At 67.3% G+C, this 216,152-nt stretch carries 238 protein-coding genes, 5 tRNA genes and 1 pseudogene (2 of these 244 only partly in view); 102 read left to right on the top strand and 142 right to left on the bottom strand.

Going from position 1 to position 216,152, the window contains the following annotated elements:
- Together mgtE and K9D25_RS17480 are read left to right on the top strand one after the other, a co-directional pair.
- A protein-coding gene (mgtE, locus tag K9D25_RS17485) for a magnesium transporter (RefSeq protein WP_244376894.1) crosses the window boundary here: on the top strand, positions 1-628 show its 3' end. It extends 767 nt beyond the left edge of the window; the window shows 628 of its 1,395 coding nt (coding positions 768-1,395); the start codon falls outside the window, past its left edge; the stop codon is at positions 626-628.
- 16 nt (positions 629-644) lie between these two features.
- Complete coding sequence (locus tag K9D25_RS17480; protein ID WP_244376893.1) at positions 645-1,469, top strand: YdcF family protein; 825 nt, start codon at positions 645-647, stop codon at positions 1,467-1,469.
- A 23-nt stretch (positions 1,470-1,492) separates the two neighbouring features.
- Here the strand turns inward: K9D25_RS17480 and K9D25_RS17475 are convergent, their stop codons facing one another.
- Both K9D25_RS17475 and K9D25_RS17470 read right to left on the bottom strand, forming a co-directional pair.
- Positions 1,493-1,786: a DUF3253 domain-containing protein gene (locus K9D25_RS17475; RefSeq protein WP_244376892.1), complete on the bottom strand. Its 294-nt coding sequence runs from the start codon at positions 1,784-1,786 to the stop codon at positions 1,493-1,495.
- Complete coding sequence (locus K9D25_RS17470; protein WP_244376891.1) at positions 1,776-2,459, bottom strand: DUF599 domain-containing protein; 684 nt, start codon at positions 2,457-2,459, stop codon at positions 1,776-1,778. The genes K9D25_RS17475 and K9D25_RS17470 overlap by 11 nt, the downstream gene beginning before the upstream one ends.
- A gap of 589 nt (positions 2,460-3,048) precedes the next feature.
- On the opposite strand from K9D25_RS17470, the gene K9D25_RS17465 reads away from it, so the two are divergent.
- From K9D25_RS17465 to K9D25_RS17455, 3 genes are all read left to right on the top strand, one after another.
- A complete protein-coding gene (locus K9D25_RS17465) occupies positions 3,049-3,720 on the top strand; it encodes a glutathione S-transferase family protein (protein ID WP_244450904.1) in 672 nt (223 codons plus the stop codon).
- Between the two features lie 27 nt (positions 3,721-3,747).
- Positions 3,748-4,182, top strand: a complete 435-nt coding sequence (locus K9D25_RS17460; protein ID WP_244376890.1) for a DUF1489 family protein — start codon at positions 3,748-3,750, stop codon at positions 4,180-4,182.
- A 69-nt stretch (positions 4,183-4,251) separates the two neighbouring features.
- Positions 4,252-4,449, top strand: a complete 198-nt coding sequence (locus tag K9D25_RS17455; protein WP_244376889.1) for a hypothetical protein — start codon at positions 4,252-4,254, stop codon at positions 4,447-4,449.
- A 5-nt stretch (positions 4,450-4,454) separates the two neighbouring features.
- Here K9D25_RS17455 and panC read toward each other — a convergent pair whose 3' ends face one another.
- Entirely contained in the window at positions 4,455-5,321 is an 867-nt protein-coding gene (gene panC / locus K9D25_RS17450) for a pantoate--beta-alanine ligase (RefSeq protein ID WP_244450903.1), read from the bottom strand.
- A gap of 148 nt (positions 5,322-5,469) precedes the next feature.
- On the opposite strand from panC, the gene K9D25_RS17445 reads away from it, so the two are divergent.
- A complete protein-coding gene (locus tag K9D25_RS17445; protein ID WP_244376888.1) occupies positions 5,470-6,198 on the top strand; it encodes a VWA domain-containing protein in 729 nt (242 codons plus the stop codon).
- Positions 6,195-6,893: a DnaJ domain-containing protein gene (locus tag K9D25_RS17440; protein ID WP_244376887.1), complete on the top strand. Its 699-nt coding sequence runs from the start codon at positions 6,195-6,197 to the stop codon at positions 6,891-6,893. The genes K9D25_RS17445 and K9D25_RS17440 overlap by 4 nt, the downstream gene beginning before the upstream one ends.
- Positions 6,894-6,906: 13 nt before the next feature.
- Here K9D25_RS17440 and K9D25_RS17435 read toward each other — a convergent pair whose 3' ends face one another.
- Positions 6,907-8,571, bottom strand: a complete 1,665-nt coding sequence (locus tag K9D25_RS17435) for a D-alanyl-D-alanine carboxypeptidase (protein WP_244376886.1) — start codon at positions 8,569-8,571, stop codon at positions 6,907-6,909.
- A gap of 364 nt (positions 8,572-8,935) precedes the next feature.
- Between K9D25_RS17435 and K9D25_RS17430 the strand changes: the two genes are divergently transcribed.
- From K9D25_RS17430 to K9D25_RS17410, 5 genes are all read left to right on the top strand, one after another.
- The gene (locus tag K9D25_RS17430) at positions 8,936-9,274 is read left to right on the top strand and encodes a phasin family protein (protein ID WP_244376885.1); all 339 of its coding nucleotides are present in this window, start codon (positions 8,936-8,938) and stop codon (positions 9,272-9,274) included.
- A gap of 309 nt (positions 9,275-9,583) precedes the next feature.
- The gene (gene clpS / locus K9D25_RS17425; protein ID WP_432207889.1) at positions 9,584-9,955 is read left to right on the top strand and encodes an ATP-dependent Clp protease adapter ClpS; all 372 of its coding nucleotides are present in this window, start codon (positions 9,584-9,586) and stop codon (positions 9,953-9,955) included.
- Positions 9,956-9,986: 31 nt separating this feature from the next.
- Positions 9,987-12,428 carry an ATP-dependent Clp protease ATP-binding subunit ClpA gene (gene clpA / locus K9D25_RS17420; protein WP_244376884.1) on the top strand — a complete coding sequence of 814 codons (2,442 nt, stop codon included), beginning with the start codon at positions 9,987-9,989 and terminating at the stop codon, positions 12,426-12,428.
- Between the two features lie 178 nt (positions 12,429-12,606).
- Positions 12,607-13,353, top strand: coding sequence for an AzlC family ABC transporter permease (locus K9D25_RS17415; RefSeq protein ID WP_244376883.1), 747 nt, complete (start codon positions 12,607-12,609; stop codon positions 13,351-13,353).
- Positions 13,350-13,703, top strand: a complete 354-nt coding sequence (locus K9D25_RS17410; protein WP_244376882.1) for an AzlD domain-containing protein — start codon at positions 13,350-13,352, stop codon at positions 13,701-13,703. The genes K9D25_RS17415 and K9D25_RS17410 overlap by 4 nt, the downstream gene beginning before the upstream one ends.
- Here K9D25_RS17410 and K9D25_RS17405 read toward each other — a convergent pair.
- The 4 genes from K9D25_RS17405 to K9D25_RS17390 form a co-directional block, all read right to left on the bottom strand.
- Entirely contained in the window at positions 13,693-14,115 is a 423-nt protein-coding gene (locus K9D25_RS17405) for an HIT family protein (protein WP_244376881.1), read from the bottom strand. The two genes, K9D25_RS17410 and K9D25_RS17405, sit on opposite strands and share 11 nt — an antisense overlap.
- A gap of 48 nt (positions 14,116-14,163) precedes the next feature.
- Entirely contained in the window at positions 14,164-15,372 is a 1,209-nt protein-coding gene (locus tag K9D25_RS17400) for a GNAT family N-acetyltransferase (RefSeq protein ID WP_244376880.1), read from the bottom strand.
- A 113-nt stretch (positions 15,373-15,485) separates the two neighbouring features.
- Entirely contained in the window at positions 15,486-16,253 is a 768-nt protein-coding gene (locus K9D25_RS17395; protein ID WP_244376879.1) for a glycerophosphodiester phosphodiesterase family protein, read from the bottom strand.
- A gap of 8 nt (positions 16,254-16,261) precedes the next feature.
- Entirely contained in the window at positions 16,262-16,723 is a 462-nt protein-coding gene (locus tag K9D25_RS17390; protein ID WP_244376878.1) for a RidA family protein, read from the bottom strand.
- A 157-nt stretch (positions 16,724-16,880) separates the two neighbouring features.
- Between K9D25_RS17390 and K9D25_RS17385 the strand changes: the two genes are divergently transcribed.
- Positions 16,881-17,699, top strand: a complete 819-nt coding sequence (locus K9D25_RS17385) for a cell envelope integrity EipB family protein (RefSeq protein WP_244376877.1) — start codon at positions 16,881-16,883, stop codon at positions 17,697-17,699.
- Here K9D25_RS17385 and K9D25_RS17380 read toward each other — a convergent pair.
- Together K9D25_RS17380 and K9D25_RS17375 are read right to left on the bottom strand one after the other, a co-directional pair.
- Positions 17,656-19,026, bottom strand: a complete 1,371-nt coding sequence (locus tag K9D25_RS17380; protein ID WP_244376876.1) for a DNA polymerase IV — start codon at positions 19,024-19,026, stop codon at positions 17,656-17,658. The genes K9D25_RS17385 and K9D25_RS17380 overlap by 44 nt on opposite strands.
- A 22-nt stretch (positions 19,027-19,048) precedes the next feature.
- Positions 19,049-19,351, bottom strand: coding sequence for a DUF3572 domain-containing protein (locus K9D25_RS17375; protein ID WP_244376875.1), 303 nt, complete (start codon positions 19,349-19,351; stop codon positions 19,049-19,051).
- A gap of 106 nt (positions 19,352-19,457) precedes the next feature.
- On the opposite strand from K9D25_RS17375, the gene K9D25_RS17370 reads away from it, so the two are divergent.
- Complete coding sequence (locus K9D25_RS17370; RefSeq protein WP_244376874.1) at positions 19,458-19,829, top strand: response regulator; 372 nt, start codon at positions 19,458-19,460, stop codon at positions 19,827-19,829.
- A 365-nt stretch (positions 19,830-20,194) separates the two neighbouring features.
- Here the strand turns inward: K9D25_RS17370 and rpmG are convergent, their stop codons facing one another.
- The 5 genes from rpmG to rnr form a co-directional block, all read right to left on the bottom strand.
- A complete protein-coding gene (rpmG, locus tag K9D25_RS17365; protein WP_018390658.1) occupies positions 20,195-20,362 on the bottom strand; it encodes a 50S ribosomal protein L33 in 168 nt (55 codons plus the stop codon).
- A 131-nt stretch (positions 20,363-20,493) separates the two neighbouring features.
- Entirely contained in the window at positions 20,494-21,654 is a 1,161-nt protein-coding gene (locus tag K9D25_RS17360; RefSeq protein WP_244376873.1) for an MFS transporter, read from the bottom strand.
- A 118-nt stretch (positions 21,655-21,772) separates the two neighbouring features.
- Positions 21,773-22,513, bottom strand: coding sequence for an NUDIX hydrolase (locus K9D25_RS17355; RefSeq protein ID WP_244376872.1), 741 nt, complete (start codon positions 22,511-22,513; stop codon positions 21,773-21,775).
- A 92-nt stretch (positions 22,514-22,605) separates the two neighbouring features.
- Entirely contained in the window at positions 22,606-23,055 is a 450-nt protein-coding gene (locus tag K9D25_RS17350; protein WP_244376871.1) for a DUF983 domain-containing protein, read from the bottom strand.
- A gap of 66 nt (positions 23,056-23,121) precedes the next feature.
- The gene (gene rnr / locus K9D25_RS17345; RefSeq protein ID WP_244450902.1) at positions 23,122-25,362 is read right to left on the bottom strand and encodes a ribonuclease R; all 2,241 of its coding nucleotides are present in this window, start codon (positions 25,360-25,362) and stop codon (positions 23,122-23,124) included.
- A gap of 265 nt (positions 25,363-25,627) precedes the next feature.
- On the opposite strand from rnr, the gene K9D25_RS17340 reads away from it, so the two are divergent.
- A complete protein-coding gene (locus K9D25_RS17340; protein ID WP_244376870.1) occupies positions 25,628-27,106 on the top strand; it encodes an MDR family MFS transporter in 1,479 nt (492 codons plus the stop codon).
- A 112-nt stretch (positions 27,107-27,218) separates the two neighbouring features.
- Here the strand turns inward: K9D25_RS17340 and topA are convergent, their stop codons facing one another.
- Positions 27,219-29,894: a type I DNA topoisomerase gene (gene topA, locus K9D25_RS17335; RefSeq protein WP_244376869.1), complete on the bottom strand. Its 2,676-nt coding sequence runs from the start codon at positions 29,892-29,894 to the stop codon at positions 27,219-27,221.
- Positions 29,895-30,169: 275 nt separating this feature from the next.
- On the opposite strand from topA, the gene K9D25_RS17330 reads away from it, so the two are divergent.
- Positions 30,170-30,388: a hypothetical protein gene (locus K9D25_RS17330; RefSeq protein WP_244376868.1), complete on the top strand. Its 219-nt coding sequence runs from the start codon at positions 30,170-30,172 to the stop codon at positions 30,386-30,388.
- A gap of 28 nt (positions 30,389-30,416) precedes the next feature.
- On the opposite strand, the gene dprA is transcribed toward K9D25_RS17330, so the two are convergent.
- From dprA to ruvX, 6 genes are all read right to left on the bottom strand, one after another.
- Entirely contained in the window at positions 30,417-31,526 is a 1,110-nt protein-coding gene (gene dprA, locus K9D25_RS17325) for a DNA-processing protein DprA (RefSeq protein ID WP_244376867.1), read from the bottom strand.
- A 3-nt stretch (positions 31,527-31,529) separates the two neighbouring features.
- A complete protein-coding gene (gene plsY / locus K9D25_RS17320) occupies positions 31,530-32,135 on the bottom strand; it encodes a glycerol-3-phosphate 1-O-acyltransferase PlsY (protein WP_244376866.1) in 606 nt (201 codons plus the stop codon).
- Positions 32,136-32,198: 63 nt separating this feature from the next.
- Positions 32,199-33,494 carry a dihydroorotase gene (locus tag K9D25_RS17315; RefSeq protein WP_244376865.1) on the bottom strand — a complete coding sequence of 432 codons (1,296 nt, stop codon included), beginning with the start codon at positions 33,492-33,494 and terminating at the stop codon, positions 32,199-32,201.
- A complete protein-coding gene (locus tag K9D25_RS17310) occupies positions 33,487-34,440 on the bottom strand; it encodes an aspartate carbamoyltransferase catalytic subunit (protein ID WP_244376864.1) in 954 nt (317 codons plus the stop codon). The genes K9D25_RS17315 and K9D25_RS17310 overlap by 8 nt, the downstream gene beginning before the upstream one ends.
- Positions 34,441-34,522: 82 nt before the next feature.
- The gene (locus K9D25_RS17305; RefSeq protein WP_244376863.1) at positions 34,523-35,455 is read right to left on the bottom strand and encodes an AEC family transporter; all 933 of its coding nucleotides are present in this window, start codon (positions 35,453-35,455) and stop codon (positions 34,523-34,525) included.
- Between the two features lie 23 nt (positions 35,456-35,478).
- On the bottom strand, positions 35,479-35,961 hold the full coding sequence (gene ruvX / locus K9D25_RS17300) for a Holliday junction resolvase RuvX (protein ID WP_244376862.1): 483 nt from the start codon (positions 35,959-35,961) through the stop codon (positions 35,479-35,481).
- A gap of 116 nt (positions 35,962-36,077) precedes the next feature.
- On the opposite strand from ruvX, the gene K9D25_RS17295 reads away from it, so the two are divergent.
- Positions 36,078-36,782, top strand: a complete 705-nt coding sequence (locus tag K9D25_RS17295) for a metal-dependent hydrolase (protein ID WP_244376861.1) — start codon at positions 36,078-36,080, stop codon at positions 36,780-36,782.
- Positions 36,783-36,789: 7 nt separating this feature from the next.
- Here the strand turns inward: K9D25_RS17295 and K9D25_RS17290 are convergent, their stop codons facing one another.
- Positions 36,790-37,713 (bottom strand): MarR family transcriptional regulator, encoded by a 924-nt coding sequence (locus K9D25_RS17290; RefSeq protein WP_244376860.1) that lies wholly within the window; start codon positions 37,711-37,713, stop codon positions 36,790-36,792.
- A gap of 112 nt (positions 37,714-37,825) precedes the next feature.
- Here K9D25_RS17290 and K9D25_RS17285 point away from each other — a divergent pair, with 112 nt between their 5' ends.
- The 5 genes from K9D25_RS17285 (at position 37,826) to K9D25_RS17265 (ending at position 40,732) form a co-directional block, all read left to right on the top strand.
- On the top strand, positions 37,826-38,152 hold the full coding sequence (locus K9D25_RS17285) for a hypothetical protein (protein WP_244376859.1): 327 nt from the start codon (positions 37,826-37,828) through the stop codon (positions 38,150-38,152).
- A 25-nt stretch (positions 38,153-38,177) separates the two neighbouring features.
- Positions 38,178-38,480 carry a hypothetical protein gene (locus tag K9D25_RS17280; RefSeq protein ID WP_244376858.1) on the top strand — a complete coding sequence of 101 codons (303 nt, stop codon included), beginning with the start codon at positions 38,178-38,180 and terminating at the stop codon, positions 38,478-38,480.
- A 180-nt stretch (positions 38,481-38,660) separates the two neighbouring features.
- Positions 38,661-38,948 carry an Asp-tRNA(Asn)/Glu-tRNA(Gln) amidotransferase subunit GatC gene (gene gatC / locus K9D25_RS17275; protein ID WP_244376857.1) on the top strand — a complete coding sequence of 96 codons (288 nt, stop codon included), beginning with the start codon at positions 38,661-38,663 and terminating at the stop codon, positions 38,946-38,948.
- A 5-nt stretch (positions 38,949-38,953) separates the two neighbouring features.
- Positions 38,954-40,435: an Asp-tRNA(Asn)/Glu-tRNA(Gln) amidotransferase subunit GatA gene (gatA, locus tag K9D25_RS17270; RefSeq protein ID WP_244376856.1), complete on the top strand. Its 1,482-nt coding sequence runs from the start codon at positions 38,954-38,956 to the stop codon at positions 40,433-40,435.
- Positions 40,436-40,438: 3 nt separating this feature from the next.
- Positions 40,439-40,732, top strand: a complete 294-nt coding sequence (locus K9D25_RS17265) for a chorismate mutase (protein WP_244376855.1) — start codon at positions 40,439-40,441, stop codon at positions 40,730-40,732.
- 49 nt (positions 40,733-40,781) lie between these two features.
- On the opposite strand, the gene K9D25_RS17260 is transcribed toward K9D25_RS17265, so the two are convergent.
- From K9D25_RS17260 to K9D25_RS17250, 3 genes are all read right to left on the bottom strand, one after another.
- Positions 40,782-41,924, bottom strand: coding sequence for a glycosyltransferase family 2 protein (locus tag K9D25_RS17260; protein ID WP_244376854.1), 1,143 nt, complete (start codon positions 41,922-41,924; stop codon positions 40,782-40,784).
- Positions 41,925-42,010: 86 nt separating this feature from the next.
- Positions 42,011-42,271, bottom strand: a complete 261-nt coding sequence (locus K9D25_RS17255) for a DUF6455 family protein (RefSeq protein ID WP_244376853.1) — start codon at positions 42,269-42,271, stop codon at positions 42,011-42,013.
- A gap of 108 nt (positions 42,272-42,379) precedes the next feature.
- Complete coding sequence (locus K9D25_RS17250) at positions 42,380-44,074, bottom strand: L-lactate permease (RefSeq protein WP_244376852.1); 1,695 nt, start codon at positions 44,072-44,074, stop codon at positions 42,380-42,382.
- 420 nt (positions 44,075-44,494) lie between these two features.
- Here K9D25_RS17250 and gatB point away from each other — a divergent pair, with 420 nt between their 5' ends.
- Positions 44,495-45,970 carry an Asp-tRNA(Asn)/Glu-tRNA(Gln) amidotransferase subunit GatB gene (gene gatB, locus K9D25_RS17245; protein WP_244376851.1) on the top strand — a complete coding sequence of 492 codons (1,476 nt, stop codon included), beginning with the start codon at positions 44,495-44,497 and terminating at the stop codon, positions 45,968-45,970.
- Positions 45,967-46,464, top strand: a complete 498-nt coding sequence (locus tag K9D25_RS17240) for a GNAT family N-acetyltransferase (RefSeq protein WP_244376850.1) — start codon at positions 45,967-45,969, stop codon at positions 46,462-46,464. The genes gatB and K9D25_RS17240 overlap by 4 nt, the downstream gene beginning before the upstream one ends.
- A gap of 12 nt (positions 46,465-46,476) precedes the next feature.
- Here the strand turns inward: K9D25_RS17240 and K9D25_RS17235 are convergent, their stop codons facing one another.
- The gene (locus K9D25_RS17235) at positions 46,477-47,208 is read right to left on the bottom strand and encodes a hypothetical protein (protein WP_244376849.1); all 732 of its coding nucleotides are present in this window, start codon (positions 47,206-47,208) and stop codon (positions 46,477-46,479) included.
- A gap of 195 nt (positions 47,209-47,403) precedes the next feature.
- Here K9D25_RS17235 and K9D25_RS17230 point away from each other — a divergent pair, with 195 nt between their 5' ends.
- Entirely contained in the window at positions 47,404-48,117 is a 714-nt protein-coding gene (locus K9D25_RS17230) for a glutathione S-transferase N-terminal domain-containing protein (RefSeq protein WP_244376848.1), read from the top strand.
- Between the two features lie 221 nt (positions 48,118-48,338).
- A tRNA-Ser gene (locus K9D25_RS17225) sits at positions 48,339-48,430 on the top strand.
- Positions 48,431-48,634: 204 nt separating this feature from the next.
- Here K9D25_RS17225 and K9D25_RS17220 read toward each other — a convergent pair.
- Together K9D25_RS17220 and K9D25_RS17215 are read right to left on the bottom strand one after the other, a co-directional pair.
- A complete protein-coding gene (locus K9D25_RS17220; RefSeq protein WP_244376847.1) occupies positions 48,635-48,886 on the bottom strand; it encodes a hypothetical protein in 252 nt (83 codons plus the stop codon).
- Positions 48,883-49,206 (bottom strand): hypothetical protein, encoded by a 324-nt coding sequence (locus K9D25_RS17215; RefSeq protein WP_244376846.1) that lies wholly within the window; start codon positions 49,204-49,206, stop codon positions 48,883-48,885. The genes K9D25_RS17220 and K9D25_RS17215 overlap by 4 nt, the downstream gene beginning before the upstream one ends.
- Positions 49,207-49,589: 383 nt before the next feature.
- Between K9D25_RS17215 and K9D25_RS17210 the strand changes: the two genes are divergently transcribed.
- The 3 genes from K9D25_RS17210 (at position 49,590) to K9D25_RS17200 (ending at position 50,979) form a co-directional block, all read left to right on the top strand.
- The gene (locus K9D25_RS17210) at positions 49,590-49,751 is read left to right on the top strand and encodes a hypothetical protein (protein WP_244376680.1); all 162 of its coding nucleotides are present in this window, start codon (positions 49,590-49,592) and stop codon (positions 49,749-49,751) included.
- A gap of 397 nt (positions 49,752-50,148) precedes the next feature.
- On the top strand, positions 50,149-50,460 hold the full coding sequence (locus K9D25_RS17205; protein WP_244376679.1) for a hypothetical protein: 312 nt from the start codon (positions 50,149-50,151) through the stop codon (positions 50,458-50,460).
- 312 nt (positions 50,461-50,772) lie between these two features.
- Positions 50,773-50,979 (top strand): hypothetical protein, encoded by a 207-nt coding sequence (locus K9D25_RS17200; protein ID WP_244376678.1) that lies wholly within the window; start codon positions 50,773-50,775, stop codon positions 50,977-50,979.
- 38 nt (positions 50,980-51,017) lie between these two features.
- On the opposite strand, the gene K9D25_RS17195 is transcribed toward K9D25_RS17200, so the two are convergent.
- The 13 genes from K9D25_RS17195 to K9D25_RS17140 form a co-directional block, all read right to left on the bottom strand.
- Positions 51,018-52,970, bottom strand: a complete 1,953-nt coding sequence (locus K9D25_RS17195) for a hypothetical protein (protein ID WP_244376677.1) — start codon at positions 52,968-52,970, stop codon at positions 51,018-51,020.
- Positions 52,943-54,676, bottom strand: coding sequence for a terminase large subunit (locus K9D25_RS17190; RefSeq protein WP_244376676.1), 1,734 nt, complete (start codon positions 54,674-54,676; stop codon positions 52,943-52,945). Before K9D25_RS17190 ends, K9D25_RS17195 begins: the two co-directional genes overlap by 28 nt.
- Positions 54,639-55,043: a phage terminase small subunit P27 family gene (locus tag K9D25_RS17185; protein ID WP_244376675.1), complete on the bottom strand. Its 405-nt coding sequence runs from the start codon at positions 55,041-55,043 to the stop codon at positions 54,639-54,641. Before K9D25_RS17185 ends, K9D25_RS17190 begins: the two co-directional genes overlap by 38 nt.
- 2 nt (positions 55,044-55,045) lie before the next feature.
- Entirely contained in the window at positions 55,046-55,366 is a 321-nt protein-coding gene (locus K9D25_RS17180; RefSeq protein WP_244376674.1) for a phage head closure protein, read from the bottom strand.
- Positions 55,366-55,779: a DUF3168 domain-containing protein gene (locus K9D25_RS17175; RefSeq protein WP_244376673.1), complete on the bottom strand. Its 414-nt coding sequence runs from the start codon at positions 55,777-55,779 to the stop codon at positions 55,366-55,368. The genes K9D25_RS17180 and K9D25_RS17175 overlap by 1 nt, the downstream gene beginning before the upstream one ends.
- Positions 55,767-56,129 (bottom strand): HK97-gp10 family putative phage morphogenesis protein, encoded by a 363-nt coding sequence (locus K9D25_RS17170; protein WP_244376845.1) that lies wholly within the window; start codon positions 56,127-56,129, stop codon positions 55,767-55,769. Before K9D25_RS17170 ends, K9D25_RS17175 begins: the two co-directional genes overlap by 13 nt.
- On the bottom strand, positions 56,119-56,430 hold the full coding sequence (locus tag K9D25_RS17165) for a head-tail connector protein (RefSeq protein ID WP_244376844.1): 312 nt from the start codon (positions 56,428-56,430) through the stop codon (positions 56,119-56,121). The genes K9D25_RS17170 and K9D25_RS17165 overlap by 11 nt, the downstream gene beginning before the upstream one ends.
- Positions 56,431-56,582: 152 nt before the next feature.
- On the bottom strand, positions 56,583-56,762 hold the full coding sequence (locus K9D25_RS25090; RefSeq protein WP_432207955.1) for an HNH endonuclease signature motif containing protein: 180 nt from the start codon (positions 56,760-56,762) through the stop codon (positions 56,583-56,585).
- A 342-nt stretch (positions 56,763-57,104) separates the two neighbouring features.
- A complete protein-coding gene (locus K9D25_RS17160; RefSeq protein ID WP_244376843.1) occupies positions 57,105-57,485 on the bottom strand; it encodes a hypothetical protein in 381 nt (126 codons plus the stop codon).
- Between the two features lie 93 nt (positions 57,486-57,578).
- Positions 57,579-59,120, bottom strand: coding sequence for a phage major capsid protein (locus K9D25_RS17155; RefSeq protein ID WP_244376842.1), 1,542 nt, complete (start codon positions 59,118-59,120; stop codon positions 57,579-57,581).
- Positions 59,110-59,505, bottom strand: coding sequence for a gene transfer agent family protein (locus tag K9D25_RS17150; RefSeq protein WP_244376841.1), 396 nt, complete (start codon positions 59,503-59,505; stop codon positions 59,110-59,112). The genes K9D25_RS17155 and K9D25_RS17150 overlap by 11 nt, the downstream gene beginning before the upstream one ends.
- Entirely contained in the window at positions 59,495-60,685 is a 1,191-nt protein-coding gene (locus K9D25_RS17145; RefSeq protein WP_244376840.1) for a phage portal protein, read from the bottom strand. The genes K9D25_RS17150 and K9D25_RS17145 overlap by 11 nt, the downstream gene beginning before the upstream one ends.
- Positions 60,682-61,212 (bottom strand): hypothetical protein, encoded by a 531-nt coding sequence (locus K9D25_RS17140; protein WP_244376839.1) that lies wholly within the window; start codon positions 61,210-61,212, stop codon positions 60,682-60,684. Before K9D25_RS17140 ends, K9D25_RS17145 begins: the two co-directional genes overlap by 4 nt.
- Positions 61,213-61,540: 328 nt before the next feature.
- Here K9D25_RS17140 and K9D25_RS17135 point away from each other — a divergent pair, with 328 nt between their 5' ends.
- Positions 61,541-61,873, top strand: a complete 333-nt coding sequence (locus tag K9D25_RS17135) for a hypothetical protein (protein ID WP_244376838.1) — start codon at positions 61,541-61,543, stop codon at positions 61,871-61,873.
- Between the two features lie 103 nt (positions 61,874-61,976).
- Here K9D25_RS17135 and K9D25_RS17130 read toward each other — a convergent pair whose 3' ends face one another.
- The 8 genes from K9D25_RS17130 to K9D25_RS17095 all read right to left on the bottom strand — a co-directional run bounded on the left by K9D25_RS17130 (position 61,977) and on the right by K9D25_RS17095 (position 67,554).
- Positions 61,977-62,183, bottom strand: a complete 207-nt coding sequence (locus tag K9D25_RS17130) for a hypothetical protein (protein ID WP_244376837.1) — start codon at positions 62,181-62,183, stop codon at positions 61,977-61,979.
- A 270-nt stretch (positions 62,184-62,453) separates the two neighbouring features.
- Positions 62,454-64,142, bottom strand: a complete 1,689-nt coding sequence (locus tag K9D25_RS17125; RefSeq protein WP_244376836.1) for a YfjI family protein — start codon at positions 64,140-64,142, stop codon at positions 62,454-62,456.
- Complete coding sequence (locus K9D25_RS17120) at positions 64,126-64,374, bottom strand: hypothetical protein (protein ID WP_244376835.1); 249 nt, start codon at positions 64,372-64,374, stop codon at positions 64,126-64,128. The genes K9D25_RS17125 and K9D25_RS17120 overlap by 17 nt, the downstream gene beginning before the upstream one ends.
- Before the next feature lie 75 nt (positions 64,375-64,449).
- Positions 64,450-65,034, bottom strand: a complete 585-nt coding sequence (locus K9D25_RS17115) for a hypothetical protein (protein WP_244376834.1) — start codon at positions 65,032-65,034, stop codon at positions 64,450-64,452.
- Complete coding sequence (locus tag K9D25_RS17110) at positions 65,034-65,270, bottom strand: helix-turn-helix transcriptional regulator (RefSeq protein WP_432207888.1); 237 nt, start codon at positions 65,268-65,270, stop codon at positions 65,034-65,036. Before K9D25_RS17110 ends, K9D25_RS17115 begins: the two co-directional genes overlap by 1 nt.
- Positions 65,271-65,395: 125 nt before the next feature.
- Positions 65,396-66,565, bottom strand: coding sequence for a tyrosine-type recombinase/integrase (locus K9D25_RS17105; protein WP_244376832.1), 1,170 nt, complete (start codon positions 66,563-66,565; stop codon positions 65,396-65,398).
- Positions 66,566-66,789: 224 nt separating this feature from the next.
- On the bottom strand, positions 66,790-67,041 hold the full coding sequence (locus tag K9D25_RS17100; RefSeq protein ID WP_244376831.1) for a helix-turn-helix domain-containing protein: 252 nt from the start codon (positions 67,039-67,041) through the stop codon (positions 66,790-66,792).
- A gap of 6 nt (positions 67,042-67,047) precedes the next feature.
- The gene (locus K9D25_RS17095) at positions 67,048-67,554 is read right to left on the bottom strand and encodes a hypothetical protein (protein ID WP_244376830.1); all 507 of its coding nucleotides are present in this window, start codon (positions 67,552-67,554) and stop codon (positions 67,048-67,050) included.
- Between the two features lie 142 nt (positions 67,555-67,696).
- Between K9D25_RS17095 and K9D25_RS17090 the strand changes: the two genes are divergently transcribed.
- Positions 67,697-68,068: a chlorophyllide reductase gene (locus K9D25_RS17090; protein WP_244376829.1), complete on the top strand. Its 372-nt coding sequence runs from the start codon at positions 67,697-67,699 to the stop codon at positions 68,066-68,068.
- Between the two features lie 28 nt (positions 68,069-68,096).
- On the opposite strand, the gene K9D25_RS17085 is transcribed toward K9D25_RS17090, so the two are convergent.
- The 13 genes from K9D25_RS17085 to K9D25_RS17025 form a co-directional block, all read right to left on the bottom strand.
- Positions 68,097-68,798, bottom strand: coding sequence for a response regulator (locus K9D25_RS17085; protein WP_244376828.1), 702 nt, complete (start codon positions 68,796-68,798; stop codon positions 68,097-68,099).
- Positions 68,795-71,518: a sensor histidine kinase gene (locus tag K9D25_RS17080; protein WP_244376827.1), complete on the bottom strand. Its 2,724-nt coding sequence runs from the start codon at positions 71,516-71,518 to the stop codon at positions 68,795-68,797. The genes K9D25_RS17085 and K9D25_RS17080 overlap by 4 nt, the downstream gene beginning before the upstream one ends.
- Before the next feature lie 17 nt (positions 71,519-71,535).
- On the bottom strand, positions 71,536-72,126 hold the full coding sequence (kdpC, locus tag K9D25_RS17075) for a potassium-transporting ATPase subunit KdpC (RefSeq protein ID WP_244376826.1): 591 nt from the start codon (positions 72,124-72,126) through the stop codon (positions 71,536-71,538).
- Positions 72,127-72,140: 14 nt separating this feature from the next.
- Entirely contained in the window at positions 72,141-74,183 is a 2,043-nt protein-coding gene (gene kdpB / locus K9D25_RS17070) for a potassium-transporting ATPase subunit KdpB (RefSeq protein WP_244376825.1), read from the bottom strand.
- A gap of 8 nt (positions 74,184-74,191) precedes the next feature.
- Complete coding sequence (gene kdpA / locus K9D25_RS17065) at positions 74,192-75,883, bottom strand: potassium-transporting ATPase subunit KdpA (protein WP_244376824.1); 1,692 nt, start codon at positions 75,881-75,883, stop codon at positions 74,192-74,194.
- Positions 75,884-75,894: 11 nt separating this feature from the next.
- Positions 75,895-75,984, bottom strand: coding sequence for a K(+)-transporting ATPase subunit F (gene kdpF, locus K9D25_RS17060; RefSeq protein WP_244376823.1), 90 nt, complete (start codon positions 75,982-75,984; stop codon positions 75,895-75,897).
- Between the two features lie 231 nt (positions 75,985-76,215).
- Complete coding sequence (locus K9D25_RS17055) at positions 76,216-77,289, bottom strand: 2,3-butanediol dehydrogenase (RefSeq protein ID WP_244376822.1); 1,074 nt, start codon at positions 77,287-77,289, stop codon at positions 76,216-76,218.
- A 29-nt stretch (positions 77,290-77,318) separates the two neighbouring features.
- On the bottom strand, positions 77,319-77,672 hold the full coding sequence (locus K9D25_RS17050; protein ID WP_244376821.1) for a carboxymuconolactone decarboxylase family protein: 354 nt from the start codon (positions 77,670-77,672) through the stop codon (positions 77,319-77,321).
- A gap of 9 nt (positions 77,673-77,681) precedes the next feature.
- Positions 77,682-78,467 carry a glucose 1-dehydrogenase gene (locus K9D25_RS17045; protein ID WP_244376820.1) on the bottom strand — a complete coding sequence of 262 codons (786 nt, stop codon included), beginning with the start codon at positions 78,465-78,467 and terminating at the stop codon, positions 77,682-77,684.
- Positions 78,468-78,523: 56 nt separating this feature from the next.
- Positions 78,524-79,633 (bottom strand): acetoin dehydrogenase dihydrolipoyllysine-residue acetyltransferase subunit, encoded by a 1,110-nt coding sequence (locus K9D25_RS17040; protein ID WP_244376819.1) that lies wholly within the window; start codon positions 79,631-79,633, stop codon positions 78,524-78,526.
- Between the two features lie 12 nt (positions 79,634-79,645).
- Complete coding sequence (locus K9D25_RS17035; RefSeq protein ID WP_244376818.1) at positions 79,646-80,668, bottom strand: alpha-ketoacid dehydrogenase subunit beta; 1,023 nt, start codon at positions 80,666-80,668, stop codon at positions 79,646-79,648.
- A 30-nt stretch (positions 80,669-80,698) separates the two neighbouring features.
- Positions 80,699-81,682 (bottom strand): thiamine pyrophosphate-dependent dehydrogenase E1 component subunit alpha, encoded by a 984-nt coding sequence (locus K9D25_RS17030; RefSeq protein ID WP_244376817.1) that lies wholly within the window; start codon positions 81,680-81,682, stop codon positions 80,699-80,701.
- Positions 81,683-81,746: 64 nt separating this feature from the next.
- Positions 81,747-82,823, bottom strand: a complete 1,077-nt coding sequence (locus K9D25_RS17025; protein ID WP_244376816.1) for an ATP-NAD kinase family protein — start codon at positions 82,821-82,823, stop codon at positions 81,747-81,749.
- Positions 82,824-83,162: 339 nt separating this feature from the next.
- On the opposite strand from K9D25_RS17025, the gene K9D25_RS17020 reads away from it, so the two are divergent.
- Positions 83,163-85,178, top strand: a complete 2,016-nt coding sequence (locus K9D25_RS17020) for a sigma-54-dependent Fis family transcriptional regulator (RefSeq protein ID WP_244376815.1) — start codon at positions 83,163-83,165, stop codon at positions 85,176-85,178.
- Between the two features lie 11 nt (positions 85,179-85,189).
- On the opposite strand, the gene K9D25_RS17015 is transcribed toward K9D25_RS17020, so the two are convergent.
- The 5 genes from K9D25_RS17015 to K9D25_RS16995 all read right to left on the bottom strand — a co-directional run bounded on the left by K9D25_RS17015 (position 85,190) and on the right by K9D25_RS16995 (position 87,793).
- Complete coding sequence (locus K9D25_RS17015) at positions 85,190-85,447, bottom strand: hypothetical protein (RefSeq protein WP_244376814.1); 258 nt, start codon at positions 85,445-85,447, stop codon at positions 85,190-85,192.
- Positions 85,448-85,540: 93 nt separating this feature from the next.
- Positions 85,541-86,062, bottom strand: a complete 522-nt coding sequence (locus K9D25_RS17010) for a GNAT family N-acetyltransferase (protein ID WP_244376813.1) — start codon at positions 86,060-86,062, stop codon at positions 85,541-85,543.
- 46 nt (positions 86,063-86,108) lie between these two features.
- Positions 86,109-86,648, bottom strand: a complete 540-nt coding sequence (locus K9D25_RS17005; RefSeq protein ID WP_244376812.1) for a phage tail protein — start codon at positions 86,646-86,648, stop codon at positions 86,109-86,111.
- A 16-nt stretch (positions 86,649-86,664) separates the two neighbouring features.
- Complete coding sequence (locus K9D25_RS17000; RefSeq protein ID WP_244376811.1) at positions 86,665-87,228, bottom strand: phage tail protein; 564 nt, start codon at positions 87,226-87,228, stop codon at positions 86,665-86,667.
- A gap of 10 nt (positions 87,229-87,238) precedes the next feature.
- The gene (locus K9D25_RS16995) at positions 87,239-87,793 is read right to left on the bottom strand and encodes a phage tail protein (protein WP_244376810.1); all 555 of its coding nucleotides are present in this window, start codon (positions 87,791-87,793) and stop codon (positions 87,239-87,241) included.
- A gap of 234 nt (positions 87,794-88,027) precedes the next feature.
- On the opposite strand from K9D25_RS16995, the gene K9D25_RS16990 reads away from it, so the two are divergent.
- Positions 88,028-88,186 (top strand): hypothetical protein, encoded by a 159-nt coding sequence (locus K9D25_RS16990; protein ID WP_244376809.1) that lies wholly within the window; start codon positions 88,028-88,030, stop codon positions 88,184-88,186.
- A 27-nt stretch (positions 88,187-88,213) separates the two neighbouring features.
- Here the strand turns inward: K9D25_RS16990 and K9D25_RS16985 are convergent, their stop codons facing one another.
- From K9D25_RS16985 to K9D25_RS16975, 3 genes are all read right to left on the bottom strand, one after another.
- Entirely contained in the window at positions 88,214-88,582 is a 369-nt protein-coding gene (locus tag K9D25_RS16985; protein WP_244376808.1) for a hypothetical protein, read from the bottom strand.
- A gap of 160 nt (positions 88,583-88,742) precedes the next feature.
- The gene (locus tag K9D25_RS16980; protein ID WP_244376807.1) at positions 88,743-89,645 is read right to left on the bottom strand and encodes an HPr kinase/phosphorylase; all 903 of its coding nucleotides are present in this window, start codon (positions 89,643-89,645) and stop codon (positions 88,743-88,745) included.
- A gap of 10 nt (positions 89,646-89,655) precedes the next feature.
- A complete protein-coding gene (locus K9D25_RS16975; protein WP_244376806.1) occupies positions 89,656-89,937 on the bottom strand; it encodes a PqqD family protein in 282 nt (93 codons plus the stop codon).
- Positions 89,938-90,060: 123 nt separating this feature from the next.
- On the opposite strand from K9D25_RS16975, the gene K9D25_RS16970 reads away from it, so the two are divergent.
- Positions 90,061-90,360: a DUF6916 family protein gene (locus K9D25_RS16970; RefSeq protein ID WP_244376805.1), complete on the top strand. Its 300-nt coding sequence runs from the start codon at positions 90,061-90,063 to the stop codon at positions 90,358-90,360.
- A 21-nt stretch (positions 90,361-90,381) separates the two neighbouring features.
- On the opposite strand, the gene K9D25_RS16965 is transcribed toward K9D25_RS16970, so the two are convergent.
- Complete coding sequence (locus tag K9D25_RS16965; RefSeq protein ID WP_244376804.1) at positions 90,382-90,786, bottom strand: RidA family protein; 405 nt, start codon at positions 90,784-90,786, stop codon at positions 90,382-90,384.
- A 133-nt stretch (positions 90,787-90,919) separates the two neighbouring features.
- Between K9D25_RS16965 and K9D25_RS16960 the strand changes: the two genes are divergently transcribed.
- Positions 90,920-91,513 carry a TetR/AcrR family transcriptional regulator gene (locus tag K9D25_RS16960; protein ID WP_244376803.1) on the top strand — a complete coding sequence of 198 codons (594 nt, stop codon included), beginning with the start codon at positions 90,920-90,922 and terminating at the stop codon, positions 91,511-91,513.
- A gap of 14 nt (positions 91,514-91,527) precedes the next feature.
- Here K9D25_RS16960 and K9D25_RS16955 read toward each other — a convergent pair whose 3' ends face one another.
- The 4 genes from K9D25_RS16955 to rpsU (K9D25_RS16940) form a co-directional block, all read right to left on the bottom strand.
- Positions 91,528-91,728 (bottom strand): hypothetical protein, encoded by a 201-nt coding sequence (locus K9D25_RS16955; protein WP_244376802.1) that lies wholly within the window; start codon positions 91,726-91,728, stop codon positions 91,528-91,530.
- A 17-nt stretch (positions 91,729-91,745) separates the two neighbouring features.
- Positions 91,746-91,970 (bottom strand): hypothetical protein, encoded by a 225-nt coding sequence (locus K9D25_RS16950; protein ID WP_244376801.1) that lies wholly within the window; start codon positions 91,968-91,970, stop codon positions 91,746-91,748.
- Between the two features lie 111 nt (positions 91,971-92,081).
- Positions 92,082-92,291: a cold-shock protein gene (locus K9D25_RS16945; protein WP_244376800.1), complete on the bottom strand. Its 210-nt coding sequence runs from the start codon at positions 92,289-92,291 to the stop codon at positions 92,082-92,084.
- A gap of 184 nt (positions 92,292-92,475) precedes the next feature.
- On the bottom strand, positions 92,476-92,748 hold the full coding sequence (rpsU, locus tag K9D25_RS16940) for a 30S ribosomal protein S21 (protein ID WP_244376799.1): 273 nt from the start codon (positions 92,746-92,748) through the stop codon (positions 92,476-92,478).
- A 309-nt stretch (positions 92,749-93,057) separates the two neighbouring features.
- On the opposite strand from rpsU (K9D25_RS16940), the gene K9D25_RS16935 reads away from it, so the two are divergent.
- Complete coding sequence (locus tag K9D25_RS16935; RefSeq protein WP_244376798.1) at positions 93,058-93,423, top strand: response regulator; 366 nt, start codon at positions 93,058-93,060, stop codon at positions 93,421-93,423.
- Positions 93,424-93,447: 24 nt separating this feature from the next.
- On the opposite strand, the gene zigA is transcribed toward K9D25_RS16935, so the two are convergent.
- The 3 genes from zigA to K9D25_RS16920 form a co-directional block, all read right to left on the bottom strand.
- On the bottom strand, positions 93,448-94,662 hold the full coding sequence (gene zigA, locus K9D25_RS16930; RefSeq protein WP_244376797.1) for a zinc metallochaperone GTPase ZigA: 1,215 nt from the start codon (positions 94,660-94,662) through the stop codon (positions 93,448-93,450).
- 79 nt (positions 94,663-94,741) lie between these two features.
- Entirely contained in the window at positions 94,742-96,091 is a 1,350-nt protein-coding gene (locus K9D25_RS16925) for an MFS transporter (protein WP_244376796.1), read from the bottom strand.
- Positions 96,092-96,298: 207 nt separating this feature from the next.
- On the bottom strand, positions 96,299-96,442 hold the full coding sequence (locus K9D25_RS16920; protein WP_244376795.1) for a hypothetical protein: 144 nt from the start codon (positions 96,440-96,442) through the stop codon (positions 96,299-96,301).
- 644 nt (positions 96,443-97,086) lie between these two features.
- Here K9D25_RS16920 and oxlT point away from each other — a divergent pair.
- A complete protein-coding gene (gene oxlT / locus K9D25_RS16915) occupies positions 97,087-98,394 on the top strand; it encodes an oxalate/formate MFS antiporter (protein WP_244376794.1) in 1,308 nt (435 codons plus the stop codon).
- 73 nt (positions 98,395-98,467) lie between these two features.
- Here oxlT and K9D25_RS16910 read toward each other — a convergent pair whose 3' ends face one another.
- The 3 genes from K9D25_RS16910 to K9D25_RS16900 form a co-directional block, all read right to left on the bottom strand.
- Positions 98,468-99,262 (bottom strand): carbon-nitrogen hydrolase family protein, encoded by a 795-nt coding sequence (locus K9D25_RS16910; protein ID WP_244376793.1) that lies wholly within the window; start codon positions 99,260-99,262, stop codon positions 98,468-98,470.
- Complete coding sequence (speB, locus tag K9D25_RS16905; protein ID WP_244376792.1) at positions 99,262-100,317, bottom strand: agmatinase; 1,056 nt, start codon at positions 100,315-100,317, stop codon at positions 99,262-99,264. Before speB ends, K9D25_RS16910 begins: the two co-directional genes overlap by 1 nt.
- A gap of 123 nt (positions 100,318-100,440) precedes the next feature.
- Positions 100,441-101,184 carry an alpha/beta fold hydrolase gene (locus K9D25_RS16900; RefSeq protein WP_244376791.1) on the bottom strand — a complete coding sequence of 248 codons (744 nt, stop codon included), beginning with the start codon at positions 101,182-101,184 and terminating at the stop codon, positions 100,441-100,443.
- Positions 101,185-101,366: 182 nt separating this feature from the next.
- Between K9D25_RS16900 and K9D25_RS16895 the strand changes: the two genes are divergently transcribed.
- Together K9D25_RS16895 and eutC are read left to right on the top strand one after the other, a co-directional pair.
- Positions 101,367-102,755: an ethanolamine ammonia-lyase subunit EutB gene (locus K9D25_RS16895; RefSeq protein WP_244376790.1), complete on the top strand. Its 1,389-nt coding sequence runs from the start codon at positions 101,367-101,369 to the stop codon at positions 102,753-102,755.
- On the top strand, positions 102,752-103,570 hold the full coding sequence (gene eutC, locus K9D25_RS16890; RefSeq protein ID WP_244376789.1) for an ethanolamine ammonia-lyase subunit EutC: 819 nt from the start codon (positions 102,752-102,754) through the stop codon (positions 103,568-103,570). Before K9D25_RS16895 ends, eutC begins: the two co-directional genes overlap by 4 nt.
- A gap of 8 nt (positions 103,571-103,578) precedes the next feature.
- On the opposite strand, the gene K9D25_RS16885 is transcribed toward eutC, so the two are convergent.
- From K9D25_RS16885 to K9D25_RS16870, 4 genes are all read right to left on the bottom strand, one after another.
- Positions 103,579-103,962, bottom strand: coding sequence for a hypothetical protein (locus K9D25_RS16885; protein WP_244376788.1), 384 nt, complete (start codon positions 103,960-103,962; stop codon positions 103,579-103,581).
- A gap of 72 nt (positions 103,963-104,034) precedes the next feature.
- Positions 104,035-105,063 (bottom strand): L,D-transpeptidase family protein, encoded by a 1,029-nt coding sequence (locus tag K9D25_RS16880; RefSeq protein ID WP_244376787.1) that lies wholly within the window; start codon positions 105,061-105,063, stop codon positions 104,035-104,037.
- 147 nt (positions 105,064-105,210) lie between these two features.
- A complete protein-coding gene (gene dmeF, locus K9D25_RS16875) occupies positions 105,211-106,170 on the bottom strand; it encodes a CDF family Co(II)/Ni(II) efflux transporter DmeF (protein ID WP_244376786.1) in 960 nt (319 codons plus the stop codon).
- 8 nt (positions 106,171-106,178) lie between these two features.
- Complete coding sequence (locus K9D25_RS16870; RefSeq protein ID WP_244376785.1) at positions 106,179-106,454, bottom strand: metal/formaldehyde-sensitive transcriptional repressor; 276 nt, start codon at positions 106,452-106,454, stop codon at positions 106,179-106,181.
- A 176-nt stretch (positions 106,455-106,630) separates the two neighbouring features.
- On the opposite strand from K9D25_RS16870, the gene phnX reads away from it, so the two are divergent.
- Positions 106,631-107,449, top strand: a complete 819-nt coding sequence (phnX, locus tag K9D25_RS16865; RefSeq protein ID WP_244376784.1) for a phosphonoacetaldehyde hydrolase — start codon at positions 106,631-106,633, stop codon at positions 107,447-107,449.
- Between the two features lie 21 nt (positions 107,450-107,470).
- On the opposite strand, the gene K9D25_RS16860 is transcribed toward phnX, so the two are convergent.
- Positions 107,471-108,382 carry a proline iminopeptidase-family hydrolase gene (locus K9D25_RS16860; protein WP_244376783.1) on the bottom strand — a complete coding sequence of 304 codons (912 nt, stop codon included), beginning with the start codon at positions 108,380-108,382 and terminating at the stop codon, positions 107,471-107,473.
- Positions 108,383-108,484: 102 nt separating this feature from the next.
- Complete coding sequence (locus K9D25_RS16855) at positions 108,485-109,246, bottom strand: helix-turn-helix transcriptional regulator (RefSeq protein ID WP_244376782.1); 762 nt, start codon at positions 109,244-109,246, stop codon at positions 108,485-108,487.
- 116 nt (positions 109,247-109,362) lie between these two features.
- On the opposite strand from K9D25_RS16855, the gene K9D25_RS16850 reads away from it, so the two are divergent.
- The 5 genes from K9D25_RS16850 to K9D25_RS16830 are packed head-to-tail and all read left to right on the top strand — an operon-like array spanning position 109,363 to position 115,242.
- Positions 109,363-110,250, top strand: coding sequence for a proline iminopeptidase-family hydrolase (locus tag K9D25_RS16850; RefSeq protein ID WP_244450901.1), 888 nt, complete (start codon positions 109,363-109,365; stop codon positions 110,248-110,250).
- Between the two features lie 2 nt (positions 110,251-110,252).
- Complete coding sequence (locus K9D25_RS16845) at positions 110,253-111,191, top strand: ABC transporter permease (RefSeq protein ID WP_244376781.1); 939 nt, start codon at positions 110,253-110,255, stop codon at positions 111,189-111,191.
- A 23-nt stretch (positions 111,192-111,214) separates the two neighbouring features.
- Positions 111,215-112,012: an ABC transporter permease gene (locus K9D25_RS16840; protein ID WP_244450900.1), complete on the top strand. Its 798-nt coding sequence runs from the start codon at positions 111,215-111,217 to the stop codon at positions 112,010-112,012.
- Entirely contained in the window at positions 112,009-113,709 is a 1,701-nt protein-coding gene (locus tag K9D25_RS16835) for a dipeptide ABC transporter ATP-binding protein (protein ID WP_244376780.1), read from the top strand. The genes K9D25_RS16840 and K9D25_RS16835 overlap by 4 nt, the downstream gene beginning before the upstream one ends.
- 36 nt (positions 113,710-113,745) lie before the next feature.
- Entirely contained in the window at positions 113,746-115,242 is a 1,497-nt protein-coding gene (locus tag K9D25_RS16830) for an ABC transporter substrate-binding protein (protein ID WP_244450899.1), read from the top strand.
- 120 nt (positions 115,243-115,362) lie between these two features.
- Here K9D25_RS16830 and K9D25_RS16825 read toward each other — a convergent pair whose 3' ends face one another.
- From K9D25_RS16825 to K9D25_RS16795, 7 genes are all read right to left on the bottom strand, one after another.
- Positions 115,363-116,394 carry an extracellular solute-binding protein gene (locus tag K9D25_RS16825; protein ID WP_244376779.1) on the bottom strand — a complete coding sequence of 344 codons (1,032 nt, stop codon included), beginning with the start codon at positions 116,392-116,394 and terminating at the stop codon, positions 115,363-115,365.
- A 53-nt stretch (positions 116,395-116,447) separates the two neighbouring features.
- Positions 116,448-117,251 (bottom strand): ABC transporter permease, encoded by an 804-nt coding sequence (locus tag K9D25_RS16820; protein ID WP_244376778.1) that lies wholly within the window; start codon positions 117,249-117,251, stop codon positions 116,448-116,450.
- Complete coding sequence (locus K9D25_RS16815; protein ID WP_244376777.1) at positions 117,244-118,167, bottom strand: ABC transporter permease; 924 nt, start codon at positions 118,165-118,167, stop codon at positions 117,244-117,246. Before K9D25_RS16815 ends, K9D25_RS16820 begins: the two co-directional genes overlap by 8 nt.
- 3 nt (positions 118,168-118,170) lie before the next feature.
- On the bottom strand, positions 118,171-119,277 hold the full coding sequence (locus tag K9D25_RS16810; protein ID WP_244376776.1) for an ABC transporter ATP-binding protein: 1,107 nt from the start codon (positions 119,275-119,277) through the stop codon (positions 118,171-118,173).
- Positions 119,278-119,398: 121 nt separating this feature from the next.
- The gene (locus tag K9D25_RS16805) at positions 119,399-120,865 is read right to left on the bottom strand and encodes an amidase (RefSeq protein ID WP_244376775.1); all 1,467 of its coding nucleotides are present in this window, start codon (positions 120,863-120,865) and stop codon (positions 119,399-119,401) included.
- Positions 120,866-120,955: 90 nt separating this feature from the next.
- Positions 120,956-121,258, bottom strand: a complete 303-nt coding sequence (locus tag K9D25_RS16800; protein ID WP_244376774.1) for a hypothetical protein — start codon at positions 121,256-121,258, stop codon at positions 120,956-120,958.
- A 240-nt stretch (positions 121,259-121,498) separates the two neighbouring features.
- Complete coding sequence (locus tag K9D25_RS16795) at positions 121,499-122,011, bottom strand: nuclear transport factor 2 family protein (protein ID WP_244376773.1); 513 nt, start codon at positions 122,009-122,011, stop codon at positions 121,499-121,501.
- Positions 122,012-122,363: 352 nt separating this feature from the next.
- Here K9D25_RS16795 and K9D25_RS16790 point away from each other — a divergent pair, with 352 nt between their 5' ends.
- Genes K9D25_RS16790 through K9D25_RS16780 form a run of 3 tightly spaced genes read left to right on the top strand, consistent with a single transcriptional unit; the run spans position 122,364 to position 124,657 of the window.
- On the top strand, positions 122,364-122,867 hold the full coding sequence (locus tag K9D25_RS16790) for a DUF3833 family protein (RefSeq protein WP_244376772.1): 504 nt from the start codon (positions 122,364-122,366) through the stop codon (positions 122,865-122,867).
- 40 nt (positions 122,868-122,907) lie between these two features.
- Entirely contained in the window at positions 122,908-123,297 is a 390-nt protein-coding gene (locus tag K9D25_RS16785) for a hypothetical protein (RefSeq protein WP_244376771.1), read from the top strand.
- Between the two features lies 1 nt (position 123,298).
- Positions 123,299-124,657 carry an MFS transporter gene (locus K9D25_RS16780; RefSeq protein ID WP_244376770.1) on the top strand — a complete coding sequence of 453 codons (1,359 nt, stop codon included), beginning with the start codon at positions 123,299-123,301 and terminating at the stop codon, positions 124,655-124,657.
- A 21-nt stretch (positions 124,658-124,678) separates the two neighbouring features.
- On the opposite strand, the gene K9D25_RS24960 is transcribed toward K9D25_RS16780, so the two are convergent.
- Positions 124,679-124,804, bottom strand: a complete 126-nt coding sequence (locus K9D25_RS24960; protein ID WP_279613748.1) for a hypothetical protein — start codon at positions 124,802-124,804, stop codon at positions 124,679-124,681.
- A gap of 510 nt (positions 124,805-125,314) precedes the next feature.
- A complete protein-coding gene (locus tag K9D25_RS16775) occupies positions 125,315-126,694 on the bottom strand; it encodes a dicarboxylate/amino acid:cation symporter (protein WP_244376769.1) in 1,380 nt (459 codons plus the stop codon).
- Positions 126,695-126,954: 260 nt separating this feature from the next.
- Between K9D25_RS16775 and K9D25_RS16770 the strand changes: the two genes are divergently transcribed.
- The 3 genes from K9D25_RS16770 to K9D25_RS16760 all read left to right on the top strand — a co-directional run bounded on the left by K9D25_RS16770 (position 126,955) and on the right by K9D25_RS16760 (position 130,742).
- On the top strand, positions 126,955-128,793 hold the full coding sequence (locus tag K9D25_RS16770) for a sensor histidine kinase (protein WP_244376768.1): 1,839 nt from the start codon (positions 126,955-126,957) through the stop codon (positions 128,791-128,793).
- Positions 128,793-130,157 (top strand): sigma-54-dependent transcriptional regulator, encoded by a 1,365-nt coding sequence (locus K9D25_RS16765; protein WP_244376767.1) that lies wholly within the window; start codon positions 128,793-128,795, stop codon positions 130,155-130,157. The genes K9D25_RS16770 and K9D25_RS16765 overlap by 1 nt, the downstream gene beginning before the upstream one ends.
- A gap of 186 nt (positions 130,158-130,343) precedes the next feature.
- On the top strand, positions 130,344-130,742 hold the full coding sequence (locus tag K9D25_RS16760) for a hypothetical protein (protein WP_244376766.1): 399 nt from the start codon (positions 130,344-130,346) through the stop codon (positions 130,740-130,742).
- Positions 130,743-130,914: 172 nt separating this feature from the next.
- On the opposite strand, the gene hisD is transcribed toward K9D25_RS16760, so the two are convergent.
- The 7 genes from hisD to K9D25_RS16725 all read right to left on the bottom strand — a co-directional run bounded on the left by hisD (position 130,915) and on the right by K9D25_RS16725 (position 137,953).
- Positions 130,915-132,225, bottom strand: a complete 1,311-nt coding sequence (gene hisD / locus K9D25_RS16755; protein WP_244376765.1) for a histidinol dehydrogenase — start codon at positions 132,223-132,225, stop codon at positions 130,915-130,917.
- An 8-nt stretch (positions 132,226-132,233) separates the two neighbouring features.
- Positions 132,234-133,121, bottom strand: coding sequence for an ABC transporter permease subunit (locus K9D25_RS16750; RefSeq protein ID WP_244376764.1), 888 nt, complete (start codon positions 133,119-133,121; stop codon positions 132,234-132,236).
- Positions 133,118-133,906, bottom strand: a complete 789-nt coding sequence (locus tag K9D25_RS16745; RefSeq protein WP_244376763.1) for a taurine ABC transporter ATP-binding protein — start codon at positions 133,904-133,906, stop codon at positions 133,118-133,120. The genes K9D25_RS16750 and K9D25_RS16745 overlap by 4 nt, the downstream gene beginning before the upstream one ends.
- A gap of 61 nt (positions 133,907-133,967) precedes the next feature.
- A complete protein-coding gene (tauA, locus tag K9D25_RS16740; RefSeq protein WP_244376762.1) occupies positions 133,968-134,960 on the bottom strand; it encodes a taurine ABC transporter substrate-binding protein in 993 nt (330 codons plus the stop codon).
- Positions 134,961-135,020: 60 nt separating this feature from the next.
- Positions 135,021-135,719 (bottom strand): aspartate/glutamate racemase family protein, encoded by a 699-nt coding sequence (locus tag K9D25_RS16735; RefSeq protein ID WP_244376761.1) that lies wholly within the window; start codon positions 135,717-135,719, stop codon positions 135,021-135,023.
- A complete protein-coding gene (locus K9D25_RS16730; RefSeq protein ID WP_244376760.1) occupies positions 135,719-136,927 on the bottom strand; it encodes a DegT/DnrJ/EryC1/StrS family aminotransferase in 1,209 nt (402 codons plus the stop codon). Before K9D25_RS16730 ends, K9D25_RS16735 begins: the two co-directional genes overlap by 1 nt.
- A 3-nt stretch (positions 136,928-136,930) precedes the next feature.
- Positions 136,931-137,953 carry a D-cysteine desulfhydrase gene (locus K9D25_RS16725; protein WP_244376759.1) on the bottom strand — a complete coding sequence of 341 codons (1,023 nt, stop codon included), beginning with the start codon at positions 137,951-137,953 and terminating at the stop codon, positions 136,931-136,933.
- A gap of 106 nt (positions 137,954-138,059) precedes the next feature.
- Here K9D25_RS16725 and K9D25_RS16720 point away from each other — a divergent pair, with 106 nt between their 5' ends.
- Positions 138,060-138,977 (top strand): LysR family transcriptional regulator, encoded by a 918-nt coding sequence (locus tag K9D25_RS16720; protein ID WP_244376758.1) that lies wholly within the window; start codon positions 138,060-138,062, stop codon positions 138,975-138,977.
- Positions 138,978-139,059: 82 nt separating this feature from the next.
- Here K9D25_RS16720 and K9D25_RS16715 read toward each other — a convergent pair whose 3' ends face one another.
- From K9D25_RS16715 to K9D25_RS16645, 15 genes are all read right to left on the bottom strand, one after another.
- A complete protein-coding gene (locus K9D25_RS16715; protein ID WP_244376757.1) occupies positions 139,060-139,842 on the bottom strand; it encodes an ATP-binding cassette domain-containing protein in 783 nt (260 codons plus the stop codon).
- Complete coding sequence (locus tag K9D25_RS16710) at positions 139,832-140,743, bottom strand: alpha/beta hydrolase (RefSeq protein WP_244376756.1); 912 nt, start codon at positions 140,741-140,743, stop codon at positions 139,832-139,834. The genes K9D25_RS16715 and K9D25_RS16710 overlap by 11 nt, the downstream gene beginning before the upstream one ends.
- Complete coding sequence (fhuB, locus tag K9D25_RS16705; RefSeq protein WP_244376755.1) at positions 140,740-142,713, bottom strand: Fe(3+)-hydroxamate ABC transporter permease FhuB; 1,974 nt, start codon at positions 142,711-142,713, stop codon at positions 140,740-140,742. Before fhuB ends, K9D25_RS16710 begins: the two co-directional genes overlap by 4 nt.
- A complete protein-coding gene (locus K9D25_RS16700; RefSeq protein WP_244376754.1) occupies positions 142,706-143,605 on the bottom strand; it encodes an ABC transporter substrate-binding protein in 900 nt (299 codons plus the stop codon). Before K9D25_RS16700 ends, fhuB begins: the two co-directional genes overlap by 8 nt.
- A gap of 9 nt (positions 143,606-143,614) precedes the next feature.
- A complete protein-coding gene (locus tag K9D25_RS16695) occupies positions 143,615-145,984 on the bottom strand; it encodes a TonB-dependent siderophore receptor (protein ID WP_244376753.1) in 2,370 nt (789 codons plus the stop codon).
- A 131-nt stretch (positions 145,985-146,115) separates the two neighbouring features.
- Positions 146,116-147,102 carry a FecR family protein gene (locus K9D25_RS16690; RefSeq protein ID WP_244376752.1) on the bottom strand — a complete coding sequence of 329 codons (987 nt, stop codon included), beginning with the start codon at positions 147,100-147,102 and terminating at the stop codon, positions 146,116-146,118.
- Positions 147,103-147,172: 70 nt separating this feature from the next.
- Positions 147,173-147,667: an RNA polymerase sigma factor gene (locus tag K9D25_RS16685; RefSeq protein ID WP_279613747.1), complete on the bottom strand. Its 495-nt coding sequence runs from the start codon at positions 147,665-147,667 to the stop codon at positions 147,173-147,175.
- Between the two features lie 154 nt (positions 147,668-147,821).
- Positions 147,822-148,949: an acetylornithine deacetylase gene (argE, locus tag K9D25_RS16680; RefSeq protein WP_244376750.1), complete on the bottom strand. Its 1,128-nt coding sequence runs from the start codon at positions 148,947-148,949 to the stop codon at positions 147,822-147,824.
- A 110-nt stretch (positions 148,950-149,059) separates the two neighbouring features.
- Positions 149,060-150,013 (bottom strand): agmatinase, encoded by a 954-nt coding sequence (locus K9D25_RS16675; RefSeq protein WP_244376749.1) that lies wholly within the window; start codon positions 150,011-150,013, stop codon positions 149,060-149,062.
- A gap of 69 nt (positions 150,014-150,082) precedes the next feature.
- Entirely contained in the window at positions 150,083-150,877 is a 795-nt protein-coding gene (locus K9D25_RS16670; protein WP_244376748.1) for an amino acid ABC transporter ATP-binding protein, read from the bottom strand.
- A 68-nt stretch (positions 150,878-150,945) separates the two neighbouring features.
- The gene (locus tag K9D25_RS16665) at positions 150,946-151,590 is read right to left on the bottom strand and encodes an amino acid ABC transporter permease (protein WP_244376747.1); all 645 of its coding nucleotides are present in this window, start codon (positions 151,588-151,590) and stop codon (positions 150,946-150,948) included.
- On the bottom strand, positions 151,587-152,267 hold the full coding sequence (locus K9D25_RS16660; RefSeq protein WP_244376746.1) for an amino acid ABC transporter permease: 681 nt from the start codon (positions 152,265-152,267) through the stop codon (positions 151,587-151,589). Before K9D25_RS16660 ends, K9D25_RS16665 begins: the two co-directional genes overlap by 4 nt.
- A complete protein-coding gene (locus K9D25_RS16655) occupies positions 152,264-153,667 on the bottom strand; it encodes an MmgE/PrpD family protein (protein WP_244376745.1) in 1,404 nt (467 codons plus the stop codon). Before K9D25_RS16655 ends, K9D25_RS16660 begins: the two co-directional genes overlap by 4 nt.
- A 33-nt stretch (positions 153,668-153,700) precedes the next feature.
- Positions 153,701-154,483, bottom strand: coding sequence for a transporter substrate-binding domain-containing protein (locus tag K9D25_RS16650; protein WP_244376744.1), 783 nt, complete (start codon positions 154,481-154,483; stop codon positions 153,701-153,703).
- Between the two features lie 99 nt (positions 154,484-154,582).
- Entirely contained in the window at positions 154,583-154,996 is a 414-nt protein-coding gene (locus K9D25_RS16645; RefSeq protein ID WP_213369847.1) for a RidA family protein, read from the bottom strand.
- A 173-nt stretch (positions 154,997-155,169) separates the two neighbouring features.
- Here K9D25_RS16645 and K9D25_RS16640 point away from each other — a divergent pair, with 173 nt between their 5' ends.
- Both K9D25_RS16640 and K9D25_RS16635 read left to right on the top strand, forming a co-directional pair.
- Positions 155,170-156,063 (top strand): LysR family transcriptional regulator, encoded by an 894-nt coding sequence (locus tag K9D25_RS16640; protein WP_244376743.1) that lies wholly within the window; start codon positions 155,170-155,172, stop codon positions 156,061-156,063.
- Between the two features lie 48 nt (positions 156,064-156,111).
- On the top strand, positions 156,112-156,345 hold the full coding sequence (locus K9D25_RS16635) for a hypothetical protein (protein WP_244376742.1): 234 nt from the start codon (positions 156,112-156,114) through the stop codon (positions 156,343-156,345).
- A 49-nt stretch (positions 156,346-156,394) separates the two neighbouring features.
- On the opposite strand, the gene K9D25_RS16630 is transcribed toward K9D25_RS16635, so the two are convergent.
- The 4 genes from K9D25_RS16630 to K9D25_RS16615 form a co-directional block, all read right to left on the bottom strand.
- Positions 156,395-156,544: a hypothetical protein gene (locus K9D25_RS16630; RefSeq protein WP_244376741.1), complete on the bottom strand. Its 150-nt coding sequence runs from the start codon at positions 156,542-156,544 to the stop codon at positions 156,395-156,397.
- 30 nt (positions 156,545-156,574) lie between these two features.
- Positions 156,575-158,299, bottom strand: coding sequence for an asparagine synthetase B family protein (locus tag K9D25_RS16625; RefSeq protein ID WP_279613815.1), 1,725 nt, complete (start codon positions 158,297-158,299; stop codon positions 156,575-156,577).
- 657 nt (positions 158,300-158,956) lie between these two features.
- Positions 158,957-159,031, bottom strand: a tRNA-Glu gene (locus tag K9D25_RS16620).
- Positions 159,032-159,231: 200 nt separating this feature from the next.
- On the bottom strand, positions 159,232-159,654 hold the full coding sequence (locus K9D25_RS16615) for a VOC family protein (RefSeq protein ID WP_244376739.1): 423 nt from the start codon (positions 159,652-159,654) through the stop codon (positions 159,232-159,234).
- 55 nt (positions 159,655-159,709) lie between these two features.
- Here K9D25_RS16615 and K9D25_RS16610 point away from each other — a divergent pair, with 55 nt between their 5' ends.
- The 3 genes from K9D25_RS16610 (at position 159,710) to K9D25_RS16600 (ending at position 161,728) form a co-directional block, all read left to right on the top strand.
- Entirely contained in the window at positions 159,710-160,477 is a 768-nt protein-coding gene (locus K9D25_RS16610; protein ID WP_244376738.1) for an SIR2 family NAD-dependent protein deacylase, read from the top strand.
- Positions 160,478-160,599: 122 nt separating this feature from the next.
- Positions 160,600-161,202 (top strand): cold-shock protein, encoded by a 603-nt coding sequence (locus K9D25_RS16605; protein ID WP_244376737.1) that lies wholly within the window; start codon positions 160,600-160,602, stop codon positions 161,200-161,202.
- A 43-nt stretch (positions 161,203-161,245) separates the two neighbouring features.
- Positions 161,246-161,728, top strand: a complete 483-nt coding sequence (locus K9D25_RS16600) for a DUF192 domain-containing protein (protein ID WP_244376736.1) — start codon at positions 161,246-161,248, stop codon at positions 161,726-161,728.
- Between the two features lie 133 nt (positions 161,729-161,861).
- On the opposite strand, the gene K9D25_RS16595 is transcribed toward K9D25_RS16600, so the two are convergent.
- The 3 genes from K9D25_RS16595 to rpsU (K9D25_RS16585) form a co-directional block, all read right to left on the bottom strand.
- Positions 161,862-161,938 (bottom strand) — tRNA-Pro (locus K9D25_RS16595).
- A gap of 122 nt (positions 161,939-162,060) precedes the next feature.
- A complete protein-coding gene (locus tag K9D25_RS16590; protein WP_244376735.1) occupies positions 162,061-162,315 on the bottom strand; it encodes a hypothetical protein in 255 nt (84 codons plus the stop codon).
- Positions 162,316-162,359: 44 nt separating this feature from the next.
- Positions 162,360-162,641 (bottom strand): 30S ribosomal protein S21, encoded by a 282-nt coding sequence (gene rpsU / locus K9D25_RS16585; RefSeq protein WP_244376734.1) that lies wholly within the window; start codon positions 162,639-162,641, stop codon positions 162,360-162,362.
- A gap of 411 nt (positions 162,642-163,052) precedes the next feature.
- On the opposite strand from rpsU (K9D25_RS16585), the gene K9D25_RS16580 reads away from it, so the two are divergent.
- From K9D25_RS16580 to K9D25_RS16550, 7 genes are all read left to right on the top strand, one after another.
- A complete protein-coding gene (locus K9D25_RS16580) occupies positions 163,053-163,358 on the top strand; it encodes an ETC complex I subunit (protein ID WP_244376733.1) in 306 nt (101 codons plus the stop codon).
- A gap of 24 nt (positions 163,359-163,382) precedes the next feature.
- Positions 163,383-163,459 (top strand) — tRNA-Arg (locus K9D25_RS16575).
- A gap of 48 nt (positions 163,460-163,507) precedes the next feature.
- Positions 163,508-164,092, top strand: coding sequence for a nucleoside 2-deoxyribosyltransferase (locus K9D25_RS16570; RefSeq protein ID WP_244376732.1), 585 nt, complete (start codon positions 163,508-163,510; stop codon positions 164,090-164,092).
- Between the two features lie 165 nt (positions 164,093-164,257).
- Positions 164,258-164,536, top strand: coding sequence for a hypothetical protein (locus K9D25_RS16565; RefSeq protein WP_244376731.1), 279 nt, complete (start codon positions 164,258-164,260; stop codon positions 164,534-164,536).
- Positions 164,537-164,670: 134 nt separating this feature from the next.
- Positions 164,671-165,930 (top strand): aminopeptidase, encoded by a 1,260-nt coding sequence (locus tag K9D25_RS16560; protein WP_244376730.1) that lies wholly within the window; start codon positions 164,671-164,673, stop codon positions 165,928-165,930.
- A 105-nt stretch (positions 165,931-166,035) separates the two neighbouring features.
- Positions 166,036-168,147, top strand: coding sequence for a flagellar motor protein MotB (locus K9D25_RS16555; RefSeq protein WP_244376729.1), 2,112 nt, complete (start codon positions 166,036-166,038; stop codon positions 168,145-168,147).
- A gap of 3 nt (positions 168,148-168,150) precedes the next feature.
- Positions 168,151-168,288, top strand: coding sequence for a hypothetical protein (locus tag K9D25_RS16550; protein ID WP_244376728.1), 138 nt, complete (start codon positions 168,151-168,153; stop codon positions 168,286-168,288).
- Positions 168,289-168,414: 126 nt separating this feature from the next.
- On the opposite strand, the gene K9D25_RS16545 is transcribed toward K9D25_RS16550, so the two are convergent.
- Positions 168,415-170,628: a lytic transglycosylase domain-containing protein gene (locus K9D25_RS16545; RefSeq protein ID WP_244376727.1), complete on the bottom strand. Its 2,214-nt coding sequence runs from the start codon at positions 170,626-170,628 to the stop codon at positions 168,415-168,417.
- Positions 170,629-170,963: 335 nt separating this feature from the next.
- Here K9D25_RS16545 and dapA point away from each other — a divergent pair, with 335 nt between their 5' ends.
- Positions 170,964-171,854 carry a 4-hydroxy-tetrahydrodipicolinate synthase gene (gene dapA / locus K9D25_RS16540; RefSeq protein WP_244376726.1) on the top strand — a complete coding sequence of 297 codons (891 nt, stop codon included), beginning with the start codon at positions 170,964-170,966 and terminating at the stop codon, positions 171,852-171,854.
- Positions 171,855-171,893: 39 nt separating this feature from the next.
- Positions 171,894-172,367 carry an SsrA-binding protein SmpB gene (gene smpB / locus K9D25_RS16535; protein WP_244376725.1) on the top strand — a complete coding sequence of 158 codons (474 nt, stop codon included), beginning with the start codon at positions 171,894-171,896 and terminating at the stop codon, positions 172,365-172,367.
- A gap of 72 nt (positions 172,368-172,439) precedes the next feature.
- Here smpB and efp read toward each other — a convergent pair whose 3' ends face one another.
- Positions 172,440-173,009 carry an elongation factor P gene (efp, locus tag K9D25_RS16530; protein WP_244376724.1) on the bottom strand — a complete coding sequence of 190 codons (570 nt, stop codon included), beginning with the start codon at positions 173,007-173,009 and terminating at the stop codon, positions 172,440-172,442.
- 130 nt (positions 173,010-173,139) lie between these two features.
- Between efp and epmA the strand changes: the two genes are divergently transcribed.
- Positions 173,140-174,183, top strand: a complete 1,044-nt coding sequence (gene epmA / locus K9D25_RS16525; RefSeq protein WP_244376723.1) for an EF-P lysine aminoacylase EpmA — start codon at positions 173,140-173,142, stop codon at positions 174,181-174,183.
- Between the two features lie 4 nt (positions 174,184-174,187).
- On the opposite strand, the gene K9D25_RS16520 is transcribed toward epmA, so the two are convergent.
- Both K9D25_RS16520 and K9D25_RS16515 read right to left on the bottom strand, forming a co-directional pair.
- Positions 174,188-174,859: a uracil-DNA glycosylase gene (locus tag K9D25_RS16520; protein ID WP_244376722.1), complete on the bottom strand. Its 672-nt coding sequence runs from the start codon at positions 174,857-174,859 to the stop codon at positions 174,188-174,190.
- Positions 174,860-174,864: 5 nt separating this feature from the next.
- Positions 174,865-175,482: an NYN domain-containing protein gene (locus tag K9D25_RS16515; RefSeq protein ID WP_421697698.1), complete on the bottom strand. Its 618-nt coding sequence runs from the start codon at positions 175,480-175,482 to the stop codon at positions 174,865-174,867.
- A 245-nt stretch (positions 175,483-175,727) separates the two neighbouring features.
- Here K9D25_RS16515 and rpoZ point away from each other — a divergent pair, with 245 nt between their 5' ends.
- From rpoZ to parC, 11 genes are all read left to right on the top strand, one after another.
- The gene (gene rpoZ / locus K9D25_RS16510) at positions 175,728-176,114 is read left to right on the top strand and encodes a DNA-directed RNA polymerase subunit omega (RefSeq protein ID WP_244376720.1); all 387 of its coding nucleotides are present in this window, start codon (positions 175,728-175,730) and stop codon (positions 176,112-176,114) included.
- Positions 176,115-176,282: 168 nt separating this feature from the next.
- Positions 176,283-178,484 (top strand): RelA/SpoT family protein, encoded by a 2,202-nt coding sequence (locus tag K9D25_RS16505; protein WP_244376719.1) that lies wholly within the window; start codon positions 176,283-176,285, stop codon positions 178,482-178,484.
- A gap of 66 nt (positions 178,485-178,550) precedes the next feature.
- Complete coding sequence (locus K9D25_RS16500) at positions 178,551-178,739, top strand: CsbD family protein (protein WP_244376718.1); 189 nt, start codon at positions 178,551-178,553, stop codon at positions 178,737-178,739.
- Positions 178,740-178,817: 78 nt separating this feature from the next.
- Positions 178,818-179,411, top strand: coding sequence for an orotate phosphoribosyltransferase (pyrE, locus tag K9D25_RS16495; protein ID WP_244376717.1), 594 nt, complete (start codon positions 178,818-178,820; stop codon positions 179,409-179,411).
- Positions 179,408-180,184 (top strand): pyridoxine 5'-phosphate synthase, encoded by a 777-nt coding sequence (locus tag K9D25_RS16490; RefSeq protein ID WP_244376716.1) that lies wholly within the window; start codon positions 179,408-179,410, stop codon positions 180,182-180,184. The genes pyrE and K9D25_RS16490 overlap by 4 nt, the downstream gene beginning before the upstream one ends.
- 13 nt (positions 180,185-180,197) lie before the next feature.
- Positions 180,198-180,608: a holo-ACP synthase gene (gene acpS, locus K9D25_RS16485; protein WP_244376715.1), complete on the top strand. Its 411-nt coding sequence runs from the start codon at positions 180,198-180,200 to the stop codon at positions 180,606-180,608.
- 133 nt (positions 180,609-180,741) lie between these two features.
- Positions 180,742-181,497, top strand: coding sequence for a signal peptidase I (gene lepB, locus K9D25_RS16480; RefSeq protein WP_244376714.1), 756 nt, complete (start codon positions 180,742-180,744; stop codon positions 181,495-181,497).
- On the top strand, positions 181,494-182,213 hold the full coding sequence (rnc, locus tag K9D25_RS16475) for a ribonuclease III (protein ID WP_244376713.1): 720 nt from the start codon (positions 181,494-181,496) through the stop codon (positions 182,211-182,213). Before lepB ends, rnc begins: the two co-directional genes overlap by 4 nt.
- Entirely contained in the window at positions 182,210-183,145 is a 936-nt protein-coding gene (gene era / locus K9D25_RS16470; RefSeq protein ID WP_244376712.1) for a GTPase Era, read from the top strand. The genes rnc and era overlap by 4 nt, the downstream gene beginning before the upstream one ends.
- Positions 183,146-183,154: 9 nt before the next feature.
- Positions 183,155-183,883 (top strand): DNA repair protein RecO, encoded by a 729-nt coding sequence (gene recO / locus K9D25_RS16465; RefSeq protein ID WP_244376711.1) that lies wholly within the window; start codon positions 183,155-183,157, stop codon positions 183,881-183,883.
- Positions 183,884-183,940: 57 nt separating this feature from the next.
- On the top strand, positions 183,941-186,175 hold the full coding sequence (gene parC / locus K9D25_RS16460; RefSeq protein ID WP_244376710.1) for a DNA topoisomerase IV subunit A: 2,235 nt from the start codon (positions 183,941-183,943) through the stop codon (positions 186,173-186,175).
- Between the two features lie 101 nt (positions 186,176-186,276).
- Here parC and K9D25_RS16455 read toward each other — a convergent pair whose 3' ends face one another.
- The 6 genes from K9D25_RS16455 to hemB form a co-directional block, all read right to left on the bottom strand.
- Positions 186,277-188,295 (bottom strand): PhoX family protein, encoded by a 2,019-nt coding sequence (locus tag K9D25_RS16455; RefSeq protein ID WP_244376709.1) that lies wholly within the window; start codon positions 188,293-188,295, stop codon positions 186,277-186,279.
- Positions 188,296-188,421: 126 nt separating this feature from the next.
- Positions 188,422-189,171, bottom strand: coding sequence for an arginyltransferase (locus tag K9D25_RS16450; RefSeq protein WP_244376708.1), 750 nt, complete (start codon positions 189,169-189,171; stop codon positions 188,422-188,424).
- Between the two features lie 83 nt (positions 189,172-189,254).
- Positions 189,255-189,770 (bottom strand): RDD family protein, encoded by a 516-nt coding sequence (locus tag K9D25_RS16445; protein ID WP_244376707.1) that lies wholly within the window; start codon positions 189,768-189,770, stop codon positions 189,255-189,257.
- Between the two features lie 75 nt (positions 189,771-189,845).
- Positions 189,846-191,072 (bottom strand): threonine ammonia-lyase, encoded by a 1,227-nt coding sequence (locus K9D25_RS16440; RefSeq protein WP_244376706.1) that lies wholly within the window; start codon positions 191,070-191,072, stop codon positions 189,846-189,848.
- An 8-nt stretch (positions 191,073-191,080) separates the two neighbouring features.
- Positions 191,081-192,421, bottom strand: a complete 1,341-nt coding sequence (locus K9D25_RS16435; protein ID WP_244376705.1) for a branched-chain amino acid ABC transporter permease — start codon at positions 192,419-192,421, stop codon at positions 191,081-191,083.
- A gap of 20 nt (positions 192,422-192,441) precedes the next feature.
- Positions 192,442-193,503: a porphobilinogen synthase gene (gene hemB / locus K9D25_RS16430; RefSeq protein ID WP_244376704.1), complete on the bottom strand. Its 1,062-nt coding sequence runs from the start codon at positions 193,501-193,503 to the stop codon at positions 192,442-192,444.
- Here hemB and K9D25_RS16425 point away from each other — a divergent pair.
- The 4 genes from K9D25_RS16425 to ldtR all read left to right on the top strand — a co-directional run bounded on the left by K9D25_RS16425 (position 193,502) and on the right by ldtR (position 195,936).
- Complete coding sequence (locus K9D25_RS16425) at positions 193,502-193,756, top strand: hypothetical protein (protein ID WP_244376703.1); 255 nt, start codon at positions 193,502-193,504, stop codon at positions 193,754-193,756. The two genes, hemB and K9D25_RS16425, sit on opposite strands and share 2 nt — an antisense overlap.
- Positions 193,753-194,814 (top strand): enoyl-CoA hydratase/isomerase family protein, encoded by a 1,062-nt coding sequence (locus K9D25_RS16420; protein WP_244376702.1) that lies wholly within the window; start codon positions 193,753-193,755, stop codon positions 194,812-194,814. The genes K9D25_RS16425 and K9D25_RS16420 overlap by 4 nt, the downstream gene beginning before the upstream one ends.
- Before the next feature lie 25 nt (positions 194,815-194,839).
- Positions 194,840-195,271, top strand: a complete 432-nt coding sequence (locus K9D25_RS16415; RefSeq protein WP_244376701.1) for a DUF6163 family protein — start codon at positions 194,840-194,842, stop codon at positions 195,269-195,271.
- A 143-nt stretch (positions 195,272-195,414) separates the two neighbouring features.
- Positions 195,415-195,936: a transcriptional regulator LdtR gene (ldtR, locus tag K9D25_RS16410; protein ID WP_244376700.1), complete on the top strand. Its 522-nt coding sequence runs from the start codon at positions 195,415-195,417 to the stop codon at positions 195,934-195,936.
- A gap of 15 nt (positions 195,937-195,951) precedes the next feature.
- Here the strand turns inward: ldtR and K9D25_RS16405 are convergent, their stop codons facing one another.
- Entirely contained in the window at positions 195,952-196,983 is a 1,032-nt protein-coding gene (locus tag K9D25_RS16405; RefSeq protein WP_244376699.1) for a histone deacetylase family protein, read from the bottom strand.
- Positions 196,984-197,221: 238 nt separating this feature from the next.
- Here K9D25_RS16405 and glyA point away from each other — a divergent pair, with 238 nt between their 5' ends.
- From glyA to K9D25_RS16360, 9 genes are all read left to right on the top strand, one after another.
- Positions 197,222-198,529 (top strand): serine hydroxymethyltransferase, encoded by a 1,308-nt coding sequence (gene glyA, locus K9D25_RS16400; protein ID WP_244376698.1) that lies wholly within the window; start codon positions 197,222-197,224, stop codon positions 198,527-198,529.
- A 9-nt stretch (positions 198,530-198,538) separates the two neighbouring features.
- A complete protein-coding gene (gene nrdR, locus K9D25_RS16395) occupies positions 198,539-199,057 on the top strand; it encodes a transcriptional regulator NrdR (protein WP_244376697.1) in 519 nt (172 codons plus the stop codon).
- A 31-nt stretch (positions 199,058-199,088) separates the two neighbouring features.
- A complete protein-coding gene (ribD, locus tag K9D25_RS16390; RefSeq protein WP_244376696.1) occupies positions 199,089-200,201 on the top strand; it encodes a bifunctional diaminohydroxyphosphoribosylaminopyrimidine deaminase/5-amino-6-(5-phosphoribosylamino)uracil reductase RibD in 1,113 nt (370 codons plus the stop codon).
- Between the two features lies 1 nt (position 200,202).
- A complete protein-coding gene (locus tag K9D25_RS16385; protein WP_244376695.1) occupies positions 200,203-200,793 on the top strand; it encodes a riboflavin synthase in 591 nt (196 codons plus the stop codon).
- Positions 200,794-200,835: 42 nt separating this feature from the next.
- On the top strand, positions 200,836-201,330 hold the full coding sequence (gene ribH / locus K9D25_RS16380; protein ID WP_244376694.1) for a 6,7-dimethyl-8-ribityllumazine synthase: 495 nt from the start codon (positions 200,836-200,838) through the stop codon (positions 201,328-201,330).
- 5 nt (positions 201,331-201,335) lie between these two features.
- The gene (gene nusB, locus K9D25_RS16375) at positions 201,336-201,830 is read left to right on the top strand and encodes a transcription antitermination factor NusB (protein ID WP_244376693.1); all 495 of its coding nucleotides are present in this window, start codon (positions 201,336-201,338) and stop codon (positions 201,828-201,830) included.
- A gap of 12 nt (positions 201,831-201,842) precedes the next feature.
- Entirely contained in the window at positions 201,843-202,853 is a 1,011-nt protein-coding gene (gene thiL, locus K9D25_RS16370; protein WP_244376692.1) for a thiamine-phosphate kinase, read from the top strand.
- Between the two features lie 108 nt (positions 202,854-202,961).
- A complete protein-coding gene (locus K9D25_RS16365) occupies positions 202,962-203,726 on the top strand; it encodes an ABC transporter substrate-binding protein (protein ID WP_244376691.1) in 765 nt (254 codons plus the stop codon).
- Positions 203,727-203,798: 72 nt separating this feature from the next.
- On the top strand, positions 203,799-205,040 hold the full coding sequence (locus K9D25_RS16360) for an NAD(P)/FAD-dependent oxidoreductase (protein WP_244376690.1): 1,242 nt from the start codon (positions 203,799-203,801) through the stop codon (positions 205,038-205,040).
- 18 nt (positions 205,041-205,058) lie between these two features.
- Here the strand turns inward: K9D25_RS16360 and K9D25_RS16355 are convergent, their stop codons facing one another.
- A complete protein-coding gene (locus tag K9D25_RS16355; RefSeq protein ID WP_244376689.1) occupies positions 205,059-205,595 on the bottom strand; it encodes an outer membrane protein assembly factor BamE in 537 nt (178 codons plus the stop codon).
- A gap of 206 nt (positions 205,596-205,801) precedes the next feature.
- On the opposite strand from K9D25_RS16355, the gene K9D25_RS16350 reads away from it, so the two are divergent.
- The 6 genes and pseudogenes from K9D25_RS16350 to K9D25_RS16325 all read left to right on the top strand — a co-directional run.
- Positions 205,802-206,365, top strand: coding sequence for a ubiquinol-cytochrome C chaperone family protein (locus K9D25_RS16350; protein WP_244376688.1), 564 nt, complete (start codon positions 205,802-205,804; stop codon positions 206,363-206,365).
- Entirely contained in the window at positions 206,362-206,901 is a 540-nt protein-coding gene (locus K9D25_RS16345; RefSeq protein WP_244376687.1) for a YceD family protein, read from the top strand. Before K9D25_RS16350 ends, K9D25_RS16345 begins: the two co-directional genes overlap by 4 nt.
- A gap of 121 nt (positions 206,902-207,022) precedes the next feature.
- Positions 207,023-208,102: a phosphate acyltransferase PlsX gene (gene plsX / locus K9D25_RS16340; RefSeq protein ID WP_244376686.1), complete on the top strand. Its 1,080-nt coding sequence runs from the start codon at positions 207,023-207,025 to the stop codon at positions 208,100-208,102.
- Complete coding sequence (locus K9D25_RS16335) at positions 208,099-209,070, top strand: beta-ketoacyl-ACP synthase III (protein ID WP_279613746.1); 972 nt, start codon at positions 208,099-208,101, stop codon at positions 209,068-209,070. The genes plsX and K9D25_RS16335 overlap by 4 nt, the downstream gene beginning before the upstream one ends.
- Positions 209,071-209,168: 98 nt before the next feature.
- The gene (locus K9D25_RS16330; protein ID WP_244376685.1) at positions 209,169-209,474 is read left to right on the top strand and encodes an integration host factor subunit alpha; all 306 of its coding nucleotides are present in this window, start codon (positions 209,169-209,171) and stop codon (positions 209,472-209,474) included.
- A pseudogene (locus K9D25_RS16325) lies at positions 209,471-209,759 on the top strand (MerR family transcriptional regulator); the annotation flags it as partial. The gene K9D25_RS16330 and the pseudogene K9D25_RS16325, both read left to right, overlap by 4 nt.
- Positions 209,760-210,478: 719 nt before the next feature.
- Here K9D25_RS16325 and K9D25_RS16320 read toward each other — a convergent pair.
- A complete protein-coding gene (locus K9D25_RS16320) occupies positions 210,479-210,853 on the bottom strand; it encodes a septal ring lytic transglycosylase RlpA family protein (RefSeq protein ID WP_244450897.1) in 375 nt (124 codons plus the stop codon).
- A gap of 390 nt (positions 210,854-211,243) precedes the next feature.
- Here K9D25_RS16320 and amaB point away from each other — a divergent pair, with 390 nt between their 5' ends.
- Complete coding sequence (amaB, locus tag K9D25_RS16315; RefSeq protein ID WP_244376684.1) at positions 211,244-212,785, top strand: L-piperidine-6-carboxylate dehydrogenase; 1,542 nt, start codon at positions 211,244-211,246, stop codon at positions 212,783-212,785.
- On the opposite strand, the gene K9D25_RS16310 is transcribed toward amaB, so the two are convergent.
- Entirely contained in the window at positions 212,758-213,426 is a 669-nt protein-coding gene (locus K9D25_RS16310; protein ID WP_244376683.1) for a nitroreductase family protein, read from the bottom strand. The genes amaB and K9D25_RS16310 overlap by 28 nt on opposite strands.
- 132 nt (positions 213,427-213,558) lie before the next feature.
- Between K9D25_RS16310 and K9D25_RS16305 the strand changes: the two genes are divergently transcribed.
- Positions 213,559-213,636: transfer RNA gene (locus K9D25_RS16305), tRNA-Pro, on the top strand.
- Between the two features lie 244 nt (positions 213,637-213,880).
- Here the strand turns inward: K9D25_RS16305 and K9D25_RS16300 are convergent.
- Together K9D25_RS16300 and K9D25_RS16295 are read right to left on the bottom strand one after the other, a co-directional pair.
- On the bottom strand, positions 213,881-214,132 hold the full coding sequence (locus K9D25_RS16300; protein WP_244376682.1) for a hypothetical protein: 252 nt from the start codon (positions 214,130-214,132) through the stop codon (positions 213,881-213,883).
- The gene (locus K9D25_RS16295) at positions 214,129-214,452 is read right to left on the bottom strand and encodes a hypothetical protein (RefSeq protein ID WP_244376681.1); all 324 of its coding nucleotides are present in this window, start codon (positions 214,450-214,452) and stop codon (positions 214,129-214,131) included. Before K9D25_RS16295 ends, K9D25_RS16300 begins: the two co-directional genes overlap by 4 nt.
- A gap of 383 nt (positions 214,453-214,835) precedes the next feature.
- Between K9D25_RS16295 and K9D25_RS16290 the strand changes: the two genes are divergently transcribed.
- From K9D25_RS16290 to K9D25_RS16280, 3 genes are all read left to right on the top strand, one after another.
- Positions 214,836-214,997: a hypothetical protein gene (locus tag K9D25_RS16290; RefSeq protein ID WP_244376680.1), complete on the top strand. Its 162-nt coding sequence runs from the start codon at positions 214,836-214,838 to the stop codon at positions 214,995-214,997.
- Between the two features lie 397 nt (positions 214,998-215,394).
- A complete protein-coding gene (locus K9D25_RS16285) occupies positions 215,395-215,706 on the top strand; it encodes a hypothetical protein (RefSeq protein ID WP_244376679.1) in 312 nt (103 codons plus the stop codon).
- A gap of 312 nt (positions 215,707-216,018) precedes the next feature.
- A protein-coding gene (locus K9D25_RS16280) for a hypothetical protein (protein ID WP_244376678.1) crosses the window boundary here: on the top strand, positions 216,019-216,152 show its 5' portion. It continues 73 nt past the right edge of the window; 134 of the gene's 207 nt are visible here — the first part of the coding sequence; the start codon lies at positions 216,019-216,021; the stop codon falls past the right edge of the window.

The following is a 216,152-nucleotide window of genomic DNA, read 5'->3' as shown; positions in this document are numbered from 1 at the left end:
GCTCGTCGGCGTGCTCACCGTCGATGACATCGTTGACGTGATCCAGGAGGAGGCGGATGAGGACCTCAAGGCACTTGGCGGCGTGGCCGGCGACGAGGAGCTTTCCGATAGCTTCTGGTATATCGCCCGCAGCCGCTTTTCCTGGCTGCTGCTGAACCTCATCGCGGCCAACATCGCCTCCTTCGTCATCGCGTTGTTCGAGGGAGAACTGCAGCGCATGGTGGCGCTCGCGGTGCTGATGCCCATCGTTGCCAGCCAGGGCGGCAACGCCGCGACGCAGACCATGACGGTCGCGGTGCGTGCGCTTGCGACCCGGGAACTGCGCCCGAGCAACGCGAGGCGGGTGATCGCGCGCGAATTGCTGGTGGGCCTGTTCAACGGCGTGGTGTTCGCGGTCATCATGGCCGCCGTGGTGTTCGCCCGGTTCGGCCTTGCCGATCTCGGCTTCGTCATCGCGCTGGCCATGATCATCAATCTGGCGGCTGCAGCGCTGGGGGGAATCCTCGTTCCATTGGCGCTGGACCGCCTGAAGGTGGATCCCGCTGTGGCGTCGGGACCCTTTGTAACCACGATCACCGACGTGGTCGGCTTCTTTGCCTTCCTCTCGATTGCGTCGCTCTGGTTCTGAAAGGAGCCCGCGCGGGGTGTTCTTCACTCTCTCCAAAATCTTCTGGATGGTGGCGGCACCCTCCACCCTGCTGAGCTTGCTCGCCGTCGGCGGACTGATCCTCGGTCTGCGCTGGCGTCGGTTCGGGCTGACGCTCGCCGCTATCGGAGCCGGGGGGCTACTGCTGATCGGACTTGGCCCGTTCGGACGGATGATGCTGGTGCCGCTGGAGAACCGCTTTCCCATCTTTGTCGACGATGGCCGGCGCGTCGTCGGCATAGTGGTGCTTGGCGGCGCCGAACTTCCCGGCATCACGGCCGCGCGCGGGCAACCCGCGTTCCAGGAATCGGCTGAGCGGATTCTGGCGCTTGGCGAGCTCGCCCGCCGCTATCCCGACGCGAGGATTGTCTTCTCCGGTGGAAGTGGCCTGCTTCAGAAGCCAGCGATGCAGGACGCGGATGTGGTGCGTCTTGCGCTGCCACAAATCGGGCTGCCGGAGGGGCGCGTGATCTTCGAGCGAACGTCGCGCAATACCGCCGAGAACGCCCGACTGACAACGGCGCTGGTGAAGCCGGCTCCGGGCGAGAACTGGTTGCTGGTCACCTCGGCCTTTCACATGCCGAGAGCCGTTGGGTGTTTCCGCGCGGCAGGGTTCCCTGTCACCGCTTATCCTGTCGACTTCCGCACGACCGGCGATCCCGGTTATTTCCGCCTGTTCGGTTCAGTGGCGGAAGGGGCCAGTTTTTTTGAGCTGGCGCTGCGTGAGTGGATTGGGCTCACCGTGTATTATCTGACGGGCCGTATCGACAGCCCGCTGCCGGCGCCAGCGGCTCCTTCAGCGGGACAGCCCTCCGGTAGCTAACTCAGGAGGGGATCGCGGAGGCCCTAAGGCGCCGTTGCCCCGTCGCCGGAGGGCGGCAGCCCAAGGCGATAGACGCCGCGCAGGTCTGCGGGGGCAACAGGCTTGCCCTTGCGATAAAGCACCAGTCGGCCGGCTTCGGCGAGCCGCAGGGCGCCGCGCCTCACGGACGGGAGCAGGCTCTGCCAATCGGTTCCGGTGGCGACGCTGCGCGCGATCTCTTCCGGCGTCACCGTTCTGGCGGCACCGGGTTGGCCGGCGACGGCGAGAATCGCTGCCTCGACGGCTTCCTCGGAGGGGCGGGTAGGATTATCCGTCATTGTCGAGCACCCACTGCGAGTCCCGGCCCAGTTGCCGGTTGATCATGACGAGGAAGATGGCAAAGGTCGCCGCCATCAGCGCCCAGCCATTGATATACCAGCCGAGATAGGCAATCGCGAAGAAGAAGGCGCGTTGCCCACGGTTGAAGTGCCGGCCGGCAATGGTGGCCATGCGCGCAAGTTTGACGACATGCGCCTGCGCCTGCGGCGTTGCGGCTTCGGACGGAGGAGGCGTCGATCCCAGCAGAATGGTTGAGTAATTGAACAGGCGGTAGGCCCAGGCGAATTTGAAGAACGCATTGGCGAAGATGAGCGTCAGGCCCAGTGTCTTCAATTCCCAGCTGGTGCGGTTCTGGACGCCGAAGGGCAGGTCGCGGAAAAGCGCCATCACCGCTTCGGTGGATTGCAGAATGGCCAGCGAGGCGCCGATCGCCAGGAGCGATGTGGAAGCGAAGAACGCGGTGCCGTTCTGCAAGGCCGCGATGATCTGGGCATCAACGATGCGGTTTTCGCGCTCCAGCATGCGCAGCATCCACTGATAGCGATACGCATCCATGCGGCGGTTCAGTGTGCGCTTTTCCGCCCAACCGCCTTCCATGACCAGATGGTAGGCGACCCAAGACAGGCAGAAGGCGGCGAAGCCCATCCCATCGATAATAGTAAACCCCAGCATGGCGCTCTCGATTGCTCCGGCGGTCAACGCCCTGTTGGTTCGCGCTGCGGTGAGGGTGCGCGCGGTGGAGAGTGCTTTCAACCGATCTCAACCCGACTTGTCGAGGGCAGGGGCATGCGATCAGGGCAGGGCAGCACTGCGCCAGGCGTCCGGATTGTGGCAATTTCGCGGTTGCGAACGTCGTAACGATTTATTAAATAGTGTTTCAGATCGCGCCCCTACGCCGACGGTCGGCGGGCGCATCGCGGTGAACGTATCGTTCCGAGGTCATCATGAATTCCATTCCCGAGCGCTCCTGTTGGGGAGTCGCCCGTTGGGCTGTGGCCGCGTTCCTGACGGCGATTGCCCTTATCTATCTTTTCGGGGGCTTCCAAGCCGCTCAGATCGCCGCTGGGTGATCCTGACGGCGTCGGCCTCCAAGGTCTGCGTTCTACGACACGGCTCGGCCCGCAAGGCCGGGCCGTTGTCATGTCTGGTCATGCCCTGGCACGATCAACGGGACTGATGGGGGACATCACCGTCCTTCGTTTGCACGACTGTCCGACATGACCGAACCTGTCAGCGGAACGGACCAGGGAGCGTCGACGTGGTGCTGAGGCTGATCATCGGAAACAAGAACTACTCGTCGTGGTCGCTGCGGCCTTGGCTGGCGATGACGGCGCTGGGCATTCCGTTCGAGGAAGAGTTGGTGCCGCTCGATGCACCGGATTTCAAGGAGCGCATCCGGGCCCGTTCACCGGCCGGCAAGGTGCCGGTGTTGATCGACGGCGAGGCCGTGGTGTGGGAGTCGAGCGCCATTCTTGAGCATCTGGCCGAGCGCTTTCCCGAGAAGGGCGTCTGGCCGAGCGATCCTGTCGCCCGCGCCCATGCCCGCTCGCTCGCGACCGAAATGCACAACGGATTCGGCGCGCTGCGCAGCGTGGCGCCGATGAATCTCTGGCGCCCTGTCGAGGCGCGCTCCTTTCCGGAGGAAGCGCTGCAAGACGTGCGCCGCATCACCCGGCGCTGGGGGGAGGCCCGTGCGCGTTTCGGCGGCGGCGGTGACTTTCTTTTCGGGGCGTTCTGCGCCGCTGACGCCATGTATGCGCCGGTGGCGACGCGGCTGCGGACCTACGCGATCGAGGTCGATCCCGTCGCGGCCGCCTATGTCGAGGCGATTCATGCCCATCCCGCCTTCGTCGCGTGGAAGGAGGCGGCCCTGAAGGAAACGGGAGCGCTCGCCGAGGATGAGGTCGACTGGCCGGTGGTCAAGCGGGTATAGAGCGCGCATCGCGTCTCGGACACAGCCATGCCGCTCCACCTGCTGAAACTTTGCGTCGGCGCCGTGTCGGTCGAGGACCTGGAAGAATGGATCGCCGAATCGCTGGCCGGAAAAGCGGCGCGCGGGGAGGCGGTCGAGCAGGTGCACACCACGCGCATGGTGCCGACCCGGACGACGGAGCTGCTTTCCGGTGGTTCTCTTTACTGGGTGATCAAGGGTGAGGTGGCCTGCCGGCAGAGTCTGACCGGCATCCGTCCCTTTGTCGATGGCGATGGCATCCGCCGGTGCCATCTCGTGCTTGAGCCGACGGTGCGCCGCGTCGCACCGCGGCCGAGCCGGCCGTTTCAGGGATGGCGCTACCTCCAGGCTGCCGAAGCGCCCCCAGACCTTGGAGCGGCCAGCGCGACTGAAGCCCTGCCGGACGAACTCCGCCGCGAACTGCGCTCGCTGGGACTTCTCTGAGGCGAGGCAGGGACCCGAAGTCGCTTTCGCACGTTATTCCCGTACGGAATGAACGAAAGGACGATCGGTATGAGCCAGACGAACCCCGAAGGTATGACCCACGTCGATTCCGATGATCGACGCGTTGTCGACAATGGCGAGGTGGTGGTGAAGGCCAAGACCGAGGAACGTCAAGCCGTCGAGGTCAAGCCGATGCGCTATGTGCTCGGCATCAGCCTCGGTTTGGTGATCGTCGGGATGGCGGTGGCCTATGTGACCATGGGCTGACGCCGTTACATCTGTGGCGGCACTGGCACATTGTCGATAAGGCGCGTCGCCCCGATGCGAGCCGCCACCAGCAAGCGGATGGGGCCGTCATCCTTACTACTGACGGCAGCGAGCGTCTCGGCGTGACGCGCCTCAAGATAATCCAGCTGGAAGCCGGCGGCGCAAACCGTGGAGCGCGCCTCCTCGACCGCAGCCTCGACCTTGCCCTCTCGTACGATCCGCTCTGCGGCCTCGCTAAGAGCACGGTGGAGAATGGTTGCTGTCGCACGCTCTGCCGGCGAGAGGTAGACGTTACGTGACGACAAAGCGAGGCCGTCGGGCTCTCGTACCGTCGGCACGCCGACGATCTGCACTGGCAGATCAAGGTCGCGGGCGAGGCGCGTGACTACCTGAAGCTGCTGGTAGTCCTTCTCGCCAAAGAGGGCCGCGTCCGGCAGCGCCTGGATAAGCAGCTTGGCCACAACCGTGGCGACCCCGGCAAAATGGGTCGGCCGAAAGGCGGTTTCGAGTTCCAGTGCCGGGCCCGCGAGGGTGATGGTGGTGCAAAAGCCGTCTGGATACATCTCGGCGACATCAGGCACGAACGCCATGTCCACCTCAGCGGCCTCGGCCTTGGCGAGGTCGGCCTCCAGCGTCCGGGGGTAGCGCGACAGGTCCTCGGTCGGTGCGAACTGGGTGGGATTGACGAAAATCGTCACAATGACGCGCTCCGCCCTCTCTCTTGCGGCGGTCATCAGCGCCACATGACCCGCATGAAGCGCGCCCATCGTCGGAACAAGCGCGATCTTCTCCCCAGCGGCACGCCATTGCTGTATCTGCGCTCGCAGCGTGGCAACGGTATGGGCAGTGCGGATCGCGCGCGGGTTTGCCATGGTGGACATCTCGTTCCTTCGGGGCGCGGAAGCTAACAGAGCCGGGCCGAGGGTCAACGCCGGCCGGATCTTCAACCCTCGGCGAGCGGGCTGTTGTCCAAGGCCACTCCCCCGATACACTCGCGACGAATCCGCAGCAGGGACCCGCATGGCCGCCGACAAGACAACACCCGTCAGGACCGCGCCGAACGCCCCGGCGGCTCGCTCCGCCGACACCGCGGCCTTTCTGGCCGAATTGGAGCGTCGCGCGCCCCTGACGGCGGACAAGCGTGGCCGCCTCATCTTCGGCCTCGATGCGACGATGAGCCGGGAAGCGACCTGGGACCTCGCCTGTGCGCTGCAGGCGGAAATGTTCGAGGAGGCTGCCCGTATCGGCGGGCTGGATATGCAACTCGTCTATTATCGTGGTCTCGGCGAATGCCGGGCCTCGCCCTGGTTAAGCGAGGGGGCAAAACTGGGCGCGCTGATGGCCCGCATCCAATGCCAGGGTGGGCGAACCCAGATCGGCCGCGTCCTCAGCCATGCGGCGGGACAGGCGGCCAAGGGGCCTGTCGGCGCGCTGGTCTTCGTCGGCGACGCTGTGGAAGAGAACATCGACACGCTCTGCGCCGAAGCCGGCCCGCTTGCGCTGCGAGGCGTGCCAGCCTTCATGTTCCAGGAGGGAGCCGATCCGCAGGTCGAGCGCGCATTTCGCGAGATCGCGCGGCTGACCAAGGGCGCGTTTTGCCGTTTCGACGCGGGCGCTTCAGCCGAACTGCGGGCGCTGCTGCGGGCCGCCGCGTCTTATGCAGCCGGCGGCACGAAAGCGCTCGCCGCGTTGGCGGGCGCCTCGCCCGGGGCGCGCCGGCTCATTTCCGCCATGCAGGATACGCGATGATCAATCTGCTGATCGGGGCGGCGATCGTCGCGCTGCTCTATTACGGTCTCAAAGCGTTTGGCCGTGCCAATCCGGCGATCCTCGCTCAGTTCGGACGCCGAGTAGGAGGCGGCGCGCTGATCCTCGTCGCCGGCTTTCTCGGCATGCGAGGGCATATCGAGACGGCGCTCCCCCTGGGAATCTTCGGCCTGTCGCTGTTGGGGTGGGACATCCGCAAGGCGTTCACCTCCGGCCGAAGTGCGCCGACCGAAGGGCGGAATTCCACCGTGCGCACCGCCTTTCTCGACATGGAGCTCGACCATGACAGCGGACGGCTAACGGGGACGGTGACCAACGGCCCTTTCGCTGGAGCGGCGCTCGACACGCTTGATGTCCAGAGCCTTGCCCGTCTCGCCCTCGACGTCGATGTCGAGAGCCGCCAGCTACTCGAAGCTTATCTTGACCGCCGGTCGCCCGGCTGGCGTGAGAACGTGGAGGGACAAGCGGGCGGGCGGCGCGCTGACCCGCCGCGCCGCGGCGCGATGACGGAAGAGGAGGCCTACCAGATCCTGGGGCTTGAGCCGGGGGCGGGGGCGGACCAGATCCGCCAGGCTCACCGTTCCCTTATGAAGAAACTCCATCCCGACCAGGGCGGGTCGAACTATCTCGCTGCCCGGGTAAACGAAGCGAAGGATGTCCTGCTCGACCGCCATTGACGCCTCCCCCGGATCAGTTGCGGAACACCATGCAGCCGAAATCGCTGCGCTTCAGGGCATCGCAGGCCTTGCGCGCGGTGGACTCGGCATCGAAACCGGCGAAGCGGGCGCGGACGATCCGGGTCGACCCTTTTACCGCCTGCTCCGTGTAGGCATCAGCCTTCGCAAGGGCCCGGCCGGCCTTCTGTTGCGCCTTGGCGATCTGCGCGCGGGCATCGGCCTCGCTGCCGAAAGCACCGATCTGGATCGCCCAGCCCGAGCGCGGAGCCGTGGACTGCTCGGCGGTCTCAGCTTCCTGGCGGGGAATTTCGATCGGGCCCGCGCTCGCCACCTGCACCTGCTGGCGGATGGCATGCTGCGCCGGAGCGGCAGCTGCGGTCTCCGAGGACTCCGCGATGAAGCCGTTATTGGTGAAGGAGAGCGTACCCAGAATGCCCGGCTGGTTGCTGAAGGTGGCAACCGGCTGGCTCGGCCGAGCCACCGCGACGGTCTTGACGGCGACCGGAACGATCGGAGCGGCGGAGCCAACGGGGGGCGTGTTGGTGGCCGGGGCATTCGCGGCAGCCCGGGCCGGGCGCGCCGGAGAAGGGGCGGGTGTCGGGACGGAAGCCGTCGGCTCCATATCGGGAACAGCCGAGGCCATGGCGACACGCGGGCTGGTGGTCGGCACCGGAATGGTCTTGGGTGCGGCCGGCGCTTCTTCCGCCAGCGCGACGGGAGTGGAGGCGTCGTCGGCAGAAGCGCCCGGCGGCGGGCTGCTCATGCGCGCCACCATCTGCCGTCCAGACTGAGCCTTGCCGAGGTTTTCGCTGATGAGGGCCACCATGCGGTCGTCGCGCGAGGCGGCGCTGGCGCCGCCCATCACGACGGCGATGACGTAGCGACCGTTCTTCTTCACGCTGGTGAGCAGGTTGAAGCCCGACGCGTTGGTATAACCCGTCTTGATGCCGTCGACGCCGTCGACACGACCCAGCAGGCGGTTGTGGTTGCGAATGGCGACGCCGCGATACTGGAAGCTGCGGATCTCGAAATAGGCGTAGTACTTCGGGAAGCGCTCCTGAATGGCACGGCCGAGCGTGGCGAGGTCGCGGGCGGTCGTCACCTGCTCGGGATTGGGCAAGCCATTGGGATTCTTGAACACCGAGCGCGACATGCCGAGCTGGCGCGCCCGCCGCGTCATCAGATTGGCGAAGGAGGAGGCACTGCCGGAGATGTTCTCGGCCACCACCACGGCAACGTCATTCGCGGACCGGGTGATCAGCGCCTGGATGGCGTCCTCGACCGAAATCGTTGAACCCGCCTTCACGCCCAGCTTGGAGGGCTGCTGGGCCGCGGCATAGGCGGAAACGCGAAGCGGAGTGTTCAGCTTCATCCGGCCGCTCTCAAGCTGCTCGAACAGCAGGTAGAGCGTCATCACCTTGGTGACAGAGGCAGGATGGCGCAACGCGTCGGCATTGTCGGCGTCGAGAACCCGGCCGGTATTGGCATCGACCACGATGTGCGAATAGCCCCGATGCCAGTTGCCGGTGCTAGCCACGTTTCGGGTCGCCGCAGGCTTGGCCCGAACCGTCTTCTTCTTCGGCGCGGCCTCTGCAAAGCCGGCCCCGAGGATGGAGACCGCCAACACCGCCACGGCGGCACGCATGAAAGTGGTGCCGACCATCTCCGGAACCCGCATCTGTTCGTCCCGCTACTCGCTGCCGGCATGTGATGCCGGAACTCAACCCATTCGTCAGGCAAAAGGCCGCTGCGGCGCGGCATTGCTGCCGCTGCGAAGGCCTAGACCGTTAAGGAACCCTGCCGAACCATCACTTCCCAAAGCTTAAAAAGGGCAGGGTTACAGAGTCGTAAAGAAGGCTCATCAACGCTGTTGATATGGCATGAAGATGGTGCGGAGCCTGCGTCGTGACGGCAATGTTGCGTCGCACAAATTTCTTGACCCTCGTGGTGCGGTGCATTACAAAAATTCGAGGGAGAATTCCCGGGCGGGCGCGAGTGGCCGAGTGAGCGACGCGCGTTTTGGAACACCAAGGAGCGGGCTCATGCTGCAGAATTTTGAAGACATCCAGAAGGTCGGTAAGGACAACCTCGAACTCGCGGTCAAGAGCTTCGGCACCGTGTCCAAGGGCGTCCAGTCCATCGCGGTGGAAGTGGCCGATTATTCGAAGAAGTCCTTCGAGGAAGGCACCGCTGCCGCTGAGAAGCTGTTCGGCGCCAAGACGCTCGACAAGGCGGTCGAGATCCAGTCGGACTACTTCAAGAGCGCCTATGAGAGCTTCGTCGCCCAGGCGACCAAGATGGGCGAGCTGTACGCCGATCTCGCCAAGGAGACCTACAAGCCCTACGAGAGCGTTCTCGCCAAGGTCGCCGTCACCAAGTGATGCGCGCTCATTGAGCGATCGCAGGCGAGGCGGGCTTTCGGCTATCGCCTGATGCGATGGACGTTGCGAAAAGGGAGTTCGTCTCGTCCCGACGTTTCAAAAGGCCCGGCCGCAGCGCCGGGCCTTTTTCATTGCGGCGAGGCATTCTTCGGTTCGCTTTCACCGGCCGCGCGCGGGGCCCGGCGGATGCCGCCTCATCGAATTGTCACCGTAATGCGACAGTCGGTTCTGTCGGCCCCTCTGGCGTGAGCGGGGGTGCGTACATATTATAGCTGTCGAAGGCCGGTTCGCCGGTTAGGGAATGCATGAATGTCCGACCACGCTGAAAGTCAGCTGCGTGCAATTATGATGGCCGACGATGAGCGCCGACGCCGTGGGGACAACGCCCCCGGCACGGCGGTGATCACGCGCACCAAGCCGCAGGTTAAGCGGCCGAATCTCTACCGGGTGCTCCTTGTCAACGACGACTACACGCCAATGGAGTTCGTCGTGCATGTGCTGGAGCACTTCTTCAGCAAAAACCGGGAGGAAGCCACCCAGATCATGCTGCATGTGCACCAGCATGGCGTGGGGGAGTGCGGTATCTTCACCTATGAAGTGGCCGAGACAAAGGTCACGCAGGTGATGGACTTCGCGCGCAAGCACCAGCATCCTTTGCAGTGCGTCATGGAGAAGAAGTGACGCCCCGCGACGGCTAAACGAAGAGGTCCCGATGCCCACCTTCTCCCGAAGCCTCGAGCAGTCGCTGCACAGGGCCCTCGCGCTCGCCAACGAACGCCACCACGAATATGCGACGCTGGAGCACCTGCTGCTATCCTTGGTCGACGACCAGGATTCGGCGGCGGTGATGCGGGCCTGCAATGTCGACATCGACAAATTGCGGCGCAATCTGGTCGAGTATATCGACACCGAACTCGACAATCTGGTTCAGGACGCTGGTGAGGATTCAAAGCCGACGGCCGGTTTTCAGCGCGTCATCCAGCGCGCCGTCATCCATGTTCAGTCCTCCGGCCGCGAGGAAGTGACCGGCGCCAATGTGCTGGTCGCCATCTTCGCCGAGCGCGAGAGCCATGCGGCCTATTTCCTGCAAGAGCAGGACATGACGCGCTATGATGCCGTCAACTACATCAGCCACGGCATCGCCAAGCGCGCCGGCATGTCGGAAAGTCGTCCCGTTCGCGGCGCCGAGGAGGAGACGGAGACGAAGACCGGGGAGGACACCAAGAAGAAGGCCGATGCGCTCGACGCTTATTGCGTGAACCTCAACAAGAAGGCACGTGAGGGCAAGATCGACCCGCTGATCGGCCGTGACAGCGAGATCCAGCGCACCATCCAGGTGCTCTGCCGCCGTTCGAAGAACAATCCCCTCTTTGTGGGCGATCCCGGCGTCGGCAAGACCGCCATCGCCGAGGGGCTGGCGCGCCGGATCGTCGCCGGCGAGGTGCCGGACGTCCTCGCCAAGGCAACGGTCTTCTCGCTCGATATGGGGGCGCTGCTGGCCGGCACCCGCTATCGTGGTGACTTCGAAGAGCGCCTCAAGCAGGTGGTGAAGGAGATCGAGGCCTATCCCGACGCCATCATGTTCATCGACGAGATCCACACGGTGATCGGTGCCGGTGCGACCTCGGGCGGCGCGATGGACGCCTCCAATCTGCTCAAGCCTGCTCTCGCGGCAGGCACGTTGCGCTGCATCGGCTCGACGACCTACAAGGAATATCGCCAGTATTTCGAGAAGGACCGCGCCCTCGTCCGCCGCTTCCAGAAGATCGATGTGCCGGAGCCGACCGTCCCGGACGCGATCGAGATCCTCAAGGGCCTCAAGCCCTATTTCGAGGATTATCACCGGCTGCGCTACACCAACGACGCCATCAAGGCGGCGGTGGAACTGTCCGCCCGCTACATCCATGACCGGAAGCTGCCGGACAAGGCGATCGACATCATCGACGAGTCTGGCGCGGCACAGATGCTGTTGCCGGAGGGGCGCCGGAAGAAGACGATCGGCGTGAAGGAGATCGAGGCGACCATCGCTACCATCGCCCGCATCCCGCCAAAGTCCGTTTCCAAGTCGGACACGGAAATCCTTTCGGCGCTGGAGACGACGCTGAAGCGCGTGGTCTATGGCCAGGATAAGGCGATCGAAGCGCTCGCCTCGGCAATCAAGCTGGCCCGGGCGGGTTTGCGCGAGCCGGAGAAGCCGATCGGCTCCTATCTGTTCTCCGGGCCGACCGGTGTCGGCAAGACCGAAGTGGCGAAGCAACTCGCTTCCAGCCTCGGCGTGGAACTCCTGCGCTTCGACATGTCCGAGTACATGGAGCGGCACACCATCTCCCGGCTGATCGGCGCGCCTCCCGGCTATGTCGGTTTCGACCAGGGTGGCCTTTTGACCGACGGCATCGACCAGCACCCGCATTGCGTGCTGCTGCTCGATGAGATCGAGAAGGCGCATCCCGACCTGTTCAACATCCTGCTGCAGGTGATGGACCACGGGAAGCTGACCGATCACAACGGCAAGCAGGTGGATTTCCGCAACGTCATTCTCATCATGACGACCAATGCGGGCGCCGCCGACCTGTCGAAGTCCGCCTTCGGCTTCACGCGCTCGAAGCGCGAGGGGGACGATGTGGAGGCCATCAACCGTCTCTTCGCGCCGGAGTTCCGCAACCGGCTCGACGCCATCATCCCCTTCGCCCACCTCACCAATGAGATCATCGCACTGGTGGTGGAGAAATTCGTGCTCCAGCTTGAGGCGCAGCTGGCGGACCGCAACGTGACGATCGAGCTGTCGGACGAAGCCACAGCCTGGCTTGTGGAGCGTGGTTACGACCAGCAGATGGGTGCGCGCCCCATGGGTCGTGTGATCCAGGAGCACATCAAGAAGCCGCTTGCCGACGAAGTGCTGTTCGGCAAGCTGCGCAATGGTGGGCATGTCCGCGTCGTCCTGCAAACCGACGATGAGGGCGAGAGCGCTCTGGCTTTCGAGTTTCCGGAAGGGCCGATCACCCCCAAGCCGGAAAAGATCGAGGCGCCCGAGACCAAGCGCGCGCCACGTCGCAAGACGCCAGCGGCAAAGGGCAAGAAGCCCGTCGCCGCTGCCGCCAAGCGGGCAAAGCCCGGCACCTCGAAGGTGCCGAAAGTGCCGTTGGTCAAGGCGTGAGCCGGACCGCTTCCGCGCGTGCAGATTAATGAGGAGCCGCCCGCGACATTGTCGCGGGCGGCTTTTTTGGGCCCGGCCTTTGGGGGCGATCCTCTCTCATGGCTGCTATGCAGGAGGGCGTCGCCCGTTTCGCTTGACGCCGGGGGGAGGGCGCCGCAAAAGGCCCGGGCGAGTTGACATGCAATCCCCCCAGGTTCCGCCCCCTCCCGACCCTGCTGCTCCTCCCGCGCGCTGGTTTCTGCGCGGGATGCGCGGCGCCGTCTCCACGCCCGGTCTGGTGCTGGTGGCAACCTTCATCGGTTTTGGCGGGCTGCTGCATGACCTCGCCTTTCCCATCGGCGCGGGCCTATTGTCGACGCTGCTGATCTGGGCACTGCCGGCGCAGGTGATCCTGGTCGGCGGCCTCGCCACGGGGGCGTCGCCACCCGCGCTCGCCGTGGCAGTCTGCCTTTCCGGCGTCCGGCTGCTGCCGATGGTGGTCTCGCTCATGCCGCTGATGCGGGGGCCACGCCCGCGCCTTGGCTGGGAGTTGCTCTGCGCCCATTTCGTCGCCATGACGGTGTGGGTCGAGGGATTCCGGCTGCTGCCAAAGGTGCCGGAGGAAGGGCGTCCGCCCTATGCGGCGGGGTTGGGGCTTGGCCTTACTCTGCTGAGTATGGCCGGCACCGCGATCGGGTTCTATCTCACCGGCGCGTTGCCGGGCCCGCTGGCGGTGGCGCTGCTGCTGCTCACGCCGATCTCCTTCGCCATCCTGCTGGTGCGCAACGCAAGGCAAAGTGTCGACTGGTTGGCCATTGGGCTTGGCGCGGCGATCTCGCCGCTCGTCGCCAATTCGCCCGGCGGGCTGGACCTGTTCTGGGCCGGTGTGGGGGGCGGCACGCTGGCCTTCTTCATCGCCCGTCATCTGCCGAGACGGCGCGCATGAACCTTTACTCGACCGAACTCGGCGCCATGCTGGTGGTGATCTTCTTCGGCTTCCTGCCGAACGAAGTCTGGCGGGTGCTCGGCGTGCTTTTCGGCCGGCGCATCGACCCCGGCAGTCTATGGATGCAATGGGTCCATGCGGTCGCGACGGCGCTGCTGGCAGCGGTGGTGGCGCGGCTGCTGCTGGTGCCGAGCGGCGCGCTGGTCGCCCTGCCGCTCAGCCTGCGTATCGGCGCCGTGGCGAGCGGCATCGCCGGCTTCCTCGCCCTGCGACGCTCCGTGCTCGCCGGTGTGCTGACTGCCGAGGCGGTGCTTGTGGTTGGCGCCTGGTGGCTGGGGATCAGCCCGTAAGGGCGGCTTTCAGCTGCGCCGCCTGCTGCGCCAGCAGCTCCGGCGTTTCCTTGTAGGTGAGTGGCGGGCGCAGGTCGATCCCGGCATGGCGCGGGATGACATGGACATGCAGGTGGAACACTTCCTGTCCGCCGGCCTTCTCATTGTGCTGGGTGACGGTGATGCCCTCGGCATTGAATACCTGCATCTGCGCCTGCGCGACGCGCTGCGCCACGGCCATCACGGCCGCCAGGTCACCCGGTTCGACATCCAGCAGATTGCGCGCCGGCGCCTTCGGAATAACCAGCGCATGGCCGGCGGCCCGCGGCATGATGTCGAGGAAGGCAAGCACGCGCTCGTCCTCATAAATCTTGTGAGCGGGAATCTCACCGCGCAGGATCATCGCGAAGATATTGCCGGGATCATAGGCCATGGGTTCCTCCCTGTCGGCCTGATCTGATCGCAAGCTCGCGTGAGCCGGTCAAGGCTCACCGTTCGCATCGGCGACGACCTGCTGACGAAAGGGACCGAGTTCGCTGAGTTCGGCGCCGGCCTCAGCCACATAACGGCGTTCGCGGTCGAGATAGTGGGCGACGGCGGCGCGGAACTGCGCATCGGCGATGTAGTGAGCCGAGCGGGTGATAACCGGCATATAGCCGCGCGCCAGCTTGTGCTCACCCTGCGCGCCGGCTTCCACCGTCCGCAGCCCGTGCGCGATCGCGTAGTCGATGGCCTGATGGTAGCAGACCTCGAAATGCAGGAAGGGGTGATGCTCGATGGCGCCCCAATGCCGGCCATAGAGCGTGTCAGGGCCGATGAAGTTGATGGCCCCGGCGATCCAGCGCCCGGCGCGCTTGGCCATGACGAGCAGAATGCGCTCGGGCATTCGTTCGCCAATCAGCGAATAGAAGGCGCGGTTGAGGTAGGGCCGCCCCCATTTGCGCGCGCCGGTCTCCATGTAGAAGTCGAAGAAGGCATCCCAGACATCCTCGGTCAGGTCCGAGCCGGTGAGCCAGTGAACAGTGATGCCGTTCTCCAGCGCTTCCCGGCGCTCGCGACGGATCTGCTTCCGCTTGCGCGAGGCGAGGGCGTTCAGGAACGCCTCGAAATCGGCATAGCCCTCATTGCGCCAGTGGAACTGCTGGTCCATGCGCGGCAGGAAACCTTCCGCTTGCAGTGCTCCCGCGTCCGGCTCGGTGAGGAAGGTGGTATGCACCGAGGACACCTTGCGCAGCTTCGCGAGCGCCACCAGCCCGGCCGCAAGTGCCTGCCGCACCGTCTCGGCCTGCGGGCCGCTGCCCGCGAGCAGGCGCGGTCCGGTGGCGGGGGTGAAAGGCACGCTCACCTGCAGCTTGGGGTAATAGCGCCCGCCCGCCCGCTCATAAGCCTCGGCCCAGCCATGGTCGAAGACATATTCACCCTGCGAGTGCGACTTGAGATAGGCCGGACAGACACCCAGCACCTCGCCGTCTTCCCCCTCCAGAACGAGATGCTGCGGCAGCCAGCCGGCGGACGCGCCGACGGAGCCGGATTCCTCCAGCGCCGAGAGGAAAGCGTGGCTGACGAAAGGGTTAAGCGCGGATTTTGATTCGACGCAGGAGGTTGAAACGGTCGCGCAGGCATCCCAGGCGTCGGCGGGGAGCGTGCGGATTTCGCTCTCGACGCGCAGGCGGAACGTTTCGTCGGACATTCAGCTGGGGCTCGCGAAAAGGGCGGCGCAGGGGGGCACACGAACGCCATTTTGCGCCGCACCCGGTGGGAACAGCAAGAGCGCTCACGCGATCGGGAAGCGGTGTTCCCGGCTCAGGGCAGGAAACCCTCGAAAATCATCTGGTCGGCATGGCGGGCGGCGGTCGCCCGGTCCTCCTCCGTTCGCACGGTCCAGGTCAGCAGCGGCATGGGGCGCTGCCGGCGGGCGGCGTCGACGGCGGCTGACGGCAGTTCCTTCACATAATGGGCGATGAAGTCGGGCTGCGTGCGCGGCAGGTGCAGCAGGTTGCCCCATTCATGCTTGGTCTCATGGCTGAGCATCTCCCATTCCGGGTCGTCGTAGCGGTGCTCCATAGTGATGCCGCGCGGAATATCCAGCGCGAGCCCCCGCACCGCGGCGACGAGGTCGGGATCGAAGGACATGAGCGCCGCTGGACCGTCATAGCCGGCGAGGATTGCAACGGCGCGGGCGGCGATGGCGGTGTTGCCGTCGAAATGGCTTTTCAGTTCGATGATGAGCGGCACGCGGCCGCCGACGCGGGTGAGCAGCTCCGTCAGCGTCATCATCCGGTCGGCCGTGCCGCGCATCTCCACCGCCTTCAACTCCCCAGCGGTGAGGGCGTTGGCCGGCCCTTCCGCCAAGGTCAGACGCTCCAGCGTGTCGTCATGGAACACCATGGCTTCGCCATCGGCGGAGAGCTGGATGTCCACTTCGATCGCATAGTCGCGCGCCACCGCGGCATCGACCGCCGAGGGCGTGTTCTCAATCACACCGCGCACTGCATCATGCAGCGCGCGGTGGGCGATCGGCCGGGCGGTGAGCCAGGCCGGCGCATCGGCGGCGGAAATGTTCGGAGCCATGGCGTGCCTCAGGCGAATTCGATCACGGCCTCGACTTCGACACTGACATTGAAGGGTAGTTGCGCCACGCCCACGGCCGAGCGCGCATGCCGGCCAGCATCGCCAAACACTTCCACAAACAGATCGGAGCAGCCATTCACCACTTTCGGCTGATCGGTGAAGTCGGGTGAGGAGTTGACGAAGCCGACCAGCTTTACCACCCGCTTCACCCGGTCGAGATCGCCGAGCGCCGCCTTGATCTGGGCGATGAGGTTGATGGCGCATTGGCGGGCGGCGGCGCGGCCGGCCTCGATGTCACCCTCGCCGGCAAGCTTGCCGGTCATGAAGCTGCCATTGGCCATCGAGATTTGGCCGGAAATCCAGAGCTGGTTGCCGCTGGTGACGAAGGGCACATAGTTCGCCGCCGGGGCGCTGGCCGCGGGGATGGTAATGCCCAGGGCCGCGAGCTTGGCCTCAACCGTTCCGGTCATGGAGTTCTCCTGCTATCGTGGGTGCGCTGCCCGTCTCGGCATGCGACGGCCAATGAGCGGCAACCGACCTGCAATTGCCATCTTCGATGGGGCATGTTTGGCGGATCGGTTCGCCATTCGCAAGCTGCGACTGATGTCCGTGAGGAGCCCATTACCTATGCCGTCTGCCTGTTTTCGCCGCTCTGCCTTCGCCGCGCTGTTACTGGGAGCGTCCGCTCTGCCGGCAATGGCGATCCAGCTGTCGCCGCACCGGGCCACCTATGCGGTCTCGCTCGACGCGACCAAGTCCGGCACCCGCATTAATGGGGCCGAGGGGCGCATCGTTTATGAGATGCGCGGCAGCGCCTGCGCCGGCTATTCGGTCCAGCTGCGGCAGGATACCCAGTTGGCGACAGAAGGGGGCCGGGTCAACAGCGCGGTTTCGACGGCAACGTGGGAAGAGGGCGACGGCAAGTCCTATCGCTTCCGCGTCTCCAACCGCATCAATGGCGAGACCACCGAAGAGGCGGACGGCGTCGCCGAGCGCAAGGACGGCGCATTGACGGTGACGGCTACCAAGCCGGAGGCGCAGACGGTGACGCTCGGCGAGAACGTGCTGCTGCCGACCCAGCATGTTCTCCGCCTTATCGGCAGTGCGCAGAGCGGGGAGGCGATCGTCGAAGCGCCTGTTTTCGACGGCTCGCCCGATGCCAAGAAGGTCTATGACACGCTGGCCGTGATCGGTCGCGAGACGCGCGACGCCAAGGGCCTGGAAGAAGCCGCGACGGCAGGCGATCTCGCCGGGCGGGCGCGCTTCCCGGTGACGATCAGCTATTATGAGCGAGGCGGCAGCAACGAGACGCCCGATTATGTCATCAGCTTCGACATGTTCGACAATGGCGTGAGCCGCAAGCTGAAGCTCGACTATGGCGAGTTCGCGCTGAACGGCACCCTCATTTCCTACGAGTCGCTCCCGAAGGAAGATTGCGCGAAGTAGGTGTATCGGCCGCCCCTTCGTCATCCGGCCGGTTGCGGTGGGGCTGCTCAGGCTCGCGCCGCTTCGGCGCGTCGAGGGCGATGCCGCGGTCGATGATCGCTTTGCCGAAGCGGGCGCGCAGCGAGTCCGTCGCCAGTTCTGCAAGGCCCCGCTTTGTCGCCGAGGTGTCGATGAGGTCGGCGGGGTCGGCCAAGGCCGGGTCAGCGAGTTCCGAGACGCCCACGCCGATAAGTCTGAAGCGTCGCCCATCGGTTTCGCGGGCCAGCAGCTCACGAGCATGGTCAAAGATGCGGTGGGCGAGGCGGGTTGGGTCCTCCAGCGAGCGGGCGCGGGTTATCAGCCGGAAATCGGCGGTCTTCAGCTTCAGAGTGACCGTGCGGCCGGCGAGGTCCGCGGCCTTCAGCCGGTCCGAGAGCTTGCGGGTGAGACGGTAGAGTTCCTGCTCCAGCGTGCGATAGTCGGCAATGTCGCTGTCGAATGTGGTTTCCGTCGACACGCTTTTGGTCTCGCGCTCGGGGTTGACGGAGCGCGTATCGATGCCGCGCGCCAGCCGCCATAGGCGCAGCCCCTCATTGCCGAAGCGACGGACGAGGGTGGTATCGTCGGCCGCCTGCAGGTCGGCAATGGTGCGGTAGCCTTCGCGGGCAAGCCGCTCCTGCGTTGCCTTGCCCACCCCCCAGATTGCGCCGACACTCCGCTCCGCGAGGAAAGCCACGGCCTCCTGTGCCCCGATCACCGCGAAGCCGCGCGGCTTGTCGAGTTCCGAGGCCATCTTTGCGAGGAACTTGTTCGGCGCGAGGCCGACGGAGATGGTGACACCGATTTCCGTCTCGACCGAACGGGCCAGCCGGGCGAGCGCCCGTGCCGGGCTCTCCCCATGCAGAAGTTCGGTGCCGGCGAGGTCGAGAAAGGCCTCGTCAATCGAGAGCGGCTCGACCAGGGGGGTGAGCCGCAGGAACCGCTCGCGAATCTGCCGCCCTACCGCGACATATTTCGCCATGTTGGGCTTGATGACCGTGGCTTCCGGGCACAGGGCGAGCGCCTTGAACATCGGCATGGCCGAGCGCACGCCTTTCACCCGGGCGAGATAGCAGGCGGTCGAGACGACGCCCCGCTTGCCGCCGCCGATGATGACGGGAACGTCGCGCAGCGCCGGATCGTCGCGCTTCTCCACCGAGGCGTAGAAGGCGTCGCAGTCGATATGGGCGACGTGCAGCGTGTCGAGTTCGGCATGGCGCAGGAGGCGCGGGCTGCCACAATGCGTGCAGCGCCTCTCCTCGCCCGCGTCGGTAAGGCAGTCACGGCAGAAGGCCGGCAGACGCGCCATCGCCCGAACTCCGTGTGGTTCCTCAGTCCTCGCTTATATCGGCGTGGAAGAGGATCTCGCGCGCCGCCACCACATGACCGGGGTCGATTTCCGCCTCGCCGGCATAAACGATGAGCAAATCCTGCCGGTTGATGAGGTAGTCGAGCAGGGCGACATGGAAGGCAGCCGAGCCAGCGACGCCACGCAGATCAGCCGGCGACAGTCCGCTCTCCGCCAGAAACGGTCCGATGCGCTCGGGATCGCCGGCAAGAAAGGCGAGGGCGCCAAGCGCCACCTGCCGGGCTGCGTTGATCTGGGAAGGGGGGCGGGAGTTGCGGCGTTTCATTTCCGGTTCCGTAAGGAATGGGTGGGTAAAGCTAGCGCATCGACCGGCGGAAGGGTGAGTGATTCCGGCTTGCCTGGCGTGCCGTCGTTACGGGGACAGTCGACCGATGCCCAAGACCGTTCTGATCGTTGAGGACAATGAGCTCAATATGAAGCTCTTCAACGATCTGCTCGAAGCTCATGGCTATATCACGGTCGGTACGCGAAATGGCGTGGAGGCCCTCGATCTCGCGCGCCGCCATCGGCCGGACCTCATCCTGATGGACATTCAGCTCCCTGAGGTTTCAGGCCTCGATGTCACTCGCGCGCTGAAGGCGGATCCAGAACTCAAGGCCATTCCGGTTATCGCCGTCACCGCCTTCGCCATGAAGGGCGATGAGGAACGCATTCGCGAAGGCGGCTGCGAGGCCTATCTTTCCAAGCCGATTTCCGTCGCCAAATTCCTTGAAACCGTGCGCCAGTTCGTTCCGGTGTCCTGAACGGTATCACAGGCGCGCGGAGCTTGGCGCTCCGGGGCGAATCTGCGGCGAAACCCCGTTGCATTTGGCTGCGTTTGGGTTAGCTTTTCCTCGGTATCCGTTTGCCCTGCGGAGTGCTCGGGTCCGCCGCATCTCCTGGGTCCGTGGGGTCTGGTCGGCGGGCGGTGTCTACGGATGGCCTCTCCGTTCACCGCTCGCCGATTCCCGCTTTTCCGCCGGTACCTGCTCTTGAATTGAACGAGTCGCCCCTCGCCGCCGCGTCGCGCAGAGCCGCCTGACGTGAGCGAGTTTGCCTAACCCTATGTTCCGGCAAAGAAAAAGGCGCCAAACGGCGCCTTTTTGCGTCAGAAGCCGATGGGCTCAGATCACTTGATCTTGCCTTCGCGGAACTCGACATGCTTGCGCGCCACCGGGTCGTACTTCTTCACGACCAGCTTGTCGGTCATGGTGCGCGAGTTCTTCTTGGTCACGTAAAAGAAGCCGGTGTCGGCGCTCGACACGAGCTTGATCTTGATGGTCGTTGCCTTGGCCATGACCGGGTCTCCTGGAGCGTGGCTCTCGAACGTGGGGCCGCCACGCCGAAGAAATTGGGTTCGCGCGGCAAAACCGCCGCTCGTTGCGCGTCCGTATCCGTGATCGGCGCGTGAATGTCAAGGAAGCGTGGTCAGCGATCGCGCCAAATCTGTCCTGCCACCACCAGCACATAGAGCACCAGGAAGGCGGCGATCACCCAGGCAAAGCCGTGCGGATCAATCAGTTGCATGCCGCCGCCCACCGCGGTGGGGCCAACGGTGAGGCCGATGGAGTACAGCATCACAAAGGCCGCATTGGCAGTGGCGAGCGCGGCGCCGTCAAAGCGGGCGCCGAGTAAGGCCAGGCCGACCGTGTAAAGGCCGGCGACGATTCCCGTGGTCAGAAAGGCCACGGTCCACAGTGTCCAGCTGTCTATGGCGAGATACGGAATAAGCAGGGCCCCACCGAGGCTGACAATGCCGCAGCCCAGCAGCAGGCGCCGCCGGTCCACCTTGTCGCTGAGCAGGCCGAGCGGCAGCTGCAGCGCGACATTGCCGAGTTCGGCGATGGTGAGCAGCAGGGCGGCATCGCCGGCATCGAGCCCGCGGCGAAGGCCGTAGAGCGGCAGGAAATTGATGATGCCGGTTTCCACGGCGCCGAAGATGAAGGCGGCGAGGGTGGCGGCGGGGGCGATGCGCATCAGTGTCCATACGCCGCCGGAGGTGCTTTCCTTCTCGATGGCGGGGGCGCCGGAGGCACCGATCAGCACCGGAATGCCCGCGAGGCCGAAGAAAGCGGCGCCGCACAGATAGGGCGCCCATCCCTGCGTGCCGACGAGGCTGAGGATGGCCGGGCCGCCGGCGAAGCCGATCGACAGCACCGTGCCGTAAATGCCGATGACCAGCCCGCGCCGATCACTCGGCGCGGCGGCGTTGATCCAGAACTCGCTGACCACGAACAGCACGCACAGCGCCGCGCCATAGATGAAGCGCAGCGGAAACCACAGCACGAAGGACGGTGTGACCTTGAAGGCCATGAGGCTGATCGCGGCGCTGAGGATGGCCGCCAGCAGCAGCGGGCCGGCGCCGAGACGGCGCACCAGATTCGGCAGAAACGGCGCCAATGCTATGGTCGCGAGCCCACCGACCGCCGTGTTCAGGCCGATCCAGGTGGAGGGAACACCGCGGTCGTGCAGCTCGAAGGCGAGCAGCGGGATCGACAGAGCGAGGCCGAGGCCGACGGCGGAGATGGCGGCAATCGCGGCGGCGATGGAGGCGATATTGACGGGGCGGGAGGCGGCGGGGGCATGCATGGGGTCACCTGAGGCCGGGAGGCGCCTCCCGGATCGCCCGCTCTAGCCCATGGATGACAAAAGTCGAATGACTTTTGGGAATGACCTCATGCGGCGCGTTTCTGACCCGCGCGCCCGCTCAGGCCAGCGCTTCGCGATAGACCTTGGAGCCGCGCGAGAAGAAGAACGGCACCGGCTGCCACGGCCGATGGCCGCCGGACAGGCGCGGGGCGACCTCGCCGAGGATCGCCCGCGTGATGTCAGGCACGTCCGCCCGTAATGCCTCGTCGAGCGTAAACCATTGAGCTTCAACGAATTCCGCCTCCGGCCCGACCACGCCGTCGAGGCGATGGGCGACCTGCGACAGCTCCGCCATGAAGAAGCGCGTGTCGAAGCGGCGGGCGAGGCGGGGCGGGGTGACGGCGCGGGCGACGAAGCTCAGCGCCTCCAGATTGGGAAACAGTCCCGCCGCGCCGAAGGGCGCCCAGGCGCCGGGCAGGGGGCCCGGATCGCCGGCCTCCTGCGTGCCGATGAGCAGGCCCACCTCCTCCGCCGTCTCGCGAATGGCGGCCAGCGCCAGCGCGCGCGCCCGGCCGGCGCTGGGGCGGCTGACGCGGGCTAACAGTCTGCGTTCGCTCTCGGAATCCAGCATGCCATAGACCGGTACGCGCCGGTCCACCGCGTCTACGCGCCCGCCGGGAAAGACGAATTTGCCCGGCATGAAGCGCAGCGCCGGGTTGCGGCGGCCCAGCAGAAGGCGCGGCGTCTTCTTCGAGCGGTCCACCAGAATCAGCGCTGCCGCGTCCACCGGGCGGATCACCGGGTGGGTCGCGTCGAGCCTTTCGCGGGGAAAATGGGGGGAAACGTCGGTCAGGCTCATGAGGGCGATGCGGTGCGGTGAGGCCGGCCGAAGCGACTGACCGATGAGGACGATGAGATGGAGAGTGAGACCGACGAGACCGATAAGACCGGTCAGGAGCCTTTGGCCGCCGGCAGCGCGTCCGTCCGGTGGCTCGGGGGCAGCGCCTCGCGCTCGGAATCGTTGGGATCGAATCCGTGCATGCGCACCGCCCACTGGAATCCAATCAGCGCTCCCTTCACGGGGGGCAGCAGCACCAGCGAGAGGATGAGGGTCAGCGGCAGCCATAGCACGAGGTGAATCCACACCGCCGGGTGCAGCGCCATTTCCACCGCCAGCAGCAGCGGCACGACGATGTGCCCGACAATGGTGATGACCATATAGGGCGGCGCGTCGTCGGCGCGATGATGCCACAGCTCCTCGCCGCATTCCGGGCAGTGCTCGTTCACCTTGAGATAGGAGCCGAACATCGCGCCCTTGCCGCAGGCGGGGCAGCGCATGCGGAAACCGTTCATGATCGCGGGGCCGATCGGGCGGTCGGGCTGGGACTTCTGTGTCTGCATCGCGCTGCGCCTCCGGCGCTGTCTCTGCTGCGCCTTTCGGCGCTATCTCTGATGCGCCACTTGGCGCTATCTCCGCTTGCCGAAGCGCTTGGGTCCGTGCGGACGCTCCGTGCTGCGGACCTGACGCCCGCGGCCGCCGGGGCGGCGCCGGTCGGGCGCTACGTAATTCCCCTCAGATAGTAGTTCGAAGCGCAGCGCGCCAGCCACGGGCGCGGCTTCGACAAGCTTCACTTCGACGCGGTCGCCGAGCCGGTGCATCTCGCCGCTGCGCTCGCCGACCAGCGCGTGGCGCGCCTCGTCATAGCGGTAATAATCCTGCCCCAGCGTCACGGCGGGAATGAAGCCGTCGGCCCCGGTGTCGTCCAGGGCGACGAAAAGCCCGGCCTTGGTGACGCCGGAAATGCGGGCGCGGAAGGTGGCGCCGATCTGCATCGCCATGTGGTGGGCGATCAGCCGGTCGATGGTCTCGCGCTCGGCCGCCATGGCCCGGCGCTCGCTGGCGGAAATGCGGGCGGCGATCTCCGCCAGTTGCTCGGGCGTCGTCGTCTCCGGCAACCCGTCGGCGCCGAAACCCAGCCCCCGCACCAGCGCCCGGTGCACGATCAGATCGGCATAGCGGCGGATGGGCGAGGTGAAATGCGCGTAGCGGCGCAGATGCAGGCCGAAATGGCCGTAATTCTCATTGGCGTATTCCGCCTGCGCCTGGCTGCGCAGGATCACCTGATTGACCAGCGGCGCCATTTCCGTGCCCTCGACCCGGGCGAGAATGTCGTTGAACTGGGCGGGGCGCACGCTCTCGGTCTTCGGCAGCTTGATGTCGAGCGTCTGCAGGAATTCGCGCAGCGCCGACATCTTCTCCAGCGAGGGCTGGTCATGCACGCGGTAGATGAGCGGAATGCGCTTCTCTTCCAGCGTCTCGGCGGCGGCGACATTGGCGAGGATCATGAATTCCTCGATCAGCCGATGCGCGTCCAGCCGCTCCGGCACCACCACCTTGTCGACCGTGCCGTCGGGCTTCAGCAGGATCTTGCGCTCGGGTAGATCGAGGTCGAGCGGGGCGCGGGCGTCCCGCGCCTTCTTCACCGCGCCATAGGCGGCCCAGAGCGGGCGCAGGACGCCCTCCAGCAAGGGGTCGGTGACATCATCCACCCGCCCGTCGATCGCCGCCTGCGCCTGCGCGTAGGCGAGCTTGGCGGCGGAGCGCATCATGACGCGGTGGAAGCTGTGGCGTTTCTTGCGGCCATTGGCGCCCACCACCATGCGCACGGCGAGTGCCGGCCGGTCTTCCAGCGGGCGGAGCGAGCACAGATCGTTGGAGATGCGCTCGGGCAGCATCGGCACCACCCGATCGGGGAAATACACCGAATTGCCGCGCGCCAGCGCCTCGCGGTCCAGCGCCGAGTTCGGGCGGACATAGGCGGCGACATCGGCGATGGCGACGGTGAGGATGAAGCCGCCCTCGTTGTCGGGGTCGAGGTCCGGCGTCGCGTGGACCGCGTCGTCATGGTCCTTGGCGTCGGGCGGGTCGATGGTGACCAGCGGCAGATCGCGCCAGTCCTCGCGCCCGCGCAGGGAGGCGGGCTGGGCCTCTTCCGCTTCCGCCAGCGCCTCGCGGCGGAAGACGCTGGGAATGCCATGGGCGTGGATGGCGATGAGGCTGATCGCCTTCTCCGTCGCCACCGAACCCAGGCGCTCCTTCACCTTGGCGGTGGGCAGGCCGTAGGCGTGATGGCGGATGATCTCCACCGAGACCAGGTCGCCCTCCTGCGCCTCGCCGGTGAAATCCGGCGGGATGGCGAGTTCGCGCCCCATATTGCGCTTGTCGATGGGGGTGAGCCGTCCGCCGCCGGTCTGTATGTCGCGGCGGAAAATGCCGAGTGTGAGCGCGCGGGCCTTCTCGATCACCTTGAGCACGGTGCCGTTATGGCGGATGCGCCCGTCGGCTTCCGGGATTTCCTCGGTCTTCAGCAGCACCCGGTCGCCGACCGTCGGTGCCGGGCCGGCGAGGCGGCCGCGCCGGGCGAGACGCACGAGAATGCGCGGCGCTTCCCCGCTCTCCTCCTCGTCCCAGTCCACCGGCGTGGCGATGAGTTCGCCATCCTCGTCGCGTTCCACCACTTCCGACAGCACCACGGCGGGCAGCGCGCCGGGCAGATGCAGCTTGCGTCGCTTGCGGCCGATCAGGCCCTCATCCGCCAGCTCGCGCAGCAGCTCCTTCAGCGCGATGCGGTCGCTGCCGTCGAGCCCGAAGGCGCGCGAAATCTCCCGCTTGCCGACATCACCGCCCTGCGAGGCGATGAAGGCGATCAATTCCTCGCGACCGGGCAGACCCTTGGTCAGACCGGCGGGAAGGGCAGGGCGGGCCGGCTTGCGGCCCTTCGGCTTGATAGGTTTACGCACGATTCACCGCATTTGGAGGGCTGTGCTGACGCTATCGCCTCCGGCGCCCCGCGTCGACCGCGCCAACCGTCTGACGTTGCGGCAGCGCCGGCCGTTCGCTTGCAATTGACCGCCAACAGGCGGAATTTGCCGCGCTTTCGCGGCGCGTTGGCGCCGAGCTGGATTCGTACTCATGGATGCCCGCACGCCGGAGGCGACCGACGCGTCGCTGTCCCATAGCGAGATTCGCGTCATCGTCACCGGCGTGATGGTGGCGATGTTCCTCAGCGCGCTCGACCAGACCATCATCGCCACCGCCCTGCCGACCATTGGCGGCAGCTTCGGCGATCTGGAAAACCTGACCTGGGTGGTGACGGCCTATCTGCTCACCGGCACGGCGATCACGCCGCTGGTGGGCAAGTTCGCCGATATTCACGGGCCGCGCCCGGTGCTGCTGGCGTCCATCGGCACCTTCCTCATCGGCTCGGTGCTGTGCGCGACGGCCCAGAACATGCCGTGGCTGATCGTGGCGCGCGCCGTGCAGGGGCTGGGCGGCGGCGGGCTGATCGCGCTGGCGCAGACCATCATCGGCCTGCTCATCGCGCCCCGCGAACGCGGGCGCTACCAGGGCTATTTCGCCATCGTCTTCATCACGTCCAGCATTGCCGGGCCGATCCTCGGCGGCTTCTTCGCCGAGCATCTGCACTGGTCGCTGATCTTCTGGATCAACGTGCCGCTCGGCCTCATCGCGGCGCTGATGAGCGACCGCTCGCTGCGGCGCCTGCCGGCGCATCATCACCCGCACCGGCTCGATATTCTCGGCGCCTTCCTCATGTGCGCCGGCACGGTGGCGCTGCTGATGGCGCTGAGCTGGGGCGGCACCGAATTCCGCTGGTTCTCATTTCCCATATTGGGCCTGCTAGCGCTGGCGGTGCTGCTATGGGTCGGTTTCGCCCTGAGGGTCGCCACCGCGACCGAGCCGCTGGTGCCGATTGCCGTGCTGTCCAACAAGGTGGTGCGCACGGGCGTGCCCGCCGCCGCCTTCGCCATGGGCACGCTGGTGGGCCTGTCGATCCAGATGCCGCTCTATCTCGAAGGGGTGATGGGGCTCACCGCCTCGGAATCCGGGCTGGCGCTGATACCGCTCATGGCGGGCGTGGTGGTGGGGGCGACCGGCGCCGGGCGGGTGATGGGCCATATCGCCCATTACAAGCGCCTGCCGATCCTCGGCCTGCTCGCCAGCATCGCCGCGCTCGGCGCGCTGGCGCTGTGGCCGCTCGGCCTGCCGATCGCGGTGGTCGGGGTGGCCATGGGCATTGCCGGCATGGGGCTCGGCACCGTGCTGCCGGTGACCACGGTGGCGGTGCAGAACGCCGTGCCGCTGCCGCAGATGGGCACCGCGACCGGGGTGGTGAACCTGTTCCGCTCTCTCGGCGCGGCGGTGCTCACCGCCGGCTTCGGCGCCATCGTCATCGGCCTGTCGGGCATCGAGAGCAGCGCGCTGCTGGAGCGGCTGCTCGAAGGGCGGGCGCAGGTGGCGCCGCTCGCCGGCGCCTTCCGCTGGGTGTTCGTGGCGGCGGCCGGCGCGCTGGGCGTGTCGCTGCTCGCCATGCTGGCGATGGAGGAGCGCCCGCTGCGCTCCGGCCATCCCCCCGCGCCGCTGCCGGAATAGCGCGTTTTCGAGCGAAGTGGATACCGGTTCGCGTGAAGAAAACGCGACAAAACAAAGACTTAGATCATTTCACTGTCTCCGTCAAACAGTGAAATGATCTAGGCGCCGGCGCTCAGCCGGCTGCCGTCTTCTTCGCCGCCGCCTTCTTGGCGGGCGCCTTTTTCGCTGCCGGCTTCTTGGCCACCGGATCTTTGGCGGTGGCCGCCTTCTTCGCCTGTGCCTTCTCGGCGGCGGGTTTCGCCGCCGCGCGGCGCGCGGGCTTCGCCGGAGCGGAGCCGGCCTTGGCGGTGATGAGTTCCACCGCCTGTTCCAGCGTTACCGCTTCCGGGTCCATGTCCTTGGGCAGGGTGGCGTTCACCTTGCCATGGTTGACATAGGCGCCGAAGCGGCCGGGCCGCACGGTGATCGCCCCGCCAAGCGTGGGATGTTCGCCGAGCTCGCGCCCGCCGACCGCGCCGCGCCGGCCGGGGCCCTTGCTCTGCTTGTCGGCGATCAGCGCCACCGCCCGGTTGAGGCCGATGGCGAGAATGTCGTCGCCCGGCTCGATATTGGCGTAGGTCTTGCCGGTCTGGACATAGGGCCCGAACCGGCCGATGCCGGCGAGGATCGGCTCGCCGGTCTCGGGATGCAGGCCGATTTCGCGCGGCAGGGAGAGCAGCGCCAGCGCGGTGTCGAGATCGACATCGGCGGGCGCGAGGCCCTTGGGCAGGCTGGAACGCTTGGGCTTCTCGCCGTCCTTGCCCTCGCCGAGCTGGAGATAGGTGCCGAAGCGCCCGGCGCGGATGGTCACTTCCAGCCCCGTCACCGGATCGGTGCCGAGCACGCGGGTGCCGTTGGCGTCACCGCCATTGGCCTCGTCCGCGCCCTGTGCCGCCAGCGGGCGGGTGTATTTGCACTCGGGATAGTTCGAGCAGCCGATGAAGGCGCCGAACTTGCCGACCTTCAGCGACAGCCGGCCGGTGCCGCAGGTCGGGCAGATGCGCGGGTCCGAACCGTCTTCCTTGGGCGGGAAGATGTGCGCGGTGAGCATGCCGTCGAGCGCGGAAATGACATCGGAGACGCGCAGCTCCTTGGTCTCGCCGACGGCGGCCATGAAGTCGCGCCAGAAATCGCGCAGCACGTCCTTCCACTGCAGCTCGCCATTGGAGATGCGGTCGAGCTTCTCTTCGAGGTCGGCGGTGAAGTCGTATTCGACATAGCGGTCGAAGAAGCTCTCGAGGAAGGCGGTGACGAGACGGCCCTTGTCCTCGGGCACCAGACGGCGCTTGTCGAGCTTCACATATTCGCGGTCGCGCAGCACGGCGAGCACGGAGGCATAGGTGGAGGGCCGGCCGATGCCGAGCTCTTCCATGCGCTTGACCAGCGACGCCTCGGAATAGCGCGGCGGCGGCTCGGTGAAGTGCTGGTCCGCCTTGATGCCCTTGCTGGCGAGCGCCTCGCCCGCCGCCATGGAGGGCAGGCGGCGGCTCTCCTCGTCGTCCTCGTCGTCGTCGCTGCCCTCGCGGTAGAGGGTGAGGAAGCCGTCGAACTTGATGACCGTGCCGGTGGCGCGCAGTTCCAGCGCCCGGCCGCCCGCCTTCGCGTCGATATCGACCGTGGTGCGTTCCAGCTCGGCCGATTCCATCTGGCTGGCGATGGTGCGCAGCCAGATCAGCTCATAGAGCTTGGCCTGATCGGGCTCGAGCTGGCGGATCACGTCCTTCGGCCGGCGCGACAGATCGGTCGGGCGGATCGCCTCATGCGCTTCCTGCGCGTTCTTCGCCTTGGCGGTGTATTTGCGTGGGGCGGAGGGCACGTAGCGCTCGCCATAGTCGCGGGCGATGACGGAGCGGGCACCGGCGACCGCTTCCGGCGCCATGTCGACGCCGTCGGTCCGCATATAGGTGATGAGGCCGACGGTCTCGCCGCCGACATCGACGCCCTCATAGAGCCGCTGCGCGATGCGCATCGTGATGGCCGGGGCGAAGCCGAGCTTGCGGCTCGCCTCCTGCTGCAGCGTGGAGGTGGTGAAAGGCGGGGAGGGGTTGCGGCGGGCGGGCTTGGCCTCGACCGAGCGCACCTTGAAATCCGCCTTTTCCAGCGCGGCGCGGAAATCGGCCGCCTCCGCCTCGGTGCCGACATCCAGCCGGGTGATCTTCTTGCCGTCGGCGCCGACGAGCCGGGCCTCGAAGGTCTCCTGCCGGGGCGTCGCCAGCTGGGCGGCGATGGACCAGTATTCGCGCTTGACGAAGGTTTCGATCTCGCGCTCGCGGTCGCAGACGAGGCGCAGCGCCACCGACTGCACGCGCCCGGCCGAGCGGGCGCCGGGCAGCTTGCGCCACAGCACGGGCGAGAGGGTGAAGCCGACGAGATAATCGAGCGCGCGGCGGGCGAGATAGGCATCCACCAGTGCGGCGTCGATGACGCGCGGATGCTGCATCGCCTCCAGCACCGCCTGCTTGGTGATGGCGTTGAAGACGACGCGCGAGACCGGCTGCGCCTTCAGCGCGCGCTTTTCCTTCAGCACTTCCAGCACGTGCCAGGAAATCGCCTCGCCTTCGCGATCCGGGTCGGTGGCGAGAATGAGGCCGTCCGCCTCCTTCACCGCACGGGCGATATCGGACAATCGCTTCTGCGCCTTGGGATCGACATCCCACAGCATGCGGAAATCGTCGTCGGGATTGACCGACCCATCCTTGGCCGGAAGGTCGCGTACGTGCCCATACGAGGCGAAAACCTCGTAGCCCGAGCCGAGATATTTGTTGATCGTCTTCGCCTTGGCAGGCGATTCGACGATGACGACCTGCATGTGCGCGCCACGTCCTTTGAAGGGTCCAGCCCCGAGAGGCCGGGAAAATGGGGTAGAGGCCCCGGTGTGTCAAATGCCAAGCACGCGCCGTGCCGCAGACGGATGCGCGGGGCAGGGTTTCGCAGCTGTTCCAGCGCACCCGTCGCCGCCGTGGCAGCGCTTTCGCGCTCTGCTCGGTAAGGTTGTGTAATATTCATGAATGCACGCAATTGGCGTGACAAGTCGCGGCGCTGTGGTACGCTGTTCCGTGCCGCTATCAGCCACGGGCGCCTGACGTGACCGACAATGATCCTGCGCATAGGACGGTGAGGGAAGCGGCGGAGTACATCGCCGCCCTCTCACGGGAACTGGCGACCCTCGCCGCCCGCAACAAGCTGGACATGCTGTCTTATCTGCTTGAGATGGCCTATGCCGAGGCCCGTGACACGGCCCACCGCGAGACCGAGACGCGCCGGGCGGGACGGCGCGGGGCACCTTCCATCGAGGCGCCCTAAGCCGCGTGGGCGCGAGCCTCGGCCGCGTTCAGACCAGCGAGACGCTGCCGTCGCGGTGGCGTTCCAGCCGGCCCGCCAGCTCCAGCTCCAGCAGCAGGATCTGCACCTCGCTGACCCGGGCGCCCGACAGCGCCACCAGATCGTCCACTGCCAGCGGCGAGGGGCCGAGCAGGTCCATGAGCCGCGACCTCATGTCGTCGCTCGGCTCGGCCGCGTCCATGCCCGGCGTATCTTCCTCCATATCCCGCACGGGCGGCCGGTCGCGCAGCGCGGCGAGCGCTTCCAGCACGTCCTCCGCCCCGGTCACCAGCGCGGCGCCCTGCCGGATCAGCGCATTGGTGCCACCGGCGCGCGGGTCGAGCGGCGAACCCGGCACGGCGAGCACCTCGCGCCCCTGCTCGGCGGCGAGGCGGGCGGTAATCAGCGAGCCGGAGCGCTCCGCCGCCTCCACCACCACGACGCCGAGGGAGAGGCCGGAGACCAGCCGGTTGCGGCGGGGAAAGTCCCGGGCGCGCGGCTCCCAGCCCATCGGCATTTCCGTGAGGATCGCGCCCTCTTCGGCGATGCGCGCCATCAGCGGCTCGTTCTCGCGCGGATAGGGGCGGTCATGCCCGCCGGCGATGACGGCGATGGTGCCGGTCGCAAGGCTCGCCTCATGGGCGGCGGCGTCGATGCCTCGTGCCAGCCCCGAGGCGACGGCCCAGCCGGCGAGGCCGAGGCCGCGCGCCATGCGGGCCGTGATCATCCGGCCGGCGCCGGAAGCGTTGCGCGCCCCGACAATGGCGACGGTGGGCTGCGCCAGCACCTCCGCCCGGCCGCGCAGGGCGAGGAGCGGCGGCGCGTCCTCGATGGTGCGCAGCAGGGCCGGGTATTCCGGCTCGCCCAGCGCGATGAAACGCCCGCCGATCCGCGCCAGCGCCGCCATTTCCGCCTCGGCCTCGGCAATGGACGGCACGCGCGGGGCCAGCAGCCCGCCGCCGCGCCGCGCCAAAGCGGGCAGGGCGTCGAGCGCGGCGGCGGCACCGCCGAAACGGTTGATCAGGCTGCGGAAGGCGCGGGGGCCGACATGCTCGGCCCGGATGAGGCGGAGCCAGTCGCGGCGCTGTTCGGGATCGAGATGAACGCCGCGCCCGCTCACGCGCTACCCCTTTTTGCCGATGCGCCCTTCGGTGCCGTCGAGGAGGCGGCTTATATTGGCCCGGTGCATGAACCACAGCAGGGCGGCGAGAAGGCTCAGCAGCACGCCGACAGGGGTCGAGGCGAGGAAGAACGCCGACAGCGCGGTGGCGACGCTCGCCACCAGCGCGGCGAGCGAGGAATAGCGGGTGACAAACGCCACGGCGAGCCAGGCGGCGGCGAAGACCAGCGCCGCCGGCCAGGCCAGCGCCAGCGTCACGCCGAGAAAGGTGGCGACGCCCTTGCCGCCCTTGAACCCCAGCCAGACCGGGAAGAGATGGCCGAGAAAGGCGCCCAGCGCCGCCGCCAGCGCGGCCTCCGGGCCGAGCCATGCCAGCGCCAGCAGCACGGCCACGGTGCCCTTCAGCGCATCGCCCAGCAGCGTTGCCGCCGCCAGCCCCTTGCGGCCGGTGCGCAGCACATTGGTGGCGCCGATATTGCCGGAGCCGATGCTGCGAATATCCTGCGTGCCGGCCATCCGGGTGAGCAGGAGGCCAAACGGGATCGAGCCGAGGGCGTAACCCAGCAGCAATGCGGCGAGGCTCGACAGAGCGGGCAGGGACGGGTTCATGCCTGCGACCTTACAGACTTCCGGGCGGTTGCACAGAGGGGCGCGGGCGCGCGGGGGCGCCCGTCACACATATTCATAGACCATGCGGCCGGCGACCAGCGTACGCACCACCCGGCCCTCGAAACGCGCCTCGTCGAAGGGCGTGTTGCGGCAGCGCGATTTGAGCGTGAGCGGATCGAGAATCCAGGCGTCGTCCAGCGCGAGCAGGGCGATATCCGCCCGCGCGCCGGGGCGCAGCGTGCCGGCGGGCAGGCCGAGCCGTTCCGCCGGCTTGGTCGACATGGCGCGGATCAGCGTCATCAGATCGAGCCCGCCCGAGGTGACGAGGCGCAGGCCGGCGGCGAGCATGGTCTCCAACCCCACGGCGCCGAAGGCGGCCTCGGAGAAGGGCAGCCGCTTCACTTCCACATCCTGCGGATTGTGGTCGGAGACGATGATGTCGATAAGCCCTTCGGCGACACCCTGCACCAGCGCGAGGCGGTCATCCTCGGCGCGCAGCGGCGGGGTGAGCTTGAAGAAGGTGCGGTAGCCGACCACGTCGCGCTCATTCAGCGTGAGGTGGTTGATCGAGGCCGAGGCGGTGACGTCGATGCCGGCATCCTTGGCCCGGCGCAGCACTTCCAGCGACTCCGCGCAGGTGAGCGAGGCGGCGTGGTAGCGCCCGCCGGTGATGGCGGCGAGGCGCACATCGCGCTCGAACACGATGGTCTCCGCCGCTTTCGACAGGCCGGCGAGGCCGAGGCGCGAGGCGAGTTCGCCTTCATTCATAACGCCTTCGCCGGCGAGGCTCGCATCCTGGGTGTGGTGGACGATCAGCGCGCCGAAATCGCGGCCATAGGTGAGCGCGCGGCGCAGCACTTGCGCCGAGCCGATGGAGCGGGTGCCGTCGGTGAAAGCGACCGCGCCGGCGGCGCCGAGCAGGCCGATCTCCGTCATCTCCCGCCCTTCCAGCCCCTTGGTGAGGGCGGCCATGGGGTGGACATGGACGATGGCGGTGTCGCGCGCCCGGCGCAGGATGAAGTCGACGATGGCGGGATCGTCGATGACCGGATCGGTGTCGGGCTGGCAGATGATGGTGGTGACGCCGCCCGCCGCCGCCGCCTGGCTGGCGGAGGCGAGCGTCTCGCGGTGCTCGGCGCCGGGCTCGCCGATGAAGGCGCGCATGTCGACGAGGCCCGGCACGGCGACCAGCCGGCGGCAGTCGACGATTTCCGTCTCCGGCGGCAGGCCGTCGGCAAGGTTCGGGGCGATGTCCTTGATGACGCCATCGGCGATGAGGATGTCGCCGCGCGTGTCGAGGTCGCGCGAGGGGTCGATCAGGCGCGCCTTGGCGAGCAGGATGGGGCGGGGCTCATGCATTGGGAAGGTTCCGCGACAGCGCGTCCAGCACGGCCATGCGGACGGCGACGCCCATCTCGACCTGCTCGCGGATGAGGGACTGGGCGCCATCGGCCACCGCCGAATCGATCTCGACGCCGCGATTCATCGGGCCGGGATGCATCACCAAAGCGTCCGGCTTGGCATAGCGCAGCTTGGCCTCGTCCAGCCCCCAGAAGTGGAAATACTCTTTGACCGAAGGCACATAGGAGCCGTTCATGCGTTCGCGCTGCAGCCGCAGCATCATCACGATATCCACATCCGCCAGCCCCTCGCGCATGTCGCGATAGACGGTGACGCCGAAGCGCTCGATGTCCTTGGGCAGCAGGGTCGGCGGGGCGATGACCCGCACCTGCGCGCCGAGCGCCTGCAGCAGCAGCATGTTGGAGCGGGCGACGCGCGAATGGGTGATGTCGCCGCAGATGGCGACGGTCAGCCCTTCGATGCGGCCCTTGTTGCGGCGGATGGTGAGCGCGTCGAGCAGCGCCTGGGTCGGGTGCTCATGCGCGCCGTCGCCGGCATTGACCACGGCGCAGTCGACCTTGCGGGCGAGCAGCTCCACCGCGCCGGAGGCGCTGTGGCGGACGATCAGCACGTCCGGGTGCATGGCGTTGAGCGTCGCGGCGGTGTCGATGAGCGTCTCGCCCTTCTTCACCGACGAGGTGGAGACCGACATGTTCATCACATCGGCGCCGAGGCGCTTGCCGGCGATCTCGAACGAGGCCTGCGTGCGGGTCGAGGCCTCGAAGAACAGATTGATCTGGGTGCGCCCGCGCAGGGTCGCCCGTTTCTTCTCCACCTGGCGGTTGAGAAGCACGAACTCTTCGGCAAGATCGAGCAGGCCGACGATCTCCTGGGGAGACAGGCCCTCGATGCCGAGAAGGTGGCGGCGCGGAAGGGTGAAGCTGGCAGTCGGGTTCGATGTCATATCGAAGTCGGCTGGATAGAGGCGGCGGGGGGCGACGGCAAGCGCTTTAGCGCCGCATGGCGCATTTCTTCGCGCCTTTCCCTTAGAGATAAGCGACGGCGGCGATGACCAGCGGCATGGTGACGGCAGCGAGCAGCGTCTGCACGGTGAGGATTTCCGCCAGCAGCGGCGCGTCGCCGCCCATCTGCCGGGCCAGCACATAGCCGTTCGGCGCCGAGGGAACGGCGGTGCTCACCGCGACGACGAGCAGGTCGACCTCTCGCAGGCCGAGCATGAGGCCGATGGCGACGCCGAGGGCGGGCAGCACGGCCAGCTTGACGAGGCAGGTGAAGCCGGTGGCAAGGCGCGGGCGGCGCAGATTCTCCAGCCGCAACCCGGCGCCCACGACCAAAAGGCCGAGCGCCAGCGAGGAGCGGCCGAGAATGTCGCCGAAGGTCATCAGCACCGCCGGTACCGGCAGGTGCAGCGCGTTGATCAGCGCGCCGATGCCGCAGGACCAGATGAAGGGGTTGCGCAGGATCTGCAGAATCAGCGCGCGGTTGCTGGCGGCGCCGTTCTCGCCATGGCGCGCCAGCACGATGACGCTGAGCGTGTTGAGCACGGGAATCATCACCGCCAGCCCGACGGCCGCCACCGCCAGCCCGCGCGGGCCGGCGAGCGACCCGGAAATGGCGAGGACGATATAGGTGTTCCAGCGCAGCGCGCCCTGAAACACCGAGGTGTAGCTGGGTCCCGCAAGGCCGAGCGCCCGGCAGAGCGTGGGGCGGGCCAGCGACAGCACCACGCCGACGATGGCGATGGCGCCGAGCAGGGCGGTGGACACTTCCAGCACCGCCACCTCGCCAAGGTCCGCCCGGGCGATGCTGACGACGAGCAGGGCGGGGAACAGGATGAAATAGGTCAGCCGTTCCAGCGCGATCCAGTGCGAATCCTCGGGCAGCAGCCCGCGCTTGAGCACGGCGCCCAGCGCGATGATGAGGAACACCGGCACCAGCGCGCCGAGGACAGCGGACATGTCGGCCCGGCTCCCTAACCCGTTCAGCCTGGCCCGGCGAGGAAGCGCAGCCGGTCCAGCGCGCCCTGCAGGATGAAGGCGGCGGCCTGCTGGTCCACCACCTCGGCGCGGCGGGCGCGGCTCATATCCATGGCGATCATGTCGCGCTCGACGGCGGCGGTGGACAGCCGCTCGTCCCACAGGATGATCGGCAGCTCGGTGAGCCGGGCGAGGTTGCGGGCAAAGGCGCGGGAGGATTGCGCGCGCGGGCCCTCGCTGCCGTCCATGTTCACCGGTAGGCCGAGCACGATGCCCACCGCCCCCCGCGCGGCGCCGAGCGAGAGAATACGCGCGGCATCGGGGGTGAACTGCTTGCGGGCGATGGTTTCCACCGGGGCGGCGAGGCGCCGGTCGGGATCGGACGAGGCGACGCCGATGGTCTTGGTGCCGAGGTCGAGCCCGATCAGCCCGCCGCGAGGCGGCAGGAGCGGGGCGGCATCGGTGATGGTGAGGATCGGGGCGGCCATGGCGGCATCGCCTAGCATGGCCGCGCGCGCGACGCCATCGGATGGCGCGCCGGGCTTGTGCGGGCGGGTTCCTGCCCTATCTTCCCCGCGCTCCCTGCAATGAAAGAGGCACGGCGATGAAGATCACCTGGTTCGGCCACGCGGCGTTTCGGCTCGATTTCGCCGGTACCTCGGTTCTGATCGACCCTTTCCTGACCGGCAATCCCGCCTTTACAGGCGATTTCGGCGCCGCCATCGCCGGTGTGTCGCATGTGCTGCTGACCCATGGCCATGGCGACCATGTCGGCGACACGGTGGCGATCGCCCGTACCAATGAGGCGACCGTGGTGGCCAATGCCGATCTCGCCAGCTGGCTCGGCCATCAGGGCGTCGCCAAGCTGGAGCCGATGAACACCGGCGGCACCATCCATCAGGACGGCTTCACCGTCTCCATGGTGCGCGCCGACCACTCCTCGGGGATGATGGAGGAAGGGCGCACGGTCTATCTCGGCAATGCCAATGGTCTCATCGTCAAGGCGCCGGGCGAACCCACCGTCTGGCACATGGGCGATACCGACATCTTCTCCGACATGGGCCTCATCGCCGAGCTGCACAAGCCGGATGTGGTGATCGTGCCGATCGGCGACCGCTTCACCATGGGGCCGGAACTCGCCGCCGTGGCGGTGTCGCGCTATCTCGGCGGGCTGACCATTATTCCCGCCCATTACGCCACTTTCGGCCTGCTGGAGCCGGGCGCCGAGCGCTTCGTGTCGCTGGTGGGCGAGGAAGCGACGGTGGTGGTGCCGGACAAGGGCGTGCCGGTCGTCCTCTCGCGGGGCTGAGCCGGCGTCAGGCGGCTTCGCGGGCGTCGAGGGCGGCGATGCCGGCGCGCACCGCCACCATCTGGCGGACCAGCGCGACGGCGATGAAATGCTCCATCGCGTCCATCAGCTTGGGTTCGGGCAGCACGCCCGGACCGCGCGCGCCCTCATCCTCCACCCGCCGCACCAGCCCCAGCCCGGTGGCTTCCTGCACGATGCCGACGACATGCGAGCGGGAGATGCGGAAGGAACGCGCCAGCTGCGAGATCGACAGCGGCGGGCCGTTGAGCCCGGTGCCGAACAGCGCCAGCGCGATCAGCAGCCCGCCATCCCGGTCAGCAAAATGGCCGATGGCGGGAATGTCGAGCGCCGGGCGCCAGCCCGCGCGCAGCGGCTTCAGGAGGGTGCGCACGAACGGCACCAGGAAGACCGGGTCGTCGATATGCTGCAGCCCGCGCTCGCCTTCCTCGGGCATGACGAGGGCGAGCGTCTTGAGCATGGTGCGCCAGCGCTCGCGGTGAATGGCCATCAGCTTCTCGGTGACGACGAGCCGGCGCCGGCGCCCGTCCGCATCCGGGGCGGGGGCGATCATGCCGAACACCCGGAAGGCGGCGAGGATGGCGCTGACGCGGCCGGGGCTGCACAGTTCGAGCGCCACCGCCTCGTTCTTCAGCCGGCCGGTGGTGAGACCGGGCGCGCCGGGCTCCTCGAAATGCATGTCGAGAATCAGCAGCGCCAGAACGAATCGGCCGCGATCATTCAGCAGCCGGGTCAGCAGCACATTGCCGCGATAGGCATCGCTGAGCGAGACCGCCGCCTGGCGCGCGATCCAGGGAAAATCCGGGCGGGCCCTCAGCCGGGCGCGTTCCTGAACCTCGCCGGGCATCAGCGTCGCCCAACGGCAAACGGGGTGATCGACGGAGCGGGTCGTGGCCGAACTGCGCGCAACCATTCTTCTCCTCGTGGGTATTCGGTTCGACCAATAATCGACATTGCGGCAGGGCTCAAATGGACCAATGTACCGTCCGGGTCTCCGGGCGAGATCCTGAACAGGATGTGATCATATGAGCCTCCCCTCTCGCTTCGTTCCGCTCGCGCGGCGCCTTGTGCCGGCTGCCTTCTGCGGCGGGTTGCTGGTCGCTCTCGCCGTGGGCGGTGCCGCCCCGGCCGAGGCTGCCGTCGTCTATTGCACTGGACCGGGCGTTCCGGTCGGGTGCGTGGTTCGTCCGACTCCTTATGCCGCGCCTGCGGCCCGCGCCGCCGTCGCCTGCACGCGCCCCGGCTATCCCGTCGGTTGCACCGCCGGGCCGAATGTCAATGCGCGCGCTGTCGCCCGGCCCGGTCCGGGCGTCAACGTGAATGGCGGCGTCAACCGCGCCGGCGTGCGCTGATTATTAGTGTACCATGGAGACTGTCATGAAGCTTGCGACCTTTGCCCGCGTGGGCGGGCTTTCCACGGCTGGCTTTACCGCACTCGTGCTGCTGGCCGGCGGCGTGGCCCAGGCCGACCAGGCCGCCGGCAATGCCTGCGCCGCCTCTCTCACCGCAGACGGCAAGGCGATCTATTCCGCCGTGATGGCGGCCGGCGACAGCGGTGACCTGCGCACCATCGTCACCGACACCACCAAGTCGCTCGCCATGTCCGGCCAGATCGACCGCGGCAATGCGCGCTCCAACGCGCAGGCGGCGGCGCAGTGCCTGGAGCAGGCGCGCTCCTGACGCCCGGCGTCACAGGCAGGGGCCGGTCGCCGCGCGCGGCCGGCCCTTTGCTTTGGCGGGCGGGCTCGCCCGGCTTCCGAATCCCCGGCCGCGGGAGCGCGAGCGTAGTAGCGCGCGTTGCGGGGCGCGGTGCGTGCCTGCTATAGGGCGCGCATCGGTTTCAGCGGATTGGGAATTCGGATGTCGGTCGATCAGGCGACGGTCCGGCGGGTGGCGCATCTGGCGCGCATCGCCGTGACAGAGGACGAGGTGGCCCACCTCCAGGGCGAGCTCAACGCCATCCTCGCCTTCGTGGAACAGCTCGGCGAAGTCGATACGGACGGCGTCGAGCCGATGACCAGCGTCATTCCCATGACCCTGCCGCTGCGGGCCGACGTGGTGAGCGACGGTTTCTACCCCGAGCGCGTGCTCGCCAACGCCCCGGCGGCCGAAGACGGTTTCTTCGCCGTCCCGAAAGTGGTGGAGTGAGCCCAATGACCGATCTCACCCGCCTTTCCCTCACCGCCGCCCGCGAAGGGCTGGCCGAGGGCCATTTCACCGCCACCGAGCTGACGCAGGCCTATCTCGGCGCCATCGAGGCCGCCGGCGCGCTCAACGCCTATGTGCTGGCGACCCCGGAAAAGGCGCTCGCCATGGCCAAGGCCAGCGATGAACGCTACGCCAAGGGCGAGGCCGGGCCGCTCGACGGCCTGCCGCTCGGGGTGAAGGACAATTACGCGGTGGAGGGCGTGCGCACCACCGCCGGTTCCAACATCCTCAAGCACTTCGTGCCGCCCTACGAATCGACCGTCACCTCGCGCCTGTGGAGCGATGGCGCGGTGCTGCTGGGCAAGCTGAACCAGGACGAGTTCGCCATGGGCTCCTCCACCGAGACGAGCGCCTTCGGCCCGACGGTGAACCCGTGGCGGCGCGCCGGCTCGACGCAGCCTCTCGTGCCCGGCGGCTCCTCCGGCGGCTCGGCGGCGGCGGTGGCGGCGCATCTATGCGCCGGCGCGGCCGGCACGGATACGGGCGGCTCGATCCGCCAGCCGGCGGCGTTCACCGGCACGGTGGGCATCAAGCCGACCTATGGCCGCTGCTCGCGCTGGGGCATCGTCGCCTATGCCTCCTCGCTCGACCAGGCCGGGCCGATCGCCCGCTCGGTGAATGACGCGGCGCTGCTGCTGCGCTCCATGGCCGGCCACGACCCGAAGGATTCGACCAGCGTCGACCGGGCGGTGCCGGACTATGAGGCGGCGGTGGGCGCCTCGGTAAAGGGCAAGCGCATCGGCATTCCGCGCGAATACCGCGTCGACGGCATGTCGCCGGAAATCGTCGCGCTGTGGGACAAGGGCGCCGACATGCTGCGCGCCGCCGGGGCGGAGATCGTCGATATCAGCCTGCCGCACACTAAATACGCGCTGCCCTCCTACTACATCGTCGCGCTGGCGGAGGCCTCCTCCAACCTCGCGCGCTATGACGGCGTGCGCTATGGCGAGCGTGTGCCCGGCCGCGACATTGTCGAGATGTATGAGAAGACCCGCGCCAGCGGCTTCGGCGCGGAAGTGCGCCGCCGCATCATGATCGGCACCTATGTGCTCTCCGCCGGCTATTACGACGCCTATTACCTCAAGGCGCAGAAGGTCCGCACGCTGATCAAGCGCGACTTCGAGACGGTCTTCACGGACGGCATCGACGCCGTGCTGGCGCCGGCCACCCCGTCGCCGGCCTTCGGCATCGGCGAGAAATCCGGCGCCGACCCGGTGGCGATGTATCTGGAAGACGTGTTCACGGTGACGCTGAACATGGCCGGCCTGCCCGGCATCGCCGTGCCGGCGGGGCGCTCGGCCGAAGGGCTGCCGCTCGGCCTGCAGCTGATCGGCCGGCCGTTCGGCGAGGAGACGCTGTTCTCGCTCGGCCAGGTGATCGAGGAGGCCGCCGGCCGCTTCGAGGTCTCCGACCGCTGGTGGGAGTGAGCCATGCCGCGCCTGCCCGCCAATGAGCGCTCGCTGGCGCCGTTCCGCGCCGAGATCGACGCTATCGACGCCGAGATCGTCGAGCTGCTGGCCCGGCGTCTGGAGGTGGTCAAGCACGTCATCGCGGTGAAGAAGGTGGAAGGCCTCGCCGCCTTCCTGCCCGAGCGGGTGGAGGACGTGATCGACAAGGTGAGCGCCCATGCCGAGACCAAGGGCGTGCCGCCCGAGCTGGTGGAAAAGCTTTGGCGGCAGCTGATCGAGTGGGTCATCGCCTATGAGAATGAGCGGCTGGGCTGAGCCCCGCCGCTGACGGCCTTCCGGGCGCACCGCAGGGGCGGCGACGCCTTCAACGCGGAAAGAGGCGGCGCAGCAGCGCCTCGCCACTCATCAGGCGCTTGCGCCAGGACACGGTGAGTCGCCGGCGCAGCAGCGTGACATAGGCCTGTGTGAGATCGGCGGTCGAGTTGCGCAGCCGTGCCAGTTCGGATTCCAGCGTGTTGCGTTCATCCACCAGTGCGCGCAGCGTCGCCACCGACATTTCCCCGCCGGCCGCCGTGGCGGCGCTGACCACCTGATCGCTCAGCGCCGCGCGGTCGATGAGGCTGTCCAGGAGGCCGGCGAGTTCGGCATAGGGCTGCGGCACGGCGAGTTCCGGCCAGACGAGGGTTCCGCGCCGCTCGCTGAACGGGCGGTGGCGGCTCTTCGCCGCCATGTCCGGCGGCAGATAGGCGTCCAGCACCGGCGCATTGGCGCTGACATGAAGGCCCGGCTCCCGCTTCAGCGCGTTGACCGCGGCCACCGCCTGGCTGGCCATATGCGCCTTGTAGTCGCTGCGGCTGCGCCAGCCGACATAATGCTTGAGGCATTTGCTGACGATCTGGTCGGGCGAGCGCACGGCGAAATGGGCGAGTTCGACCCCCGCGAGGCGCTGCACCGGCACGCTGGACCCGCCGAGCAGCAGGGCGTGATTGCCCTCGACATAGGTGAGCGCAGGATCGGCGAACAGCGCCGCCGGGGCGATGGCCTTGAAGATGTGGCCGGCCGGCGGTTCCAGCGCGGTGGTGAGGCGCACCAGCGGGTCGCGGATCGACATGTCGTCGCCGGGCGTCCAGCAATAGAACAGCGCGCCGACCCCGGCCGCGACCCCGTGCGGAACGGCGGAAAGGCTGTTCTCGAAGGACTGCCGGTCGGGCGCGCAGATCAGCTCGTCGGCATCGAGGGGCACGATGAAGTCCCACCCGCCCTGCGCGGCCACCTGATGCAGCAGGGCCGTGGTGCGGCGGCTCTGGTGAAAGCCGCCGGTCCAGCCGTCATCGACCAGGGTGAAGGCGGAGGATTCCGCCGCGAGGCGGCGCAGAATCTCGCTGGTGTTGTCGTTCGAATGGTCGTCGACGACGAACATATGGTCGACGAAGTGCAGGTTGTGGCGCACGAAGCCTTCGATGATGTCGGCTTCGTCCTTCACCAGCGAAATGGACGCAATACGCATTCGTGTCACCTCGGCCAACGGTATGCGGCCGGAGGCGATCCAATAGCAAGGTCACCGCGTGGGGTCGATGGCGCGTGGGGCCGTACTTACTTCGTCTCGGTCCACAGGCTGAACTGCGCGGCGTTGCGGCAGAAGCCAGGAACGGGCTTGGAACTACATTCTATTACCTCTGACTGATTCTCGAACCAGCGGTGGCATTCCTCCGAATCGCGGCAGCCGAGGCAGCGCTGGGCAGCGGCCCGCACCTCTTGCGGCACGGCGGCGGACAGGGCCGCGAGGTCCGCGCCGGCATGGCCGGCCATGGCGCGGAACAGCGCCAGGCGCTCGTCAATCGTATCGACATCCATGGCGTCTCTCCTTGTTGGCGAAGAGAGGCTGCCGGCGCGCGGGGGCGCCGGCCTTGATTTCGCGCAAGGCGCGGGGCCGGAGCCGCTAGGCGGCCCCGGCTTGGGCGATCAGCGCCCGACCAGCGGGTCGGTGAGCCCGACGACATAGAATCCGAGCAGCAGCAGCGTGCCGGCGACGGCGAGATAATACAGCGTCGGCAGGATGGTGATGCGCAGCGTCGCCCCTTCGCGCCCCAACAGGCCGACCGTGGCCGAGGCGGCGACGACATTGTGGATGGCGATCATGTTGCCGGCGGCGGCGCCGACCGACTGGCCCGCCACCATCAGCACCGAGGAGATGCCGAGGCCCTGCGCCACCGAGAACTGGAACTGGCTCAGCATCAGGTTGCTGACCGTGTTCGAGCCGGCGAGGAAGGCGCCGAGCGCGCCGATAGTGGGCGCGAAGAACGGATAGACCGCGCCCACCTGCTCCGACACCCATTCGGCGACCAGCACCGGCATGCTGTCGAGATCATTGGCGTTGACGCCGGAATTGATCATCACCCGCACCATGGGCACGGTGAAGATCAGCACGAAGCCGGCGCCGATCAGCGTGCCGCTGCTCTCGCGCACGGCGGCGCCGAAGCCGGACAGCGACATGCGGTGCAGCACGACGGTGATCAGGCAGATGATGACGAGGAGCCCGCCGGGGGAGAACAGCAGCGGGAAATCGCCATTGATGCCCTGTTCGCCGAGAATGCCGGAGAACGCCACCGTCGCGGATTTCAGCGCGTTGCCGACCGCCGGCACCATGCGGCTCACCACCAGCACCAGCGCCAGCAGCACATAGGGCGCCCAGGCGAGCGCGAGCGGGATGGTGCGCTTGGCGAGGCTGTCGAGGGTGATGTCGAGCTGGCCGAACCATTCCTTCGGCCATTCCGAGGCGGGGGCGAAGTCCCAGGAGGTCTTCGGCACCAGGAAGCCGGCGCGCGCCGCCAGCGTCATGATGGCGAGGCCGATGAGACCGCCGAGGAGAGACGGGAATTCCGCGCCGAGGAAGGTCGCCGCCAGCACATAGGGCACCGTCATGGCGAAGGCGCCGAGCAGCGCGAAGGGCAGGGCGGAGAGGCCTTCGGTCCAGGATTTGTTGCGGCCGAAGAAGCGCGTCATCACCATGATGAGGAACAGCGGCATCAGCGTGCCGCAAATGGCGTGGATGACCGCGACTTCCGTGGTGATGAGGTGGAAGAAGGTCGCCCAGGTCGAGCCCGCCTGCGTCAGCTGCGCGGTGATCGCCGCCTGGTCGAGCCCGGTCTGCACGCCGACGATGAGCGGCGTGCCGACGGCGCCGAAGGACACGGGCGTCGACTGGATCATCATGCCGAACACCACCGCCGCCATGGCGGGGAAGCCGACCGCGACCATCAGCGGCGCCGCGACCGCCGCCGGCGTGCCGAAGCCCGAGGCGCCCTCGATGAAGGAGCCGAACAGCCAGGCGATGAGGATCACCTGCACCCGCCGGTCCGGGCTGATGGAGGTGAAGCCGGCGCGGATGGTGGAGATGGCGCCGGAATGCTTCAGCGTGTTGAGCAGCAGGATGGCGCCGAAGATGATCCACAAGAGGCCGGCGGTCTGCAGCAATCCCTGCAGCGTGGATGCCATGACACGGTTTGCGCTGACGCCCCAGAACAGCAGCGCGATGACCACCGCCATCGCATAGGTGATCGGCATGACGATGCGGGCGGCGATGCGGAACCCGATGAGCAGGACGCCTGCCGAGAGAATCGGCAGAAAGGCAAGGAAGGCGAGCAGACCTGTCGACATCCCGGTGTTTCCTCCTGTGTCTCCCGCCTTTGCCGCCGGGAGTACGGACGGGACGGGGACGTTGTTTGCTGGCGTTGCTCCTCCCGAGAGCGCTGGAACTGGTAAAATATTCTTACCAGTGTCGCATTATGGCCATGAATAAGCGAGACACATCGACGTGTCCTCTTGGTCATTGGTCTAGGAGGGGCGCGAACTTTGCGTCAGGTCGGGGGCGGTTGTCCCGCTCCGGCGCCCGGACGGAAGCGGCGAGGGGAGGCTACCGAGGGCGCGAGCGGCGCTGACGGCGACCGGTGGCAGGCTTCGTTGACTGTGCCTTGCCGGGCGCTGTGCGCGAAACGGTTGTCAGGACCGGCAGGGGCGGGGTAGGGAACGCACACTCCCGCGCTTTCGTGCCCGCGCACGCCAGAACAGGTCCGTCCGATGAACATGCATTCCCGCCCCGCCGACCCGAAGAAGCTGATCAAGGGTGCCACCGGCGACTGGGAGGTGGTGATCGGCATGGAGATCCATGCGCAGGTCACGTCGAACTCCAAGCTGTTCTCGGGCTCCTCCACCGAGTTCGGCGGCGAGCCCAACAGCCATGTGTCGCTGGTCGACGCGGCGATGCCGGGCATGCTGCCGGTCATCAACGCCGAATGCGTGAAGCAGGCGGTGCGTACCGGGCTCGGCCTGAAGGCGCAGATCAACAACCGCTCCGTCTTCGACCGCAAGAACTACTTCTACCCGGACCTGCCGCAGGGCTACCAGATCAGCCAGTACAAGAGCCCCATCGTCGGTGAGGGCGTGGTGCTGGTCGACACCGCCGACGGGCCGATCGAGGTCGGGATCGAGCGCCTGCATCTGGAGCAGGACGCGGGCAAGTCGATCCACGACCAGCACCCGACGATGTCGCTCGTCGATCTCAACCGCTCCGGCGTCGCGCTGATGGAGATCGTCTCCAAGCCGGACCTGCGCTCCGCGGAAGAGGCGAAGGCCTATGTGACCAAGCTGCGCACTATTCTGCGCTATCTCGGCACCTGCGACGGCGACATGGAGAAGGGCTCGCTGCGCGCCGACGTCAACGTTTCCGTGCGCAAGCCGGGCGAGGATTTCGGCACGCGCTGCGAGATCAAGAACGTCAACTCCATCCGCTTCATCGGCCAGGCCATCGAGACCGAGGCGCGCCGGCAGATCGGCATTCTGGAGGATGGCGGCCGCATCGACCAGGAAACCCGCCTGTTCGACCCGAACCGGGGCGAGACGCGCTCCATGCGCTCCAAGGAGGAGGCGCATGACTACCGCTATTTCCCCGACCCGGACCTGCTGCCGCTGGAATTCGACGACGCCTTCGTCGCCGAGCTGAAGGCGCATCTGCCCGAACTCCCCGACGAGAAGAAGGCGCGCTTCGTCGCCGACTATGGCCTCTCCGCCTATGATGCCGACGTGCTCGTCGCCGAGAAGGAGACGGCGGCCTTTTACGAGGAGGTCGCCAAGGGGCGCGACGCCAAGGCGGCGGCGAATTTCGTCATCAACGAGCTGTTCGGCCGGCTGAACAAGGAAGGCAAGGACATCGGCTCTTCGCCGGTTTCCGCCGCGCAGATCGGCGCCATTGTCGACCTGATCGCCGATGGCACCATCTCCGGCAAGATCGCCAAGGACCTGTTCGAGATCGTCTTCACCGAAGGTGGCGACCCGCGCGCCATTGTCGAGGCACGCGGCATGAAGCAGGTCACCGACACCGGCGCCATCGAGGCGGCGGTGGACGCCATCATCGCCGCCAACCCGGACAAGGTGGCCCAGGTGCAGGCCAAGCCGACCATGCTTGGCTGGTTCGTTGGCCAGGTGATGAAGCAGACCGGCGGCAAGGCCAACCCGCAGGCGGTGAACGACCTGCTGAAGGGCAAGCTCGGCATATGAGCGGCGCGGCGCCCGACGCTCCCGAGGCGGGCGCCGTCCGCATCGACGAGGCGACGCGCGCCGACCTGCCTTCCATCGTCTCCATCCTCGCCCGCGAGAAGATGTTTGGCGTGCGCGACAGCGCCGACCCGGCGGACCTGCCGTATTATGAGCGCGCCTTCGCGGAGATCGCCGCCGATCCGCGCGCCACTCTCTATGTGGCGCGGCTGGACGGGCGGGTGGTCGGCACCTTTCAGCTGGTGTTCTTCCGCGCGCTGCTGCGCCACGGCACGCTGCTCGCCCATGCCGAGGCGGTGCAGGTGGACCCGGAGATGCGCGGACGCGGCGTCGGCAGGGCGATGATGGACTTCGCCATCGCCGAGGCCCGGCGCCGGGGCGCGGGCTCGCTGCAACTCGCCTCCAACAAGCGGCGCCTCGACGCGCACCGCTTTTATGAGCGCGCGGGCTTCGAGAAGCGGCTCGACGGCTTCAAGATCGACCTCTCCAACCACTGAGCGCGTCGCGCCTCACGGCAGGCAGCGGGCCATGAACACGTGCCAGGCCTTGGCGCCGGTGAGGTTGTGCCGAGCCTTGTAGGCCTGCCATTCGGCGTTGCAGCGGTTCAGCGCCTCGCGGTCGCTCTCCTGCTGCGGGCGGGTGAGGGCGGGGGCGGGATCGGGCGCCGGTGTCGCCGCCGGGCGCGGTACGGAAGGCACCGAGGTTTTCGGCGGCGGATTGTTCGGAGCGGGGCTGGCCGTGGGCGTGGCTTCCTTCGGCGCGGGCGGCGGTTCCGCCGGCGTGCCGTCCAGCACGCCGGTGCCGGCGAGGCATTCCTGCGCGAATTCGCGATAGGTCTGCTTGCCGGTCTGGTTCTTCGCCTTCATCTCGTTCCACAGATCCGCGCACTGCTTGATCGAGGGCTGGGCGGCGGCGGCCGAGGCGCCGGTGGGCGTGGTGTTGCGCCGGTGCGCCGGCGGGGCAGCGGGCTCGCCCGCGGGCTTCGTCTCGGGCTTGGCCTCGGGGGTCGCCGGCGCCGGGCTCGCGGACGGCGCAGCGCTCGCGGCGTCCTTCAGGCATTGGGCGGAGAACTCGCGAAAACTCTGCGCGCCGGTCTGGCCGGCTTCCTTCAGCGCGTTCCAGCGATCGGCGCAGATTTTTGCCGGCGAGGCCGCTTCCGGCGCCTGCGCCCGCGCGGGGCCGGCGAGCGAGGCGGCCAGAAGGAGTGGGCCGAGCAGGCGGAACAGGACGGCTGGTGTCACGCGCACGGTCTCGCTTGTTGAGGGCGCTCGGCGCCGGGCGGGCCAATCTAGCCGCATCGGCCGGATGAGGCGAGCGCCCGCCGCCGCGCAAGACCGTGCGCTGAGGAAAGGGCGGCCCGGCCGCGCTTGCCAGCGGTTCAGGGCGGCACTAGTTCTGATGTCCTGCGCCCCATGGAGGGCGAAGGGGAGCGCCTCATGTCCCAGCTGCAGACCCGCCCGATTCAGCTCTATTACTGGCCGACGCCGAATGGCTGGAAAATCTCCATCATGCTGGAGGAATGCGGGCTTCCCTATGAGGTGATTCCGGTCAATATCGGCCGTGGCGACCAGTTCAAGCCCGAATTCCTCGCGCTGTCGCCCAACAACAAGATGCCGGCGATTCTCGATCCCGAAGGGCCGGGCGGCGCGCCGCTCTCGGTGTTCGAATCGGGGGCGATCCTGCAATATCTCGGCCGCAAGACCGGGATGTTCTACCCCGCCGACGAGCGCGGCCGGGTGGAGGTGGACCAGTGGCTGTTCTGGCAGATGGCCGGGCTGGGGCCGATGGCGGGGCAGGCGCACCATTTCCGCATCTACGCGCCGGAGAAAATCCCCTACGCCATCGAGCGTTACACCAGGGAAGTGCACCGGCTCTACGGGGTGATGAATGCGCGCCTCGCCGACCGGCCCTTCCTCGCCGGCGACTATTCCATCGCCGACATCGCCTGCATCGGCTGGGCCAAGCTGTGGGAACGGCAGGGGCAGGACATCAAGGAATTCCCGCATTTCGCCGGCTGGCTGGAGCGCGTGCTGGCACGCCCGGCGGTGAAGCGGGGCCTGGCGCTGAACGCCGAGGACCGTACCAAGATCGACTTCGCCACCGACAAGCAGGCGCAGAGCGTGCTGTTCGGCCAGCGCCCGCCCGGCTGAGCGGCGCGCCCGCGTGGCCGCGCGGGCCATGGCCGTGCGCCAAGTCGGTGGACGGGATGCGCAGTCGGCCTCCGCTGGGGCTGCGCGCGCCCCTAACGGGCATTGCCGCGCGCCAAGTCGGTGGATCGGATGCGTATTCGGCCTTGACCGGGGGGCGGTGGAAACCTAGACAGGTCGCCGCTGGAACCCGCGTCGCCGCAAGGCGCCCCGCGTGACCGGCTGGAGACGTGGCCGAGAGGCTGAAGGCACTCGTTTGCTAAATGAGCAGGCCCCCAAAAGGGCCTCGAGGGTTCGAATCCCTCCGTCTCCGCCAAATCCCTTGATTTCATTGAGTTTTTTTTGGATTTTCCGGCTAAAGCCGCACGGTTGTCATAACCGAGCTTTGGCCGAAGAAAGAGAACCCCGCCGCCCTCCGAAAAGGGCGACGGGGATCCAGCCGGACGCTGCTGCTGCGGGTCACGACGCGTCGCTGGCCCGGCCGGTTGGCGATACCTGCTTAGGTGGTGGCGTTGAGCGTTCACGCCGCTTTTGCGCGCGCCGGCCGGTCTCTCAGTCGGGCATCATCAGCAGCGGCGCACACCACGGACTGCACCGCCTCGACCTTCTCCTGGGCGGACTGGATGACGCTGTAGAAGGCTTCGGCTTGGTATCCCTCGAGCGTGCCCGCCATGATATCCAGCGCGCCAAGTAGGCATCGGATCTCGTTCAGGCGGTCGATCGTGCTGGAAGCCGGCACGGCGGCGGTTCTGATGGGGGCGTGGACGTTCATCGGCCATTCCCCCGCTGACGGCCCTCGACATCGGCGGCGCGCAGCGGGCCGTTGTCGTGGAAATGGAACCTCGTGTGATACCCTTCGTGCGGGTACGCGCCGATGGCCAGGCCGCCGGTGTCCCGTCGCAGCATCTTGGCTTCGGTGACGTGGTGGCCTGGATACATCTCAGCGAACACAGCGCGGATCTCCGCCATGGCGGCGTCTATCCGCTGCTGGGGCGATAACGGCGGCGGAAGGGCGAGCGCGGGTGCCGCTATGAGCGCGGGCGCAGCGCCGATGAGGAATGCGCGACGACTGGACGTCTTGTCGATGGTCATGGGGTTGAGGCTCTTCGGTATCGGCTGTTCAAGGCCGCGCCCGGTATCAGACCGGGCAGCCGGGAGTTGAACACCTGCCGAAGAGACAGGCCGTTGCGCTTTTAAGGAATTACCCTCTGGACATGGCGCACCGCTCCCGGCCATTATGGCCAGGTTCGGTCGCCCGCCAAGGCGCCGCATGCGTTCCGCCTCCGCCAAGAGGCTTCGCGCTCAGGCACTCTCCGTCGCCAAACGGGAGTCGCCCTATCTTCGGTCCGGGTGTTCAAGCCCACGGTCAACATCACCCCGATTCTCGAAATGTGCAAGTAGCCCCTCCCTTGGGGCACCCTGTGGTGCGACGCGCCGCGCGGGGGTATCGTGTCTGACCGCACTAAGGGCACGCCATGACCGACGAGAATCACCGGCCCGTCTTCGTCTCGCGCAAGACTGCAGCCGCATTGCTTGAGATCAGCGTCGACACGTTTGACTCGTGGGTGCTGCAGGGTTTCGTCCCGCGCGCGACTATCAATCGGGGCCAGATCACGCTGGCACTGGCCGACCGTTGAGGCGCATCTGGCAGGCCCGCCCAAGCTGGAGGCGGATCCGTTTACGTTGCCGCCAGGGCCGTACATCCGAAAGGACAAGTTCGGCAGGCCTAAGAAGCAGATCGCCCCAAGGAAGAAGCCCGGCGCTCCCGTGGAGGAGTGAGGCGCTGCATCCGGAGACGCGGCATGGCCACAACACCAAAGAGAGTGGACAACTTGTCCACTCTTATGCCGAAGACCAAGCCGCCAAGACCGGCGTTGATGCTCGCACCGTCAGGCGCGACGCAGAGCGCGGCGAGCGGAAGCCGCCCATTCCGCCAGCGCCCGCGCTCGGCAGTAGAACTACTTATATACCAACGTTTTCGGTCCAAAACGGCCCACTGCTCGTAAACCTCTCGCAACCAAAGAGGCAGCGCGCGTGAATAAGTTAGCTCGATACACCATTGCACTGATCGTCATCGGAGCCGGCATCTCCGGCTTGGTATTCTGGCGCATGAACGATCCGGTGACGGCCGCCAAGACGCACTGCGAAAGCCACCTGGAAGAGGCGACGGGGATTGATCACGATCTAGGAGACGACACATCGATGCATGTGACGGGCGACGACAAGAATGGAATCGTCCAAGTCGCGTTCCTTCGCGGCGGCTCCCTGCACATCGCTAAGTGCATCATCGAAGATAGCGAGGTGACTCGCGTGCTGGTGAACGATGTGTCAGCGCCGGGCCCCTAGGCGGTGCGCTATCGCACATGCGAGTTTGAGCATGACGAGACCAAGCGCGCCGAAGTGGACGGCAGCGCTTGGCCCGATGCGGATCGCGACGGCATCGGGCGCGCCCGGAGCGGACAGCCCGCTTCGGGCGCGTGACGGGTTGGGGCTTGACGAAAGGCGGGGAGCTCACCACTATCGTCTCGCCCTAAGCAACATCGTCCTGCATGGACGGTCTGGGGTCCGGCCCCTGCGGCTTCTGACGGCCGCACCAGGTTTGGCAACGCAACGCAACGAATGCGTTTGTCAGTTGATCCAATCCATGGAGGGCTTGCTATGCCTCTTTCCGAATCCGCCATCCGTCGCCGTCTCGCCAAGGCGGGTTACCGCTTGGAGAAGACAGCTTCCCGCCACTGGTCGCGTAGCTGGTACGGGCCGGGCTACATGGTCATTGACGGCACGAACACGGTGCGCCTCGGCGCCTTCCAGCGCCCCTATGACGCCACCCTCGACGACGTGCGGGAGTTTGCCGCCGGCCTGTGACGCTCAGGCGCCAGACCCTCGTGAGCCTGGCGCCAACCTCACGCCGTCTGCCTCCGAAGGCCGTAGGACCGCTCCAAAGCCTGCGCGCCACGGCCACGCCCCTGCGCTTGGCTCACCATTTCGTCTTCGACCAGCTTGCGCACCGTCGCGGCGATGTTGATTGCCCCATCGGCGCCGCGGCTCTGACGCACATCGGCGGTCTGCCCCGGCAAGGTCTGCACCGATACGTTGACCACCGGCATGCCGCCTGCGCCGCGCGCCACATCGCCGGACCTGATCTGCGGCAGGGTGGGTGCCACCAGCCCGCCGCTGGAGAAGCCGGCCAGGCGGTCCAGGAACCCCACACCAAGCTCGCGGGTACGATCGGCCGGAATCACGTACTCACCACGATGCACCACGCCAGCCGGCTGATACTTGCCACCGGAGCCGGTGTAGCCGCCACCCGCGAAGCCGAACAGCTTGCCGAGTGAACCTGCCTGCGTGGTGCCGGGACTGCCCAGCAGGCCAGTCAGCGCATTCTGTAGCCCGATTTCGATGACCTTATCGAGGACACGATTCAGCGCGTTCGACAGGGCATCTGCTGCGGAGATACCGTTGCGCAGGTCCGAGACGAACCCGCCCAGCACATCATAGGCGGTGCCGCGCACCTCATCCATCGTCTCAGCAAGCGCGGCCTGTGACGCTGCCTGTGCCTCCAGGGCAGATGCTGCCTGACCCGAACGCTGGGCAAGGTCATCGATCTTCGCCACATAGTCAGGCGTGAGCGTGATGCCGGCGCGGGTTAGCTCGTTGATGAGTTCCTGCTTGACGCGGAGCGCTTCTGCCGCCGCGGTCGTCATGCCAAGCGCCTGCTGCTCTACCCCCATCTGAGTGATCCGCTGCTCCGCCGAGAGCACGATCGACTGATATGCCTTCGCCAACTGGTCCGCCGCGGTGCTGGCGGGAGTCTTGACCTGGGACAAATCTCCCATGCCGGAACCCATGCTCGGATTGACCGTCACGCGCGGCGGGCGGCTGTCGAGTTGCGACTGCAGGCCAGCAGCCTCGGCCAGCCGGCGATCGATGCCCTCCTGGCCACCCCCAAGCGCGAAGGCGGCGGAGGACTTCTTCATATTCTCCGCGGCTGCGATCAGAAGGTCGATGCGCCGCTGAAGCGTCGCCGACGACTGCTGTTCTGTGGCGTTCAGCATATCGGAGAAGGTGCGCATCTCCGCCACGACGGCAACTATCGCGCCCTTCAGGTTGGTGCCGATCGTCGTGGATAGCTTCGCGAATTGGCGGTCGATCTCGACGGCGCGCTGGATGAGCTCGGCGTCCAGCACGTTGCCGGTGTCCCGCGCTTCCTGCCGCATCTTCGCGATGTAACCGTTTCCCTGGTCGAGAAGGCGCACGAACTGCTCGCCACCGGTACCGCCGAAGAGCTCGTCCGCGATGCGTATCTGACTCGCCTTGTCCAGCCGGCCAAGCTTTTCGATGATGTCTTCGAACAGGGCAGCCGGATCCCGCAGCTTCTCCTTGAGTTCGGCGGCGCCGTACCCGAGCCGCTGGAATGCCTCCGCCCCGCCGCCTGCCCCGGTGACGATGAACTCGTCGGCCCGGAGTTGCATTTCCTTCAAGCCGTCAGTGAGCGCGTCAAAGTTTACCAGCGCGCCTTTGGCCGCATATCCAAGCTCTTGGAATGCCTCGACGGCGACGCCGGCCTTCTGTGCCTCGGCGGCGATCTGGGCAAGGTCAGCAGCGGCAGTCTTGGCGCCTGCGAACAGGCCTGCAATGCCAACTCCGCCCAGGCCGAACGCGCCGAGCGATGTGGCAGCCGAGCGGCCGATGGCTTCGAACCGGGACTCCAGTCGCTTTGTCGCCTGGCCGGCGCGTCGCTCGATCTTGCCGAAGTTGTCGTTGGCGGCAGCGCTGGCGCGTGCCATGCCCTTTTCGAGTTTGTCGACGCGTGCCAGGACCTCGACAGTTAGCTTCTTGGATTCGGGGTTAGCCACGGCATAAGCTCCTGCGGCGATAGAGTGGTGTATCGGTGCCCGTCATTCGCCATGGCGCGGCCAACAGCCATGATGGCGGCCACTGCCGGGTCAATGCGGTCGGTGGATTTCTTCTTGTTCGGCCGACGGTTCTCAGACGCGTCGGCGTCAAGCACCACGTTTCCGACGGCCCATCGCAGCACGGGGTTGCCGCCGTGCAGCAGCCGTCGCTCCATGAATGCCGTCTCGAACTCGGTGACGGGCCGGGCGAAGGTGGCCAGCCGCTGCGGGAACTCCACCACCGGCAGGCCGTCGGCATCGAGGGATCGCATCATTTCGCCGGCCGACCACGGATCGAAGTTTATTTCCTGAACGTCCAGATGCGCGCACAGGGCTCGAATGCGCTCCTCGATCATGCCGCGGTCGATCACATCACCTGGGCATGCGGTGAGGAAGCCCTGCTCCTGCCAGAGCGGGTACGGCGCGCTGTCCAAGTCCGCTCGTCTGCGTATGCCCTCTTCGGGGCAGAATGCCTCGACGTGCAGGACGTGCCGGCCGTCGGGCACCTCAATGCAAGCCGCAATGGCGGATAGGTCGATGCGCTTCGACAGGTCAACGGCGAGGTAGGCCTTGGCGCCTTTCAGCGCTTCCAGGTCATAGGTCTCGCTGTTTTCGTCCCATATTGCCAAGTCCCAGGCCGGTTCGGCAGCGCCGTCGAGCCACACGTTAAGATGCAGCTGGCGGAACATCTCACGATCGGCGGGCCGGTGCTGGGCTTCCCGCACCATCTGCCGCAGGCCGTCGAGATCGGGATAAGGCGGCTCGCAGGACAGGCCGGGGTTAACACGGTGCCACACGGCCTCGTCGCGCCAATCCTCGTCAGGCTCGGCCTCGAACAGGATAGGCAGGAAAGCCTCGTCCTCGATCGCGCCCGTCGCCACCTGCCGGGCATACGCGTACATGTCGTACGCCACATTCTCCCGCCCGATGCCGGCCGTGGTAGTGATGACCAGCAAGCTGCCGGGGGTCTTCACCAGGCCGGTTTTGATCGCGTCCCACAGGTCGCGCTTTTTCCAGGCATGGAGCTCATCGACCAACGCGAAGACCGGAGTCCGACCATGGGCGGTTGCGGCATCGGCCGACATTGCTCGGTAGAAAGCGCCTGACTTTTTGTGGGTGATGCGGCTCTTCGTATCCTGCGGATGCATCGCCTCGGCGAGCCGCGGATGTGCGCCGATGACGCCGGTCATTTCCTCGAAGGCAATGCGGGCCTGGTCGCGATCCACCGCGGCCGACACCACCTGGGAGCGCGGGATGCGCTCCGGTCCAAGGTGAAGAAGCGCCAGCGCCGCGCCGAGCGTCGTTTTCCGATTGCCGCGCGGAATGAGGGCGAAGACCGTCTTGATGCGCCGCGTACCGTCCGGCCGGGTGTCGCCGTAGACCCTGCGGATTAGCCTTTCGGCCCAGCGATCCAGCTGAAACCCCCGGCCCGGTAAGCTGCTCTTGGGGTGCTTCAGCGCGCGAATGAAGCGGACGGCGCGCTCGCCTTTGCCGTGCGGGTCGGGGATGGGGGAGTCGTCGAAGAGCCAGGCGGGATGGGACGCAACGGCGGATTCCGCCGTTACGTCTAAACTGGCCAGAATCTGCCCAGTTTCTTTGGGGTGTGAAAGTGCCAACGAGTTGGCACTTTCAGATATCCCCAAGGTCGTCGGCAGGGTCGTTTCCAACGGCGCCCCCCTTATTCTTCCCGCGGCTGGCCGGGGTGCCGCCGAGCTCGATCAGCAGCCGACGCGCGGCCTCCTGGTGTTCCTTGAGGATCGCCGTCGCGGGGTGTCGCTGCGGGCCGCGTGTGCCCATGATCACCAGCCCCTCGCGGGCGATGATCTCCTCCGCCTCGCGGATGCGGGCGACGCTGATGCAATAGGACTCGACGCTCTGGAGCTCGTGCACCGCCAGCTTGCGGTCGTTCACCAGGATCGGAACCAGTCGTTTCCATTCTGCCTTGGCATAGGCCGGAAGCCATTTCGGAGCGGCAGGCGCCTTGTCCAGCGCGCCGTCTACGGCGGTGATTTCCGCCTTTCGTCCACGGGCCATTCTCAGGCTCCTTTCGCGACGCAGCGCAGTTCCAAACCGCGGCGCCGGCCGATTTCCTTGATGTCCTTGATGTCGAACGTTACGCCGCCCGCCACGACGCGATCGGCCAGCGTCACCCCATCGATCCAGCGGGTGCGGAACACGGTGACGTTCTCGGAGGAGGCGCCGAAGCTCTTGAAGAACTCGGTGGTGCTGGCCTCGACGACCTGCGCCCGCATCGGCGCGGCGAGAGGCGTCCAGCTGTAGACGGGCGTGCCGAACTCATCGACGACATGCGTGCCGCGCTCGATGGTGATGGTGCGATCCAGCTTGCCGGCGCGCATCACAGTTCCTCCGCGAACAAGGTGACGCTCACCACCGCGTGGGCATGCTCACCATCCGGGTCGCGAAAGTAGCGACAATCCTGCGCCATGATGGAAAGCGAGTAACCCTGCGCCTCAACATCAAGGCCGCGGAGCGCACGCTGCACGGCGCCAGCGATAGTCTTGCACTGCGCCAGGCCTGGCTCCTTAGTCCACACGTGAATGTCGCTGTAGACCTCCCAGGCCTCGATGCATTGCGCGCTGGCGTCGACCGTGTAGCCGTCGCCGACAATGATCAGAGGCGTGACCTCCGGGCGGGAGTTTCGATCCAGGATATTGCCGGCCGGTACCAGCGAGGTGACGCTGCCAGATGCCACGAGCACGGCGCGGATAGCGGCCTGGGCCGCGAGTGACGGCTCGCTCATTTCGACCATGCCTCTCGGATTGCCTTGCCGATCGCGCGGTCTATGCGGCGCCGGACTCTATTCTTGAGGGTGTTGACGGCTGGCCAGAAAAACCGGTGCTGACTGTTCGTGGCGGTTCCGTATTCTTGGAACAGCGCGGCCTCGTCATCGGCGACGACCGTCACCGCGAGGTCTACCGGGCCGGGTTCCGTATGGATGCTGGCGGCAAGCTCGCCGGTCTCTTCGGGGGCCAGGTACTTGGCCCGCGCCACGATCTCATCGGCGCCGACCTGCACGGCCGGCCGGACCTTGTCCCGCACCTCGCGGGGGATGGCCTTGAACGCCTTCTCGAGGGCTACTAGGTCGCGATTACGAGCCATCGACATACCCCGTCAGGTAGTCCCGGCGCGTCGCAATCACGTCGCGCACGCCAAGCGGCACGGATGCGATGGCAAGGCCGACGACCGTGGCCTCGCGGTTCTCGTAGGCGTGGGCCATCAGCTGCAGAACCGCCTCGATCAGGTCGGCCGGCGCGGTCTCGAAACGGTCTTCGATCGCATAGCCCAGCCAGCCCTCGAGCAGCGCCTGGGCCGAGTCGATCTTTGCGGAGATGAGGTCATCATCGTCTTCTTCGGTGACGCCAAGATGCTTTTTTGCAAGCGATAGGTCGACTATGGCCATGCTTGTGTTCCTCTGCAATGCGCAGAGCGCATGCTGAATCAAGGCCATCGGGCCTTACGAAATCTGGATTGGGACGAATTGCTCGCTGGATAGCGGCGGGTGGTCGGGAGGGCGAGGCAAAAGTCGCCAACCACCCCCGGTATGCCATGCGATTAGCGCATGCCTCGACCGAATGCCTGGGTGCGTGCGGTAATGCGTGAGTGACAAGACCGGCAAAGACATTGCAGATTTGCAACGTCAAGCCTCAAGTCTGGTCGCTCACGCACCGATATGAGATGATGCACTTCGGCTGATGGCTCGCCGCAGGTGCAGGTGGGGTGCTCCGCTAGCATCCGCTTCCGCAATTGCTGCCACGCATGATCATACCCACGCGCTGCAGCGCTGGGGCGTGCCGCGTCGGCCTTGGCTACGCGCTCACGGCGGGCCGCCACCTGACACACACAGGTCTCGCCGCGCTCGACGAGCCGGCCGCAAGAGCAGAGACGTTTCATGGATTTGCCCGCAGGTTAACTCGCCGGCAGTCGTCCCCATCCGATTGAAAAGACGCTGCCGACGAGTGCTGGACTTGTAACGACCTTGACCCCTGGTGTCCCATTACGGGTGGCGGCGGGGAGGTCTACTTCCCGTTGTTGGACGGCCCAGCGCCGCCCTCATTGGATAGCCGCCGGATTGGATCAGGCCACCGGAGCCGAAGCCGGATCGCCCTTGATGGCGACGGCGCCGAGCGCAATCGAAGTGCCTCCCGCCTTGGTGATCGCCAGCCGGGCGTACCGCTTGAAGCCGATGTAGCCGACCTTGTAGGCGCTCGCCGCCACCAGCGTGGCCGGCACGGTGCCGAGCACCGCCGAGGCAGCGGCGTCGGTGAAGGTCGAACCGTCATCCGACTCCTGCACTTTGATGCCGAAGTCGCCCGATCCGACGATCGCCCCGGTGTTGATGGCGAAGGCGACGCGGTTGAAGCCCTTCAGGTCCACCGCGATGCCATCAGCGGCGGCGGACTGCACGGCCGGCGCGATGGCCGGGACGATGCCGATATTGGAAACGAGATCGCGCATTTGCGCTCCTGTAAAACGCAAACGACCACCCGAAGGTGGCCGCTCGCTGGGGATGGGGATGAGGAAAGTGGAACAAGATGTTCCACTTTTGCGTCAGGACGTCGCCATTTTGAGTTTGCGAAACTTTGCCGGCTGCAGGACACGGCCGCCGACGCGGCGGGTCGCGTGGTATCGGGTCAGCCCGTTGGTCGCGAGGAGGTAGGGGTTGACCAGGATCGAGAGGCCGACGCGGTCTACGATGCGGTAGCCCGAGAAGTCGCCATACAGAATGGGGAACGTGCCATCCGCGACGTCCGGCATGTCCAAGAACTCGACGACGGGGCGACCGAGAATGCTCTCCGGCTGGCCGGCCTGGTACGACGGCTGCCAGAGATAATTGCCCTGCCCATCCTTCAGCTTGCGGATGGTCGCGAGCGTCGTGCCATTCATGGCCCAAGTGCCAGCGTTCCGGTACGTGGCGGGCATCGCGTACATCAACGAAATCAGCGCATCAGCCGAGAGGTTCGTCGCGTGGCCATTGGCCGTGAAACTGATGCCCGCGTGGCTCATGATGCCTTCCGGCTCCAGCACGCCATTGCCATTCACAAATGCGGTCGCCTCCTTCGCCCCGAAGTCTTCCGAAAGGGCGAGATTGACTTCGGATTCGACGCTGCCGGCGCTGTCCGCGATCAGCTGGTTGGAGATGTCCACATAGGTGTTGACCTCCTTCACGGCGATTTCAGCCTGGCCGAAGGCCGGCTCGCTGCCCTCCTGCGCCTGGCCCTCCCCCTTCCACTTAGCGTTGGTGATGCCGGTCCTGGTCGGATAGATAACGCTGGGCGAGCCCGTCGAGCGGACGCTCGCAAGGGCGCGGATGGGGCTGTATTCCACCAGGTTGCGGAGGAACTCCGTCGACATCTCCGCGGGGGCAAGGTATCCGCCCTGGGGATCGGACGACACCGTCAGCGTCTTCAGTTCCTCGGCCGGAGCTTCCTTGCCGTGGCGGAGGTAGGCGGCGAACGCCTTGCGTTCCACCGAAGGCTCGGGGCGGGTATCGCCAGCCGGACGGGAGGCCTTCGCCTCGAGCTTGTCGAGACGGGCGGCCAGGGCGGTGGTGTCGGCCTTGGTCTCGAGCTCGGTGAGCTTGGCGGTAATAGCTTCGATCGCCTTGGTATCCACGGCGCCTTCGGTGACCACGTCGGTCATGGTTAGTTCCTTGATTTGAGAGATCCGCGCGCCCGGATGGGCCGGCACGGCGACGATGGAAATTTCGACCAGGTCGAGGTCGGTAATCGTCCGGCCACCACCTCGGCGGGGTGCGGACTTCTTCGTGAGAAAGCCGACGGACAGGCCGCTGACAGCTTTGGTCTGGAGCATCGCTCGCACTTCGGCGGCGCGGGCCACGTCGTTGACGAGAAGTTTGCCCGTGACCGTCAGGCCGTCCGCGCCAGCACGAATGCCGGTCCAGGAGCCGACGACCTGCGACTGATCATGGGCGAACAACATCGGGAGCGGCGGCACTGCCTTCGCGAAGGCTTCGGGGGTGATGACATCCCCGACACGATCAGGGCTGGAGAAGTCCCATGCCCTGCCGGTTACGAGGCCGGCGTCGTCGACATCGAACGCGGCCTTGCATTCGATGCGGTCAGGCTGCATCTGCCACCTCGTCAGTCCACACGGCATCGCTTTCGCTGATGCCGAACAGGGCCGCCGAGAGCGTCAGCGCGGCGAGGTCGGCGTACTGCCCCGGCCCGTTGCGGTTGATGGCCGCGGCGATCTCGGGAGCGGTAGCGCGGCGTTCGCCCGTCGGTTGCGGCGCGCCTAACTTCGCGATGATCCGCTCCATCGGCGTCGGCCCATGCAGCGCAAACGAGAGCACCAACTCGACGTCGTTGGTGGACCATGTGCCCGCCTCGAATTTCTTCAACACGGCATAGGCGCTGCCGCCCAGCACCGCGTCCAAGATCGAAAGGCTGTCGCGGCGAACAGTGAGGCGGTGTTCATGGCCGCTGATGGTCGCGCTGATCGAATTAACTAGCATTCGCGTCTCCTGCCGCGCTCGGCGGCTTTGCGGTGGTTATTGCGGGATTGATGAAGGCGTCGCCCGCCGGGTAGGCTGGGAGGCCCTCCCAGGCTCGCGCTTCATTGGGGTTGAGCACGCGTGCCGAGATGAGCGACGAGTAGGCGGTCGCGCGTGCGCCGAGATCGGCCCTGGTGAGGTCGTCACGGTCGATGGAAATCCGCAAAATATTGCGGAATTCAGGCTCGATCAGCGCCCTGCCGAAGGCGCTTTCAACGGCGCGAAGCCATGGCTCCAGACAGTAAGTCAGGAACTCTTTGCCCATTTGCTCAGAGTTTGACCACGTGGCGCGGTCAAGTTCATAAAGCATCGAAGGTGGCACGCGGAATGCGCGTGCAATTTCGATGTTCTGGAACTTGCGGTTCTCGAGGAACTGCGCATCCGTACTGTTGATGATGCCGGGATTCCACTTCCCGCCGTTCAACAAAACTGCCGTGTTGCCGGACTTTGACGCTCCGTCATGCGTCTCATGCCAGCTTTTTAGCAGGGAAATCAGTCCCTTCTCCGGCAGGTCGCCGGGGATCTCCAGGATGCCGCCGGGTCGCGCACCGCGGGCGAATAGGCCCGCCGCGTGTTTCTCCATGGCCGCCGCCGCGCCGATCGCCTCGGCGGCCAGCGAGACGGGGCAGCGGTCGAAGGGGCCGCGCACATGCACGATGTCGCTGGCCGCGATGGGTTGGCCGGCCAGCCTGTACGAGGGCTCGCGGGTCACGCCGTCATACTGAACGTCGATTTGCCCGACCTGCGGCTGGATGATCTCAATCGGCCTGCCGTCGCTGGAGCGGCCGATATAAGCCAGGCCCCCGCGGTCATTGACGAGGGCCTGCGCGACGAGGTCTCGCACCAATTCCCAGCCGTCCAGCCATTCATTCGCCGCGCCGGTCAGCAGCTTGTGGGCGGGATGGTCGGTGGCATCGGTATGCGTGCCGGCCTCGTCGACCCGCTTGACGGTGATGGGCAGCGTCGCCGCTGCCTCGCTGATGACGCGCACCGCTGCCGCTACCGCTGGCACCCGGAGGGCGGCAGGGCCGGAGATGGCCGTAGCGCCCGTGGTGATGCCGAACAGCGCGAGCAATTCAGGGTCCGGCGCGGCGAGGCTCTTGGTCTCGACGGGGGCGCGGCGGTTGAAAGGCCAAATCATTCGGCAACCCCTGCCAGGCCGCGGCCGATGCGGTGAAGCAGCCGGCCGGGTAGGGTGCGCGCGCTGGTGATGCCGTCGGCGTCATCGGGTGACCAGGTAGAGCCGGCCGCGGTGAAGATCTCTTCCAGCGGATCGTCGAGGCATGAGTGGCGGACGACCACTGCATCAGGCGCGTGTACGGTGATGCTGGCCTTCGCGGTCAGCACCGAGGTCGGTGTGAGGAAGTCCGGGCCGCCCGCCGATACGAGCATGCGGCCAATGTAGTCGCCGACGGGCATGCCCTCGTGGCGATAGTCGGACATGGTCGCGGCGAGACGGGCGGCTTCGACCAGCGGCCGGTCAATGAGCAGAGCCAGTATCAGGCGCGAAACCTGGGCCGCATTGACAAGAGCCGGGAGTCTGCCGCCAGGCGAGCGGGAAAGCTCACCGAGCTCCTGAAGGCGACGCGCCTGCATATTGACGTGGTGCGGAGAGAGTTCGGTGGCGGTCGCGACGACGTCGACAACCGCCGAAAGCGCGTAGCGCATCGGGGATCCTCTCGTCGCGACGGCGCGCGACTATGTTGATGGGAAATAAAAAAGCCGCCCGGAGGCGGCTGCTGGACGAGACGACGGGCGCCTCAATCTCGGCGGGGCTGAAACCAACCCCTTCATATAGTCCGCACGCGACGCCAGTTCGGTCATGACCACTGGGCGGCACGCAATGACGGTGCCTTTGGGAATTGCACCCCTTCATATAACCCGCACGGCGAACGGTTCCGGTTATAACCAACGTCACGCAGCGGTGATCTCCTACATATACCCGCTTGCGGCGGCGATTTGGTCACCACCAACTATGAAGAGTGGGAGGGGGGAAGTGCGCGCCGCCAACACCGGGCGTAGCGCTTCCGCTCTGGAAGCGCCAAGCGTCTCCGACATCGGGCTGACCCACAAGGACATTCACGAAGCGCGGCAACTGCGCGACGCCGGTCCTAGCCTGGCGATAGGTCTCAGGATTGCCAAATCCGGCGCGCTCGGCGACGATTTCGCGGGTCTCCGCGCCCTTCAATTCCGCAATATTTTGCGGATTATTTCGCCCTCTCCGCTCACCCAACTCACGCCGCACCGCCTCGGCAATCGCTACGCGCTCGCTGGGCGTAAAAGCTTCTCGCATCTCGTTTTCGTCATGCTCCCCGATGACGACAGATGAAATGTTGATGCGGCGCGCCTCGTGGGTATGTGCTCTGACTGCGGAATTTCCGCAGTCACAAGGCCGGCTCGGAGCGGTGCAACTGGGGGATTTTCCCAGATAGTCACCCCGCCGGCTGGCGCTGCATCTCGCTGGCGATATCGGCGTATACCGTGCCGTCCGGCCGGCGCACCAGCAGCACCAGCTCGGGTGTCCGGCCGAAGCCGGAGAAGGTGACGCCCACCGCCGTGCAGGCGTGGCGCTCGTCGCTGTCGGTGTACGGCTTGTAGGTGCCTTCCACGGGAGGGATGGCAATCGCGACCTGCTCCATGCGGGTCATTCCTTATCAGTTGTATCGTTGGAAATATGCAACCAACTGCTTCCGTTCTTAAATTCTCAAGGTGGGTGTCATAGGCACACAGACCTATATTTAGATACCACTTGGAACGGAATCAGGGGCATGTTAAGAACGTGAGAACGAGAGAGAATTATATATATAACTATATATATTCATTACTCTTTTTCGTTCTTACGAGTTGAGAACGGCGTGAGAATTCAAGAACGGCGCGTTCTCAAACCGGCTCGCCGTTCTCGGCCGTTCTTACGGCGTGAGAACGGCGAGGAGCTTCAACCGGCTGCCGCGGCCAGGCATTGGACGGCCAGCCAGGTCAGTGATTTGGCCGGCGTTTATCAGCCACTCAAGTGCCGCACGGAACTCGCGCATGTCAGCGCCACGGACGCCGTGCCGCTCCATCAGCTTCGATATCGGCAAGGTCTTATCGGGCGCCGCGTCGAGGGCGGCGACGATGGCCTTGCGGAGGGCTTCCGCGGGGCTGGCCGCCATATGCCGCCGGGCGCCGTCGGTGACGAGCGCGATGCTGGCGTGGACGATGGCCCACCCCCATTCGACGTCGTCGAGCGTGACGGCCGGCGCAGCGTGGTCGCGTGAGATGGCGCGGATGGTGGCGAGGCGGAGCGTGTTCTCGGCGGCGCGCCCGTTGATACCCATCTCGGTGGCGTTCCATGCCGGGTGGCGCTGCCACATGAACACCTGGCCCCACCTATGGTAGGCCTCGCCGTCCTCGCCACCGTCGAACGGCACGACAAGCTTTCCGGGAAGCAGCGCACCAGGGCCGGCTGGAACGCCCGTGTATGCGGCCTGCAGCGCGGCTATGAGCGTGGCCGGCGGCTTGCCGTCCCTATCCAGGCGCGGCGGGCGGACGTCCTGCGCCGGCGCGCTGGTGACGAACAGAAAGCGGTTGATGAAGCCGTCCGCCACCGAGGCCTCGCCGAGCCCGGCGAACAAGGTCTCAATGGTGGTCATCCCAAGCACGGTGAGCGCCGGGCCGTCGATGGGGTCGTCGGCCTTCTTGGCGTCCGCTGAGGCATATATGCGCCCGTCAAACTTGCTGTTCGCCTGATCATAGACGGCCAGCAGAAACTTGCGGATGGATGCCGCCGCCGACGATGCATGCCGGCCGTTGACGTCCTGCAACGTGATGCCGAACTCGTCCATGACGATGACGGTCGACGTGTTCTTGCGAAGAGTCCGCTCTATCGCCGCATAGGAGGTGTGGTCACCATTGGACACCACGCCCATGCGCCCCATGCCGTCGGCCAGGGCGCGGATGGCCTTCGGTGGGTGCCCCTTACCCCCCGCCGTGTCCAGGAGCGTGGTGGCGTACAGATTGATGCCGCCTCGCATCGGCGTCAGCACCTTCCGCCCGAACAGTCCAGCGAGCAGCGCGGACGCCGCCACCATTGATAGTTCCGGCGAGGGAATGATAGCCGTGGTGGTGATCCACTTCGCCACGTCGGCCAGTAGCCCGCCTGCCGCTTCCGGCGCGAGCGGATCGGCCATCATCGGTGGCGGGTCGGGAAGGCGGCGCTCGTTATCATTCGCGGCGTTCGGTGCGGCGAGTGGGATGTCGGTCGGATGCTCCGGCACGATGGATCGCACAATTAGGGCGTATGCTATCTGATCGTCGCCGGGCCGGCCGCATGCCTGCCGAACCTTCGGCTGCAATCGCCAATCGAGATACACCACGAAGCGTGCGCCAATGAGGCCGGGAATGGTATCAACGACGGCGCAAAGACGCGGGGCCTCGTCATCAACGGGCGGGTGCGATGGCAGGTCAAGCTCGTCGGCGAGAGCGGCTTCCCAGTCGGGAATGCCGACGCTGTCGAGCGGGGCAAGCATGATGTTGCCGCCAAAATCGAGGATGACATTTTCGAGTATAAGGCGGCGGGCTTCGGCGTCGGTGAGTTTACGTTCAGCGCTGGTGGACATGCGGGCCAGGGCCTCCCAGGGCGGCCATGGCCGCGGTCGCGATCTCGAATGCAGTAGCGGGGTCGATGGCCGCGGAACGCCGCTCACCGCGCTTCGGCGGCCAGGCTCGCAGCGTGCCGTCGGTGGCGCGCCGAATCTCGACGCCGAACAGGCGAACTGGTCCTAACTCGACGTCGACGAATCCAAGCAGGGGCGTTCCCGGCGGCGATGGCCGGACTGCAAGAAGGCGCATGTCTTCTCCTATCCCGCGCGGCCTGCCGGCGGGTGGTGATGGGTGGGTGGGGGAGGAAGGAGCTACGCGGCGGGGTTACGCCGCGTCGGCGATGGCGCGCGCTGGCCCATATGATCGAGCGATCTGGTAGGCGCAGCCGCCATCTTCTCTAACCTGCTGAGCAGATGAATAGGTCACACCGTCGATCCGAACGGAACGCCATGTGTAACCGGCCCGCCGCACAGGATCGAGCTCCTCGTATGCGGATTTGCGCCAGATACCGCTCGACCATGATTTGACTTGAATCGAAGTGAGTATTTCGTTTGAGAGGGGAAGTGCCCCTACGCGGCACATCCATTTGCGTGGATCCGCCCCTTTGATGATCCCACTTAGGTTCAGAACGCGAACGAGTTCATCTGTCCATTCAGGATGACGCTGCTGCGCTTCGCCCCATGGCCAGAATTCGCCATCGTCCAACTCGAGGCGGATTAGGAGCAACTCGCCGTTTCGATACGCTTCTTTAGAGAGCGACATTGTACGCTCGCCGCGGCTATCGGTTGTCGCCCAAAGGAAGTCAGGATCTGGCAGGCCTTGGATGAAGGAAGCGCCGCGACCGGGTCGAAGCTCGCCGGTGGCCAATATCCACGGCAGGTGCACGCTGGTGGTGAAGTGGTATACCATCACGCGGCCCTCCCATCCCGAGCCGCGATGCGGGCGTTGATCCAGGCCAGCACCTCGGCGCGGACGAAACCGATCCGGCGCTCGCCGAGTTGCACGGCTGCGGGGAATTGTCCGGCAGCCCGCAACGAATTGATGGCCGGCCGGGACAGGCTGGTCATTTCGGCGGCTGTCTTGATGGAGATGATGGGAGGAAGGTTGTCGTTCGCCGCGATAGCGGCGGCACTGCAAGTAGTCATTCGAACCCCGTTTCAATAGGGGTTGCGCTGTAGCCTGCGGGCCTCACATCGCCCGCCGAACGAGGTTATGCAAACGAACCTGCTCTAATATTAGGTGTCTGCGTCGGCAATGTCAACATGTAGTGCTATTCTTTCTCGTTGGCGCAAAATGCCGCCCAATCGTTCATCAGCGCTCGGCGCTTTTCGAGAGCGTCCTTCCGCCGATAAGCCGCCTCCACCCCCTGGATTGTGTGAGCCAGGGCCGCCTCGCACACCTCCCGCGGATAGGCGGTCGTGTCGCCGGCCCAGTCCCTGAAGCTGCTGCGGAAACCATGCTGGGTTGCCGGCTTTTTTGGCGCGGCGTGCCGTAGCGCCTTAACCAACGCGGTGTCCGATATTGGCCTACCCTCGCGCTCGCCTTCAAAAACGAGAGCGCCAGACCGGACGGCAGCCCGCTCTTTCAGAATGTCAACGGCGCGCGCGGGGAGGGGGACACGGTGCTCGACGCCGGCCTTCATTCGGTTCGCCGGGATCACCCACAAGGATTTATCGAGGTCGATCTCATCCCAGAGTGCGCCGCGTACCTCGCTGGAGCGGCCCGCCGTGAGGATCATGAATTCGAGCGCTCGCGCCGACGTCGCGCTGCTGCTCCGCAGGGCGGCGATCACAGTCGGAACATCGTGATAGTCGAGAGCAGCGTGGTGTCCGCGGGACAGCTTCTTCTGTTTCGGCAGCAGCTTGTCGAGGTTGCCCTTCCACGCCGCCGGGTTGTCGCCGCTGCGCAAGCCGCGGGCCTTCGCGTAGTCCAAGACGATCCCGATGCGAGAGCGCAAGCGGTCGGCCGTCTCGGGCCGCTCGGTCCAATGCGGCGTCAGGCACGATACGACGTCATCAACGGTGATGGCGCCGACGGACATCCCATGCAGCGGCTTGGCGTATTCCCGCAGCGTCATTTCCCATTGCTGCTTATGTTTCGCGTTCTTGGATTCCTGCGCTTTAAGCTCCAGCACCGCCTCCATCGCCTCGGCGAACGTGAGCTCCTTCTTCGGCTGGCGCGGGCGGGGGTCTTCGCCCCGTGCCAGGGCCTCTCTGATCGCGTTGGCCTTCTCGCGCGCGAGCTTTAGGCTGACCGGTGCCGTGCCCGCCCCATGCCCGCCGAGGCCGATCTCGCGGCGCTCGCTCCCGCGTCGCCAAATGAAAATCCAATTGCGGCTTCCGCCTTTCTGGATCCGCAACCAGAGGCCATCGCCATCCCCATAAACACCGGGCTTTGTGAGGGTTCGAATCCCGCTTTCGGTCAATTTGTGGCGTGGCACGTTATGACAATCCCGAGGATATGGCGGACACCGAATTTCTTCGACGCTTATCATAACGACAAAATTGACGATAGCGACTTTTACAGCAGTTTCAGTGACTAACGAGCGAAATTGTCAGTAAAAACGGCGGAGAGTAGGACTCCGTCTCCGCCATTCGCCATCGCTTCGGCGCTGTTCGCCAGCTGTGGCGCTTGCGTCCTTCCCCCGCCGCCATATGCCGAAGGCTATGAGCCATCCATTTCCGGCCTCCACGGCGCCGCCGTGATGTCGTCATCGGCTTCATAGCGGAGGATATCGCCCGGCTGGCAGTCCAGAGCGCGGCAGATCGCTTCCAGCGTGTCGAAGCGTATGCCTTTGACCTTGCCCTGCCTCAGCAGGCTGAGATTGGCTTCAGTGATGCCGATAGCGGCGGCGAGTTCCTTGGACTTCACATTGCGCCGGGTCAGCACCGCCGCGAGGCTCACTTTGATGGGCATGGCGGCTCAGACGAACTGGCTGTTTTCGTCGGCGATCACAGCGGCCTTCTCCATCGCCCAGGCCAGCGCGGCGATGACGCCGGCGAACAGCGCCAGGATCATCACATCGGAGCTGATGTCGAGGGCGATCTGCTTGCGACCGCCGTGCCACCCCTGCGCCAGAGTGAACAACAGGCCCGCGACCGGCTTGGCCAGCGCGCTCGCCCCGGCGCCCAGCGCGAAATCGCGCAACCCGGCAATGCCCTCTGGCGCAAAGGGGTGGCCGGCCGCGAACTGCGCGAGGCAGGCGCGCAGCCGGATCAGGCCCCAGCTGAGCGGCAGGAGATGCAGCAGCGCGGTGGCGATGCCCACCAGCCGCAGGGTCGGGCCGAAAGCCGCGTGCGGGGAGCCGGCCAGCCAGTAGAACACCGCCAGTGCCGGTAGCAGCGCCGCCAGCGCCAACGCCCCAATGTTCAAGGCGCGGAAGGCGCGACGGGTGGCCGGCGACAGGCCGATGATGGCCGCCGAACTCATGTCGCCTGCTTGGGCCGGGCTGGGCTGGCTTCTCATGCTTTCCCCCTGGATCGGGCTCATTATGTCCAGAAATTATTGTTTGACAATAAATTCTAGAGACAGCTAGGCTTCAATTATCGTCATACAATAACGGAGCCCGCTCATGAACGCCACATCCGCCGCGCTGCTGACGCTCGCCCTCGGCCTCGCTTTTCCCGCTCATGCCACTCCCTCCACGCCCAGCGGGGCGATCTCGGTCGCCCAGGTCGTCGATCTCCTCCAGCGCGCGCCGAAGGACAACGCCGCGCGCAACGCGGCGATGGCCTATCTCGCGGGTGTGGGGGAGGCCACCGGCCTGCTCGTGGCCGAGGCCGGGCGGCGGGGCGGCGTCACACTCACCTGCGCGCAGCCGCTCGGCATTTCCAGCGCGGCCGCTCTTGCCGCGCTTTCCAGCGTCGACCAGAAGAGCCGGGACAAAACCGCCGCGACGCCAATCCTCGTCGACGACATGCTGAGCCGCGCGGGCTGCCGCTAGCGGGCACGGGCGGGCGGCCGACGTGCTCTCACCCCTCGCGCAGCCGGTAGCCCACGCCCGGCTCGGTGAGGATGAAGCGCGGATTGGCGGCGTCGTCGCCCAGCTTGTCGCGGATATGGCCGATGGCGATGCGCAGATAATGCGTGTCGTCGGCATGGGCCGGGCCCCACACGGTGGTCAGGAACTGGCTGTGGGCGATCAGCCGGCCGGGGTGGCGGGCGAGCAGGGCGAGCACGTCGAATTCCTTGCGGGTCAGCTTCACCTCGCGCCCGTCGACCCGCACGGTGCGGCTGGCGAGATTGACGGCGAGGGCGCCCAGCACCTGTTCGGCCGGCTCCGCGCCCCGGTCGCGGCGGGCGCGCAGCAGCGCCCGCAGCCGCGCCAGCACTTCGCCGACGGAGAAGGGCTTGGTGACATAATCGTCCGCCCCGGCGTCGAGCGCGGCGATCTTCTCGGTCTCCTGATCGCGCACCGACAGCACCAGAATCGGCACGCGCGACCATTCGCGTATGGCGGCGATCACCGCCTTGCCGTCCATATCAGGCAGGCCAAGATCGAGCACCACGCAATCGGGCGCCGAGGTGGCGGCGAGTTCGATGCCCTGCCGCCCGCGCTCGGCCTCGGTGATGTCATAGCCGCCACTGCCGAGCGCGATGCGCAGGAAGCGGCGGATCGGCGCGTCGTCTTCCACCACGAGGATGCGGGCAGGGGGCGTGTCGGGCTCGGTCATGTGCCGTCGTCAGTGGGCGCCGTGGCGAGGGGCAGGCGCAGCACGATGGTCGTGCCGCGTCCGTTCGGCCCGGGCAGCGCGCGGGCCGTGCCGCCGTGAGCCTCCACCAGACCGCGCACAATGGCAAGGCCGAGCCCGGTGCCGGCCGGGCGCCCGTCGCCCTCGGTGACGCGGTGGAACAGGTCGAACACCTTCTCCCGCTCGCTGTCGGGAATGCCGGGGCCTTCATCGCTGATCGCGACCAGCGCCTCCGACCCTTCGGCATGGGCCGACACGGTGATGGCGGTGCCGGGCGGGGCGTATTTGGCGGCGTTCTCGATCACATTGGTCAGCGCCTGGCCGATCAGCACCGGGTCGACATCCAGCATGGGCAGATCGCGCGGCAGGGCGATGCCGAGCTGATGGCCGGCCAGCGACCGGGCGAGGTCGGTGCGCACCCGGCCGACGATTTCCGCCAGTTCCACCGGCGCGCGGCGGGGCGTGAGCGCGCCATGGCCGAGGCGCGTCATGTCCAGCAGGTTCTGCACATAACGGTCGAGCCGGCGCGCCTCGTCGAGCGCGGTGCCGGCGAGCTCCCGCCGGTCGGCGCGGGAAAGCCCGTCCGGGTCCTCGGCCAGCGCCGAGACCGTGCCGATGACGGTGGCGAGCGGGGTGCGCAGATCATGGCTCACCGAGTTGAGCAGCGCCCCGCGCAACCTTTCGCTCTCGCCGGAGACACGGGCATCCGCCAGTTCCTCGGCGAGCCGCACCCGTTCCACCGCGACGGCGACCTGGTCCTCCACCGCCAGCAGCAGACGGCGGGTCTCAGGATCGAGGCTGCGGCTGCGGTCCTTGAAGCGCACGCCGATGACGCCGAGCGTCTTCTCCCCCGCCGCCAGCGGCACGAACAGCCATTCGCTCATCGGCAGGGTGGCGGTGCCGGAACCGGCGGGCTCGTTGCGCTCGAAGGCCCAGCGCGCCGCGCCTTCCGCGCGCGGGTCCAGTTCCTCGATGGAGGGATGGCCCTGCACCTGTTCCAGCGCGCCGGAAGGGGCGGGCATGAGGATGAGCGAGCGGCAGTCCAGCGTCGCGGCGATGTGGTAGGCGCCGGCCCACAGCACATCGTCGGCATTGCCAGCGGAGGCGATCTTGCGGGCGAAGTCGTACAGCGTCTCGGTGCGCCGCTGCGCCACCCGCAGCCCTTCCACCTGCGCCTTCAGCCGTCCCGCCAGCGAGCCGGTGAAGACGGCGCCGACCAGGAAGACGAGGATGGAGACGATATCCTCGGGGTTGTTCACCGCCAGCGTGTAATAGGGCTCGGTGTAGAGCAGATTATAGGCGAGCGAGCCGAGCAGCGTCGCCAGCATGGAGGGGCCGAGGCCGAAATTGGCGCCCACCACCAGCACGGCGGTGAGATAGATCGCGGAAATGGCGCCGCCGGGGATCGCGTCCCAGGCGCCGACCGGCCAGGCGACCGCGCTGGCCACAGCCGTCGCCGCCACCGCCGCCGCATAGCCGCGCCAGTCGGGGTCGAGCCTCGGCCAGGCGAAGCCGCCGCGCCGTGCCGGCGGCTTCGGGTCGCTGACGATGGTCACCTCGAAATCCGTCGCCGCGTCGAGCAGCCGCTCGGCCACCGGCTCGCGCAGCAGCCGCGCCAGCCGTCGCCAGCCGGCGCCATGGGTGCGCGGCCGGCCGATGACGACGCGCGAGACGTTGCGGCTGCGGGCGAAGCGGAGCAGCTCGGCTACCGCGTCGGATTCGGCGTGAAGGGTGACGGTCTCCGCCCCCAGCGTCTCGGCGAGGCGCAGCGCGTCCAGCGTGGCGGCGCGCGCGTCCGCCGGCAGCGTCTCATGGCGCGGGGTGAGGACGGTGGCGACGATCCAGGGCAGGCGCGCGCGGTCCGCCATGCGGCGCCCCGCCCGTACCAATGCCTTGGCCACCGGCGCCTCATTGACGCAGACCAGCAGCCGCTCCTGCGTTGGCCACGGGCCCTTGACGGCGTTTGCCCGCATATAGGCGAGCATTTCCGCGTCCACCCGGCTCGCGGCGGTGCGCAAGGCGAGTTCGCGCAGGGCGGTGAGGTTGCCGCGCGAGAAGAAGTTCTCCAGCGCCCGCCCCACCTGCTGCGGGACATAGACCTTGCCGTCCTTCAGCCGCTTGATCAGCTCGTCCGGCGGCAGGTCGATCAGCTCGATTCCATCGGCACGCTGCAGCACATGGTCGGGCACGGTCTCGGAGACGCGCACCCCGGTGATGCGCGAGACGATGTCGTTGAGGCTCTCCATGTGCTGGATGTTGAGCGTCGTCGTCACGTCGATGCCGGCGTCGAGCACTTCCAGCACATCCTGCCAGCGCTTGGGATGGCGCGAGCCGGGGGCGTTGCTGTGGGCGAGCTCGTCGATGAGGGCGAGGCCGGGGCGGCGGGTGAGCAGGGCGTCAAGGTCGAGCTCGCTGAGGCTTTGGCCGCGATACTCGACGACGCGGCGCGGCAACTGCTCCAGCGTGCGCAGCAGGGCGGCGGTTTCCGCCCTGCCATGGGTCTCCACCAGCGCGACCACCACATCGACGCCCGCCAGCTGGCGGGCGCGCGCTTCCTCCAGCATGGCGAAGGTCTTGCCGACGCCGGGGGAGGCGCCGAGGAAGATTTTCAAGCGCCCCGGCGCGCCCCGCCCGCGCGCCTCTATCCGGGCTTCGTCGAGAAAGGCTTCGGGGGCGGGGCGTTCCTCGGCTTGGGTGGGCATCGCAGCACGCAGATCCGTTAGCGCTTCAGATCGTCGAGGGCGAGGTTCAGCGCCAGAACATTGACGCGCGGCTCGCCGAGAACGCCGAAGCTGCGGCCAAGGATAGAGCGGTTGACCAGCGCGCGCACCTCGTCTTCCGGCAGGCCGCGCGCCTTGGCGACGCGGGCGACCTGCAGCGCCGCCGCAGCCGGCGAGATGTCGGGATCGAGGCCCGAGGCCGAGGCGGTGACGAGATCGGCCGGCACCGGCCCGCCGCCGAGCGCGGCGACCCGCGCCTTCACCGCCTCGGCGAGGACGGCCGAGCTCGGGCCGAGGTTTGAGCCGGTGGAGCTCGCCGCATTATAGGGGGCCTCCACGCTTTTCGCCGGGTCCGCCGGATCGGCACCTGTCGTGGCGGAGGGGCGGCCGTGGAAATAGCGCTCCGAGGTGAAGGACTGGCCGATGAGCGTGGAGCCGACCACGCGGCCACCGACCGTGACCGGCGAGCCATTGGCGGCCGTGGGGAAGGCCAGCTGGGCGAAGCCGGTGACGGCGAGTGGATAGGCGAGGCCGGTGAGCGCGGTGAAGAGGCCGAGAAGCACCAGGGCGGGACGCAGAGCGGTGTTCATGGAACGGCCTCCTCTCAGGCCAGATGCAGCAGGTCGACGACAAGGTCGATGGCCTTGATGCCGAGGAAGGGAACGATGAGCCCGCCGAGCCCATAGACGAGCAGGTTGCGGCCGAGCAGGGCGGAGGCGGAGGCGGGCGTGTAGGCGACCCCCTTCAGCGCGATGGGGATCAGCGCGACGATGACCAGCGCGTTGAAGATGACGGCGGAGAGGATGGCCGATTGCGGGGTGCCGAGCCCCATCACGTCGAGCACGCCGAGGCCGGGATAGGCGGCCACGAACAGGGCCGGCAGGATGGCGAAATATTTCGCCACGTCATTGGCGACCGAGAAGGTGGTGAGCGCCCCGCGCGAGATGAGCAACTGCTTGCCCACCAGCACGATCTCGATGAGCTTCGTCGGGTCGCTGTCGAGGTCGATGAGGTTGCCCGCCTCCTTCGCCGCCGGGGTGCCGGTGTTCATGGCGACGCCGACATCGGCCTGCGCCAGCGCCGGCGCGTCATTGGAGCCGTCGCCGCACATGGCGACCAGCCGGCCTTCCGCCTGCTCGCGGCGGATCAGTTCCAGCTTCTTCTCCGGCGTCGCCTCGGCGAGGAAATCGTCCACCCCCGCCTCGGCGGCGATGGCGGCGGCGGTGAGCGGGTTGTCGCCGGTGATCATCACGGTGCGGATGCCCATGCGGCGCAGCTCGGCGAAGCGCTCGCGAATGGCGGGCTTCACCACGTCCTTGAGATGAATGACGCCGAGCACACGCCGGTCCTGCGCCACCACCAGCGGCGTGCCGCCGGAAGCGCCGATGCGCTTGACGATCTGGTCCACCGCCGGGCTGAGCGGCGCGCCGGACAGTGCGGCCATGGCGTCGGACGCCCCCTTGCGCAGCGCGCCGCCGCCGGGCAGGTCCACCCCCGACATGCGGGTATGAGCGCTGAACGGCACATAGGTGGCGCGCGCATCCAGCGTCGCGGCGAGGCCGAAGCGGCGCCGGGCGAGGTCGACGATGGACTTGCCCTCCGGCGTGTCGTCGGCGAGCGAGGCGAGCAGGGCGGCTTCCGCCAGTTCCTGCTCGGTGACGCCCGGCGCCGGCTCGAACGCATCGGCCATGCGGTTGCCGAAGGTGATGGTGCCGGTCTTGTCCAGCAGCAGCACGTCGATATCGCCGGCCGCCTCCACCGCGCGGCCGGACTTGGCCACCACATTCGCCTTCACCAACCGTTCCATGCCGGCAATGCCGATGGCGGAGAGCAGGCCGCCGATTGTGGTGGGGATGAGGGTGACGAACAGCGCCACGAGATAGATGACCGGCAAAGTGGTGCCCGACCAGGAGGCGAAGACCGGGAGCGTGACCACGACCAGCAGGAAGACGAGGGTGAGGCCGGCCAGCAGGATATCGAGCGCGATCTCGTTCGGCGTCTTCTGCCGCTTGGCGCCTTCCACCAGCGCGATCATGCGGTCGAGGAACGTCTCGCCCGGCTTGGCGGTGACGCGCACCACCAGCCAGTCGGACACCAGCCGGGTGCCGCCGGTGACGGAGGAGCGGTCGCCGCCGGATTCGCGGATGACCGGCGCGCTCTCGCCGGTGATGGCGCTTTCATCCACCGAGGCGGCGCCTTCCACCACCTCGCCATCGGTCGGCAGCGTGTCGCCGGCTTCGACGAGGATGAGCTCGCCCACTTCCACCCGCTCCACGTCGCGGGCGCGGAAGGCGGTGCGGTCGTGCGCATCCGCCAGCACCTTGGCCTGGGCGGAGGATTTGGTGGCGCGGAACGCATCCGCCCGCGCCTTGCCGCGCCCCTCGGCGACGGCTTCGGCGAAATTGGCGAACAGCACGGTGAACCAGAGCCAGATGGCGATCTGGATGCCGATGGCGGCGTTGGGCCCGGCGATGAGCGCCTCGCGCAGAGCCAGCACGGTGGCGACAAGGCTCACCAGCGCGGTGGAGAAGATCACCGGGTTGCGGGCGAGGCTGCGCGGGTCGAGCTTGCGGAAGGCATGGAGGACGGCCGGGCCGAGAATGGCCGGGGCGAAGAGGCCGAAGGCGGGGGAAGAGTGCTTGCTCATGGCAATTCTCAGAAGGTCCGGCCGGCCAGCAGGGAGACATGCTCCGCCAGCGGACCGAGGGCGAGGACGGGGAGGAAGGTCAGCGCGCCGACGATGAGGATGGTGGCGACCAGCAGCGCGACGAACAGCGCGCCATGGGTGGGGAAAGTGCCGGCGGTGGGCGGCGCGGTCTTCTTCGCCGCCAGGCTGCCGGCGATGGCGAGGATGGGGATGATGTAGCCGAAGCGGCCGAGCATCATCGCAACGCCGAGAAAGGTGTTGTGCCAGACCGTGTTGGCGGTGAAGCCGGCAAAGGCCGAACCGTTGTTTCCGGTGGCGGAGGAATAGGCGTAGAGCAGTTCGGAGAGGCCATGCGGGCCGGCATCCTGCACCGAGCTCTGCGCCGTGCCGGCGGCGATGGCGAGGGCGGGCAGGATGAGCGCGCCGAGCGGCATGACCAGCAGGGTGAGCGCCGCCAGCTTCACCTCCCGCGCCTCGATCTTCTTGCCGAGATATTCCGGCGTGCGGCCGACCATGAGCCCGGCGAGGAAGACGGCGAGGATGACAAAGAGCAGCATGCCGGTGAGGCCGACGCCGACGCCGCCGAACACGACTTCGCCGAGCTGGATGTTGAGCATGGCGACCAGCCCGCCAAGCGGCGTGAAGCTGTCATGCATGGCATTGACCGAGCCATTGGAGGCGGCGGTGGTCGCGGCGGCCCAGAGTGTGGAGCCGAGAATGCCGAAGCGGACCTCCTTGCCTTCCATATTGCCGGCGCTCGCGTCCACCAGTCCCGCCTGCAGCGGGTTGCCGGCCTGCTCGCTGGCATAGAGCGCGGCGAAGCCGGCGAGGAACAGCAGCGCCATGGCGGCGAACAGCGCGCGGCCCTGCCGGCGGTCGCCGACCATGCGGCCATAGGTGAAGCAGAACGCCACCGGCAGCGCGAGGATGGCCAGCGTCGAGAGCAGGTTGGTGATCGCCGTCGGATTCTCGAACGGGTGGGCGGAGTTCACATTGAAGAAGCCGCCACCATTGGTGCCGAGCTGCTTTATGGCGATCTGGCTCGCCACCGGCCCGAGCGAGAGTGTCTGATGCGCGCCTTCCAGCGTCGTGGCGTCGAAGGCACCGGCCAGGGTCTGCGGCAGGCCGCAATAGGCGAAGACCAGCGCCAGCACGAGCGCGGCCGGCAGCAGGATGTAGAGCGTGGCGCGGGTGAGATCGACCCAGAAATTGCCGAGCGTCTTGCCCTGCCGTGTGGCGAAGCCGCGCGCCACGGCGGCGGCGACCGCCATGCCGGAGGCGGCGGAAACGAAATTCTGCGTCGTCAGCCCCACCATCTGGCTGAAATTGGAGAGCGTCGTCTCGCCGCCATAGGACTGCCAGTTGGTGTTGGTGACGAAGGACAGCGCCGTGTTGAAGGCGAGATGCGGCGACAGGCCGGCAAAGCCTTCAGGGTTCAGCGGTAGCCGGTCCTGGAACAGCAGGATGAGATAGAGCAGCGCGAAGCCGGCGGCGTTGAAGGCGAGGAGCGCCAGCGCGTAGCCGGTCCAGCGCTGCGGCTTCTCCGCCGCCGGGCCGGCGGCCGTGAGCAGCGCCCGTTCCACCGGGGCGAGGAAGCGGACATCGCCGGCGAAGGTCGCCGCCATATAGGCGCCGAGCGGGACGGCGAGGGCCACCAGCAGGCCGGCGAACAGGAGGAATTGCAGGAGATCGGCGTCCATGCCGTCCTCCCCTAGAACAGTTCGGGGCGCAGCAGCGCCACGAGCAGATAGGCAAAGAGGACGACGGCCGTCGCGAGGCCGAGGGTTAGATCGAGGGTCATGGCGCGCCTCCTCACACCCGGTCGGCGGCGAGGACGGCGAGGGAGGCGAGCGCGAACAGCGCGAGGCCCCCGGCCAGGAAGGATAGATCGGCGATCATGATGAGCTCCGGTTCAGACTGACCCGGAGCTACGCCTCACCCGCATAAAGCCGATAGGTGGAACCGGCCGACACGCGTAAAGCCGGCGTAAAGTCCGCGCGCGCCCCGACCCTCGCCGGGGCGCGGGCGGTTGTCAGGCGAGGTCGATCAGGATCTTCAGCTCGGTGCCGGCCGGGCTCAGCAGCTGCTCGAAGCCTTCCGCCACCACATCGTCCAGCTTGATGCGGCGGGTGACCACCTTTTCCGCCGGCAGCAGGCCGGAGCCGATGAGCGCGGCGACGCGGGGCCACATCAGCGTCGAGTAGCACCACGACCCGCGCAGATCGATGTCCTTGAAGGTGAGGGTGAACCCGTCCACCGCCGGTTTGCCGACATGCAGGCCCACTTGCACCACCACGCCCTGCCGGCGCACCGCCTCGATGCAGGTGGCGGTGGCGGCTTCCGCGCCGACGCATTCCAGCGCCACATCCACCCCGACATGGCCCTCGGTCTGGTCGCGGATCGCCTCGACCACATTGTCGGTCTTCGGGTTGAGGGTGATCACGTCGGGAAGCACGGCGCGGGCCATGGCCAGCCGGTTGTCATTGGTGTCGGACAGGAAGATCGTCGTCGCCCCCGCCGCCCGCGCGGCGAGAATCTGCAATTGGCCGATGGGTCCGGCGCCGGTGACCAGCACGGAGGAACCCGGCCGCACCCCGCCGCGCTCGGCGGCATAGACGACGACGGCGGTAGGCTCGATCAGCGCCGCCTGTTCATCCGTCACATTATCCGGCATGGCGAAGACGTTGTAATCATTGACAACGGAATATTCCGCCATGCCGCCCCAGGGCCACATCAGCCCGACAATCCCGAGCTTGTCGGAGAGCTGGTAGAGGCCGCGCTTGCCGTAATGATCGTCGCGCGGCGAGATCAGCGGCTGGATGGAGACGCGGTCGCCGGGCTTTACATGCGTCACCTCGGCGCCGGTGGCGACGACGGTGCCGCCATATTCATGGCCCAGCGTCTGCGGCAGCTGGGCGCCGGTGTAGGGATGCGGCGCGGTGGGGATGAAAATCGGGCCGGCGGCATATTCGTGCAGGTCCGTGCCGCAGATGCCGCAGAAGCGGTTCTTGACCAGCACGTCGCGCGGGCCGAGCCGGGCGCGGTCCGGCTCCGGCACGTCCTCGATGCGCACATCGCGCTTGCCGTGGAAGCGGGCGGCTTTCATGGGAATGTCCTTGAAACAGGGGATGGGCGTCAGGCTTTGGCCGCGAGTGCGTCGAAGGCTTCCAGCGCCCGGCTGGCATAGACGGCGGAGGGGCCGCCGCCCATTTCCAACGCGACGGCGAGCACCTCGATGAGTTCCTCGCGGCGGGCGCCGTGGCTGGCGGCGTTGCCAACATGAAACAGGATGCAGTCGGCGCAGCCCTGATGCACGGCGAGGGCGACGGCGATCAGTTCCTTGGTCGCCGCGCTGAGCGCGCCGGGGCGGGAAGCCTCGCCCATCAGCGTGCGGAAGGCGCCCATCGGACCGGGCGCCGCCTTGGCCAGCGCGGAAAAGCGCCGGTTCATGTCCTTGAGCTGGTCGTGGATGGTTTCGCTGCCGGCCATGGCCGTTCCTCAGATGAAGACCATGCCGCCATCCACCATCAGGGACTGGCCGGTCATGAAGTCGGAATCGGACGAGGCGAGGTAGCGGGCGACACCGACGAGGTCGGCCGGCTGCGAGGCGCGGCCGAGCACGGCGGTGGCCGCGAAGGTATCGAAGGCCTCGTTCTCCTTCGTGGTCAGCTTGTTGTCGCGGAAACCCTTGTCGATCACGTCCCACATCGGGGTGGCGACGACGCCGGGGCAGAAGCAGTTGGCGGTGATGCCTTCCTTGCCGAAGGCGCGCGCCGCCGCCTGGGTCATCGCCACCACGGCGAATTTCGAGGCGCAGTAATGGGCCAGCGGCTCATAGCCCTGCTTGGCGGCGATGGAGGCGGTGTTGATGATCTTGCCGCCGCCCCCCTGGCTCCGGAACGTCTTCACCGCCTCCTGCATGCCGATGAGTACGCCGAGCGCGTTGACATCGGTGACGAAGCGCCAGTCTTCCTCGGTGATGTCGAGGAAGGGCCGGGTCTGGGCGACGCCGGCATTGTTGAACAGCACATCGACGCGGCCGAAGGCGTCGGCCGCCTTGTCCAGCATGGCGCGGACCTGCGCGCGCTCGCGCACATCCACCGCCACGCCGATGGCCTTGCCGCCCGCCGTGGCGATCTCGCCCGCCAGTTTGTCGGCGGCTTCCTGCGACAGGTCGGCAACGGTGATGGCGGCGCCGTCGGCGGCGAGCGCCCGGGCGATGGCGGCGCCGATGCCGCCGGTGGCGCCCGTGATGACGATGCTCTTGTCCCTGAGTTTGGGCATGCTTCCTCCTTCGCCGTCCGCACGCGCGGCGGCGTTGTGGTGTCTGGGGGGATGGGTCAGGCGATGTGGGCGAGGATCAGTTCATTGACCCGTGCGGCCTTCTCCATCTGCACCATGTGGCCGGCCTCATCGATCACCTCCACCGTGGCGCGGGTGCCGAGCGCCTGCGCATGGGCGGCGGGGATCACCTTGTCGCTGGCGCCGAAGATCACCAGTGCCGGCACCTCGGTGGCGGCAAGGGCATTCGCCAGCTGATCGGCCTGCCGGCCGCCGGCGAACAGCGCGGCGGAAAGGGCGGTGAGCGCTTCCGCCACCCCGTCGAGCCGCTTGTATTTCAACAGGTCATCGACCAGCTGGCGGGTGACGGTGCCGGAATCGTGGAACAGCTGTTCCAGGACGGGCTTGAGGTCGCGCCGTGAGGCCGCCTGCACGAAGCCGTCGGTGTAGCCGGCATTGATCTCGTCCCCGAGCCCGGCCGAGCCGATCAGCGTCACCGAGGAAACGCGGTCGGGGGCGTCGAGCGCCGTGCGGGCGGCGATGGCGCCGCCCATGGAATGGCCGACGAGATGGGCGCGCGGAATGTCGAGGGCGTCCATGAAGCCGAGAAGCGCGGCGGACAGCCCCTTGAGCGAGGGATCGGCCAGCGTCTTGTCCGACTGGCCATGGCCGGGAAGGTCCAGCGCGTAGACGGTGGCGGCTTCCGCCAGCGCGTCGATGTTGAACAGCCAATTGTCGAGATCGCCGCCGAAGCCGTGGATGAGGATGACGTTCTCCGCTCCCTCGCCGCGTTTGGCGTAGCGCAGGCGTCCGGCCGGCGTGTCGATGAAGTGGGTGCGCGGCGCCTCCTCCTCCGCCGCCTCGGCCGCGGCCTGCGTCGCATATTCCGCGACATAGGCGTCGATCTCGGCATCCGGCACCTCGTCATCGGCGATGACGCCGATCAGCGCCTTGACGGGATAGACCGTGTCCGGCTCGCCGATCACCCGGCGCAGCGTGCCGGTTTCATGCGCCTCGACCACGCCGGCGATCTTGTCGGTTTCCACCTCGACAATCTCGTCGCCCGGCGCGACCGGGGAACCGGCGGGCTTGAGCCAGCCGGTCACCTTGCCTTCCGACATCGACAGGCCCCATTTGGGCATGACGATCGGCTTGATGCGTTCATTCATCGAGAAGGCTCCTTACGCCGCCGACTTCACGGGGCCGGTGGTCTTGTGGACCGCCGCGACGATGGCGTCGGCCGAGGGGATGTAGAGGTCTTCCAGCACGGGCGAGAACGGCACCGGTGTGTGTGGGGCGGTAACCATCTGCGGCGCCGCTTTCAGCGCGCCGAAGGCGTTCTGCGCGACATAGGCGGCGACATCGGTGGCGAGGGAGCAGCGCGGATTGGCCTCGTCGATCACCACCAGCCGGCCGGTGTTCTCCACGCTCTCGATCACCGTGTCCCAGTCGATGGGCGAGAGGGTGCGCAGGTCGATCACCTCCGCCGAGACGCCGGAGCGGGCGAGCGTATCGGCGGCGGCCAGCGCGCGCGGCACGGTGAGGCCGTAGCCGACAAGGGTCACGTCCTTGCCATCGCGCACGATGTTGGCTTCGCCGAAGGGGATGGCGTAGCTCTCCTCCGGCACGTCGGCCTCCGAGCCGTACAGCGCCTTGTGCTCGCAGAAGATCACCGGGTCGTCGTCGCGGATCGCCTGGATCAGCAGGCCCTTGGCGTCATAGGCGTTGGAGGGGCACACCACCTTCAGGCCGGGAATATGGGTGAACAGCGGGGTGAGCATCTGCGAGTGCTGGGCGGCGGCGCGGAAGCCGGCGCCGACCATGGCGCGGATGACCACAGGGGTCTTCGCCTTGCCGCCGAACATGTATTTGAACTTGGCGGCCTGGTTGAAGATCTGGTCGAAGCACACGCCCATGAAGTCGAGGAACATGAGTTCCGCCACCGGCCGCATGCCGCAGGCCGCCGCGCCGATGGCGGCGCCGATATAGGCGCTCTCCGACAGCGGGGTGTCCATCAGCCGGTTGCCGTGCTTGGCGTGCAGCCCCTTGGTGACGCCGAGCACGCCGCCCCAGGCGTCCATCTCGCCGGGCGCGCCGGCGCCGCCGACAATGTCCTCGCCGAGCAGGATGACGGTGGGATCGCGGCGCATTTCGAGGTCGAGCGCCTCGTTGATCGCCTGCTTGTAGCTGATCATGCGGGCCATGGGTTTTCCTCCGGTTCTTGGTTGCTTGGCTCAGTAGGCGACATAGACATCGGTGGTGAGGTCGCGGGCGCCGGGCAGCGGCGCGCCCTTGGCGGTCTCCACCGCGTCGTCGATCAGCGCCGCCACTTCGCGGTCGATGAGGGCGAGCTCGGCCTCGCTCACCACGCCGGCGGCGGTGACGCGGGCGCCGAACAGCTTGAGGCAGTCGCGGGTGGCGCGGTTGTGGTCGTTCTCGCCCTTGGCCTTGTAGGTCTGGGCGTCGCCCTCGAAATGGCCGAAGAAGCGCACGGTCTTGCATTCGAGCAGCGCCGGACCGCCGCCCTCGCGGGCGCGCTTGATGATCTCGCCCGCCGCCTCGTAGACGGCGAAGAAATCGGTGCCGTCCACCGTCACGCCGGGCAGGCCGAAGCCGGCAGCGCGGTCGACATAGGAATCGACGGCGGTGGCGTATTCGACCGAGGTCGATTCCGCGTAGCCATTATTCTCGACCACGAACACGACCGGCAGGTTCCAGATGGCGGCGAGGTTCATGCTCTCCAGCACGGTGCCCTGATTGGCCGCGCCGTCGCCGAAGAAGGTGAGGCCCACCCCGCCATCGCCGCGGAACTTGGCGGCGAGGCCGGCGCCGCAGATGAGCGGCGCGCCGGCACCGAGAATGCCGTTCGCCCCCATCATGCCCTTGGAGAGGTCGGCAATGTGCATGGAGCCGCCCTTGCCCCGGCAGCAGCCCGTCACCTTGCCGTAGATCTCGCCCATCATCTCGTGGACATCGACGCCCTTGGCGATGCAGTGGCCATGGCCGCGATGGGTGGAGGCGATGCGGTCAATATCGGTGAGGTGCATCATGATGCCGGTCGCGCAGGCTTCCTCGCCGGCATAGAGGTGGACGAAGCCGGGAATGTCGCCCTTGGCGAATTCCACATGGAGCCGCTCCTCGAAATCGCGGATGGTGCGCATGGTGCGGTAGGCGGTCAGCAATTCGTCCCGGGAGAGGGGAAAGGGATTGTTGGTCATGGCGTTGTCGTTCCTCCTTGGGATGCCGGGCGTTGCCGGCGGTTATTGTCGGGGCGGGCACAGCTCAGGCGCCCGCCAGTAGCGGGACGGGGTGCGGGGCCGGGACAGCGTGGCGCAGCAGCCGCTTTTCGCGGGCGGCGAAGCCCATGACGGCGGCCACATCCACGGTGCGGAAGGCGGCGTCGCGCAGGCAGATCGTCACCTCCTGATGCCCGTCGAAGAACAGCTCGCGCTCGCCATCGAGCGCCACCGAGCCGGCGGCGATATCGGGTGAGAACACGGTCCCCGCGGGCATGCGGCGCCAGCGCTCCACGCCGACGGGCGTGACGAGGCCGGGCGCGATGGGCGCGTGCACCACCATCGGAGCCGTCGCCGCCGGGGCGAGGGTGAGGGCAAGTCCGCCCGGCTCGCGCCGGCTCACCGGCTCGATCAGCCCGGCAATCGCGGCCATGCCGATGACTTCCGGATCGGCGAAGGCCACATAGAGCTCGCGGAAGGTCTCCGCCCGCCACAGAGCGCGGGCGCCGACGAAGCGGTCGGTGACGAGGGCGACATCGACCAGCGCGATGTCCGGCGCGCCGCCGTCGATGCGCACCTCGATCAGCTTGTTGGCGGCGAAGGCGAGGGCGGCCGGCACCTGGCCCATGGCGGCAAGGCCGGTGGCGAGCCCGGTGATGGTGGGTTCGCGGTGCTCGGGAAAGGCGTTGTTGGTGCCGGTGGAGATGCCGGCGATCGGCACCTGCCCGCACTCCGCCACCACGGCGCGATGGGTGCCGTCGCCGCCCAGCACGATGATGGCGGCGATGTCGCCGGCCTCGCGCATCATCCGCGCGGCGCGGCGTGTGTCGTCCACCGTGCCGGTGACCGGCATGGCGAGATGGGTCAGCCGGGGAAAGCGGGCCTCTCCCTGCGCATTCGAGCGCTCCATGCCGCGCAGCACATGGGTGGCGATGCCGCCGCGCTCGGGCATCATCACCACCTCCTCAATGCCGCAGGCGGCGAGCGCGGCTACCGCGCGCAGCACGATGTTGGCGCGGTCCGCCACCTGCACGCTGTTGGCGCTGGCGACGACGCGGCGAATGTCCCGCGCCGAGATCGGATTGGCGATGATGCCGACCTTCGGCGGCGTCGATGACGTCATCCGGCGTCCTTCCCGTGGCGTTCGTCCCTGCGGGCCACTCCTTTGCCGGGCGGCCTCGTTTGTGCCGCCTCTCTCCGCAAAGGCCGGGCCAAGTGGCGCGATCGCATCAAGCCTTTGAAATCGCTGATGCGGGGAGGTGTGGGCGCGGACAGGCGGGTGAGGCGCCGCTGCCGCACCTGTGGCGCCGGACGCCACAGCTGTGGCGCCGGCCTCACTTCGTGGCGAGGCGGCGGCGGCAGAGTCTTGCACCCGCCCGCCAAGGGGACGACACTGCCGGCAAACGGGAGGTCACATCCCGATGCCGGCACGCTCCGGCGCAAACATTCCGGGAGGACGCCGATGAGACGGGAACAGGCCGCTCATATCGACGAGCTCGTGCGTGCCGCCGGCGGGGCGGCGACCCGACGCGACGCGGTGATCCAGGATTCCTGGCGGCGCTGCGTGAGCGAGCACCGCCTCGACCCCGAGGTGCTGCGCGAACCCTGCATCCTCACGCCGTCGCGGCTGCGCGAGCACCAGGACGCGATGGAGGAGTTTACCCACACCGCGCGTTTCGGCGTCGAGACGCTGTACCGGCAGGTGGCCGGGCTCGGCTATGTGCTGCTGCTCACCGACGCCAAGGGCATCACCGTCGATTTCATCGGCGACCCCACCTTCGACAACAATCTGATGCGGGCGGGGCTCTATCTCGGGGCGGACTGGAACGAGCAGCATGCCGGCACCTGCGCGGTCGGCACCTGCATCCACACGGGCGAGGCGCTGGTGGTGCACCAGACCGACCATTTCGACGCCACCCATATTCCGCTCACCTGCACGGCGGCGCCGGTCTACGATCCCTCCGGCGCGCTGGCGGCGGTGCTCGACATTTCCGCCCTGCGCTCGCCGGAGCCGAAGGAGAGCCAGTTCCTCGCGCTGCAATTCGTGCGCGGCTTTGCCAACAAGATCGAGACGGCCAATCTGGTGAACCGCTTCCGGCGGGAGTGGATCATCAAGCTCGCCGCCTCGCCGGAATTCGTCGATGTCGAGCCGAGCTATGTGCTGGCGGTGGATGGTTCCGGGCGGGTGCTCGGCTTCAACAACGCTGCCCGCCAGCTTCTTCTGCGCGAGGCCGGGGCGGAGGGGGCGGGCGCCCCGCTTGGGCTGGTGGGACGGCGGCTGGGTGATTTCTTCGAACTCGACGTGAACGATCTGCCGCGCTTCTCCCACGCCCTGCCGGCGGGGCAGCGGCTGGTGCGGCTCGCCCGCTCCGGCACCCCGCTCTTCGCCGCGACCCTGGCCCCGCCGAGCCGGCCGGGGCGGCCGGTGGTGGAGCCGCCGGCGCCCGCTTTGCCAGCGCCGCTCGCCGGGTTGTTCCGCGACGACGCCGCCATGCGGCAGGTGGCGACGCGCGCGGCCAAGCTGGTCAACACCCAGATGAGCCTGCTCATCAGCGGCGAGACCGGCACCGGCAAGGAATATCTCGCCAAGGCGATCCACGCCGCCAGCGCCCGCGCCGCCCGTCCCTTCGTCCCGGTCAACTGCGCCGCGCTGCCGGAATCGCTGGTGGAGGGTGAACTGTTCGGCTACGAGGCCGGCGCCTTCACCGGCGCCGCTGCGCGCGGCAAGAAGGGACTGGTGCTGGAAGCCGATGGCGGCACGCTGTTCCTCGACGAGATCGGCGACATGCCGCTGCCGCTGCAGACGCGGCTGCTGCGCGTGCTGGCGGAACGCGAGGTCACCCCTCTCGGCCGCTCAAAGCCGGTGCCGGTCAACATCCGCGTCATCGCCGCCAGCCATCGCGACCTCGTGGCCGAGGTGAAGGCCGGGCGCTTCCGCGAAGACCTGTATTTCCGCCTGTCCGGCGCGGTGCTGGTGTTGCCGCCCCTGCGCGAACGGCGCGATTTCGACTGGCTGGTGGGGCGGCTCATCGCCGGCCGCAGCCATGCCGGCGGCGCGCGCGTCAGCCTCTGCGAGGAGGCGATGGCGGCGCTGAAGGCGCATGATTGGCCGGGCAACATACGCGAACTCGCGAACGCGCTGGACTATGCCTGCGCGGTGGCGGAGAGCGGGATGATCGGCGTGGAGGATTTGCCCGACCGGCTGCAACCGCGGGCGCCGGCCCGGGCGGGCGGCGAGGGGGCGCTCGCCCGGGTCTGGGCCACGCCGCCGGGCGAAGCGCTGTCCTGGCCGGCGGATCGCCCCTGCGCGGTGAATGGCCCTGGCGGGCGCGAGGAACTGATCGCCGCTCTGGCCGCCCATGGCTGGAACGTCTCGGCGGCGGCGCGCGATCTCGGCCTCGACCGCACCACGGTGCACCGGCGCATGCGCCGCTTCGGGCTGGTGACTCTGCGGCAGGGGGCGACGCACTTTTCCTGATCGCGGGCCGGTCAGCGCCCAGCTTCCTCCGCGCGCTTGCGGGCATAGAGCGCGCCGCCGATCCCGCCCATCAAGGCGCTGTTGGCATAGATCACCAGGAGCGGGGTGAGGGAGTCGAACAGGCCGAACCGCACCGCCGCCAGCGCCGCGAGCACGGCAAGGAGGACGATGGCCAGCGCCGCCGGCACCAGCTGGCGCACGCGGAAGGCGATGAGGGAGGAGGCGCCCAAGAGGGCGAAGCCGGAGATCAGGGCGAAAGGGTCGATCATCAAGGGTTCCCGCGCAGGTGCCCTTGGGGAAGGGCGCGGTCCCCCTATAGAGGAGCCGGGACCCCACTTCCAGACGCTAGGGCGACAGGTCGCTCAGGTGCCGGCTTTGACCGGCGCTTCGGCCGGCACCTCCGACCTTGGCGCGCGGATCATCAGCCAAGAAGGCCCGCTCTCACCGGCCGGTGTGAATCCCTTGCGCCGATAGAGCCGCTGGGCGGGATTGTTCTTCTCGACATGGATGGAGACGGGGCGCCCGAGCCGGTCGGCCTCGGCGCAGGCCATGTCCAGCAGCGCGCCGCCGATTCCCTGGTTGCGCGCCTCGGGCAGCAGGCTGATGTCGACGATGCGGTGGTCACCCGAACTGCGGTGGATATAGAGCCGGCCGATCGGGACGCCCTGCCGCTCGACGATCAGGAATTCCGCGCCGGCGTAGAAGCGCGCGTAATGAATGACCTGGAGGCGGAACTGGTCAGCCAGAAAGGCGTCGCGAACCTCATCCGGCCAGCCATTGCCCTCGAATTCCGGCCCGCGCACGCTGGCGAACAGCGCGGCGAGGAAGGGGGCGTCGTCGGGGGCCTCACGGCGGAGGGAGACCGGCAGGCCCGGCACGGGCATCGGCGCTCGAGGGAGACGTTCGGCATGTCCGGGTCCCATGTCCATGTCAGTCATCAAATCGCGGGAACTCGCCATACGTGCAGATGCAGTAATTGAGCGCGAGATAGGGCTGCCGGTTCTCATGTGGGGCGCCCGAGCCTGCTGGAGCGACGCTTCCCTCGTGAAGAAAGGTATCTGGTGGCTTGGTGCCGGGGAGGTAATGCAGGGCGATCTTGTTGACGTTCGCTATTTCGTACCGCCCGAGATAGTTGCCCTCCGGACTCGCGCTGAGCTTGTCGTCGGGAAGATTGCCAATAAACGTCGCGACGAGGTGATCATGAGGTGGAGTGTGCGCTGGGCTGAGGGCGACCTCCGGTTCGCCCGTCCGCGCGCCCAACTTGTGTGTTTCGCTCGCCCCCATCGCCGCTTTTCCCTGGAGGTCCGGCAGGTGAAAAAATTCCCGTTGATCTCCGCCATAGGTGTAACCGATAATCCCCAGCAGTACAGGGTTCTGGCGGGCGTGCACTTTTGCGCCATTGCAGTAGGCCCAGTTTACTGGAGGATAGTCGAAACAAAAGGCGCGAATTTCTCCTGTGAAGGCGTCCATCATAGTCTCCGTTATATCAGGGGCTTGGGTAGATGCCGTTGAGCGCGATGATGTAATTGATGGAAAGTGATGGCATAAGATTGGAGTGTTTCGCGGAGTGGCTATGACTCAAGATGCGGACTGTGCCGGGAGCAAGTATATTCTTCACAACTGTGACTCCGCTCATGTCGTGAATATAAGGTAGCCCGGCCCGGTTTGCTGCCGCGTCCGGGGAAGCTGCCGTGGCAAAAATCACACCCACGCCGGGCTCGTTGGTGTCTGCCGCGTCGATCGTTGCCATCAGGGGGTGCTTATGGGGCGGCAGTTGCTCGGCGGTGAGACCCACCTGCTCTTCGCCGCCCTGTTCGCCCAGCGTGCGCGTGACGAGTCCTATGCCCTGGCCCGCGCCAACCGGCAGCCGGCCGCGCAGATCCGGCAGGGCAAATTGTTTAACGCCATCGCCACCCCAGGTGGTGCCCAGCAGACTGAAGAGGGCTTCATGGTCCTGGATGGTTATCTTCTTCCCGTCGCACCACGCCCAGCCGTACGGGACACGATTGCCAGCAAATGCCCTGATCTCGCCAACATAATATTCGACCAATTTCGCCTCCCTATTCCCGTGACGGCCAAAGGCCGCCCGTGCTGATGCAGTAGGTCAGCACTGTAAAAGGCTGCATGTTGTTGTGGTTCTGCCCCCCTTCATTTGCCTCTATCGTGTCGGCATGCAGCGCGACGGTTTTGCCCGCGCCCTGATGGCGGCCATAGAGAAAACGGGTTTTCTTGGCGTCGTTGTCCGGAGAGACCGCTGCCAGATGAAATCCATTTTCCGTGTTCTGCTTGGTGCCCAGCGTCGTGCAGGCCGCGAACACATGCTGGTGCGGCGGCTGCGTGGCCAACGTCAGCGCGACCGCTTCGGACCCGCCGGCCGAGCCCAGAGGATAAGCCGGGCCGGACATGGGGTCGCTGCGAAAGCCGATCGGTACCCGTCCGCGCAAATCGGGCAGGGCGAAATTCACCCGGCCATCGCCGCCATACCTGTTCCCCAACAGGGAAAAGAGCGCTCGATTCTGGGCCACAGGGAGAAGCTGACCATTTGCCTCCAGCCATCCGCGCGGAATGGCGTGATGTGCAAAGACCCGGATCTCACCGAAAAAGTAGTCACTCATCGCGATGCCTCCAAACCCCGCTGAAACCAGCCGTGGGTGACGTGCAATGAACACAACCATAACGAGCACGCTTTGATCAAGTCAATCACCGGTATTGATATCCCTTCTCACATTCACGGCCAGGCGCCCCAGACCCGTGATTTTCCGGGCAGGAGGCGATTGACCGGAGTCGCCGCGCATGGTCGACTTTCAGCGACCGAAAGTTGTGGCTCGACTGTTTTTGGGAGGCTTCGGATGAACGACGAACCAATGGTGAAACCGGACACCGCTGTGCCGGGTAGCGAGATGCCCAGGGCTCGGATCACATGGGAAACGCCGGCGCTTACTGTCACATCGGCCGCTGACGCCGAGTTTGATAACACCAACCCGGGCGACGGCAGCTTCATTTCATAGAACGTGGCGACGGCCCTGCCGGACATGTCATGCCGAGAGTTGAAGATTGCATCTCCGTGAGGTCGCGGCGATGGCGTCGGGCCAGCGCTCGACATTCCCATTGAGGCGTGTCGACAAACCGCCGATGCGGAACGCCGTATCGGCCATCCGGTCGACGCTCGTCGGGAGCGACCAGCCGAAATGATGCGCCAGCGAGCTCGCGACATCGCGCTGATCGCGGATCACATAGACGACGCGGCCGATCGCATCGACCGGGATCGCCGGTTCGCGCGCGTCGGGTTGGACGAGATGGCTGTCATGCGTCTTGCAGAGGCCCGGCTGATCGCTGGCGATGCTGCGGCTGGTGAGGGCCCGCACCAGCGCGACTTCGTGCGGCGTCAGGTCGGCATGCTCCAAGCCCCGCGTGAAAGTCCTGCGGCGCGTGCGGTCAGGTTTCCGATTCGGGCCAGATCGGCATTGAGATCGATCGGCTGGCCGCCACGCAGAGGGCTGGCCAGGAAAGCCCGCAGCCAGGTGTTGCCGGATTTGGGACAGGAGGCGATGAGGGCGAGGCCACTCATCCCCGAACGGTCGCGGCGATGGCGTCGAGCCAGCGCTCGGGCGGGGCGTCCGCCTGGCGCTTGAGCCAGTATATTGGCACCTCGCGGGCGATCAGCGTGCGGGACTGGAACAGCGCCTTCGCGTCCCCCAGGGCTCGCCCGACCTGCGGCCGGAAGGTTTCGGCCTGCAGCGCGGCGAGAATGTCGAGCGGTGCCGACAGGCGCTCAATGCCTTCGCACTCGGCACTCTCGGCCCGGCGCAGCAGGAAGATGGCCCGCAGCGGCAGGGTGTCGCGCACGCCGCCATGCGGACCGATGAAATGGAATTTCTCCGCTCCGCGCCCGTTGCCTTCCAGCCCTTCCAGCGACACTGCCGCATCTTCCATCGCATCGCGCCACAGTTTCAGCCGCGGAAAGGAGGGGCGAACCCGGGCGGGGCTGCCGGCGTCGAGAACGCAGACATCGTCCGACACGACCGCGTGGCCGCGTCGGGCGAAGCGCAGCGCCAGCGTGGACTTGCCCATGCCCGAAGGACCGCAGAAGGCGACCGCGCCGCCCTCCATCACGACGCTGGACGCATGCAGCGGCAGCAGACCGCGCTGATGGCAGACCAGGCCGAGCACCGATCCGAGCAGGAGCAGCCGCATCTCGGCCTCGCTCGCCTGCGGCTGCGGCGCGATGGTGATGTCGCCCGACGGTCGCACAAGGAACCGACCCACCATAGGCACCTGCAACAGGCCGTTGCCGGCGTCGTCGATCTGCAGCCATGAGCCGATCGTCCGCCCGCCGGGCAGGTTGTCGTCAACCTCGCCAAATTGCACCGTAATGTCTGGCGGCCGGTCGTCGCCCTGCCACTCCAGAAGCTCCGGCAAGGCGATGGCGGAACGCACGCGCCAGCCGCAGAGAAGGCGATCGGTCATGAGGGCGCCGTCACCCGCGGACATCAATGAGGTTCTGGGCTTCGAGCTGCGTCAGGAAGGCGAACACATCGGCGTCGATGCGCCCGTCTTCGCCTTCATATTCCGCCTTGAGCGACCCACAGAGGTCACTGACCCGGACAGGGCGTTCGAGCCTCTGCCAGATGCGCGAGGCGATCGGGTTGAGACCGAAATAAAGGCCCTGCTGAACATCCAGCAGAACCTGCGTGTCGCCGACGGCGGCCTCGAGCGGATGAGATCGCCGAACGACTTCTGAATTGGGCGACAGGGGCATGGAGCGCGCTCAGGTTGCCACGATTTCCCCTACACCTATCGCGACAGAATGCTACCGTCCAGAGCGGGCCGACTGAGCGCACAACGTCCGGTGGGCATATCGCGAGGGAGAGGCAGGGGACACATGGACATTGCCGCGTTGACCATTCAGCATTTCACGCCGCATCTCGGCGAGCGTTTCGCCGTCGAGGTGGGGCTAGCCGCACCACTGCACATCGTGCTGCGCGCTGCCGCAGCACTACCGGCACAGAAAGGGCCCGGCCCGCGCGACGGCTTTCAACTGCTGTTTGAAGGCGAGGGCCCCTATCGCTTGGCCCAACTCACCCATCGCCTGCACCATGAGGCGCTGGGGGAGCTGGAGATGTTCCTCGTCCCCATCGCCGGGGACGGCGGGCGATTCACCTATCAGGCAATCTTCACCTGAAGCGGCTCGTCGCTGCGCCGATCAGTGTGGCGCCGCGCCCGTTTCGGGCAAACGCGCGATGACCTTGATCTCGAAATCGAAACCGGCGAGCCAGTTCACCCCGACGGCCGTCCATGCGGGATAAGGCGCGTCGGGAAAGGCCTTCGCCTTCGCCGCCAGGATCGTGTCGAACTGGCGCTCGGGGTCGGTGTGAAACGTGGTCACGTCGATGACATCATCAAAGCTTGCCCCGGCGGCGGCGAGAACCGCCTGCAGATTGGCGAAGGCCTGGTCGACCTGCCGGGCGAAATCCGGCTCGACGCTGCCATCCGCCCGGCTGCCGACCTGGCCGGAGACGAACAGCAGATCGCCGGAACGGATGGCGGCGGAATAGCCGTGCTTTTCATAGAGGGCGTGCCGGCCGGCGGGAAAAAGGGCGTCGCGCATGAGTCTTTCCTGTCCTACCGCCCGCGCGGGGGATTTCCCGGCGCGGGATGAATTGATATACGGTTCGTATGTGAAATTATCGCATACGCGACGTATGTCAACGCTGGTGATGCGGCGAGGGGGAGGGCGTGCAATGGCCGTGGGACGGCGGGCGGAGAAGATGGAAGCGACGCGCGCCAAGCTGATCGCCGCGGCGCGCAAGGCCTTCGCTGAACAGGGCTATGCCGAAGCCTCGATGGATGAGCTCACCGCCGCCGCCGGGCTGACGCGCGGCGCGCTCTATCACAATTTCGGCGACAAGCGCGGCCTGCTGGCAGCCGTGGTGCAGCAGATCGACAGCGAGATGGCCGCGCGGGCCCAGGCCCTCGCCGCCCGCCAGCCCTCGCCCTGGGAAGGCCTGCTGGCCGAGGGCGCGGCCTATATCGAAATGGCGCTGGAGCCGGAGGTACAGCGCATCGTGCTGCTCGATGGGCCCGCCGTGCTTGGCGATCCCTCGCAATGGCCGAGCCAGAACGCCTGCCTCGCCACGACGCGGCGGACGGTGGAGATGCTGGTGGCCGAAGGTGTGCTGAAGCCGGTGGACCCGGAGGCGGCGGCGTGCCTGCTCAACGGGGTGGCGCTGAATGCGGCGCTGTGGACGGCGGCGAGCCCGGCGCCGGCGCAGGCTCTGCCGAAGGCGCTCGCGGCGTTTCGCTGCCTCGCCGAGGGGCTGCGAGCGGCGGGCTGAGCCGTGCGTGCGGCCTATTTCGCGGCGGGAGTCCCGGTCTGCTCGTCCAGCAGCGATTCGACGGCACCGATGGCGACCTCAAGGGTGGCGATCTTCTGCAGCGTCTTGTCGGAGGGCAGGGCGTCGATTTCGGCGGCGCGGGTGATGAGGTCGCGCTGCTCGGTCAGCAGGCGGTTGCGCAGGGTCTTGAGCTTGGTGGCAAGGGAATCGGGCATGGCGGCTTTCGGGCAGGCTAGCGCTTGACGGTGCGGCGGGCGGGCTTGGTGGGGGCGGGCGCTGCGGCGCTGTCCGCGGCTTCCCGGGCGAGGCGCGCCTCGCGCAGGCGGGCGATCTTGGCGTCTCGGGTCACCGTGTCGCTTTCGATCATCGACATGGCGATGCGCGACACCGTTTCGGCCTTGCTCTCGGATTGCGAGAGCTTGGGCACGAAGGGTGTTTCCGGTGCTTTTCTCGCCATGCGCGACTTCCCCTTGTAAACGCGAAAAAGGCCGGGTCTCCCCGGCCTTCCCACTTCTGCCTCAACGGTCCGCGCCAGTACATCCGTGGTCACTGACCGGAAGCAGTCTCGTCACGCAGCCTTGAGGCTGCCGGCCGAGCTCTTGCCGCTGCGGCGGTCGGTCTCGAGCTCGTAGGAGATCTTCTGGCCCTCATTGAGGCCCATCATGCCCGCGCGCTCAACCGCCGAGATGTGAACGAACACATCCGGGCCGCCGTTGTCCGGCTGAATGAAACCAAAGCCCTTCTGGCCGTTGAACCACTTCACAGTACCTGTCGCCATGACTAAATCCTTTCAGTCGACATAGAGATTTGATGGCGCGTCGGGACGCGCGCATCAGGTTGACATCGATTTGAGAGGAAGTTCGCTACGGCGCAAAGCTGCGCAAAACAAAGTTCAACGTCCAAGATCGATATCTAATCGTACCGGGGTTGCGGAAATCTCACAACCCCTGACAAATTTATTTTTATTCGGCCACCGGAGCGGCAGGGCGGGGGGCGCCACGGCCGACCATCGGCTTCTTCTTCGGGGCGGCGATGAGCCCTTCGCGGATGGCCTGCTTGCGCGCGGCCTTCTTGCTGCGGCGAACCGCTTCGGCATCTTCGCGCACGCGGCGCTCGGAGGGCTTCTCATAGGAGCGGCGCGCCTTCATCTCGCGGAAGATGCCTTCGCGCTGCATCTTCTTCTTGAGAACGCGCATAGCTTGTTCGACATTGTTGTCGCGAACGAGGACCTGCAATTCGTGTCCGATCACATGCAGCGAGGCTGCTGGTTGGGCGGTTCGTGAGAACCGGCGCGGTCGCCTGTCATGGGATGACGGGGGCGAGGAGAGACGCGACCCCACGGGGCGCGGCATTGAAGGCGACTTCATAAACCCTTCCCGCCCCGCGCGACAAGCGGCAAGAACGCGACGTGATCGTCAGTCTCGGCCGATCCGCCGTCGTGCGTCACGAAAATGTGGCACGGCAAAAACGGGATCATTCTTCGACATGCCGCGTTGCCGCTCGCCATGGCATTTTGCCGTGGGCAATGCCGGGGGTTTTTGACGATGCCAATCGCAGTGCTGGTGGTGGAAGACGAGCCGCTGGTGCGCTTCGACATTGCGGACTATCTCGCCGAAAATGGCTTCGAAGTGCATGAGGCCGCCAGTGCCGATCAGGCCCTGGCGATTCTGGAAGCCATCCCCGCCATCCGGCTGGTGTTCACCGATATCGACATGCCCGGCAGCATGGACGGGCTGAAACTCTCCGCCGCCGTGCGCAAACGCTGGCCGCCTGTGCAGATCATCGTCACCTCCGGCAACCGGATCGCCGCTGCGGCGGATATGCCCGAGGGAAGCCTGTTCTTCGCCAAGCCCTATCGCCCCGCCGACATTGCCCGCTCGATGCAGGGCCTGCTGGCGGGCCGCGCCTGAGCGAAAGCGGGCGCTGCGGGTGGCTCAGGCCGACATGCGCTCCCAGGCGGGGAACGGGTCGGGCAGATGCTTCAGCGGCTCGGGATCGAACAGCGTCGGCCGCAGCGGGCCGACCAGGCAGTCGTCGAGCGCCGCGCGGATGGCCGGCTCGTCGAGATTGACGCCGATGAACACCAGTTCCTGCCTTCGGTCGCCATAACCCGGCGTCCAGTGCTGGCGCAGCCAGGAGCGCCAATCCGCCTGAGTCGGCCAGTGCTCGGTCGGAATCGCCGCCCACCACTGACCGATCGAGCCGGTGCGGCAGATGGCGCCGGCGAGCGACATCTCGCCGACCCGGCGCGGTCGCGTCGCCAGCCAGAACAGCCCCTTGGCGCGCACCAGCCCCGGCCAGGTGCGGGCGAGGAAGGCGTTGAACTTCTCGGGGTGGAACGGCCGGCGGGCGCGGTAGACGAAGCTGGAAATGCCGTATTCCTCGGTTTCCGGCACATGGTCGCGAAAGCCGTTCAGCTCCTTGAACCAGGTGGGGTGCTCATGGGCGCGCTCGAAATCGAAGCGGCCGGTGCCGAGAATGTGCTTGAGCGGCACATGCGCCTGATCGGTCTCGATGATCAGCGCGTCCGGGTTCAGCGCCTTCACCACCGCGCGCACCTCGCGCCGACGCGCCGGCGCGACATCGGACACCTTGTTGAGCACGATCACGTCGGCGAACTCGATCTGGTCGGTGAGCAGATCGACCAGGGTGCGGCTGTCCTCCTCGCCGGCAACCTCGCCGCGATCCCGCAGGAAATCGCGCGAGCCGAAATCCCGCAGGAGATTGGCCGCGTCCACCACCGTCACCATGGTGTCGAGCCGGGCGACATCCGAGAGCGAGAAGCCGTCCTCATCACGGAACTCGAAGGTGGCGGCGACCGGGAGCGGCTCGGCGATGCCGGTGGATTCGATGAGCAGGTAGTCGAAGCGGCCTTCATCGGCGAGGCGCTTCACCTCGGCGAGGAGATCGTCGCGCAGGGTGCAGCAGATGCAGCCATTGGTCATTTCGACCAGCTTTTCCTGCGTGCGCGAAAGATTGGCGTCGCCCGCCCGCACCAGCTCGGCGTCGATGTTCACCTCCGACATGTCGTTGACGATCACCGCGACGCGCAGCCCTTCGCGGTTCGCCAGCACATGGTTGAGCAGGGTGGTCTTGCCGGCACCGAGAAAGCCGGAAAGGACCGTGACCGGAAGACGTGTGTCGGGCATGGCGAAGCTCCACATGCAAAGTGATACAATGTATCATTTGCATGTGGAGCGCGCCGATGCAAGCCTCCGGGTCGGGCGGTCAGGCCTCGATGTCCACGTCGCGCGTCTCCTTGCCGAGCAGCAGCGCAAGCAAAGTGAGGCTCGCCATGGCGGTGAGATAGACGCCGACCCAGAACGGGCTGCCACCGCCCCACGCCCACAGCGCCACGGCGATGAAGGGCGCCACCGCCGCGCCGAGGATGGAGGAGACGTTGTAGGCGATGCCCGAGCCGGTGTAGCGCACATTGGCCGGGAACAGTTCCGGCAGCAGCGCGCCCATCGGGCCGAAGGTCATGCCCATCAGGCTGAAGCCGAGGATGAGCCAGGCCATGACCCCGAAGGTGCCGCCGGCGAGCATCGGTACCCAGAGAAGGCCGAACGCCATGATCGCCAGCGTCACCCCGATCAGCGTGCGGCGGCGGCCCCAGCGGTCGGCCCACGGGCCGGAGACCATGGTGAAGACGCCGAAGAACACCACGCCGATGATCATCATCAGCACGAAGGTGGTGTAGTCATAGCCAAGGCCGGGCAGGGCGGCGCCGGTGCCCGCGCGGCCATAGCTCAGCGAAAAGGTGGTCATCAGGTAGAACAGCACATAGGTTGCCAGCATGTAGAAGGTGCCGAGCACCAGCTGGCGGAAATGCGTGCGGAACACCGAGGCGAGCGGCAGCTTGTGCACCTTGCCGTCCGACACCGTCTTCTTGAACGCCGTGCTTTCCACGAGGTGCAGGCGCACCCACAGGCCGACCGCCACCATGACGATGGAGAACAGGAAGGGGATACGCCAGCCCCATTCGAGGAAGGCATCGGACGGGCGCGTCGGGTCTTCCGAAGGCAACAGCGCGGCGATGATGAGGAACAGGCCGTTGGCCAGGATGAACCCCAGCGGCGCGCCGAGCTGCGGGAAGGTGCCATAGACCGCGCGCTTGCCGGGCGGGGCGTTCTCCGTCGCCACCAGCGCCGCGCCGCTCCATTCGCCGCCTATGGCGAAGCCCTGGGCGAGGCGCATCACCACCAGCAGCGCCGGGGCGAACCAGCCGACCTGGTGGAAGGTGGGCAGCAGGCCGATGAGAAAGGTGGCGATGCCCATGGTGAGCAGGGCGCCGACCAGCGTCACCTTGCGCCCGCGCTTGTCGCCGAGATGACCGAAGAAGATCGCCCCCAGCGGCCGCGCCACCATGGCAGCACCGAAGATGGCGAACGACGCAAGCAGAGCCGTGGTCTCATTGCCGGGCGGGAAGAACAGGTGCGGAAACACCAGCACCGCCGCCGTGGCGTAGACGTAGAAATCATAGAATTCGATGGTGGTGCCGATCAGGCTCGCGAGAATGACGCGCGAGCGGGGATTGGCGACCGCGCCGGCGGACCCGGCGGCAAGGGTGGACGACATGACGGCACTCCGAACGGCAGCGTGAAGCGCAAGAGGCAGCGCGGCTGGGGGATATCGGAGGCGCTTTTAGAGCGTTTTCGAGCGAAGTGGATACCGGTTTGCGTGAAGAAAACGCGGCCAAAGCCGAAATGGTCCAGAGCGTCGGGCCGGGAAAACAGCCGGGGCGCCGGCAGACATACCAGGCGCCCCGCAGGCGGAGGAGCGCGTTCAGCCCGGCGGGTCGACCTTCACGCCCTGCGGACCGACTTCGATCTGCAGCGAATTCTGGTCGCGCTCATAAGCGCGGTAGGCGAAGAAGCCGGCCACGCAGGCAAGCACGACGACGGCGACGGTCAGGACAGTTCGGTTCATGGTTTTCCCCGTGGGCCTGCGCCGGCCGGCGATGAGCCGACCGACGAGCGGTAACAGAACGCGGCGACCGGCCTCCCGGTTCCGTGAGATGAACGCGCGGGTTGCCCGGTCACGGCGCGCGCGGCCCGCTTCCTCTGCGGCGTCCGTAGCGGATCGCCGGCTCGCGAGCTGCATGTCCCCCGCCGTCTAAAGAGCTTCGACCGAACAGAGAGCCGCGTGGTGCGTCGAGACGCTAGGGCAGGGCGCTCGTCACGTCCTTGCCGCGCTCCGTCTCAACATCTGCTGCCGTGACAAAGAGAGCCAACATCTTGGCTCGTCTTTTTCGCTAAAGGTCATAGTTGACGCAAACGGCAAGACTAAAGCAATTGGCGTTACGTCATTATACGTTGGTATATTTCATGTTGAATCCGTAAATATTGATGATATCTATCGTATCAATCTTGTGACACCGTCCGGCATGGGCATTGGTTGTTTACGCTGGGTCACGGGACGGCGCTCGATAGTCTCGTTCCGGTCATTTTTCTTGGAACGGCGCGTCGATCCTTTCCCTTGGGAAAGCGACGATTGCCGCGCTTCGACAGGTCCGGCGGATTTGAAGCAGCCGCGAAGAGCTGCGCGGCATTCATCAGGTTGAGGAGACGTCAATGGACACCAAGACGACGGCGGTCCGCCCCTGGGAACCCTGGTTCCAGCTCGGCTGCGGCATTCTCTGCATGGCGATGATCGCCAATCTTCAATATGGCTGGACCCTGTTCGTCGACCCGATCGACCAGGCGCATGGATGGGGCCGCGCGGCGATCCAGACCGCGTTCACGCTGTTCGTTCTCACCGAGACCTGGCTGGTGCCGGTCGAGGCCTGGTTCGTCGACCGCTACGGCCCGCGCGTGGTGCTGAGCTTCGGCGCGGTCATGATCGCGCTGGCCTGGGTCATCAATTCCTATGCCGGCTCGCTCACCATGCTCTATGTCGGTGCCGTGTGCGGCGGCATCGGTGCGGGCTCGGTCTATGGCACCTGCGTCGGCAATGCGCTGAAGTGGTTCCCCTACCGGCGCGGTCTTGCCGCCGGTGCCACCGCCGCCGGCTTCGGCGCCGGCGCGGCGCTGACCGTGGTGCCGATCGCCAACACCATCGCTGCGCATGGCTACCAGACCGCGTTCTTCTGGTTTGGCCTCGGCCAGGGGCTGATCGTGCTGATCGCGGCCCAGTTCCTCTACCCGCCGTCGTTCAAGATCGCCGCGCCGAAGAAGGCGCTGCGCATCCCGCAGAGCAAGGTCGACTATCCGCCGTCGCAGACGCTCGGCAAGCCGGTGTTCTGGCTGCTCTATCTCATGTTCGTCATGGTCGCGTCCGGTGGCCTGATGGCGGCGGCGCAGATCGGCCCGATCGCGCATGATCTCGGCGTCGCCGATACGCCGGTCAGCATCTTCGGCCTCTCCGCTGCCGCGCTGACGCTCGCCATTTCGCTCGACCGCATCTTCGACGGCTTCGGCCGCCCGGTCTTCGGCTATGTCTCCGACCGCATCGGCCGTGAGAACACGATGTTCATCGCCTTCGGCACCGCGGCGGTGATGCTGCTGGTGATGGTGTTTCACGGCTCGAACCCGCTTGTGTTCGTGCTGGCCACCGCCTGCTTCTTCGGCGTGTTTGGCGAGATCTACTCGCTGTTCCCGGCGACCTGCGGCGACACGTTCGGTTCGAAGTTCGCCGCCACCAATGCCGGCATGCTCTACACCGCCAAGGGCACGGCGGCGCTGCTGGTGCCGCTCGCCAGCGTCGTCGCCTCGATCTATGGCTGGTACGCGGTGTTTGCCATCGCGGTCGGGCTCAACGCCGTCGCCGCTCTGCTCGCCCTGTTCGTGCTGAAGCCGCTGCGCGCGCGGCTGATCGCCCGCAGCGCGGTGGAGGCGGAAGCGGCGCCGGCCACGGTCGGCCGCGAGCAGCCGGCGCACTGAGCGCAGCTCTACGCAATAGGGGGCTCCCGGACGGCCGAAAGGCCGCTCCGGGAGCCGTCGTTTTGAGGAGTGACTAGAGACGCCCGTAGACCTCCGGCCGCCGGTCGCCGAGATGCGTGCTGAGACGGCGGGCCTCTCGCAGTCGGGCCGGATCGAGATCGGCGAAGATGAGTTCCTCGCCATCGCCCGCCAGCACCAGATTTCCGCCCATGGGATCGCCGACGCAGCTCAGGCCCATATAGTCGAGTTCGCCCTCGACGCCGCAGCGATTGGCGTAGGCGACGTACAGCTCGTTCTCGAAGGCGCGGGCCGGCACGACATAGAGCGAGACCGCGTCATAGGGCTTCATGTTGGCGGTCGGCACCAGAACGAGGTCGGCGCCCGCCAGCGCCAGCGCCCGCACCGCCTCGGGGAACTCCACGTCGTAGCAGATGAGCATGCCGACGCCGTAGCCCTCGAAGCGGGCCAGTTCCGCCGTGCCCTCGCCGGGCGCGAACATCGCCCGGTCGAGATCGCCGAACAGATGCGTCTTGCGGAAATTGAGCAGGCGCGTGCCGTCCTTGGCCAGTAGCAGGCAGGAATTATAGATCGCCCCGCCATCGCCGCGCTCGGGATAGCCGTAGCAGAGGCCAATCCCGTGCGCGCGGGCGATGTCGGCGGCGCGGCGGGCGCTGGGGCCCTCCGCCGGCTCCGCCTTCGCCAAAGCCGCCTCGCGGCCGATATTGTAGCCGGTGAGGAACATTTCCGGCGCCAGCAGCAGATCGGCACCGCCTTCCGCCGCCTTTGCCGCCGCCGCGTCCAGCCGGTCGAGATTGGCGGCGGGCTCGTTGCCGGGATCGCCCGCCGTCTGCCAGAGAGCGAGGCGCATCAGGAGCCCTTCCGCGCCTTGTGTGCCGTCACCGCCAGGCAGAAGATCTCGAACAGCACCTGCGCCGCCGCATGAGCGGTGTTGGAGGTGGCGTCATATTGCGGGGCCACTTCCACCACATCGCCGCCGATCACGTCGAGCCCGTTCAGCCCGCGCAGCAGTTCCAGCACCTCGCGCGAGGTGAGACCCCCGATTTCCGGCGTGCCGGTGCCGGGGGCGAAGGCGGGGTCGAGGCTGTCGACATCGAAGGAGACATAGACCGGCCCGTCGCCCAGCACTTCCTTGGCCTTCGCCACGATGGCAGGCACGCCGAGGCCGGTGACCTCCTCGGCATGGATCACGGTCATGCCGCTCTCATAGGAGAACTCCCACAGGAATTCCGCGCCGCCCCGAATGCCGATCTGGATGGTGCGCGCCGGGTCGAGTACGCCGTCCAGCACCGCGTTGCGGAAGGGGCCGCCATGGTGGAACTTCGCGCCCTCATAGGTGCCGGAGGTGTCACAATGGGCGTCGATGTGCAGCATGCCCACCGGCCGCTTTTCGCCCACCGCCTTGAGGATGGAGCCGGTGATGGAATGATCGCCGCCGCAGGAGAGCGGGATGACGCCCGCGGCCACGATCTTCTTATAGAAGGCCTCGATGTCCTCATGGCAGGAATCGAGGCTGAAGCGCGAGCGGAACGGCACGTCGCCAATATCCGCCACCTTGGCCTCGGCGGCGGGGACCATGCCGAGCACATGCTCATAGGGCCCGACGCGCTCGATGGCGCGCACGGCGCGCGGGCCGAGGCGGGCGCCGGCGCGGTTGGTGACGCCGAGATCCATCGGCACGCCGATGAGCGCCATGTCGAGACCGCCGAAATCGGCCAGCTCCTGCACATCGGGGCGATAGGGGGCGTCGAGCAGCGTCGCCGCGCCGGCCCACGGCCAGACGCGCTTTTCGCCGTCCTTGAACTGCAGTTCGGCGACGCGCTTGAAGGTTTCGTCATAGACGACGCCACCGCCGACGCCGGCATATTTTGCGCGCAGCGCGGCGAGCTTTTCCTGATCGGACATTCGAGCCTCTTGTGAGCCTTCGGGCTTCTGGAAGTCCGCTCAGGCTAGCGGGTGCCGAGGCCGGCGGGGAAGGGGGCGTGGACCTTTCCCCGCCGGATGCGGGCCGGGTGTGGCCCGGCGGGCTCAGCGGATGTTCAATAACAGCTCCGCCACGGCCTCCGGCGCGCTGAAGAATGGCGAATGGCCGGTGTCGAGCGCGTGGACATGGGCGCCCGGCACCGCCGCCTGCATTTCCCGCTGCACGGCCAGCGGCAGGCCGCGGTCCTGCAAGCATTCGATGTAGTGCCGGCGCAGGCGGCCGAAGCGGTGCGGGGTGATGGCCGAGATGGCGGCGAAGGGCGCGTGCGGGGTGAGGCGCACGAGATTGGGCAGGGCGCGGTCGATGTCATGCGCGCTGCAGTCGGAATAGAGCGAACGGGCGATGAGGTCGCGGCGGGAGAGATCGAGGCCGAGCCCCTCCTTGCCGAGGCGGAGCATGCCCTGCGTCTCGACGATGGCCGGGTCCTTGAGATAGGCCGGCGTCATGACGAAGTCGCGCGCTGTCTTGCCGTTGGGCGCCATGAAGCCGGTGAGATAGACCAGCGCCTCGATACGCTCCGGCATTTCCTCACCCAGCCAGGTGCAGGTGGCCCCGCCGACGGAATGGCCGACGAGGATCGCCTTGCCCTCGATCTCCTCCAGCGCCGCGCGCACCGGGGCGGCGTAGATGGAAATGTCGGTGACGGCGGCGGTGGGCGTGGGGTCGAAACCGTGGCTGGCGAGGTCCGGCGCGATCACCGCATGGCCGGCGGCGCCGAGCAGGTTCGCCACTTTCTGGAAGCAGCCGCCCCAATGCCAGGAGCCGTGAATGAGAATGAAGGTGGCCATGGCGTTTCCTCCGAGGATTTCCGGCGCGTGGTAACGGCCGGCGCGGGCGACGTCCAGCGTGGTATGCCAGTCGTGCGGCGTCGAGAGGGGACGACCGAAGTTGCGCTTTGCCGGCAGGCGGCGGCAGGATACATTTTGCCCATGGCGCCATGTTGAGCACCGGGCGCCGAAGGGACCTGCCCATGGCCTACCGCACCGTCGCCGGATCGCATGTTTACGCCTTCGCCGATCTGAAGGACCTGATGGCGAAAGCGACGCCGCTACGCTCCGGCGACATGCTGGCCGGCATCGCCGCCGCGACGGCGGAAGAAAACGTCGCCGCCCGCATGTGCCTCGCCGACGTGCCGCTGACCACCTTCCTCAACGAGGCGCTGGTGCCTTATGAGGAAGACGAGGTTACACGCCTCATCATCGACACGCATGACGCTGCCGCCTTCCGCCCGATCTCGCACATGACGGTGGGCGATTTTCGCGACTTCCTGCTCTCAACCGGCGCCACCAGCGAGGCGCTCGCCGCCCTTGCCCCGGCGATTACGCCCGAAATGGCGGCGGCCGTCTCCAAGCTGATGCGCAACCAGGACCTGATCGCGGTCGCCAAGAAGTGCCGGGTGGTGACGCGCTTCCGCAACACGATCGGCCTGCCCGGCACCATGGCGGTGCGGCTCCAGCCCAACCATCCCACCGACGATCCCGCCGGCGTCACCGCCTCCATCCTCGACGGGCTGCTCTATGGCTGCGGCGATGCGGTGATCGGCATCAACCCGGCTTCCGACAGCGTGCCGGTGCTGAGCGAACTGCTGAAGCTGATCGACGGCATCATCCAGCGCTTCGACATCCCGACGCAGGCCTGCGTGCTGACCCATGTCACGACCTCCACCGAGGTGATCAATCGCGGCGTGCCGGTCGATCTCGTCTTCCAGTCAGTGGCGGGCACGCAGAAGGCGAATGCCTCCTTCGGCATCGACCTCGCCACGCTGAAGGAGGGCCGCGAGGCGGCGCTCTCGCTCAAGCGCGGCGCGCTCGGCGACAATGTGATGTATTTCGAGACCGGCCAGGGGTCGGCGCTGTCGGCCAACGCCCATTACGGTGTCGACCAGCAGACGCTGGAAGCGCGCGCTTATGCGGTGTGCCGGCCGTTCAAGCCGCTGCTGGTGAACACGGTGGTCGGCTTCATCGGGCCGGAATATCTCTATGACGGCAAGCAGATCATCCGCGCCGGGCTGGAGGACCATTTCTGCGGCAAGCTGATGGGCGTGCCGCTCGGCTGCGACGTCTGCTACACCAACCATGCCGAGGCCGACCAGGACGACATGGACACGCTGATGACGCTGCTCGGCGCGGCGGGCGTGACCTATATCATGGGCATTCCCGGCTCGGACGACGTGATGCTGAACTACCAGTCCACCTCGTTCCACGATCAGCTTTATCTTCGCGAGGTGCTCGGGCTGAAGCGGGCGCCGGAATTCGAGGCGTGGCTGCAGCGCATGGGGATCACCGACCCCGGCGGGCGGCTGAAGACGCAGCGCGGCAGCCATCCGCTGCTCGCGGCCGCGCCGGAGCTGGCGGCATGAGCGAGGTGCGGGAAGACACAGCCGCCGAGCCGATCGACGCGGCGGTGATCGAGGACAGCTGGCGCCGGCTCGCCGGAATCACGCCGGCCCGAATTGCGCTGGGGCGCGCCGGCACCGGCTTGCCGACGCGTGAGGTGCTGCGCTTCGCCCTCGCTCATGCGCAGGCGCGCGATGCGGTGCATCTGCCCTTCGATTCCGCCCGCATGGCGGCAGAAGTCGCGGCACTGGGTTTCGAGACTCTGGAAGTGACCTCCGCCGCCCCGGCGCGCGACGCCTATCTGTGCCGCCCCGATCTCGGGCGCCGGCTCTCCGACGAAAGCCGGGCGCTGCTGGAGGCGCGGGCGGGGGCGTCGGTCGATCTGGCGCTCGTGGTGGCGGACGGGCTCTCATCCACCGCGATCCACGCGCAGGCGGTGCCGTTCCTCTCGGCTTTCAAGGCGCGGATCGCCGAGGCCGGCTGGAGCGTCGGGCCGGTCTCTATCGCGTCGCAGGCGCGTGTGGCTCTGGGGGACGAGGTGGGGGAACGGCTGAAGGCGAGTGCCTGCGTGGTGCTGATCGGCGAGCGGCCGGGCCTGTCCTCGCCGGACAGTCTCGGGCTCTACCTCACCTTCGCCCCGCGCGCCGGCCGCTCCGATGCCGAGCGCAACTGCATTTCCAATGTACGCGGCGAAGGGCTGTCGCACGAGCACGCCGCCTTCAAGCTCGCCTGGCTGCTGAAGGAGGCGCTGGCGCGCCGCGTCACCGGGGTGACGCTCAAGGACGAGAGCGACCTGCTGCTGATCGGCGGCCGCCCGCCGCCGGTGCGGATCGGCTGAAACGGCCGCTACTTCTTGCGGCCATATTCGCTGTCGAGCCAGCTATCGGTCGCCGCCATGCGCTGGAAGATGTAAGGCACGGCACGCAGGCGCTTTACCGTCGGCCCGATTTCCCAGACCTCGCCATGCTCGAACCCCATGAGGATCACGTAGCGCGGCAGGGTGAGGAAGGGCAGGCGCAGCCGCACCTCCTTGACCACGACAAACTCCATATGGAGCGAGGGCGCGGCAAGGTAGTAGAATCCCTCGGAGGGCTCGTACTTCGCCGACAGCTTCGGCGCCACCGCCGGCGTGCCGGAGCGGATCATGGCGAGATCGGCTTCCGTGAAGGGCAGGCGCTTGAGATGGCGGGCCGTGGCCAGCATCTCGCTCGGGGTCATTCGGGTGGCCATCTCGCCTCTTGCCTCAGCGTGAGGGGCCTATCTGCCGCAAAGCGCCGGCCGTGGGAAGATGGCAAGGCGCAGCTAATTGGCGCTGTCGCCTTCCTCATAGCCCTGCTCGGCGCCCTTATAGGGATCGGCGAGGGCGGCGGTCGGCTCGCTCACCGGGATCTTGCCGCCCGAGGTCATCGCCGCCAGCTTCTGCGGGCCGGAGCGGCGCAGAATGTCACGGAAGCTCGGGTGCATGCCGCCATCGACATAGGAGGCATTAGCCGGTGGGCGGCTTGCGGCGAGGGCGGCGATGGCCTGCTCATCCTGCGCCTGCTTACTCGCCGCCGCGACCAGGGCGGCGTCAGGCGCTATGGCCGGGCAGGGCGCGAGCGGGTCGGTCGGTGCCGGCGCCGGCTCAGTGCCCGGCGTGAAGCGGTAGCGTCCGCCGCAGGCCGAGACATTGGGCGGCACACGGGTGACGGCGAACAGGTCGGTGCCTTCCTTCAGATTGCGCCAATAGGCCATGTTCGGGTTGGCGCGGTGCTCGGCCAGATTGGCGGGCGTCATGCGGAAGGGCAGGGACTGCACCTGGAACCCGGGCTGGCCGGCGGCGAGCGCGTCGCGCGCCAGCGCATAGACCTCGCCGACGCCGTCATTGGTCATGGCGTAGCAGCCGGCGGAGGTGCAGGCGCCATGCACCATCAGCGCGCTGCCGCTGTAGCCGAGCGCCTGTTCGAGGGCGTTGGGATAGCCGAGATTGAAGGAGAGGTAATATTGCGAGCGCGGATTCAGCTGGCCGCGCGTGACGGTGTAGAAGCCCTCCGGCGCCTGCCGGTCGCCCTCGCGGGTCTTCGGCCCGAGCTTGCCCGACCAGCGGCAAAGCGGATAGGTCTTGAGCAGGGCATAGCGGCCGGAACGGGTGCGCTTCCACACCTCCAGCTCGCTCTCCTGCTTGTAGATGCGCACCATGATCGGGTCGTCGGGCGTCATGCCCTTGGCGGCCATCTCCTGCATCAGCTTCTGCGGAATGGGGATCGAGCCGCGATCATCGCCGTCCATGCTCGCGCAGCCGGCGAGGAGCAGGGCGAAGCCGAGCAGGAAAAAGGTGCGCAACAGGTTCATGGCAGCTCGGCTAGCGTCGCATCAAGGCAGATCGACGGCAGGAGGGCGAAGAGAATGCTCCAGCGCGCCGATCGTTGCCGATTAACGCCCGTATGGTTTCCAGAAGGTTAGCCCGGCCACCCTTCGCGAAGCTGTGACCGCGCCTTTTCAGGCGGCGTGCCGGCACTCGACGGTCACGTGCTTGAGCTCATGCACCGGCGCCAGTCGGGCGCGGATGGCCTCGCAGGTGACGCCCAACGGCGCGACGACGCTGATGATGGCGGCATGCGCCTCCGGGCCGATGCGCCAGACATGCAGATCGGCGATGCGGACATCGCCGGGACCCTCGACGGCCTGTGTCACCTCGCCCGCCACCTCCGCATCGGTGGTGTCGAGCAGCACGGCGGCGGTGTCGCGCATCAGGCTCCACGCCCAACGGGCAATGACGAGGCCGCCGAACACGCCCATGGCCGGGTCGAGCCACACCCAGCCCAGGCTGCCGCCGGCGATGAGCGCGAAAATGGCGAGCACCGAGGTCAGCGCGTCGGCCAGCACATGCAGATAGGCACCGCGCAGATTATTGTCGCCACCGCCGACGGCGTGGTGATGCGGGTGTCCATGATCATGATCATGCGTATGGCCATGCGAATGTTCGTGCGCGTGCGCGTGGCCGCCGCCGAGCAGGAAAGCGCTGACCAGATTGACGATCAGCCCCAGCACCGCCACCAGCGCAGCCTCGCCGAATGCCACCTCCACCGGCTGGTACAGCCGCAGCAGCGATTCAACAGCCATAGCGGCGGCGACGATGGCGAGGATCGCCGCCGAAGCGAAGCCGGCGAGATCGCCGACCTTGCCGGTGCCGAAACTGTAACGGGCATCCGCCGCATGCCGTCGGGCATAACCATAGGCGAGGGCGGCGATGCCGAGCGCACCGGCATGGGTCGCCATGTGAAACCCGTCGGCCAGCAGGGCCATGGAGCCGGTATAAAACCCGGCGGCGATCTCTCCGACCATCATCACCGCCGTCAGCAGCACGACGAGCCGCGTGCGCCGCGAGCTCTCGTCATGGCGGGCGCTGAGAAATTCGTGCGGGTGGGCGAAGGCCTGCGGATCCGGCAGCGGGGCCATGGCGGAACCTATTTGCTGTAGCGGCGGATGGCGTCCATCAGCTCGCGCGCGCCCTCGGCCCGGGCGGCGGGGGTGAGGTCGGGGTCGGCGACATGGGCGTGGAGATGCTCTTCGACGATCTTCTCCATCAGGCCGCCGATGGCGCCACGCGTGGCGGCGACGAGGTGCAGGAGATCGGCGCAATCGGCGCCCCCGGCCAGGCTGCGCTCGATCGCCGCCACCTGCCCGGCAATGCGCTGGACACGGGCGAGAAGAGCCGGATTGGGCGTCATGAGATGCGACATAGGTTAGGGGGGTACCCTATATATGCCGGGCGGGCAACTACGCGCTTGCGCCTCAAACCCACCACGCCGCCCGTCTCGGTTTGACGGCGGCGTGGTCTTGCGCGTGACACGAAAGGGCGGGATAGCGTAGCCGCGCACCTAGGGTCCGGGCCGTCGGCATCGGAGCCTTCAACCGGATGAACGCCATGTCACTGTCTCACCTGAAGGCCGTCGTTTTTGACTGGGCCGGCACCGTCGTCGATTTCGGCTCGCTGGCCCCGATGGGCGCGTTCGTCGACGCCTTCGCCGCCTTCAATGTCGCGATCAGCATCGACGAGGCGCGGGTGCCGATGGGCATGGCCAAGCGACCGCATGTGGCGGCGCTGCTCGCCATGCCGCGCATCGCCGCCGAATGGCAGCGCGTGCATGGCCACGCGCCGGGCGAAGCGGATATCGACGCGGTCTATGAGGTGTTCGTGCCGAAGAACATCGCCGTGGCGGCCGATTACGCCGACCTGATCCCCGGCGCGGCGGACATGGCGGCGTTTGTGCGGGCGCAGGGGCTGAAGATCGGCAGCACCACCGGCTACACGCGCGAGATCATGGCGAAGATCACGCCCATCGCGGCCGCGCAGGGCTTCGTCGCCGACGCCATGGCCTGCACCGGCGACGTGCCCGATGGCCGCCCGACGCCCTTCCTGATGTGGAAGGTGCTGACCGACCTTCAGGTCTACCCGCCTTTCACCGTGGTCAAGATCGACGACACCGAGGTCGGCATCGCCGAAGGGCTGAACGCGGGCGCCTGGACGGTGGGCGTCGCGGTCTCCGGCAATGTGTTCGGTCTCTCGCGCGCCGACACCGAGGCGCTGCCGCCCGCCGAGTTCGCCGCCCGCCGGGCGCTTGCCGTATCCAAGCTGGCCGCGGCGGGGGCGCATTACGTCATCGACAGCGTCGCCGACCTGCCGGCGGTGCTGGCCGTCATCAATGGCCGTCTGGCGCGGGGCGAGCGGCCCTAAGGTCCGCGTGGCGGCGGGGCCTCAGCCCCGCTCGTCGTGCTCCCTGAGGAAGTCGGAGACGGTGGCGAGGCACGCTTCCGTCTCTTCCACATGCGGCATGTGGCTGGAATCGGCGAACAGCACCCAGCGAATGTCCGGCACCTTCTCGCGATAGGGCCGCACCACCTCCGGCGTCGCCTCGTCATGCGCGCCCGAGATCAGCAGTGTCGGCGCGGCGATCTGCGGCAGCCGGTCCTCGATCGTCCAGTCCTTCATCGTGCCGATGACGTGGAACTCGGTCGGCCCGTTCATGTGGCGATAGACCGTGTTGTCCGCGTCCATCGCCGCAAAGGTGCGCGCGACCTCCGCCGGCCAGGGCGTAACCCGGCAGACATGGCGGTCATAGAACGCCATCGAGGCCTTGATGTAATCGGGATGGGTTAGGGTGCCGGCGGCCTCGTGGGCCAGCAGCGTCGCCTGCACCTCGGCGGGAAGGTCGCGGCGCAGCCGGTTTGCCTCGGCGACCCAGGTGTGCATGTTGGCGGGTGAATTGGCGATGATGAGCGCCTTCAGCCCTTCCGGCCGCCGCACCGCGTGCTCGGCGCCGAGCATGCCGCCCCAGGACTGGCCGAGAAAGGCATAGCGCCCGGCAATGCCGAGATGGGCAAGCAGGGCGTCGAGTTCCGCCAGGAACAGGTCGACGGTCCAGAACTCCGGCCCCTTCTCCGTCAGATGGGTCGATTTGCCATTGCCGAGCTGGTCGTAGTGAATGACGGCCCGGCCATCGAGCGCGGTGATGCCCTTGAAGGCGTCGACATAATCATGGGTGCAGCCCGGCCCGCCATGCGCCACCACGAGCGGCAGGCGCGGCCCGGCGAGATCGCCCGTCACGCGGTACCAGGTCTCATAGCCCCGAAAGGGCATGAACCCTTCCACACTGGCGGCTGCGCTCATGCCGATTCTCCTGCGGCTGTCCTTCGATGGCCGAGGAAAATAGAAAGCCCTGTTCCGGGGCGGCAGCTATCAGAAGTGATAGGCGGGGTGTCGCCCTGGCCTTCAGTCGAGCAGCCGCAGCCGCGCCGCACGCACCGCCGCCTGGGTGCGGTTCTTCGCCTCCAGCTTTCGCATGGCGGCGTTGAGATGCATCACCACGGTGGGCACGGAACGGCCGAGCGCGCGTGAGATCTCCTTGGCCGAAAGCCCGTCGGCGGCATGGCGCAGGCATTCGCGTTCGCGGGCGGTGAGGCGGGGAAGCCCGTCGAGCCGGCGGTCGCCGCGCAACCCGCCTGCCGCCGCGTGCTGGAACATATGTGCGAGCAGGCCGAAATCGCCGAGGCAGCCGGGCGCCTCGTGCTCGGCGAAACGGTGGTCGCCGCAGCGTATGCCGGTAACGGTCGCGTAGTCGCCGCCCGGCAGATGCACCGGCACGGTGACGCCGGCACTCATGCCGCGCTCCGCGAGGAAGGCGGCGACGGGCGCGCTGTCTTCGTTCATGAAGGTGCGGATCACCGTCTGCGCTTGGGGCTCATAGTTCCAGATGAATGGCCGGGTTGTGCCGAGCGCCACCTTTTGCACCGGATCGAGCCGGAAATAGCCGTGGCCGAACCAGTAGTCGCGCATGGTCTCGTCGACATTGCGCAGTTCCAGCACCGATGGCAGCATCTGCTCGCCGCGCAGATCGTAGCGCGCGGGCGTGTAGTCGTAGATCAGCGCGTCGAAGCCGAACCCGGCCATCGCCTCGAACAGCAGGTCGACCTGCGCGCTGAGCGTCGCCGCTGCGCCGAAACGTTCCTCCATCGCCGCAATCTCGGCGCCCATGGCTGCGTCCTCTCCGCTCCGCACCACCAACCCTATCACTTCTGATAGCTGGATTGGACTCCCGATTTCTCTAGGAAATGAGCATGCCTTAATGTTGAGCAGGGATGGCCGGGTCGATGTGGCGGGAAATCGAGCCGCAGGAGCGGCGGGAAGTGAGCATCGGCGAGCACCGCGTGGTCGCCTACAGCTTCGGCGCCGGTGAGGAAACGGTTCTGCTGCTGAATGGCGGACCGGGCCTGCCTTGCGACTATCTGCGCGAGGCGCATTCCTGCCTGATCGACCAGGGCTACCGCGTCGTCGCCTTCGACCAGCTCGGCACCGGCGCGGCCGACCGTCCGACCGATCCGTCACTCTGGACGATCGAGCGCTATGTCGAGGAGACGGAGACGGTGCGCACCGCGCTGGGTCTCGGCAAGGTGCATCTGCTCGGCCATAGCTGGGGCGGCTGGCTCGCCATCGACTATGCGCTCACCTACCCGGACGCGCTCAAGAGCCTTATCCTTGCCGACACGGTGGCGGACATGCCGCATCTCGTCAGCGAACTGGAAAAGCTGCGCGCCGCGCTCGGTCCCGAGACGGTGGCGATGATGCAGAAGCACGAGGCCGCCGGCACGTTCGATCACCCGGAATATCAGGCGGCGATCACTATCCTGAACTATCGCCATGTCTGCCGCCTGCCGGAATGGCCGGCGCCGGTGCTGCGCTCGCTGTCCGATTGGAACATGGGTCCCTACATGACCATGCAGGGGCCGAACGAATTTCTCTATATCGGCAATCTCAAGGACTGGAACCGCATCCCGGACCTGCCGCGCATCACCGTGCCGACCTTCATCGTGGTGGGCGAGCGCGATGAACTCACGCCGGCCTGCGCGATGAAGATGAAGCATGCCCTGCCGGATGTGCGCCTCAACGTCGTCGCCAATGCCAGCCACATGCCGTTCTACGAGAACCCAGCCGGCTACTACCCGCCGCTGCTCGATTTCCTCGCCAACGTGTCGCGCTAGAGATGCGCCGCTACGCCTTCATCCTGACGCGCCCGCTGCAATTCGTGCCGGTGGTGTTCGGCGTCAGCCTCGTCACCTTCGTGCTGGTGCGGATGATCCCGGGCGATCCCGCCCGCGTGCTGCTGGGCGCGCGCGCCACGCCCACGGCCATCGCCAATATCCGCGCGCAGTACGGGCTCGATGAGCCGATCTGGCTGCAATATCTCTATTTCCTGCGCAATCTCGCCCATGGCGAGATGGGCATGTCGATCGTCTACAAGATCGACGTGCTGCGCCTCATCGGCACGCGCATCGAGCCGACCTTCGCGCTGGTGCTGTGCAGCGTGCTGCTCTCCATCCTCATCGCCGTGCCGCTCGCCGCGCTGGCCGCGCGCAACCAGGGCCGGCCGATCGACCACGCGATCCGCTTCGTCTCCACCTTTGGCATCGGCTTTCCCCCGTTCTGGCTGGGGCTGATGCTGATGATGCTGCTGGCGGTCAAATTCCCGCTGCTGCCGGTTTCCGGCTATGGCGACACGCTGGGCGAGAAGCTGGCCCATCTCGCGCTGCCCTCGCTCACCATCGCGCTGTCGCTGTCCACCGTGCTGCTGCGCTCGCTGCGGGCGGCGATGGTGGACTGGCTGAAATCCGATGTCGCCACCGCCGCCCGTGCGCGCGGCATGCCCGAATCCATCGTGTTCTGGCGCCATGTGCTGCCAAATTCCATCGTGCCGACCATCAATCTGCTGGCGGTCAACATCGGCTGGCTGATCGGCGGCACGGTGGTGATCGAGAGCATTTTCGCGCTGCCCGGCATGGGGCAATTGCTGGTGCGCGCCATTTTCTCGCGCGATTACATGGTGGTGCAGGGCGTCGCCATGGTGTTCGCCTGCGCCACGGTGCTGGTGAACTTCCTCGCCGACATCGCCACGGTGGCCGCCGATCCGAGGGTGAAGCTGTGAGCGCCGCCGTTTCCCCCAAGCGGATGAACCGCACGCTCGTCGCCGGCCTCGTGCTGCTCGGTGGCTTCGTGCTCGCCGCGCTCGCCGCGCCGATGATTGCGCCCTATGACCCGATCTTCCAGGATGCGGCCGCGCGGCTGCAGCCGCCCTCATGGGCGCACCCGTTCGGCACCGATAATTTCGGCCGCGACATCCTCTCGCGGCTCATTTTCGGCGCGCGCGTCGACCTGCAGATGGCGCTGATCGGCGTGTTCTTCCCGCTCGTCATCGGCACGGTGGTCGGCGCGATCGCCGGCTATCTCGGCGGGTTCGTCGACGCCGTTCTGATGCGCCTGATCGACATCATCCTCGCCTTTCCCTTCCTCGTCCTGATGCTCTCCATCATCGCCATTCTCGGGCCGGGGCTTTCCAGCTTCTACATCGCCATGGCGCTGGTCGGCTGGGTGTCCTATGCGCGCCTCATCCGGGCGCAGATTCTGGTGCTGAAGAACGCCGATTACGCCGTGGCGGCGGTGAGCCTCGGCTTTTCGCGAACGCGGGTGCTGTTCCGCCACCTTCTGCCGAACTCGGTGGCGGGGTCGCTGGTGTTCTGCATGTCGGACGCGGTGCTGGTGCTGCTCTCCGGCGCGGCCATCTCCTATCTCGGGCTCGGCGTGCAGCCGCCGACCGCGGAGTGGGGCATCATGGTCGCGGAGGGGCAGGCGTTCCTGTCGCAGGCGTGGTGGATCACGCTGTTTCCCGGCCTCGCCATCGTCTTGCTGGCGTTCGGCTTTTCCATGATCGGCGACGCGCTCGGCGAAGCGATGGGAGTTCACGAATGAGCGCCCCGCTGCTGTCCGTCCGCGATCTCTCCGTCGCCGTGAACGGCGCGGAGGGCCCGCGTACCCTGCTCGACCATGTCTCGCTCGACTTGTCGCCCGGCGAGATTCTCGGGCTCGTCGGCGAAAGCGGCTCGGGCAAGAGCCTGCTCTGCCGCACGCTGCTGCAACTTCTGCCCTCACGCGCGCTCTCCGTCACCGGCGGGGCGGCGATGATGGGCGGGCGCGACCTGCTGGCGCTGAGCGAGCCGCAGATGCAGCAGGTGCGCGGTGCCGAAATAGGCATGATTTTTCAGAACCCTAGCAGCCATCTCGACCCTGTCATGCGGGTCGGCGAGCAGATCATGGAGGGGCTGCGTTTTCACCGGCGGCTCGACCGGGCGGCAGCGAAGGCGGAGGCGATTGCGCTGATGGGGCAGGTCGGCTTCACCGATCCGCCACGCCAGTTCGGCGCCTATCCGCACGAGTTTTCCGGCGGCATGCGCCAGCGCGCCATGATCGCCGTGGCGCTCGCCTGTGACCCGAAAATCCTCATCGCCGACGAGCCGACAACCGCGCTCGACGTGACCATCCAGGCGCAAATCCTGCGTCTTCTCATGGAGTTGCGCCAGAGCCGGGGCCTTTCGATCATCCTCATTACCCATGATCTCGGCGTGGTCGCCCAGACCTGCGACCGGGTGGCGGTCATGCGGCAGGGGCAGGTGGTGGAGGTCGGCGAGAAGCGCGCTTTGCTGGCCCATCCCCAGCATCCCTATACGCGCGCGCTGATCGCCAGCCACCCCTCACTGCCGGTGGACGATGAGGCCGATGAGGTGGACGATGTGACCGATCCGGCCGCTTCGGCCGAGCCGGTGCGTGCGCCCGCCCCGCCGCCGCGCCCACTGGTCGAGATCGACGATCTGGAGGTGCGCTTTCCCGTCGCCGGCGGGCTGTTCGGCCGGCGGCGCAGCTTCAGCGCGGTGGCTGGCGTGTCGCTGCAGATCCGGCCCGGCGAGACGGTGGGCATCGTCGGGGAGAGCGGCTCGGGCAAGTCGACGCTGGCGCGCGCCATGCTCGGGCTGACCCCGATTTCCGACGGCCATGTCTCCTTTGACGGCTTGAGCCTGCGCGGGCAGCCGGGCGCGGCGCTGGCGCGCATCCGCCAGCAGACGGCGATGGTGTTTCAGGACCCGTTCAACTCGCTGAACCCGCGCCTCACCATCGGGCAGACGCTGTCCGAGGTGCTGCGCGTGCAGGGCAAGGTGGCGCCCGCCGCCATTCCCGCCCGTGTCGAGGAACTCCTGCGGCTGGTCGAACTCGATCCCGCGCTGGCCGGGCGTCGTCCGCGCCAGCTTTCCGGCGGCCAGTGCCAGCGCGCCGGCATCGCCCGGGCGCTCGCGGTCGATCCCCGGCTGATCGTCGCCGATGAATGCGTCGCCGCGCTCGATGTCACCATCCAGGCGCAGATCGTGGCGCTGTTCCAGCGGCTGGTGGCGACCATGGAGCTGACGCTGGTGTTCATCGCCCATGATCTCGCCATCGTGCGCCATCTCTGCACGCGGGTGGTGGTGATGCATCACGGGCGCATCGTGGAGGAGGGGCCCTGCGCCGAGGTCTTCGAGCGCCCGCGCGAGGCCTACACCGCCGCCCTGATCGCCGCCATTCCCGACATCGACCCGGACCGGCGCCTTATCGCGCCGCCGCCCGCCCTTGCCGTCTAACCACCAGAGGAAAAAACCGTGAAGACCGCACTCCGGATGTCCCGCCTCGCGGCTTTGGCCGCACTCCTCTCGCTTTCCACCAGCCTGGCCCACGCCGGCGGCGTGCTGAGCATCGCCCGCAACGAGGATTCCACCACCTTCGACCCCATCAAGTCGGCGCAGAATGTCGATAACTGGGTGTTCTCCAACGTGTTCGACGTGCTGGTGCGCGTCGATGCCAGCGGCACCCAGCTGGTGCCCGGCCTTGCCGAGAGCTGGACCGTCTCCGAGGACGGGCTCACCTACACCTTCAAGCTGCGCGACGCCAAATTCTCCGACGGCGCGCCCGTCACCGCAGAGGACGCCGCCTACTCGCTGATCCGCATCCGCGACGACAAGGGCTCGCTCTGGTCCGACAGCTTCAAGATCATCGACACCGCGACCGCCACCGACCCCAAGACGCTGGTGGTGAAGCTGAAGGGCAAGTCGGTGCCGTTCCTCTCCATGATGGCGCTGCCCAATGCCTCGGTGCTGCCGAAGAAGCTGGTGGAAGGCGCCGCCGCCGACACTTTCGCCGAAAAGCCGGTGGGCTCGGGCGCCTTCAGCGTCGTGGAGTGGCGCCGAGGCGACCGCATCATCCTGAAGAAGAACCCCAATTACTGGGACGCCGGCAAGGTGAGCCTCGACGGCGTGGAATGGCTGGTCATTCCCGACGACAACACCCGCATGCTGAAGATCCAGGCCGGCGAGGTGGATGCCGCCATCACCGTGCCATTCTCGCGCGTCGCCGAACTGAAGACCAATCCCGCGCTCAAGGTCATCAGCGATCCCTCCACCCGCGAGGACCACATGCTCATCAACCACGAGCATGGCGCGCTGGCGAAGAAGGAGGTGCGCGAAGCGCTGGACCTCGCCATCGACAAGAAGGCCATCGTCGAGGCGGCGACCTTCAATCTCGGCGAGGTCGCCTATTCCTATGTGCCCAAGGGCTCGCTCTACCACTATGCCGACAATCTCAAGCGGCCCTATGACCCGGAAAAGGCCAAGAAGCTGCTGGCGGACGCCGGCGCCTCGGGCCTGACGCTGAACTACGTCGTCAATGCCGGCAAGGAGACGGACGAGCAGATCGCCGTTCTGGTGCAGCAGCAGCTGGCCAAGGCGGGCGTGAACGTGAACCTGCAGAAGGTGGACCCCAGCCAGAGCTGGGACATGCTGGTGAACGGGGATTACGACATCTCGGTCATGTACTGGACCAACGACATTCTGGACCCGGACCAGAAGACCACCTTCGTGCTCGGGCACGACACCAACATGAACTACATGACCCGCTACAAGAACGACGAGGTGAAGGCGCTGGTTGAGGCCGCCCGGCTGGAGACCGACCCGGTCAAGCGCGAGGCGATGTATGTCACGCTGCAGAAGACCGCCAAGGGCGATGTCAACTGGATCGATCTCTATTACAGCCCCTATATCAACGTCACCCGCAGCAATATCGAGAACTTCCACCAGAACCCGCTGGGCCGCTTCTTCCTGGAAGAGACGGTGAAGAACTGAGTCCTGCGACAGAGGCGGCGGTGTTCTCCGCACCGCCGCTGAGCACATCGGCCCCGGTGCGGCGGGCACAAAAAAGGGAGAGCCCTGCGGCCCTCCCTTCGTCTTTCCAGACGGCACCGATCACTTGTTGATGTCGGTCCAGATGCGGGCATAGAGCTGGGAGACTTCCGGCGCGCAGGTCTCAAGGAACTCGCCGGCCTTCTCGAACTGCGGCGGCACGTTCAGCTCCGGCGCGCCCTTCATGTTCTCGGGGAAGAAGGCTTCCGAACCCTTGATGCCGTTGGAGTACTTGGCGAAGGTCGAGATCATCGCCGCGTTTTCCGGCTCCATGATGAAGTTCATGAACGCCTTGGCGTTTTCCGGGTTCTTGGCGTCCTTCAGAACGGCGACGCTGTCCATGAAGATCGGATAGCCTTCCTTCGGGTAGCCGAAGGCGATGTCCGGGTTCTTCAGGCGCGAGCGCAGGATGGCGCCGTTCCAGTAATACACGCCGGCATAGTCGCCGGACGGCAGCTTCTCGGTGACGGAATAGTCCATGGCCAGCCATTTCGGCTTGGCTTCCAGCAGCTTGTCACGCACCTGCTTCAGCAGCGCCTTGTCGGTGGTGCACCAGTTGCCGCCGAGATATTTGATCGTGGCGTAGAGCACGTCGTTCATTTCCGGCTCGACATTGATCTTGCCGATCAGCTCCTTCGGCGGATCGAGGAAGATCGCCGAGGTGTTGATGTCGCCGCCATAGACCTTCTTGTTCACGCCGATGCCGCTGACGCCCCACTGCCACGGCACGGAATAGTGCCGGCCGGGATCCCACGGCACGTTCACCCAGCGCGCGTCGACATTTTTGAAGTTCGGCATCTGGTCCGGGCGGGCCTCCAGCAGCAGGCCTTCCTTGATCCAGATCGGCATGTAGTTGGCCGAGGGAACAACGATGTCGAAGCCATGGCCGCCGGCGCGGATCTTGGCCAGCGCGGTGTCGTTGGAATCGTAGTCGGTGACGGTCACCTTGACCTTGTGGGTCTCCTCGAACTTTTTGATCAGTTCGGGGCTGGTGTAGTCACCCCAGTTGTAGATGTTCAGCTGCCCCTCGGCGCAGGCCGCGCCCGCGCTGACGAGAAGGGCGAGCGCCGCCACCATCGTCGATTTCAGTGTCATCGTTCCACTCCGTCCGGTCCGTTGTTTCTGGCGTGTCGGATTAGGTTTGTCGGTCAGGCTTTCTTGCGGTTGATGAAGAAGAACACCGTCACCAGCGCCACCGACAGCACCAGGAAGGCCGCCGCGATGGCGTTGATCTCCGGCGTCACCGCCCGGCGCAGCTGACCCAGCATGTAGGTCGGCAGCGTGTCCTGCCCGCCCGATTTGACGAATTCGGAAATCACCACGTCGTCCAGCGAGATGACGAAGGCCAGCATGAAGCCGGCGATGATGCCCGGCCGCAGCAGCGGCAGCGTCACCCGCCGGAACACCTGCCACGGCGGGGCGTAAAGATCCGCCGCCGCGCGCTCCAGCGACTGGTCCATGCCTTCCAGCCGCGCCCGGATGGGCAGATAGGCGAAGGGGATGCAGAAAGCGGTGTGCGCCAGGATGAGATAGCCGAGGCCGGAATAGCCGGTCCACACCTTCACCTTGGCGAAGACGATCAGCAGCGCCACGGCGGTGACGATCTCCGGCACCATCAGCGGCAGGTTGATGAAGGCGTATTTGAACGACAGGCCGCGATAGGGCCCGGTGCGGGTGGTGGCGAGCGCCGCCATGGTGGCGGCGATGGTCGCCATCGTCGCCGCACTGACCGCGATGATGAGCGAGCGCCACGCCGCATCCTGCACCGACTGGTTTTCCGCCGCCTCATAGAACCAGTGCAGCGAGAACCCGCCCCAGCTGGACAGCGAGTCGCTGGCGTTGAAGGCGTAGACCACCAGCGTCGCGATCGGCAGATAGAGCATCGCGAAGGTGAACAGCGCGACCGTGCCGAACCCGGGCTGCGCGCGTATGTCGAAGCGCGGCTTAGCCATGCCCGCCTCCCGAGCGCGTGGCGTTGCGCACATAAACCAGCATGGCGACCATGACGAGGAGCATCAGCGAGATCGACAGCGCCGCGCCGAGCGGCCAGTTGCGGCCGGCGCCGAACTGCAGCTCGATGAGATTGGCGAGCATCAAATTCTTGCCGCCGCCGAGCACGCGCGGAATGACATAGGCGCCGAGCGAGGGGACGAAGACCAGGATGGAACCGGCGACGATGCCGGGCTTCACCAGCGGCAGGATGATGCGCCGCAGCACGGCGAGCCGGCCGGCATAGAGATCGTAACCCGCCTCGACGAGACGGAAATCCAGCTTCTCCATGCTGGCATAGAGCGGCAGCACCATAAGCGGCAGGTAGACATAGACCATGCCGAACAGGATCGCCCAGTCCGTGTACATGATCGGGATCGGCTCGTTGATGACGCCGAGCCACATCAGCAGCGTGTTCAGCACGCCTTCATTGCGGATCACCTGCTGCATCGCGAAGGTGCGAATGAGCAGATTGGTCCAGAACGGGATGGTGATGAGGAACACCCACACTTCGCGCGTGCTGCGCGGCCGGGTGGCGATGAAATAGGCCGTGGGGAAGCCCAGTGCCAGCGTCGCCAGCGTGGTGATGACCGACAGCCGCACCGAGCGCCAGAGGATCGACAGATGCGCGTCGGCGAGTGTCACCGTGTCGTCGAAGATGTCGCGCTGGAAGAGGACGGAGAACCAGCCGTCGAGCGAGAACTCGCCGGGCTTCACATCGCCATAATCGCCCTTCGCCATGAAGGAATAGGCCAGCATGACGAAGAGCGGGCCGATGGCGGCGATGAAGACGATGAACAGCGCCGGCAGCGACAGCAGCCAGCGCGTGCGGGTTTTCGACTGTTCGTCGCGTCGGGCGATCTCGGCCGCGCTCGCCATCGCTCAGTCCCGCAGCACTTGCGCCGCATCGGGCGCGATGTCGATGCCGACGCGGTCGCCGACGCTGGCGCCGCGGGATTTGCTGCGCGAGTTCTGCTGCCGCACCATGAAGGTGGACCCCTGGTCCAGCTTCACATGGATATGGGTGTCGGTGCCGAAATAGACGATGTTCTCCACCACGCCGGACAGCTGGCCGCCGGAGGTGACCATGCGCGCATGTTCCGGCCGCACCACCACCGTCGCCTCGCCCGCCGGGCGGTAGCCTTCCGCGAGACTGGCGGAGATTTCGATGCCGGAGGGCAGGCGCACCCGCGCCACGCCCTCTTCGATGCCGACCATGATGGCGGAGAGGAAATTGGTCTCGCCGATGAAGTCGGCGACGAAACGCTCGGCCGGCTTGTCGTAAATGTCCCACGGCGTGCCGACCTGCAGCACCCGGCCCTTGGACATGACCGCGATGCGGTCGGACATGGTGAGCGCTTCTTCCTGGTCATGGGTGACGAAGATGAAGGTGATGCCGGTCTCGCTCTGCATGCGCTTGAGCTCGATCTGCATCTCCTTGCGCAGCTTGTAGTCGAGCGCGGAGAGCGGCTCGTCGAGCAGCAGCACCTTCGGCGCCGGGGCCAGCGCCCGGGCGAGGGCGACGCGCTGGGCCTGGCCGCCGGAAATCTGATCGGTGCGGCGCTGCGCCAGCTCTTCCATATGGACGAGCTTGAGCATCTCGGCCACGCGCGCCTCGATCTTCCCCTTGGCCCAGCCGAGCATTTGCAGGCCGAAGGCGACGTTCTCCCACACCGTCAGATGCGGGAAGAGGGCGTAGCTCTGGAACACCGTGTTGATCGGCCGCTTGAACGGCGGCAGGCCGGCGATGTCCTCGCCATGCAGGCGGATCGTCCCTTCGGTGGGGTATTCAAACCCCGCGATCATGCGAAGCAACGTCGTCTTGCCGCAGCCGGACGGACCTAGCAACGTGAAGAATTCGTTTTCACGTATAGCGACCGACACATTGTCGAGCGCCCGAAGGGCGCGTGGGCCATCGCCGAATTGCTTGACGATACCCTGACAATCGACGGCGATGCGGGCGTCCGGTACAGGGGAAGGCTCCGGCATTATTCACCCGTTGCTAGAAAGGAGCCCCCAAAGGGGCGTCGAACACACCGCAGGCGGTGCCATCGGAGAGCAGCCTAAGTGAGCCCTCCTCATCCGGCAAGCGGAGAGGAGGGCAATGTGATCATATTTTTGGCCGGTCCTGTTTGAAGGCAATCGGCGGGCGGCGCGCGGCCCAGGGCGCGGCTTCCTCGATGCGCGCGCACAGGCCGAGCAGCGCTTCGTCATGGCCGAACGGCGCGGCGAGATGGATGCCGACCGGCAGGCCGTCAGCCGTCCAGTGCAGCGGCAGCGAGGCGGCGGGCTGGCCGGACGCATTGAAGGCAGCGGTGAAGGGGGAATAGGCGAACACCCCGTCCGGCCCCATGCGGTAGGCGAGGTAGTCGCGGCCGACATGGTCGAATCGCCCGAGCTTCGCCGGCGGCTCTGCCAGCGTCGCGGTCAGCAGGAAATCGGCGTGCTGGAAGAAGCCGGCCATTTCGCGCCCATAGGCGTGCACCTTGTTGACGGCTTCGAGATAGTCGGCGCCGCTGATGCCGCGCGCATAGTCCACCGCCGAGCGGGCGACGCTCTCGATCTCGCCGTCCTCCAGCGGCCGGCCGCGCCGGCGCACCGCGCTTTCTACCGTCAGCGCCGTGCCGCAGCCGACGATCTTGGTCCAGGCCGCCATCATGCCGGCCGTGTCGGCCTGCGGACGGGCTTCGACCAGCCGGTGGCCGAGGCTCTCCAGCAGCTTCGCGGCTGATTCCACCGCCGCCCGGCATTCCGGCGCGATGGGATCGCCGGTCAGCGTCGTGGTGGTGAAGGCGATGGTGAACGGCCCGTCGCGCCGCGCCAGCGAAGCGGCGAAGGAGGCTTCCAGCGGCGGCGCGACATAGGGCGCGCCGAGATCGGGGCCCTGCGTCACATCGAGCAGCACCGCCGTGTCGCGCACGGAACGGGTGAGAAAGCCGTCAATGGCCATGCCGGCCCAGCCTTCGCCGACATTGGGGCCATCTGGCGTGCGGGCGCGGGTGGCCTTGAAGCCGAACAGGCCGCAGGAAGAGGCGGGAATGCGCACCGAGCCGCCGCCATCCGAGCCATGCGCCGCCGGCAGGATGCCGGCCGCCACCGCCGCCGCCGCGCCGCCGGAGGAGCCACCGGGCGTGTGGTCGAGATTCCAGGGGTTGCGGGTCGGCCCGCCATAGACCGCCGCCTCGGTGGTGGGGCCGACGCCGCCTTCGGGCGAGGTGGTGCGGCCGAAGGTGACGAGCCCGGCCGACCGCAGCCGGGCATAGATGGCCGAATCCTGCCCGTAGCGCGTGTTGGCGAACAGGCGCGAGCCATTATTGGAGGGGAACTCCATCGCCTCGGCGCCGAGGTCCTTGAGCAGGAACGGCACGCCCTTCAGCGGCCCTTCCGGCAGGCCTTCCTCGATCATCCGGCGCGCCACCTCCTCGCGCAGCAGCGTCACCGCGTTGAGCTGCGGGTTGAGCGCGGCGACGCGGGCGAGCGCCTCGTCGAGCAGTTCGCCGGGGGTCACATCGCCCTTGGCGACGTGGTCTGCCAGAGCGACGGCGTCGCTCGCATCGTAAAGTTCGCTGATGTCCATGAGGCGGTGTCCGCTACCACAGGGGGGTGGAGATGTATCGCCCCCCGGCGTGCGGGCGCGCAAGAGCCGCCCGGTTGCGGAGCGCCGGGCTTACCGGCCGGGCGCTACCGCCTCACCTCGCCGCTGGCGCGGCGGCGCCTCCGGCAGGGGCGGGGCCTGCTTCGCCAGCTTTTCGCGATAGGCCGGCACAACCTGGAGTGCGAAGGCGACGAGGCGCTCCTCGTCCCGCTCGCCGAGGCTGATCGCCTCCATCAGCGCGGAGGCGAGGCGCATCCGCATGACGTCATCCACGCCCTCGCGATGAAGCTGGGCGGCGGCGTGCTGGGCCTGGGCGATGCAGCTGTCGAGGAGGCGGACGGTTTCCGGATCAAGACGAAGGTAACGCGACGACATACTCATTCCCCATGCGGCCATTCGCGGCCTGCGCGCCAGATGTAGGAGGCAGGGACTCGCCGGCAAGGGGAGGGCGGAACATCTGTCGCGTCGCAGGCGAGGGGGGAGATCCGAATGGTCTGGTGAGCCGGCTATCGTATTGTCGCGGGCGTGCGCGGGGCCTGAGCGATCACGTCATGCGAAAAGAGGAGATAGCCGGCTGTCTATCGTGCCGTGTTAGGCCGTACGGATTTATGCGCCTCACTCGGCCGGAGCGGCGGGAATGCGGCGGAGCACGTCGTCATAGGCGACGAGATCGAGGAAGGCGTTGACCTCGACCGCCTTCCCCTCGCGCATGCGCAGGATCCATGCATAGCGATTGACGTAAGGCTGGCCGTCCACCGCCATCGCCTCGCCCTGCCAGGCGACGATCACATGATCGCCATCGGCCCACACGGTTTTCGCGACCGGGCGGATCGGGGTGGCGAGGCGGCTGGTCAGGGGACGCACGCCGCGCGCAATCAGCGCATCGCGGCCCTCGTAGCGGCCGGCGGTGGGGCCGGAGCCCTCGATGGTCCAGACCACATCGGGGGACAGAACCTCATCGAAGAAGCCGGAGCCGCCCGCCTGCCAGCGCGCGAACGCCTCGGTGACGATCTGCCGGTTGCGGGCCTCGGTGTCCGGCCCGGAGGCCGCGCTGGCGCCGGCCGGCAGGAAGACGGTTCCGGCGACGGCGAGCGCCAGTAGCGCGGCGGGGAGGGGGCGTGTGGGCATGGGGGTGCTCCTGGCTATGTTGGAAGCTCTGGCGGCGGCGTCACAGGGCGAGACAGAGAGCCGGCTATGTAAATAGCATCTTCCGAGACCGGCTGGGGTCCGGATCGCCTCTGTCGCGCTCTGGGCATGACGTTAGGGGAGGGGCGACCCGCTCACAATCCGGCCAATCGTGACCGGTGCGGTAAGGTCCTCTAACCAATCGGTCGCGTGCTGGCGGGGACACGGATGTGCCGCGCAACTTCCGCCGCTTGACGCCTGTGCCCCGGGCGGAGGGCTCATGCGGCCCCCTGCCGCTCCATTTGATCCGCTGCCGGCCTCCCCGCGTAATCCGGGCACTGCTGCGGAGGATTCGATGAAACGCCTGCTCCTTCTTGCCGGAATTTTCGCCTTTGCCGGTCTTGGCACGTCGGCCGTGCAGGCGAAGGACCTTGTGCTCGAACAGTATTTCGCCGGCCGCACCGTGGCGGAGGGCTCGTTCTCCGCCATTAACGGCGTGCGGCGCAGCTTCACGGTGGACCTCACCGGCCGCTGGAACGGTAACGTCCTCACGCTGGTGGAGGATTTCCACTTCGCCGATGGCGAGAAGGACCGCAAGACCTGGCGGTTCGAGAAGCTGGGTCCGGGGCGCTATCGCGGCACGCGCGAGGATGTGCGCGGCGCGACCGAAGTGACGGTGAAGGGCGATACCGCCACCTTCAGCTATCTCCTCGACCTCGACGCCGGTGCCGGGGAAAACCTCGTCCGCTTCCACGACAAGATGGTGCTGCGCGAGGACGGCACGGTGCTGAACACCGCCTGGGTGACGAAATACGGTTTCCCGGTCGCGCTCACCCGCGTCACCTTCCGCCATCCCTAGGCGCCCGCGACCTTCTCTCCCGATGTCACAGGAGGATTCCATGCGCTCCCGCGAGAAGACACTCGGCCTCGCCCTGCTCCTGGCCGCTACCGCCGCACCGGCGCTGGCCGAGACGCTGAGCGGCCCGGAGATCAAGGACAGGATCGGCGGCGAACTGGTGCGGCTGAGTACGCCCTACGGCATCACCCTGCCGCTGGTCTATCGCGACGACGGCGTGGTCGCCGGCGACATTTCCGGCTTCTCCATCGGCTCCATGCTGGCGCCGAGCGAGGAGGGGCGCTGGTGGGTGAAGGACGACCGCCTGTGCCAGAAATGGCCGACCTGGTATGAGGGCCGCACCTATTGCTTCACCATCACCTCGCTCGGCCCGAAGAAAATCGCCTGGACGCGCGACGACGGGCTTTCCGGCACCGCCACCATGGGCCGCTGAGATGGGCGAGGCGTCGGCGGGTCCGGCCGTCACCGGCCGGCGCCTCGCGCTCTATGCCCTGCCGGCCCTGCCGCTGGCGGCGCTGGCGCTGCCCTTCTATGTGATCGTGCCGAGCTTCTATGCCGAAGCGCTGGGGCTTTCGCTCACCGCCGTTGGCGCCGCCCTGCTGGCGATCCGTCTGATCGACGCCCTTGCCGACCCGGTGCTCGGCTGGGTGGCGGACCGGATCGCGCCCGGCTTCGGCCGGCGGCGGGCGCTGATGGCGCTGGCGGCGCCGGTCACCGCGCTCTGCGCCTTCATGGTGTTCTGGCCCGGCGCGGGGGCGGGCATCGCCCATCTCTTTCTCTGGGGGCTCGGCCTCTCGCTCGGCTACACCGCGCTGAGCCTCGCCTATACCGCCTGGGGCGCGGAGATCACCTCGGATTATCGTGGCCGCGCCCGGGTGGCGGCGGCGCGCGAGGGGGTGACGCTCATCGGCACGCTGGTCGCCATCGCGCTGCCCTTCGCCATCGGGCTGGGGACGGAGGCGACGGGCTTTCACGGCCTGGCGGCGATGGGCGTGTTCGTGCTCGTCACCCTGCCGCTGTTCAGCGGCGCCTGCGTGTTCGGGGTGCCGGAACCGGAAAATCTATCGCGGGAGAAACTCTCCTTCGCGGCGGGGCTGCGGCATTTGCGGGCCAATGGCCCGTTTCTGCGGCTGATCGCGGCGTTTCTGCTCAACGGCATCGCCAACGCCATACCGGCGACGCTGTTCCTCTATTTCGTCGCCGACCGTATCGGCGCGGCGCAGCTGCAGGGGCCGCTGCTGTTTCTCTATTTCCTTTGCGGCGTCGCCGGTCTGCCGCTGGCGCTGCGCTGCGCCAGCCGCTTCGGCAAGCACAAAGCCTGGTGCGGGGCGATGCTGGCGGCGTGCGTCGTCTTCGCCGGAGCCGGTTTTCTCGGTCCGGGCGATGTGTTGGCGTTCGGTTTGATCTGTGGCGCGACGGGGCTGCTGCTGGCCTTCGACGTGGCGCTGCCGCCGGCGATCCAGGCGGATGTGGTCGATGTCGACACGGCGGCCTCGGGGGAACAGCGCTCGGGGCTGTATTTCGCGCTGTGGGCGCTGGCCACCAAGCTCGCGCTGGCCATCGCCGTCGGCGTCACCTTCCCGCTGCTGGACTGGGCGGGATACCGGCCGGGCACGGAGGCACCGACCGAAGAGGCGGGGCTTGCCCTCGCCCTGCTCTATGCCTGGCTGCCGATCCCGGCCAAGCTCGCCGCCATCGCGCTGATGTGGCGCTTCCCGCTGGATGAGGCGGCGCAGCACGGGCTGCGGACGGTGATCGAGGCCACGTCGGCCGCGAAGGCAGGAGCGCGCTGAGCGCTCCTGCGGGCTGGCAGTTCAGCCGATCTGTTCGATGATGATGGCGCGGATCTGCTCGCGCGTGAGACCGCAGGGCTCCGGCTTCCACTCCGGGCTGGAGCGGACGATGGCGGGCGTGGGCGGGGTGAACGTGTAGTTGCGCATAAATCCTCTTGGCCGCTGCGGCCTGTGGCCGGCGGCTGACGCTGGTGCGTCCATGTCAGGTGAAAAAGCCCGGCATCAGGGTGATGGGGCTGGCCGCACGTGCGGCACCTGATGACGTAACGTCGCATTGCGTCGCCATTAAGGCGGGCATTGTCCGACCGCCTCTGCGGCGAGCAAATGGCCGGCCGCGCACCTTCCCAAACGGAAGGGTGGCGGCCGGCGCAATGCTGAAACGACTAGAATGCCGTCATGATGGCCGCGCCCGCCGTCGCGACCGTTGCGGCAAGAAGACCCCACTTCACAGCCTGGCTTTCCATCTCGAACGTCCTCCGTTTTTGCTTCTGAGCCCATGAGCGGGCACATGGATGATAAGAGGAGGAATCGGCATTTGGGTATTATGTATTAATAACACCTTCGTGAGCGGGCTGCCCGCGGGCGTATGGACCGGCGGCCGGGCCTTGGGCGATGTTCTTCGCCGGGTCCGGCCGCGTGTTTGGCGCGCGCGGGCCGCTATTCGGCGGCGGCGGGCAGCGGTGTGCGGGGGAAGGCGGCGTGCGGCGCGCGCAGGTCTTCTTCCTCCTCGTCCTCGGGAAGCTCCATCGGCTGCCCGGCCAGCGCCGCGTCGAGGCGTTCGCGGTCGAGTTCGCCCTCCCAGCGCGCCACCACCACGGTGGCCGTGGCGTTGCCGATGAAATTGGTCAGCGCCCGGCATTCCGACATGAAGCGGTCGATGCCGAGGATCAGCGCCATGCCGGCGACCGGGACGGCGGGAACCACGGAGAGGGTCGCCGCCAGGGTGATGAAGCCGGCGCCGGTGATGCCCGCCGCGCCCTTGGAGGAGAGCATGGCCACCAGCAGCAGCACGATCTGGTCGGTGAGGGTCAGCTCGATGCCGGTGGCCTGGGCGATGAACAGCGCCGCCAGCGTCATATAGATGTTGGTGCCATCGAGATTGAAGGAATAGCCGGTGGGGATGACGAGACCGACCACGGATTTGCGGCAGCCGGCCTGCTCCATCTTCTCCATCAGGCTGGGCAGCGCCGCCTCCGAGGAGGAGGTGCCGAGCACGAGCAGCAGTTCTTCCTTGAGATAGCGGATGAGCGCGAGGATGGAGAAACCATTATAGCGCGCCACCGCGCCCAGCACGACGAACACGAACAGCAGGCTGGTGAGATAGAAGGTGCCGACCAGCATGGCGAGATGGGCGACCGAGCCGATGCCGTATTTGCCGATGGTGAACGCCATCGCGCCGAACGCGCCGACCGGCGCCGCTTTCATGAGAATTTCCACCAGCCGGAAGAAAATCTGCGAGGCCGAGTTCAGCACATGCATCAGCGGTTCGGCGCGCGGGCCGACCCCGGCCATGGCGATGCCGAACAGCACGGCGAAGAACAGCACCTGAAGGATGTCGCCGGAGGCGAAGGCATTCACCGGCGTGGAGGGGATGATGTTGCTGAGAAAGCCGACGAGCGTCTGCTCATGCGCCTTGGCGGCGTAGTCGGCGACCGCCTTGGCATCGAGCGAGGCGGGGTCGATGTTCAGTCCGGCGCCCGGCCGCACCACATTGGCGACAACGAGGCCGATGACGAGGGCGAGCGTCGAGAAGGTGAGGAAATAGAGCATCGCCTTGCCGGCGACGCGCCCGACCTTGCCGAGATCGCGCATATTGGCGATGCCGGTGGCGACGGTGAGGAAGATCACCGGGGCGATCACCATCTTCACCAGCTTGATGAAGGCATCACCCAGCGGCTTCATGTCGGCGCCGAGGCTCGGGTAGAAATGACCGAGCGCGATGCCGGCGGCGATGGCGACCAGCACCTGGACATAAAGCTGGCGGTAGAACGGACGCGGCGCGGCTTTCACCGAGGCCGGGGCGAGGGCGTGTTTCATGGCGCTTCCTGCGGTTGGCCCCTTCGACGCCTCGTAATGCGGGCGGCGTGTGAAGCCGGGGTTGGTTGGGACGCGGCAGACGTGCCGCAGCCCCCATTCCGCAAGCGCCGTGCCAGCGGGCGCTCGTCCCCGGCATGGCTTCTAAGTCATTGTGAAATAAGAGGTGGCGGGCGCTGGTTCGGAACGCTCTCGACAGAATGTGCGAAATATCGCACAGATTGGCGGGCGGTTCGTGCGACTTTCCGCACAGGAGGCGCAGCGTGCGGTCTATCCCCGGCCTGATCCGTCTCCGCCTCTGGCTCCGGCGCCGCGGACACGCGCGCTATGTCGTGGCGCTCCTTGCCGCGCTGATCCTGCTGGCGGTGCTCGACCAGATGGCACGGCGCGGCGCCGAGGTCTGGGTGATGGCGCAGCTGAGCCGGGAGGCGGAGGCGGCGGCCGGGCTGCGGGCGGCGATGCTGCGCAGCGAGATCGAGAAGCAGCGCTCCCTGCCGGTGGTGCTGGCGCAGGATCCCGATGTGCGCACGGCGCTGACGCGGCGCGATCCGGCGGTGCTGCGCGGGCTCGACGCGAAGTTCGAGGCGCTCGCCGCCGGCACGCGCGCCAGCGTGATCTATCTGCTCGACCGGCAGGGCGTCGCGGTGGCCGCGAGCAATTACCGCGACCCGACCTCCTTCGTCGGCAATGACTATGCGTTCCGGCCCTATTTCCGCCAGGCGCTGACGGAAGGGGCGGCCGAGCACTTCGCCTTCGGCACGGTGAGCCGGCAGCCGGGACTTTATCTGGCCCGGCGGATCGACAGCCCGGCGGGGCTGATCGGCGTCATCGTGGTCAAGGCGGTGTTCGCCGAGGTGGAGGCGGAATGGCGCCGGCTCGACAGCCCGATCTTCGTCACCGATACGCGCCAGATCGTGCTGGTGACCAGCGTGCCCGGCTGGCAGTTTCACGCGACCGCGCTGATCCCCGAGGCCGAACGGGCGCGCATTCGCGCCAGCCTGCAATTCGGCGACGCCGCGCTCAGCCCGCTGCCGATCACCGCCGAGGGCGATAACCGCGTCCGCGTGACGATGCCGGAGGGCGGCGCGGCGCGGACCTTTGTCGAGGCGGCGGCGCCGGTGCCCACCACCGGCTGGACGCTGCATGTGCTCAGCCCGATCACCGCCGCCGCCGAGGTGAGCATCGCCGCCGCGCGGGTGCTCGCCGTTCTCGCTGGCGCGCTGCTGATGGGCGCTCTGGCGCTCATCGGGTCGCGCCGCCGGCAGGCGCTGCGCAAGCGCCGGCGCGAGAGCCGGGCGCGGCGCGAACTGGAGCGGCGGGTGGAGGCGCGCACGCTGGAACTGAGCGCGGCCAATGACCGGCTGCGCGAGGAAATGGACCAGCGCCAGCACGCGCAAGCGGCGCTGCAGGGTCTGCAGGACGAACTGGTGCAGGCCAGCAAGCTCGCGGTGCTCGGCCAGATCGCCGCCAGCGTCGCGCATGAGGTGAACCAGCCGGTGGCGGCCATCCGCACCTTCGCCGAAAGCGGGGCGATGCTGCTGGCGCGCGGCGACACGGGCAGCGCCTCCGGCAATCTCGCCACCATTGTCGGCCTCACCGAGCGGATCGGCGCCATCACCGGCGAACTCCGGGCCTTCGCGCGCAAGGCCCCGGGTCCGCTCGGCCCGGTGTCGCTGCGCGCGGCGGTGGACGGGGCGCTGCTGCTCGTCGGCTACCGGCTGAAGGAGCAGGAGGTGGCGCTGGAGCTCGACATGGGGCCGGAGGACTTCCTCGTCCGCGCCGAGCGGGTGCGGCTGGAACAGGTGCTGGTCAATCTGCTGCAGAACGCGCTGGAGGCGCTGGCCAGCCGGCCCGGCGGCCGTGTGCGGCTCGCGGCGCGGGCGGAGGGCGAGCGGGTGTTGCTCACCCTCGCCGATAATGGCCCCGGCCTGCCGGCGGCGGTGCTGGACGCGCTGTTCATTCCCTTCACCACCACCAAGCCGGCGGGGCTCGGCCTCGGGCTGGTGATTTCGCACGACATCGTCGCCGAATTCGGCGGCACGCTCGCCGCCGCCAATCAGGACGGGGCGGTGTTCACTCTCAGCCTGCCGCGGGTGCCGTGATGGATGTGGCTTTCATCGACGACGACGCGACGCTGCGCGCCGCCAATATGCAGGCGCTGATGCTCGCCGGCCATGAGGTCGTGGCCTATGCCTCCGCCGCCGCCGCGCTTGACGGGCTCGACGCCGCCTTCACCGGCGTGGTGGTGAGCGATGTGCGCATGCCCGGCATGGACGGGCTCGAACTGTTCCGCCGGCTCAAGCACATGGACCCGGACCTGCCGGTGATCCTCATCACCGGCCATGGCGACATCACCATGGCGGTCGAGGCGATGCGCGAGGGGGCGTATGATTTCATCGCCAAGCCCTATCCGCTCGACCGGCTGCTCGGCACGGTGCGGCACGCGCTGGAAAAGCGCCGCCTCGTGCTCGACAACCGCGCCTTGCGGCAAGCGGCGGAGGAGGCGAGTGCGGACATGCCGCTGCTCGGCACCACGCCCTCCATGGAAAGGCTGCGCCAGACGCTGCGCCAGCTCGCCGATGCCGATGTCGATGTGCTGGTGGAAGGCGAGACCGGCACCGGCAAGGAAGTGGTGGCGCAGGCGCTGCACCGCTGGAGCCGGCGCGCCGCCCGCCCGCTGGTCGCGGTCAATTGCGGCGCGGTGCCGGAAACGGTGATCGAGAGCGAATTGTTCGGCCACGAGCCCGGCTCCTTCACCGGCGCGGTCAAGAAGCGCATCGGGCGCATGGAACATGCCCATGGCGGCACGCTGTTTCTCGACGAGATCGAGGCGATGTCGCCGGCGCTGCAGGTGAAGCTGCTGCGCGTGCTGGAAGCGCGCGAGATCGCCCCGCTCGGCACCAATGAGGTGCGCAAGGTCGATATCCGCGTGGTGGCGGCCTCGAAGATCGACCTGCTCGAACTGGTGCGGCGGGGCGGTTTCCGCGAGGACCTGTATTACCGCCTGCACGTCGCCACCGTGCGCATTCCCCCGCTGCGCGAGCGCCGGGCCGATATCGCGCTGCTGTTCGGGCATTTTCTCGCCCGTTCCGCCAAGCGCTTCCGCCGCCCGGTGCCGATGGTGACGCCGGCGATCCGCGCGCATCTCGCCACCCATGACTGGCCCGGCAATGTGCGCGAGCTGGTGCATTACGTCGAACGGGTCGCGCTCGGCCTCGTCGAGCCGGCGCCGGCGCCGGCGGCGATGGCGGCGGAAGAGGAGCCCGGCGCCAGCTTGCCCGAGCGGGTGGAGGCCTTTGAGGCGGCGCAGATCCGCGACGCTTTGGCCGCCACGCGCGGCGACATCCAGGCGACGCTGAAGCGCCTCGGCATCCCGCGCAAGACGCTCTACGACAAGCTGCGCCGCCACGGCATCGACCAGTCCGCCTATCGGCAGGAGGCGGAGCCTGGCGCGGGGAGGGGGTAGGAGGGGGAGTGTCGCCCCGGCCTTAGACCGGTGACCGCTCCGGGAGGTCTCGCGCCTTAGGCTGTGCTCAGCTTGGGTTGGGGCTGCCTGAGCTGTCTCGGAGCCCCGCTGACCCCGCTTTTTCAGGCGGCGGTCCAAGTGGAATAGTGAATCGAACTCTCTAAGCCAAATTTTCTGGAGAGGCGCATGGCGCTTTATGTTCCGATACCTCTTGAGGTGCCGATTAAGTGTAGCCTCAGTGAAATCATCCGTCTTTCTTCTGACGGGCGGCGCGTCGTCGCGTACTTTGTCGTCCCTCACGATGACAACAAGGCGCTCAAGGTCGTCTTCGAAAATATCTATCTAATGCGGATGTGCGATGAGCACGTCTTGAATCTTGAGGACTATCCAAATTCCGAGGGACTTGTTGGTGAACATTTCCTCTATCGGATGGAGGGGGCTGACTTTCTTCTCAATCAGCCTGCGGTCAAAGAGAGTTATGAGGAAGCCCATCACTTCCGCTGTGTGACAGGCACAACCTGTCTGGACGTTATCGCTGACGAGCCGCCAACGGTGACGTTGGTGGCGCGCGAAAACGCGGCGTAGTTCTGCCCGGATCGGTTGGACTTTGAGACGGCGAACAAGGCCCTGCGGGCGGCCTCCATGCGGCCGTTGCCCGGCCGAGCCCTGCACCCCCTTCATCGCCAGCCCCAGCGACGAGTGGCAGCTCGCCGAAGGCGAGACCGCCGGCCGTTCCTCTGCGGCGGGAGCTTTCCCCTCACTCCTCCGCCGGCGCGAGATCGAAGGTCTCGCCGGGGAAGAAGCGGGCAAGGCGCACATCGGCGCTGCGGGCATGGCCTTCCATGCCTTCCTTGCGCGAAATGCGGGCCGTGACCACGCCCAGCTCGCGCGCCGCCGCGCGGGTGGCGCGCTGCCAGGTGACCGTCTTCATGAATTTATGCACGGACAGCCCGCCCGTATAGCGCGCCGCGCCTGAGGTGGGCAGCACATGGTTGGGGCCGGAGGTCTTGTCGCCAAAGGCCACGGTCGTTTCCTCGCCGAGGAACAGCGAGCCATAGGCCTGAAGGCGACCGAGCCACCAGTCGAGATCCGCCGCCTGCACGTGGAGGTGCTCGGGAGCGTAGCGGTCGGCAACGGCGGCCATCTCCTCGGCATCCGCGCACAGCATCACCTCGGCATAGTCCGCCCAGGCGGCGCGGGCGCTGGAATGGTTCGGCTCGGGTAGCGCCTCGATCAGAGCGGGCACGCGCGCCATGACCGCCTCGGCGAGGGCGGCCGAGGTCGTCGCCAGCCATACCGGCGAGTTGTAGCCGTGTTCGGCCTGGCCGATCAGGTCATTGGCGATGAACTCGGCATCCGCCGTGGCGTCGGCGAGGATCATGCTGTCGGTCGGCCCGGCGAACATGTCGATGCCGACGCGGCCGTAGAGAATGCGCTTGGCCTCGGCGACATACTGGTTGCCGGGTCCGGCGAGCACGTCGGCCTTCGGCAGGCCGAACAGGCCATTGGCCATCGCCGCCACGCCCTGCACGCCGCCGAGATTGAGGATCACGTCCGCCCCGCACAAATCCATGGCGAAGACGATCTCGGGCGGAATGCCGTCCCCCGGCCGGGGCGGCGAACAGGCCACGATATGGCGCACCCCCGCCACCCGCGCTGTGGTGATGGTCATGATCGCGCTGGCGATATGGGCATAGCGCCCGCCGGGGACGTAGCAGCCGGCCGCCTCGACCGGAATCTGCCGCTGCCCGGCCATCAGGCCGGGGATCACCTCGACGCTGCAATCGAGCACCGTTGCCTTCTGCGCCTGTGCGAAGCGGGCGATGTTGGCATGGGCGAAGCGTATGTCGTCCTTGGTCTTCTCAGGCACACGGGCAATGGCGGCCTGCCGCGCCTCGGGCGAGAGGACGATCTCGCCTTCCCATTTGTCGAATGCGCGGGAGAAGCGGCGGACCGCGTCCTCGCCTTCCTCGTCGATGGCGGCGAGCAGGGCGGCCACGGCCTCGCGCACGTCGCCTTCGTCGGAATGGGCGGTGCGGGTGGCTTTCTTCAGATAGGTCACGGTCATGGCAGGGCTCACATCTTGCCCTTCCAGGGCACAATACGGCGCTCGATCAGGCGCATCAGCATGTCGAAGAGGTAGGCGATCGCCGCGATGACGACGATGCCCATGATGACGGTGGAGGTTTGCAGGAACTGGCTGGCGGAGAGCACCATGTAGCCAAGCCCCTCGGTCGCCGCGATCATTTCGGCGGCCACCAAAGTGGTCCAGCCGAAGCCGATGCCGATCCGCATGGCGGTGAGGATTTCCGGCAGCGAGGCCGGCAGGATCACATAGCGCAGCACCTTCCAGCGCGAGGCACCGAAGGAATAGGCGGCGTGGATCTGCTCGATCGCCGCCGATTTCACCCCCGCCCGCGCGCCGAGCGCGACGGGTGCGAAGACGCTGAGGAAGATGAGCAGCACCTTGGAGAGTTCGCCGATGCCGAACCAGATGATCATCAGCGGCAGATAGGCGAGCGGCGGTATCGGCCGGTAGAACTCGATCGGCGGGTCGAGAATGCCGCGCAGGGCCGGGCTCATGCCCATGGCCAGCCCGAGCGGGATGCCGATGACGCAGGCGAGCAGAAAGGCGCCGAACACCCGCGCGGTGGAAATCGCGATGTGCTGCCAGAAGGGCGTGTTGGTGAAACCGTCGCGGGCGATATCCATGAATTTCTGCACCACCGCGCCGGGCGAAGGCAGGAACAGCGGCTTGACCCAGCCCATGGCGGTGACGAGCCACCAGACGACAAGCAGCAGCGCGATGGAAAGCAGCGACAGCCACAGCGTGTCGCCGTCGCCCGGCACGCCGTACGCCTGGCCGGGCTTGACCGAGCGGCCGCGCGCCAGCCTCGCCAGCCGGGACGCGAGGCGCGGGCGCGGATTTTGTTCGACGGGGCCGATGTGATCGACGGGGCTCATGCGGCGGCTTCCTCGTCGGCAAAGATGATGCCCAGCACCTGTTCGCGCAGGGCGATGAAATCGGGGGAGGCCTTCACCTCGCGCGCGGACGCCCCGTCCAGGAAGCGCCGGGAGAAGGGCAGGTCGAAGCGATGGGCGATGCGGCCCGGGCGCGGCGACATGACGATGAGCCGCGTGCCCATGAACAGCGCTTCCTCCACATCATGCGTGATGAAGAACACCGCCTTGCCGGTGCTGTGCCACACCCGCAGGATCAGCTGCTGCGCCTTCTCGCGGGTCAGCGCGTCGAGCGCGCCGAGCGGCTCGTCCATCAACAGCACGCGGGGATCGCAGGTGAGCGCGCGGGCGATGCCGACACGCTGCTGCATGCCGCCGGAGAGCTGGTAGACCGGCGAGCCCTGGAAGCCGTCCAGCCCCAGAAGCGCGATGTATTTTTCCGCCGTGGCGTAGCGCTCGCGCGGCGGCACGTCCTGCATCTTCAGGCCGAAGGCCACATTGTCGCGCACATTCAGCCAGGGCATCAGCGCGTGCTTCTGAAACACCACCGAGCGGTCGGCTCCCGGCCCGGTGACGGCGGCGCCGTCGAGCCGTATGGAGCCGGAACTGGGCGAGAGGAAGCCGGCCAGCAGGTTGAGAAGGGTCGACTTGCCGCAACCCGACGCGCCGAGGGCGACAACGAAATCGTTGCGGTCCATCGTCAGGTCGATCTTGCGCAGCGCCTCGACCGGCGGTCGGCCATTGGCCGCGGGGTAGACGACGGACACGTCGTCGACGATGAGCACCATTGCATGTCCTCCGGAACGCCGGGCGGGCGGCAGGACCGCCCACCCGGCGCAATGCGGGGCCTCACTTGGCCGTGGCGGCCTTGGCGATGGAGGTATTGACGAAGGGGGCGTAGCTCTCCGCCACCTTCTCGATGCGGCCGGCGCTCTTGAGGAACTCGGCGGTCGACTTCAGCGTCGCCGGGGCGCTGCCGAGCCATTTGTCGCTCAGCTGCTCCTTGAGCGGCACGAAGGTGTAGCCTGCCAGCGATTCCGGGATTTCCGCCGGCGCGGCGCCCGTCATCTTGGCGATGGTCAGCACCTGCGGGCTGGTCGCGTTCCAGGCGGCCGGGTTGGCGAGATAGGCCGCATTGGCCTCGTCCGCCACCTTGGCGAAGGCCGCCATTTCCTTGGCATGGGCGGCGGCGAATTCCTTGTTCACCACCCAGCCGTCAAAGGTCGGGAAGCCCCAGGCGGCGGTCGTGTCGGCGCCGAGAATGCGCTTGCCGGTCTTGATGATGCGGCTCTGTGCCGGCTCCCAGATGAAGGCGGCGTCGATGGCCCCCTGTTCCCAGGCGGCGGCGATCTGATCCGGCGGCATGCCCATGATGGTGACCTCGCTCACCGGCACCTTCTCATGCTGGAGCGCGCCCATGAGCGAGAAATGGGCGGTGGAGCCGATCGGCACGGCGACGCGCTTGCCCTTCAGGTCGGCGACACTGGCGATGCCGGTGCCGTCGCGGGCGATCAGGCTCTCGGCCTTGCCGATGACGATGGCGAGCATGAACATCTGGATGTCCACGCCCTGGCTCATGGCGATGGTCATCGGCGAGGAGCCGAGCTCCGACACCTTGACATCGCCGGAGGCCATGGCGGCGATGATCTCGGCGCCGGAGGCGAACTTGCGCCATTCGATCTCCCAGCCGGTGGCCTTCTCGAACAGGCCCTCGGCCCGCGCCACCTGCATCGGCGTCGGATTGCCGAAATGGCCGATGACGATCTTCTCCGCAAAGGCGGAGCCGGCGGAAAGAATGAGGGCGACGGTGCCCGCCATCAGGCCCCGCATGGTCTTGCTCATGTCCCTTAACTCCTCTGTCAGGTCGGTCGTGGTTGCCGGGCCTTCTGTGAGCCCGTGAATTCAGGCATCCCGCGCGAGCGAGACATCGACGATGGCGCCCACCAGCACATCCAGCGTGTCGAAGGCGCGGGCGCCTTCGGCGGCACTGTCGGCGATGAGCGAGAATTCGGTGCAGGCGATCATCTGCGTGGCGACGCCGGCCGCCACGAGCTGCGCGGAAGCCCGTTCGAAGGCCGCGCGCGCCTCGGCGTCGGCATTCCCCGCCTTGATGCGGCGAATGGCGCCGAGCAGCGCGGCTTCGTCGTCGGGATACACCGCCGTCAGCCCCGCCTGTGCCAGCCGGCCGTCAAACAGGCCGATGCGGCGCAGCGCTGGCGAGGCGAGCACGCCGACCCGCCCGTCGGGCCCGGCAATCCGCGCCGCATGGGCGACGGAGAGCGTCACCATGTCGAGCAGGGGGATCGTCACCGCCGCCGCAATCGCCGGGGCGAAATGGTGCGCGGTGTTGCAGGGCATGGCCAGCGCCTCGGCACCGGCCGCCTCCAGCCGCCGCGCCATCGCCGCCAGCACGGGCGCGGGGTCTTCTCCCGTGCCTTCGATCAGCCGGGCGATGCGGGAGGGCACCTGCGGGTTCTGGTCGACAATGAGGGGAACATGGTCCCGATCATCCGCCGCCGACACCGCCGCGATGACCTTGCTCATCAACAGCACTGTCGCCTGAGGGCCCATGCCGCCGAGAATTCCGACCCGGCGCGGCATCAGCGAGCCCCCTCCGCCAGCGTCTCGTCCAGCGCACCCAGAATATGGGTGGCAATGAGGTCGCAATCGTCGAGAGAGAAGGTGAGGGGGATGCGCATGTCGAACAGGGTTGCGAGCACGCGCTCGCTCTGCGGCAATTCGTGCCGGGCGATGTAGCGCCACGAAGTATGCGCCGAGGTGAAGCCGGCCGGCTCGGCCGCCCCGAACCATTTCAGCTCCACGCCCCGCTCGGCGGCTGCCGAAAGAAGGGCCGTGCAGCCCGCGGCGGACAGCGCCGGCACGCGGAACTGGATGGAGGAGCCGACATAGCTTTCCTGCGGCGGGCGTGAAGGCATCCGCACCGCCGGGTGCGTGGCGAGCCGCGCGGCGATCCGGTCATGGCGCCCGTTCCAGCCGGCAAGATTGTCTTCGATCCGCGCCAGCTGAGGGCGGAGCAGGGCGGCGCGCAGATTGTCCATGCGCGCCGACATGTTGGGCGTGTCGAGCCGCACCTCGGCAAAGGCTTCGGCCGGCGGTGCCGCGCGGTGCCGCTCATAGAGCATGTAGGAACCGGACAGGATCACGGCCCGCGCCATCAGATCGGCGTCGTCGGTGGTCAGCAGCCCGCCCTCGCCGGAATTCAGGTGCTTGTAGGTCTGGGTGCTGAAGCAGCCGGCGAGGCCGAAAGAACCCGATTTCCGACCGTTCCAGCGCGCGCCCATGGTGTGGGCGCAGTCCTCGATGATGCGCAGCCCATGGGCGCGGGCCACCGCCTCGATCCGGTCCATATCGGCGATATGACCGCGCATATGCGACAGCAGCAGGACACCGGCGCCGGAGGATCGCGCCTTGGCGGCGAGGTCGTCGAGGTCGATGACGAGGTCGTCCGTCGTCTCGACCAAAACCGGCAGCGCGCCGATGCCGGCAATCGCGCCCGGCACCGGCGCCAGGGTGAAGGCATTGGTGAGCACGCGCTCGCCCGGCTTCACCCCCGCCGCCCGCAGCGCGATCTGCATCGCCTGTCCGCCGGAGGCGACGGCGAGGCAGTAGCGCGCGCCCTGCCACCGGGCGAATTCCTCCTCCAGCCGGGCCGTCTCCGACACTTCGCCGGGGGCGACATTGTAGCGGTGGAGCCGCCCCGATCGCATCACCGCCTCGGCGGCGGCGATGGCGTCTTCGGGGATCGGCGGTTGCTGAGTGAAACTGCCGGTGAAGCGGGGCGGTCGCATGGGTCAGGCCATCGCGTGAGCGGGCTGGTCGTCGGCAAAGCAGGCGTCATAGCCGAACAGCGCCGCCGAACCGCCGGTGTGGAGAAACACGATGCGCTCGCCCTTCTTGAAGATGCCCTTGCGGACATAGTCGATGAGGCCGGCGGCGCCCTTGCCGGAATAGACCGGGTCGAGCAGGATTCCCTCCATCTCGGCGAACAGGCGGATGGCCTCCAGCGTGTCGGCGCCGGGTATGCCGTAGCCGCGACCGACATAGTTGCAGTCCGCCACCACATCGTCGCGCTGCACGACGCCGGCGCAGCCGAGCTTTTCGGCGGTGCGCTGCGCGAGCGCAAAAACATTCTCTTCCTGCTTCGCCTTGGGCGCGCGCACCCCGATGCCGAGCAGCGGCACCTGGGCATGAATGGCCTTGAGGCCGACAATCAGCCCCGCCTGGGTGCCGGCGCTGCCGGTGGCGGTGACGATATGGTCGATGGCGAGGCCGATATCATTGGCCTGCCCGATCAGTTCCAGCGCGCAATTGGCGTAGCCGAGCGCGCCGGTCGGGTTCGAGCCGCCGCCGGGGATGGTATAGACCTTGCGCCCCTCGGCGCGCAGGCGCGCGGCCACCGTCTCCATCTCCGCATTCATGTCGACGCCGCCCGGGCGGGTCTCGGTCGTCGCGCCATGCAGATGATCGAGAAGCACATTGCCATTGGTCTTGTAGTTGCGGTCGTTGGAGCCCGTCCGGTCTTCCAGCAGCAGATGGCAGCCGAGGCCGAGGCGGGCGGCGAAGGCGGCGGTCTGGCGCGCATGGTTGGACTGGGTGGCGCCCTGCGTCATTACCATATCCGCGCCCTCCGCTACCGCTTCGGCCATGAGGAATTCAAGCTTGCGCGTCTTGTTGCCGCCGGTGGAGAGGCCCGTGCAGTCGTCGCGCTTGATCCAGATCTCCGGCCCGCCGAGTTCCCGGCTCAGGCGGTCGAGCCGCTCCAGCGGCGTCGGCAGATGGGCGAGACGGATGCGGGGGAAGCGGGCGAAGTGCATGGGACGATCCTCAACTTGCGTATTTCGATGGTTGCAGATCATTCGGCCCGTTTCCAATGCGAAATTCTCCACATAAAATGCATGAAGTGCATGGTAGGAGGCGCCGGTGCGGCTGGAATGGCTGGAGGATATCCTCGCGGTTGCGGAGACCGGATCGTTCAGCGAGGCGGCGGAGCGCCGGCGCCTGACGCAATCGGCCTTTTCGCGCCGGGTGCAGCACATCGAGGATCATGTCGGGGTGGCGCTGTTCGACCGCTCGCGCAAGCCGGTGCAGCTGCGCCCCACCACCGCCGAGCAGCGCGACCAGATCGCCCGACTCGCCCGCACCTTGCGGCAGCTGACCGACGATCTGCGCCGCGGCGACCGCACCGCCGGCAATCGCCTGGTGCTCGCCAGCCAGCACGCCCTCACCGCCTCCTGGGCGCCGCGCTTCATCAACACGATCCAGTCGGAAAACGCCGACATCTTCCTGAAGATGAAATCGGCCAATCTCGACGAGTGCTTCGCCTTCGTGCTGTCGCGGCAGGCCGATATTGCCGTAGTGTACCGGCGCGTCGGCGAGGCGCACCCGATCGCCGCCACCTATATCGAGACCGCGATCATCGGCCGCGACCGGCTCATCCCGGTCTTCGCCCGCGCCCATGTGGCGCGGCTGAATGCCCGCTTCGCCCATGGCGAACTGCCCTTCATCGCCTATCCCCCGGACGTGTTTCTCGGCGAGGTCATGGACCAGATCGTGCTGCCCGCCATCCAGGGGGCGAGCCATATGGTGCCGACCGTCGAGACGGAGCTGACCCTCGCGGCGCTGGAACTGGCGGCGAACGGCATCGGCGTGGCTTGGGTGCCGGCGACACTTGCGCGCGCGCGCATCGACGCCGGCGATCTCGCCGATCTCTCGGCGAGCCTTCCCTATTGCGATCTCGATGTCACCGCGGTGCGGCTGGCCGACCAGGCCACCCCCGTCGAGGCCACGGTCTGGGAGCAATTGTCCCGCATGGACGCGCCTGATCCCGCAGGGGCATGAGCACGCAGCATCGCGCGGCGGTGAAAGGCGGCAGCTACGGGGCAGGGGGCGGGACTGTCCCGGATAAAGTCAGATCGGGCATTCAGCGCGCATAGCAGAAGGACAGGCCGTCGTCCGGCGCGGTGATGACCCCCATCGGGATGCCGTAGATCGCCTCCAGCGGGCCGGGCTGCAGTATCTCGGCGGGCGGACCCTGCGCGATGAGCCGGCCGCCCTGCAGCGCGATGATATGGTCGCAGAACCGTGCCGCTAGATTAACGTCGTGCAGCACCGCCAGCACGCCGATGCCGCGCCGGTGCGCGAGATCCCTGATCATGCTGAGGATCTCGATCTGGTGGGCGATGTCGAGCGCGGAGATCGGCTCGTCCAGCAGGAGGCTGTTGGCGTCCTGCGCCACCAGCATGGCGATCCAGGCGCGCTGGCGCTCGCCGCCCGACAGCGTGTCCACCACCCTTTCGGCGAGCGGGTCGAGGCCGGTCAGGGCGAATGCCTCCGCCACCTTAGCCCGGTCGGCGGCACCGAAGCGCCCGAGCGCGCCGTGCCAGGGATAGCGGCCGAGCGCCACCAGTTCCCGCACCAGCAGGCCGGAGCCGGTCGGCGTGACCTGCGGGAGATAGGCCAACTCGCGGGCGAAGGCGCGGTCGCCCCAGTCCGCCAGCGCCCGGCCGCGGAACCGGATCGCTCCCTCGCCGGGCTGCTGGCGCGCCAGCATCTTCAGCAGAGTGGACTTGCCGGAGCCATTATGTCCGATCAGCCCGACAAACGTGCTGGCGGGGATGGAAAGGCTGAGCGGGCCGAGAATCGTACGGCCGTCCGCCGTGAAGCGGACCTCCTCGATCTCGAACAGCGGCGCCTCATCCGGCATGGTTCGCCCCAAAGGCGAGGCGCAGCGCGTGGTTGATCGAGGCCGGCAGCACCGACATATGCGTCTCGCCGGGCAGGAACTGGTAGGCGGTCGTCAGGCCAGGCACAGGCGCCAGAAGCTCGGCCATCTCGCGCGTATTGTCGACGATCCGGCTCTCCAGGAAGCTGGCAAGGCGCTTTTCGGCGTCCTCGGCCCCGATCTGGAACGGGGCGAGCTGCTGCTCATATTCGCCGACCAGCAGCAGCAGGCGCCCGTCGCCCCGCCTTTCCCCGCCCTGTCCCGCCGCCACGAAGGCCTGCGCCCGGTCGACGATACCCGCGCCTTCCCACCAGATCGCCGGGCTGGCGGAAATCCAGCCGGTGAAGGCGTCGGGCCGCTGGAACAGCGCGTGGAGCACGAACAGCCCGCCAAAGGAATGGCCGAAGATCGACTGCCGGCGCGCGTCGACGGGCACGCGGCGGGCGATCTCGGGCTTCACCTCGTTTTCGATGAAAGCGAAAAACGTGTCCGCGCCGCCGGTCCGCACCGGCGGGCCGCCCTCGAAAAAGGGCGGGTAGGTCTGGCCGGGCGGCGGGCCGAGATCCCAGGAGCGGCGCAGGCTGTCATAGGCCTCCTCCGTGGGATAGCCGATGGCGACGATCACCCCGAAGGTGATGCCGGTGCCGAGCGTATAGGGCGCCTGCGCCCGCAAGGCCTCCACCGCAGTGGCGATGACCGCATTGCCGTCGAGCAGATACAGCACCGGCCAGCCCTCGGCGGGCGGCTCGCCCGGCGGGGTGTAGAGGAAGATGCGGTGCGGCGCGCCGCCTTCGCGCGAGGCGAGGTCGAACTGCACCGTGCCGGGGATCCGGGCGGGCGTCTCACTGTCCGTCGTGGTCTCCGTCGCGGTCTCAAGCTTCATGCGCGTTGTCTCCGTGCCAGCAGCCACATGAGGGCGGGGCAGCCGATGAAGGTGGCGGTCAGGCCCGCCGGGATTTGCCAGGGAAAGGCGGCCGTGCGGCCGAACCAGTCCGCCGCCACCATGAGAATGCCGCCGATCAGCGCCGCCGCGACCATCTGGGGCAGTGCGCGCTGCAGCCCGAGAAACCGCGCCAGATGCGGGGCCATCAGCCCGACAAAGGTCAGCGGGCCGATTACCAGCGTCGCCACCGCCGTCATCGCCGCCGTGACGACGAGAAGCACGCGGTTGCTGCGGCGCGGGGGCAGGCCGAGCGCGCCGGAGATCGCCCCGCCGAGCGGGACGATATCGAGCCAGCGCGCCAGCAGCGGCAGGGCGGCAAGGCTCGCGAACGCCGCCACGAGCGCGACGCCGGCGTCGGTCGCGGTCGCGCCATAGGTCGAGCCGGTCATCCAGTTGAGCAGCAGCAGGGCGCGGGGGTCGCCGCCCGCCATCAGCGCCGTGACCAGCGCATCGAACATCGCTCCCAGGGCGATGCCGACCAGCAGCACCCGCTCCGGTGCCGCCGCGCTGCCGCGCGCCAGAGCGAGCATGGCCAGCAGTGCCAGCAGCGCGCCCAGAGTGGCGGCGCCGAGCTGTGCGGTACGGCCGATCTCGTTGAGCGCGAACATGGCGATGATGAGCCCGAAGGCGGCACCCGCGCTTACCCCCAGCACTTCCGGGCTCGCCATCGGGTTGCCGGTCATGCGCTGCAGCGTGCCGCCGGCGCAGGCCAGCAGGATGCCGGCCGCGAGAGCCGCGAATGCCCGTGGCCAGCGCCATTCCACCAGATCGCCGCTGATGCTCCACCCCTCCAGCCCGTAGCCGACGGCGAGCGACAGCCAGACCAGCGCCACCAGCAGCAGCGCGAGCGCGGTGAGGACCAGCAGCGGCCGGCCGGGGCGACGGATCGCTTCACCCAGCCCGGTGGGCGGTTGCGGCGTCAGCCGCAGGCGGGGAATCAGCCACAGCAGCAGCGGCGAGCCGATCAGGGCGGTGATCGCGCCGGTCGGCAGCATCTCGCCGAAATCGCCGGCCAGACGCAGCACGCTCTGGTCGGTCAGCCACAAAAGCACCGCGCCCAGCAGGGTCGACCAGAGGAGGCGCGCGGCGACCCGGCGGGCGCCCGCGACGGTGACCAGCGCCGGCGCCGCTAGACCGATGAAGCCGATGACGCCGACCGTGCCGACCACCAGCCCGGTGAGCGCGACAGCGAGCACCAGCGTGGCGAGCCGGATCAGCGGTACGGACAGGCCGAGGCCCTTGGCCTGGTCGTCCTCCAGCGTCAGCAGGGTGAGAGGGCGCACCAGCAGCGCGGCGGCCAGCAGGGCGAGGGCCAGCCGGGGTGTGAGGAACTGCGCAATCGTCCAGTCCTGCTGGCTCAGCGAGCCGCCGCCCCAGATGAACAGGCCGGCGAGGTAATGGCTGTTGAACAGCGCCAGCATCGCCGCCAGAGCGCCGCAGTAGAGGCTCACCACCATGCCGGCCAGCACCACGGTGAGCGGGGAGAGCCGCCGGCGCCAGGACAGGCCGAGCACGAGCAGCGCGGCCACCAGCCCGCCGGCCATCGCGGTCCATTCGCGGCCCACCGCCAGCAGCCCCGGCGCCCACAGCATCGCCATGGCAAGGGCGAGATTGGCGCCTGCGGAAACGCCGAGCGTGGTCGGCGAGGCCAGCGGGTTGCGCAGCGCAATCTGCATCAGCGCGCCGGCCAGTCCGAGGGCGCCGCCGCACAGCAGGCTGGTGGCAAGCCGCGGGGCAAAGCTGTAGCGCACCAGCATCTGGCGCACGTCCGACGGATCGGGGCTTGCGAGGGCATCGATCCAGAGGGCGGGCGGCAGCCGCAGGGCCAGCGTCGCCACGCTCATGCCGAGAGCGGCGAGTGCCAGCCCGCCGACAAGGCTGCCGGGACCAAGCCGCAGGCGCTCACCCATGCGCGGGCGCTCCGGCAAGGGTCTGCCCGAGCAGCCCGGCGAAGCGCATGGCGGAGGGCAGCATGCCGAACATCAGCGCCGGCGGCATGGCATGCACCCGCCCCGCCCGCACGAAACCGAGACTGTTCCACAGCGGCGAGCGGCCCAGCGCCGCCAGCACATCGGCGGCGATCGGCTCGACATAGATCAGCCGCGCCTCCGGCGTCCGGGCCAGCTGCTCGATGCCGACGGTGTCGAAGCCCCAGTAATTGACCCCGCCCTGCCAGGCATTGGCGAGGCCGCACAGTGTCATCACGTCGTCGAACAGGCTTTTCGCGCCATAGACGCGGACATGGCGGGTATCCATGAAGCTGACGAGAAAGACCGGGGTGCCGGCATGGGGGGCCAGCGCCGCGCGGGTCGCGGCCATCCGTGCGGCACTGGCATTGATCAACTCCTGCGCCTGGCTCTCCCGCCCGATCATGTCGCCGAGCCGCCGCGTGGCGTCGACACTGCGGGGATAGGGCGTGCCGGGCTCGGGCGTATAGATCGCGAAGCTCTCGGTGCGGGCGATGCGCGCCAGCACCGGGCCAAGGGGCGCGAGATAGGGGGTGGTGAGGATCAGCTCGGGCTTCAGCGCGTGCAGGAGTTCGAGGTTGGCCTCCTGCGCGGCCCCGAGATTGATCACGCCGGGCGGCATCGCCGGCTCGACCACCCAGGTCGCCCATTGATCCGCTTCGGCGATGGCGATCGGCGGCACGCCCAGCGCCAGCAGGGTTTCGGCGAGGCCGTAATCGAGCGAGACGACCCGGGTCGGCGCGGCCCCCGCGCGCGATGGGCCGGGCGCCAGCACGGCGCAGGACGCGGCAGCGGCCAGCAGGCCGCGCCGGGTGACGAGGTGGAAGGCGGGCACGACGGGGACCTACCAGCGGTACTTCAGCCCGGCGAGGACCGTACGGGGAGCCCCCATGTAGCAATAGCCGGCATCGCAGGTGACGTATTCCTCGTCCAGCAGGTTCTGCGCGTTGACCTGCAGGCTCCAACCCTTGAGGGCAACGTTGAGATAGCTGAAATCATAGCTCAGCTTGGCGTCGACCAGCGTATAGGCGCTGTTCTGGAAGGTGTTGAGCGAGTCGCCCCAGGTCGATCCTGTGTAGCGCACGCCCGCGCCGATGCCGAGGCCGGCCAGCTTGCTCCCCGCCTGGAACTGGTAATCCGCCCAGATGGAGAAGGCGTTCTGCGGCTGGCCGGAGGGGGTGAGGCCGATCGTCTCCGCGTCGCCCGCGACATTGGTGAGATCGAGATAGGTGTAGGCGCCGCGAATCTTCAGCCCATTGCCGAGATTGGCCACCGCCTCCAGCTCGAAGCCGCGTGCCCGCACCTCGGCGGTCTGGACCTGGAACAGCGGATTGGTCGGGTCGGTGGTGAGGCCGTTCTCCTGATTGATCTGGAACACGGCGGCAGTGAAATAGCCGTCGAAGCCCGGTGGCACATATTTCACGCCACCTTCAATCTGGCGGGCCGTCGTCGGGTCGAACGCATTGCCGTTGATATCGACGCCAAGATTGGGCGCGAAGGAGGTGGCGTAGCTCACATAGGGCGCGATGCCATTGTCGAAGAGATAAGTGAGGCCGGCGCGGCCGGTGAAGGCGTTGTCGTCGGTGTTCTCGGTGGTGAACTTCAGCAGGTCGTCATCCGTGGACGACACCCAGTCGTAGCGGCCGGTCAGCGTCACGATCCAGCGGTCGAACGTCGCCTGCTCCTGCACATAGATGCCGGTCTGGCTCTGCGTCTGGTTATAGCGGGCATAGTTGAACGGAGGGTCGAAGGTCGGGCCGAGCGGCTGGCCGGTGTTGAAGTTGAAATCCGCCGCCGTGCCGAAGCCGATGCCGCCGTCCAGCGCGAGATAGGTGTAGTCGAGACCCACCAGCAGCTTGTGCGTGACGGGGCCGGTGACGAAATCGGCCTGTACCTGATTGTCGACCGCGAAGGAATCGAGCAGGTCGTGGACATAGCCGGTGCCACGGGTGGCGATGTTGGTGGCGGGGTCGATGCCGTCGATGCTGGTATAGCGCACCGTGGTGTCGGCCGAGCCGTAGCGCAGGTTCTGGCGGACGGTGAAGACGTCGTTGATGTCGTGCTCGGCGAGATAGCCGATCCGCCACTGTTCCTGCGGCTGGCTGTTATAGTCGCCGGGCGCGCGGCTGAAGGTCCCGCCCGGGCCTTGCCACTGGTAGAAGGGCAGCGAGGCCGGGGTTTCCGACTGCTGGTACTCGCCGAGGAAGGTGATGCGGGTCTGGTCGTTCGGCTTCCAGGTCAGCGCCGGGGCGATGAAGGCCATGTCGTTTACGCCGCCGCCCAGCGTGTTGGGCGAGCCGGCGTCGCGCAGCAGGCCGGTCAGGCGGTAGAGGAACTGCCCGTCCTTGTCGATCGGGCCGCCGACATCGAACTGGCCCTGCCACCACTCATAATTGCCGCCCTGCAGCTCCACCTCGCCGAAGGCTTCCTCGGTCGGGCGCTTGGAGGTGACATCGACCAGGCCGCCGGGCGAGCCGAGGCCGTACAGCGCGGAGCTCGGGCCGCGCAGCACGGTGACGCTCTCCACCCCATAGGGCTCGATCTTGAACACGGACATGTTCGCGCCCGGCCAGCGCAGCCCGTCGCGGTAGATGCCGTTATAGGTGGCGTCGAAGCCGCGAATGGTGAAGGCGTCATAGCGCGGATCAAAGCCGCTCTGCCCTGTGCGCACGCCGGGCGTATAGGCCACCGCCTGGGTAAGCGACTGCACGTTGCGGTCATTGAGCTCGTCGCGGGTGACGACGGAGATGGACTGGGGGGTCTCGATCAGCGGCGTGTCGGTCTTGGTGCCGACATCGCTGGTGGTGGCGACATAGCCGACCGTACCGGTGCCCTGCACGTCGATGGTGCCGAGTTCGATCGCGCCGTCCGGGCTGGTGCCGGCTGCGCTGGTGGCACTGGGATCGACGATGGTCACCTGGGCGGGGCCGGTGAAGCGGTAGGTGAGGCCCGTGCCGGCCAGCAGGCGCGACAGCGCTTCCTGCGGGGTCAGCGTGCCGGAAACCGCTGAGGAGCGGCGCCCGGCCAGCTTGGCGGTGTCATAGAAGACCTGCACGCCCGCGCGCTGGGCGAATTTCAGCACGCCGCGATTGAGGTCCTGCGCCGGAATGTCGAAGGCAATGCGCGCGGACGCCGCGCCGGCGGGCTGCTGCGCCAGCGCAAGGCCGGGGAACGCCACCGAGGCGAGAAGCCCGGCGACCAGACCGGCCGCCAACCCATGGCGCCGCGCGGGAGCCCCCGTCCAATGTCTCACTCCGGCCATCTCTGTTCATCCCCTCGTGCCAGCGCCTGGTCGCTGGAGGGGAAGACAACCGGGAGGTCCGAACCCCGTAAAAAAATCTTCACTCAGTACAGGACGGTCACCAGAGGTGGCAGGGAGGAGGCGCTGGCGCCGAGTTCCGCCGTGATCGTGCGGATGACATCGTCGAGATTTCCGCTCGCAAACACGCCGCTCACCTTGCGCTGCGCGAGCTGGGGATCGGCGATGACGATGCGCCCGCGCCGGTAGCGGTTGAGCTTGCGCACGACATCCTCGAGCGGCACGGAATCGAACACCAGAAGGCCATTGCGCCAGGCGGTCGCCGCGTCGAGATCGGCGGCATCGACCGGGCCGAGGCCGTGTGACAGGTCGTACTCCACCGCCGTGCCGGGCGAGAGCACGATGCGCTCATCGCCGCGCTCGGGCGTGTCGAACGCGATTTCGATGCGGTGCTCGACGGCCGTGACCCTGGCGCCGTCCGCGCGTGCCTCCACCAGGAACTGGGTGCCGAGCGCGGTCGTGGTGCCACGGGCGGCCGCGACCACGAAGGGGCGGCGCTCGGCGCCGGCGCGCGGCGCGGCCTGGAAGAACGCGTCGCCGGCGAGCAATGTGACCTGGCGCGCCTCGGCGCTGAAATGCACGGCGATGGCGCTGTCCGGACCGAGATCGACAAGGCTGCCATCGTCTAGCGTCACCTGTCGCATCTGGCCCGGCGCGGTGCGCCAGTCGGCGGCGAGGGCGATCCAGGGATCGCCGATCTGATAGCGCAGGGCGAGCAGACCGAGGGCAAGCAGGGCGATAACGCCGGCGATGCCGGCGCGACTGATGGGCTTGCGGCGCCCGGGGCGCGCGAGCGCGCGCAGCGGGCCGGGGTCGCGGCGCAGCAGATCGAGGCTGCGCCAGGCGCTGTGCGCTTCCTCGAAGGCGAGGCGGTGGTCGGGGTCCGCCTCCAGCCAGTCGCGGAAGGCATCGCGCTCGGCATCGTCCAGAGGGCGGCCCTCCAGGCGGGCGACCCAGTGCGCCGCGCGCCGGTCCGCCTCCGACGCTCGATCCTCGTTCACGTCGTCATCCATGCCGCGTGCCCTCCGTGTCCACATAAGGGAAGACAACCGGCGGGGCCAAAACCCGTACTCGCTTTACCGTCTAGCGCGTCCGCAGCCGCTGCGTCACGTGCTGGATCGCCATGGCCAGATGTTTCTGGACCGAGCTTTCGGAAATCGACAGCGCCCGCGCCACTTCCGGCTGGGTCAGCCCATCGACGCGGGTGAGCACGAAGATCTGCTGCGTGCGCACCGGCAATTCGCTGACAAAGCGCTGCAAGCGCTCAAGCTGCAGCCTTGCATCGGCGGCATCTTCCGGGGTCGGCGCATCGGCGGCGATATCGCCCAGCCATTCATGCGGCACGCTGTCGGTGCGGCGGCGGGCTTCCTGCTTCTTGTGATTGAGCAGGAGATTGCGGGCGATGGTATAAAGGTAGGCGCGGACATCGTCGACGCGGGTTTCGGGCCGCTCGATCACCCGCAGGAAGGTGTCTTGCACCAGATCGGACGCCATGTGCGCGTCGTGCAGACGGTACCGGAGATAGCGTCGCAACTCCGGCCCATGGGCATCGAACGCTATTTTCAGGTCGCCAGTCACTGCGTCGAAACCTCATCCGCCGCATGGGGGAATCTTCATCGCGAGGCTTCACACTTACGTGAGTTTAAATAGCTCTGCAATATCAACAGTTTAGAGTGAATCAAAGGTAGGGTGGCCAGGCTGCGAGGTTCCAGCCCGGCCGGCAAGGTGATCGTCACGCCGGAGACAGGCCCTGCCCGAGCGCTTCGATGAAGGCCTGGCAGGCGTGCAATTCATCAAGGCGGATGAACTCATTGGGCTTGTGCGCGCGGTCGATGTCGCCCGGTCCGCAGATGATCGCGGCAATGCCCGCCTCCTGGTAGAGCCCGGCTTCTGTGCCATAGCTGACGGCGGCCAGCGATGGCGCGCCCGTCAGCCTTTCCACCAGAGCGGCCAAGGGCGCATCGGCGGGGAGGGAGAGCGCGGGATAATCGCTCAGCGTCTCCCATGTCGCGTTGACGCCGCGCGCGGCTAGCGAGCCGATGACGGCGTGGACGGGTTCGAGCAGCGCGCGCGGCGCATGGCCGGGAATCGCGCGCGCCTCCAGATCGGCGACGCACAGGGCGGGAACGATGTTGAGCGCCTGTCCGCCCCGGATCGTGCCGATCTGCATCGAGGAATAAGGCGGCTCGAAGGTCGGGTCCTGCGGTCCCTCGGCCAGGGCCTGCGCCGTCGCCACGGCCTTTGCCAGCACCTCGACCATCAGATGGATGGCGTTGATCCCCTGGTCGGGACGCGAGGAATGGCCGGCGCGGCCTTCGATGCGGATGCGGGCCGCCGCCTTGCCCTTATGGGCACGCACGCCCCTCATGCCGCTCGGCTCGCCGATGATGGCGCCGAGCGGTGGCGCGCAGAGTTCCGGCAGGCGGGAAATGAGGTGGGGCGCGCCGCGGCAACCGGCCTCCTCATCATAGGAGAAGGCGACATGGAGGGGGCGGTCGAGCCGGCCGGCCTTCAGCGCCGGGACGCTGGCGAGCACTGCCGCGAGAAACCCCTTCATGTCGCTCGTGCCGCGCCCAAAGAGCGCGTCGCCCTCCGCGCGCAGCGTGAACGGATCGGCGCGCCATTGCGCCTCCTCGGCGGGCACCACATCCATGTGCCCCGACAGGATGTAGCCGGGCCGGTCGCGCGGCCCCAGCGTGGCGAACAGATTGGCGCGGTCGCCTTCCGGCCCCGGCAGAACCCGCACCTCGACCGCATGGCTCCGCAGATAGGCGGCGATCCAGTCGACAATGGCACCGTTCGGGGTGCCGACGACCGAGGGAAAGCTCACCAGGCGGTCGAGAATCTGCGCGGCATTCATGAAGACGGCATCCGAGAGGGAAGGAGCGCCCCGCTCATCCGAGGGGCGTCAGGGCGTCGCCGGGAGGCGCACGGCGTCAACAGGGCGCGCCCCCGCAGGCGGAGGGGCGGCTATTTCGCGCCGAAATAATTGGCCCGGACGGCGGCGCCGACGAGGTTCACGATCAGGCGGCCGGCGGTGATGCAGGTGATGTCGTTGACATCGGTGGCCGGGGTGATTTCCACCACATCCATGCCGACCACGCGCCCCTTGTTCACCAGGCCATGGATCAGGCTTCTGGCCTGCATGAAGGTCATGCCACCGGCGCAGGGAGCCGCGACCCCCGGCGCGATGCCAGGCTCGAAAGCGTCGAGATCGACGGTGATGTAATAGCGCCCCCCGGCGGGGATCCGGTCCAGCACGTGCTGGATGCCGCGCTCGTGCAGCTCATAGGAGGAGACGAGATGCGCGCCATAGGCCCGGGCGGCATCGAACTCCTCCTGCCGGCCGCTGCCGCTGGCATGGAGGCCGATCTGGAAGATCTCGCCGATATGATCCATTTCCGAGGCCCGGCGGATCGGGCTGGAGAGGCCGTGCGTGACGCCGTTGATCTCCTCGCGCCAGTCGAGATGCTGGTCGATCTGGATGAGGGTGATCGGGCCCTGATCGTCGAGCGCCTTCAACACCGGGATCGGGATCGAATGATCGCCGCCGAGGATGATCGGCATCGCGCCTGACGCCACGATCTTGCGCACCACCTGCTCGGCGCGCGCGAGATGCTCCTTCAGCTCGCGCGGATCGGCATAGACGTCGCCGCAGTCCACCGCGCGGATCGGCCGGTTGTCGTAGAGCGGGCCGCCAATGTCGAAATCATAGCGCTCGATGGCGCGGAGAATCCGCCCCGTCGCCCGGCGCATCGCCAGCGCGCCGCGGCTCTGGTCGCTGGCGATCTCGCCGAAGGTGTAGGATTCGCCATAGGGGATGCCGAGATAGGCGATATCCGCGCGGAGCGCGTCGAGATCGGTGCAGGGCTCGGAATAGAGAAAGGTCTGATGTTCGGCCTTGGCGGGGATGGTCAGGAGCATGCACGTTTTCCTTGTCGATGTCGCGTGGCCTCAGGCGCGGGCGGGCCGCGCAGGGCGAGCCGGCGGGGGTCAGTGTCCCAGGATCTGGCTGAGGAACAGCTTGGTGCGCTCATGCTGCGGGTTGGAGAAGAACGCTTCCGGCTCGTTCATCTCGATGATCTGACCGGCATCCATGAAGATCACCCGGTTGGCGACCTGCCGCGCGAAGCCCATTTCGTGGGTCACGCACAGCATGGTCATGCCCTCTTCGGCGAGGCTCACCATGGTCTCCAGCACTTCCTTGACCATTTCCGGGTCGAGCGCCGAGGTCGGCTCGTCGAACAGCATGATCTTCGGCTTCATGCACAGAGCGCGCGCGATGGCGACGCGCTGCTGCTGGCCGCCGGAAAGCTGGCCGGGATACTTGTTCGCCTGCTCCGGGATTTTCACCTTGCGCAGGAAGTGCATCGCCAGTTCGTCGGCATCCTTCTTGGGCATCTTGCGGACCCAGATCGGCGCCAGCGTCAGATTTTCCAGAATGGTGAGATGCGGGAACAGGTTGAAGTGCTGGAAGCACATGCCGACCTCGCGGCGGATCTCGTCGATGCGCTTGAGGTCGTTGGTCAGTTCGATGCCATCGACGATGATCGAGCCCTGCTGGTGCTCCTCCAGCCGGTTGATGCAGCGGATCATGGTGGACTTGCCCGAGCCCGACGGCCCGCAAATGACGATGCGCTCGCCGCGTTTCACGGTGAGGTCGATGTCGCGCAGAACGTGGAACTCGCCATACCATTTGTTGACCCCGACCAGTTCGATGGCCGCGCCCGAGGACGCGGAGACGGGGAGGGCGGGCGCGGGGGCGGCGGACGGGGCGAGGTTCGACATGGGGAAGCGTGTGCCTTTGCGGTTCGATCGGGCGTCTGTCGGCAGGCGCGCGGGCGCGCCGGGCGCGGTCAGATCCGGATCCGTTTTTCCAGATGCCTGCCGCACAGCGAGATCGAGAAGCAGATGACGAAGTAGATGAACGCCACCGCGCCATAGGCGAGGAACGGCTCGAAGGTGGCGTTGGCGATGATCTGGCTCGCGCGGGTCAGCTCGACGAAGCCGACAATCGAGGCCAGCGAGGTGTTCTTGACGATCTGCACCATCAGCCCGACCGTCGGCGGCACCGAGAGGCGCAGGGCCTGCGGCAGCACGATCAGCAGCATCTGCTGCCAGTGCTTGAGGCCGAGGCTGGAGGAGGCTTCCCATTGGCCCTTCGGCACCGCCAGGACGCAGCCATACCAGGTCTCGGTGAGATAGGCGCTGCTATAGACCGAGAGGCAGAGACTGGCGGCGAAGAGCGGCGTCGTCTGCACGCCCATCAGCGCCAGCCCGAAATAGACAAGGAAGAGCTGCATCAGCAGCGGCGTTCCTTGAAACAGCTGGACATAGAGCCTCACCGGCGTGCCGGCGACGCGGGGAAAGGCAAAGCGCAGGCTCAGCAGCAGAAGGCTGACGACCGCGCCCCCGGCGAAGGCGATCAGCGAGAGGTAGATCGTCCACGGCACGGCGGCGAGCAGGTTGCGGAAGACGTCCCAGGTGGTGAAATCGTTCATCGCTGCGCCTCCGTGGCAAATTCCCCGTAGACGAAGCGGCGGCCGACCCAGGTCAGCATTTCCCGGAACAGGACCGCGAGGCCGAGATAGATGAGCGTGACGACGATATAGGCCTCGAAGTTCCGGAAGGTCCGGCTGGCGATCATGTTGGCTTCATAGGAAAGCTCGGCGACGGAGATCTGGCTGCACAGCGCCGAGGCCAGCAGGATGATCACCAGCTGGCTGGTCATGGCCGGCCAGACCCGCTGGAAGGCGGGAGGAAGGATGACGAGGAAGAACGCCTGCGCCGGCTTCAGCCCCAGGCTGCTGGCCGCTTCGAACTGGCCGGCGGGCGTCGCCTCAATGCCGGCGCGGATGATCTCGCAGGCATAGGCGGTGAGGTTGATCGTCAGCGCGACCAGCGCCGCCGGGACCGGATCCAGCCTCAGGCCAAGGGCCGGCAAGCCGAAGAAGATGAAGAAGATCTGGCCGAGAAACGGCGTGTTGCGGAAGAACTCGACATAGCCACGGATGAACCAGCCAAGCGCCTTCGGTCCGCGCAGGCTGCCCCATGCGCACAAGGTGCCGAGCACGACGCCGAGAAAGGACGAGACGAGCGTGAGCAGCACGGTCATTGCGAGACCGTTCAGCAGGCTCGGCCAGCTGTGGAAGACATCGATGAACGAGGAGAGGTTCATTCGGCGGGCATCCGGTTCTGTGCGCCTGTGAGGGTCGTGTTCAGGAGATCGCGGACCGGAACTTCCGCATCCAGATCGTCAAGCGCCTGCAGCGCGCGGTGGGCCGCCGGTTTTCCAAGCGTCGGTTCCGCACAGCTCAGAAATTTGGCGCGCAGCTGCGCCGGGGGCACCGGATTGGCAGCGGTGCCCAGCGCGTGGGTCTGATAGCCGGCGAAATTGCGGCCATCCCGCAGGGAGATCACGACCGAGGCCCCTTCCGGCGCGTCCCGGCGGCGCGTGGCATCCCACATCGGGCCGCTCACCATCCGCACGCGCGCCATCATCGCGCGCAGGTCGGGATCGGCGAGCACCTCCTCGCGTAGATGCTCGACGCCCGGCGCCCCGAAGCACAGGGTAGCGGCGATCGCGAACTCCATACTGAACTGCGCCTCGCGCGGGGTGGCGGGCGCGGCATAGACCAGATTGGCGACGACGACGGGCGGGACATCGCACAGGACGCTCTCAACCTCGTCCGCCGAAAAGCCCTCGCGCGCCATTATGTCGGCCACGACGTCAACCGCCGCATGCGAGGACAGGCAGATCGGGAACTTCTTGATGTCGATGCCGGGTGTCTCCAGCCGCCAGGAGCGGCCGAGGTCGGCGAAGGCGGCAGCGTCGAACACGCCATCGGTGTGCAGCGCGGCAAATCCGTTGCGATGGGTGAAAGGCTCGTCCGGCCCGCTGGCGCCGCTGGCCGCCAGCAGCGCCGCTCGAAGCCCCGCCGCGCTGGCTTCGCCGGCCAGAAGCGCCTTGGCGTCGGTGGCGAAGCAGCTCTTGCTGCCGCCCGCGCCCGCTACGGCCAGCCCGATGCCGGCGCGCATCTGCCGCGCGTCGAGCTTCAGCAGGTGCCCGGCGGCGACGCAGGCACCGATCGGGCCCAGCAGTCCGGTGGTCCACCACCCCTTGTCGTAGAGGTCCTGCCCGGCGGCAGCACCGACCGCGTATTCGCACTCCGCCCCGACGGTGATCGCGGTCAGCAGGTCGGCCCCCGTCGCGCCAGTCTCCTGCGCGATGGCGATGGCCGCGGGGACGATGACGGCCGAACCATGGACGAAGCCGGCATAGCAATTATCGTCGAAATCGAGCGCATGGGCGGCGGTCGCGTTGCACGCGGCCGCGCCCACGGCCGCCAAAAGGGCCGGCGCGCCCCAGATCTCCGACATGCCCGCTGCAGCGTTCCGCGCCGCGAATTGGCGGGCGAGGCCCGCCACCGGCGTGCCGGCACCGGCGAGGGCGACGCCGACCGTGTCGATCACGCACGCCTTGGCGACGGCGCGGATGCGATCGGGAATGTCGGCGGCGCGCACGGCTGAGGCCCACTCCGCGAGAAGCCGCGAGGGATTGCGGGGAGTGAGGCTCATCGCCAACCGCCTGGTGCCATTCGCAACGGCTGATTACTCGGGAAGCTCGCCGGCGGGGGCGCCGAGCCACTTCACCGAGAGCCGGTCGATCTCGCCATTGGCCTTGGCCTCGCGGATGATGGCGTTGACCTTGTCGAGCAGCTTCTGCTCGCCCTTGACCACGCCGACATAGCAGGGGGAATTCGCCAGCACGATCTTCAGCTCCAGATCGAGATCCGGGTTGCGGCGCTTGATGGCGGCGGCGACGGGGGTGCCCGAGGCGAACATCTCCACCTGGCCGGACATGAACGCGGCAATGGTGCTGTTATTGTCCTCGAAGCGCTTCACCACCGCCTTCGGCGCGAGCTCCTCAAGTTCCTTGTCCTGCATCGAGCCGCGCGTGACCGAGATGGTCTTGTCGGAAAGGTCGGCATAGTCCTTGACCGGCGGCTCCTTCTTGCCGAACACGGCGTCGAAGAACGGCGAGTAGGCGATGCTGAAGTCGATCACCTTCGCCCGCTCCTCGGTCTTTCCGAGCGAGGAGATGGTGAGGTCGGTCTTGCCCGACTGGAGATAGGCGACGCGGTTGGGCGCGGTGACCGGCACAAGCTCGACCTTCACGCCCAGCTTCTCGCCGATCAGATTGGCGACATCGATGTCCATGCCGCGCGGCTGCATGTCGGCACCGACCGAGCCGAACGGGGGATAGTCGGTCGGCACGGCGACGCGGATGGTCTTGCGGGCCATGATGTCGTCCAGCGCGTCGGCGACGGCGGGAACGGTGCCAAGCGTCGCCATGAGGCCGATGGCGGCGGCGAACAGAATACGTGCGGTCATTGCCTACACCCTTGTTGCTGGAAGGTTGATGTTATCGGACGGTTCCGCAGGGGCGCCGCGGAGCCGTCATGGCAGGCCGGAGCCGAATGTGAGCGGCGCTCAGTCCGGAATAACGGCCGTCGCGTCCACCTCGACGAGATATTCGGTGCGGGCGAAGGCGGTGACGACGATGCCGGTCGAGACCGGGAAGACACCCTTCAGCCAGCGGCCGACCACCCGATACACGTCCTCACGGTAGCGCGGATCGGAGATGTAGATCGTCAGCTTGCAGATGTGATCGAGCTGGCTGCCGCATTCCTTCAGCAGCATATCGATGTTCTTCATGGCCTGTTCGGTCTGACCCGCAACATCGCCGATGCACACGCATTCGGAGGTATCGAGATTCTGCCCGATCTGGCCACGCAGGTAGACGGTCGTTCCGCGCGCGATGACCGCCTGGCAGAGGTCGTTGTCGATGTTCTGCTCGGGGTACGTCACCTTGGTATTGAACTTGCGGATTCGGGTGTGGGCCATCGTCGTATTCCTGTTTGTACTTTTACGCGGGCTTTCTGAACGCCTCCGAAGTCGAGTTCGTCAGGGAATGCCGCGCGGGTATTCTTATGGGCTCCCTGACCTTACGAACGAGGTCACATCACGAAAAGCGATTTTTTTGCGACCTATGTTTCGTTTTCTGATAGGTATCGCGCATGATGAAGCTTGATTTCGACGAGCGGGACCTGCGCTCGCTGCGGGTGTTCTGTGCGGTGGCGGAGGCGGGCGGGTTTGCGGCGGCCGAGAAGAAACTCGCCATGTCGAAGCCCTCGATCAGCCGCCATGTCCGCGAGGTGGAGGCGCGCCTCGGGGTGAGGCTGTGCGAGAGAGGGCGCAGCGGCTTCCGCCTGACGCCGGAGGGCGACGTGGCGCTCGATCTCGCTTCGGCCGCCTTCCAGGCGCTGGGACGCATTCGCCCCGAGATCGACGCCGTGCACGGCATCTTGTCGGGGCGGCTCGCCATCGGGATCGGTGAGCACACCCTCACGCATCCCGCCTGCAAGCTGCCCGAAGCCCTCACCGAGATGCGGCGGCTGGCCCCGGGGGTGGAGCCGCAGATTCTGGTGATGACCTTCAATGAGCTGGCTCAGTCGTTAAATGAAGGCCGTGTCGACCTCGTCATTCGCGGCAAGTACACGGATGATCGCGACTTCTTTCATGTCCCGATCTATCGCGAGATCCACCGGGTCTATGTCGCCGATTTCGTCGACAGGTCGAAGATACCCAACCTGCCGCTGATCTATCGCCAGCACCCCTATGTGGAGCACGCGATCCGTTCCGGGCGATACCATCGCGGCCCGAGTGCCGCCGGCCTCGATTCCGTCGCCGCCATGGTCGCGACCGGCTTCTACCAGGGCATGCTGCCCACCCATTACGGGGATCTGATCAAGGCACGCTTCAACCTGAATGTCGAAGAGAGCAGCCCCGTCTACCAGCACGAGGGATGCGCGATCTTCTCGACCGCGCGCCCGATCAGCCAGCGCATCAAGGTGTTCCTGAGCATTCTGAAGCGCGTCCATTCCTATCGGTCGGAACGGTCGCCGGCCTGACGCCGCGCGCCCTCTCAGGCGGCAGGGGTATCGGCGGGGAGGATCAGCTTGCGCTCCGCCAGACCGGAGAGGAACGCCAGCACGTCGCGCTGGATGTCGTCGAGCGGGCCGTACGCGCGCGGCCATGGCCTGCTGACCGACGATCTGGCGGTGATCGATCCGCGTAGCGGGATGGTGGCGCCGGGCGCGCCGGCGGTGCGGCTCTGGTCGGCCTCGACGCGCATGAGCGGGGACGCGACGCCGGATGAGCGGCGGGTGAAGGCGGCGCGGGAGCAGGCCTGAGCCGGCCGCCGCCGCAGAGGCTGGTCAGTTATGGAAGCCGCTGCCCGGGTCAGCTGAAAATCCCACCGTCCATACTGCCCGCCGGGCCGGCCCGTGTGATCTCGTCCACCGAAACGGGGAGCGCCGACGGCGCCCCCCAGGGCTGACGCACCACTGTCGCCGCCGCCTCGAAGCCGGCCCGGTCCGCAGCATCGGCCATGAGCGGCGGGCCTACATCCTGTTCCGGCCGCTATCCGTTGCCTTTCTCGACCATGCGGATGAACCGCCCTACCGAAAGCCCGCGCAGCAGGGCGAGACGGTGGGTCTGCTCATGGGCGCGAGTCAGCATGCCTATCTGGTCCGGCGGAGTGGACGGGTCCGGCAGGTCGGTGGCGAGTGCGCGCAGGCGCTTCAGATCGAGCGCGCGGGACGCCAGCGGCGAGGATTCCAGCCGCGCGATCTCCGCCAGCAGTTCCTCGCGGGCCGCCACCACGCCCTCATACCAGTCCGCCGCCTGATAGCCGCGCGTGCGCCGCGCCAGATGCGCCGCCGGCATCAGTCCCTCCATCGCGTCGCGCAGCAGCGAGGACACCCGCCCGCGATGGATGAAGTGCCGTTCCGGCAGAGCGAGGCAGAAATCCACCACCCGACGGTCGGATGTGGGGTCGCGCGTGTCCACGCCATGGCGCGCCAGGCTGGCATGATGCACGGCGCCCGGGTCAATACGGTTCAGCACGGCGATCCGCATCGCCTTGCCATCGGCCCAGGGGCGGTAGGTCATATCCCAGGCCCGCTCGCGGGCGATGACATCGAGATCGATGGCCTGGCGGAACTCGGCGGCCAGCGCGGTGTGGATGAAGGGATCGGTCGAGGCGACGGGAACGGCACCCTGCCATTCCAGGATGAAGCGGGGCAGATAGGGGCCGAGCGCTGCGCGGAACGGTCCCTTGAAATTGACGCCGTCGCGCCACATGCCGATGCTCACGCCCGCCAGAGCGAGCCAGCGCCCGCGCCGGAACAGCTGCGCCAGATGCGGCCGGCCGTCATAGGAGACGGTCATGTTGCCGATCGCGCCGGAGAGCATCACGCGGATGCGCCCGCGCGCCGCCTCCGCGTCGATCGCGTTGATCCAGACATTGTTGCATGGGTTCAGCACCGGCTGGTCGAGCGCCGGCAGGTGTTGCTCGACCCCTTGCAAGGGATCGACCGGGTCGGTGCGGATCACCCGATGGTCGATATTGGGAAAGCGCGCCGCGAGCGTGGCGGCGACCGGGGATTCGTCGGTCGCCCTTCCCTGATAGGCGGGGAAGGCAAAGCCCTCGCGCGGGGCGGCGGTGAAAGCAGTCAGGCGCTTGCCCTGCCGGGCCAGCTCGTCGGCGGCGAGAGCGGTGACGGAGGCGCTGTCGAAGCCGGCGCTGAGATGGCTGCCGATCCCCATACCGGTGGGCACGCGCAGCCGGTCGCGGACCGCGCGGGAATAGAGCCGCCGGAACTCGCCGATCTGCTCGCGGTGGTCACCCGCCGGCAGCGTCGCCATTTCCTCCGGCCGCCAGTAGCGGTGCAGCTGCCGCACCTCCCCACTGACGGTGAGCGTGTGGCCGGGCGGCACGCGGGAGAGGTCGCGGTAGAAGGTACGGGTGCCATGCGCCGGCAGCAGTGCCAGATAGGCGCCGACCTCCGCCTCATCGAGCGCGTCCGACACATCGGGGACGGCAAACAGCCCCTTAGGCATCGAGGCGAAGGCGAAGACGCCGGGACCATGGGCGAAATAGAGCGGCCGGCTGCCGCGAAAATCGCGCGCCAGCAGCAGGCGCCCGGCCTGCCGGTCCCACAGCACGAACGCGAAATCTCCGACGAGCCGGTCGACGCAGCCCTCGCCCCAGCGCTGATAGGCGGCCAGGATCAACCCGGCATCGCCCCCCCCGGTCCGGCCCGTCGGCGGGCAGGCCGAGGGTCTCCGCCAGCTCAGGGCCATTGTCGATGCGGGCATCGGCCACCAGCCAGAGCGCCCCGCCGGCGGCAGCCAGGGGCTGGCGGTCGAAACTGTCCTCGGCGGTGACGCGCATCTGCTGCCAGACGAGCGCGAGGCCGTGCGCGCGCTCTTCCTGCAACCCGCTGCGGTCCGGACCATAGGCGGCCAGTGTGGCCCCCATTCGCTCCGCCACCGCGCGCACGCCGCCCGCGCCATCGAGACGCCAAAGCCCGGCAATCGCCGTCATCTCGCTTATGTCTCCTGCTTCGGTCCGCGCCGGTCGCCCTGATCCGTACCAGCCTCCCTTGCCGGCGCAAAGGAACAAACCGAGCGGCAGCGCGCCCTGGACGGCAGCGGCGAACCTGCGGGAAGCGAGACGGGCGCGGCCCGGGGGCTCGTGCGGAACGCGGGCCTCGGCCATGGCGCCTGCGCTTCACGGCGTGGACGACCCTCGCGCCATGTGTCTGGAGAGGTGCCGGAGCGGTCGATCGGTTCTTCCCCAATGACTTTGGGCTGGAGATGTACATCCGACGTCTCGCGAAGCATGGCGTACGGCTCGACACGCGCGTCGCGCGCATCCACGGCTCAAGCTCGGTTGCAGAAAGGTCCGTACTCGCCAAGCGCGCCACCCAGAAGGGTGTTCGCGGTCTTGTACGGAAGTGGCGCGCCCTAGGGGAGTCGAACCCCTCTCTCCACCGTGAAAGGGTGGCGTCCTAACCGATAGACGAAGGGCGCGCAGGCGGGTGCCTTATAGGGTGACGCGCGGCGGCGCGCAAGATGGGGGCGGTTGCGTCATCCACAGGCCCGCGCGTCGTCCGAGCCAATCGCGTGTTTCCCGCCCTCCCCACACCAACCCGACCATCCGTGGCGGGTCGAGCAGGGAAGGGCCCGCCGGTGCCGGGGCGCGGGCGCCCCGGCTTCCTACGAGCGATTTCTCACCACTTTCCGGTGTTCGGCATCGAGGCCCAGGGTTCGAGCGGCGGCAGCGCCTCGCCCTTCTGCAGCAGTTCGATCGAGATATTGTCGGGCGAGCGGACAAAGGCCATGCGCCCGTCGCGCGGCGGGCGGTTGATGGTCACGCCGCCCTCCTGCAGCTTCTGGCAGGCGGCGTAGATATCGTCGACCTCAAAGGCGAGATGGCCGAAATTGCGCCCTTCGCCATAGACCTCGGGGTCCCAATTATAGGTCAGCTCGATTTCGGCGACGCCTTCCTGGCCGGGGGCGGCGAGGAAAATCAGCGTGAAGCGCCCCTGCGGCGATTCCTTGCGCCGCACCTCGGTGAGCCCCAGCTTGTTGCAATAGAAATCCAGCGAGGCGTCGATGTCGGTGACGCGCACCATGGTGTGTAGGTACTTCATGAAGTCCTCTCGAAGGCTGAAGCCGCGATGGCCACGGATCGGGTGAAGGCAACATATGATGGCGAGCGATGACATCAAGGCGGCGGCCGAGGCGCTGCGTGCCGTCCTGACGCCGATGAAGGCCGGCGTCGCCTTTACCGGCGCGGGCATTTCCACCGAATGCGGCATTCCCGATTTCCGCTCGCCCGGCGGGCTGTGGACCCGCAACCGGCCCATCGACTACCAGGATTTTCGCGCCAGCGCGGCGATGCGGGCGGAAGCCTGGCGGCGGCGATTCGCCATGGAAGCCGTCTTTGCCGGCGCCCGGCCGGGGCGCGGCCACCGGGCGCTGGCGCAATGGCTCGCCGAGGGGCGGCTGCGGGGCATCATCACCCAGAACATTGACGGCCTGCACCAGGCGTCCGGTGTTCCTGATGCGGATCTGGTCGAACTGCACGGCAACAGCACCTATGCCACCTGCCTCGACTGCGCCACGCGCTATGAGCTCGATTGGGTGCGCGCCCGCTTCGAGGCCGCAGAGGAGAGGGCGCCCGACTGCCCCGCCTGCGCCGGGCCGATCAAGAGCGCCACCATCTCCTTCGGCCAGCCCATGCCGGCCGAGGCCATGGCGCGGGCGAAGCGGCTTAGCGCGGCCTGCGACGTGTTCCTCGTCCTCGGTTCCTCGCTGGTGGTGTGGCCCGCCGCCGGCTTTCCGGTACAGGCCAAGCGCGCTGGCGCCCGGCTGGTGATCATCAATCGCGAGCCGACCGAACTCGACGATCTCGCCGATCTGGTGATCCGCGCCGATATCGGCGCGGTGTGCGATGCCGCGTTGCATCGGTGAGACGGAATCGCGCCGCGAATCGATTTCGGTGTTTTCGTGGCAGCGCCGGGTGCTATGCTTCGGCCTCGGAATCATGGGTTTCGCCGGCGGGGCGAACGGGCTTTCCTGGAGGTTGGCAGCCGATGGTATCGGACGGGTCTCTGCCGCGCACGGGAAATGATTCGCGCGCCCAACCGGAAGAGAATGCCGGGGCGGGCGAGGGCCAGGAGGGCAAGGTCCTTCTCATCGCCGGCGCCATCAAATGGTTCGACCTGTCCAAAGGCTATGGGTTCGTCGTTCCCGACGATGGCAGTGGCGACGTGATGCTGCACGTCACCTGCCTGCGGCGCGGCGGCTTCAACACCGCGCAGGAAGGCGCCCGCGTGGTGTGCGAGGTGGTGGCGCGCGAACGCGGCTTCCAGGCGCTGCGCGTGCTCTCCATGGACGAGACCACCGCCGTGCATCACTCGCAGCTGCCGCAGGCCCGCACCCATGTGACGGTGCAGCCGGTCGGCGGCTTTGAGCGCGCTTGGGTGAAATGGTTCAACCGTCTGCGCGGCTTCGGCTTCCTGTCGCGCGGCGAGGGAACCGAAGACATTTTCGTGCATATGGAGACGCTGCGCCGCCACGGCCTCGCCGAGCTGCGGCCCGGCCAGATGGTGCTGGTGCGCTTCGGGCCGGGGCCGAAAGGCCTTATGGCTGCCGAAGTGCGGCCCGATGGTGCCGCCACCCCGTCGTCTCACTAGGGAAGGCGCCGCCCGGCGTCGTTTACGCATGACAAGCGCGCGCATGAGCCACGCCTTTGCCCTCGCGGGCCGGTCCTTCCGTGGGCTGGCACCCGTTCTCGCCCTCGCCGCCCTGCTGCTGGCTGGCCTGCTGCCGGCCGGCGCGGCAGCGGAAAAGCTGAACATCCTCACCAAGGCGGGGCCGTTCGCGGTCACCATCGAACTGGCGGTGACGCCGGCCGAGCGTTCCAAGGGGCTGATGTACCGGACCGAGCTGGCGCCCGATGCGGGGATGCTGTTCGACTTCGGCGTCGAGCAGCCGATCTATATGTGGATGAAGAACACCTATATCCCGCTCGATATGCTGTTCATCCGCTCCGACGGGCGGATCGCCAGCATCGCCACCGACACGGTGCCGCTGTCCACCGAAACCATTTCCTCGGGTCCGCCGGTGCGGGCGGTGCTGGAACTGCCCGCCGGCACGGTGCGCGCCAAGGGAATCGCCGTCGGCGACCGCATCGAGTACCGGTTGTTCCGCGAGCGCTAGCCCTGCCGCGCCGCGCTGTGGGCGGAGAAGATAGCGGGCGTGATGCGTTGCCACCGCGGTCAGGAGCATGACGGCGCACGCCGCAGCGAAGGCGCCATCGCCGGGGACTCGTCACGTCGCTGGCAGGGTGAACTGGTCGGGGCAGCAGGATTCGAACCTGCGACCTGAAGTACCCAAAACTTCCGCGCTACCGGGCTGCGCTATGCCCCGACAAGGTTCTTTCCCGACGGACGGGACCCTTCTTTCCAGCCCAAAAGGCCGGCCGCAGTCAGATGGCACAGAAGGGTCCCGCTCGGCAAGATGGCGCGGGGTGGTTCGCTGCCGGCCCCGCCTCAACGGGCCGACGTTGCCTTGCGCTTGACGGGCGCCGGCTTGGCGGCGGCGGCCGCGCGCTCGCTGGCCTCCTTCGCCAGACGCGCCGCCCGGAGCTGGGCGGTTTTGGCCTCGCGCCGGGCGACCTCCTGATGGATCGCGTCCATCGCCGCGCGCGAGATCGCCTCGGCCTTGCTTTCCATCCGCGTCATGGCCGGGCGGGCCACCGGTTCATCGGCGGCGGGGAGGGCGGAGGCGGGGAGCGAAGGGCTCATGGTCGTTTCCTTTCAACGTCGGGAGGCGAGGGCGGTACGCGCCGCTAATCGGCGGCCGGCGCCGGGGCGGCGGGTGCGCGGGCGGGGGCCTGCCGGGACGAGGGTTTCTTCTTCGGGGCAGCGATCAACCCCTCACGCACGGCCTGCTTGCGCGCCACCTTTCGGGCACGGCGAACGGCCTCGCCCGCTTCGCGGTTGCGGCGCTCGGAGGGCTTCTCATAAGCACGGCGCGCCCGCATCTCGCGGAAAATACCCTCGCGCTGCATCTTGCGCTTCAGAACCTTCAAAGCCTGGTCGACATTGTTATCGCGTACGAGAACCTGCAAATCCTGTCCAATCCTATGGTCTGCTCGAATGGTAAAAATCGTCGCCGTGAATGACGACGCTTTGCCTATATAGGACGACGGACAGCAAAAGTCAGGGTTGGTTACGTTTTTGCCGCGACGCGGAGTCCGCGCAGCTCGCCGGCTGATGGCGTGGGCATAAGGTGAAATGCTGTGCGGACCATCCCGGAGTGCTCTCCGTGCGCAGGCGAATTCTATCCGATGGCGCGGTATCGACATCCTGCCGCCGGCTTGTCCGCCGCGTATCGCACGGCAAGGCCGGCGGCAGATGGGGGAAGCCGGCGGGCGGCCATTGCCAGAACGTTGGGAGCGCCTTAATCAGGGCGGGCAAGGCGCGGGCCCGCCACCAGCCGGAACGGCAGAGTGGCGGTCGCGGCAAGGGAGCGAGGGGAAATGGTCGCACGCATCTACAAGCCGACCCGGACCGCCATGCAGTCCGGCAACGCCCGGACCAAGCTCTGGGTGCTCGACTATGAGCCGGAGCAGCCCCGTCTGGTGGAGCCGCTGATGGGCTATACCAGCTCCGGCGACATGAAGAGCCAGGTGCGCCTGCGCTTCGACACCAAGGAAGAGGCGGTCGCCTATGCCGAGCGCCACGGCATCGCCTATCAGCTGCAGGAACCGCAGGAGCCGGCGCGCCGCCGCATGGCCTATTCCGATAATTTCAGCTTCCGCCGCATCGGCCAGTGGACCCACTGACCACGAAGCCGGCGGGGGCGCGTGGGCCGCGTAGCTCAGCTGGATAGAGCAGCCGCCTTCTAAGCGGCAGGTCGCTGGTTCGAGCCCAGCCGCGGTCGCCATCCTCGCAGCGCGCGCTGTCCCGGCGGCGCGCCTCTCCCGAGTTGCCCATGCCCCGGCTTCTTCGTCTTTATCTCGCCGGACCGGACGTGTTCCGCCCGGATGCCGCCGAACAAGGGGAGCGGCTGCGGAGGCTCTGCGCCGCTGCGGGTGCCGAGGGCCTCTTTCCCCTTCATGCCGAGGGCGTCGACATTCGCCGTGCCTGCCTGGAGATGCTGGACACGGCGGATGCCGTGATCGCCAACATCACCCCGTTTCGCGGCACGCATATGGATCCGGGCACAGCGTTCGAGATCGGCTATGCCGAGGCGCGTGGCACTCCGGTGTTCTTCTGGTCCGCCGATCCGCGCCCGCTCAAGGAGCGCCACCCGTCCGGCGCCGATGGGCGGGACGGGGAGGGGTATCTGGTCGAGGACTGGGGCAAGACGGAAAACCTGATGATCGTGCCCGATGGTCGCGTCGTCGGCGCCAGCGCTGAGGAGGCCATCGCCGAGGCGGTAGCGGCGCTCGGCTTCACCGTGCGCAACCGCGATCTGCAGCGGCGCACGCGCCGCGCCGTGGTCGTCGCCCTCGCCGTCAGCCTGGCCGCAGCCCTGCTGGCCGGCACGATCGCCAACCGTTTGATCGGGTGGTAGCGAGAGCCGGGCGGCAGGCATTCGCCTTCTGTGGTCTTGGGCGTTCGGCCGCGCGCAAAGTCGTGAACGGAACCTTTTTCGCCATGTCGCCGTTGTCAGGCCGAACGGATCGGACTTCACGTTCCGGTCCAGAAGCAAAAGCCTACAGACGACGGAGATGACATCATGCGCAAGCTGCTTCTTGCCTCTGCTACTCTGGGCATTCTCGCTGCCGGTGCCGCCGGCACCGCTTTCGCGGACCCGAACTACCGTGGCCACGTCTATGAAGGCCGGAACGCCTATGTGGGCGAGCGCTACTATGGCGAGCCGGTCTACAACGCGCCGGTTCGCGCGCCGCTTGGCCCGTCCTATGGTTATGAGCCCTCTTATGCTGACCCGTGGTACATGCGCGGCGATCAGGCCATCATCAATCAGGAGCGGGTGAACGAGCGCAGCGAGCGCTGATCACCCTGCAAATATTAACGAAGCGGGCGAGCCTCCGGCTCGCCCGTTTTCGTTTGTAAGCCCTTGCGGCTTGACGGGCGGTGTCGCGGCTTTCTTCAATGGCAGCGGGCCACCCGCGCCTTTCGGAGACCAGCATGACCAAACACGCCGCCACCCCAACGGAACTCCTCTCGCATGAGGAACGGCTCGACCGGCTGGGCGCCGTCGCCGTCCATGTCGGGCTTGGCCTGCAGCCGGGGCAGGAGCTGGTGATGACCGCCTCGCTCGACGCGCTGCCGCTGGTGCGCCGAATCACCGAGCACGCCTACAAGGCCGGCGCCAGCCTCGTCACCACGCTGTTCAGCGACGAGGAGGCGACGCTGATGCGCTTCCGCAACGCGCCCGACGACAGTTTCGATGCCGCCTCGGCCTGGCTCTATGAGGGCATGGCGAAGGCATTTGGTGCCGGCGCGGCGCGGCTCGCCATTTCCGGCGAGAACCCCTCGCTGCTGGCGAATGAAGACCCGGACAAGGTGTCGCGCGCCAACCGCGCGCGGTCGAAGGCCTATATGCCGGCGCTTTCCCATATCGCCAATTTCGACATCAACTGGACGATCGTGTCCTATGCCTCGCCGGCCTGGGCCAAGGCGATGTTCCCCGACGACCCCGAAGACATCGCCGTGGCCAAGCTCTGGCATGCCATTTTCGCTGCCTCGCGCGTCGATGCGCCTGACCCGGTGGCGGCGTGGGCGGCGCATAACGCGGAACTGCAGGCGCGCACCGCACGGCTCAACGGCCAGCGCTACGCCGCCCTGCGCTTCCGCGGGCCCGGCACCGACCTCACCGTCGGCCTCGCCGATGAGCATGAATGGGCAGGCGGCGCCTCGCAGGCGAAGAACGGCATCGTCTGCAATGCCAACATCCCGACCGAGGAAGTGTTCACCACGCCGCACAAGGACCGGGTGGACGGCATTGTCGCCAGCACCAAGCCGCTGTCCTATCAGGGCACACTGATCCAGGACATCGCCGTGCGTTTCGAGGGCGGGCGGATCGTCGAGGCCCGTGCCCGTACCGGCGCCGACGTGCTGAACAAGGTGCTCGACACCGACGAGGGCGCCCGCCGGCTGGGCGAGGTGGCGCTGGTGCCGCATTCCTCGCCGATCTCCAAGAGCGGACTACTCTTCTACAACACGCTCTATGACGAGAACGCCGCCAGCCACATCGCGCTCGGCCAGTCCTATTCCAAGTGCTTCATCAACGGCGCCAGTCTGACGCCCGACGAGCTTGCGGCGCGCGGCGCCAATGCGAGCCTGATCCATATCGACTGGATGATCGGTTCCGGCGAGGTCGATGTCGACGGCATCACCGCCTCCGGCGCCGCCGAGCCGGTGATGCGCGCGGGCGAGTGGGTGTAAGGGGACGCCGGCAGGAGGGGGCCGCTTCCTGATGTCGTGGAACTATGGTCAAGTCCCCCGGCCTGGTGGCCGGCCGATTCCGGCTGCCGGACGGGGGAGACTATGATGTGTCGTTGGCGCGCCTGGTGGAAAGGGCTTCCCGCCCTTGCCGTGCTGGTGGCGCTCGCCGTTACGTTCGCGCGGGCGCCGGTGGAGCAGGATTTGACCGAGCGGGCGGAAACGCTGCTCTCGGTCATCGGCGAATCCTGGGCCCATGCGCGGTTCGAGGGCCGCAACGCGCTGCTCGAGGGCGAGGCTCTCTCCGAGGAAGCGCGGATCAAGGTCCGCTATGAGCTTGCCCGCCTGTCGGGCGTGCGCGTGGTGGAGGATCGCACGACGCTGCTGCCGGAACGGCGGCCCTTCACCTTCAGCGCCATACGCGACGGCAGCAAGCTGCATCTGGAAGGCTATGTGCCATCCTCCTACGCTCGCCGGCGCATCGCCGAGGCGGCTGCCGCCATGGCGCCGGGCGTGGTGGTGACGGGCGAGAAGGAGCTGGTGCGGGCGCGCGGCGTCCCCGCCGGCGATTTCATCGGCGCCGTCGCTTTCGGCATCGAGCAGCTCGCCAAGATGCCGGCGGGCCGCATCACCCTTTCCGACAATGCGTTCTCAATCGAGGGGCGCGCGCCGGACTTCGCCAGCTATGACGCGCTTGAAGTCACCGTGCGCAGCGAGCTGCCGAAGGATTTCGAGCTGGCGCGCTTCGCCGTGCTGCCGCCCATCGTGTCGCCCTTCATCTGGTCGGCGGCGCGCGAGCGCGATGGTGACGTGACCCTGTCCGGCTACATTCCGCTCGGCGATGCGCGCCGCGCCTTGCTCGACCTCGTGCGCGGCGCCATGCCGGGCGCGGCGATTTCCGACCGGCTGCGCCTCGCCGACGGTGCCCCGCCGACGGAGGGCTGGCTCAAAGCCGCCGCCTTCGCCCTCGCCCAGCTGGGGCGGCTGCCCAATGGCACGGTGACGCTGTCTGGCACCACCATCGCCATCGAGGGCACGGCGCCGGACTTCGCCGCCTATGACGCCATGTCGGCAGCGCGACGCAACCTGCCCGAGGGCTACACGCTCACCCGCTTCGCCGTTGAGCCGCCGCGCGTCGATCCCTTCATATGGGGCGTCCAGCGCACGGCCAACGGCCTGCGGTTGACCGGCTTCGCGCCGTCCGAGGAAGCCAAGCGGCTGGTGTTCGACTCGGTGCGCGGGAATTTTCCCGGCGTGCCCGTGAGCGACGAGATGCGCATCGCCATGGGCGGCCCGCCCGGTGAGGCCTGGGTGGCGGCAACCAGCTTCGGCGTCGACCAGCTCTCGCGGCTGCGGCAGGGCTCGGTGCGCGGCAATGGCACGACGCTCGCCATTTCCGGCGAGGCGCTCGACGCGGCGGCGTTTCTCACGGTGCGGGCGGCGCTGGAAGAGTCGCCGCCCAAGGGCTTCACCCTGCGCAGTGACGTGCGCCCGCCCGTCGTTTCGCCCTATGTGTTCAGCCTGCGCAAGGACGCGGACGGGCTGACGCTCTCGGGTTTCTTCCCGTCACCCACCGAGCATGAGCGCCTGGTGGAGGCGGCCAAGAGCCAGTTCCTCGGTGACCGGCTGAACGACGTGTCGGCGATCGCCCAGGGCGCGCCGCAGGGGTTCACGGCGGCGGTGATGACGGCGATGCGCCAGCTCTCGCGGCTCGACAGCGGCGAGGTGCGTTTCGACGACACCCAGCTGAAGGTGACGGGCACGGTGCTCTACCCCGAGGCGGTCGCCTCGGTCCGCGCCAATCTGGCGGCGGGTCTGCCCTCCGGCTTCACGCTGGATGTCGCGCTCAGTGTCGCGCCGCCGGCGCCGCCCCTGGATGCGGCCGCGTGCCAGAGCCTGATCACCCATCTCATGGAAAAGGGCAGCGTCACCTTTGCCGCCAGCGATGCCGCCATCGAGCCGTCGAGCTTCGGCCTGCTCGACCGGGTCGCGGCGGCGGCGGCGCGCTGCCCGGAGGCGCTCATCGAGATTTCCATCCGCCAGCCCGGCACGGATGCGTCGACGGCGACCGCGCGGGCGCAGTCTCTGGTGCAGTATCTCGCCGCTGCTGGCATCGCCCCGGACCGGCTGATCACCGGCGAGCGGCCCTCGCTCGCCGCGCAGAGCCCGGATGCGGCCGCCCCGCCCGCGGCGGCCGGCGTGCAGCTGATCGTGAGGTGAGCCATGCTGTTTCTGGCGCTTGAACTCTGGCCCTATCTCGCCGCTGCCCTTGCGCTCGGCCTTGTCACCGGCTGGTGGAGCGGCTGCACCCCCGCGCGCCGCCGCGCGGACGTGGCCAAAGACGGAAAGGACGCGGCATGACGCCCTTCGCCATCGACGTGACGGTGCTGATGGTCGCGACCTATCTGGGCGGCTGTGTCGGCGGCTGCTGGCTGCGCCGCCTGCTGCGCGGGCGCGGGCCGGCCTGAGGCCGGCGCCGCCTCGCGATCAGAGCCGCGAGCCGCGCAGATCCGCCTCGATCTGCAGCGGGGCGCGTGAGCCGAAGCGCGACTTGTAGACCTGCGCGTTCTCCATCACCCGCTGCACATAGTTGCGGGTCTCGGAGAAGGGGATGCGCTCTACCCAGTCGATCGGGTCGACCGAGGGATCGCGCGGGTCGCCATAGGCGGCGATCCACTTCGCCACATTGCCACGCCCGGCATTATAGGCGGCGAAGGTCAGCACATAATTGTTCTGGTAGTTGTCGAGCAGGCTACGCAGCTCGGCCGCGCCGAACTGCACATTCACCGCCGGCACGGCAAGCCGCTTGGGGTCGAGCGTGGTGCCGGTGCGCCGGGCGATGGTGGCGCCGGTGGCCGGCATCACCTGCATCAGGCCCGTGGCGCCGGCGCTCGACCGGGCGGAGGGGTTGAACATGCTTTCCTGCCGCGCGATGGCGTAGACCAGCGAGCGGTCGACATCCTCGGTGATCGGCCGGTACTCGGGAATGCCGAAGGTGGGATAGGCTTCCGCCTCCAGCGGAATGCCGCGATTGAGCGCCACCTTGCCGATCATCGTCACGGCGCGGGCGTCGCCCTGCTGCTTGGCGAGCTCCGCCAGCAGGCCGAGCTGCGCGGCATCCGGCAGACGTTCGGCGAGGTCATAGCCGAGGGCGATGGAGAGGTTCGACTTGTCGAGCTTCTCCAGCAGCCGGAAAATCATCACCCCTTCGTCGCGGTTGAAGGCGTTGCGCTGCGCCGCATTGGCGGCAGGGGCCGATTCCACCTTCACCTTGCTGTTGCCCAGACGTGCGGCGGCCAGCTGGCCGTAATAGGCGGTGCCGTATTGCGCGGCCGTGGCATATTGCGAGCGGGCATTGGCGGTTGAGCCCAGCGCCTCATAGGCGCGGCCCTGCCAGTAATAGCCGCGCGACACCGTCGCCGGGTGAGTCTGGTTCTCCGGGACCTTGGAAAAATGCGCCAGCGCCGCCTTGGGGTCGTTGAGGTAGCGCAGCGCCAGCCAGCCGGCGGTGAAATGCGCGTCGGCCCGCATATGCTCGTCTTCGGGCACGGCGGCGTCACGCGCCACCTTGTAGGCGGTGCGGGCATCGCCCTTGTCGAGCAGGCCGCGCGCCACGAGCCGGCGCTCGACCCACCATTCGTCCGGGTCGACCAGCAGGCCGGGGTCCTTCGGCGCGCTCGACAGGGTGCGGGCGGCGGCGGCGTGATCGCCATTGCGCCGCTGCATCTTGGCGAGGGTGTAGAGATAGGCCGGGTCGGAGCGCAGCGAGGCCGGCACGGCTGCCAGCAGCTTCGCCACATCGCCCTTGCCGGTGGAGAGCGCGATGCGCGCCCGTGCCAGCGCCGTCACGTCGTCGCCGGCCCGCTGCGCAGCACGCAGGCCGCGCTCGCTGTCCTCGGCGTAGAGCAGCTTATCGGCGCGGTATTTGTGGTCGGTGCGGGTCAGCAGGCCGCCGAACTCCACCATGACGGTCGATTCGGTATCGGAAGCGAGCGGGTCCTCCTGCCAGGCATTGCGCAGCCAGGCCGCGCCGGCCTTCTGGTCGCCGGCGGCGAACAGAGCGCGGGCGAGCGCGACCTTGCCCTCGCCGGAATAGGGCGCCTGCTCGGCGAAGAAATTGAGGATCGTCTGCGGATCCTTGTTCTCGACATAGAGCAGATATTCGAGCCTGCGGCGCAGCACGATCGGCGTCGGGAGCGTGGGATGGGCGCGCAGAATGGCGACGGCGCGGTCATAGCCGACATCGCGCGCGGTGACGCGCAGCGCCAGCCAGCGCACCAGCGCCTGCGCGCCGGGATCGCGCATCTGGTCGGCGATGGCGAGCGCCTGCGCGCTCTGGCCCTTGTCGATGAGATCGGTCGCGGTCTTGAGGTCGCCGGTGGCACCGGCAAGGGATGAACTCGCCGCACCCGCCGCCATCGCCATGCCGCCGGCGGCGGAGGCGGCCGTCGCCTTCGGGGAGACGTTGATCTTCGGCTTGGCGGCCGGCTTCGGCGCGGGCTTCTTTGCCGCCGTCTTCTGGTCCTTGGCGCTGGAGGGCTTCGGCGCCGGGGTCGGCGTCGTCGCCTGGGCCAATGTCGGCAGGAAGGCCGCCGAGCCGAGCAGCAGCGCGGTGGCAAGAGTCAGGGCGCCGCGCGGCCGGCGCCGCGTCCCGTTCGCGGAACGCGGCGAAAGCGGATGATCGTTCGCGCACTCGTTCATGACGGCGGACTCTCCTGACAGACAGAACAGGCCCCGCACGGGCCGTTTCCGGTCGGCTGGGCAGCCTCAGTTGTCGCGCGATCTTATTGACGAAACGCTAACCACCACCGGCGCGCCCTGTCGCCCGCTCCGCAGCCCATGCGGCAATCTAGCCGCGCAACCCGGCAAAACGGGGGCAGGGCGTCGGCGCGCGGCGGAGATTGCCGGGCTTTGCCACGCGAAGCGCCAACAATGCCCTTCCTTCGGCCGCGTCGACGCGATATCTGATGCCCCCTCGCCGCATCGTGCCAAGGGCATGCTGCGCGACAAGAACGATCGAGCTTCAGGAGCGCTCCATGTCCCACCCGCTGCCCTTCCGTGGATCCTTTACGGCGCTTGTGACGCCGTTCCGCGACGGCGCCGTGGACGAGAAAGCGTTCCGCGACCTCGTCGACTGGCAGATCGAGGAAGGCATCCACGGCCTCGTGCCGGTCGGCACGACCGGCGAGAGCCCGACCGTCTCCCATGACGAGCACAAGGCCATTGTGGAATGGACCGTCGCCCAGGCGGCGGGCCGGGTGCCGGTGATTGCCGGCGCCGGCTCCAACAACACGATCGAGGCGATCGACCTCGCCCGCCACGCCGAGAAGGCCGGGGCGGACGCGGTGCTGGTGGTGACGCCCTATTACAACAAGCCCGGTCAGGAAGGCCTGTATCAGCACTACAAGGCCATCAACGACGCCATCGGCCTGCCGATCTACATCTACAACATTCCCGGCCGGTCGGTGGTCGACATGTCGGTGGAGACGATGGCGCGGCTGGCCGAGCTGAAGAACATTGTCGGCGTGAAGGACGCGACGGCCAATCTCGCCCGCGTCAGTCAGCAGCGCCAGGCGATCGGCCCCGGCTTCAACCAGCTCTCGGGCGAAGACGCCACGGCCCTCGCCTTCATGGCGCATGGCGGCGACGGCTGCATCTCGGTGGCGTCCAACGTCGCCCCCAAGCTCTGCGCCCAGCTGATCGAGGCCTGCATCGCCGGCGATTACACCAAGGCGCTGGAGCTGCAGGACCGGCTGTTCCCGCTGTTCCAGGCGCTGTTCGTTGAAACCAACCCGAGCCCCACCAAATATGCGCTGAGCGTTCTCGGCAAGATTGTCGACGAGGCGCGCCTGCCCATGGTGCCGGTCACCGAGAAGACCAAGGAAACCGTGCTCGCGGCCATGCGCCACGCCGGAATCCTCAACTGACGTCAGATCGGGGCGCGCGCTCCGGTTCGGAGCAAAGCGATGGCTGAGAAGAAGACAGAACAACGCAAGGTCGTCGCCGACAACCGGCGGGCGCGTTTCGACTATGAGATCGGCGAGGTGTTCGAGGCCGGCATCGCGCTGTCGGGCACCGAGGTGAAGAGCCTGCGCGGCGGTCGCGCCACGGTGGCGGAGAGCTATGTCTCCGCCAAGACCGGCGAGGCGATCATCTACAATACCTTCATCCCGGAATATCTGCAGGCGAACCGCTTCAACCACGAGCCGCGCCGCCCGCGCAAATTGCTGCTGCACAAGCGCCAGATCGCCAAGATCTGGCAGGCGGTGGAGCGCGAGGGCATGACCGTGGTGCCGCTGCGCATCTATTTCAACGAGCAGGGCCGGGCCAAGGTGGAGATCGCCATCGCCCGCGGCCGCAAGGCGCATGACAAGCGCGAGGCGCTGAAGGCGAAGGACTGGGCCCGCGACAAGCAGCGTCTGCTGCGCGATCGGGGCTGACGCCGCGGTAACTGAAAACAAAAGAAAAGCCCGGCACTTGGCCGGGCTTTTTGATTCTGTCTGTCGGGCCGCTCAGTCCTTGGCGCGCTCGACATAGGAGCCGTCGGAGGTCATGACGACGATGCGGGTGCCCACGCCGATATGCGGCGGCACGGCCGAGCGCACGCCGTTGGAGAGGATCGCCGGCTTGTAGGAGGAAGAGGCGGTCTGCCCCTTCACGACAGGCTCGGTCTCGGTGACTTCGAGCACGACGCGCTGCGGCAGTTCGATGGCGATGCCGACACCCTCGTGCATCTTCAGCATGACCTGCATGCTTTCCTGGAGATAGGCGGCCTGGTCGCCCACCACGTCCGGGTGGACCGCCACCTGGTCGTAATTCTCCGGGTTCATGAAGTGATAGCCCTCGCCATCCGAATACAGGAAGGTGAAGGGGCGATCCTCGACATGGGCGCGTTCCACCTGCTCGGTGGTGCGGTAACGCTCGGAGATCTTCACGCCATCGGAGATGCGGCGCATGTCGAGCTGGGTCACCGGAGTGCCCTTGCCGGGGTGGATGTTGTCGGCGGTAAGCACGACATAGAGCTTGCCGTCGATGTCGACCACGTTGCCCTTGCGCAGCGTGCTGGCGATGACCTTGACCATTTCGGTCCTCTGGCTGTTGGGTGCGCCGCCTCGCGCGGGGCACCGCTGGGATTCTGTCGGGGCCTCCTATACAAGCGCGTCCGTCTTCCGCCAACCCCGCCGCGGGCGCATCTGCGCGCCGGAGAATGCCATGTCGATTGCCGCCTCGCCCTGGTGGTCGCCCGCACGCCATGCCGACCGGCGGCCCTTCCTGATCGGCCGCCAGCGGCTGCAGGCGGCGCTGCGCGGTTTTTTCGCCGCGCGGGACTTCATGGAGGTGGAAACGCCGATCCTGCAGGTGTCGCCGGGCAACGAGACGCATCTCAAGGCCTTCACCACCCAGCTGGAGCGCCCGGATGGAGAGCGCACGCCGCGCTATCTCCACACCTCGCCGGAATTCACCGCCAAGAAGCTGTTGGCGGCGGGCGAGGCGCGGCTGTTCACCTTCGCCCGTGTCTTCCGCAATGGTGAGCGCACGGCGCTGCATCATCCCGAATTCACCATGCTGGAATGGTACCGTGCCCGGGAGACCTATGAGGCGCTGATGGCCGATTGCGCTGCGCTGCTGGCCCTGGCGGCGGAGACCGCCGGAACGGGGGTTTTTCAGTATGGCGGCCTGGCCTGCGAGGTCACAAAGGAGCCGGAACGGCTGACCGTGGCGGAGGCGTTCGACCGCTTCGCCGGCATCGAGCTCATGGCGACGGTGGGCGTGGAGGCGAATGACCGCGACGCGCTCTGGCACGCGGTGCGGGACGCGGGAATCCGCGTGGCGGCGGATGACACATGGGCGGATGTGTTCACCCGCGTCATGGTCGAGAAGATCGAGCCGCATCTCGGTGTCGGCCGGCCGACCATCCTGTGCGAATACCCGATTTCGGAAGCCGCGCTGGCGCGCCCCAAGGCGGCCGACCCGCGCGTGGCCGAGCGCTTCGAGCTTTATGTCTCGGCGGTCGAACTCGCCAATGCCTTCGGCGAACTCACCGACGCCGCCGAACAGCGGCGCCGTTTCGTCCAGTGGATGGATGAGAAGGAGCGCCTTTACGGCGAGCGCTACCCGATCGACGTGGATTTCCTCGCTGCGCTGGCGCAGATGCCGGAAGCCTCCGGCATCGCGCTCGGATTCGACCGGCTGGCGATGCTGGCCTGCGGCGCGCGGCGGGTCGAGGATGTGCTGTGGGCGCCGGTCGCGCCCTGACCGCTCAGCCGAGCGTGTCGATATGGGCCCGCACCTTGGCGAAGACGGCGTGGAACATCTCCGTCGTCAGCACGCCGGTATTCGTGTTGTAGCGCGAGCAGTGATAGCTGTCGAAAAGCACGAGATCGCCCAGGCGGTGCACGGCGCCATGGGCGAACTTGTGGTGCGACAAGCGCTCGCCATGCGCCGCCAGCACCTGGTCATGGGCGATCTTGCCCAGCGCGACGATGGCGCTGAGGCTCGGCAGCAGCCCGATCGTTGCGGAAAAGAACGGGCGGCAGGTGCGGATTTCGTCCGTGGTCGGCTTGTTCTCTGGCGGCACGCAGCGCACGGCATTGGTGAGACGCGCATCGACCAGCCGCAGTGAATCGTCCGGCCGGGCCTCGAACGTGCCGGTGGCGAAGCCGAACTTGATCAGCGTCGAATAGAGCAACTCGCCGGCATAGTCGCCGGTGAAGGGACGGCCGGTCCGGTTGGCCCCGCGCAGCCCCGGGGCCAGCCCGACGATGAGCAGGCGCCCGTCCTCTGGGCCGAAGGAGGGCACCGGCGCGTTGTGCCAGCCGGGCTCCTGCGCGCGCCAATGGTCGCGAAAGGCGACGAGGCGCGGGCAGAGCGGGCAGTCACGCGGCGGCTCCGGCACCGCCACTGCGGGCGAAGCGTCGAAAACCGCGCCCATCGGCGTCAGGAATCCGCCGCGTCGTCGTCGGGGGCGGGCGCGGGCGCGCGGCGTTCCAGAAAGCGCGGCGTCTCCTGCATGCGGCCGGAACGGTCCGCCGGGTCGCGGCCAACCTTGGCCTGCAGATCCACGAGATCGAGGAACACGTCGGCCTGACGGCGCAGCTCGTCGGCGATCATCGGCGGCTGGGTGTGGATGCTGGACACCACCGTCACCCGCACGCCCTTGCGCTGCACCGCCTCCACCAGCGAGCGGAAATCGCCGTCGCCGGAGAACAGGACGATATGGTCGACATGGTCGGCGAGCTCCATGGCGGCGACCGCCAGCTCGATATCCATATTGCCGCGCACCCGGCGCCGACCCTGGCTGTCGGTGAACTCCCGCGCCGGCTTGGTGACGACCGAGTAGCCATTATAGTCGAGCCAGTCGAGCAGCGGGCGGATCGAGGAGTATTCCGTGTCCTCGACGAGCGTGGTGTAATAGAAGGCGCGCAGAACATAGCCGCGCCCCTGAAACTCCTTCAAAAGCCGCTTGTAGTCTATATCGAAACCGAGAGACTTGGTGGCGGAGTACAGATTTGCCCCGTCAATGAAGAGGGCGATCTTTTCCATGCCGTTGACCATAATGAGAAAATACCCGGACTGATAAATGTGCGACGACCCACGCCGGCACGCGCCGATGCCGGAAACCGTCCACTCTATAGACATAACCGATTTATGGCGGCGGCGAGACGACGGCGGCGGTTGTCCGCCAATTTTGATCGCGGCAAGGTGAGGGCAGGGCAGTGCATCCGGGTCGGGAGCGCTTGCCCCTTCGGCCGGATTGGTTTAAGGACCCCGCTTCCCTTTCCCGTCAGGAGTGCCGAAGCATGGCTCGCGTCACCGTCGAGGACTGCATCGACAAGGTCGACAATCGCTTCGAGCTGGTCCTTCTTGCCGGCCATCGGGCGCGCGCCATCGCGTCCGGCGCGCCGATCACGGTTGACCGTGACAATGACAAGAACCCGGTTGTCGCCCTGCGCGAGATCGCCGACGAGACCGTCTCGCCGGAAGATCTGCGCGAGGAACTCATCCACTCGCTCCAGAAGTTCACCGAGGTGGACGAGCCGGAGCCCGAGACCGTTCCGATGATCGCCTCCCAGTCGTCGAGCGGCGACGATTCCGATGTCATGCTCGACCGCATGACCGAGGAAGAGCTGCTCGCCGGCCTGCAGGGGCTGGTGCCGCCGGAGCCGAGCGACGACGACGAAGGCTGACACGGCCCTCGGGCGATAGCCCTCATCCCATCGTCACGGCCCGGCCCTCCGCCGGGCCGTTTCCGTTTTGCCTGCCATTTCCGCGACATGCGGCTTGCGCTGGCCGGCCTTGCGGATGATATCTAGCAGAGCGGCCGCCCCGGCCGATCCTTCTCGCGAGTCCCTGTCATGATGCGGCAGTACGAGCTCGTCGAGCGCGTACGCCGGTACAATCCCAATACCGACGAAGCGCTGCTTGACCGCGCTTACGTCTATGCGATGCGCGCCCACGGCACGCAGAAGCGCGCCTCCGGCGATCCCTATTTTTCGCACCCGCTCGAAGTCGCCGCCATCCTGACCGACCTCAAGCTCGACGACGCCACCATCGTGGCGGCGCTGCTGCACGACACGATCGAGGATACCGACGCCACCCGCGACGAGATCGACAAGATCTTCGGCCAGCAGATCGGCGCGCTGGTCGAGGGCCTGACCAAGATCAAGAAGCTCGACCTCGTGTCCAAGCAGGCGAAGCAGGCGGAGAACCTGCGCAAGCTGCTGCTCGCCATCGCCGACGATGTGCGTGTGCTGCTGGTCAAGCTCGCCGACCGCCTGCACAATATGCGTACGCTGAAATGGGTGCCGGAGGAAAAACGCTCCCGCGTCGCGCAGGAGACGCTGGACATCTATGCGCCGCTCGCAGGGCGGATGGGCATGCACGACATGCGCGAGGAGCTGGAGGACCTCTCCTTCCGCCAGCTCTCGCCGGAAGCCTATGATTCGATCCTCGGTCGGCTGCAGGCGCTGAAGGAAAGCAATGGCGAACTCGTCGCCGCCATTGAGCGCGAACTCTCCGACGCCATCGCCCAGAAGGGGATCGGCGCGCTCGTCACCGGCCGGCAGAAGCGCCCGCACTCCATCTGGCGCAAGATGGAGCGCAAATCCGTCGCCTTCGAGCAACTGTCCGACATTTACGGCTTCCGCATCATCGTCGAGACGGTGGAGGAGTGCTACGCGGCGCTCGGCGTGGTTCACACCAAGTGGCCGCTCGTGCCGGGGCGGTTCAAGGACTATGTCTCGACGCCGAAGCAGAACGATTACCGCTCCATTCACACCACCGTCGTCGGGCCTGGCCGCCAGCGTGTCGAGCTGCAGATCCGCACCCGGCAGATGCACGAGATCGCCGAATACGGCATCGCCGCGCACGCGCTCTACAAGGATACGGGCGGCTCGGACCCGCTGACGCGTGAATCCAGCGCCTATGCCTGGCTGCGCCGTACTATCGAGTTGCTGGCGGAGGGGTCTAGCCCCGAAGAGTTCCTGGAGCACACCAAGCTCGAACTGTTCCACGACCAGGTGTTCTGCTTCACCCCCAAGGGGCGGCTGATCACCCTGCCGCGCCGCGCCACCCCGATCGACTTCGCCTATGCCGTGCATACCGGGGTCGGCGACCGGGCGGTGGGGGCGAAGATCAACGGCAAGATTTCGCCACTGGTCTCCGAACTGCAGAATGGCGACGAGGTGGAGATCATCACCGCCGCCGGGCAGACGCCGCCGGCGGCGTGGGAATCCATCGTCGTCACCGGCAAGGCGCGCGCCGCGATCCGCCGCGCCACCCGCGCCGCCGTGCGGGCGCAATATGCCGGGCTCGGCAAGAAGATCGTCGAGCGCGCCGTTGTGCGGGCCGGCAAGGTGTTTTCCGAGGAGAAGCTGGCCGCCTCGGTCGGCCGTCTCGCCCGCGCCTCGCTGGAGGATGTCTATGCCGCCGTCGGGCGCGGCGAGATGCGTTCCGACGATGTGGTCAAGGCGGTGCACCCGGAATGGACCGGCCCGCGTCCCGAAGAGCGCGCGGCGCTGAAGGGCGAGGGCTGGTTCGAGCTGGAGAAGGGGCAGAGCCTCAAATTCAAGATCCCCGGCATCGAGAGCGATCCCGATCCCCAAACCGCCATTCCCATTCGTGGCATCAACCGCGAATTGCCGGTGCGTTTCGCGCCCAATGGTGGCGCCGTGCCGGGCGACCGCATCGTCGGCATCCTCTCGCCGGGCGAGGGGATCACCATCTACCCCATCCAGTCGCCCGCGCTGCAGGATTTCGAGGAGGAGCCGGAGCGCTGGCTCGATGTGCGCTGGGATGTGGAGGAGGACGATCCGCAGCGCTTCCCGGTGCAGATCGTCGTGGTCGCCACTAATGAGCCGGGATCGCTGGCGCAGATCGCCCAGGTGATCGGCGAGCGTGACGGCAATATCGACAATCTGCGCATGTCCTCGCGCTCGGCCGATTTCACCCGGATGGTGATCGACATCGGCGTCTATGATCTGCGGCACCTCAACGGCATTCTCACCGATCTGCGTGCCCGTCCGGTGGTCTCCAGTGTCGAACGAGTGAATGGGTGATAAGGAACCGTTAACCCTGATCGGCGTTTCCTCGGCAGTCCCATGACGCCAATGCAGGAGACACCGATGACCGAACAGATTCAGGCCAATGTCCGTATCGTGTCGGGTGCCGCCAAGGCGTTCTGGGGTCGGCTGGCCGGCGACGCGCACCGCGTCGCCAGTGCCCGGGTCGAGCAGCTCGCCGGCGAAGCCGCTCTGGCCTGCGCCAAAGCCCGCAGCCGCGCGGGGCGCGAGGGCGCGGTCGCCCGCGCCTGAGACGTGACGGACGGGTGACGCGGCCGGCCTTATGGGCTATCACGCCACCCATTCCGTAACCTGCTCCGGGCGTTCGCGATGACACAAGACGAGGTGGTGGCCGAGTTCCGTGCGGCGGGGGCGCTGCTGGAAGGGCATTTCATTCTCTCCTCCGGCCTGCGCAGCCCTGTGTTCCTGCAGAAGATGTTCATCTTCCAGGATCCCGTGCGCACCGCCCGCCTGTGCAAGGCATTGGCGGAGAAGGCGGAAGCCGCGTTCGGCAAGATCGATTATGTGGTCTCGCCCGCCGTCGGCGGCATCGTTCCAGGCTATGAAACGGCCCGGCAGCTCGGCGCCATGGCGGTGTTCGTGGAACGCGAAGGCGGCACCTTCCAGCTGCGCCGCGGCTTCACCATTCCGCCCGAGGCGAAGGTGCTGATGGTGGAAGACATCATCACCACCGGCCTGTCCTCGCGCGAATGCCTCGCCGCGATTGCCGAGCACACGTCCAATGTGGTCGGCGCCGCCTGCCTCATCGACCGTTCCAATGGCAAGGCCGATCTCGGCGTGCCGCTGGTGGCGCTGGCGAAGCTCGACATTCCCGCCTATCCCGCCGATGCGCTGCCGCCGGAACTTGCGGCGTTGCCGGCGGTGAAGCCGGGTTCGCGCGGCATTCAGGGGGTGAAGGCGTGACTGCCATCGTTCCCCCCATCCGCCTCGGCGTGAATGTCGACCACGTCGCCACCATCCGCAATGCACGCGGCGGCGATCTGCCTGACCCCGTGCGCGCCGCCCAGCTGGCCTGCGCCGCCGGGGCCGACGGCATCACCGCGCATCTGCGCGAGGACCGCCGCCATATTCGCGACAGCGACATGCGGCGCCTGCGCGAGCAACTGACGGTGCCGCTCAATTTCGAGATGGCGGCGACCGACGAGATGGTCGCGATTGCCCTTGAGCAGCGCCCGCATGCTGCCTGCCTTGTGCCGGAGCGGCGCGAGGAGCGCACCACCGAAGGCGGCCTCGATGTCATCGGCGGCGGCATAGATCTCGCCCACAAGGTGGAAAAGCTCGGCGCGGCCGGCATTCGCGTCTCGCTATTCGTGGCACCGGACGCCGAGCAGATCGCGCGCGCCGCCGATATCGGCGCGGCGGTGATCGAGCTTCACACCGGCGCCTGGTGCGAGTTTCTCGCCGCCGGCGAGACGGACAAGGCCGAGGCCGAACTGGCGCGGCTGATCGCGGCGGCGGGCCAGGGCAGCGCGCTGGGGCTGGAGATTCACGCCGGCCATGGGCTCGACTTCGCCACGGCGGAAGTGATGGCGGCCATCGGGCCGATCCGCGAACTCAATATCGGCCATTTCCTCATCGGCGAATCCATCTTCGTCGGGCTGGAAGGTGCGGTGCGCCAGATGCGTGCGGCCATGGCGCGCGGGCGGGCCCGTATCGGGGCGCCGCAGGCGGCGTGAAGGAGAGCAGGGCGTGATCCTCGGCATCGGCTCCGACATCACCGACGTGCGGCGCGTGGCCGAAGTGCTGGAACGGCACGGCGAGCGCTTCCTCGACCGGGTGTTCACCCCGGTGGAGCGTGCCAAGTCGGATCGCCGTGCCCGCCGGGCCGAAAGCTATGCCAAGCGCTTCGCCGCCAAGGAGGCCTGCGCCAAGGCGCTCGGCACCGGGCTGGCGCAGGGCGTGTTCTGGCGCGACATGGGCGTGGTCAACCTGCCCTCCGGCCGGCCGACCATGAATCTCACGGGTGGCGCCAAGGCGCGCCTCGATGCGATGACGCCCGCCGGCCATGAGGCGCGCATCGACCTGACCATCACCGATGACGGCCCGCTGGCGCAGGCCTTCGTCATCATCAGCGCGGTTCCCATATCCAGCGGCGGATAAGCCACCCTGCCGACGCGTCACCTCGTGCGATCGTGAGCGGGCCGCGTTGCCGCCGCTGGATTGAGCGGCTATAGGAGCCGCACGGCCGCCTCGCGCGGCGCATGCCGTGCCGCTGAGCGCACCGGAAGGCAACATGACGTCCACCACCGAACCGAAGAAGCAGGAAGGCGGCCTCGGCGAAACCGTGAAGGTCATCCTTCAGGCGTTTCTGATCGCCCTGCTGATCCGCACCTTTCTGTTTCAGCCCTTTAACATCCCCTCCGGGTCGATGAAGGAGACGCTGCTGGTTGGGGATTATCTCTTCGTCTCCAAATACAGCTATGGCTACAGCCGCTTCTCCCTGCCGCTCTCGCCGCCGCTGTTCGACGGGCGCATTCTCGGCTCCACGCCCAATCGCGGCGATGTGGTGGTGTTCAAGCTACCGCGCGATGAGAGCACGGATTACATCAAGCGGGTGATCGGCCTTCCCGGCGACGAGATCCAGATGATCGGGGGGCTGCTGCACATCAATGGCGTGCCGGTGAAGCGCGAGGATGCCGGCTACTGGATGGACGATGAGGGCAATGGCCGGGTGGAGCGCGTGAAGCGCTGGACCGAGACGCTGCCCAACGGCGTCAGCTACTACACGCTCGATCTCGTCGAGAACGGGTTCTACGACAATACCGATGTCTATAAGGTGCCGCCCGGCCACTATTTCATGATGGGCGACAACCGCGACAATTCCACCGACAGCCGGGTGCTGAGCCAGGTTGGCTATGTGCCCTATGAGAACCTGATCGGCCGCGCGCAGGTCATCTTCTTCTCGGTGAAGGAAGGCGACGCGGCCTGGCAGTTCTGGAAGTGGCCGTGGACGGTGCGTTGGGACCGTCTCTTCACCTTCGTGCGATGACACGCGGCAAGAACCGCGTCGCCGACGACGCCGGCCTGGAGGCGCTCGAAGCGGCGCTCGGCCATGTCTTCGCCGACCGGGCGCATCTGCGGCTCGCGCTCACCCATATCAGCGCCGTCACCGGCGTGCAGGGCTCGAAGGCGCGGGTGCGCTCCTATCAGCGGCTCGAATTCCTCGGCGACCATGTGCTGGGGCTGATCGTCTCCGACATGCTCTACCGCGCCTTCCCGCAGGCGGAGGAAGGCGAGCTGTCGCGCCGCCTCGCCGATCTCGTCTGCGAGGAAGCCTGCGCCGAGGTGGCGCTCGCCATGGGGCTCGGGCCGCATCTGCGGCTCGGCGCCGGCGAGGACCGCTCAGGCGGGCGCGAGCGCCCCGCCATCCTCGCGGATGTGGTGGAGGCGGTGCTGGCGGCGGTGTATCTCGACGCCGGCTTTGCCGCCGCCGAGGCGATGGTGGAGCGCTTCTGGCGCGCCCGCCTCTCCACCCCCGGAAGCTCCGCCCGCGACCCCAAGACCGCCTTGCAGGAATGGGCGCAGGGGCGGGGCCTGCCGCCGCCGCATTACCGGCTGGTCGAGCGTTCCGGGCCCGACCATAATCCCGAATTCCGCATTGCCGTCGACGTGCCGGGCTTCGAGCCGGTCGAGGCGACCGGTTCCTCCAAGCAGAACGCTCAGAAGACCGCGGCTGCGGCGTTTCTCCAACGGGTCACAGCATGAACGACACCATCGAAGAAACTCCCGACGCACCCGCCGAGAACACGCGCTGCGGCTTTGTCGCCCTCATCGGCACGCCCAATGCCGGCAAGTCGACGCTGACCAACGCGCTGGTCGGCACCAAAGTGTCCATCGTTTCGCACAAGGTGCAGACCACCCGCGCGCTGGTGCGCGGCATCGCGATCGAAGGCGCGACGCAGATCGTGCTGGTGGACACGCCCGGCATCTTCGCGCCCAAGCGCCGGCTGGAAAAGGCGATGGTGCGCTCCGCCTGGAGCGGGGTGGGCGATGCCGACGCCGTGGTGCTGCTGATCGACGCCCGCGCCGGGCTGACCGAAGATGTGCAGGCCATTATCCGTGGCCTGGCGGATGTGAAGCGGCCGCGCGCGATCCTGCTCAACAAGATCGACCTGGTGAAGCGCGAGAACCTGCTCGAACTCGCTGCCAAGGTCGCCGAACTCATCAGTTTCGACCGGCTGTTCATGGTCTCCGCGCTGGCCGGCGACGGGCTGAAGGAACTGCGGCAGTGGCTGGCGCAACTCTTGCCGCTCGGCCCCTGGCTCTACCCGGAGGACCAGATTTCCGACGCGCCGATGCGCTCGCTCGCGGCCGAGATCACCCGCGAGAAGCTGTTCCACCGGCTGCATGAGGAACTGCCCTACCGCTCCACTGTCGAGACGGACTCCTGGCAGGAGCGCAAGGACGGCTCGGTACGCATCGAGCAGACCATTTTCGTCGAGCGCGAAAGCCAGCGGAAGATCGTGCTCGGCAAGTCCGGCGAGACCATCAAGGCGATCTCCATGGCCGCGCGCAAGGAACTGACCGAGATCGTCGAGGCGCCGGTGCATCTGTTCCTGTTCGTCAAGGTGCGCGAGAACTGGGCCGACGATCCCGCCCGCTACCGTGAGATGGGGCTGGAATTCCCGCAGGAGTGAGGCTGCCCGATGGAGTGGTCCGACGAGGGCATCATTCTCGGCGTGCGGCGGCACGGCGAGGCCAATGCCATCGTCGAACTGATGACCGCCGCCCATGGCCGGCATCTCGGCCTGGTGCGCGGCGGCGGGTCGCGGCGGCAGGCGGCGGCGCTGCAGCCGGGCAACGAGGTGCGGGCCAATTGGCACGCCCGGCTCGACGAGCATCTCGGCACCTTCGCGCTGGAAGTCACCGCCGCGCATGCCGGCAGGTTGATGGGCAGGGCTCATTCCGCCTTTGCCCTTAGCCACATCGGCAGTCTTGTTCGCCTTCTGCCCGAACGCGATCCGCACCCGGCGCTGCACGCCATGCTCGCCACCATGGTCGCCCATCTCGACCATGAGCGGCTCACCGGCATGATGATCGCCCGCTTCGAGCTGAACATGCTGGCCGAACTCGGCTTCGGTCTCGATCTTGAGCGCTGCGCCGCCACCGGCGGGCGCAACGACCTGCTCTATGTCTCGCCGAAATCCGGTCGCGCCGTGAGCCGGGACGCCGGCGCGCCCTGGCAGGCGCAGCTTTTCACCTTGCCCTATTTCCTCATCGCCGAGGTCGCCGAACCGCCGCTGCCGGAGGATGTGGAGGCGGCCTTCGCGCTCACCGGCCATTTCCTCGCCCGCCGTGTGTTCGACCCGCGCGGCCTGCCGCTGCCCGATGCCCGCGCCTCGCTGCTCGCGGCGCTGAAACGGCCCGGTGGATAGCTTTCCGGCCGCGCGTTCGCGTCTTGTTCCCGCCTGCGCTTCGCGCTAGCAAGGGGCATGGGTGAGCCACCGATTCCGACCGATGATGGCACGATCGAGCCGATCGGGCTGAAGGCGGCGCTTGAAGAGCGCTACCTCGCCTATGCGCTGTCGACCATCATGCACCGCGCCCTGCCGGATGCGCGCGACGGGCTGAAGCCCGTGCATCGCCGCATTCTCTATGGCATGCGCCTGTTGCGGCTTGACCCCGGCGGCGGCTTCCGCAAGAGCGCGAAGATCGTCGGCGACGTGATGGGCTCGTTCCACCCGCACGGCAATGCGGCGATCTACGACGCCATGGTGCGCCTCGCCCAGGACTTCTCTCAGCGCTACCCGCTGGTCGACGGGCAGGGCAATTTCGGCAATATCGATGGCGACAACGCCGCCGCCGAGCGCTACACCGAAGCCCGGCTGACCGAAGTGGCGCGGCTGATCCTCGATGGCATCGACGAGGACGCGGTCGATTTCCGCCCCAACTATGACGGCACGACGGAAGAGCCCGTCGTCATGCCGGGCGCCTTTCCCAATCTGCTGGCCAATGGCTCCACCGGCATCGCGGTGGGCATGGCGACCTCGATCCCGCCGCACAATGCGGCTGAGTTGATCGACGCCAGCCTGCACCTGATCCAGAATCCGAACGCCACCACGGACGACCTGCTGAAATTCGTCCAGGGCCCGGATTTTCCCACCGGTGGCGTCATCATCGAATCGCCGTCTTCCATGGCCGACGCCTACGCCACCGGTCGCGGCGGCTTCCGGCTGCGGGCGCGCTGGGAGAAGGAAGAGACCGGGCGCGGCACCTATGTCGTCGTCGTCACCGAGATTCCCTATGGCGTGCCGAAGTCGCGCCTGGTGGAGAAGATCGCCGACCTGCTGAACGAGAAGAAGCTGCCGCTTCTCGCCGATGTGCGCGACGAGAGCGCGGAGGATGTGCGCCTCGTGCTGGAGCCGCGCGCGCGGAATGTCGACGCCGAACTGCTGATGGAAAGCCTGTTCCGCGTCACCGAGCTGGAGACGCGTTTCCCGCTTAACATGAACGTCCTGGTCGGCGGGCAGGTGCCGAAGGTGGTGAGCCTCGTCGAGGCGCTGCGCGAATGGGTTGACCATCGCCGCGAGGTGCTGCTGCGCCGCTCCCGGCACCGCCTCGCGGAGATTGAGCACCGACTGGAAGTGCTGGGTGGCTACCTCATCGCCTATCTCAATCTCGATGAGGTGATCCGTATCATCCGCGAGGAGGATGAGCCCAAGCCCGCGCTGATGGCACGGTTCGCGCTGACCGATGTGCAGGCCGAGGCTATCCTCAACATGCGCCTGCGCTCCTTGCGCAAGCTCGAAGAATTCGAGATCCGCAAGGAGCATGACGCCCTGTCCAAGGAGAAGGACGGGCTGGAGAAACTGCTCGGCTCGGAAGCGCGCCAGTGGAAGGCGGTTGCCGGCCAGCTCGCGGAGACGCGCAAGCGCTTCGCGCCCGACACTCCGCTCGGACGCCGCCGCACCACCTTCGGCGAGGCGTCCGCGCACAAGGCGGATGCGGTGATCGAGGCGCTGGTGGAGCGCGAGCCGATCACCGTCGTGGTGTCGGAGAAGGGCTGGATCCGCGCGCTGAAGGGCCATGTGGCCGATCTCTCCTCGCTTGTCTTCAAGGGCGATGACCGGCTGAAGATCAGCTTCTTCACCGAGACGACGGCGAAGCTGCTGGTGTTCGCCACCAATGGCCGCTTCTACACGCTCGATGCGTCGAAGCTGCCGGGTGGGCGCGGCCATGGCGAGCCGCTGCGGCTGTCCATCGAGCTGGAGCAGGAGGCGGATATCCTCCACGTGCTGCCTTATGTCGGCGGGCGGCGCCTGCTGGTCGCGGCGAAGGAGGGGCGCGGCTTCCTGGTGTCCGAGGATGACTGCCTCGCCAATACCCGCAAGGGCAAGCAGGTGCTGGGCGTCGATGCGCAGGAGGCGGCCAAGGTCGTGGTGGCGACGGGCGACAGCGTCGCGGTCATCGGCGAGAACCGCAAGCTGCTGGTATTCCCGCTCACCCAGATCCCGGAAATGACCCGTGGACGCGGCGTGCGGCTGCAGCGCTACAAGGACGGCGCGATGAGCGACGTGAAGGTCTTCGCCGCCGCCGAGGGTCTCACCTGGACCGACACGTCCGGCCGTACCTGGACCGTGACCGATCTCACGGAATGGCGCGGCGAGCGCGCCGGGGCCGGCCGCCTGCCGCCCAAGGGTTTCCCCCGCAACAACAAGTTCGGCTGAGGCGGCTCGGAAGCGGCACCCGTCGCCAACCGGTAAGAACAAGTGCGGATAGTGCCCTCTCCCTGTGGGGAGAGGGCTTCAGTCCAACGGCAGGGCTCGGTTCACGAACCGATGACGCCGCCATCCTTCTTGGTGATCACCACCACGGCCGGTCGCACCGGCATGTCGTCCTTGAAGTCCGGCCAGCGGGTGGAGAGGTCCTCGTAATAGGACGGCCGGCCGAACGGCGCCCAGTCGGTGCCGCCATCGCCGGGGTGCTGCACGGCGACGAAGGCGGTGCGGTCATCCGGGGTGAACAGCGGGCCGCACAGCTCCGCGCCCACTGGCACGCGGAAGAACAGCTTGGAGGTCGCGCGCGCGCCACCTTCCGTGTCTACCGCCCATAGACCATCCGTGCGGCCGGTGTCCTTCGGGCTATTACCGTCGGTCGCCACCCAGAGCCGGCCGGCGGAATCGACCGCGCAATTATCCGGCATGCCGAACCAGCCATTGCGGGTGGTGTCGGTGGAGAAGGACGCGCCGACCGAGGCGACCGAGGGGTCGCCGCATTTCAGCAGCACTTCCCAGCGGCCCTTGGTGGCGGCGAAGTCGCCATCCGCCTCGGCGATCTCGATGATGTGGCCGAAGGCGTTCTTGGCGCGGGGATTGGCCGCGTCGACCTGCTCGTCCTTGCGGCGGGTATTGTTGGTCAGCATCACATAGACCTTGCCGTTGACGCCGTTCGGCTGGACGTCTTCGGGGCGGTCCATCTTGGTGGCGCCGAGCAGATCGGCGGCGCGGCGGGTCTCGATCAGCACATCGGCCTGGCTGGCGAAGCCGTTGGCGGCGGTCAGCGGGCCTTGCCCGAACACCAGCGGCATCCATTCCAGCGCGCCGTCGGCGTCGAACTTGGCGACATAGAGCGTGCCGGAATCCAGCAGGTCCATATTGGCGGCGCGGTCATTCGGGTTGAACGTGCCTGAAGTGACGAACTTGTAGACATAGTCGAAGCGCTCATCGTCGCCGAGATAGAACACGACGCGCCCGTCCTTCGCCACGATGGACTCGGCGCCTTCATGCTTGAAGCGGCCGAGCGCGGTGCGTTTCTTCGGCACGGAAGTGGGGTCGTTCACATCGACTTCGACGATCCAGCCGAAACGGTTCGGCTCGTTCGGCTCCTTGGCGAGGTCGAAGCGGGGGTAGATGTTGCCCCACTCATAGGCGCCTTCCGGCACGCCATAGCGCTTGTAATTGGCCGCCTCCTTGTGGCCCTCGGGCAGCTTGCCGAGGAAGTAGCCGTGAAAATTCTCCTCGGCCATCACATAGGTACCCCAGGGCGTGACGCCTCCGGCGCAATTGTTCAGCGTGCCCAGCACCTTGGTGCCGGTCGGGTCTTCCACCGTCTTCAGCCGGTCGCTGCCGGCAGCCGGGCCGGTGACCTGCATCGGCGTGGTCGAGGTGATGCGACGGTTCAGCTTGCCCTCGCGCACCACCTGCCATTTGCCGTCGACCTTCAGGATTTCGACGATGGTGCCGCCATGGGCCGCCATCTCGATGTCGACGCGAGTCTTGTCCGCCGGCGCCACCTTCAGCTTGCCATCCGTGACGCTGACGATGCCGGGGAACATGAGGTGCTCATTGGTGTATTCGTGGTTCACCACCAGCAGGCCGTGCTCGGGCGAGCCATCGAGCGGGATGAAGCCGACATAGTCGTTATTGTAGCCGAACTGCCGGCGCTGGGCCTCGGCGGTCTGGTTCTTCGGGTCGAAGGCGGGAGAGTCGGGAAAGAGCGGGTCGCCCCAGCGCAGCAGCACCTCGGCGTCATAGCCTTCGGCGACGTGATGGGTTTCATCGACGCCGGCCTCAACCTCGACGAAGCGGAAAGCCGAGCCATTGGCCGCGACGCCATCCGTGGCGGCCTGCGCTTTCTCGGCGGTCAGCAGCGCCGCCGGGCCGACAGTGGCGGCAATGGCGGAAACGGCCAGCGAGCCCTTCAAGAGCCCGCGGCGCGAGAAGCGGAGCGAGATCAGCTCGCCCATGGTCGGATTGAGCGTCGGGTTGCTGCCCGCGCCGTCAGCCTCTTCGAGCAGGCTGGTGCGGAAGGGTGATTCATTTACGGGGTCGAGGGAGTTGTCGGTCATGGGGGGGCTCCGGCAATCTGTCCCGCTCCGGGTTGGAAGCGTTCCAGACAGCTAGTGCCGCTGCGTCACAACCCGATGACGCCAGCGCCGCATGAGCATGATTCTGTCATATGACAGCCCGGCGACCTACTCCTCCACCCGCAGCCAGCCAGACGGGGCGAGGCGTTCCTGCGGCAGGAAGCGGCGCTTGTAGCTCATCTTGTCCGACCCCTCGACCCAATAGCCGAGATAGACGAAAGGCAGCCCCATCGCCTTCGCCTTGGCGATGTGATCGAGGATCATATAGGTGCCGAGCGAGCGGCTGATTTCTTCGGGATCGTAGAAGGAATAGACCATGGACAGGCCATCCGCGAGCACGTCGGTCAGCGCCACGCCGTAGAGCGCGCCCTGGCCGCGCCCGCTGATCGCCGTGCCGGGCCCGTGGCGACGGTACTCGATGAGCCGGGTGCGGACATGGCTGTCCTCTACCATCATGGCGTAGTCCAGCACGGTCATGTCCGCCATGCCGCCATCCGAATGGCGGCTGTCGAGATAGCCGCGGAACAGCGAATACTGCTCGGCGGTCGGTATCGCGGCACGGATGTCGCCGATGAGATCGGCATTGGCCTGGCGCACGCGGCGGAAACTGCGCGTCTCGCGGAAATCATCGACGCAGACGCGCACCGAGACGCAGGCGCGGCACTGCTCGCAGGCGGGGCGATAGGCGATGGACTGGCTGCGCCGGAAGCCGCCATGGGTCAGCACATCATTGAGCTGGGTGGCGCGCTCACCGACCAGATGCGTAAAGACCTTCCGCTCCAGCCGGCCCGGCAGATAGGGGCAGGGCGAGGGAGCGGTCAGGTAGAACTGCGGTGTGTCGCGCGAATGTTCGGTCACGGCGGGTTCACATTGCGAAGGCGACAAGGATCGCGCGACGCGGGCGCGACGTCAAAGCCTGGCTGCGCCCTTCAACGCGAATGTCAGCGATAGCCGCGCAATTCGCCGGCCCGTTCGTCATTATTGGTGACGACGGTGCCGATGATGAAGTCGTGCGCCAGCCGCTTGCGGCGGTTGAGCAGGCCGATGACAGTGACAAAGGGCGTGAACACGCTCACCGACACCCAGAACAGGACCAGGCTGACCACCGCCAGCATCGGCGTCATCGGCGCGCCGTGCCACAGCCGCATCTCAAGGCCCATGGCCCGCATGCCGATGGTGGCGGAGCGCGGCCCGCCGAGCGTAATCCCGACATAGACCAGCGCCCACACCACATAGCCTGGCCCCAGCAGGCTGAACAGGAACCAGCCAAGGCCGAAGGTGAGGAAGCCGAAGACGAAAATCAGCAGCGCCGCCATGCCGACCGGCACGCAGATCAGCACCGTGTCGATGATGAAGGCAATGAACCGCCGGAACAGCACGCCCCGGAAATATTCCGGCTCGACGAGCGGATCGAAGGCATAGGGCCGCATCGTCCCGTCATCGCTGGTGTCGAACATGCCGGTTTCCTCCCGGAGCGTCAGGTGGGGGCGGCTCGCGGTGCAAGCAAGAGCACCGCGCCACGTCGCTCGCGGTCAGCTGGCGGACTGCCAGTCCACCCGCACCACATCCATGCCGTTCTCGATCAGCGCGCGGTACACCTCGTCGGCATGGGCGCGGTCGCGCGTTTCCACGGTCACGTCGAGCCGGGCGCCCTTGGCATGCACGTCGAGGAAATGGCGCTTGTGCTCCACTTCCAGGATGTTCGCCCCGAGGCCACCGAGCAGGCTGGCGATGATGCCAAGTTCGCCCGGGCGGTCGAGCATGGAGAAGCGGAAGGAGACGATGCGCTCCTCGCGCTCAAGCTCGCGCATCATGATGGACGCGACGATGCGCGGGTCGATATTGCCGCCCGAGACGACCAGCCCGACCTTGCGGCTGCGATAGCGGTCGGGATCGGCGAGCAGGGCGGCGAGACCCGCTGCGCCGGCGCCCTCGGCCAGCGTCTTCTGCTGGGTCAGGAACAGGTTCACCGCCCGCTCGATGGTCGGCTCGCCCACCAGTACCACGTCCGACACCAGCGCCGAGACGAGTTCGCGCGTCAGCGTGCCGGCCTGCTTCACCGCGATGCCTTCCGCCAGCGTCGCGCCCTCGCAGGGCAGCGCCTGCTGGTGCAGCGCGTTCCACATGGAGGGATAGAGCCGGGTCTCGACACCGACGATTTCGATGTCCGGCCGCATGTCGCGGGCAGCGACCGCCATGCCGGAAATCATGCCGCCGCCGCCGACCGGCACCAGCAGCGAATCGAGGTCGGGCGCGTCCTCCAGCATCTCGGCGGCGATCGAGCCCTGGCCGGCGATCACATGTCGGTCATCATAGGGGTGGACCCAGACCAGATGTTCGGACTGGGCGATACGGTCGGCCTCTTCCGAGGCGTCGCCGACGGATTCGCCGTGCAGCACCACCCGCGCGCCATGCGCCTCGGTGGCGGCCACTTTCACGATCGGCGTGTGCTTGGGCATCACGATGGTGGCGCGGATGCCAAGGCGGGCGGCGTGATAGGCCACCGCCTGCGCATGGTTGCCGGCCGACATGGCGACGACGCCGGCGGCGCGCTCCTGCGGCGAAAGGCTGGAGAGCTTGGTGAGCGCGCCGCGCTCCTTGAAGCTCGCCGTAACCTGCAGGTTCTCGTATTTCACATAGACATGCGCGCCCGTAATCGCTGAAAGGCGCGGCGCCGGCAGGGTAGGCGTGCGCAGCACCGCGCCATCCAGCAACTTGCGTGCGGCGGCGACATCGGCGGGGGTTACGGGCAAAGTCATCGAACCACTCAGAATTCTCGCGGCGAAGGTGCCGCACGCTGGAGAAGGCCTCCCGGCCGCAGGATGAGAACGGCCACCAGAAGGGAATAGATCACCACGTCGCGATACGCGATATCGAAGGCGGACGACCACACGATTTCGACGCCGGCGACGAGAACGGCGCCCAGCAGCGCGCCCGGCACGGAGCCAATGCCGCCAATAATTGCCGAAATCAAGGCTTTGAGCGTCATTGACAGCCCGTCGCCGGGTGTAATCGTTCCATAGGCCACGACCATGGCCACTCCCGCAAGCCCGGCGCAGCCTCCCGCCAGCGCAAAAGTCGCTCCCACGAGGCGGGGAACGTGAACGCCGACCATCGCCGCCATCAGCGGATCGTCGGCATGGGCGCGCCACGCCCGCCCATAGCCGGTGAAGCGGATGAGGCCGAGCAGCAGCGAAATGCCGCTCAGTGTCAACCCGGCGGCGAGCAGTTGCGCCGGCGTCACGGTGGCGATGAAGCCCGCTTCGCCCGCCAGATAGATCGGCCGGTTGAACAGGGCCGGCAGCCAGTTCTCGCGCGCGGTGGAGGTGAGGCGGAACAGCTCGGTGAGCACGATGGCCACCGCCAGCGTCGCAATCAGCACCGGCTGAGGCGAACGGGCGCGGGCGAGGATCGGCACGATCACGGTGCGTCCGATCGCCCAGCTCAGCAGCGCCGCCCCGGCGACACCGGCGAGCAGCGCCGCCGTCAGCCCGGCCGGATCGATCCGGCCGAGGGCGCCCGCAAGGCTGAATGCGATCAGCATATAAACGCCGCCGGCCACGGCGATCTCGCCAAAGGCAAGGTTGATGCGGCCGAACAACCCGTGCACCAGCGCGAAGCCAGACGCGACGAGCCCGTAGACGCCCATCATCACGATGCCGCCCAGCGCCTGCTGCAGCCAGTAGGCTCCCTGCGGGCCGACGCGGAGAAGCGGTCGCCCCCCGACCTCGTTTCGATTGTCCTCTAGCCACCAGCGCTTGAGGATGTAGAGCTTCACCTCGCCCAGCGGCCGGCCATCGGCGACCAGCCCAACCAGGTCGAAACGGCCGGCACCGGTTTGGGCGGCGAAGTGGCAGAGGAGTTCATGCGGGGCGCTGCCGAGGGCGGAACGGGTGCGGTAGCTGTAGCGCAGCCCCGCGGGATCGCTGCGCAGCGGCGCCAACTGCGTCTCCGTGATCTCGGTATCGTCGTCATGCAGCGCGACGGCCGCCGCGCGGCAGAGCCGGGCCTGATCCGCGTCGATCACCGAGCCGCAGCCCGCCAGCAGCAGGGCGAGGCCGAACATCATCAGTGACAGCCGCAAGCAGCCCTGCGGGTGGCCAGCCATGGCGGCGGCGCCCGCCGCCGTCAGGCTTCGCGGGCGAGCTTTTCCGCCACGCGCGGGGCGAAATAGGTGAGGATGCCGTCGGCGCCCGCGCGCTTGAACGCCATCAGGCTTTCCATCATCGCCTTCTCGCCGTCGAGCCAGCCATTGCGGGCGGCGGCCTCGATCATCGCGTACTCGCCGGACACCTGATAGGCGAAGGTCGGCAGGCCGAAGGTCTCCTTCAGCCGGTAGACGATGTCGAGATAGGGCAGGCCGGGCTTGACCATGAGCATGTCCGCGCCTTCCTCGATGTCGAGCGCCGCCTCGCGCAACGCCTCCATGCCGTTGGCGGGGTCCATCTGATAGGTGCGCTTGTCGCCCTTGAGGCAGCCGGTGGAGCCGACCGCGTCGCGGAACGGGCCGTAGAAGGCGGAGGCGTATTTGGCGCTGTAGGCGAGGATCTGCGCGTCGTGATGGCCCTCACCGTCGAGCGCCCGGCGGATGGCGCCGACGCGCCCGTCCATCATGTCCGAGGGGGCGATGACATCGGCCCCGGCTTCCGCCTGCACCAGCGCCTGCTCCACCAGCACGGCCACCGTCTCGTCGTTGAGGATGCGCCCCTGCGTGTCGAGCAGGCCGTCATGACCATGGCTGGTGTAGGGATCGAGCGCGACATCGGTGATAAGGCCGATCTCCGGCACGGCGTCCTTGATCGCCCGCAGGGTGCGGCAGACGAGATTGCCGGAGTTGAGCGCTTCGCGCCCGTCGGCCGTGCGCAGCGCCGGGTCGGTATAGGGAAACAGCGCCAGCGCCGGGATGCCGAGCCGCGCCGCACGCTCCGCTTCGCGCACCGCCTCATCGACGCTGAGACGCTCGACGCCCGGCATGGAGCCGATGGCTGTACGTTCGCCATGCCCGTCCTTGACGAAGATCGGCCAGATGAGATCGGCGACGGTGAGCGTGTTTTCGCGCAGTAGCTGGCGCGCCCATTCGGATTTGCGGTTGCGCCGGGGGCGCTGCAGCAGATCGAGCTTCGACGAGGAATCCGGCCGGCCGGAGGGCTCGGGATGGACGGGGCGCGGACGGGCGAAGGGAATGGTCATGGACATGCTCGCGAAGACGCTCGGCGGTGAACCGGATCCCGCCGCGTCGCCTCCGGCGCGGCACTTTCGAATGGTTATAGCTCCATACGACGCCGCGCGCGACCTCTTCACCCGTGTGATTGCGTATAAGCCCGCCTTCGCATCGCGGGGCATGTTGACGCGGCGGGGGTGGCGAGGGACGCGCGGCTTTGCGGACGGCGTGGAAAAGCCTAAGTGGCAGGGCACGGAAAGCGACGAGGCAGGATCGACGTGACAGCGGAAATCGGCATCAGCTTCGAGCAGCGCGGCGCCCTGGGCGTCGTCACGCTCGACCGTCCCCGGGCGCTGAACGCGCTCGACCATCCCATGGTGCGCGCGATGGACGCGACGCTGCGCCGCTGGATCGACGACCCGACGATCGCCCATGTGGTGCTGCGCTCGGCGCATGAGCGGGCCTTCTGCGTCGGCGGTGACGTGCGCGCCATGGCCGAGCTCGGCCGCACGGGCCGCAAGGAAGAGGCGCGGCAGTATTGGCGCAACGAATACGCGCTCGACTATCTCATCGCGCGCTATCCCAAACCCTTCGCCTCGTTGGTCGACGGTCTGTGCTTTGGTGGCGGATTTGGCCTTTCCGGCCATGGGCGCTACCGCGTGGCGGGCGAGCGGCTCGGCTTCGCCATGCCGGAGGTCGCCATCGGCCTGTTCCCCGATGTCGGCGGCACCTTCGTGCTGCCGCGCCTGCCGGGTTGGAGCGGCACCTGGCTCGCCATGACCGGCGCGCGCATCGGCATGGCCGACGCGGTGGCGCTGGGTCTCTACACCCATCACATTCCCGTGGCGCGCTGGCCCGGGCTTATCGATGCACTGGTGGCTGGAGACGCGATGGAGACGGTCCTCGCCCGCGAGACGGAGCGCCCGCCGGCGCCGGACCTCGCCAGCCTCTACCCGCATATCGACCGCATCTTCGCCGGCGGCTCGGTGGCGGCGATCGTCGTTGCCCTGGAAAAGGTGGGGGAAGGCGAGGGCGAGGTGGCAGACTTCGCCCGGCTGCAACTCGAAACCATCCGCCGCGCCTCGCCCACCAGCGTGCACATCGCCTTCCAGCAGATGCAGCGCGGGCTCGGCTTCGACCTCGCCGGCTGCCTCGGCCTCGAATTCCGGCTGGTGACGCGGCTGCTCGACCGGCCGGACTTCTTCGAGGGTGTCCGCGCGCTGCTGGTGGACAAGGACCAGAAGCCGCTCTGGCAGCCGGCCCGGCTGGAGGAGGTCGACCCGTCCGCCATCGCCGCGTTGTTCGATACGCCGCTCGACGACGAATTGCTGCTTGCCTGACCGCGATTTGGAGTATGCAAGCGGAATGAGTTCGCCCTACGACCCCATCGACGCCACGCTCGGCCCGGCCGGCGCCCGCATGCCGCTCTGGCAGTCGCGTGTGATCCTCTATCTGCGCTGTCTCGCCGGCTTCCTCATGGTGAAGACCGTCTATAGCTGGACGCTGATCTGCGGCGTCTGGGACGGCGACATGAGCCGGTTCGAGATGATCTCCCTCGCCGCCAAGTCGGCGGTGATCTGGGCGGCGATCATGAACCCGGTTGCCGCCGTCGGCCTCTGGCTCGGTGCGTCCTGGGGGGTGGTGCTCTGGCTGGTGACGGCGATGGTGCAGATTCTGATCAACGCCTCCGCGCCCGAGGGCGTCGGCCGGCTGATGATCGTGGCCGCGCTGGAGACCATCCTCGTCGCCGGCTACGCCTTCCTCACCTACAAGGCCGCGCGCGAGAGCGAGCGCTGACGCTCGCTCTTTAGCTTTCGTTAACCCGTTGCGGTGACGAAGGATTCAGCCTTTCGCTTAAACCGATCTTAGCTCCGCCGCCGCGAGACTCGCCGCCTCACGAGAGGGAACCAATCCCCAATTCTGAGACCGGGGTACGAAACATGCGCGCAGGTCAGGCGGCCAATGTCGTCAGCATCAACGAGGCCGGAGAGGAGCGTCGGGAATCGATCCGTCCGCTCTACCGGGAAGCCGTCACGCTGGTGGAACGCCTCCACCGCCGGCTGCTGGATGTGGTGAAGGACGAACTCGACCGGCGCGGCCGCGAGGACATCAACGCTGTGCAGGCGCTGCTCCTGTTCAACATCGGCGATTCCGAACTGACCGCGGCCGAGCTGCGCACCCGCGGCTATTATCTCGGCGCCAATGTCTCCTACAATCTGAAGAAGCTGGTGGAGACCGGCTTCCTCGACCACCGGCGCTCCCGGGTGGACCGGCGCGCGGTGCGCATTCGCCTCACCGAGAAGGGCGTGGAGGTCCGCGACATCGTCGAAGGGCTCCACGCCAAGCATCTCGTCACCATCGAGCAGATTGGCGGCATCGGTCCGCAGGAGTTCCAGCAGCTCAACAAGGCGCTGAACCGGCTGGAGCGGTTCTGGACCGACCAGATCCTCTATCGGCTCTGATCGGGCCTTCACCGGCTAGCGCTGGAGGAAGCCTTCCAGCGTGTTGGCAACATTGACGCCGATGGCCTCGACCGCATAGCCGCCCTCCATCACGAAAAGCGTCGGGCGGGCGAGGGCGGCGATGCGGGCGCCGATCTTCAGGTAATCCGGGCTGTCGAGCAGGAACTGCGAGATCGGGTCTTCCTTGTAGGTGTCGACGCCGAGCGACACGACCGCCACATCCGCGCCGAAGGCCTCGATCCGCGCGCAGGCCGCGTCCAGCGCTGCGCTCCAGCCGATATAGTCCGTGCCCCAGGGCAGGGGGTAGTTGGCGTTGAAGCCCTCGCCTGCACCGGCGCCGGTCTCGTCGGCATAGCCGAGGAAATACGGAAATTCCTGCAGCGGATCGGCGTGGATGTTGCACACCAGCACATCTGGGCGGTCATAGAAGATCGCCTGCGTGCCATTGCCGTGATGATAGTCGACATCGAGAATGGCGACCCGCGCCGCGCCACGATCACGGAAGCTCTGCGCTGCGACGGCGGCATTGTTGATGAAGCAATAGCCGCCCATCGTGCCGGCATGGGCGTGGTGGCCGGGCGGACGGCACAGGGAGAAGGCAGATTTCTCGCCGCCGGCGACGAGATCGACGCCGGTCAGGGCGATATCGGCCGCCGCCTGCACCGCGTCCCAGGTGCCTGCCACCATGCAGCAGCCGGCATCGAAGGAATAATGGCCGAGCTTGCCGTCGATGGTCTTCGGCACGATGTCGGTGCGCATGCCGGGGGCGCGCCAGAAGCTCGGCAGGGCCGGAAAGTCGCGCCCGTCTGCCGTCCACAGCTTCCACGCCTCACTGAGGAAGCGGACATAGTCCTCGTCATGCACCTTCATCAGCGGGTCGAGACCATGCGCCGCCGGCTCGATCAGCGTGCCGAAGGGCCGCTCGCCTATGGCGTTCAGAATCATTGCCACCCGCTCGGGCTTCTCGAAAGCCGGTACCACCCGGCCGTTCATCAGTTCGACATGGCCGGAATGGCCGAGATGGCGCGGTGAGTGAATGATCTTCATGGCAGGGTCCGGATTCGCGGAAGGTGAGGGCGCGACGATACGCGCCGGCCCCGCGCGCTGTCATCACCTCAGGACGCCGGTGTCGCGCCCTTCCGCTGCGGCTGCCGCCTCAGTGCAAGGCACCCTTGCGGCCGCGTGCTTTGAAAGATGGGGGTGCTGTGCTAAGCGACCCGCCTCGATTTCGCGGTCGGCACGCCGCCGGCCGGGAGGCATCGCCACCGCCCAGGGAGGCCGGTCTATGTCGTCCGAAGCTCATGCTTCTTCCGCTGAATTCACCAACCGCTTCTTCTCGGCGCCGCTGTCCGAGACCGATCCGGAGCTCGCTGGCGCCATCACCGCCGAGCTCGGTCGCCAGCGCGACGAGATCGAGCTCATCGCGTCCGAGAACATCGTCTCGCGCGCCGTGCTCGAAGCGCAGGGCTCCGTGCTCACCAACAAATATGCCGAAGGCTATCCCGGGCGCCGCTATTATGGCGGCTGCCAGTATGTCGACGTGGCCGAGCAGCTCGCCATCGACCGTGCCAAGAAGCTGTTCGGCGCCGGTTTCGCCAATGTGCAGCCGCATTCCGGCGCGCAGGCCAATACGGCGGTGTTCTTCGCTCTCATGCAGCCGGGCGATGCCTTCCTCGGCCTCAACCTCGCCGCCGGCGGTCACCTGACCCATGGCGCGCCGGTCAGCCTGTCGGGCAAGTGGTTCAAGCCCATCCCCTACAATGTGCGCCGCGACGACCAGCGCATCGATTATGAAGAGGTCGCCAAGCTCGCCGACGAGCACAAGCCGAAGGTGCTGATCGCCGGCGGCTCGGCCTATCCGCGCCATATCGACTTCGCGAAGATGCGTGAGATCGCCGATTCGGTCGGCGCCTATCTCATGGTCGACATGGCCCATTTCGCCGGTCTGGTGGCGGGCGGGGTTCACCCGAATCCGGTGCCGCACGCCCATGTGGTCACCACCACGACCCACAAGACTCTGCGCGGCCCGCGCGGCGGCATGATCCTGACCAATGACGAGGACCTGGCGAAGAAGTTCAACTCCGCCATCTTCCCCGGCATCCAGGGCGGCCCGCTGATGCATGTGATCGCGGCGAAGGCGGTGGCCTTCGGCGAGGCGCTGCAGCCGGAGTTCAAGGTCTACGCGAAGAACGTGGTCGAGAACGCGAAGGCACTGGCGGAAAACCTCAAGGGCCACGGCTTCGAGATCGTCTCCGGCGGCACCGACACGCACCTGATGCTGGTCGATCTTCGCCCGAAGAAGCTCACCGGCAAGGTGTCTGAGATCGCGCTCGGCCGCGCGCACATCACCACCAACAAGAACGGCATCCCGTTCGATCCTGAGAAGCCCTTCGTCACCTCGGGCATCCGCCTCGGCACGCCGGCGGGTACGACGCGCGGCTTCGGTGTGGCCGAGTTCCAGCAGGTCGGCGACATGATCGCCGAAGTGCTCGACGTGCTCTCGCAGAAGGGCGTCGACGAGGATAGCCTCGTGGAAGCGGCGGTGCGCGGCAAGGTGGCCGATCTGCTCGCCCGCTATCCGCTCTACAGCTGAGGCCAAACGATGCGCTGTCCTTACTGCGGAAGCCTCGACACCCAGGTCAAGGATTCCCGTCCCACCGAGGACAGCGCCGCCATCAGGCGCCGCCGCATCTGCCCGGATTGCGGCGGCCGCTTCACCACTTTCGAGCGCGTGCAGTTGCGGGAACTCACCGTGCTGAAGCGCTCCGGCCGCCGCGTGCCGTTCGACCGCGACAAGCTCGCCCGTTCCATTGAGGTGGCGCTGAGGAAGCGCCCGGTCGAGCCGGAGCGGGTGGAGCGGCTGGTCTCCGGTCTGGTCCGCCGGCTGGAAAGCATGGGCGAAAGCGAGATCACCTCGGAGATGATCGGCGAGCGGGTGATGGAGAGTCTCAAGCAGCTCGACGACGTCGCCTATGTCCGCTTCGCCTCCGTCTACCGCAATTTCCGCGAGGCCAAGGATTTCGAGACGCTGCTCGGCGAGCTGGAGCCGCGCCTCGTCGAGGGCGGAGCGGGCGATGATCTGGCCGCCCGCCGCCCGCGTGACCCCGGGCTCGACGACTGATGCCCGGGCTTCGCGTTCGCTACTCCGCGCCATGACCGCATCCGCCACCGACCATTCCCTGATGGCGGCCGCGCTCAGCATTGGCCGGCGCGAGCGGGGGCACACCTGGCCCAATCCCGCCGTCGGTGCGCTTGTCGTGCGCGAAGGTCCGCGCGGCCCGCTGGTGCTCGGCCGCGGCTGGACCTCGCTCGGCGGACGCCCCCATGCCGAGCCGCAGGCGCTGGCGCAGGCCGGGGAGGGCGCGCGCGGCGCCACGCTCTATGTCACGCTGGAACCCTGCTCGCATCATGGCGGCACCCCGCCCTGCGTCGATGCGGTGCGCGCGGCGGGTATCGCCCGCGTCGTCGCCGCGGTGCAGGACCCCGATTTCCGCGTCGCCGGCCGGGGCTTCTCCATCCTGCGCGAGGCGGGAATCAGGGTCGATGTCGGCACTGGCGCGGCGCAGGCGCTGATCGACCATGCCGGCCATATCCGCCGCGTCACCGAAGGGCGCCCGCACATTATGCTGAAGATGGCGGTGTCCGCCGATGGCAAGGTGGGGCTCGCTGGGCGTCGGCCGGTGGCGATCACCGGTCCGCTTGTGCGCGACCGCGTCCACATGCTGCGCGCCACCCATGATGCGGTGCTGACGGGCATCGGGACGGTGCTGTCGGACGATCCGCTACTCACCTGCCGCCTGCCGGGCATGTCGCAGCGATCGCCGTTGCGCATCGTGCTCGACGCCGATCTGCGCCTCTCCCCGACCAGCGCGCTGGCGCGCAGCCTCGATGTCGCGCCGTTGTGGATCATCGCGGCCGAAGACGCTCCGGCCGCGCCCGAGGCGATGCTGGGCGCGATGGGCATCGAGGTGATGCGGGTGCGGCGCCGATCCGAGGGCGGATTGGCGCTCGACGAGGTTTTGAAACTGCTGGCTCTGCGGGGGCTCACGCGGATCATGGTCGAGGCGGGACCGCGTATTGCCGGTTCTTTCGTGGCCGCCGGGCTTGTCGACGAGGTGAATCTGTTCGAGGCATCGACGCTTCTGGGGTCGGACGCGCTGGACGCGCTGGAGGGACTGCCGCTTTCCGCGCTCGATGACTATCTCTGCACGGTGGATGAGGAACAGCAGGGCGGTGACCGCCTGCGCATCATGAGGCGTCGCTAGAATGTTCACGGGCATCGTCACCGACATCGGAACCCTGCGTGCGATTGAGCCCCGGCACGACGTCCGGCGGCTGACCATCGCCACCCGCTACGATACCGCAAGTATCGAGCTCGGTGCCTCCATCGCCTGTTCCGGCGTCTGCCTCACCGTGGTGGCGCTGCAGCCCGACGCGTTCGAGGTCGAGGCGGCGCCGGAGACGCTCGCCGTCACCACGGCAAGCGACTGGAGCGTCGGCGGACGGCTCAATCTCGAACGCGCGCTGAAGATCGGCGACGAACTGGGCGGTCATATCGTGCAGGGCCATGTCGACGGCGTCGCGCAGGTCGTGGCGCGCGAGGACCTCGGCGAGACCACACGCTTCACCTTCGAGGCCCCGGCGACACTGGCCCCCTTCATCGCCATCAAGGGCTCGGTGACGCTCGACGGCACCTCGCTGACGGTGAACACGGTGGATGGCACCCGCTTCTCCTGTCTGCTCATTCCGCACACGCTGGCGCACACCACATGGGATGCGGTGCAGGCGGGAAGCCGTGTCAATATCGAAGTCGACATGATGGCCCGTTACGCCGCGCGGCTTGCGGAGTTCCGTTGACGCCTGTACGTCGTCGGCTCTGTCAGTTCATGAGGTAACACCATGGCGAGCCCCCGCCCGCCGCGCGCATCCGATGCCGCCGAAGCCGTTCAGCTGTTCGGTGAACGCATTCTCATCGTCGAAGCGCGCTTCTATGACGATATCGCCGACGAGCTTCTGGCCGGCGCACAGGCCGCCATCAAGGCCGCCGGCGCGCACGCCGATGTCATCTCCATGCCCGGCGCGCTGGAAATTCCGGTCGCGGCCGCCATCGCGCTTGACGCGGCCGCCGCCTCCGGCAAGCCCTATGACGCCGTCGTGGCGCTCGGCTGCGTGGTGCGTGGCGAGACCTACCATTTCGAGATCGTCGCCGGTGAGTCGTCGCGGGCGCTGATGGATCTTGCCGTCGCTCGCAAGCTGCCGCTCGGCAATGGTATTCTCACCGTCGAGAATGACGAGCAGGCGTGGGTCCGGGCCCGCGTTTCGGACGGCAACAAGGGCGGCGGCGCGGCCGAAGCGGCGCTGGCGCTGCTCCGGCTGAAACGCCGGGTCGGGTGAGCACCATGGCCACCGACGACAAGCCGAGCACCAAGACCGCCGGGCACAAGCCGGTGCGCAAGAGCGCCGCCCGCCTCAACGCCGTTCAGGCACTGTACCAGATGGACCTGGCGGCGACGCCGCTGTCGGAAATCCTCGCCCAGTTCGAGAGCCACTGGATCGGACAGGAGATCGAGGGCGACGAAATCGCCAGCGCCGACCTCAACCTGTTCCGCGACATTGTCAGCGGCGTCGTGCGCGAGCAGAGGAGCGTCGACACGCTGCTTGACGCCGCGCTGGTCCACGGCTGGCCGCTTAAGCGTATCGAGGCGGTCCTGCGCGCCACGCTGCGGGCCGGGACCTATGAACTTTCCGAGCGGCCGGACGTTCCTGCCCGTGTGGTCATCGCCGAATATGTGAATGTCGCCGGCGCCTTCCTCGACCGCGAGGAGACCGGCATGGTCAACGCGGTGCTCGACGGCATCGCGCGGGAGAAGCGGCCGGCTGATTTCACCGGCTAGGGGAGTGAGGCGATGGCGGAAGGATCAGGCGCGGCGAAGCCGTCCGGCGAAGAGGCGCTGATCGCTCGTCTGTTCACCCCTATCGCCACCCATCCCGGCGCGCTTGGCCTCAAGGACGATGCCGCCCACCTCGCGGTTCCGCCCGGCCATGAACTGGTGCTGACCAAGGATGCGCTGGTGGCGGGCGTCCACTTCTTCGCCGATGATCCGCCGGACACGATTGCCCGCAAGGCGATGCGGGTCAACCTCTCCGACCTCGCCGCCAAGGGCGCCCGCCCGCTGGGCGTGATGCTGGCTTTCGCCATTCCGCCCGATATGGATGCCGCCGCGCTCGACGCCTTCGCTGCCGGTATCGGTGCCGATGCCGCGCATTTCGAGGCGCCGCTGCTGGGCGGCGACACGGTGCGCACGCCGGGACCGTTCACGGTGTCGATCACCGCCATCGGCGCCGTGCCGAGCGGCACGATGGTGCGCCGCTCCGGCGCCCGACCGGGACAGGCCATCGTGGTCAGCGGCACCATTGGCGACGCCGCGCTCGGCCTCGCCCTGCGGCTGGCGCCCGAAAGGCCGGGATTTGCGACACTGACCGATGAAGAGGCCGGGTTCCTGCGGGAGCGCTATCTGCTGCCCCGTCCGCGCCTGTCGCTCAGCCGCGCGCTGCGCGAACATGCCAGCGCCGCGATGGATGTCTCCGACGGGCTGGTCGGGGACCTCGCCAAGATGCTGGAGGCCTCTGGCGTGGGGGGCGAGATCGAGGCGGCGCGCGTGCCACTCAGCCCCGCCGCGCGACGCGCGGTAGAGGCGGAGCCGGCGTTGCTGGAGACCGCCCTGACGGGTGGCGACGATTACGAAATCCTCGCCGTCGTGCCGCATGAGGCGCTGAGCCGGTTCCAGACGGTCGCCACCACGGCGGGAATCGGCGTCGCGGTGATCGGGCAGACGCGGGAAGGGCAGGGCCTCACCGTCCGCGATGGGGAAGGCCAGCCGGTCTCCTTCGCGCAAGGCAGCTTCAGCCATTTCTGACAAGCCCTGCCAAAGAGTGGGGAGTTCTCCGATTGCCTGTGACCCGGCATCGACCTAGCCTCGCAACCGGACGCCGGAATAGCCGGCGCTGGTTACGGGAACAGCCACATGAAAATCGCCAGGATTCTGCTCGCGGCCGCCGCTCTTGCCATTGGCGCCGGTGCCGCGCAGGCCGAGATGAAGAAGGTTCGCATCGGCACGGAGGGGGCCTACCCGCCCTTCAATTCGGTCGACTCGGTCGGCAAGCTCGTCGGCTTCGACATCGAGATCGGCGAGGCGCTGTGCGCCAAGATGAAGGTCGAGTGCACCTTCGTGGCGCAGGATTGGGATGGCATCATCCCCGCGCTGCTCGCCAAGAAATACGACGTCATCCTCGCCTCCATGTCGATCACCGACGAGCGCAAGGAGAAGGTCGCCTTCACCATTCCCTACTATCTGACGCCCGGCAGCTTCATCGCGCCGAAGGACACCAAGATCACGGAGATCACCCCCGCGGCGCTGAAGGGCAAGACCATCGGCGCGCAGTCCTCGACCACCGGCGCCACCTATCTCGAAGACAAGTACAAGGATTCCGAGATCAAGCTCTACCCGACGCAGGACGAGGCCAATGCCGACTTGGCCGCCGGGCGCCTTGACGCCGTGCTGGCCGACAAGTTCGTGCTGTACGAATGGCTGGAGAAGTCCACGGACGGCAAGTGCTGCAAGTTCGTCGGCCCCGACCTCAAGGACGTGAATCCGCAGGGCACCGGCATTGCTGTGCGCAAGGAAGACAACGAGCTGCGCGAGGCGCTGAACAAGGCGATCCAGGAGATCAACGCGGACGGCACCTTCGCCAAGATCAACGCCAAGTACTTCCCGTTCCCGATCAACTGACCGACGTTCGGGCGGCGTTCCGCGCCGCCCGAGCCCCCTCATCGACGGTCCCCATCCTCGCGCAGGTTCACCATGAAGACCGACACCATCGTGCTCGGCGCCGGCATCGTCGGCACCAGCGTCGCCCATCACCTGGCGCAGCGCGGACGCTCCGTCGTGCTGGTCGACCGACGCGGTCCCGGCGAGGAGACCTCGTATGGCAATGCCGGTCTCGTGGAGCGGGCGTCGATCTATCCCGTCGCCTTTCCGCGCAAAATCTCGGCGCTTCTCGATGTCGCGCTCGGACGCAATCCGGCGGCGAACTACCATTGGGACGCGCTGCTGCGCCTCGCGCCGTGGATGTTCGCCTACTGGCGCGCCTCGTCACCCGCGCGCCTGCTCGACTACGCCCGCCACATGGAGACGCTGCTCGCCTTCACGGTGGACGAACATGAGCGCTTGGCGCGCGCCGCCGGCGCGACCCATTTCTTCCGTGACGGTGGTTGGCTGAAGCTCTACCGCACCGCTGCCGGCCTTGATGTGGAACGCAGCGAGTTCCCGCTCGCCCGCTCTTATGGGCTGAGCGCCCGCGAGGTCAGCGTCGACGAGGCGCTTACCATGGAGCCCTCGCTGCGACCGGTGTTCACCGGCGCGGTGCTTTGGTCGGACCCGCACTCGGTGTCGAGCCCCGGCGGGGTCACCCAGGCCTATGCCGCGCATTTCGCCGAATTGGGCGGCGAGGTGCGCCGGGGCGACGCGCGCACGCTGGCTCGGCTCGGCTCGGGCTGGATGGTGACCACGGAGGAAGGGCCGGTCGAGGCGCCGGAAGTGGTGGTGGCGCTCGGTCCCTGGGCCATGGATGTGCTACGCCCCTTCGGCCTGCGCCTGCCGCTTGAGGTCAAGCGCGGCTACCACATGCACTACCACGCCGAAGGCAATGCGGCGCTCTCGCGGCCCGTGCTGGACGAGGAGGGCGGCTACGTCATCACCCCGATGGTCGGCGGCATCCGCCTGACCACGGGCGTGGAGTTCGCCCGGCGCGACGCGCCCAAGACGCCGGTTCAGCTCGACAAGACCGAGTCGCTGGCGCGCGGCCTGTTTCCGCTCGGCGCGCGCGCCGAGCCGGAGCCCTGGATGGGGTGCCGCCCAGCCTTCCCGGACATGCTGCCCGTCATCGGGCCCGCGCCGGGGCAGAACGGCATGTGGCTCGCCATCGGCCACCAGCATCTCGGCTTCACGCTGGGGCCGATCACCGGCCGCCTGCTGGCGGAAATGATGAACGGCGACGTGCCGTGCGTCGACCCCGCACCGTTCTCCGCCGAACGCTTCCGCTGATCCGGGGCCGAGCCCGGGTCAAAGGCCCGGGCGGAAATTCGTGGCGTTGAAGATCTGGCCGACAAGCGAGACCTCAGACCCGCCTGTCGGCGTGGTGCGGCTGATGAAGTCGAACACCTTGCCGTCCTTCAGGCCATAATCGGCGATCCGGGTGACGCGCTTGTCCTTCGGATCGAAATAGACGGCGATCACCCGCTGGTCGACGATCTCGGGCCGAAGGAACATCACCTTCTTGGCCTTTTGCGAGATATAGTAGAATACCTCGCCGTCGACGGTGGCGATGGTGGAAGGCGTGCCGAGCACCAGCAGCACCTGCTCCTGGCTCGACCCGATCGGAACCTGCTGCAGCGCCTCCGGAGCAATGACGTAACCGCGCTGCCGTTCCTGCACGAAGCTGGTGGGCGTGCGCGGCAGGCCCATATTGGCGGTCGCCATAGGCATGTCGCCGGAACAGGCAGTGAGCCCGACCACTCCCACGCCGGCCACCACTATCGACGCCCAGGTCGCCATCCGGGTGCCGGGAGCCTTGTTCCGCGTCGCGCGCGTCGATGCCATCCACTCAACTCCGAAGCTCGTGCCGCCCTCGCCGAAAAGCGGTGCGGCAGGGGCAGAAAGCACAGGGCGGGTCCCTGATGCAACCATCGAGGCCCCCGCCGGCCATGGCATCGTCGCTACGTGCCACCGGGGTTGCCAGCGCCAGCCGCCCGCGCTACCTCGCCAGCCGGGCCGTGCCGGCCGAGGCAATGAGGCAGGAGCCGTCGATGATTCTGCGTTTCTTCCGCCGGAATGACGGAAGCGAGACCATTCAGCGGCTCTATGGCGCGATCGTGGCGCATTCGCGCCAGCCCGTATTTTACACCGATTACGCCGTCCCCGACACCATTGAAGGCCGGTTCGAGATGATCCTCGTCCATGCCTTCCTGCTGTTTCATCGTCTCAAGGGCGAAGACGAGGCGCGCCGCGGCCTGGGACAGGGCGTGTTCGACGCCTTCTGCACCGACATGGACGCCAATCTCCGGGAGATGGGGGTCGGGGACCTCACCGTGCCGAAGAAGATGAAAAAGGTGGCCGAGGCGTTCTATGGCCGCATCGCTGCCTACGAGCCGCCGGTCGAGGCGGGCGACGTCGGCGCGCTCGCCGAGGCGGTGCTGCGCAATGTCTACGGCTCCCACACGGCGCATGCAGATGAGGCGCGCGCCTTCGCGCAGTATATGATAGCGGCGGCGGCCTCGTTGCGGGAGGTTGATTTCGCCCGCTTCGCCGCCGGCGACTTCCCGCTGGCCCCGCCGGCCGCTCTCGGCTCCACGGAGACAGACCCGTCATGACCGACGCTTCCCCGCTTTCCAAACCGGTCCTCGTCGCCAGCCTGCCGGAAGACGGGCTGACGCTGAAGCTCACCCCGGACGCCACCACAAGGGCGGCGCTGGCCAAGGACCTCGGTATCCCCGGCATTCCCGCGCTGACGGCCGACGTAACGCTAACGCCCGGCCGTGGTGGCACGGTTCATGTCACGGGTCGGGTGGACGCGGTGGTCACCCAGACCTGCGTGGTGACTCTGGAGGATTTCGACAGCAAGGTCTCCGAGCCGATCGACCTGCGCTTCGCACCGCCGGAGAAGCTGCCGGAAATTCGTCCCGGCGCCGAGATCGACGTGTCCGAGCTCGACCTGCCGGACCCGCTGGTCGATGGCACCATCGACGCCGGCGCAGTGGCGGCGGAGTTTCTCGCCCTCGGGCTCGATCCCTATCCGCGCAAGCCGGATGCGCAGTTTGAAGGCCCCGCCGAGCCCGGTCCGGCGGAAGCCTCGCCTTTCGCGGCGCTGGCCAAGTTGCGCGGGGGCGGTGGGGGCGATGCCGATTAAGCCGGGGCAGGGCGGGGAAATGCAACGTCGCTATTGTCAGGACGGCTCAACTCGGGCATGCCGTCAGCGCGGCGCTGGCGCCGTACCGCCTTCCACCCGACCAATGAGACCCCGCCGCTAGATGTCTTCGCCCGTTCGAATAGCGCTCGACGTCATGGGCGGCGACCATGGACCGGAAGTGGTCCTCCCCGGCGCCGAGATCGCGCTTACCCGCCATCCCGACATCGCCTTCCTGCTCTATGGCGACGCCTCCCGCATCAACGAGTTGCTCAAGTCGCGCCCGAAGCTGGCGGCGGCGAGCACGGTGGTGCACACCGATGTCGTCGTGCGGATGGACGACAAGCCGAGCCAGGCGCTGCGCCAGGGCCGCCGCGTCTCGTCCATGTGGCGCGCCATTGATGCGGTGCGGATGAAGGAAGCCGATTGCGCCGTCTCCGCCGGCAATACCGGCGCATTGATGGCGATGGCCAAGGTCAATCTCAAGATGATGGCCGGCATCAGCCGCCCAGCCATTGCCTGCCTGTGGCCGACCATGCGCGGGGAGAGCGTTGTGCTGGATGTCGGCGCTTCCATCGGAGCGACAGCGCAGCACCTCGTCGACATGGCCGTCATGGGCGCGGCCATGGCCCGAATCGTCTTCGACATCGAGCGTCCGACCGTCGGCCTGCTCAATGTCGGCGTCGAGGAGATCAAGGGCGTCGAAGAGGTAAAGGACGCCGCCGGCGCGCTGCGCGCGGCCAACCATCCGGGCCTCGCCTATCACGGCTTCATCGAGGGCGACGATATCGGTCGCGGCAGTGTCGACGTGGTCGTCACCGAGGGCTTCTCCGGCAATATCGCGCTCAAGACCGCCGAGGGCACGGCCAAGCAGGTGTCGGAGTTCCTGCGCGGCGCCATCAGCCGCAGCTTCATGGCCAAGATCGGTTATCTGCTGGCGCGCGGGGCGTTCCGCGCGCTGCGGGAAAAGCTTGATCCGCGCAAGTCGAATGGCGGCGTGTTCCTCGGCCTCAACGGCGTCGTGATCAAGAGCCATGGTGGCACCGATGCCGAGGGCTTCGCCTCGGCCGTCGATATCGGCTACGACATGGTCCGCTACCAGCTTCTCTCCCGTATTGAAGCGGGAATGAATGATCGTCCGCAGGTTAGCCATGCCGGCGCTGCGGATGCCTCCGTCTCTGACGAGCTACAGGTTCCATCGTGAGTGCAATCCGTTCCGTCGTGCGTGGTGTCGGCTCCTATCTGCCGGCCCGCTGTCTGACCAATGCCGACCTCGCGCAGATGGTCGACACATCCGATGAATGGATCGTCCAGCGCACGGGCATCCGCACACGGCACATCGCGGCGGAAGGCGAGGTGACCTCCGATCTCGCCATCCACGCGGCGCGGGCGGCGCTGGCCGACGCCGGGCTGACACCGGACGACATCGACCTCATCGTTCTCGCCACCTCGACACCCGACAACACCTTCCCGGCCACGGCCGTCAGCGTGCAGGCGGGTCTCGGCATCACCCATGGCGCGGCCTTCGATCTCCAGGCGGTGTGCTCGGGCTTTGTCTTCGCACTCGCGACCGCCGACAACTTCCTCAAATCCGGTGCCTATCGCCGCTGTCTGGTCATCGGCGCGGAGACCTTCTCGCGCATCCTCGACTGGTCGGACCGCACGACCTGCGTGCTGTTCGGCGACGGCGCCGGCGCGCTGGTGCTGGAGGCGGTGCGGGACGAGGAGGAGGGCCGTGGCGTCTTGACCTCGCATCTGCGCTCGGACGGCCGTCACAAGAACAAGCTCTATGTCGATGGCGGCGTGTCCTCCACCCGTAGCGTCGGCTTCCTGCGCATGGAAGGCCGCGAAGTGTTCCGCCATGCCGTCGGCATGATCACCGACGTGATCGTCGATGCCTTCGAGGCGACGGGTGAATCGGCGGACACGATCGACTGGTTCGTTCCGCATCAGGCGAACCGCCGCATCATCGACGCCAGCGCCGTCAAGCTCGGCATCGCCCCGGAGAAGGTCGTCATCACTGTCGACCAGCATGGCAACACCTCGGCCGCGTCGATCCCGCTGGCGCTGGCCGCCGCACACGCCGATGGACGCATCAAGCGCGGCGATCTGGTGCTGCTGGAAGCCATGGGCGGCGGCTTCACCTGGGCGTCGGCGCTTGTGCGCTGGTAATCCGCGCCACAGGCGTGAAGCGCCGTTGACCGGCACGGGCGACGGCGCCTAGTTTGGCGTTCAGAAACAACGGCACCGACGGGACAGGGAATACGGCAATGGCAGGTCGCACCATCACGCGCGCCGATCTGTGCGAGGCGGTTTATCAGCGGGTCGGACTTTCACGGACGGAGTCGGCGGCGCTCGTCGAAACCGTGCTGTCCGAAATCGCGGATTGCGTGGCGCGCGGCGAGACGGTGAAGCTCTCTTCCTTCGGATCCTTCGTGGTCCGCCAGAAGGGCGAGCGCATCGGCCGCAACCCGAAGACCGGCGAGGAAGTGCCGATCGCCCCGCGCCGCGTCATGGTGTTCAAGCCCTCCAACATCCTCAAGCAGCAGATCAATCGGGCCTCGCCGGAGTCGTGAGCGCGCGACAGGATCAGCCGGGGGCGGAGAAGGGGCCTGACGCCTTCCGCACGATCAGCGAGGTCGCGGAAGACCTCGATCTCCCCCAGCATGTCCTGCGTTTCTGGGAAACACGCTTCCCGCAAATCCGCCCGCTCAAGCGTGGCGGCGGCCGGCGCTATTACCGCCCGGACGATGTGGAGTTGCTGCGCGGCATCCGCCATCTGCTCTACGGGGAAGGCTACACGATCCGGGGTGTCCAGCGCATCCTGAAGGAGGAGGGCCCGCGTTACGTGCAGGCTCTCGCGCGCGAGGTCGACGAGCAAGAAGGGGCGCTCCCTGAGCCGGAACGGCGGGAAGAGCGGGAGGCGCCACCGGCGTCGGACGCGTTATTCGCCCATGATGAGCCGCCGACGTACCCGGTGCCTCCCGGCGCCGATGCGGGCGGCAGCACGGATGGCGGTTTGCTCGATCTTCTGCCCGAGCGCCCCTACGGGCCCGCCGAGGATGTCTCATCGCGCCGCACACGGCGTCGGGCGGACAGCGAGCCTACCCCGTTCGACTTACCCCTGCTTGCCGATCTCGAACCGCCGCCGCGTACGGTGCGGACCGACCCGTTCTTGAGCGACGATCCGTCGCTTTTCAGCCCCCGGCGGGGCAATCGCATTGACGACACGCAGAACCCTGAGCCGCACCTGCCGCAGGAACGTGCGGCCCGAGAGCCGATGCCGGATGAGGCACGACCGTCTTTTCCATTCCGCCCCATGGGAGCCGGTCCGGCGACGCTGGCGGAAGACGAGGTGCATTTTGTGCCCGAGCGGGTGCGTCCTGTAACGCCCCGTGCCCAGAATGAGCCCTCAGGCAGCGTTCATGTGAGCGCGGTAGCCTCCACACCCCTGCGTGGCGACGACCTAAGGCGGCTCGAAGCCGTGCTGCATGAATTGCAGGATTGTCAGCGACTGCTGGACGCCGCGCGGGACCGGGACAACTGAACGCGCGCCCCGGTCCGCGACCGGCCTGTCTAATCAGTCAACCACGGCGATATCGACCTTGGCCACGCCACGGCTTCGGAAGCCGAGTTGATCGGCGACGGCGGTCGACACGTCGATAATGCGACCCCGTACGAAGGGGCCGCGGTCGTTGATCCGCACCACGACCGATCGGCCATTGGCCTTGTTGGTGACGCGAACCCGGGTGTTGAAGGGCAAGCTGCGATGCGCCGCCGTCATGGCCTTGGCGCTATGCCGCTCCCCGTTGGCGGTGCGGCCGCCATAGCCGTAATAGGACGCCATGCCGGACGTCGCGGTGATGTTCGTCTTCTTTGAACTTGCAAGGGCAGCATTGCCGCCGGCGAGAAAGATGATCCCCGTCGCGAACGCCGCGCCGGCGACCCGTCCCATTCCCCAAGCCGTCAATACCTTCGTCCTTCTCCTGTTAGCGAGGAGGCGATGCATGAAAAGGAATTGTGGCGGGGGCATCACGACAATGTGGCTATAACGCGCAGCGGCGAAGCATGTCGTTGTTTGCATCATAATAAAGCGCGCCAGAAGAGCAACGCTCCATTTGCGCTTATCCCAGATTAGATGGTGGTCCTGCCGAGCCGCCTGGGTCTCTGTAGCCTGGTCGCCAACGTGTTGAATTTAGGTGGCAATCGCTATTTGGGAGGTAGCGTCGGACTCATCTGATCCCGGTGTCGGACAGCGCCGTCATCCGAAAGCCATGATGGATTTCAGGGGCCGCGCGGTGCTATTGAGCGGGCGGGCTGCGGCCATTTGTCGAGGAGCGTGAGAATGGCGACGAACGAAGCCGGTGCGATGAAGCCGGTCGCGGAAGAGGTGGTCGGTCTTCTGCAGGGTCTGGGCGTTCCTGAGACGCATTGGCGCGCTGGCACACGGCCCGTCCACTCGCCGATAACCGGTGAGACCGTCGCGCATGTCGCCGAAGCGAGCCCTGCCGAGGCTGGCGCCGCGGTGGAGCGTTCAGTCGCCGCGTTCGAAGCGTGGCGCACCGTACCGGCGCCGCGACGGGGCGAACTCGTCCGCCTGCTCGGCGAGGAGCTGCGCGCCCACAAGACCGAGCTCGGCCGCCTCGTGACACTGGAAGCCGGCAAGATCCTCTCCGAGGGGCTCGGCGAGGTGCAGGAGATGATCGACATCTGCGACTTCGCCGTCGGCCTGTCGCGCCAGCTCTATGGCCTCACCATCGCCTCCGAGCGTCCCGGCCATCGCATGATGGAAACCTGGCACCCGGTGGGGCCTGTGGCCATCATCACCGCCTTCAATTTCCCGGTCGCCGTCTGGTCATGGAACGCGGCCCTGGCGCTGGTCTGCGGCAACAGCGTGCTGTGGAAGCCGTCGGAAAAGACGCCGCTCACCGCGCTCGCCGTGCAGGCGCTGTTCGAGCGGGCCGTGCGCGCCTTCGGCGCGGCGCCGGAAGGCCTGTCGCAGTTGCTGATCGGCGGCGCCGAGATCGGTGCGGCACTGACCGACGACGCCCGCATTCCTGTCGTCTCCGCCACCGGCTCGACGCGCATGGGCCGCATCGTCGGCGAACGGGTGGCGCGCCGCTTCGGTCGCTCGATTCTCGAACTCGGCGGCAACAATGCCGCCATCGTCTGCCCCTCGGCGGATCTCGACCTCGCTCTGCGCGGCATCGCCTTCGCCGCCATGGGCACGGCGGGTCAGCGCTGCACAACGCTGCGCCGCCTCATCGTGCATGAGAGCGTGTACGACACGCTGGTGCCGCGCCTCGCCAAGGCCTATGGCTCGGTCGGCATCGGCGATCCGCGCGAGGCCGGCACGCTGATCGGTCCGCTGATCGACAAGGCGGCCTTCGAGGCCATGCAGGGCGCGCTCGACGCCGCCCGTGCGGCCGGCGGCCGTGTGCACGGTGGCGAGCGCGTTGCGGTCGGGGGGCACGCGGACGCCTACTATGTCCGCCCTGCACTGGTCGAGCTCGACGAACAGATCGACATCGTCAAGCACGAGACCTTCGCCCCCATCCTTTATGTGCTGCGCTGCACCGGCCTGCCGGAAGCGATCAAGCTGCACAATGGCGTGCCGCAGGGCCTGTCTTCGTCGATCTTCACCAATGATCTGCGCGAGGCCGAGACTTTCCTCTCGGCGGAAGGTTCGGATTGCGGCATCGCCAACGTCAATATCGGGCCCTCGGGCGCCGAAATCGGCGGCGCCTTCGGCGGCGAAAAGGAGACTGGCGGCGGGCGCGAGTCCGGCTCGGACGCCTGGAAGGCCTATATGCGGCGAGCCACCAACACCATCAACTACTCGCGTGCCCTGCCGCTGGCTCAGGGCGTGTCGTTCGACATCGACTGATCCGGTGTCCAGTAGGACACCACGTCACCGAGGGCCGGTCGCGGCCGGTCCTCGGTGATGCGCGCCGGCCGTCCGATATGGATGAAGCCGGCGATCCGCTCGCCCGACCCCACGCCTAGCAGCGCGGCGGCTTCAGGGTCGCGCCCCGGCCATTTCAACAGCCATTGCGTAGCGAATCCCATCGCCGCCGCGCCCACGGTGAGCGCCATGCCCGCCGCGCCGGCCGAGAGTACCTGGTTCCACTCTGGCACCTTGGCGGTCGGATCGGGTCGGCTGACCAGTACCACCGTCACCGGCGCGCGCAGCAGATATTGCGTCCACATATCGGCCTTGGCGGTTGGAATTTCAGGATTCTGCCGGGCATAAAGCGCGTCGAACCGTTGCCCGAGCGCCCCTCGCGCCTCGCCGGCGAGCACGATGAAACGCCACGGGCAGAGCCGCCCATGGTCCGGAACGCGGCTGGCGAGGGCGAGCAGGCGCCGCAATTCGTCCTCCGTCGGCCCCGGCTCCACCAGCCCACGCAATGGCGACGAACGACGGCTCTCAAGCCGCTCCAGCATCTCCGCGCTGGCGGGCACGTCCAGAGGCGCGGCGAGCAACGCGTCAGCGGGCAGGGCGTGCGCATGGGCAGGGTGATTCATCCGTCCGCATCCTTGAGGAGAGGCGGCTATCGTAGCGCGCGACGCGGCCGGCGTCGTCTCTCTCGTCCACAGGGCACGGCCCGGCTTGCATAAGGAGCGGCAAATGGCTAGACAGACGGCGCCTCACGGCGTCGGAGCGTAGCGCAGCCTGGTTAGCGCACTAGTCTGGGGGACTAGGGGTCGGAGGTTCAAATCCTCTCGCTCCGACCAAAAAACCCAAGAAAATCAACGACTTGCAAGGTTTGGCGCCGCTGGCGCCACTCTTCGCTTGTTCTGAGTCGCCACCGAGTCGCCACGGCGACGGGAAACGGCAGGCATTGCCATCACAGAATCAGAACCCCGCCGCCCTCCGAAAAGAGCGACGGGGATCCAGCCGGGCGCTGCTGCTGTGGTGAACGACGCGTCGCTGGCCCGGCAGGGTTAGGTTGCCTGCTTAGGTGGTAGCGTTGAGCGGTCACGCCGCTTTTGCGCGCAGCGGCCGGTCTCTCAGTCGGGCATCATCAGCAGCGGCGCACACCACGGACTGCACCCCCTCGATCTTCTCCTGGGCGGACTGGATGACGCTGTAGAAGGCTTCGGCCTGGAAGCCCTCGAGCGTGCCCGCCATGATATCCAGCGCGCCAAGTAGGCAGCGGATCTCATTCAGGCGGTCAATGGTGCTGGAAGCCGGCACGGCGGCGGTTCTGATCGGGGCGTGGACGTTCATCGGCCAATCCCCCACTGACGGCCCTCGACATCGGCGGCGCGCAGCGGGCCGTCGGCGTGGAAGTGGAACCTCGTCTGATACCCCTCAAGCGGGTACGCGCCGATGGCCAAGCCGCCGGTGCCCCTCCGCAGCATCTGGGTCTCGGTGACAAAGTGACCTGGGTACGCCTCGGCAAGTACCGCGCGGATCTCCGCCATGGCGGCGTCTATCCGCTCCTGGGGCGATAACGGCTGCGGAAGGGCGAGCGCGGGTGCCGCGATGAGCGCGGGCGCAGCGCCGATGAGGAATGCGCGACGACTGGACGTCTTGTCGATGGTCATGGGGTTAAGTCTCTTCGGTATCGGCTGTTCAAGGCCGCGCCCGGTATCAGACCGGGCAGCCGGGAGTTGAACACCTGCCGAAGAGACAGGCCGTTGCGCTTTTAAGGAATTACCCTCTGGACATGGCGCACCGCTCCCGGCCATTATGGCCAGGTTCGGTCGCCCGCCAAGGCGCCGCATGCGTTCCGCCTCCGCCAAGAGGCTTCGCGCTCAGGCACTCTCCGTCGCCAAACGGGAGTCGCCCTATCTTCGGTCCGGGTGTTCAAGCCCACGGTCAACATCACCCCGATTCTCGAAATGTGCAAGTAGCCCCTCCCTTGGGGCACCCTGTGGTGCGACGCGCCGCGCGGGGGTATCGTGTCTGACCGCACTAAGGGCACGCCATGACCGACGAGAATCACCGGCCCGTCTTCGTCTCGCGCAAGACTGCAGCCGCATTGCTTGAGATCAGCGTCGACACGTTTGACTCGTGGGTGCTGCAGGGTTTCGTCCCGCGCGCGACTATCAATCGGGGCCAGATCACGCTGGCACTGGCCGACCGTTGAGGCGCATCTGGCAGGCCCGCCCAAGCTGGAGGCGGATCCGTTTACGTTGCCGCCAGGGCCGTACATCCGAAAGGACAAGTTCGGCAGGCCTAAGAAGCAGATCGCCCCAAGGAAGAAGCCCGGCGCTCCCGTGGAGGAGTGAGGCGCTGCATCCGGAGACGCGGCATGGCCACAACACCAAAGAGAGTGGACAACTTGTCCACTCTTATGCCGAAGACCAAGCCGCCAAGACCGGCGTTGATGCTCGCACCGTCAGGCGCGACGCAGAGCGCGGCGAGCGGAAGCCGCCCATTCCGCCAGCGCCCGCGCTCGGCAGTAGAACTACTTATATACCAACGTTTTCGGTCCAAAACGGCCCACTGCTCGTAAACCTCTCGCAACCAAAGAGGCAGCGCGCGTGAATAAGTTAGCTCGATACACCATTGCACTGATCGTCATCGGAGCCGGCATCTCCGGCTTGGTATTCTGGCGCATGAACGATCCGGTGACGGCCGCCAAGACGCACTGCGAAAGCCACCTGGAAGAGGCGACGGGGATTGATCACGATCTAGGAGACGACACATCGATGCATGTGACGGGCGACGACAAGAATGGAATCGTCCAAGTCGCGTTCCTTCGCGGCGGCTCCCTGCACATCGCTAAGTGCATCATCGAAGATAGCGAGGTGACTCGCGTGCTGGTGAACGATGTGTCAGCGCCGGGCCCCTAGGCGGTGCGCTATCGCACATGCGAGTTTGAGCATGACGAGACCAAGCGCGCCGAAGTGGACGGCAGCGCTTGGCCCGATGCGGATCGCGACGGCATCGGGCGCGCCCGGAGCGGACAGCCCGCTTCGGGCGCGTGACGGGTTGGGGCTTGACGAAAGGCGGGGAGCTCACCACTATCGTCTCGCCCTAAGCAACATCGTCCTGCATGGACGGTCTGGGGTCCGGCCCCTGCGGCTTCTGACGGCCGCACCAGGTTTGGCAACGCAACGCAACGAATGCGTTTGTCAGTTGATCCAATCCATGGAGGGCTTGCTATGCCTCTTTCCGAATCCGCCATCCGTCGCCGTCTCGCCAAGGCGGGTTACCGCTTGGAGAAGACAGCTTCCCGCCACTGGTCGCGTAGCTGGTACGGGCCGGGCTACATGGTCATTGACGGCACGAACACGGT

Origin of the sequence: Ancylobacter polymorphus (genome assembly GCF_022836935.1) — a bacterium.
GTDB lineage: Bacteria > Pseudomonadota > Alphaproteobacteria > Rhizobiales > Xanthobacteraceae > Ancylobacter > Ancylobacter polymorphus_A.
This window is presented reverse-complemented; position numbering and strand designations above follow the sequence as displayed.

Bases quoted from the DNA above. Each gene is read 5' to 3' on its own strand.
- gatB (WP_244376851.1), top strand. From the start codon at position 44,495: ATGAACATGCATTCCCGCCCCGCCGACCCGAAGAAGCTGATCAAGGGT.
- K9D25_RS16735 (WP_244376761.1), bottom strand. From the start codon at position 135,719: ATGCCGCGCCGGGTCGGAATTCTCGGCGGCATGGGCCCTCAGGCGACA.
- K9D25_RS17265 (WP_244376855.1), top strand. From the start codon at position 40,439: ATGCCGCGCCTGCCCGCCAATGAGCGCTCGCTGGCGCCGTTCCGCGCC.
- rnc (WP_244376713.1), top strand. From the start codon at position 181,494: ATGACACGCGGCAAGAACCGCGTCGCCGACGACGCCGGCCTGGAGGCG.
- nrdR (WP_244376697.1), top strand. From the start codon at position 198,539: ATGCGCTGTCCTTACTGCGGAAGCCTCGACACCCAGGTCAAGGATTCC.
- K9D25_RS16505 (WP_244376719.1), top strand. From the start codon at position 176,283: ATGATGCGGCAGTACGAGCTCGTCGAGCGCGTACGCCGGTACAATCCC.
- K9D25_RS16520 (WP_244376722.1), bottom strand. From the start codon at position 174,859: ATGGGCGCGGTTTTCGACGCTTCGCCCGCAGTGGCGGTGCCGGAGCCG.
- K9D25_RS16835 (WP_244376780.1), top strand. From the start codon at position 112,009: ATGAGCGCCCCGCTGCTGTCCGTCCGCGATCTCTCCGTCGCCGTGAAC.
- K9D25_RS16820 (WP_244376778.1), bottom strand. From the start codon at position 117,251: ATGGCTAAGCCGCGCTTCGACATACGCGCGCAGCCCGGGTTCGGCACG.
- K9D25_RS16750 (WP_244376764.1), bottom strand. From the start codon at position 133,121: ATGAGCCCCGTCGATCACATCGGCCCCGTCGAACAAAATCCGCGCCCG.
- K9D25_RS17395 (WP_244376879.1), bottom strand. From the start codon at position 16,253: ATGGCTCCGAACATTTCCGCCGCCGATGCGCCGGCCTGGCTCACCGCC.
- K9D25_RS17055 (WP_244376822.1), bottom strand. From the start codon at position 77,289: ATGAAAGCCGCCCGCTTCCACGGCAAGCGCGATGTGCGCATCGAGGAC.
- K9D25_RS16970 (WP_244376805.1), top strand. From the start codon at position 90,061: ATGGACATTGCCGCGTTGACCATTCAGCATTTCACGCCGCATCTCGGC.
- K9D25_RS16550 (WP_244376728.1), top strand. From the start codon at position 168,151: ATGCTGTTTCTGGCGCTTGAACTCTGGCCCTATCTCGCCGCTGCCCTT.
- K9D25_RS16710 (WP_244376756.1), bottom strand. From the start codon at position 140,743: ATGAAGCTTGAGACCGCGACGGAGACCACGACGGACAGTGAGACGCCC.
- K9D25_RS17040 (WP_244376819.1), bottom strand. From the start codon at position 79,633: ATGAATGAACGCATCAAGCCGATCGTCATGCCCAAATGGGGCCTGTCG.
- K9D25_RS17375 (WP_244376875.1), bottom strand. From the start codon at position 19,351: ATGAAACGCCGCAACTCCCGCCCCCCTTCCCAGATCAACGCAGCCCGG.
- K9D25_RS17145 (WP_244376840.1), bottom strand. From the start codon at position 60,685: ATGATTTGGCCTTTCAACCGCCGCGCCCCCGTCGAGACCAAGAGCCTC.
- tauA (WP_244376762.1), bottom strand. From the start codon at position 134,960: ATGAGCAAGACCATGCGGGGCCTGATGGCGGGCACCGTCGCCCTCATT.
- K9D25_RS17410 (WP_244376882.1), top strand. From the start codon at position 13,350: ATGAACCTTTACTCGACCGAACTCGGCGCCATGCTGGTGGTGATCTTC.
- efp (WP_244376724.1), bottom strand. From the start codon at position 173,009: ATGGTCAAGGTCATCGCCAGCACGCTGCGCAAGGGCAACGTGGTCGAC.
- K9D25_RS17260 (WP_244376854.1), bottom strand. From the start codon at position 41,924: ATGCGTATTGCGTCCATTTCGCTGGTGAAGGACGAAGCCGACATCATC.
- plsX (WP_244376686.1), top strand. From the start codon at position 207,023: ATGTCTTCGCCCGTTCGAATAGCGCTCGACGTCATGGGCGGCGACCAT.
- pyrE (WP_244376717.1), top strand. From the start codon at position 178,818: ATGACACAAGACGAGGTGGTGGCCGAGTTCCGTGCGGCGGGGGCGCTG.
- K9D25_RS16925 (WP_244376796.1), bottom strand. From the start codon at position 96,091: ATGTCGTCCACCCTTGCCGCCGGGTCCGCCGGCGCGGTCGCCAATCCC.
- K9D25_RS17400 (WP_244376880.1), bottom strand. From the start codon at position 15,372: ATGTCCGACGAAACGTTCCGCCTGCGCGTCGAGAGCGAAATCCGCACG.
- K9D25_RS17455 (WP_244376889.1), top strand. From the start codon at position 4,252: ATGAGCCAGACGAACCCCGAAGGTATGACCCACGTCGATTCCGATGAT.
- K9D25_RS16810 (WP_244376776.1), bottom strand. From the start codon at position 119,277: ATGCCGGAGCCTTCCCCTGTACCGGACGCCCGCATCGCCGTCGATTGT.
- K9D25_RS16665 (WP_244376747.1), bottom strand. From the start codon at position 151,590: ATGAACGATTTCACCACCTGGGACGTCTTCCGCAACCTGCTCGCCGCC.
- K9D25_RS16815 (WP_244376777.1), bottom strand. From the start codon at position 118,167: ATGGCGAGCGCGGCCGAGATCGCCCGACGCGACGAACAGTCGAAAACC.
- K9D25_RS17360 (WP_244376873.1), bottom strand. From the start codon at position 21,654: ATGCATGCCCCCGCCGCCTCCCGCCCCGTCAATATCGCCTCCATCGCC.
- gatA (WP_244376856.1), top strand. From the start codon at position 38,954: ATGACCGATCTCACCCGCCTTTCCCTCACCGCCGCCCGCGAAGGGCTG.
- K9D25_RS17080 (WP_244376827.1), bottom strand. From the start codon at position 71,518: ATGCCCACCCAAGCCGAGGAACGCCCCGCCCCCGAAGCCTTTCTCGAC.
- K9D25_RS17100 (WP_244376831.1), bottom strand. From the start codon at position 67,041: ATGCCCATCAAAGTGAGCCTCGCGGCGGTGCTGACCCGGCGCAATGTG.
- K9D25_RS17405 (WP_244376881.1), bottom strand. From the start codon at position 14,115: ATGGCCTATGATCCCGGCAATATCTTCGCGATGATCCTGCGCGGTGAG.
- K9D25_RS17340 (WP_244376870.1), top strand. From the start codon at position 25,628: ATGGATGCCCGCACGCCGGAGGCGACCGACGCGTCGCTGTCCCATAGC.
- K9D25_RS17290 (WP_244376860.1), bottom strand. From the start codon at position 37,713: ATGGTTGCGCGCAGTTCGGCCACGACCCGCTCCGTCGATCACCCCGTT.
- ldtR (WP_244376700.1), top strand. From the start codon at position 195,415: ATGCGCGCAGGTCAGGCGGCCAATGTCGTCAGCATCAACGAGGCCGGA.
- zigA (WP_244376797.1), bottom strand. From the start codon at position 94,662: ATGCCCGACACACGTCTTCCGGTCACGGTCCTTTCCGGCTTTCTCGGT.
- glyA (WP_244376698.1), top strand. From the start codon at position 197,222: ATGTCGTCCGAAGCTCATGCTTCTTCCGCTGAATTCACCAACCGCTTC.
- K9D25_RS16435 (WP_244376705.1), bottom strand. From the start codon at position 192,421: ATGGCTGGCCACCCGCAGGGCTGCTTGCGGCTGTCACTGATGATGTTC.
- ribH (WP_244376694.1), top strand. From the start codon at position 200,836: ATGGCGAGCCCCCGCCCGCCGCGCGCATCCGATGCCGCCGAAGCCGTT.
- K9D25_RS17015 (WP_244376814.1), bottom strand. From the start codon at position 85,447: ATGATCGACCCTTTCGCCCTGATCTCCGGCTTCGCCCTCTTGGGCGCC.
- K9D25_RS16580 (WP_244376733.1), top strand. From the start codon at position 163,053: ATGGTCGCACGCATCTACAAGCCGACCCGGACCGCCATGCAGTCCGGC.
- K9D25_RS16745 (WP_244376763.1), bottom strand. From the start codon at position 133,906: ATGGTGCTCATCGTCGACGACGTGTCCGTCGTCTACCCCGCGGCCAAT.
- topA (WP_244376869.1), bottom strand. From the start codon at position 29,894: ATGCAGGTCGTCATCGTCGAATCGCCTGCCAAGGCGAAGACGATCAAC.
- K9D25_RS16880 (WP_244376787.1), bottom strand. From the start codon at position 105,063: ATGAACCTGTTGCGCACCTTTTTCCTGCTCGGCTTCGCCCTGCTCCTC.
- K9D25_RS16975 (WP_244376806.1), bottom strand. From the start codon at position 89,937: ATGCCCCTGTCGCCCAATTCAGAAGTCGTTCGGCGATCTCATCCGCTC.
- K9D25_RS16610 (WP_244376738.1), top strand. From the start codon at position 159,710: ATGATGGCGAGCGATGACATCAAGGCGGCGGCCGAGGCGCTGCGTGCC.
- K9D25_RS16850 (WP_244450901.1), top strand. From the start codon at position 109,363: ATGTGGCGGGAAATCGAGCCGCAGGAGCGGCGGGAAGTGAGCATCGGC.
- parC (WP_244376710.1), top strand. From the start codon at position 183,941: ATGGGTGAGCCACCGATTCCGACCGATGATGGCACGATCGAGCCGATC.
- K9D25_RS16795 (WP_244376773.1), bottom strand. From the start codon at position 122,011: ATGCCCACACGCCCCCTCCCCGCCGCGCTACTGGCGCTCGCCGTCGCC.
- K9D25_RS17285 (WP_244376859.1), top strand. From the start codon at position 37,826: ATGAGCCTCCCCTCTCGCTTCGTTCCGCTCGCGCGGCGCCTTGTGCCG.
- K9D25_RS16725 (WP_244376759.1), bottom strand. From the start codon at position 137,953: ATGCACTTCGCCCGCTTCCCCCGCATCCGTCTCGCCCATCTGCCGACG.
- K9D25_RS16425 (WP_244376703.1), top strand. From the start codon at position 193,502: ATGGACATGCTCGCGAAGACGCTCGGCGGTGAACCGGATCCCGCCGCG.
- K9D25_RS16555 (WP_244376729.1), top strand. From the start codon at position 166,036: ATGTGTCGTTGGCGCGCCTGGTGGAAAGGGCTTCCCGCCCTTGCCGTG.
- K9D25_RS17460 (WP_244376890.1), top strand. From the start codon at position 3,748: ATGCCGCTCCACCTGCTGAAACTTTGCGTCGGCGCCGTGTCGGTCGAG.
- K9D25_RS16805 (WP_244376775.1), bottom strand. From the start codon at position 120,865: ATGGACATCAGCGAACTTTACGATGCGAGCGACGCCGTCGCTCTGGCA.
- K9D25_RS16670 (WP_244376748.1), bottom strand. From the start codon at position 150,877: ATGTCGAACCTCGCCCCGTCCGCCGCCCCCGCGCCCGCCCTCCCCGTC.
- K9D25_RS17240 (WP_244376850.1), top strand. From the start codon at position 45,967: ATGAGCGGCGCGGCGCCCGACGCTCCCGAGGCGGGCGCCGTCCGCATC.
- K9D25_RS17125 (WP_244376836.1), bottom strand. From the start codon at position 64,142: ATGTCCACCAGCGCTGAACGTAAACTCACCGACGCCGAAGCCCGCCGC.
- K9D25_RS17380 (WP_244376876.1), bottom strand. From the start codon at position 19,026: ATGGCGCGTCTGCCGGCCTTCTGCCGTGACTGCCTTACCGACGCGGGC.
- K9D25_RS16615 (WP_244376739.1), bottom strand. From the start codon at position 159,654: ATGAAGTACCTACACACCATGGTGCGCGTCACCGACATCGACGCCTCG.
- amaB (WP_244376684.1), top strand. From the start codon at position 211,244: ATGGCGACGAACGAAGCCGGTGCGATGAAGCCGGTCGCGGAAGAGGTG.
- K9D25_RS16760 (WP_244376766.1), top strand. From the start codon at position 130,344: ATGGCGCTTTATGTTCCGATACCTCTTGAGGTGCCGATTAAGTGTAGC.
- K9D25_RS16825 (WP_244376779.1), bottom strand. From the start codon at position 116,394: ATGACACTGAAATCGACGATGGTGGCGGCGCTCGCCCTTCTCGTCAGC.
- K9D25_RS16840 (WP_244450900.1), top strand. From the start codon at position 111,215: ATGAACCGCACGCTCGTCGCCGGCCTCGTGCTGCTCGGTGGCTTCGTG.
- K9D25_RS16645 (WP_213369847.1), bottom strand. From the start codon at position 154,996: ATGGCCCACACCCGAATCCGCAAGTTCAATACCAAGGTGACGTACCCC.
- K9D25_RS16660 (WP_244376746.1), bottom strand. From the start codon at position 152,267: ATGAACCTCTCCTCGTTCATCGATGTCTTCCACAGCTGGCCGAGCCTG.
- K9D25_RS17045 (WP_244376820.1), bottom strand. From the start codon at position 78,467: ATGCCCAAACTCAGGGACAAGAGCATCGTCATCACGGGCGCCACCGGC.
- K9D25_RS17005 (WP_244376812.1), bottom strand. From the start codon at position 86,648: ATGGACGCCTTCACAGGAGAAATTCGCGCCTTTTGTTTCGACTATCCT.
- K9D25_RS17310 (WP_244376864.1), bottom strand. From the start codon at position 34,440: ATGACATCGAACCCGACTGCCAGCTTCACCCTTCCGCGCCGCCACCTT.
- eutC (WP_244376789.1), top strand. From the start codon at position 102,752: ATGAGCGAGGTGCGGGAAGACACAGCCGCCGAGCCGATCGACGCGGCG.
- K9D25_RS16995 (WP_244376810.1), bottom strand. From the start codon at position 87,793: ATGAGTGACTACTTTTTCGGTGAGATCCGGGTCTTTGCACATCACGCC.
- K9D25_RS16310 (WP_244376683.1), bottom strand. From the start codon at position 213,426: ATGAATCACCCTGCCCATGCGCACGCCCTGCCCGCTGACGCGTTGCTC.
- panC (WP_244450903.1), bottom strand. From the start codon at position 5,321: ATGGCAAACCCGCGCGCGATCCGCACTGCCCATACCGTTGCCACGCTG.
- K9D25_RS17090 (WP_244376829.1), top strand. From the start codon at position 67,697: ATGAACGCCACATCCGCCGCGCTGCTGACGCTCGCCCTCGGCCTCGCT.
- K9D25_RS17390 (WP_244376878.1), bottom strand. From the start codon at position 16,723: ATGACCGGAACGGTTGAGGCCAAGCTCGCGGCCCTGGGCATTACCATC.
- gatC (WP_244376857.1), top strand. From the start codon at position 38,661: ATGTCGGTCGATCAGGCGACGGTCCGGCGGGTGGCGCATCTGGCGCGC.
- K9D25_RS17305 (WP_244376863.1), bottom strand. From the start codon at position 35,455: ATGTCCGCTGTCCTCGGCGCGCTGGTGCCGGTGTTCCTCATCATCGCG.
- rpmG (WP_018390658.1), bottom strand. From the start codon at position 20,362: ATGGCCAAGGCAACGACCATCAAGATCAAGCTCGTGTCGAGCGCCGAC.
- K9D25_RS16765 (WP_244376767.1), top strand. From the start codon at position 128,793: ATGGATGTGGCTTTCATCGACGACGACGCGACGCTGCGCGCCGCCAAT.
- K9D25_RS17280 (WP_244376858.1), top strand. From the start codon at position 38,178: ATGAAGCTTGCGACCTTTGCCCGCGTGGGCGGGCTTTCCACGGCTGGC.
- K9D25_RS16295 (WP_244376681.1), bottom strand. From the start codon at position 214,452: ATGACCATCGACAAGACGTCCAGTCGTCGCGCATTCCTCATCGGCGCT.
- era (WP_244376712.1), top strand. From the start codon at position 182,210: ATGAACGACACCATCGAAGAAACTCCCGACGCACCCGCCGAGAACACG.
- K9D25_RS16650 (WP_244376744.1), bottom strand. From the start codon at position 154,483: ATGACCGCACGTATTCTGTTCGCCGCCGCCATCGGCCTCATGGCGACG.
- K9D25_RS17415 (WP_244376883.1), top strand. From the start codon at position 12,607: ATGCAATCCCCCCAGGTTCCGCCCCCTCCCGACCCTGCTGCTCCTCCC.
- K9D25_RS17110 (WP_432207888.1), bottom strand. From the start codon at position 65,270: ATGACTACTTGCAGTGCCGCCGCTATCGCGGCGAACGACAACCTTCCT.
- K9D25_RS16655 (WP_244376745.1), bottom strand. From the start codon at position 153,667: ATGAGCCTCACTCCCCGCAATCCCTCGCGGCTTCTCGCGGAGTGGGCC.
- K9D25_RS17255 (WP_244376853.1), bottom strand. From the start codon at position 42,271: ATGGATGTCGATACGATTGACGAGCGCCTGGCGCTGTTCCGCGCCATG.
- K9D25_RS16715 (WP_244376757.1), bottom strand. From the start codon at position 139,842: ATGCCGGATGAGGCGCCGCTGTTCGAGATCGAGGAGGTCCGCTTCACG.
- K9D25_RS17160 (WP_244376843.1), bottom strand. From the start codon at position 57,485: ATGCGCGATCTCGTTTCCAATATCGGCATCGTCCCGGCCATCGCGCCG.
- K9D25_RS16965 (WP_244376804.1), bottom strand. From the start codon at position 90,786: ATGCGCGACGCCCTTTTTCCCGCCGGCCGGCACGCCCTCTATGAAAAG.
- smpB (WP_244376725.1), top strand. From the start codon at position 171,894: ATGGCTGAGAAGAAGACAGAACAACGCAAGGTCGTCGCCGACAACCGG.
- recO (WP_244376711.1), top strand. From the start codon at position 183,155: ATGGAGTGGTCCGACGAGGGCATCATTCTCGGCGTGCGGCGGCACGGC.
- K9D25_RS17035 (WP_244376818.1), bottom strand. From the start codon at position 80,668: ATGGCCCGCATGATCAGCTACAAGCAGGCGATCAACGAGGCGCTCGAC.
- K9D25_RS17085 (WP_244376828.1), bottom strand. From the start codon at position 68,798: ATGACCGAGCCCGACACGCCCCCTGCCCGCATCCTCGTGGTGGAAGAC.
- K9D25_RS17210 (WP_244376680.1), top strand. From the start codon at position 49,590: ATGACCGACGAGAATCACCGGCCCGTCTTCGTCTCGCGCAAGACTGCA.
- K9D25_RS17030 (WP_244376817.1), bottom strand. From the start codon at position 81,682: ATGACCAACAATCCCTTTCCCCTCTCCCGGGACGAATTGCTGACCGCC.
- K9D25_RS16440 (WP_244376706.1), bottom strand. From the start codon at position 191,072: ATGACTTTGCCCGTAACCCCCGCCGATGTCGCCGCCGCACGCAAGTTG.
- K9D25_RS17140 (WP_244376839.1), bottom strand. From the start codon at position 61,212: ATGCGCTACGCGCTTTCGGCGGTTGTCGACGTCGTCGCGACCGCCACC.
- K9D25_RS17355 (WP_244376872.1), bottom strand. From the start codon at position 22,513: ATGAGCCTGACCGACGTTTCCCCCCATTTTCCCCGCGAAAGGCTCGAC.
- K9D25_RS16690 (WP_244376752.1), bottom strand. From the start codon at position 147,102: ATGGATGACGACGTGAACGAGGATCGAGCGTCGGAGGCGGACCGGCGC.
- K9D25_RS17295 (WP_244376861.1), top strand. From the start codon at position 36,078: ATGAAGATCACCTGGTTCGGCCACGCGGCGTTTCGGCTCGATTTCGCC.
- K9D25_RS17130 (WP_244376837.1), bottom strand. From the start codon at position 62,183: ATGGAGCAGGTCGCGATTGCCATCCCTCCCGTGGAAGGCACCTACAAG.
- dapA (WP_244376726.1), top strand. From the start codon at position 170,964: ATGTCCCACCCGCTGCCCTTCCGTGGATCCTTTACGGCGCTTGTGACG.
- K9D25_RS16630 (WP_244376741.1), bottom strand. From the start codon at position 156,544: ATGGCCGATGCTGCGGACCGGGCCGGCTTCGAGGCGGCGGCGACAGTG.
- K9D25_RS16860 (WP_244376783.1), bottom strand. From the start codon at position 108,382: ATGAGCGCAGCCGCCAGTGTGGAAGGGTTCATGCCCTTTCGGGGCTAT.
- K9D25_RS25090 (WP_432207955.1), bottom strand. From the start codon at position 56,762: ATGCTAGCGGAGCACCCCACCTGCACCTGCGGCGAGCCATCAGCCGAA.
- K9D25_RS16910 (WP_244376793.1), bottom strand. From the start codon at position 99,262: ATGCGCCTCGCTCTCTGGCAGACGGCGGGCGATCCCGGCAACGAGCCC.
- K9D25_RS16780 (WP_244376770.1), top strand. From the start codon at position 123,299: ATGGGCGAGGCGTCGGCGGGTCCGGCCGTCACCGGCCGGCGCCTCGCG.
- K9D25_RS16330 (WP_244376685.1), top strand. From the start codon at position 209,169: ATGGCAGGTCGCACCATCACGCGCGCCGATCTGTGCGAGGCGGTTTAT.
- K9D25_RS16775 (WP_244376769.1), bottom strand. From the start codon at position 126,694: ATGAAACACGCCCTCGCCCCGGCCTCGGTGAAAGCCGCGCCGCGTCCG.
- K9D25_RS16445 (WP_244376707.1), bottom strand. From the start codon at position 189,770: ATGTTCGACACCAGCGATGACGGGACGATGCGGCCCTATGCCTTCGAT.
- lepB (WP_244376714.1), top strand. From the start codon at position 180,742: ATGACGTCCACCACCGAACCGAAGAAGCAGGAAGGCGGCCTCGGCGAA.
- K9D25_RS17315 (WP_244376865.1), bottom strand. From the start codon at position 33,494: ATGCATGAGCCCCGCCCCATCCTGCTCGCCAAGGCGCGCCTGATCGAC.
- K9D25_RS16605 (WP_244376737.1), top strand. From the start codon at position 160,600: ATGGTATCGGACGGGTCTCTGCCGCGCACGGGAAATGATTCGCGCGCC.
- clpA (WP_244376884.1), top strand. From the start codon at position 9,987: ATGCCCACCTTCTCCCGAAGCCTCGAGCAGTCGCTGCACAGGGCCCTC.
- thiL (WP_244376692.1), top strand. From the start codon at position 201,843: ATGGCGGAAGGATCAGGCGCGGCGAAGCCGTCCGGCGAAGAGGCGCTG.
- K9D25_RS16790 (WP_244376772.1), top strand. From the start codon at position 122,364: ATGAAACGCCTGCTCCTTCTTGCCGGAATTTTCGCCTTTGCCGGTCTT.
- K9D25_RS16800 (WP_244376774.1), bottom strand. From the start codon at position 121,258: ATGTCGTCGCGTTACCTTCGTCTTGATCCGGAAACCGTCCGCCTCCTC.
- K9D25_RS17250 (WP_244376852.1), bottom strand. From the start codon at position 44,074: ATGTCGACAGGTCTGCTCGCCTTCCTTGCCTTTCTGCCGATTCTCTCG.
- K9D25_RS16870 (WP_244376785.1), bottom strand. From the start codon at position 106,454: ATGTCGCATCTCATGACGCCCAATCCGGCTCTTCTCGCCCGTGTCCAG.
- K9D25_RS16455 (WP_244376709.1), bottom strand. From the start codon at position 188,295: ATGACCGACAACTCCCTCGACCCCGTAAATGAATCACCCTTCCGCACC.
- K9D25_RS17370 (WP_244376874.1), top strand. From the start codon at position 19,458: ATGCCCAAGACCGTTCTGATCGTTGAGGACAATGAGCTCAATATGAAG.
- K9D25_RS16415 (WP_244376701.1), top strand. From the start codon at position 194,840: ATGAGTTCGCCCTACGACCCCATCGACGCCACGCTCGGCCCGGCCGGC.
- K9D25_RS16355 (WP_244376689.1), bottom strand. From the start codon at position 205,595: ATGGCATCGACGCGCGCGACGCGGAACAAGGCTCCCGGCACCCGGATG.
- speB (WP_244376792.1), bottom strand. From the start codon at position 100,317: ATGTCCGATCAGGAAAAGCTCGCCGCGCTGCGCGCAAAATATGCCGGC.
- K9D25_RS16935 (WP_244376798.1), top strand. From the start codon at position 93,058: ATGCCAATCGCAGTGCTGGTGGTGGAAGACGAGCCGCTGGTGCGCTTC.
- K9D25_RS17385 (WP_244376877.1), top strand. From the start codon at position 16,881: ATGCCGTCTGCCTGTTTTCGCCGCTCTGCCTTCGCCGCGCTGTTACTG.
- K9D25_RS16345 (WP_244376687.1), top strand. From the start codon at position 206,362: ATGACCGACGCTTCCCCGCTTTCCAAACCGGTCCTCGTCGCCAGCCTG.
- K9D25_RS17215 (WP_244376846.1), bottom strand. From the start codon at position 49,206: ATGACCATCGACAAGACGTCCAGTCGTCGCGCATTCCTCATCGGCGCT.
- K9D25_RS17165 (WP_244376844.1), bottom strand. From the start codon at position 56,430: ATGGCCATAGTCGACCTATCGCTTGCAAAAAAGCATCTTGGCGTCACC.
- K9D25_RS16360 (WP_244376690.1), top strand. From the start codon at position 203,799: ATGAAGACCGACACCATCGTGCTCGGCGCCGGCATCGTCGGCACCAGC.
- K9D25_RS16785 (WP_244376771.1), top strand. From the start codon at position 122,908: ATGCGCTCCCGCGAGAAGACACTCGGCCTCGCCCTGCTCCTGGCCGCT.
- K9D25_RS17430 (WP_244376885.1), top strand. From the start codon at position 8,936: ATGCTGCAGAATTTTGAAGACATCCAGAAGGTCGGTAAGGACAACCTC.
- K9D25_RS17115 (WP_244376834.1), bottom strand. From the start codon at position 65,034: ATGGTATACCACTTCACCACCAGCGTGCACCTGCCGTGGATATTGGCC.
- K9D25_RS16955 (WP_244376802.1), bottom strand. From the start codon at position 91,728: ATGCCCGATTCCCTTGCCACCAAGCTCAAGACCCTGCGCAACCGCCTG.
- dmeF (WP_244376786.1), bottom strand. From the start codon at position 106,170: ATGGCCCCGCTGCCGGATCCGCAGGCCTTCGCCCACCCGCACGAATTT.
- K9D25_RS16980 (WP_244376807.1), bottom strand. From the start codon at position 89,645: ATGACCGATCGCCTTCTCTGCGGCTGGCGCGTGCGTTCCGCCATCGCC.
- kdpF (WP_244376823.1), bottom strand. From the start codon at position 75,984: ATGACCCTCGATCTAACCCTCGGCCTCGCGACGGCCGTCGTCCTCTTT.
- K9D25_RS16855 (WP_244376782.1), bottom strand. From the start codon at position 109,246: ATGGGCGCCGAGATTGCGGCGATGGAGGAACGTTTCGGCGCAGCGGCG.
- nusB (WP_244376693.1), top strand. From the start codon at position 201,336: ATGGCCACCGACGACAAGCCGAGCACCAAGACCGCCGGGCACAAGCCG.
- K9D25_RS17475 (WP_244376892.1), bottom strand. From the start codon at position 1,786: ATGACGGATAATCCTACCCGCCCCTCCGAGGAAGCCGTCGAGGCAGCG.
- K9D25_RS17470 (WP_244376891.1), bottom strand. From the start codon at position 2,459: ATGCTGGGGTTTACTATTATCGATGGGATGGGCTTCGCCGCCTTCTGC.
- ribD (WP_244376696.1), top strand. From the start codon at position 199,089: ATGACCGCATCCGCCACCGACCATTCCCTGATGGCGGCCGCGCTCAGC.
- K9D25_RS17180 (WP_244376674.1), bottom strand. From the start codon at position 55,366: ATGCGCGCCGGCAAGCTGGATCGCACCATCACCATCGAGCGCGGCACG.
- K9D25_RS17095 (WP_244376830.1), bottom strand. From the start codon at position 67,554: ATGAGTTCGGCGGCCATCATCGGCCTGTCGCCGGCCACCCGTCGCGCC.
- K9D25_RS16675 (WP_244376749.1), bottom strand. From the start codon at position 150,013: ATGCTCCTGACCATCCCCGCCAAGGCCGAACATCAGACCTTTCTCTAT.
- K9D25_RS16845 (WP_244376781.1), top strand. From the start codon at position 110,253: ATGCGCCGCTACGCCTTCATCCTGACGCGCCCGCTGCAATTCGTGCCG.
- K9D25_RS16385 (WP_244376695.1), top strand. From the start codon at position 200,203: ATGTTCACGGGCATCGTCACCGACATCGGAACCCTGCGTGCGATTGAG.
- rpoZ (WP_244376720.1), top strand. From the start codon at position 175,728: ATGGCTCGCGTCACCGTCGAGGACTGCATCGACAAGGTCGACAATCGC.
- phnX (WP_244376784.1), top strand. From the start codon at position 106,631: ATGAACGCCATGTCACTGTCTCACCTGAAGGCCGTCGTTTTTGACTGG.
- K9D25_RS16885 (WP_244376788.1), bottom strand. From the start codon at position 103,962: ATGGCCACCCGAATGACCCCGAGCGAGATGCTGGCCACGGCCCGCCAT.
- K9D25_RS16350 (WP_244376688.1), top strand. From the start codon at position 205,802: ATGATTCTGCGTTTCTTCCGCCGGAATGACGGAAGCGAGACCATTCAG.
- K9D25_RS16365 (WP_244376691.1), top strand. From the start codon at position 202,962: ATGAAAATCGCCAGGATTCTGCTCGCGGCCGCCGCTCTTGCCATTGGC.
- K9D25_RS17445 (WP_244376888.1), top strand. From the start codon at position 5,470: ATGGCCGCCGACAAGACAACACCCGTCAGGACCGCGCCGAACGCCCCG.
- K9D25_RS16290 (WP_244376680.1), top strand. From the start codon at position 214,836: ATGACCGACGAGAATCACCGGCCCGTCTTCGTCTCGCGCAAGACTGCA.
- K9D25_RS16590 (WP_244376735.1), bottom strand. From the start codon at position 162,315: ATGAGCCCTTCGCTCCCCGCCTCCGCCCTCCCCGCCGCCGATGAACCG.
- fhuB (WP_244376755.1), bottom strand. From the start codon at position 142,713: ATGGGTGAGCGCCTGCGGCTTGGTCCCGGCAGCCTTGTCGGCGGGCTG.
- argE (WP_244376750.1), bottom strand. From the start codon at position 148,949: ATGAATGCCGCGCAGATTCTCGACCGCCTGGTGAGCTTTCCCTCGGTC.
- ruvX (WP_244376862.1), bottom strand. From the start codon at position 35,961: ATGGCCGCCCCGATCCTCACCATCACCGATGCCGCCCCGCTCCTGCCG.
- K9D25_RS16830 (WP_244450899.1), top strand. From the start codon at position 113,746: ATGTCCCGCCTCGCGGCTTTGGCCGCACTCCTCTCGCTTTCCACCAGC.
- K9D25_RS17150 (WP_244376841.1), bottom strand. From the start codon at position 59,505: ATGCTAGTTAATTCGATCAGCGCGACCATCAGCGGCCATGAACACCGC.
- K9D25_RS16500 (WP_244376718.1), top strand. From the start codon at position 178,551: ATGACCGAACAGATTCAGGCCAATGTCCGTATCGTGTCGGGTGCCGCC.
- K9D25_RS16990 (WP_244376809.1), top strand. From the start codon at position 88,028: ATGAACGACGAACCAATGGTGAAACCGGACACCGCTGTGCCGGGTAGC.
- K9D25_RS17440 (WP_244376887.1), top strand. From the start codon at position 6,195: ATGATCAATCTGCTGATCGGGGCGGCGATCGTCGCGCTGCTCTATTAC.
- K9D25_RS16960 (WP_244376803.1), top strand. From the start codon at position 90,920: ATGGCCGTGGGACGGCGGGCGGAGAAGATGGAAGCGACGCGCGCCAAG.
- K9D25_RS17175 (WP_244376673.1), bottom strand. From the start codon at position 55,779: ATGGTCGAAATGAGCGAGCCGTCACTCGCGGCCCAGGCCGCTATCCGC.
- K9D25_RS17025 (WP_244376816.1), bottom strand. From the start codon at position 82,823: ATGACGTCATCGACGCCGCCGAAGGTCGGCATCATCGCCAATCCGATC.
- K9D25_RS16560 (WP_244376730.1), top strand. From the start codon at position 164,671: ATGACCAAACACGCCGCCACCCCAACGGAACTCCTCTCGCATGAGGAA.
- K9D25_RS16300 (WP_244376682.1), bottom strand. From the start codon at position 214,132: ATGAACGTCCACGCCCCGATCAGAACCGCCGCCGTGCCGGCTTCCAGC.
- K9D25_RS17230 (WP_244376848.1), top strand. From the start codon at position 47,404: ATGTCCCAGCTGCAGACCCGCCCGATTCAGCTCTATTACTGGCCGACG.
- K9D25_RS16515 (WP_421697698.1), bottom strand. From the start codon at position 175,482: ATGGTCAACGGCATGGAAAAGATCGCCCTCTTCATTGACGGGGCAAAT.
- K9D25_RS17010 (WP_244376813.1), bottom strand. From the start codon at position 86,062: ATGCCCGTGCCGGGCCTGCCGGTCTCCCTCCGCCGTGAGGCCCCCGAC.
- K9D25_RS16895 (WP_244376790.1), top strand. From the start codon at position 101,367: ATGGCCTACCGCACCGTCGCCGGATCGCATGTTTACGCCTTCGCCGAT.
- K9D25_RS17120 (WP_244376835.1), bottom strand. From the start codon at position 64,374: ATGCGCCTTCTTGCAGTCCGGCCATCGCCGCCGGGAACGCCCCTGCTT.
- K9D25_RS16945 (WP_244376800.1), bottom strand. From the start codon at position 92,291: ATGGCGACAGGTACTGTGAAGTGGTTCAACGGCCAGAAGGGCTTTGGT.
- epmA (WP_244376723.1), top strand. From the start codon at position 173,140: ATGTCGATTGCCGCCTCGCCCTGGTGGTCGCCCGCACGCCATGCCGAC.
- K9D25_RS17435 (WP_244376886.1), bottom strand. From the start codon at position 8,571: ATGCGGGTTCCGGAGATGGTCGGCACCACTTTCATGCGTGCCGCCGTG.
- K9D25_RS17185 (WP_244376675.1), bottom strand. From the start codon at position 55,043: ATGGCCCGTGGACGAAAGGCGGAAATCACCGCCGTAGACGGCGCGCTG.
- K9D25_RS16900 (WP_244376791.1), bottom strand. From the start codon at position 101,184: ATGGCCACCTTCATTCTCATTCACGGCTCCTGGCATTGGGGCGGCTGC.
- kdpC (WP_244376826.1), bottom strand. From the start codon at position 72,126: ATGAACACCGCTCTGCGTCCCGCCCTGGTGCTTCTCGGCCTCTTCACC.
- oxlT (WP_244376794.1), top strand. From the start codon at position 97,087: ATGGACACCAAGACGACGGCGGTCCGCCCCTGGGAACCCTGGTTCCAG.
- K9D25_RS17170 (WP_244376845.1), bottom strand. From the start codon at position 56,129: ATGGCTCGTAATCGCGACCTAGTAGCCCTCGAGAAGGCGTTCAAGGCC.
- K9D25_RS16405 (WP_244376699.1), bottom strand. From the start codon at position 196,983: ATGAAGATCATTCACTCACCGCGCCATCTCGGCCATTCCGGCCATGTC.
- kdpA (WP_244376824.1), bottom strand. From the start codon at position 75,883: ATGGACGCCGATCTCCTGCAATTCCTCCTGTTCGCCGGCCTGCTGGTG.
- K9D25_RS16920 (WP_244376795.1), bottom strand. From the start codon at position 96,442: ATGAACCGAACTGTCCTGACCGTCGCCGTCGTCGTGCTTGCCTGCGTG.
- K9D25_RS16600 (WP_244376736.1), top strand. From the start codon at position 161,246: ATGAGCCACGCCTTTGCCCTCGCGGGCCGGTCCTTCCGTGGGCTGGCA.
- hemB (WP_244376704.1), bottom strand. From the start codon at position 193,503: ATGACCATTCCCTTCGCCCGTCCGCGCCCCGTCCATCCCGAGCCCTCC.
- K9D25_RS16730 (WP_244376760.1), bottom strand. From the start codon at position 136,927: ATGCGACCGCCCCGCTTCACCGGCAGTTTCACTCAGCAACCGCCGATC.
- K9D25_RS16545 (WP_244376727.1), bottom strand. From the start codon at position 170,628: ATGAACGAGTGCGCGAACGATCATCCGCTTTCGCCGCGTTCCGCGAAC.
- K9D25_RS16565 (WP_244376731.1), top strand. From the start codon at position 164,258: ATGCGCAAGCTGCTTCTTGCCTCTGCTACTCTGGGCATTCTCGCTGCC.
- K9D25_RS16320 (WP_244450897.1), bottom strand. From the start codon at position 210,853: ATGGGACGGGTCGCCGGCGCGGCGTTCGCGACGGGGATCATCTTTCTC.
- K9D25_RS17155 (WP_244376842.1), bottom strand. From the start codon at position 59,120: ATGCAGCCTGACCGCATCGAATGCAAGGCCGCGTTCGATGTCGACGAC.
- K9D25_RS17050 (WP_244376821.1), bottom strand. From the start codon at position 77,672: ATGGCCGGCAGCGAAACCATCCACGACCAGCTCAAGGACATGAACCGG.
- K9D25_RS16570 (WP_244376732.1), top strand. From the start codon at position 163,508: ATGCCCCGGCTTCTTCGTCTTTATCTCGCCGGACCGGACGTGTTCCGC.
- K9D25_RS17350 (WP_244376871.1), bottom strand. From the start codon at position 23,055: ATGCAGACACAGAAGTCCCAGCCCGACCGCCCGATCGGCCCCGCGATC.
- clpS (WP_432207889.1), top strand. From the start codon at position 9,584: ATGTCCGACCACGCTGAAAGTCAGCTGCGTGCAATTATGATGGCCGAC.
- K9D25_RS16640 (WP_244376743.1), top strand. From the start codon at position 155,170: ATGATGAAGCTTGATTTCGACGAGCGGGACCTGCGCTCGCTGCGGGTG.
- K9D25_RS16950 (WP_244376801.1), bottom strand. From the start codon at position 91,970: ATGGCGAGAAAAGCACCGGAAACACCCTTCGTGCCCAAGCTCTCGCAA.
- kdpB (WP_244376825.1), bottom strand. From the start codon at position 74,183: ATGAGCAAGCACTCTTCCCCCGCCTTCGGCCTCTTCGCCCCGGCCATT.
- K9D25_RS17220 (WP_244376847.1), bottom strand. From the start codon at position 48,886: ATGAACGTCCACGCCCCCATCAGAACCGCCGCCGTGCCGGCTTCCAGC.
- K9D25_RS17020 (WP_244376815.1), top strand. From the start codon at position 83,163: ATGAGACGGGAACAGGCCGCTCATATCGACGAGCTCGTGCGTGCCGCC.
- K9D25_RS16625 (WP_279613815.1), bottom strand. From the start codon at position 158,299: ATGGCCCTGAGCTGGCGGAGACCCTCGGCCTGCCCGCCGACGGGCCGG.
- plsY (WP_244376866.1), bottom strand. From the start codon at position 32,135: ATGAACCCGTCCCTGCCCGCTCTGTCGAGCCTCGCCGCATTGCTGCTG.
- K9D25_RS17200 (WP_244376678.1), top strand. From the start codon at position 50,773: ATGCCTCTTTCCGAATCCGCCATCCGTCGCCGTCTCGCCAAGGCGGGT.
- K9D25_RS24960 (WP_279613748.1), bottom strand. From the start codon at position 124,804: ATGCGCAACTACACGTTCACCCCGCCCACGCCCGCCATCGTCCGCTCC.
- hisD (WP_244376765.1), bottom strand. From the start codon at position 132,225: ATGACCGTGACCTATCTGAAGAAAGCCACCCGCACCGCCCATTCCGAC.